We start from the raw sequence: 230,686 nt of genomic DNA, 5'->3' as shown, positions 1-230,686 counted from the left end.
AACTAAGCCATGATATCCACACACAAGGTTGCCATCTTCGACATAACCAAGTGAAAGTGGGGCGCCGCGATGGGGGCAAAAATCTTCAACGGCTGCGACTTGGTTTTCTTTACCGCGATAAAAAACAATTTTTTCACCACAAATAGTGCGACCTAATGGTTTGTCTTGGATTTCTTCTGGACGGCAGGCAACATACCAAGCATTTTTAATAAACATTGTGACGACTCCTTATCACTTATTGGATCCAATTTATAATAAATAAAAATATTGGTCAATTGATAAGCAGTATATTTTTTAAAAAATATTGATCTTTGAATTTGGTTTTTTGTATATTTTTAATTGCTATTAAAGACTTTTGTATTTACTTTGAATTTTAGAGGCTAAATTTTTATTCATCTTGATTTGGATCCATAATGGCCATGGTTAAGCCATTATGGGAGTGTAAAGATTTAGAAATTAACCGTGTAATGAAGCATCATGCGCTGTTCATCCAGACTTTTGCCATGTTTGGTGTCGTAGTTAATATTTAAGAAAAGAAACTTAAGATTTTTAATCCAAGCATTTAGGTCGTACTGAATCAACACATCACTTTCTTGCTCAAAATCATTTTGATTCATAGTTTGAAATGAATCGCCATAAATATATTTATAGGTCACTTTTAGACCCTTGATATAGTCTTTAAAGTCATACGAGGCAACGAAATGATACGACTTTTCGTCTGCTTTGGTAAACGCGCCTAAGGTCCAGTTCACCATATGGGGGATGGGCATATTATCGAGTTTTGGAATACCATCTTTGCCAAAGTTTTCTTGGTAGCCAATTCCAGTTGTAAAGTTGCCATGTTTGATGAAATGCATGGCCCCTACAGATGTATTGTCATATTCACCAAGCTTTGATTTGCCGATATCGTCGTGGCGAAACACACGTAATTTTGTGGTGTGCTGTTTTGTCCATTGATAATCAAAAGCAAAGTAACTTTGATTGATGAGATCTGTTAAGTAACCATTATAAAATTTCCAATTATATTGAGGCATTTTCCCATCCCATTGGAAAAAGTAAAGCCCATCAGATTCATGTTTTGAGATGGCAAGTTTGTAGTAGTCCTCCTCATTTTTGGGTGAATAACGGTTAATCAAACCTAGCTCGAAATTTTGTTGCGGTGTCTTATATTTTAATTCCAAGCCTTTATAGTTCACCCGTAATTGATGTGTATCCACTTGTGGCGTAAGTGGTGAATCGGGAGTGATTTCACCTACATTCATGCGAAAGTTTTGATATTCAACTCCAGCTCCTAAGCCATATTTAACTTGGTCTTGTGCTTGTTTCTTGGTGTTAGGGTCAAAGGGTATGACCATATCATTGGTGTGTTGGTCGTGACTTAGGCGATATGCATATTGGATGCTTGGATTGAGGTGTAGCTGAATATCATTAAGCTTGGTTGACCAGTCACCACGATAAATCAGACCTTGGCTCAAGCTATGAGTATCGGGACTAGTACTATTTTCATATTGTCTGTCGAAGTTGAATGTTTTTAGTGTCAGCATATTTTGAAAATTAACATCTACTTCACTATGAGCTAAACAGCAGGCAAGGGTTGTCCCTGAGAAGAAAATCCCATAAATAAAAATATGCTTCATTTTTAAATCCGTTTAAAAGCGTTTTACTGTTCTAAATCCGACATGGCTAGTTGCAAGGTCGAGTTCCTGTGGATGCCTCGCGGCAGCACGATAACGCGCGCAATAGTTGGTAGCGCATAAATAAGATCCACCTTTAATCGTGTATTGCAAAATCTGTTCGTGACTTTGCCGATATTTCGATGGATCTCCCATATGATGATCTCTTGGTCCTGTGTAGGGTGTTTGCGTCCATTCCCATACATTGCCAATCAAGTCGTATAAGCCAAATGGGTTTTTACTAAAACAACCAACAGGGGCAACATCCTTAAAACCATCTTCCTGAATGTTTTTATAAGGAAATTCGCCTTGCCAGAAATTGGCTACAATATGGCCTTCATGGGTAGGGCCAATATCGGAATTTTGCTGAAAACCTTTGGCTGCATATTCCCACTCAAGCTCAGTCGGTAAGTCATGACCTAGCCAGTTCGCATAAGCATAGGCATCATTCCATGTCACCATGCGAACAGGCTCATGAGGCGCGGGGTGTTCAGGGTTGTTTAAGCCCCATGGATGTTTCCAATTGGCCCCTTTTTCAAACTTCCACCACTGTAATTCTTCAACTGGATGATCTGGTTGTACAAACATAGCTGCGCCGCCTTGCTTCTCTGCATCGCTGACATAACCCGTTTGTTTAACAAACTCTTGAAATTGAGCATTGGTGACTTCAGTCGTATCAATTAAAAAAGCGGGAACTGAGGTTGCCTGTAAGTTTAATGGGCGTTCATCTTCATAACCTTGTGTGGTGCCTAAAACAATTTTTCCTTGCGGAAGCTTGACCATGCCTGCTTCTTTATTTTTAGGCCAACCCGAAGGAAGGCCCGAATAAGAATTACATTTAGCTTTGCTGCCTAAGTCGGGCAAGGTGGTCTGTTGTAGTTGAGACGTGGTTTTTTGGCATGCACAAAGTAAGAGGAAAGATGAAAGCATTATGATTTGTTTCATCTGATTTTCTCTACTTTTTGTTGTATTGCTCAAAATCCACAACACCATTTTCATCAGCATATCTTAAATATTTGTCATTTAAGACTTTAACGATTTCAGGATGTTCTGCGTAAACATTATGTTGTTCATTAAAATCTGTTTTTAAATTGTAGAGTTCCCAACCATGGCTCTTAAATTTAGAAGGTGAGTTTTCAATAAGTTTCCATTCGTCAGTTTTAGCGTAGCGGCTGCCATGTAATTCTTTAAAGTCATAATAATTAACAGGACGAATACGGGCAGTATTATCTTTAAACGCAGGGATCAGACTAAAACCAGATGGTTTGATTTTGGTGCTTGAAGTTGGATAAACCTGATTATTTTGAATACCTGCTAGCTCCATCACAGTGGGGAATATATCTCTGACTGTTGCAAAGTTATTGTTGATTCCATGTTGTTTAGAAATCTGAACAGGTGATTTAACGATAAATGGAACTCGTACTCCGCCTTCTGAAGCAGCTGACTTCCAATGGGTAAATGGTGTGCTGCTCACTTCGGCCCAGCGTGGCCCCATGTAAACATATGAGCTGGCATTGCCTATATTTTCATAGCGATTGTCGGCATCACCCATTGGGAAATTATGATCACCACCTTCAGCGCCGTTATCTGACATAAACACAATCAAAGTGTTGTCATATAAATGATGCTTTTTAAGATATTGAATGACATCACCCACACGGTCGTCTAACTGGGTAACCATGCCCGCATAAACTTCCATTTTGCGCGCTTCGTATTTGCGCTCTTGTGATGTCAGTTCATTCCAGCTTTTAGTGCCTAAAGCTTGGTTACCACGCTCGACTGGGTATTCTGCATTTGCAGGAATTAATCCTAGTTGCTTTTGTCTCTCAAAGCGTTGTTTTCGAATAGCATCGTAGCCTTGATCGTATTTACCTTTATATAAGTCTCTATAATGAGTAGGTGCTTGTAGTGGCCAGTGTGGAGCGGTATAGGCTAGGTAGGCAAAAAATGGTTTTTGCGCTTTATTTTTGTCTAAATACTCAAACGCTTTTTGTGTAAAAAAATCGGTCGAATAGTAGTTATCAGGCAGTGTGACTTTTTGACCATTTTCTGTGTATTGGGTATTACGCGGATAGTTTTTAGGCTGGTCTTTAAAGTGTAAATCGAAGCCATCGAGCAGAGCAAAAGATTGATCAAAACCACGGGCTTTAGGGTTTTGTTCGGGAGCATAGCCTAAGTGCCATTTACCGACCATGAAGGTGTAATAATCTTTTGTCTTTAAAATCTCTGCGAGTGTGTAAGCATTTTGAGTTAAGTGCCCTGAATAGCCATCAATTTTGAGGAGTGCACGCGGGCTATCGGCTCCAACCAATTTTTCTTGTCGTTTTGACGTTTCATACATCGCTCCTAAACCCACCAAGTGGTTATCTGCACCTGTCATAAGCTGTGCACGGGTAGGTGAACACATTGATGAAGCATGAAAATTAAAAAGCATTTTTCCTTGCTTTAATAGGCTATCAATATGAGGGGTTTTAATTTCGCCGCCATAAGCACCAATATCTGAAAACCCAAGATCATCGGCCAAAATAATCATGATATTGGGTGGTTGTTGATTTTTTGGAGGTGCTGCTTGCGCTGTGTAAAACAACTGGCTGGCAAAAAAAAGTCCCAATGTAAGCTGACTTACTCTTTTGAGTTTCATAACGACAATCCTTTGAAGTTTCTAAATGCATCTTGCATTTCCTAGAAATAAACTGAGCTTTTTTGGCTAAAAAATGCTCTGGAATCGATCATAATAGATTTTTTAATATGGATCCATAAAAATATTCAAGCATTCTAATTTTATGTTTTTAATAATTTTATACTTATATAATTTATGTGTTTATATACTTTTTAATAATCGATTTATAATTTTAGTTGATTTTTTGGATCCAAATATTCAGTATAGAAAAAGAGCAGGATGCTCAAAAAATAAATATTCCTCTAGGTCATTATGGATACGGATGTGCATAACCACCCAATCGCTTATATCAGCAATGTCGTGTGTATGTCTTATCCAAGGGAGATACACAAATGGAAAGAGATGTTCTAAGTGAGATCAATCAAAACAACATGAGCCGTTACCAATGGTTCGTCATTTTGATCTGTATTTGTCTCAATATTATTGATGGCTTTGACGTGATGGTAATGGCATTTACTGCTCCATCCGTGTCAGCAGAATGGTCACTTTCAGGCGCACAAATAGGCTTGTTGTTAAGTGCAGGCCTTTTTGGGATGGCTGCTGGTTCCATTTTTCTAGCGCCTTTAGCCGATAAAATCGGTCGCCGTTTACTCATCTTAGTTTGTCTTGTCATTGCAGGTCTGAGCATGTTGGGCTGTGCTTTTGTACAAAGCCACGGCATGTTGGCAGCACTTCGGTTTATTACCGGAACTGGGGTGGGTGGCATCCTTGCGAGTAGTAATGTACTGGCAAGTGAATATGCCAATGCACGTTGGCGCAGTCTTGCTGTGAGCTTAATGTCTACCGGTTATGGAATTGGTGCGACACTTGGTGGAGTACTATCATTGGCATTGATTGAGCATTTGGGTTGGCGTTCAATCTTTTTAGCAGGTGGCATTACTACCATTGCAATGCTGCTAATCAGCGCATGGTTATTACCAGAATCTTTAGATTACTTACTCGCGAAACGACCAAAACAGGCATTAGAACGAATTAATGCAACTGTAAATCGTATGGGGCTAAACGAATTACCAGTTATGCCGCATTATGAAAAACTCAGTACGCAAAATGGTAGTGAACTAGGCAAACTATTTGCTGGACAACTTGGATTTCAAACACTTTGTTTGTGGTTTGCATTCTTTTTAGTGATGTTTGGCTTTTACTTTGTGATGAGCTGGACACCAAAAATTCTTATTTCAATGGGGATGTCGCCACACCAAGGTGTAAGTACTGGCATTTTAATTAGTATTGGCGGGATTTTCGGGGCAGCCATTATTGGTTTATTAGCATCACGCATGAAAATTTTCTATGCCTTAAGTCTATTTTTAGGGCTAACCTCGGCATGTGTTTTTCTATTTGTCGCAGTCTCATCTCAAGTCAGTATTGCACTCATGGTGGGGTTATTACTTGGTACACTTATTAATGGCTGTGTAGCAGGTTTATATTCGATTTCTCCAACAATTTATGATGCTGAAGTCCGTAGTCGTGGCGTGGGATATGCAATTGGTTTTGGACGAATTGGGGCAATTTTATCGCCAACGGTTGCAGGCATTTTTCTGGATAAAGGTATAGCACCCGCAACACTGTATGCCTATTACGGTGTGGTCTTTATTTTGGCTATTTTCCTGATTTTAAGTTTGGGCAGTGCTTTTTACCGAAGTAAGAAAGAGCAAAACTACTCGCTTAAAACAGCACCTTAATCCATTAAAAATTAAATAGTTGAGATAAAAAATGAAAAAGACACCATTATGGGTGGGGGTATGCTTGTGCCCATTATTTAGTCAAGTCGTGCATGCCGAGTTTATTGCAGACAGTAAAGCTGAGCTGACACTACGTAATTTTTACTTTGACCGAGACTATAAAAAAGATCCATATCCCTATACAGCAGCCAGAGATTGGGCGCAGGGCTTAATTTTTAAACGACAGTCTGGTTATACTGAAGGTACGGTTGGGTTTGGTGTAGATGTACTGGCAATGGCAGGTTTTAACCTGATGGGAAATCGGGCTGATGACTATGCGCGTAGTGGCTTATTACCAGTGAATACTGATAACTCACGTGACGATTATTATGGAAAAATCGGCATTACAGGGAAGGCTAAATTTAGAAAAAATGAGCTTTTTGTAGGGGATTTAGTTCCACAATTACCAACCATATTTTCATCGCCAGCGCGTTTGTTCCCTCAGACTTATCGAGGTATTCGATTTGTTTCAAATGAAATTCCAAATCTTCAACTCGAAGGCTTTTATGTCGACGAAGTGCGTCAACGTGACTCAATCCGTTATACCGATGTTGGAACAGACAATATCAACCATCGTTTTGACAAAGCGGCAACTACAGATTCTTTTTATACCTTAGGTGGAAGCTATCAGTTAAAGGATTACCGTTTACGTGCTTATCATACTGAACTCAAAGATATTTACCAGCAACAGTTTTTAGGCTTTAACGGAAAGCAGCCTTTAAATAATCAGCTTAATTTTTTAAGCGATGTACGTTTTTTTAATAGTGAAGAAACGGGAAGCAAAAAAATAGGAGAAGTCGATAACCGACATATTAGCGGCCTATTTGGTTTGAACTATCAAAATCATACCGTCTCTTTGGGCTACATGCAGTCATTTGGCTCGACTGGTTTACCGTTTTTGTCGGGAACTGAAAGTCCGGTTGTGCTTGATTTTATGAGTTCGGACTATTCAAATAAAGACGAAAAAGTCTATTCGATTCGTTATGAATATGACTTTAAAAATGCCCGATTAGGCGATGTTTCATTAAACGGACTGCGTTTTATGACTCGCTACGCAAAAGGTGAAGACATTGATTTATTGCAATATGGCGACCAACGTTTTAAAGAAGAGTCGATGGAGTTTGATTTGGGCTATAAAATCCCTGAAGGTAAATTAAAAGGCCTAGGCATGCGGGCTCGTTTTTCTCACTACCGTAACGATATGCCTACCAATATGACCTTTCATTCGGCAAATGAAACACGTTTAAATGTCGATTACACCTTTAAATTTTAATGCTCAATATTTATTAAATTAAAGAACAGTTAAAACATTGTGAGCAGCAATGTTTTAACTTTAGTTATCAACTGCACAAAATCCCTCTATAATACCGCCAATCTTATTAAAGCCAATTGAGTCGTTCATTAAACACATGGCTTTAATCTCTCATTTTTTTAAGTCAATTTCTTCGCTGTGATTCGGCTTATTTTTCAATATTTAGAATTTTATGTGTCTGTGCTGACACATAAAAATATTTAGGTGCCAGCATGGAAATCAAGGTTAATTATCTCGACAATCTTCGACAGGAAGCTAAGTTCGATGACTTTACGGTAATTGCCGATCAACCAATTCGCTATAAGGGTGACGGTTCGGCACCGGGCCCATTTGACTATTTTTTAGCATCATCAGCATTGTGCGCAGCGTACTTTGTAAAAGTGTATTGTGCCGCTCGAGATATCCCAACCGATAATATTCGTTTATCGCAAAATAATATTGTTGATCCTGAAAACCGCTATAAGCAAACCTTTAAAATTCAAATTGAATTACCAGCCGATATTTCAGAGAAAGATCGCCAAGGGATTTTACGTTCGATTGACCGTTGTACTGTTAAAAAAGTGATTCAAACGGGTCCTGAATTTATTATTGAAGAAGTTGAAAGCATCGATGCAGATGCACAAGCATTGTTATTGCCAAGCTTAACTTCAGAAAGCCATACCTATATTCAAGGTAAAGACCTGCCATTAGAAGAAACTATTGCCAATATGTCTGCCATTTTGGCAAATTTGGGCATGAAGATTGAAATCGCGTCTTGGCGTAATATCGTGCCAAATGTATGGTCGTTACATATTCGTGATGCACAGTCTCCAATGTGTTTCACCAATGGTAAAGGTGCAACTAAAGAAAGTGCTTTAGCGTCTGCATTAGGCGAGTTTATTGAGCGTTTAAACTGTAACTTCTTCTATAACGACCAGTTCTGGGGTGAAGAAATTGCCAATGCTGAATTTGTACATTATCCAGATGAAAAATGGTTTAAACCGGGTCCAAATGGTGAATTACCTAAAGAAATCCTAGATGAATACTGTCTTGAGATTTACAACCCAGATGATGAGTTACTTGGTACACATTTATATGACACCAACTCAGGCAACGTAGAGCGCGGCATTTGCTCGTTACCTTTTGTACGCCAGTCTGACGATGAAGTTGTATATTTCCCATCAAATTTAATTGAAAACTTGTACTTAAGTAATGGTATGAGTGCGGGCAACACTTTGGCAGAAGCCCAAGTTCAATGCTTGTCAGAAATTTTTGAACGTGCTGTTAAACGTGAAATTTTAGAAGGTGAAATTGCACTTCCAGACGTTCCTGAGGACGTATTAGCGAAATACCCAAGTATTGTAGCTGGTATTAAAGGCTTAGAAGAGCAAGGTTTCCCTGTATTAGTTAAAGATGCATCGTTAGGTGGCCAGTTCCCTGTAATGTGTGTGACTTTAATGAACCCACGTACGGGTGGGGTGTTTGCATCTTTCGGTGCACATCCAAGTTTTGAAGTCGCGTTGGAACGTAGTCTGACAGAATTACTTCAAGGTCGTAGTTTTGAAGGCTTAAATGATTTACCACAACCGACTTTCCAAAGTAATGCGGTCACTGAGCCGAACAACTTTGTTGAGCACTTTATTGACTCAAGCGGTTTGGTATCTTGGCGCTTCTTTAGCTCTAAATCTGACTATGACTTTGTTGAATGGGATTTTTCTGGCGAAGGCGAAGAGTCGAATGCAGAAGAAGCTGCAACATTATTCGGCATTCTCGAAGAGATGGGCAAAGAAGTATATATGGCAGTCTATGAGCACTTAGGTGCGACTGCTTGCCGTATTTTAGTACCGGATTACTCAGAAATTTATCTTGTTGAAGATTTGATTTGGGACAATACCAATAAAGCACTTTCATTCCGTGAAGATATTCTAAATCTGCATCGTTTGGATGATGAGCAGCTTGAGGCATTGGTTGAGCGCTTAGAGGAATGCGAGTTAGACGATTACACTGAAATCACCACGCTGATTGGTATTGAGTTTGATGACAATACAGTTTGGGGACAGCTCACCATCTTAGAATTGAAATTGCTAATTTATGTTGTTTTACAACAATTTGAAGAAGCAAAAGAGCTCGTCGAAACTTACTTGCAATATAACACCAACACCGTTGAGCGTGGCTTGTTCTATCAGTGCATGAATGTGGTGCTGGAAGTAATGTTAGATGAAGAACTAGAGCTTGAAGACTATCTGACTAACTTCCGTCGTATGTTTGGTGATACACGAATGGACGCAGTATTAGGTTCTGTCGATGGTAGCGTTCGTTTCTATGGTTTAACACCAACAAGCATGAAACTAGAAGGACTTGATCGCCATTTACGTCTGATCGAGAGCTATAAAAAATTGCATGCAGCCCGTGCTAAAGCCGTAGCGATGTAATTTAAAAAGCGAGAGAAAAAAGCCTATTTTTTTAATAGGCTTTTTTTATAAAACAAATTTCTATTTTAGGCAGAAGCTTTGGTAATCTCTATGGTTTCTGCCTCTACTCTATGATCTTGCTGTTCATCCAAAGTATGTTTAGCGGGAATATAAGACATTGCACGTTCCGCAAGAGCTGTAATGGTAAGACTTGGGTTAACACCCAAATTGGCACCTAACATTGAACCATCCACAACGTATAAGTTTTTATAGTTAAAGACACGGTTTTGTCCATCTACCACGCCACGTTCTTGACTTGAAGCAATTGCACAACCTCCCATACAGTGGGCTGTAAAAGGTACGTTAAACAAAATTTCGGTAATAGTCGTCATTGGGTGACCATTAAACATTTTTGCGACTTTTTCAGTAAAAGCATTGGCCTGTGGAATATATACAGGTAGTTTTTTACCTTCGCTCGATAACACCTTACCAAAAGGCCAGAACCAATTACGTTTCAAGCGCATATTAATAGAGGCATCTGCTGTTTGCATCACCAAGAAAATTAAAGTCTGGCGTGCAAAACTGACAGGGTTACTCATGCGAAGGAAAATAAATGGATGGCAGATTAAGGCCCATAACCAAAAGAAAATACGCGTCCAACCCGGTTTGCCTTTAGCCATGTAAGTACACATGAGGCCCATAGCATCTGAGCCAGTTTGGTAACGAGTCGCTTCAATGTGAGTGTCGTGGTCAAGGTAAATACTTGAACCAATGGCAACCCCTTTACTCATGTCGACATCTTTACCAAAAAAGCGAACGCCTAAAATCGACTCGGCATTAGTACGAACCCGATTGCCCAAATCATCAGAAACATTTGGCAGAGAACCAGACTGTTTTAAACGGAACAGCATTTCTTGCGTACCTAAAGACGATGCCGAAAAAATCACATTACGAACACGCCATGTACGGCGTTGTTTATTAAACCATGAGCTTGAACATTCAGTCGTAACTTCATAGCCATCACTGCCATCGGCTTTACCATTGAGTGGTTTAACATCAACGACTTTGGTTTCTTCGTAAACCTTGGCGCCATTTTTTTCGGCAAAGTACAAATAGTTTTTATCTAATGTATTTTTTGCGTTGTGTTTACAACCCGTCATACAGCCGCCACATGCTGTACAGGTTCCGCGGTCTGGACCTTCACCATTAAAATAAGGGTCAGGGTAGGTCTTGCCACCTTGTTCACCTTCGGGTGGAAAAAATGTTGCAACACGAGTGGGTTTAAATGTGTGTCCAACCCCAACTGCATCGCCCATTTTTTTTAGCATATGATCGGCAGGGCCGAAAATTTTATTATCCGTCACCCCAAGCATACGTTCTGCTTCAGCATAATGCTGTGGCATTTCTTTTTTCCAGTCCGCTGCATCTGCCCACGTGCCTTCATCCCAAATATGTTCAGGTGGAACAAGTAGGGTGTTGGCATAGGTAATTGAGCCACCGCCTACAGCATTACCGCAAATAATGGTGACATGGCGAAAAAAACGCATATTGAAATAACCGAAAAGTTTCATGCCCGGGCGCCAAATCCAACGACGGGTATTCCAGTTATTTTTAGCAAAATCTTTAGCTTCCCAGCGTCGCCCCATTTCCATTACAGCAACTGAGTAGCCCTTTTCGGTTAGACGGCAGGCAGAAACACTACCACCAAAGCCTGAACCAATAATGAGGTAATCATAGTCATAATTGTTTGTTGTCATGCCGAGGGCTCCTCTCTGGCGATATTTTTATATTGACTGTGTATGTTTATCAATGAATTGCCCAATGCGCTCAATCGAGTCATTAGATTCTTTTAGTATACCCGCGTGAAATTGAAAAACATGTCCGACTCGGTCATAAACCTTCAAATTCGTCGGAATACCATACTTTTCGGTTTGTTTAGCGAGCCGTTTTGCATCGTCTAATAAGACTTCTTCGGTACCGACATGAATTAAAACAGGCGGTAATCCAGTTAAGTCGGCATAGAGTGGGGAACAGGTTGGATCGGTTGTCGATTTTTGTCCGCAATAGTTTTTTGCACACCACGCTAACCAGTCTTCTGACAACATCGCATCTTGAGCTGCATGAGTTTTCATCGTGTTTCCTGAAAGACTTAAGTCAACCCAAGGCGAGAGTAAAACTAACGATGCTGGTAATGGCAATCCCGCATCCCGTATCGCAATTGCAGTACTTAAACTCAGTCCGCCGCCAGCAGAATCCCCAGCGATCACGAGTTTTTTCGGGTCTTGTCCTTGAGCAAGTAAAGCTTTATAGACTACAACTATATCTTCAATAGCAGCAGGGTTTGTGTGCTCTGGAGCTAGTCGATATTCAGGTAACCAGACTTGTGCTTGAGCTGCATGACCAATTTGAGCAGCAAGCTTAGTGTGACTTTTTGAGCTACCCACCACATAGCCACCGCCATGTAAATACAAAATGCCGCGTTCTGATTGAGTCGTTTTGGGCTGAATATGAACTGTCGGTACTTGAGCGATGGTTTGCTTTTTTGTTTTATAGCCACGTGGCCCAAGCACAATTGCACTTGCTGCATCACTACAAAAACGTTGTAGCTTTAGTGGTGTTTTAGGGGATAAAGCTGGACGTAGCGTGGTACGAATAGTCCATGCAAGAAACTGCTTCATAATAAGGACTCATACTAAGCATTTAATGTCAGTCAGCATCTCTTAAAATGAAGAGTATGCTGACCACTGTTTTTATTTTGCTGATTTGTTGAGTAGGTGAGTTTGCAAGGCAGTCGCAGTTGCAAAAATCTTTTGGTAACCCTGTGGAAGAATACGTTGAATCACATCAACGGCTTTCGCATCGGCTCCAATCAGTAAGCGGCGGCGGTCCTTACGAACAGCTTCTAAAATTTGTTGAGCGGCATCATCAGCAGGGGTGCGAAGTAATTTATCGAAAGCATCCTGACTTTTTAGAGGGTCCATTCCTAAAGACTGGACGCTATTATTCATGCGGGCAGCTTTGGCAATATTGGTACGAATACCACCCGGATGCACACAAGTCGCACTCACTCCAGCATTTTGCATATCGAGTTCTTGACGTAGAGACTCGGTAAAGCCACGTACGGCAAATTTACTGGCGTTATAAGCACTTTGGGTCGGTTGAGCTGTTAAACCAAACATACTAGAAATATTAATAATATGTCCGTCACCACTTTGCTTTAAATAAGGTAAAAATTCTTTGGTGCCATAAACCACGCCCCAAAAATTAATACCAATCAGCCATTCAAGATCTTCGTAGCTCACCCCTTCAGCCGTACTACCTATTGCGACACCAGCATTGTTAAAAATCAGATTAACTTGACCATGCTTATCTACAACAGCTTTTGCCCAAGTGGCAACCTCATCACGTTTAGCCACATCAACTTTTTGAGTGGTGACGCTGACAGAATAGGGTGCTAACAGCTCGACTGTTTTGGCTAACCCAGCTTCACTAATATCAGAAAGTGCCAGATGGCAACCTTGTTTTGCGAGTGCTATAGCAAGTGCTTGTCCAATACCAGAACCAGCACCTGTCACAGCTGCGACTTTATTTTTAAAAGACTTCATAAAATTCTCCGTTTATTTTTCTCATTTCCTATGGTGAAGCTTGTTTAAGAAATAGCCGACACCTGAGTGTAGTTTTCAACATCGAAGCGGCGAGTCCGCTGTCGATATTCAAGGGTAAAACCTGGCCAGTTATTGGTATTTTTGCCATCAGCAGTTTGATACCAACTGGTACAACCTTGTGCCCAGACAGTTTTTTTCATTTTTTCTTGAATGCTTTGATTAAACTCATGTTGAACTTCTGCACGAACATTGGTGAACAGAAGTTTGTTTTTTAGAGTTGTCTGGAGTGCATCTAAAATATAATTCACTTGGCTTTCAATCATATACACAATTGAGTTGTGCCCAAGATTGGTATTTGGACCATAAAGCATAAAGAAGTTTGGAAAGCCGCTTACAGTTAAACCGAGATAAGCTTCTGCACCATTTTTCCATGTGTCTTTTAAGGTGCGGCCATCAAGACCTGTAATCTGCATTGGCGCCATAAATTCGGTTGCGGCAAAGCCCGTACCATAAATAATGGTGTCGACTTCACGTAGATTTCCTTCCGTATCTAAAATGCCGTTTTCAGTAATTTCTTGAATGCCAGTATTAATGACATCGACATGAGGCTGAGTCAGCGTTTCATACCAATGGTTAGAGATTAAAATACGTTTACAACCAATTGGATAATCCGGCATTAAGCGATGGCGCAACTTTCCATCTTTAACGACTTTACGAATGTGGCGCTGGAATAAATATTCCACCAAAGGCATTTCATTGAGTGAAGTTGTAAAAGCAAGTAGGCGGATTTCATGATGACCATATTGTAAGGCGCGGTCTAGACTTTGCAAAATCGGAAGTTTGCGGAAAGCTTTTTTCTCTAAAGGTTGGTAAACCCGATCTGGTTTAGGAATAACATACGGTGCCGAGCGTTGATAAACGTCTAGATGTGCTACCTGTTTGGCAATTTCAGGTACGAACTGAATTGCGCTTGCACCTGTACCAATCACAGCAACACGTTTGCCAGTTAAGTCATACTCATGATCCCAACGCGCTGAGTGAAATACCTTACCTTTAAAGTTTTCAATCCCTTTAAGTTTTGGATAAGCAGGGCGGTTAAGTTGGCCTACCGCGCCCACTAAGAATTCAGCTTCAAACTGTTCGCCAGTCATGCTTTGAATGTGCCATACACCTTGTAGGGCATCAAATTCGGCACTGGCTATTTCAGTATTAAATTGAACATGTGGACGAATGTCATATTTTTCCGCACAGTGGCGTAAATATTGATAAATCTCTTGAGAGGTTCCGTAGCGATTTTTCCAGCCAAGTTCTTGCTCAAAAGAAAAAGAATACAGATGAGAAGGCACATCACATGCAGCGCCCGGATACGTATTGTCACGCCAGACACCGCCGACATCGGCAGCTTTTTCAAAGAGAGTAAATTGTTCAAAACCTGCTTGTTTGAGACGAATGGCAAGTCCTAGGCCACCAAAGCCAGTGCCAATAATGGCGATGCGTACATTTTTATTTGAATTAGTAGACGAATTAAACATGGCTGCTCTAAATCCTTAAAAACAGTGAGCGAAAAATCGCAATTTCCTGTATGCAGAATAGACGTTTATTAACTTGATTTAGAGGATGGATGAGGACAAAATATTGTGATTCGAGGACATTCTGAGCAATACAGTGAAGTATACATGGGCTTTTGAACGCAGTGTACATAGTGTTCGGTTAATGGCTGATTTTGCGGTGGAATCAGGCATTTCTTATCAGACGATTTTAAAAGGGACTGGGCTTAGTCAACAACAATTACTCGACCCGAATATGGTGGTGACAGGCCATCAGGAATTACAGCTCATTCAAAACTTGGTCGAGCAACTAGGAGACAGACCGACATTAGGCTTAGAAGTGGGAACACGCTATCATTTCACCACATTTGGGCCATTAGGTATGGCTCTGATGAGTAGTGCTAGCATTCGTGAAGCACTAGATTTGGCTTTAACCTATTTTACTTTAACTTTTGCGTTTACCCGCTTTGATGTGTCGGATAAACCACAAGGAATCCGTATCGAAATTGATGAGCAAGATATTCCATCTTCAGTGCGTCAATTCATTATTGAACGAGATGCCGCTGCGCTCATTACGGTACAACGAGATTTGGTGCAGGATAACTTTTGCCAGTATTTGGCTTTTTCTTTTCAACCCAAAGGTGATGTTCAGCCTTATCAAGACTTATTTGGTGTGATGCCAGAATTTGGTGCTGCGAAAAGCTTTGTAATTCTTGATCCACAAAAAGTAGATCAAAAGCTACTTATGGCAAATGATTTGGTGCTATATACAGCTGAAGAACAGTGCCGCCAAATATTGGAGAAACGCCAATCACAAAATAAATTTACAACCTTGGTGCAACAGCAACTTATGAATGTGCGAGGGGAAATGCCTTCTATGGAAATAGTCGCTGACCGATTGCATTTAAACGTGCGCACTCTACGCCGTCACTTGGCATTAGAGGAAATGACTTTTATTCAAATTCGTGAAGAAGTAAGGCAAGTTCTAGCAGAGCAGTATTTGGCATTACCCAAAGCTTCGGTTGAACAGATTGCCGAGTGGCTAGGCTATGCAGAACCTGCCAGTTTTATTCATGCTTATAAAAGATGGCATGGGAAAACACCTCATGCCATGCGGTTAAACAACCAATAAAAATATCTTTATTTCTTCAAACGTAGATGCAGTAAGCGTGTTGCCGATGTATGGCGTATATTGTCTGCGCGATTATAAAAATAACGTTCAGTAATAGCTTCACCAGATAGGTCTTCTACGACTTCAAAACCCATTTTTTCAACGGCCTGATGCAAATCTGAGGGTTTAAATTGGCCTAATAAAGGTTCTTTCAGTAAATGGGTAAACTGTGCAACGCCCATACTTCCAAGTCGCTCAATACCCTTTAATTCCTGAAAATCAGTTGAATAATCGAGTACTAGTTCACTACCGTTTGTAGCAAATTCGGCAATACTTTTTAAAGTTTGCAGGGTTGTTTCGGGGTTTAAATAATGAGTTGTGCCTAACCATGAAAAAAATGCAGGAGCAGATGAATTATAGACACTTCTAGTCAGAGCTTCTGAAATAGATTCTTTTTCAAAATTAATGGCAACAAATTCAATCGTGGAGGAGAGTTTGCCTAGCTTTTTGAGCTTGGCTTGTTTAGTCGCTTGAGTATCTGGATGATCGACTTCAAAAATTTTTAACGTTGGATAATGCTGTGACTCACGTAGTACAAAAGAGTCTAGACCAGCACCCACTAATACATATTGCTCAATATTGTGTTGAACAGCCTGATCCAGTAAGTCTTCGGCATAACGAGAGCGTCCGACCACTTGCCCAGTAAGTAAACCTAAAGTGCGGTTTAAAACCGAAGAATTCATGACTTTAACAATCAGTGGGTTAGAGAGCAGTTTTTTCCAGCCTTTACTGGTCAGCTCAAAAGCATAAGGGTCTGAAAATACAGGGTTCTTTGTATTTTTAAAGTGATTTGCGCGTAATGCAGCAGCAGCCTCGGCGGTACGACTTGATTGACCTTCTTTCATCTTTATCCTGTTTTTTTATTTCTTGAAGATATTCAACGAAGAAGGCAGTGTATTTCATGAAAATCAAAAATACACTGCCTCTTTCTTACAACGGATTTGATCGAAATTACAAATTAGTGAGTTTTTGACGTTTGATATGTGACTTCATAATCTTTCAAATCTACTTTTTTCAAACGTTGTTTAAGTTTTTTCAATGACCAAGGCCATGCGGCAAAGTTACGACCGTTGGCATCAAGGTAATAACTCTTACATCCACCGCTATTAAATACCGTTGTTTGTAAGTGCTTTTGCACCAAGTCGTTGTGCTTTTTAATTACATCGGACTTAACGTTTAACTTGCTAATTCCTTTATTTTTAATTTTCAATAAGCCATCTACGATATAGTCGAGTTGTGCTTCTGCCAAACCAATAAACGAGTCATAAACCAGTACGTTAGGACCTAAAATTAAAAATGCATTCGGCACATTTTCAATGTTGGTTCCTAAGTAAGCTTCTGGTGAAGTGTTTTTCCATAAATCATTTAAACGTTGTCCTTTTTCATTAAACACACGTTTACCGATAGGTGGGTGCGATACTTCAAAACCTGTACCCCAAATAATCACATCAACTTCGTGGCGTTCACCATTTGCAGCAATAACAGTATTGCCTTCAACTTTTACTAAACCATGAGGAATCAGAGTCGTGTTTGGTGCTTGTAGTGCAGGGTAGTAATTGTTAGCAAACAAAATACGTTTACAGCCAATATCAAAATTAGGCGTTACGTTTTTGCGTAACTCAGGGTCTGCAATTTGAAGTTTAAGTAATTGCTTGCCGAGTACATTTACTGGTTTTAGAGCAAGTGGATTACGTAAACCAAAGTTAATTGCATTCAACGTTAGCGCTACACTTTTACGCCAGCTCGCTTGAATAGACGGATATTTAGCAATGACGGATTTACTCAACTCGCCCAAGTCGGTATCTGGTTTTGGCAGCACCCAAGGAGCTGTACGTTGGAACACAAACAGCTCTTTTGCTTTAGGTTGAATTTGTGGCACAAATTGGATGGCAGATGCACCCGTACCAATCACGGCAATGCGTTTACCAGTTAAGTCATAATCATGATTCCATTTCGCTGAATGGAACATTTCACCTGTAAATGTTTCTAAGCCTTCAAGACGTGGAATTTGAGCTTCGGTAATTGGACCTGTGGCAAAAATAACGGTTTTAGATAAATATTGACCAGTAGTGGTATCAAGTACCCATACATGACGTGAGTCATCCCACGCTGCGTTAAGCAACTCGTTGTTAAACTCGATTTTAGATGTAACATTAAATTCGTTACTTACGTCTTCCAAGTAACTTAAGATTTCTGGTTGGCGTGCAAATAAATGGCTCCATTTTGCACTTGGGGCAAACGAGTAAGAATACAGAGCTGAAGGTACATCACAGCCACAACCTGGGTAGGTATTTTCACGCCAAGTACCACCTACACGTCCTGCTTTTTCAATAATTTTGTAGTTGGTATAGCCAACTTGGTCGAGACGAATCGCTGTTGCAATACCTGAAATGCCAGCGCCCACAATAAAAGTATCGAAAATATGCTGAGGGGAATTGACAGCTTTTTTTGCTGATGCATTTGTTTTCATTTGAGCAGTCATATGTGTACTACCTATAAATTTCTTATTTAAATAATTTGTAAGACGTACCAAGGAACTTGGTATACAAGCTTGGAGATGCACGTTTCATGAGCCAGAATAACTTCGCATCGATTTGAGGAATGGTATAAAGCTCATCCTGATCAAGACGGTTAAGAGTGAGTTTGGCGACGTCATCACTTGTGGTGAGTGCATAGTTCATAAGTGCATGGTCTGCCAGCTTTGAATAGCGTCCGGGAATTCGACCATTTTTAATGATATTGGTGGGAACCAAAGTCGGGCAGAGTACATTGACTTTAATATTAAACTTACGCAGTTCGGCCGAAAGTGTTTCAGATAGCGCACGTACCCCCGCTTTAGTTACGTTATACGCAGTCATTTCTGGAGCAGCAGTATAAGAAGCCGCCGAAGCCACATTAATAATCGCGCCGTAACCTAACTTTTTGAACTTTGGTACAAAAGCATGACAACCATGAATAACACCCCAAAGGTTAATATTCATGACCCAGTTCCAGTCTTCTAGACTGAGTTCGTCAAACTTACCACCCAAACCCACTCCTGCATTATTAATGACAAGAGTTACAGGGTGCCCAAGTAAAATTTCAGCAGTTTCAGCTAAATGATTTACTTGTTCTGCATTACCCACATCACAACGCATAGCAAAAGCTTTTGCACCTTCTTGTTCAAGAAGCTTTACGGTTTCTTCTGCGGCTTCTAAATTAGTATCTGCACACACTACGCTGCCACCACGTTTTGCCAGTTCAATTGCAAAACTCCGACCAATTCCGCTACCTGCACCCGTCACGACGGCATAAGCTTTTTGGCTTGGTTTAACTCTCTTTTTGCCAAATAAAATCATGATTCATCCCGAAATAGATTTAAGGAAAACCAGCCATTGAGTAGTGACTGGTTACAAGCCAATTAAGACATGCGTACAGGAGGGGTAAATTCCTTCACAAAGTAAGGAGCAATTGCGCCGCCTTCGCTTAGTAATTTGTTTTTGTAATATTCTAGATATTCAGTCGTATCATGATCATTTGGGTGGAAATCAGGGCGTAAGTAGTCAAGAATTTGACCAATGGTGCTACCGAATACGCCATCTTTTGGACCAAAAATAAGTCCTACACCACGGCGAGCGTCTTTCCAGAATTTTCTAGTTAACATTTCCTGTGGTTTTCTTAAAACCGGAATAAACAAGGTAGTTGCTGGGATTAAACCTAAAATAGTGAACAAAGCTAAGAAGAAGCCAGAAGCTCGTAATGGGTAGCTACCATTGAGTAATTGATAAACATCATAGGCAATATCTTTATGCTCAGATTCTTCAAGCATATGCCACATCCATAACGCACGACTTTTCGTATCGTCCGAATAGTAAAAGTTCTTCTCGTGCTTCATCATGTATTCAGCAAGTACAGCCGTAAAATGCTCAATACCAGCCATCATCGATAATTTCAGTGGTTGCGGAAATTTTAAAAACACATATTTGAAGAAGTTCTCGCCCAAGAAACGATATAAATCGACAGGGTACTCAACATCTTTAAGTGCATCGTTATATTCATTGTGCAATTTTGAATGGATGGCTTCTTGACCAATGAGAGAGGTAACACGCTGTTTTAACACGGGGTCTTGAATAAATTCGCGGTGGTGACGAGCAGTTTCAATCACCAAATCTTCACCATAGGTTAGAAATACTGAAAGCGTAGCAAAAAAAATCGTCGCAAATTGGTTGTCCATATAGAATCTGACATCAATTTCCTTTCCATCAAAACCAATGTTTAAATGACGGATTGGGATAGATTTTTTACTGGCAAAATCTGGTAACTCGATTTCACGGTAAAATTTAATTTTGTTTAGTGATTTTTTAACTGTGGTCGAGATCATGGCGACACCTTCAGATCAATCAGTGATAGTGCGATGTTGTCGAAAACCAAAAAGCTTTGATTTCCAACAGGGCACTGTAAATTCCATTTTCAAAAAGCAGTTTTCTGCTTACTGAGTACGGTGATGTTGCTCCGTTATTTGTTTGATTATTTGACTGAATAACGGAAAAAGAGGCGAACTTGATAAAATGAATCAACCTCTTTTTAGATTTTTTCATGTTAATCTGAGTTTATGTTCGGATTCAATTCGGGTAACTTTTCAATTTATTTAAGCTCAAATCTAATGTATAAATAAAATAAAAAATTAGTTTAAAATTTTATTAATACATTGATTTTTATTTGAATATTTTAATTTCTTTTAAAAGTAATTTCCTAATAATAAAAGAACTCATAACTATGTTTTGCCATACCTCTAAAGAAATTGTGTCATGAAGTTTGACAAGTATTCGGATTTTGTTTTTTTATTAGGGTAGGGCTAAATTACATGCTAACCTGAGCTTATGTTCGGATTATTTATAAGAAAATATGTCTACGCGAAAACCCCGTCAGGCACGAGCCAAAGTCACTGTTGATACTATTATTGAAGCAGGTTTTATTGCCGTAGCATTGCATGGACCAAGTGGTACCACTACACGTCATATTGCAGAAATTGCAGGTGTGAGTGTTGGGTCACTTTATGAGTATTTTAAAAATAAAGAAGAAATTTATGATGCGATGAATCACTACTTTGTGAGTGAAATTCTCGATATGATTAAAGAGTTAACTCCTACAATTCTAGAGTTGGAGTTAGAGCCTGTTATCGAAATGATCTTTTATACATTTAGTGATTTATTAAAGAAGAATAATGACCGTTACTTAACCGTTTTACGTTATGCAGGTGAGTTGCAATACGACAAATATATTCCAAAAATTGAACAGGCTTTAATGGAAGTCATCATGAAATATATGATGCATAATCCAAAATATTTAAAAATTAATAACTTACCTGTCATTACTTACATTTGTATAAATAGCGGTATTTTTAACGTAGCAAGACATCTTATTTTACCTAACCCATTTATTAGTTTTGATGAAATGGTGCAAGGGTTAACCACTATGATCATGAGTTATATCAATACTGAAATGGCACGCTCGGAAGAACATTCATAGTTTTTAATTTTCAATATATAAAAAAACACCCGCATATATCTATGCAGGTGTTTTGATGATTATGGCATGGTTGGAACTTCTTCTGGACGCATATCAAAAATCAGAATTTCAGCATTATCACCATTAGTAAATGATAACTTGCCTCCATCACGAATTCGCGCAGCATCACCCGTGTTAAAGGTTTTACCGTTTACATCAATACGGCCTTTTGCCACATGTAGGTAAACATAACGACCTTCAGGAATTGCAAATTCTGCTTTTTCTTCTCCGTCAAAAAGACCAGAATAAATATTAATGTCTTGTTTGATCGACAAAGTTTTTTCGCCACCTTTTGGTGAAATCATCAAGTGCAATTTACCGCGCTTGTCTTCCTCAGAAATATGCAATTGTTGATAACCCGGTGTGGTGTTCACTTCGTTTGGAACAACCCAAATTTGCAAGAAGTGCACGTTTTCTTGTGCAGAGTGGTTAAATTCACTATGAGCAACACCACGTCCTGCGCTCATTAATTGAATATCACCAGGCACAATCACCGAACCTGTACCCATTGAATCTTTATGTTCTAACGCACCTTCAAGCACATAAGAAATAATTTCCATGTTGCGGTGAGGGTGAGTACCAAAACCTTTCGATGGAGCAACAGTATCGTCATTAATCACAAGCAAATCTGAAAAACCTACTTGTTTCGGGTCCCAATAATTTGCAAATGAAAACGTGTGTTTTGACTGTAACCAGCCATGATGTGCTGCACCACGCTCATGAGATAAACGCATATCAAACATGATTTATTATCCTCATTCAATTTTTTTCTCTGAATGCAGTTTATCGTTTTCATTTATGCAATGAAACTCTAAAAACAGAAAGCTTGGTGTGATTTTTGGAACGCTGAAGTATTAAAATGATTTATTTGGAAAATAGGCATAATATTTCATTTATTATCTTTTTAAGCCATCTTTTTGTCATTTTAGGACAAGTGTCCTTTATTTAAATTATTATGAATAATATTAGCTTATATAAGTTGTTTGAAATAATCAAAAAATATTTAAATTGGCAAAAAGTTTCAAAGTGGGTTGGCTTTTTTTGTCCTTGTTCGAGTAATGCATCAAGCGCACTATTTAACCTGATTTGGTGAATTTAACCTCGCTTAAGTTCATAAAACATGGCAAGGCAGATGTATTCGAGCAAATTTTTGTTCTAGAGCAGTTAAAGATTGCAAGAAATAATTTAAAGACAACTTTATCTGTTTGATTCGACGATGCCTTGTATTTAACAAATTTTATAGGGTGTCAAAAAATGGTCGCTCAAGCTATCCGAAATATTATTTCTCCTAAATCAGTTATGGCTCAGTATCAAAAGATAGACTTTTCAAATAAAGGATCTATCCCAATCCGCCATCTAAATATCGGATTTGATGGCAAAGAAATTGATATCGAGTTTTACGTCAACAATCAGTTTGCAACTTTGTTCTTTGCAACGCTTTCGGTTTTTTTGACCTATGGTGAAGATTTGGTGATTGAAACTGCCCGTCATCACCGCGAATTTATTCAAGATCCAATTTTAAAACAGCGTGTTACCTCTCTTATTGGTCAAGAGGCCATCCATTCAAAATTGCATAATGAATTCAATGATGCAATTAAAGAGCTGGAATATCCGGTCGATTTATATCGATTCTTAGGTGAAAACTTCTTTAAATATGTGTTTTTAAAATTCCCACAGCCATTAAAGCTTTCACTTATGGCAGGCATTGAGCACTTTACGGCAGTTCTCGCTGAATACATGATGAAGCATGAAAAGAACTTTTATTATACCGACGATGCGAAAAGCCGTGCGTTATGGATGTGGCATATGCTTGAAGAGTCTGAGCACAAAGATATTGCTTATGATGTTTATCAGGTTTTGAACGGTAACTATCCATTGCGTGCAACCGGTTTTTTAATGGCTTTCATTACCATTTTAGGGCTTATTCCAACCGCAACATTATTTGTGCCTGTACTGCGTAAGCCACAAGAAATGCTGACCAGAAAATTCTGGAAAGATGCACGCCGTGGCGTCAACTTAATTTTTAGTCCAAAAGATGGCGTATTCGGTAGCACCGTTGGCCAGATTCTGGATTATTTACGTCCAAGCTTTCATCCAAATGATCATGACACAACTCAATACCTTGAGTACTACAAAAAGAAATTACTTAACGAGGGCGGTGCAATTGCACCTTACTTTGTGAAGGAATTTACTCCACCAGTTCGTGCAGTTTCATAAGGCTGTTGGTCACCGCAGTAATACCTAAATTACTGTCGTCTCCCTAAAATTTTTTAGGATTTATTATGATTCTATTTGGTAAGAAAGACCAGCCGAGTCGAAACGCATATGCTGTTGTGACAGGGGCAGGTAGTGGAATTGGCCGTAGCTTTGCACTTGAATTGGCAAACCGCGGTGGCAACGTGGTATGTGCAGATATTAATTTAGAAGCTGCTGAAGAAACCGTAAAGTTAGTTGAACAGCTTGGACAAAAAGCTTTTGCAGTCAAGTGCGATGTTGGACAAGCAGAACAAGTACAGGTTTTGGCTGATCAAGCAGAGCAATTATTAGAGCATCCGGTAACACTGATTATTAATAATGCTGGCGTAGGTCTAGGCGGCAAATTTGATGAAATGAGTTTGGAAGACTGGAAGTGGTGTATGCACGTAAACCTATGGGGTGTTATTCATGGTTGTCATGCATTTGTGCCAAAGCTCAAAAAATTAGGTTACGGCGCAATTATTAATGTAGCTTCAGCTGCGTCTTATACAGCAGCACCAGAAATGAGTGTCTATAACGTAACGAAAGCGGGTGTATTGGCATTATCAGAAACCCTTTCAGCTGAGCTTCGCAAATTCAATATTAAAGTGAATGTGCTGTGCCCGACTTTGGTTCCGACCAATATCATTAAAAATGGTCGTATTCCAGGGCGCTATTCAAAACTTGCAGATCATGCACTCATGAATTATGCCATGACCACCAGTGACGCAGTTGCAACGTTAACATTGAACCGATTAGATCGAGGGCAGCTCTATACCACGCCACAGATCGATGCCAAATTATTCTGGCTTATGAAAAGAACGTCTCCAACCCTATATGCAAAGTTCCTTGGGCTTTCGTATCAGCTATTTAAATAAAATTTTGTATAGGCAGAAAAATTATGGTCACTAAACCTAGAACAAATACGCGTACACGTAAAACCCAAGAAGTTGCACATATTTATGACACTTTTATTGTCGGTGCAGGTATTTCTGGCTTAGCTGCTGCAATTAAGCTAAATGAAGCAGGCTTAACCAATTTTAAAATTATTGAAAAAGCGAGCCGCGTCGGTGGTACTTGGCGTGAAAACACGTATCCGGGTTGTGGTTGTGATGTTCCATCATCGCTTTATTCTTACTCCTTTGCGCCAAGTGCAAAATGGAGTCACTTATTTGCACGCCAACCGGAAATCTTAAGTTACTTAGAAGATGTAAGCCGTGAGTTTGATATTGAATCCTTAATTGAATTTAATACTGAACTATTAAAAGCAGAATGGGACAGTCTAGAAAATGTCTGGAAACTCGAGACAAGCTCTGGTTTATATATCGCTAAAACAGTCCTATTTGCTACTGGTCCAATTACTGAAGCTCAGATACCACGTCTTGAGGGTTTAGATACTTTTACTGGTGAAATGTTCCATTCAGCGAAATGGAACCATGATTATGATTTAACTGGTAAACGCATTGCCGTGATTGGTACTGGTGCATCTGCCATCCAGTTTGTGCCACAAATCCAACCTAAAGCAAAAGAGCTGTTTGTGTTCCAACGTACAGCACCTTGGGTACTGCCAAAACCAGATACCGACTTGGGTGAGTTAAGTAAATCCGTCATTGCTAAGTATCCAGCTATTCAAGCGACTTGGCGACAGACTGTGGCGGGTACTTTAAATGTCATTAATTTTGGCTTACGCAATCCAAAAGCTTTAAAGCCTGTCAATTTTGCTGCGAAACAACTATTAAAGTTGCAAATTAAAGATCCGGTTCTACGTCAAAACGTAACACCTAATTTTGATATTGGCTGTAAACGTATTTTATTTGCCAATAACTACTATCCAGCGTTACAGGCATCTAACACTACACTTATTCCACATGGTCTGGTTAAAGTTGAAGGCAATACTGTTATTGCTGCCAATGGTGAACGTCACGAAGTTGATGTGATTATTTGGGGCACGGGTTTTGAAGTGTCTCATCCACCAATTGGTAAACGTGTACACAATGAGCAAGGACAATGTTTGGCTGATCTTTGGAAAGACTCTTCACCAGAAGCTTACTTAGGTACCAATATTGAAAATGTGCCGAATGCATTTCTTATGCTAGGACCTAATGTGTTGGTTTACGACTCCTTTATTGGTCTTGCTGAAGCACAACTGCAATATATTGTTGATGGTTTGCTACAAATGAAGGCAAAGGGGATTGCTAAACTTTCCGTTAAGTCAGAAGTGATTAAAAAGCATAATGAGCTTGTACAAAAACATCTGCAAACCACTGTATTTAATAGTGGCGGATGTAAAAGTTACTATCTCGATGCTAATGGCCGTAATTTTGCCGCATGGCCATGGTCTTTGAAAAAACTTAGACAGCGTTTAAAACATTTAAAGTTAGAAGAATATGAAGTGGTGTATGAGGCTGATTTGATAAAGGCAAAACCTAAAGTTGAAGAAATTGTCGGTTAATTAATTTATAAAAGCCCATTTTGATTGATTGAAATGGGCTTTTTATTATCTGGGAATTGAATAAATAAATTAAAATTCAATCAATAATATAGTGAAGTTAAATTGAAAAATAAATTTAAATATACTTAAAAATAAAAGAGGGAAAGCAGTGTATATAAGTTTTTAATAAAAAAATATAGTGATTTTTAAAAATGAATTTTTAAGTGAAAAGTTTTCTTTTTAAGCTTTTTTAAAATTGTAAATTAGAAAACATTTTTTATATCAATAGCTTGAGTTATTGGTAATTATTGTAAATAAATGTGAAAGTATTCACAAACTGGTTATTTTTTGTTAAGATCATTAACATTAAAAACATAGAGATAATAATAATGATCAATAAAGTATTAATAGTGTTGTGTGTGAGTATCGTGTTTGTATTAGGGTATTGGGCGTATTTAGATAGCCAAAATAAAAAACACCAAGAACTTATGCGAATTATTCAAGAAGCAGAAAAAAACTTGCAAACGATTGAGCGAAATCCTAACCGTGTTAGTCATAGCAATTTAGCTTCTTATACTTTGCAAAACTATCTCAGTGATAAAAAAGTTTTTTTCTAGTCAAAACTGTTGTTGTAACTTGCTTTAAAAAAGACTGTCATTGGTCATATCTTTTCATAAATTTTGATCATGTTGCGATTGAATCTGTTAAACTTATTTAACGTATAGTAAAAAAGCTGCATAGGGGTTATGCAGCTTTTTTGTGTTTCAAGAGGGGCTGTGTCTATTTTCTATGTATGAAATCAAAATTCAAATGAGTGGCATATTTGTTGCTTCATCTATTTGAGGTTTTTGTTTAGAGATCTGATCAGAAAAACAAGATTGCTCAGATACCTACATAGAAGTACATATTCCACAGCTCAGATTTTGCATAGAGGCTACTTATGGCGGCGCCCAATTCTTCGGCAGGCTGGTTAGAGCGTTTATTTAAGTTAAGCGACAATAAAACCACGTTTCGAACAGAAGTTCTTGCTGGTGTAACTACGTTTTTAACGATGTGTTACATCATCATTGTCAATCCACTCATTTTATCTGAAACCGGCATGGATCATGGCGCCGTATTCGTTGCAACCTGTTTGGCGGCAGCAATCGGTTGTTTAGTGATGGGTATTATTGCCAATTATCCAATTGCATTGGCACCGGGCATGGGGCTTAACGCTTATTTTACCTATTCGGTATGTATGGGCATGGGAGTGCCATGGCAGACGGCTTTAGCAGCTGTTTTTGTTTCAGGAATTGTCTTTCTTGCTATTAGCTTTTTTAAAGTTCGTGAAGCGATTGTCAATGCAATTCCAATGTCGCTTAAATTTGCGATAGGCGGGGGTATTGGTTTATTCCTTGCACTTATTGCGCTAAAAAATGCCGGCATTATTGTTGCCAATCAAGCGACATTGGTAGGTTTGGGTGATATTAAACAACCTACAGTGTTGTTGGCTTTATTTGGATTTTTACTGATTGTAGTTTTACATCAGCTTAAAGTTCGCGGTGCCATCATTATTAGTATTTTAGTCGTTACAGCAATTGCGACCGCTTTAGGCTTGAATCAATTTAAAGGTGTAGTAGGTCAAATCCCTTCAATTGCACCAACATTCATGCAAATGGATTTTAAAGGCCTGTTTACTGCAAGTATGGTCGGTGTCATCTTCGTATTCTTCATTGTTGACTTGTTTGACAGTACGGGTACTTTGGTTGGCGTTTCACACCGCGCAGGGCTTTTAAAAGATGGTAAATTACCACGTTTGAAAAAAGCATTATTTGCTGACTCTACGGCTATTGTTGCTGGTGCTGCATTGGGTACTTCATCAACTACGCCATATATCGAATCAGCTTCAGGTGTAGCAGCAGGTGGACGTACTGGTTTAACTGCAGTCGTTGTCGCTGTTTTATTTATCTGCTGTTTATTTTTAGCTCCTCTTGCTCAATCTGTGCCAGGTTTTGCAACAGCCCCAGCTTTATTATTTATCGGTGTACTTATGATCCAAGGGATCACGCACATTGATTGGGATGATATTACAGAAGCTGTTCCAGCCTTTTTAACGATTGTATTTATGCCATTCGCGTACTCAATTGCAGATGGTATTGCAATGGGCTTTATCAGCTATGCATTAGTTAAACTATTCACAGGTAAGGCAAAAACTGTTCCATACATGGTGTGGATTATTGCTGCTCTTTGGGTATTTAAATTTATCGCTTTTGGCGGTTAATACGATTTTTTATAATTTCCTTCTAGAACTATATTTCGTAATCGTTATATAAGAAGGAAGTTATTGAAGGGTGTGTTACTACACCCTTTTTTCTTTAGATGTGGAGTTAATATGAATCAAGTCGAGCTGATTCAGGCCTTACCAAAAGCCGAGTTGCATGTGCATATTGAAGGGACATTTGAACCTGAATTAATGTTTGCTATTGCACAGCGTAATCAGATTCAGATTCCTTACAAATCTGTTGAAGAAGTAAAGCAAGCTTATAACTTTCATAATCTTCAATCATTTCTAGATATTTACTATGCTGGTGCAAATGTTCTTGTTCATGAGCAAGATTTTTATGATTTAGCATGGGCATATTTTGAGAAATGTGCAGAAGATCGTGTCGTTCATACAGAAATGTTCTTTGACCCGCAAACCCATACTGACCGTGGTGTTGCTTTTGCGACAGTAATCAATGGGCTTAAACGTGCATGTGCTGATGCAAAAGCTAAATTTGGTATTAGCTCTCAGCTCATTATGTGTTTCTTGCGTCATTTAAGCGAAGAAGCTGCATTTGAAACGCTTGAGCAAGCTTTACCGTTTAAAGAAGACATTATTGCCGTAGGGCTTGATTCAAGTGAAGTAGGGCATCCGCCAGCTAAATTTGAACGTGTTTTTGCTAAGGCACGTGAAGAAGGCTTCTTAATCGTGGCTCACGCAGGCGAAGAAGGTCCACCTGAATATGTATGGGAAGCTTTGGACTTGCTTAAAGTAAACCGTATTGACCACGGCGTGCGTTCTGAAGAAGACGAACAATTAATGGCTCGTTTAATTAATGAAAAAATGCCATTAACCGTTTGCCCTTTAAGTAACTTAAAGCTATGTGTTGTTAAGGATATGAAAGATCACAATATCCGTCGTCTGTTGCAAAAAGGCGTACACGTGACTGTTAACTCGGATGATCCTTCATATTTTGGGGGATATATGAATGATAACTTCGTTGCTATTCAGCAAGCCTTAGATTTAAGTAATGATGAGTTGAAGCAACTCGCAATTAACTCTTTTGAAGCTTCTTTCATTTCAGATGAAGAAAAACAAAAGTGGATTTCAGAAATCCAAGAAATCTAAATAAAAAAACCGCCTTTAATAGGCGGTTTTTTTAATATTGAATTTATTTAGGTTGTTTGGTTATGCTGTTTAAAACATTGTCTTTATCCACAAAGTGATGTTTTAAAGCTGCCAGAACATGTCCAACAATAAGCAGGCCTGCAAACCATGAAATATAAATATGTAATGGTTTAACGATAGCTAAAAGTTCATCATTTTTTTGAACTAAACGTGGAATATCAAATAAATATAAAACTGGAGCAGGGTGGTCTGCACTCCAGCTAAATAAACAGCCAGTAATAGGTAGCGCCACTAAAATCACATAGAGTAATAAATGTCCAATGTGAGCCAAAGTTTTCATTGTTGGTGACATGGTGTCAGGCAACTTTGGTGCTGGATGGGTGTAACGCCAGAAAAGGCGAATAACCACTAAAAAGATAATGGTTGTGGCAATGTTTTTATGCAGTGTAATGACATCACCTTTAATGGTACTAGTGTCGTAACTTAAAAAATTTCCACTGTAGAAACCAATCACCCAAGCCGTAATGAAAATGATTGCCATAACCCAATGCAAAATCTGTGCAGTACGGGTGTAGTATTGAGAGGATGAGGCAGGCATAAAAGACCCTAATTTTTGTCATTTTAGCGCTAGATTTTATGGTAAAGCAGTATTTTTGAGAAATGTTGTTCTCGTAACGGAGCGTACTATAAACAGAACGCTTTAGCTGAAGCACATGATTAAATCAAACTGGAGTATAGGAAAATTAGATTGCATAAATGCATCAATTTATTTGTTTCTTCTAAGCACGAGTTTAGGCAAAATACGCGCTGCTTACGTTCGATCAAAGGAAAAATGATGAAAAAATTGATGCTTGCTGTGGCACCAGTTGTTTTGGCTTTAACTGCATGTGCAACCACGCCTGGAGCAGGTTCTGCAGAAACTACAACTCAACAGTTAGGTATGGCTGCATTGAAAGTTGCTGTAAATGCGAAATGTATTACAGAAATTAATAATGTTCCTGCATGGAAAACAGCAACAAAGCTTATGACGGCTGAACAACGTGATAGTATTCAAACTAATGTTTGTGGCTGCGTAAGTGAAAAGGCACCAAACAGTGTTACTGCAGTTGATTTGGCTACTGCTGCACTTGACCCAGCTGCACGTGCAACAATAGTAACCCAAGTCGTTTCTAATACTGTAAATGCTTGCGTGGCTGAAGCTTTACAAAAGTAACTAATAATTTAATTTTCAAAGAAGGCTGATTCATATTGATCAGCCTCTTTTTTTCATTGGAGTATACATGTTCGTTGCAGGCGTAGATGAGGCGGGGCGAGGCCCATTAGTGGGGTCGGTTGTTGCCGCAGCTGTTATTTTAGATCCGGAAAATCCGATTTTAGGACTAAACGATTCTAAAAAATTAACTGAAAAAAAACGTGAAAAGTTGTTTATTGAAATTCAGGAAAAAGCTTTAGCATGGTCAATTGCGGAAGCGACGCATGCAGAAATTGATGAGTTAAATATCCTACAAGCAACATTTCTAGCAATGAAGCGAGCAGTGGACGGCCTTAAAACACTGCCTGAAAAAGTTATTGTAGATGGCAACCAAATTCCCAAAGGAATTATTATTCCTTGTGAAGCAATTGTTGGTGGAGATGCGAGCCACGCCGAAATTAGTGCTGCCAGTATCTTGGCAAAAGTCACACGTGATCGCCAAATGGCAGAATTAGATCAACAGTATCCATTATTTGGATTTGCCAAACATAAAGGCTATCCAACAAAAGCACACTTTGAAGCGATTGCAGCTCACGGGGTGATCGATCAACACCGTCGTAGTTATGCACCGGTTAAACGTGCATTAGGTCTATAAATTTATATACTCCCAAAAAAATTTAAAGCGACTAGAAAGTCGCTTTAATTAGGGAGAGAATAACTTCATACTAACGATTGAAGTTTTTCTGTGCATAATTATCATCTTCATATGAAACTTGATAATCTTGATCAAGATGTTGAAGGTGTTCATGCATTGCACGTTCATGTTGAATACGTTGATAAATTTCTTCGCGATGAACAGAAACCTCTTTTGGCGCATTCACACCAATTCGAACCTGGTTTCCTTTGACGCCAAGCACAGTAACACTGACTTGATCCCCAATCATTAATGTTTCCCCGACACGGCGGGTCAGAATCAGCATGTTTATCTCCTTGCTAAACGCTTAAAACTGCAATATTGGTACCCAAATAAAAGCTCAACCTCAGTTTTCAGTCAGATTCTAACAGAAATATGAGAACAAAGTCATATTTTGATAATCACTGCCAAAAAACTTTCCGTTTAATATAACAGAGCCGCTATAAAAAAAACTATAGCGGCTCTGTGTTTTCTTTGATTATTGTCGGACAAGTAAACATTTTTTAATGAATTCTTGACCGTTTGGTAAAATTAAGCGCGGGCGCTGCTTTCACCATGTTCGCGATCTAAACCAAATGCGGTATGTAGGCAACGAACTGCAAGTTCAAGGTATTTCTCATCAATAATGACAGAAACTTTAATTTCAGAAGTTGAAATCATAAGGATGTTAATGCCTTCATCAGCAAGGGCAGTGAACATTTTGCTCGCTACACCTGCGTGTGAACGCATACCAACACCAACGATAGATACTTTAACGATATCATCACGTGTTGAAACTTCACGCGCGCCAATATTTTTAGCAGTTTCGTTTAAGATTTTTTCAGCTTTCGCTAAATCAACACGGTTTACAGTGAAAGTGAAATCTGTTGTGCCATCTTCTTCAACATTTTGCACTATCATATCGACTTCGATATTGGCATCACTTACTGGTGATAAGATTTTAGAAGCAATACCTGGTTCATCAGGCACACCTAAAATCGTTAATTTTGCTTCGTCACGGTTAAAAGCAATACCTGCAATGATTGGCTGTTCCATATTGTCTTCCGCCTCAGTCGTAATGAGTGTACCTACATTTTCTTTAAATTCGTCGTCAAAAACGCCATCGTTGTCATTATCAAAGCTTGATAATACACGTAAAGGAACTTGATATTTCCCGGCAAACTCTACTGAGCGAATTTGTAAAACTTTAGAACCTAATGATGCCATTTCTAGCATTTCTTCAAAAGAAATACGGTCGATTTTTTTGGCTTTAGGAGCAACACGAGGGTCAGTGGTGTAAACGCCATCTACATCGGTATAGATCTGACATTCGTCAGCTTTTAAAGCAGCAGCAAGAGCAACACCAGAAGTATCTGAACCACCTCGGCCTAGTGTTGTGGTATTTCCATTTGCATCAAAGCCTTGGAAACCAGCAACCACAATAACACGGCCTGCATCTAGGTCATTGGTCATGACATCTGTATCAATAGACTCGATACGCGCCTTGGTAAATGCACTGTCAGTTTTAATACCGACTTGACGTCCGGTATAGGATTTAGCTTCCACACCAATCGAATTAAGTGCCATAGCTAACATGGAAATCGTCACCTGTTCACCGGTTGAAACCATTTGGTCTAACTCACGTGGGTCAGGTGTTTCGGTAATGGCTTTAGCGAGGGCAAGTAAGCGGTTTGTTTCACCACTCATTGCAGATACGACCACAACAACCTTGTGACCGTGATCATGCCAACGCTTCACACGACGAGCAACATTTAAAATGCGCTCGGGGGTACCCATAGAAGTACCGCCATATTTTTGAACGATTAATGCCATAGTTGTTCCATATAAGCCATGACCCTGAGAGGCTTTTCAGGGTCAGTTACACAAAAAGTGAAGTCTTATTTTTGTTCAAGCCAAGCAGGCAATGCTGCAATAACTTGTCCAAACTTCTCGTTAAGTGGCGCGCCACCTTGTGCTAAGTCAGGTTTACCACCACCTTTACCACCTAACTCAGTTGCTAGATGTTTGATGATGTCACCTGCTTTTAGATTCGCAGTGTATTGCGACGCGACTGATGCAAGCAGGCTGACTTTGTCACCCTCTACACCTGCTAACACAATCACTGCATTCTCTAATTTTGATTTCACACTGTCATGCAAGTTGCGAAGCGCTTTTGCATCAACACCTTGAACAGTAGTGATAAGCGTTTGACGATCAGCAATCGTTTGTACCTGATCAATCAAGTCAGCTGCTTGGAAGTTTGCCAATTTTTGGTTGAGTTGTTCAATCTGCTTTTGTAATGCAGAAACCAATTCCACATTAGCTTGAACACGCTCAACTGTTTGGTCTTTCTGTGCTTTTAGTAAGCTATTAATGTGCTGAATATCGTTGTCAGCTTTTTGTACCACTTCTAGCGCTTTAGTACCAGTTACTGCTTCAATACGACGTACACCAGCAGCTACACCACCTTCAGAAGTGATTTTGAATAAACCAATATCACCTGTACGTTTTACGTGAATACCACCACAAAGTTCGATTGAGAAGTTTTTCTCATCAATGACTGAACCCATAGAAAGTACACGTACTTCATCACCATATTTTTCACCGAACAACATCATTGCGCCTTTTGCTTTCGCAGCTTCAATGTCGAGAAGTTCAGTCGTTACTGGAGTGTTGGCAATAACTTCAGCATTTACGAGACGTTCAACTTGTTGTAATTGTTCAAATGAAACAGGTTGGTCATTTGCAAAGTCAAAACGTAAGATGTCGCTTGCAACTAAAGAACCTTTTTGTTGTACATGTGAACCTAAGATTTGACGAAGGGCAGCATGTAACAAGTGAGTAGCTGAGTGGTTGCGCGCAGTAGCTTCACGAATATCTGCTTTAACAATCGCTTCTACATTTTGATTTGCTTTGAGGTTACCAACAGTCACAATACCTTGATGAACAAAAGCACCGCCTGACTTTTTGGTGTCTTGAACTTCAAAAATACCAGTTTCGTTTTTGAAGATACCCGTATCACCAATCTGACCACCACTTTCTGCATAGAAAGGAGTTTGGTTTAAAACGATAAGAGCTTCGTCACCTTCAGAAACTTCATCAACTTGTACGCCATCTTTATAGATCGCTACAATTTCGCCTTGACCAGTTGTGTTGATATAACCGTCGAACTGAGTTTCGCCTTCGACTTTTACAATGTTGTTATAGTCAACTGCAAACTTACCAGCGTCACGCGCACGTTGACGTTGTGCAGCCATTTCAACTTCAAAACCAGCTTCATCAATAATAAAGCCACGTTCACGTGCAATATCAGCAGTTAAGTCTGTTGGGAAGCCGTAAGTATCGTAAAGTTTAAATACAGTCGCACCAGGAATAGTTTTGTCTTTTAACTGAGCAAGTTCACCTTCAAGTAGTTTTAAACCTTGCTCAAGTGTTTTAGCAAACTGTTCTTCTTCACGAATTAAAGTTGCTTCAATAACATCTTTGCGCGCTGCAAGTTCTGGGTACGCATCACCCATAACTTCGATTAAAGGCTGCAACATTTTGTAGAAGAACGTACCAGTTGCACCAAGCTTGTTACCATGACGCACAGCACGACGGATAATACGACGAAGTACATAGCCACGGCCTTCATTGCTTGGGTTTACACCATCAGCAATTAAGAAACAGCAAGAACGTGCATGGTCTGCAACAACACGTAAAGAAGGCTGACCTTCGTCTTCAATACCAATAATGTTTGCAGCAGCTTTTAATAAGTGTTGGAACAGGTCAATGTCATAGTTTGAATTAACATGCTGCAATACAGCAGAAATACGCTCTAAGCCCATACCTGTATCTACAGATGGAGCTGGAAGAGGGTGAAGTACGCCATCAGCAGTACGGTTAAACTGCATGAAAACGTTGTTCCAGATTTCAATGAAACGGTCGCCATCTTCTTCAGGAGAGCCAGGTAAACCACCCCAAATGTGATCACCGTGGTCAAAGAAAATTTCAGAACATGGACCACATGGACCAGTATCACCCATTGCCCAGAAGTTATCTGAAGCGTATTTTTCGCCTTTGTTATCACCAATACGGATAATACGTTCTGGTGCTAAACCAATTTCTTTATTCCAGATGTCGTAAGCTTCGTCATCGGTGTGATAAACCGTTACATATAGGCGGTCTTTCGGTAAAGCAAGCCATTGTTCGCTGGTTAAAAATTCCCAAGCAAAATTAAGCGCATCACGTTTGAAATAGTCACCAAATGAGAAGTTACCTAACATTTCAAAGAATGTATGGTGACGAGCTGTATAGCCGACGTTATCTAAATCGTTATGTTTACCGCCTGCACGTACACATTTTTGTGATGTTGTGGCACGTACATAGTCACGTTTCTCAAGACCTAAAAAACAGTCTTTAAACTGGTTCATCCCAGCATTTGTAAATAATAAAGTTGGGTCGTTGGCAGGAACAAGAGAACTCGACGCGACACGTGTATGCCCTTGCGTTTCAAAGTAGCGCAAAAATGCTTCACGAATTTCAGCAGATGTCATTAAACGAGTACTCACAACCAAGTCACTCCATATTTTCGAATTTGGCTAAAAGCATCACTACAAGTTTGTTTGTTCACAAATCTTGCATGTGATACGGGGCTTATTTTTAAAAAACGCTAAATTGTAACGGAAAAACCCCACCGAACCAACGATTTTAGAGGGAATATCTTACAAAACTGTGATTTGGCTAAAAATCTATATTCAATTAGCCTTCACGTGTTTTACTATATGCCTTCTTTCGTTTCTGGTTTTGTAGATAAGGATAGGTCATGCAACGTATCGCCATTAATGGGTTTGGCCGGATTGGACGTAATGTTTTACGTGCTTGGTTTGAAAGCCCGAAACAATTTCATTTTGAAATCGTGGCGATTAACGATATAGCAGATGTACAAACACTAGTGCATTTATTTAAATATGATACAACCCATGGCCGTTTTAATGGCAAAGTTGACATAGCGATTGAAAATGAAAAGATTTATTTAAATATTCAATCAAACCAGCGAAATCTGAAAGTTGAAGTTCTTCAGCAAAAACAACCAGAACTTTTACCGTGGGCAAGCTTGCAAATTGATGTTGTACTCGAATGTACTGGATTGTTCCGTTCTCATGCTGATGCAACACGCCACCTAGAGGCAGGGGCGAAGCGGGTCATTATTGGGGCAGCACCTTTTGACCATGTCGATGCTGCAATTGTCTATGGTGTTAACCATGCCGATGTAAAAGCAACTGATCAAATCATATCTAGTGTGTCATGTACTACGCAGGCTTTAGTGCCATTAGTAAAAATTATTGATGATGCATTTGGTATTGAAACTGCGCTCATGACCGAAATTCATGCAGTAACAGCAGACCAGTCTGTACTTGATCACGCACATCGTGATTTACGTCGTGCTAGAGCTTCTGGGCAAAATATTATTCCCACTACGTCTAGTGCACTTGGCGCATTAAAACGTGTAATGCCGAAAATGGAAGACCGTATTGATGGCTACTCAATTCGAGTTCCTACTATTAATGTGGCTGCAATTGATTTAACGTTTATCGCACAATCACCAATTACTGTTCATCATATTAATGAATTGCTGATTAAAGCTTCTCAAACAGATTATGCAGAAATTATGGCAGTAACTGATGAACCGCTAGTTTCAAGCGATTTTAATCATTCACCTTATTCACTTATTGTTGATTTAACTCAAACTATGGTTGTGGGGCATCAAGCTAAAGTATTTGCTTGGTACGATAACGAATGGGGTTATGCAAATCGATTATTAGATTTGTGCAATTCTTTTTGAATATATATTTAAATATTTTAAGGATATTAAGTTAACTTAATATCCTTTTTTTATGGTTAATATAAATCTCTAATCGAAAATAAAAATTTAGTTTTGGTGTTGTATGTAACTATTTCTATTTGTATGATTCGCAAACATTAAAATTTTAACTATAGAGTTCATATGAAATTTAACTCAAAAAGAATAAGTGGTTTTTTAATTATCACATCTACTATTATTTTAACTGCATGTACTGGTGAGGGTTCGGATCAAGATACGAATGGTCAAACTGACAGTAATTTAGAAAAAGATACCGCGATTTATCAAGTTTATTATCAATCTTCTGATATTTCTTCAGGTATTTATAGTGATTATTTTGAAATAGCTAAATATCCTATTCAAAATAATGAAATATTTTTTGCAAAGTCACATAACCAACCACTAGAAAAAGAACTTTTAACAGAACAGAAAGTTTTAAATAAGGGGACACTACAAACAAACATTGTAAAAAGGTTAACACCGAGCAGTTGGACTTATGAGCTAACACCAAGTTTAAAACAAAACTTAAATTTTGAAATTGTTAAAATAGATGGTGAAAAAATCTTTGATCGAGTATTGCCTGGCTATAAAGAAAATAAGAATTTAGATACAGGACTTCATAATCAGCTTGATAAAAGTTTAATTGACTTCTATCGAAATTATAAAAATGTTACCTTCCCAAAAGGTAGCTATTGCTATCGTTTAAAAGAAACTCAATGGAATCAATCTTATATTTCTTATATATCTAGTTTTAATTCAAATCCTTCGTTTAGTGAGAAAAAACAGTCAATCGGCGAAAAATATAATAACTTAGGTACAGATAAAAAGTATTTTAGGCTTCTAAACTCGCAGTGGTATGGCTATAACTTAACTGTTTTAGAAAACTTGGAAACAGGGGATATTCAAAGTGCGCTGGGAAATAATAATGACCAGTCTGCTTCTATGGATTTTATATCAAGCAGTTTATGGGATGCTGATATAAGTTTGGCCTATGAGAAGTCTCATCTGTATTCTGTCGATGATAACCCGCTTAATAATACGCATTCATTAACTGCTTTCAGACAAAAGTTAAAAATCGCAAATCTTGAAAAAGGTTGCTTTGCTTTTAATACTCAAGCAGCTCAAGCTATTCAAAGATTAACTTTAGTTAACTGGCAGCCAGGCGATAGTTCAGATATTGGCCCATTCTTTGGTCGAAGAAATTTTGAGTATGCTTTAAGCAAAGCGCAGTAAGATATTGAATGTTATTGTTAATTGTTTAAATCTTATTTTTGACTTTAGAGTTTATTCAGAAAGATTTATGCAAATTGTAAGGTGCATGGCACAAAGTATCATGCTACACTAAGAGAAATCGGGTGTGTTCCCGATTTTTTTATGTGGGGTCGTTCCACGTTGATCAGATTTTAGGCTTGAAATATGACCATTTCAGAGACATGGTTGCTGCCTGACGGGGTAGCAGATGTATTGCCGGAACAGGCGCAAGTCATTGAAAAACTTCGCCGTGAAGCTATCGATTTCCTCGCAGTAAGAGGTTATCAACTGGTATATACACCATTTATCGAATACATCGAATCGTTGTCTTCATTATCAGAATTAAATCAAGACTTGGATTTAGTAACCTTTAAAGTCATTGACCAGCTTTCAGGCCGTTTACTTGGCATCCGTGCTGACATGACACCGCAAGTTGCACGTATTGATGCACATGTAAGACCCGTTGAAGGTGTTGCACGTTACTGTTATGCAGGGACTGTATTACATACAAAACCACAAAATTTCAATGCGACTCGTGCACCTTTGCAATTGGGTGCAGAGCTATATGGCCACGATAGTATCGAAGCTGACGTCGAAATGGTCGATGTTATGCTGGGGCTAATTGAGAACATTTATACTTTACAAGGCGCTCATCTAGATTTGGGCCATGTAGGTTTGTTCCGTAGTCTAGTAAAGTACGCTGGTCTGTCAAAAAATGAAGAACATGAGCTGTCTGATCTATACCAAAGAAAAGCATTGCCAGAGTTAGCAGAATTTACTCAAAACCTAAATATGGGTTCTGATTTTTATGCGCTTGGCCGCTATTCAAGTGATTTAGATGCACTACAGGCAAATTTAAGTGCAAACATATTACAAGATGCTGAATTTAAAGCAGCATTAGACGCACTTAAAACAACACTTGACCAAATTAAAAATCGTTGGCCAGCACTGAACGTCGGAATTGACGTTGTTGAACTTCGTAGCTACCACTATCACACTGGTTTGATGTATGCAGTTTATGCACCAAACCGTGCTGCACCTTTAGCTCAGGGTGGTCGCTATGACGGTATTGGTGAGCACTTTGGTCGTGCGCGTCCTGCTACTGGTTTTAGTTGTGATTTATATGCATTAGGTGCAAATCAATTCGCTGAGATTGAAACAGTAGTTGCACCTAAAGGTACAGATACAGATTTGCTTAAAGCGATTGCAAATGCACGTTCACAAGGCTTACGCGTGGTTCAATTGTTAGGTAATGATGATTTAACTTCTATTCCATATGCCACACATCAATTGGTGTTGCAAAATGGACAATGGAATATTGAAAAGATTTAAACGCCAACAGTATTTTACTGATGGTTTCCAATTTTAACAGCATGATGTAATGAGGCTATTATGGGCAAAAATGTTGTGGTACTTGGTACCCAATGGGGCGACGAAGGTAAAGGTAAAATCGTCGACCTGCTCACAGATCAAGCGGCTGCGGTAGTACGTTATCAAGGCGGACATAACGCAGGTCATACTCTTGTCGTAGGTGGTAAAAAGACTGTATTGCACCTCATTCCATCAGGCATTTTACGTGAAAACGTATTGTGCTTAATTGGTAATGGCGTGGTGCTTTCACCAGCAGCACTAATTGAAGAAATGGGAATTTTGGAAGCTGAAGGTGTTCCAGTTAAGGAACGTCTACGCATTTCTCCAAACTGTCCACTTATTTTGCCTAACCACATTGCTCTTGATCAGGCTCGTGAGAAGAAACGTGGTAACGCTAAAATTGGTACTACAGGTCGTGGTATCGGCCCTGCGTACGAAGACAAAGTAGCTCGCCGTGCAGTGCGTGTTGCTGACCTTGTTCGTGGTGGTGCAGCGCTAGAAGAGAAACTTCAAGAAATGCTTGAGTTACATAACTTCCAGTTAACTCAGTTCTACGGTGTAGAAGCTGTTAAATTTGAAGATGTATTGGCTCTTTGCAACCAATGGCGTGAAGTTCTTGCTCCATTAGTTATTGACGTGACTAAAGTATTGCATGACTACCGTAAAGAAGGTAAAGCTGTGATGTTTGAAGGAGCTCAAGGCTCACTTCTAGACATCGACCACGGTACTTACCCGTATGTGACTAGCTCAAATACAACGGCTGGTGGTGTAAGCTCGGGTTCTGGTATGGGTCCTTTACATCTTGATTATGTATTAGGTATTACTAAAGCTTATACAACACGTGTAGGTGCTGGACCATTCCCAACTGAATTGGTTTACGATGCTGCAACTGACTCTGGTGATGCAATTGGCAAACACCTCGGTACTGTAGGTCATGAATTTGGTGCTTCTACTGGTCGTCAACGTCGTTGTGGTTGGTTTGATGCCGAAATCCTACGTCGTTCTGTAGACGTTAACTCACTTTCAGGTATTTGCTTAACTAAACTTGACGTTTTAGATGGTTTAGAAGAAGTAAAAATCTGTGTAGGTTATGAAAATACTGATTCAGGTTGCGTAGGCTCTTCTGATGCGGTTTCTTTTGAATGCTTGAAACCAATTTATGAAACTATGCCGGGTTGGAGCGAGTCAACTGTTGGTTTAACTAGCATTGACCAATTACCTGCAAATGCTTTGGCTTATGTGAAACGTATTGAACAATTAATCGAATGTCCGATTGATATCGTTTCAACTGGTCCAGACCGCGCAGAAACAATTGTTTTACGTCATCCGTTCTCTGCTTAATTCGCAAAGATGATAAAAGCCTCCTGAAAAGGGGGCTTTTTTTATATCCGACTAAAGTGCAGTTTCTGTTTTGTCTAATTCAGATTACAACATAGACATAGGTTATATCATGGATGATGAACTCAAATGAAACTACAGCCAGCTATTTCAAAAACGATGTTTTATTCTTTTTTGTTTGCTATTGGTGGTTCGCCTACATTAGCAATGTTAGTCATCTATGGGCAAAATTATAATCAAGATTTCTTTATGACAGCCTTTATGAGTTTGTCCGTATTGTTCGCATGTGTGCTCATTCCTGTCGTACTCATACAAAATAGCTATTTGCTGTGGAAAAGGAAAAGTCCTACTCTTGAGGAAAAAGTTAAGACCTTAAGTCATGTATATTTGGGCTTAAACATAATTTGTTTAATTTTCTGGATTTATTTGATGACTTTATCGACTTGATCTTTACATAAATACTATGATCGTGAAGAAATGAGACATTCAAAGCTTGTGTGCTATTTCTTATAATTAGTGCAAAAGAATAAACAGTTTTTTTAACGATTTAGGTGATCCATGTTGATGAATAAAAAACTCTTGTTAAGTTTATGTGCTGCGAGTGTGGTAACAATCTCTGGTTGTGCAACAGTAGCAGACATGGCTGGTGCAGATACAGCAACACTAAATGCGCAATCTGCACAAGGTTTTAATCAAATGGTGCAGGAAGCGCGTGGTAAAGGGACTTTAGATACAAGTTCAAGTACCTATAGCCGTATTAATGCTGTTTTTAACCGTTTGAGACCTTATGCGAACCAAATGAACCAAACAGGTCAGCCATTTAGTTGGCAGTTGGCTGTACTGAAATCAGATACGGTTAACGCTTACGTTGCACCAGGTGGCAAGGTGGTGTTCTATACAGGCATCGTCAATAAATTGAACCTGACCGATGCCGAAATTGCAGCTGTTATGGGCCATGAAATGACGCATGCTTTAGAAGAACATGCGAAAAGTAAAATTGGTGCTCAAGCTCTCACTGATTTAGCTTTAGGCATTGGATTAAGCTATGCGGGTAATAATGTGGGGCAGCTTGGTACTGCTGCTGCTCAGTTAGGCTCGCAAGTGGGTGTAGGCTTACCATATTCACGAAGTTTAGAAAGCCGTGCTGACCAAGGTGGCTTAATGTTAATGGCCCGTGCTGGGTATAATCCAAATGCAGCTATTACATTATGGGAAAAAATGAACAAGCTTGAAGGTGCTGGTGGTTCATCATTCTTATCGACTCACCCATCTAACTCACAGCGTATTAATGATATGCGTAAAAACTTACCTGCTGCATTAGCGATTTATAATGGTCGTAAGTAAGTTTTAAAACTTTCAGTTCATATAAAAACGGATGCTTAAGCATCCGTTTTTTATTTTAAGGAGCGGGGTTAGGCTGTTGTATATGAATAGCTTCAATGCCTTGTAAAATTTCAGGTGAAAGCTCGATTTCAAAAGCCTGAATATTTTCTTTGAGCTGATCTAAGTTGGTCGCACCAATAATTGTACTTGTTATAAAGAACTGCTGCTTAATAAACGCTAGAGCCAATTGAGTCAGGCTTAAACCATGCTTTTCAGCGAGTTGTGCATATTGTTCAGTTGCCCATTCACTTTGTGCATTGCTATAACGACTGAAACGTGGAAATAGAGTAACGCGAGCATTCTCAGGTCGTGCCCCATTTCTAAACTTTCCAGTTAAATAACCAAAAGCCAGAGGAGAGTAAGCAAGTAATCCTACACCTTCATATTTAGCAATCTCAGACATACCTATTTCATAAGTACGATTAAGCAGGCTATATGGATTTTGGACACTTACAAATTTACTTACTCCTAAATTTTCAGCGAGTTGTAAAAACTTCATGGTGCCCCAAGGTGTTTCGTTAGACAAACCGATATAACGGATACGTCCACGATTAATTTCTTTTTGAAGGGCAAGTAAAGTTTCTTCTAAGGGTGTCGTGTCATAATCATTTTGTGCTTGTTGATTGCCATAAGCGAGCGTTCCAAAGAAGTTAGTATGACGCTCAGGCCAGTGCAGTTGGTAGAGATCAATATAATCAGTTTGTAATCGTTTAAGTGAGCCATCAAGTGCTTGTGAGATATGGTCACTATTGAACTTGGTATGGCCTTCTCGAATATGAGTTCCACCAAAGCCAGGACCTGCAATTTTTGAAGCAAGGAATACTTTGTCGCGTTGACCATGCTGTGCAAACCAATGACCTAATATAGTTTCAGTAGCGCCATATGTTTCTGGTTTTGGGGGTACAGAATACATCTCTGCTGTATCCCAAAAATAAAGACCGTGCTCTAAAGCATAATTGAGTTGTTCGAAAGCCTCTTGCTGAGTGTTTTGCTCACCAAATGTCATGGTACCTAAGCAAATTTCTGGAAGGTTAATGCCAGTGTGTCCAAGCGAGTTAAATTGCATATATCGAAATCCTTGAGAAATTTGAGTTAGCCTAATCGCAAATATGTATTCAACTTAAATCATAAAATTAGAATAGTTTGTAAGTTTTGTGTATTAACTCATTGTTGCATATAAAAAAAGCAAACCGAAGTTTGCTTTTTATTAAATCATTGTAATTACTTATTCTTCATCATCATAGTCTTCATCAGTGACTGAATTTTCTTCTAATGAAGCATCAAAAATGAGAATGGCTTTACCATCAGTTTGGATCATGCCTTGATCTTCTAAAGTCTTCAATACACGACCAACCATCTCGCGTGAACATCCAACAATACGTCCAATTTCTTGGCGAGTGATACGAATCTGACGACCATTCGGCAAGATCATTGCTTCTGGCTGTGAAGATAAGTCGATTAAGCAACGAGCAATACGACCAGATACGTCAATGAACGCAAGGTCAGTCATTTTGCGAGTTGTATTTTTTAAGCGACGAACAAGTTGCGCAAAAACGGCATAGCTAAGATCTGGATACTGCTTGCTCAGTTCGTGGAAGTTGTCATATGAAATTTCAGCAATTTCACAAACATCACGAGTACGGACTTCAGCTGTACGTTGAGGGTTCGGTTCGAAAAGCCCCATTTCCCCAAAGAAGTCACCAGGATTCAAATATGCCACAACAATTTCACGTTCGTCGTCTTCACGCAAAATAATTGAAACTGAGCCTTTTAAAATTAAATATAAAGATTTTGACTCTGTTCCGGCATCAACAATTGTGGTTCGTTTTGGATATCTGTTGATGTGAGCACGCTTTAACAATGCTTTAACGGATTCAGGTAGTTGCCCCGGAGATAAAGCATCTGTGCTGAGTTGTGAAAAATTTGAAGTCATGCTTGATATGTTCCGAATAGGGTAAACAATTCACACAGGCTCGAGATGAGCTATTACACAGAAGAGATGAAATTCCTTATCAACTCATTTTATGTTAGTGTACAAAACAAGGGCCTGTTGACATTTCACAGATGGTTGCGACATAAGACGATTTTTCTAGACGTTACGAAGCAAGAACTATGGAATTTAGTCATTCTAAATAAATAGAGCTTAACAACGAAACGCACAAAAAATCTGGTCTTGCGCTGCTTCTAAGATGCTTAAATCACACCTCAGATTTTGGCTGAAATTTAACAAATTTTATTACAAAACTGGACAAAGGATTGCCCTTGTCTGTGTTTTGCGTTTTTATTTGAATTAATTTTTAGCTATTACGCAATCCATAGATGAAATGTCAACAGACCCTGCTTAAATTTATAATTTTTTTTGGGTAGTTGCAATGCAAACAAGTGTACATTGGCTAGAGAATGTTGCTTTTGAAGCGAAATCGGATAGTGGACATAGTGTCATCATGGATGGCTCACCTGAGTATGGTGGTGAAAACCGTGGACCACGTCCTATGGAATTGCTATTAATGGGACTTGGTGGGTGTGCTTCGTTTGATATTGTGACGATTTTGAAGAAATCTCGTCAAGATGTGATGAATGTCGTATGTCAGCTTAAAGCTGAGCGTGCCGATGCAATTCCAGCGGTTTTCACAAAAATTCATTTGCACTTTGTGGTAACAGGTAAAGCTGTCAAAGAAAAACAGGTTGCAAAGGCAGTAGAGCTATCAGCTGAAAAATATTGTTCAGCGAGTAAAATGCTTTCTGATGGTGGTGTAGAAATTACTCACGATTTTGAGATTATTGAAGCTGCATAATTTCATATGAATGCCTGAAAAAGAAAAGCTAACAGTGATGTTGGCTTTTTTTGTGATAAGAATAATTCAAAAAATATTAAGGAGAATATTGGATGAATATCCGTTTAGCACAGTCGCAAGATACCGAGGCCATATGTCACTTGCTGGAGCAAATGGGATACTCGCAGCCTTTAGGATTGGTTCAGGAACAATTTCAAAAGTTAAGTGAAGATCCCAATGCAATTACATTGGTCGCAGCCGTTGATTCGCATGTGTATGGAGTTTTGTCTCTCTATTTTATTCCGCAAATTGCCTTAAAAGGAGATTTTGCCAAAATCTGCTATTTGTGCGTTGATCAGAATATACGTCGTAAAGGAGTGGGGCATTTGCTTATGCAAGAAGCAGAGCGTCTAGCTAAGCAGCGTGGTTGTGATCGAATGGAGTTGCATTCAGGAATACAAAGACCTTTGGCACATCAATTTTATCTAAAAGAAGGTTATGTTGAAGCACCAAAGTATTTTCGTAAGGCTTTAAATTAACGAGGTGTATTTAGAAAAAGCTGCGGATCTACCCGAGCATTATTAAGACTCATGCCCCAATGTAAATGAGGGCCTGTCACGCGTCCTGTTTTGCCTACTAAACCTAATGTTTCTCCTTGGCGGATATGTTGGCCTTTCTCTACTTTGATTGAGCTTAAATGGCAAAACATGCTGACTAGGCCTTGGCCGTGATCAATTAATACAGTTTGGCCATTAAAGAAATAGTTTCCTGTCTGAACGACCACGCCATCTGCTGGTGCAATTACTTTTTGACCTACAGGGGCTGGAATATCAAGACCTGAGTGAGGTGCACGTTCTTCACCATTAAAAAAGCGTTTTCTTCCAAAAGAATTGGTAAATTTCCCTGAAGTGGGACGTATAAATTTGGGTAAGCTTTGCCATGAACTTGATGTGAAAGAGTTATAAACTTCATTTTGTTCTTTCGCTTCTTGAGCATAACGATCTAACTGACTTTGATTAGGGTTCACATAGTCTTGGTTATTGACTTTAATCCGTTGCTCAGCATAAGGATAAGACTTAACTTCTATTGGAATAGGCGCTTTATTGGTATTGAGTTGAACACTGCCAAGTGGTGTAGATAATGGAATACCTACTACAGCATAACGTTGATGACCTTCTTGACTAATTAAAACTGGTTTCTGTTGAAAAGTGACCTGAGTAATATCGGCAGTTAATGGAACGACTGCAATTCCACCGGGTCTTCTTGAGTCTTGGGGAAGCTCGGCAAAGCAGTAAAAAGGTATTGATGTAAAAAGCAAAGTAGAAATAAGTTTTTTTATCAGCATAGCGACAATAATTTTCTAAAACAATGCTAGAAATTATATCAGTAAGCTTTACTTAAAAGTTGTTTTAATTTTTTTAATGATTTTATTTTATTTTAATTTTATTTATTATTTTATATTAATAATTGATGGCTTGTTTTATGTGATTGGCTTTATTTTTTGTGACTTTTTCTGCTTTATATTTTAAATTCTCTAAACTTAAATTTTTATTGAGAATGTTTATTAATTCTTACTGTTTTTGTTTGATTTTAAATATCTTGTTATTTGAAATTTTATTATGAATAATGCTTTTGTAATTAAATTTATAATCATACTTTTAATTATTATATAAAAATTTTAAAGGAACTAATATAATGCTAAATATATCTTATGAAGATCGTTTTACTGAAATATGGAAATATATGCAACGTGGGTTGGTTTATCCTTCACCCCATGCCATTTTTAGTACAGTTTGGCTAAATAAAGAAATTACGCGGGAAAAAATACGACAATTAATGATAGCTGTGCGTCAAGAGGTTAATAAGAATCCAGCACTTTCTAGTAAAAATACAACTTTGGCAATTGGTGTATCTTTTGACAATTGGGATCTGATTTGTGAAAAAGATAAGTTGTCACGACCAAAGGGAATGCAATTACATTATCCAGAAGAAAAGAACCCAAATGTCTCAGAAGTTTTCTCTGATTCGAATGGGAGTTTTAAAAATTCGGATGGCGACATTTGGTTGCATGTAAAAAGCGATGATGCCGATGCGTGTACAGTATTACAGACATATATTGAGCATCTTTTAGCTTCAGATATTAAAGAAATATTTAGTCAAGTTACTGCTTCACAATCTAAAACAGGTCGCAATGGTAAGGTTTTAGGGTGTCGTTTTTCTGAAAATTTAAATAATCCATCTGATCCAATTTCACTGGCAAAACATACGTTAATTGGTGCAGAAGATATTGATCATTTTGGTGGCTCATACGTTTTATCTCAAAGGTTTTTAATTAATTGGGATCAAATCAACATGATGTCAGAAGATCAAATTGAAGATTTGATTGGGCGTAAAACTGACGACACAATTATTCCAGACCGTGATAGTCGTTCGCACATTAAAGCTTCTCGTGTACAAGATGAAAATGGAAATACCACGCCTATTCTGCGTCTAGGTTTACCGTTTGGCCGTGCTGAATCAAATTCAAGTTTTAGAGTGCCAAAATCGGTAACTAAAGCCGATGAAGCAGGAATTTATTTTGCTGGATTTGCAAAAACTGCTGCCATTTTAGAAGAAGTTATGGCAAGTCAGATTGGGGCAATAGAAGGCTTTATGAATGACCGTCTATTCAATAGCCTTCATTCAGACTTGGGAGGAATATTTTATATTCCAAGTTTAATAGATTTAGCATTAGATGATGCACCAGAATACTTATATGATTTTAGTCGATTAGATAAAGATAACTGGAATTTTTTCCCAGGTATGGATTGGAATCGATTTGATCGCCATTATACGAACAGTTCAGATAATGGTTTGATGTACTATAATCATAGTAATTATCTTTTTAATATGGCAACTGGGCTAAATCCCCATAGTGAATTTTTTAAACCACCTTCTAATCGTATTTTAAGTTTACTTGAAAATACATTTTCTTTATGGCAAGACAACTGGTACTTCAACCGTAAACAAGAAGAAATTGAACGAGGGGTAGATTATTATATTGATGAGTTCGATATCAGTGATAAGCCTGAAAATATTATGGGTTTATCTATTATGCTGCGCAAAGGTTGGGCCATTCGATTAAGTTTGCAGTTATTCTCATCAGAAAACTATGGTTTTCGCGGACGGAAAATTTTATTAAAAAATGGTGAAATGATTCCATATTCAACTGGGCGTGAATGTGAAGGTAAGGTCATTTATGGATCAGATACTTATCGCATTATGCCAGATGAAATTATTGTGGGAGCTATGCCAAATCTGACCTTGGGTGAAGGTCGTTATGTTATGAAGTATTTGTCTGAAGAAGAACGTCTTCAGGGCTTTTTGCGTAACTTAAGTGAAGCATCGGGGGTTGGGCATGTTATTCCTAATTATAAAAAGGCACTAGATTTAGGTTTAGCTGGTCTACAACAAGAAATTACGAAACATGCAAGCAATGCGCAGACTCCAGAGAAAAAAGACTTCTATGAAGCTTCGAGATTAGCACTAGTTGGTATTTCTGAATATTTCTTAAACTACTCAAAACTTGCATTTAAAATTGCAGACCAGATGCAAGAAGGACAAGAGTTCGAAATAGATAATTTAATTGCAATTGGTCATCGAATGGAAAAGTTATCGAAAGATAAACCGGACACATTTATTGAAGCAGTTCAATTTATTTTCACATTGCATAGTTGTTTGCATTTAAATGGTGAGCCAACAGCATTTGGACGTATGGATCAGCTGTTGCAACCTTTCCTTGACAAAGACGCGATTCCGCCTGAAGAAGCACAGGAAATTATCGATGCCTTCTATATCAAGCTAGACGAAAAAGTACAACAGAACCGTATGTTTATGGAAGACCATCAACCTTTTGGTAATCTTGCGATGGGTGGTAGCTCAGGTCCTTATCCTCAAGGTGCATCTTTGGGACAATGGATTCAACAGATTACAGTTGGTGGTACAGTCGCTGATGGTGAAGAAAACTTTTCTAAAACCAAACCAGCTTATAATGAGGTCACAAAATTATTCATTCGTGCATCGGGCCGGTTACCATTAAATGCGCCGTGTTTGTCTTTACGCACACGCAAAGATATTCCTGAAGATATTTTAGAAGAAGCTGCACATGCAATTTTATCTGGTGGTGCTCACCCGATTTTATTAAATGATGAAAAGCTTATTCCTAGTCTTCACCAAAGTGGAGATGGTGTAGGGGGAGATGTACTCTCTAATTTGCCAATTTGGAATTCTAAAGTCGATATTCGTTCAGCTCAAAATTATGCTTGTGATGGTTGTTATGAACCTCAGTTCCCTGGCGAAAACTGGTTTTCATTAGGTGGATTCTCGACATTACAGCCTTTGGAATGTGCATTAAATCAGGGTAGAACAATTTCAAGTGCTGGGCAAAGCTATCTGTTTGGGCAAACTGTTTCACTAAATACGAAACCTGCCGATCAGATAGATAGTTTTGAAGAACTATTAGATCTATATAAGCAACATTTTGAATTGCTCAATCGCAAGGCATTTAATGGGCAAATTCTGGGTTATGGTGCCAATACAGATATTTGTCCATCTCCAATTCTAAATGTTTTGATGGATGATTGTTTGGCTAAAGGTCAGGATTTTTATAGTGGTGGTGCTAAATATAATATTTATGGACCGTGTTATATCTCGCTCAGTAATACCATTAATTCACTATATGCCATTAAGGCAATGGTTTTTGATCCATTAACTGCGGTAACTACATTACCTGAACTCTTAGAGTGCTTGTGTTGTGACTGGGGTTATAAAATGACTGAGCCATTTATTAGTAATTTAGCTGGGCATGCTCGTATTGCTGCACAAGCTGATCGCTATAAGCGTTTACGAGAGATTGCTTTGGCACAACCGCGTTATGGACGAGGAAACTCTGAAGTCGATAAATTAGGCGATCAGATTGTTCAAATGATTGCTGAAATTTCAGTCGAAACATTTAGAAAACCATGGCCACAATTTGCGCAAAGTCTTAAAGGCTTAGCTGAACGTTATGGTTCAGAAGAGCATCCTTTTGGTATTCAGATTCAACCCGGTGTGGGAACTTTTGAAAATCATGTGGAGATGGGCGCATGGAATGGGGCGAGCGCTGATGGTCGTCGTTTAGGTACAACAGTAGCATCAGATTTAAGTCCATCGCCAAGTCCAGCTGATTTGGCTGTTGATCATCAAATCGCTGAATTCAGTCGGGCTTTGCAAGGTTTTGATGGTACGGGTACAAATCTAATGGCAGATGGTGCACCTACAGACTTTAATATTCGTGAAGACTTTGGCGTTAAAGATTTGATCAAGATATTGAAACAATTCAGCCAAGGTGGGTCATCTAATATTTTAACGATCACGGTCGCTAACCCAGAAACATTTACTCAAGCGGTAACATCACCTGAGCAATATAATTTATTAAGAGTACGTACTGGTGGTTGGTCAAACTTCTTTACGTCGGTATTTCCTATCATTCAGGAACAGCATCAGCGTCGTCCAATCTCTACGCCAGATATTCCAAAAGAAAAAACAGAGCAAGCTAAGTGTCCGTTCCATCAATGGCATAATTGATTAGCTATCTGATGAGGCAGTCTCTCAAGTGAGGGACTGCTTTTAATCTTTTTAAATTTAAATACGATAATTAATAAAGATATTATGGCTTTAAGATTGCCATTTATGATAAAAATTCAGAGGAAATATCACGTTTTTGTTTTCTCTTAAAAATTATACAAAATATACTTGAAATAGATCATTCATAAACCCATATTATAATGGAGTTTTACTTATTGTTATTTTAATAACATTATGAAAAATATATAAAAATTTATTTGAAATCCGAAAAAGTGTTCCCATCTATTAGACAAGTACAAATTTGTTGTGAGGAATAACAAGAATGCGTTTTGAAAAATTTACAAACCGCTTGCAGCAAGCCCTTTCAGATGCTCAATCTTTAGCGATGGGTAAAGACCATACCGCTATAGCAGGTATTCATATTTTGAGTACCTTATTAGAAGAGCCTTCAAATATTAGCTTGCTGCAACAAGCAGGTGCACGGTTACCTGAACTTAAACAAAAGCTTGAGCAAGCTATCAAAGATGCTCCGACTATTGCGAATCCGACAGGCGATGTCAACTTAAACCCAGAAGCAGTTAAAGCGCTTAACTTGGCCGATCGATATGCGCAAAAAGCGGGTGATGAATTTTTGTCAACTGACTGGGTTTTATTGGGCTTGGCAGAAACTGGTGAAACGAAAAATATTTTAAGTGCCGTAGGTGTAACTCCCGACAGCTTACGCAAAGTAATTGAACTTATTCGAGGTAGTGACAAAGTCATGAGTAATAATCACGAAGACCAACGTGACTCACTTAATAAATATACGATTGATTTAACTGAGCGGGCTTTATCTGGAAAACTTGATCCAGTTATTGGGCGTGATGATGAGATTCGCCGTACCATTCAAGTCTTGTCACGTCGTACAAAAAACAACCCTGTACTCATTGGTGAGCCGGGTGTGGGTAAAACCGCTATTGTTGAAGGTTTAGCACAGCGTATTGTGAATGGCGAAGTGCCAGAGGGCTTAAAAAATAAACGTGTTTTATCCCTCGACTTAGGATCATTACTTGCGGGCGCGAAGTATCGTGGTGAGTTTGAAGAACGCTTAAAAGCAGTTTTAAAAGATTTGGCGAAACACGAAGGCGAAATCATCCTGTTTATTGATGAGCTGCATACGCTTGTAGGCGCTGGTAAAGGCGACGGTGCGATGGATGCAGGGAACATGTTGAAACCTGCATTGGCTCGTGGTGAGTTACGCTGTGTGGGTGCGACTACTTTAGACGAATATCGCCAATACATTGAAAAAGATGCGGCTTTAGAGCGTCGTTTCCAAAAAGTACTGGTTGATGAGCCAAGTGTAGAAGATACCATTGCGATTTTACGTGGTCTAAAAGAGAAATATGCTACTCACCATGGTGTGCAAATTTTAGACTCAGCGATTATTGCTGCGGCGAAAATGTCTCATCGCTATATTACAGACCGTCAATTACCAGACAAGGCAATTGATTTGATCGATGAAGCAGCTTCTCGTATCAAAATGGAGATTGATTCTAAACCTGAAGCACTTGATAAGCTTGACCGCCGTTTAATCCAGTTGAAAATGCAATTGGAAGCGGTGAAAAAAGATGAAGATGCAGGCAGTAAAGCCGAAGTTACTCATCTTGAAAAGCAGATCGCCGAAGTTCAGAAAGAATACAACGATCTTGAAGAAGTGTGGAAGGCTGAGAAAACTCTAGTAGAGGGTACCAAACAAGCTCAGGTTGAACTTGATAAAGCGCGTATTGCTTTTGAAAAAGCTCAGCGTGAAGGTGATTTGGCTGAAGCGGCACGTTTGCAATATGGTGTAATTCCAGAGCTTCAAAAACAACTTGAGCAAGACGAAGTTGCTGAAGAAAACGAAGAACCAAAACTCATTCGTACTAAAGTGACTGAAAACGAAATTGCTGAAGTGGTTAGTGCTGCAACGGGTATTCCGGTTGCTAAAATGATGCAAGGCGAGCGTGAAAAACTTCTTCATATGGAAGAGTTTTTACATGACCGTGTTGTTGGACAAGATGAAGCAGTCGTTGCTGTATCGAATGCAGTACGTCGTTCACGTGCAGGTTTATCTGACCCGAATCGTCCTAGCGGATCATTCTTGTTCTTGGGGCCAACGGGTGTAGGTAAAACTGAGTTGACTAAAGCTTTAGCTAACTTCTTGTTTGATAGTGATGATGCCATGATTCGTATCGACATGAGTGAATTCATGGAAAAACATTCTGTCAGCCGTTTAGTTGGTGCGCCTCCAGGGTATGTTGGCTACGAAGAAGGCGGTGTTTTAACTGAAGCTGTTCGTCGTAAACCATATAGTGTTGTGTTGTTTGATGAGGTTGAAAAAGCGCATCCTGATGTTTTCAATATCTTGCTACAAGTGTTGGATGACGGTCGCTTAACTGACTCACAAGGTCGAGTAGTGGACTTTAAAAACACGGTTATTGTGATGACATCAAACTTAGGTTCACAAGATGTACGTGAGCTAGGTGATGGTGCAACTGATGACGAAGTACGTACAGTCGTGATGAATGCAGTAAGTCAGCATTTCCGTCCGGAATTTATTAACCGGATTGATGAGCTTGTGGTTTTCCACTCACTCAAGAAAGCGCAGATTCGTGGTATTGCGGATATTCAGTTAGATCGTTTACGTTCACGTCTGGTTGATCGTGATATGAGCTTGAATGTTGATGACAGTGCATTTGATTTATTGATTGATGCTGGTTTTGATCCTGTGTACGGAGCGCGTCCATTAAAACGTGCAATTCAACAACAGGTTGAAAACACATTAGCTCAAAAAATCTTATCGGGTGATTTTGTCGCAGGTGACACTATTTTAGTTAAAGGCGAGCATGGTCACTTAGTTTTTGATAAGATGAAACTGAGCTAAGCTCTTTCTGCTAAAACCGAAAAGAGAATATGGAAACATATTCTCTTTTTTATATTTAAATTTTATTTTGATTAGATGATATAAGCGTAATAATTGAGTCTGCTACTTTTTGTGTGAGAGTTTTTAGTTTTTGTTCGGCATGGCCAGATAAAAAATAATGATAATGATAAATACGCTTTTTGTAAGAAATACAGATAAAAAAAGTACCTACAGGCTTTTCTGCGGTTTCACTTCCACCATGTTTGAGTAAACCCGTACAACTTACAATAATATCTGCTTGCTGAAATAAGATTTGGCCCAACTTACACATTTCTTCTGTCACTTGTGGCGATTCAGCTGTGTACATATTAATTAAATTTGGATCGACTTTTAAAATACTAATTTTAATGCTGGGGTCATAACTAACCAAACCGCCCAGTAAAATATCAGCGCCACTATTTTTATGAATCGAAAACTGACTGGTTAAGTAGCCTGAACTGGCACTTTCAATAAATGCAACTTTAAGTTGAAGATCTTCTAATAATTGGCAGCATTGCTGGAGCATTATTTCACCTCGTATGGTGTGTATTTATAAATAAAATCAAATACAAATGAATTATAAAATTACAGTAAGTGATTTAAAGATATCCTTCAAGCCTGAGATAACAATCTATAAAACTATTGAATAGTGACGAAATACTTGTGATATATTTTGATTTTAAAATGATCAATGCTAATTATCGGGAAGTTCCTTTATAACATTGCGACAAGGTTAAAAAGTTGCTAGTTTTATTCGATATAACAAACAATAACAATTTTAGGAAGTAGGTAATGAATAATAAGCAAGGGTGTGCGCTAATAATTTTAAGCGGTATGTCTGTATTATTATCAAATACTTGGGCTGCTCAACCCATGAGTGAAAGTGCGCTTTCGACTCAGACAGGAGCGATAACCGCATCTTTACCCGTTATTATTGCTAAAGCCCAAGATGATGCCAAGAAGCCTGAAAAAGAACAGCATCGAGCTCGAAAAGAATTAGGAGATAACTATTTACAAGAAGTTCGCTGGAATTCATTAAGGTCGAGTGTGTTATCACCTTATCAGGAACAAAAACAAAATCAGGTAATAGATATTAAAGAAAAGAAAGAACTAGAGATGGTTGCATTACCAGATCGGGCAGATCGTTTTACACGTTATGAATTTGAGCCAAAAAATGTACGTGGCGAAGTTATCATTACCGTAAAGTAATAATAACTTCTCGCCAAATTTATATTAGTTCAGACCTAGATGCTGAATTTTCCAAGCACGGTGGATTTTTTGATTTCGTTTAAAATCAAGTCCGATCGTTTCAGACGTAATTTCTTCAACGTCGTATAGTGCTTCAATCTCTTCATCCATCTCGAAGCCACGATAGTTATTCGAGAAGTAAAGTGTACCTTCACTTGTTAAACGGTTCATTGCACGTTTAATAAGAGAAACATGGTCGCGTTGTACGTCGAAAGTACCGTAGAACTTTTTAGAGTTAGAGAAGGTAGGTGGGTCAATAAAGATAAGATCATATTGTTCGTGACCTTCTTTTAACCATTCAAAACAGTCGCTTGCAAAGAACATGTGTTGTTCGTCTGCATGATCTACAGTTAAACCATTTAAAACGAAGTTTTCTTTCGACCAGCCTAAGTAAGTATTCGATAAGTCGACACTTGTGGTACTAGCGGCACCGCCCAAAGCAGCATGTAAACTTGCTGTAGAGGTATAACTATATAAGTTCAAGAAATGTTTACCACGAGCCTCTTGAGCAATACGTAAACGCATTTGACGATGGTCAAGGAATAAACCTGTATCGAGGTAGTCGGTTAGGTTCACTAAAATTTTAGCTTTACCTTCTTGAACGATAAAACGTTTTGAAGCGGTGCTTTGTTTCGTATATTGATTGGTACCGGTTTGACGAGCACGTGTTTTAATAAAAATAGCATCGCGGTTCAAACCAGTCACAGCACGAATTACAGCAAGCGCTAAATTAAAACGTTTTTTTGCTTTTTCAGGATCTATTGTTTTTGGTGGAGCATATTCCTGAACATGTAAGCGATCGCCATATAAATCTACAGCGACGTTAAAGTCAGGTAAGTCGGCATCGTATAAGCGTAAGCAATAAATATTTTCTTTAGTAGCCCATTTTTTCAAGGCAGTCATATTTTTTTGCAAACGGTTAGCAAAGTCTTGAGCTTCTTCTATTTCCACGGGTTGAGCTTGCCAAGTTGCTAAAAATGGCTGTGTTACTTTTTCTGGTTTGATTGCACCGAAGCGAATGTAAATTGGTAACTTACCATTCATTAAACGTAAAGTTTCAGGTGCTTCAAAAGCTAAAACATCGGCTTGTTCAATTTGAGCTGCAATAATAGCGGCATATTGATTTGGGAAATGTTTTTGTAAAAGTGCAGATAGACCTAAATAAAGAGAACGGTTTGATGCTTTATCACCTAAACGTTCACCATATGGCGGATTAGTTACAATAAAAGCTGTTTTCTTTTCAGCGGCGAAATCTGGCCAGTCAGCTAAAGTACGTTCTTCAATTTGAATTTCGCTTAATAGTTTTTCGAAGCCCGCCGCAATAATATTTTCACGTGTTGCTTTTACCGCTTCCCAATCTGCATCGTAGGCATAAAACTTAGGTAAAGGTAATTCAAGCGCTTTCTCATGACGTTCTGCTGCTTCAGCTTTGAGCGAAAGCCAAAGTTCACGGTCATGACCATGCCAGCCATTAAAGCCAAAACGACGAACAAGACCAGGTGCGCGGTCAGTTAAAATCATTAATGCTTCAATGATAAATGTACCTGAACCACACATTGGGTCGAGTACAAGTTCTGGATTACGTTCTTTAAGCTTAGCTTTTTGTAAAATTGCGGCAGCTAGGTTTTCTTTAATCGGTGCATCTGTCATGTAGCGACGGTAGCCGCGTTTATGCAATGAGTCACCAGATAAATCTAGACAGTAAGTATGTTCGGTCTTACCAGCAAGTACATATAAGGTAATTTCTGGTTGTTTAGTATCAATACTTGGGCGACGACCTACAGCTTCCATAAAGGAATCGACAACACCATCTTTTGCTCGAAGCGTTGCAAATTGGGTATTAACTTTAATTTCACGCTCTGCATGTAAGCGAATAGCGAAGGTACTTTGTGGTGCAAAAATAAGTGACCAGTCAAAGCTCATTGCACCTTCGTAAAGCTCTTCTGCTACATCACGTGCATCATGTGTGTGTTCAAGTTCATAAGTATGAATTGGAAGTAAAACACGAGAAGCGAGACGCGACCACATGCAAATACGATAAGCATGCTCAAGCGTTCCTTCAATGATTAAACGTCCGGCTTTACGTTCTGTCACTTTGGTGCCAAGCTGTTCTATTTCTTCTTGTAAGAGGCTTTCTAAACCATCAGCACAAGTAATCCAATAGTGGTTTAAACGTAAAGAGGTATTCATAAACTCAATTGACCAAAACATATAAATATTAACGATGCAAAGTTTAACTTATTTTGATGTGTAAAGGTCTTTAAATTATTGCAACCTATCACTTGGCAATCAATAAACTGATTTTTAAAGCTTAAAATATATAAACTGGTATGTATTTTGCTAAACCTCTATGAGTAACGCTTATTTATTAAATGGTTTTTAACCAATTTTATGATTTGAAAGCATAGGGGAATATAAATGAAAGATATGATGGGGAATGGTTTTGTAACCAATGCGGAAGCTTTTTCAATCTCTACACAAATATATGTACGTATGCGTAGAGTCACGGGGCGAGTCATAGATGCATTGTATGTGGTCCAAAATAAAGATTATGCAAAGTATGTAATAGCACTTGCCTTGGAAACAGATGACGATGAATTAAAACGTTTTGTTGAGCGATTAAACTCATTGACTGACTCAATACCCGAGCTTCCTCAAAAACAAATCGCTAACACCGTTCAGTTGAACGAAGAAACAGAAATCACGGCTGAAGATATTTATCGGGCACAAGTTCCACATCATTATATTGGTGCTTTAAGGTAATCTTTGCGCGACCCTAAATTTTCTGGTCAATTTAGGGTCTTATTCTGTAAAGTTCTTCTGCGAAAAAGCTGGAATTCAGCTACACTATGCACGTTTTCGCGATTCGACCCATAGGAATCCATTATGCATATTGCAGCGTTGCATCAGCCGAGCCAGGTTCAGCTCAATCAAGACGGAAATTTAAAACATTTTTTAACGATTGAGGGACTTTCAAAAGAAAACCTCACTAAGATTTTAGATACCGCGCAAAGCTTTTTAGATGATAATAATAATTTAATCAACCGCCCACTTTTAGAAGGACGGACGGTGATGAATCTTTTCTTTGAAAACTCCACCCGTACTCGTACTACTTTTGAAGCAGCAGCAAAGCGTTTGTCTGCCAATGTGCTGAACATTGATATTGCTCGTTCAAGTACATCTAAAGGTGAAACTTTACGAGATACGCTTTGGAACCTTGAGGCAATGGCTGCCGATATTTTTGTAGTCCGCCATTCATCTTCGGGTGCTGCACATTTCATTGCTAAAGATGTGTGTCCAAAAGTCGCAATTATTAATGCTGGAGATGGACGTCATGCTCATCCAACGCAAGCGATGCTTGATATGCTGACCATTCGCCGTGAAACCAAAAAACCATTTGAAGAGTTGAGTGTTGCGATTATTGGTGACATTAAGCACTCTCGCGTAGCACGTTCAGATGTGGCTGCACTTCAAACTCTTGGATGTAAAGACATTCGTGTGATTGCACCGAATACATTATTGCCGGTTGGTTTTTCAGAATACGGTGACCATGTTCGTTTGTTCAATAACATGGATGAAGGTGTTACTGGTTGTGATGTGATTATTGCGCTACGTATTCAAAATGAACGTATTGATTCACCAGCATTATCTTCGCAATCTGAATTTTACAGAATGTATGGCTTAAACAAAGAACGCCTAAGTTTAGCTAAACCAGACTGTATTGTTATGCATCCGGGACCAATGAACCGCGGTGTAGAAATTGATTCGAGTATTGCCGATGGTGACCAGTCTGTGATTTTAAAACAGGTCACTAACGGTATTGCAGTTCGTATGGCTGTATTGGCGTTGTCTATGCAAGGGCAACTTCAAGAACAAGGTTTAATTGAAGCAATTGCGTTGTAAGGAATGGATCACATGAGTATTGTAAAAATTGAAAATGTACGTGTGTTAGACCCAATCCAAAAAACAGACAGCGTACAAACTGTATATATTCAAGACGGTAAGTTGGTTGCAGCAGTTGACCAAGTTGAACAAACCATTGATGGGCAAGGCAAATGGTTAATGCCGACTATGGTTGATTTGTGCGCACGTTTACGTGAACCAGGTCAACAACAACACGGTACACTTAAGTCTGAAGGGAAGGCTGCACGTGCTAATGGTATTTTGCATGTCATTACCCCTCCAGACTCAAAGCCAATTGTTCAGGACAATGGTGCCCTCATTCATGGCTTAGTTGAAAAAGCTTGGCTTGATGGTGGTATCCATATGCATATTATCGGTGCGCAGACTCAAGGCTTAAATGGTAAACAACCAGCAAATATGGCTGGCCTTAAAAAGGGTGGTTGTACTGCTGTTTCAAATGCGAATGCTGCATTTGAAAATGACGATGTTGTTGTTCGCACGCTTGAGTATGCGGCTGGTCTTGGTTTAACAGTCGTGTTCTATGCTGAAGAACCGCAACTTGCTAAAGACGGATGTGCTCATGAAGGTTTTATCGCATCGCGTCAAGGTTTGCCGATGATTCCTGCAATTGCTGAAACTGTAGCGATTGCAAAATATTTGCTTATGATTGAAGCGACAGGTGTTAAAGCTCACTTTGGCTTGTTGTCTTGCGGTGCATCTGTTGAGTTAATTCGTGCAGCAAAAGCAAAAGGCTTGCCTGTCACTGCCGATGTAGCAATGCATCAGTTACATTTAACTGAGCAATTAACTGATGGCTTCAACTCACTTGCACATGTTCGTCCACCATTGCGTTCTGAGCAAGATAAAGAACTTTTACGCCAAGGTTTAAAACAAGGTGTCATTGATGCAATTTGTACGCATCACGAACCATTAAGTAGTTCAGCGAAAATGGCACCGTTTGCTGAAACTCAACCGGGTATTACAGCATTCGATACTTATGTAGCCTTAGGCATTCAACTTATTAATGAAGGCTTATTTGAGCCGCTTGAATGGGTTACCAAAGTGACAAGTGCTCCTGCACAGGTAGCAAATATGACTACACGTTGGCAAGCCGAAGCAGGGTGGGTTTTGGTCGATCCTGAATTAAGCTGGACCTTAAGCAAAGACACTATTTTATCGCAAGGGAAAAATACGCCACTACTGGGTCAAAACCTTACTGGTAAAGTGCTACAAACTTTTGCTGTGTAGTTTCCGACGGCTAAAAACTTATTCAAAATATAAAAAGGCAGATCTTTGTGATCTGCCTGTTTTGTAAATACTAGATGGAAAATTGTATATAAATTATTTAAAAAACAACAAAAGATTTCGAGCGCATTAGAATAAAAAACTATCAGCAAACAGAAGTATTTGAATAACCAAAAAATTGCTGGTTACGACGTATAAGATTCGGGAGAATAAACAATGTCGATAAACCCTATAGAACTGCTTAAAGAAAAAGTATCTTCAACAATATTAGATAATCAGGATGGATTCCTAGGCGAAAAAACTAACGCGCTTTCTAAGTTTTATCCAATTTTACTTTCATTATTAGCTGCTAAACCTGATCTTATCGGACAATTAAAAAATAGTTTAGCCCCCTCATTATCCGATCTTTTTTCTCATAATGATCAAATTAAAAATACTGTACTGACTCATTTAAGCGGTACTGCGCCATCTGCCGAGATTGAAAGTACACTCAATAGTGCGATCAAACCTAGTCTCAATACGATTTCTGAAGTTGCTGGAAGTGATCAACAAAGTATTGTGAACTATTTACGTCAACATGCAGAAACGATTCGTTCATATCTACCAGGATGGGCAGTTGGACTATTGGCACCATTAGGTCTTGGTGCAGGTTTATCATCAGTAACGACATCAACTGCACCACCGCTTGCAGCGGCAACCGAGACAACAGGGAAATCTCGTGGAATTTTACCCATTATTGCACTGATTATTCTCGGTTTATTAATCGCTTGGTTGTGGCGCTCTTGCCAGCATAAAGAAGCTACACCTGTACCTGAGACTTCACCTGCAAGTGGTGTGGCAACCGCAGCAGCTGCACCTGCTACTTTAACTTTAAGTACAGACGACAAAGGTGCTGTGAGTCAATGTCAGGCAGGTATTGGCGATCAGGGCTTCTTGGCAACTTTGCAAATGCATGTTAAGAAAGTTCTTTCAGCGACTAAAGACTGTGATGTTGATACTAGCCAAACTTATGCTGCTGCATTTACCGATAAGGATGCATTAGCAGATGTACTTGGTGCATTGAAAGGTGTTCCAAATGCATCTTTAGAATGGGTAGGTGACAAAATTACATTGAAAGCAGGCGATGCCGCAGCTTTAGAAGCTTTAACTGCTAAGGTAAAAGCGTTGGTGCCACATACTGAAGTTGTTGGTACAGCACCTGCAACAGCTGAGCAATCTGTGAGTAATAGTTTAACGGCTTCGCAAACAGCGTTAGGCTCAATTGACCCGAACAATGTAGACGTAAATGCTTTAGTTAAAGCTCTTAACTTGCAAATCATTAACTTCGCGAGTGGTTCAAGTGAAATTCCAGCAGACAACAAAGCCATTCTTGATCAAGCTGCAACACTGTTAAATAAAGTGACTAGCGTGAAATTAAACGTAGGTGGTCATACTGACTCAACAGGTAATGCTACTGCCAATAAAGCACTTTCTCAACGCCGTGCTCAAGCTGTAGTAGATTACTTAGTTTCTAAAGGAGTAGATGCTTCTAAGCTTGTTGCCCAAGGTCATGGTTCAGAAAACCCTGTTGCTGACAACAAGACTGAAGAAGGTCGCTTTAAAAACCGTCGTATTGAGTTTTCAGTAGCCCAATAATCAATAGATTTATAAGAAATCTTGATTTTACTGAATTCTGATTTGAAAAAAGCTTCTCATTTTGAGAAGCTTTTTTATAGAGATCAATATTGTTGGGTTGACATGAAAATCAGTTTGTTAGGAAGTGGGCGTGTTTCTTTTCATTTGGCAAAGGCACTTTTGGCTAAGGGGCATCACATTGCCCAAGTCTACGCGCGTGATTTTGAGAAAACCCAGAAGTTTGCAGAAAAAATTCAAGCAAAAGCATGTCAGTCTCTTCAAGAGTTTCAAGCAAGTGATTTAATTATTTTGGCAGTTTCAGACAGCGCTATCGCTGATGTTGTAATGCAAGTACATCAACTATTTCCCGAAACTTTGATGGTTCATACTTCTGGTAGTACCAATATCGAAGTCATTAGTAATATTCATAAAAAAGCAGGGGTGTTTTATCCTTTGCAAACATTCAGTCTGGAAAGAGATGTTGATTGGCAGGCCACACCATTATTTTTAGAGGCGACCAGTAAAGCCGATTTAGCCATGCTCTCTGATTTAGCAAATAGCCTAAGTAATCGAGTATATCAATACACCTCAAAGCAGCGTTTAACTTTACATTTGGCAGCTGTATTTGCTTGTAATTTTACTAATTACTGTTTCGATATGGCTAAACAGATTGTGGATGCAGAACAAGTCGACTTTAGCTTGCTCTACCCTTTAATGGTGGAAACAGCAAAAAAAGCCACTGAAAACGATCCGAAACAAATGCAAACTGGGCCTGCGGTAAGGGGAGATCAAAATATCTTGGCAATGCATGAGAGTCTATTAACTCAAGCAAATAGGGATGACTTAAAACAGGTCTATCAACTTTTAAGTGATGGCATCGTGAAGCGCCATCACTCGGACTAAAACTGATTTTAAAATTAAGGTTCGCCGTTATTGCCCCATTTTAAGAAGCCAGCACGCTGATTTAATAGTTCAAAATATTGGTCGACATGTTTAAGTGTTGGATGGTCAAAAGGGGTGGCCTTCCAGCGCTGTACAGATAGACCAATTGGAATATCCGCTAGAGTGAACTCAGTTCCTGCAACATAGGCTTGAGTTTTTGCAAGCTGTTGGTCAAGAATCTGCATATGGTGATTCCAATTATCAATACCTTTTTTTAATAAATCTTGATCTTGATGATTTGGTGAATTTCTAAGCAAAGACATAATCGTATAAGTCCAACTATTATTTAGCTCGATCGCTTGCCAATCAAGCCACTGGTCAACAAAGAATCTTTCTTTCGCTTGAGTAGGGTAAAGCTTATGGTCTTTATCGTAAGCATTGGCGAGATAACGGATAATACTGTTAGACTGCCACAGTACTAAATCGCCATCTAAAACAACAGGAATTTGACCATTTGGGTTTAATTGGAAATATTCTGGTGATTGTGCAGAGCGAAAGCCTCGACCCCAGTCTTCTCTTTCATATTCAAGATTTAATTCTTCACATAGCCATAAGACTTTGCGAACATTAATGGAGTTATCACGCCCTAAAATTTTTAACATGGGTTGTCCTTAGCAATTTTTAGTGTGGCTAATAGCAGTTTCTATAAATAGCTAGATTTAGTGCGATTGGCAAACATTAATTCGAAAGAAAAAAATAGAATAAGTAAGTGCTAATAAATTTTTTAATATTAAAAGATAAAAGGCTTAGTAATGAACTAAGCCTTTTGTTGTTTACTTAATCTTTTTAAAGATAAAGTCATTAATCTTATGACCTGACTCAATACCACGGCGTTCAAACTTAGTCACCGGACGCCACTCTGGTCGAGGGTAACTGTTGCCTTTACCAGCTAAATTTTCAAGATCTGGACGGTTATCTAAAATATCAAGCATCCATTCTGCATATGGTTCCCAGTCTGTTGCTGCGTGGAATGTACCACCAAACTCAAGTTTCTGTTCAACCAGTTGCATACGCTCATGAATAACAAAACGGCGTTTGAAATGACGTTTCTTTTGCCAAGGGTCTGGGAAGTAAAGTTGTACACAGTTAATACTGTTGTCTGGCATTTCACGTAAAACTTGAATCGCGTCTGCATCGAGTACTCGTAAGTTTTTAAGTTCCGCTATACCTGCTTCATATAGACATTGAGCAATACCAGGTACATGGACTTCAATGCCCACATAGTTGCGTTCTGGGTTTGCTTTAGCCATAAGCACTAGCGAACGTCCCATACCAAAACCGATTTCAACAGTTAAAGGACGTTCTGGATGTTCAAAGTGTTGACGTAAGTCACCAACAGGATATTCCAAAATTAAATCGCGATGTTGTTCTAATGCCGTGCGTTGAGACGTATTAAGTGGTGCTGAACGACGCATAAACGTCACAATTTCACGGTGTTCAGGCAAATTGTCTAATTCTGCAATTTGCGTTTCTAACTGATCGATCGACATAACCTTGGCAATATTGAAATTCAAATGCGGTATTTTAAGTCTTCAGGTGGTCAAGTCAAATATTTCGGTGTTTTTCTTCATGTAGATGTCATGATCAATATTTAATCTAAGAGACTAATTAAAACTCACATGAACATTTTTAATCATGAAAACTTTTCAATTAAGAACTCTTTCAGTTTTTTTAAGTGCATTTGGTGCATTTTCATATAGTTCTGTTGCTCAGGCACAGCTTATGTTTAGCCAGTATGTTGATGGTAGTAGCAATAAAAAAGGGTTAGAGATTTATAACCCAGATGGTACTACAGTGAACTTAGCCGATTATGAGATTCAACAGTTTAATAATGGTGGTACTGCAAAAACGGTGACTTTCCGTTTGCAGGGTACACTTGCGAGTAAGCAGAAGTTTTTAGTGGGTCGCTCAGAGCTACAAACTGAACTTGGTAGTAAAGTAAATCAAGTAGCTGCTTTGTCTTTTAATGGTGATGATGCAGTTGTACTCGTTTATAAAGGCACACCTGTCGATCGTTTTGGGCGTATTGGTGAACGACCAGAGGCAGGTTGGGGAACAGCCGTTTCAAGTTTAGGAAATAGTTTTAAACGTATTGAAACTGAAAATCCAGCTTTAAGTATCGATCCAACCGCAGCATTTGATTTGGACCACTCGTGGACAGCATGGGCAAACCGAAATGATTTTTCAAATCTATCGGGTTCTACGACTCAACCGCCAGTGCAAACGGTCAGTTGTTCAAGCTCAGATACACCAATTGCCGATTTAGCATCTTCAACACAAAATCAAACCTATACAGTACGTGGTGTAATTACTGCTGACTATCGCTATGCGAATGGTTTTTCAGGCTTTTATGTTCAAACACCTGACACCAAAGCACGTGCAAATGTAAGTAATGCCATTTTTGTTTATATTCCAAATAGCAGCACGGTAAAAGGTGGCCAAGTTGGTGATGAAGTTATTTTACGAGGCCGTTTAACAAGTTATCAAAACCAGCTACAAATAGACCAATTACAGCAAGATATTCAAAGCTGTAATAGCAATATGGCAAATCAAGTTCAGCCAATTAGCTTGGAGTTACCATTTACTAGCTTAGCAGGCGGTTCAACAAATTCTCCGCAGCGTTATCAAGGGATGTTGGTCAAATTACCTCAAGCTTTGACGGTAAGTGAAAACTATAACTATGGCCGTTATGGTGAACTATCGCTGAGCTTAGGCCGCTTATATATTCCAACCAATTTATATCCTGCCTTGTCGCCAGAAGCGAAAGCTTTAGCTCAGAAAAATTTATTATCGAAAATTATTTTTGATGATGGATATAACAACCAAAATCGTACTCCGTGGTTACCAACAAATTTTAGTGCTGCCAATACATTACGTTCAGGTTATCAGCTTAAAAACGTTGAAGGGATTTTAGAGTATCGTTTTAATGGCTGGCGCGTACAGCCAGTACTTGGACGGACACAACCAGAAGTTGTTACTCAAACAAACCCACGTCAAAGTGTCCTTACAAAGAATGCTAATCATATTCGCGTAGCTTCATTTAACGTTTTGAACTATGACAATGGCGCAACAGGTTTCCCAACAGAGCGTGGCGCAAACACACAAACAGAGTTTGATAAACAACACCGTAAAATTGTGAGTGCATTAAAAGCGATTGATGCTGACGTATACGGTTTAATGGAAATTGCCAACAATGGTTATGGTCCAAACAGCGCAATTGCTCATTTAACAAGTGCATTAGGTCCAGACTGGAAATATGTGGTTCCTGAAAACTTGGATCGTTTAGGTGGTGATGTTATTGCTGTTGCGATTATTTATAACAGTAAACGTGTTAAACCTTTAAACAAACCTGTTGTGCTGGACTTGGGTGATAAAAGTCGAACGACGTTAGCACAAACTTTCCAAACTGTTCGTGGCAATAAGACATTTACTGTTATTCCAAACCATTTAAAGTCAAAAGGTTGTACTGGAGTAGACGCGAACTCTACTGACGCTGATCAAAATGATGGTCAAGGATGTTGGAACCCAACCCGTGTGAAAGCAGTTGATCAAATCGTGCAGTGGCTTGCGAAAAATCCAACTCAAGTTCCTAAGCAAAATGCTTTACTCGTTGGGGACATGAACAGCTACGCAAAAGAAGCACCAATTTTAGCTTTTGAAAAAGCCAACTATAAGGTTTTACTTAATGACGCTAAGATTGGGCAGGGTGCTCAGGCATATAGCTATGTTTTTGGTGTGGCAAGTGATGCAAATGGCAATGGTGGAGCGGGTAACTTAGACCATGCAATTGCCGATGCAGATTTATATCCAAAAGTAGTTCGTACCTTTGCTTGGCATATCAATGCAGATGAACCAACTGTTCTAGATTACAACGAAGAATATAAAACCGATGAACAAAAGGCGCTATTTTATGGTGAAGATGCCTATCGTTCTTCGGACCATGATCCTGTCATTGTCGATCTAGATTTAAATGGTAAAGACTCAAGTCATCCTGATAATGGCAACAAAAATCCTATATTGGATTTCTTAAACCAATTAGTGGAATGGATTAGCCAACTTTTTAAGCGTAATTAACGGTAAAAAATGCGTGATGTGAATGTGTTTTATCATATTTTAAACAATCGTCACGCAAGACAACTTGCAAGGTCAAACTTTTTCAAGAATATTAGAGAGTGTAACTAATTTATAAATTTACGCTTTTTTACAATTAAGGAATTGTACAAACCTTGCAGGTTTTTTAGAAGCAATTTAAAACGTTAATGTGAGATAAGAAGGATCAGATATGAAATTATATTATTCGCCAGGCGCATGTTCTTTAGCTGCACATATTATTTTAAATGAAATTAATGTTGATTTTGATTTAGAAAAAGTAAATTTAAAAACACATAAAACAGAAAAAGGCGCAGATTATTACGAAATTAATCCGAAGGGCTATGTACCAGCTTTAGAAATTAACCCGGGTTTAATTTTGACTGAAAACGTGGCGATTTTACCATTCCTTGCTCAGCATGATCCTAAACAAGACTTAATTCCTCCTTCAGGCTTAGGCCGTGCGAAAGTATTGGAATGGTTAGGTTATTTGAACTCTGAATTACATGATGCTTATGCAGTATTTTTTGGCGCACCGTTAACAAACGATGAAAAGACGAAAGCTTATGCTGAAATCGACCGCCTTTTAAAATATATCGATAGTTATTTATCTGAATCGGACTATGACTATTTAGTAAATGATAATTTTGGGCCAGCTGATGCCTATTTATTTGTTTTAACGAATTGGTCAAATTCTATTGAGCATGATTTAACACCTTATAAAAATATTATTGCATTACGTAATAAAGTTGCTGAGCGTCAATCTGTACAAATTGCAATGCGTGATGAAGGTTTAATTTCATAAGCGATTTTAAGTGTATTAAAAAGCCCCTAATCAATAGGGGCTTTTTTAATATTACAGACTGTTAGTTTTGAGCTTTCTCTTTAACGTCAGCAGCAGCATGTTCAACAGCTTTGGCTGTATCAGCAGTTGCTTTACGCGCAGTCGCTTCAGTTTGAGCAGCAGCATTTGCAGTTTTATCGGCAGCGTGGTCAGCAGCAGCATCAATTTTAGCTGTAGCATTGTCTGTAGCAGTTGCAATATCGCTCGCAGCTTTATCACCAGCAGATTTAATATCAGCGGTTGCTTGTTTAGCTGCATTTTCTAAATGTTCACCTGTAGTCGCACCAGTTTCTGGAGCTTTATCTTTATTACAACCAACTAGGGCTACGGTCGCAGCAAGACCTAAAGCAACAAGTAATTTATTCATTGTGTTTTTCCTTCTAATTCATGGCATCCAAATATGGATGTCTAAAATATAAACATAAAGTAAATGATTAATAAAGATCGAAAATTGTTAAAAAGTTGTAACTTCAATATTAAAAAAGCCTAGCATTTTGCAATGCTAGGCTTTCGTTTAATAAGAGGGATCTAACCAGTTTTTATTGCCCAGAACGGATGATGTAATCAAACGCAGAGAGCGATGCTTTAGCGCCTTCACCTGTAGCAATAATGATTTGCTTGTAAGGCACAGTGGTACAGTCACCCGCAGCAAACACACCTTGTACATTGGTTTCGTTGCGGTCATTGACAATAATCTCACCACGGTTGGTTAACTCAACCTCACTGTCTTTCAAGAAGTCAGTGTTTGGTAATAAACCAATCTGTACAAAGATCCCTGCAAGCTCGACTACATGCTCTTCATCAGTGGCACGGTCTTTATATTTAAGACCAGTCACTTGTGAGCCGTCACCTAACACTTCTGTACTTAAGGCATTCATAATCACAGTTGTGTTTGGCAAGCTATGCAGTTTGTTTTGTAAAACTTGGTCTGCACGAAGTTTGGTATCGAACTCAACCAGAGTTACATGTTCAACAATACCTGCAAGGTCAATTGCAGCTTCAACACCTGAGTTACCGCCACCAATCACTGCAACACGTTTGCCTTTGAACAATGGACCATCACAGTGTGGACAGTATGCGACACCACGGGTACGGTATTCTTGCTCACCCGGTACATTCATTTCTCTCCAACGCGCTCCTGTTGAAAGGATGACAGTTTTCGATTCAAGTTTGGCACCGTTTTCAAGTTCAACTTCAACCAGACCATTTGCAGTTTGGTTGGCACCTGTGATTTTGCTAACACGTTGCAGGTTCATGATATCGACATCGTATTCACGAACGTGTGCTTCCATCTCGGCAGCAAACTTAGGACCTTGAGTCTTTTGCACAGACGTGAAGTTTTCAATGTCCATGGTATCCATCACCTGACCACCAAAGCGTTCAGCTACGATACCTGTGTTAATACCTTTACGTGCTGCATAAATTGCTGCTGTTGCACCTGCAGGCCCACCACCAATCACCAATACATCAAAAGCATCTTTAGCATTCAGTGCTGCTGCATCTTTTTCAGCTGAGTTGGTGTCAAGTTTCGCCACAATCTCTTCAAGGGTCATCCGACCTTGGCCAATGTGCTCGTTGTCTTGGAACACCATTGGTACAGCCATGATTTTGCGTTGTTCCACTTCATCTTGGAAGAATGAACCGTCAATCATGGTTGCTGTGGTGTTCGGGTTATAAATCGCGATCAGGTTAAGCGCCTGTACCACATCCGGACAGTTATGACAGCTTAAGGATACAAACACATCAAAATTGGCTTTAAGGTTTAGGCCTTTAATCTGATTCAGCACTTCATCAGAAACCTTCGGTGCATAACCAGAGACTTGTAACAGCGCCAAGATCAAAGACGTAAACTCATGGCCCATTGGTAAGCCTGCAAAGAACACTCGAGGCTGTTCACCTGCTTTAGCCACACCAAAGCTTGGACGACGTGTATTGTTACCATCAAAACGGGCAGTCACCTTGTCAGAAAGCTCAGCGATTTCTGTCACAAGTTCTTTAATTTGAGCAGCTTTATCTGATTCATCTAAAGCAGCTACTAATTCGATTGGACTTTCTAAACGTTCTAAGTAAGCTTTTAATTGAGTTTTAATATTTTGATCTAACATCTGTTTTTACTCCAATGCATCCAAATTCTTTCAATAGATGCATAGTACGTTAAAACACAAAATAGGTGAAACAGTATGTTTTTATAGATTTAATCGGTTTTTTGAATTATTGAGTGTATTCATAAATAAGATCAATAATTTATCTATAAATGCTCTTTATTACTCATTTTTATCTTTTAAAGTGAAAGTATTTAAAAATTTATATATGTTATATGGCTGTAAAGATTTTATGTCATAACATTAAAAGGTACTTTCATGTCATTGCAACGCGGCATTTATCAGCATTATAAAGGTAATCTCTATCAAGTTTTTTCTGTGGCAAAACACAGCGAGACTGAAGAAGAGTTAGTTGTTTATCAGTGTCTTTATGGTGACTATTCAACATGGGTACGTCCGCTAGATATGTTTACTGAAACGGTTCAAATGGCTGATGGAAGTATCGTGCCGCGGTTCAAGTTAATTCAAAGCACTTAATTTAAACGGCTGTCATATAAAATAACAATTTTAAAGGGTGAAAATATGCCAAATACTTTTTTCTTACAAAGAGTTGCAGATTTATATGACACCTTTAAACGACATGATGCCCAGCAGTCAGATCGCTTGCTGCGCTATCGAAATATTGAGGCTGAGTCTGCAAAACTTCTATCGCAATTGATTCGAATGCAGCAGGCCAAATCAATTTTAGAAATTGGTACTTCAACGGGTTATTCTACTTTATGGCTTGCTGAGGCTGCACAATCGACACACGGGAAAGTAATCACGCTTGAAATTGATGCCAATCGTAGTAATGAGGCGAAACGCCATGTTACTGAACTGGCATTAAATGAAGTGGTTGATTTTTGGATAGGGGATGCCGCAGATTATTTAAATGAAGCTCAGGAAACTTTCGATTTTATTTTGTTAGACGCTGAACGTGATGCATATGAAAGTTATTGGCCAGATTTAAAGCGTCTGATGAAGCCCAAAGGTGGTGTTCTTATTATTGATAAGGTTATTTCACATGCAGCTGAGGTAAGTCCATTTTTATCTTTGATTAAAAAGAATGCAGATTTCATGAGTAGTATTTTGCCTATAGGCGCTGGTTTATGTTTAGTGGTTCTAAAGTAGATTTACTTTCTTGAGATATTCTTGTCGATAAGCTTGTGGACTACAGCCGTGTACTCTATTAAATGCACGAGTGAAATTGGCAGGATTAGAATAGCCCAGTTCATACGCAATATGGGTAATGGTAAAGCTAGAATTCTCTAATAAATCAATGGCACGCTCAGTGCTGATTTGTTGCTTTAAAGCATGGAATTCAACACCTTGCTGCTGTAAATAACGTTGCAAGGTCTTGGTCGAAATATTTAATACTTTGGCACATTCCATTAGGGTGGGAACTTGATTGGCTTGTCGCAACATCATGCTGACCCATTCAACAATTTCGCCTTGATGGTAGATCTTCTGGATTTGTTCCTGGCAGCGTTGTTCAACTATTTTTAAACTATGTGCGTCAGCTAGAGGCAAGGGTAGTGCTAGTTGTTGCTCATCAATCACCACGCGTATACCTGAAAGCCATGTATAGTTAAAGTGGAAATTGGCCTTCACTAAAGATATGTAACGTTCTTGATAGCTCGGCTCAGGAATACTCAAATACACTTGGTAGCGTTGTAATTGCTGGCCTGCCAACTCTAACAAGCTGTAGTAAAACGCCACGGCAATCGCTTCAATATGAAAAGCCAAACACTGCTTATTCATCTGCAAAATCGGTTCAAATAATAATTCAACCTTTTGCTGATTGGTTGGAAACCCGATGCTGAGCTTAAAACTCGGCATAATCAGTCTAAAATATTGTGCAATCAGCCTAAGTGCATGTTCCAAATTAGGACTAGTCATTAGCGCATAACCCACCAGACTATGTGAGCTGAGTTTAATATTTTTACCCAGTTCAAAGGCTAATTCTTGAGTGTTGGGCAAACTCAAACCCATCTCAATGAATTGTTCAATTTGTTGAATCGATAATAATTCTGTTTTTGCCAGTTCTTGTTGGAATGCCCTCAATAAATCATTATCGTATTGATGCGTGCCGATTAAAATTTCAATCAGCCGTAAATAATAACGTGATGGGATAACAGGAATCTGTTGCTTCTGCACAAGAAAAACTCAGCAAAGTCTTAAAATGATAATAGCAAGTCTTAAAATGATAATATAGAGGGTCTATGAGCGAGCACAATCAATTCAAGCAAAACATTTTGTGTTTGATTGGAGTCTCTAATGAATATGCATACTCAACTGGATGTCGAGCAAGCGACAACAAAATTTAAGGATAAAAAACGTCATTTATGGCTATTGGGTTTAGCTGTACCGACCATTGCAATGGGTGGGCTAGCAGGTTATCAATTTGGTCCTAAAAAAACTAAAAAGTTCTTCGCTTCATTTGGGCCGTTATTTATTCATGGTGTTATTCCAGCATTAGATAAACTGATTGGTGAAGACAAGGAAAATCCACCATTAGATGCAATCGCTGATTTAGAAGCAGATCCGTATTACGCCCGCATTGTTAAACTTTTTATTCCTTTGCAATATGCAACCAATATCTATGGAGCATATTTGGCAACTCGTAAAAATACACCTATAGCTGATCAGGTTTTACTTGGAACTTTAGTAGGAATGGTCAATGGGATTGCGATTAATACTGCACATGAACTTAGTCATAAGAGTGGTCGACTTGAACATTATTTATCTCATTTGGCGTTAGCACCTTCGGGGTATAACCATTTCCGAATTGAACACCCTTATGGACATCACCGCCGTGTTGCGACACCTGAGGACCCAGCATCTTCACAATTTGGTGAAACCTTTTGGAAGTTCTTACCGCGGACTGTAGTTGGGAGTTTTAAATCGGCGATTGAAATTGAGAAGAATCGCTTAGAGCGTAAGAAATTGCCTTTCTTCTGTAAGGAAAATGAACTGATTCATGGCTGGGCAATGTCGGCTGTGTATCATGCAGCCATGTTTGGGAAATTTGGTGCGCGTTCGATTCCGTTTCAAGTTACTCAAGCTGCGTATGCAATAACTTTGTTTGAATCGGTGAATTACATAGAACATTATGGTTTAAAGCGTGCAAAGAAAGAAAATGGCCAATATGAACGTACTTTGCCAGAGCACAGCTGGAATAATAATAATGTGGTGACCAATCTGTTCTTGTATCAATTACAACGGCATTCAGATCATCATGCCAATCCAACTCGCAGCTTTCAGACCTTGCGGCATTTTGAAGATGCGCCGCAATTGCCAGCAGGTTATGGTGCAATGATTTTGCCTGCGTTTATTCCATCTTGGTGGTCAAAAATTATGGATGAACGCGTTGTTGAGCACTATAAGGGCGACCTCAGTAAAATCAATATGCATGTTGATGTGAAAGAAAAAATGCTAGAGAAATATATTAAGCAAAATAACGCGGCTTAATAGTCGAAACATATAAAATAGATCAGCCCAAGCGGGCTGATTTTTATAATTAAGCAGAAATACAGAGCCTGTTAAAATGCAGATCAAACTCAAGATATTTGTGAACAAATGCAGTTTTATCCGTGGTGCGTAACAAATTATTGTAAATAAACTCTGGAACGGGATGATAAAGCTCACCTGAGCCATTGCTATAGAAAATTTTTAAATAGCGTGAAGAAACATCATATTTCCAAGAGGTTACAACAACAGATTTTTCCATATAACTACTCCTACTTTTGTTTGATCTTTTAATACATATACAAAACTCTTTTGTTTCATAATTCGACAGTACTCTAAGTTAAGCAGGCTGACAATTCATAAATGAATGTTGCTATAAATTTATAAGTATAAGAATTGTAAAAAATTAGCTATGAAATTTTGGTAGATAATAAGACTTAGATTTATAAAAATAATCAATAAAAAACCACCCTAAAAAGGGTGGTTTTTAGACGTATTGGTCTAATCTAAAAAATTAGATTTTACCAACTAAGTCGATAGATGGAGCAAGAGTAGCTTCGCCTTCTTTCCATTTAGCTGGGCAAACTTCACCTGGGTGAGCGTGTACGTATTGAGCAGCTTTTACTTTACGAAGAAGTTCAGACGCGTCACGGCCGATACCACCAGCGTTAAGTTCAACGATTTGGATTTTACCTTCTGGATCGATAACGAAAGTACCACGGTCAGCTAAACCTTCAGATTCGATAAGAACGTCGAAGTTTTTAGAAAGAGTCCAAGTTGGGTCGCCAACTAATGGGTATTGGATTTTTTTGATTTCTTCAGAAGTGTCGTGCCAAGCTTTGTGAGTGAAGTGTGTATCAGTAGATACAGCATAAATTTCAACACCAAGTTTTTGGAATTCAGCGTAGTTGTCAGCTAAGTCACCAAGTTCAGTTGGGCAAACGAAAGTGAAGTCAGCTGGATAAAAGAATACAACAGACCATTTACCTTTAAGGTTAGTTTCGTTAACTTCAACAAATTGGCCGTTGTGGTAAGCAGTTGCTTGGAAAGGTTTAACTTCAGTATTAATCAAGCTCATCATTGTCTCCATGATTGAGGTTTATATTTAAACTTGTTTACGAGATGTAGAATAAATAAAAATTCTTTATTGGGGAAATAGTATTTTTACATGACTAAAATCGGAAAATTGAATAAGTGATAAATTTACGATTTTTAAGTCCCCAAACACTGTATTCGATTTGACTGCAAAAACATGTAAATCAAATGACAGTTATCGTAAAAGAAACTTGCATAACAACATGAAGTCTAGCGAGACAAAATTCAAGGGTAAAATTTTAAAAAATTAAAAATATATAAAAAACCAACTGTTTTACCTGAAGAGCATTAAAGCGTAAAATAGCGGATTGTTGAATTTTCAGGAAAATTTATCTGTGCTGAATGGTTTAAATATAGATCAATGGGTGATGGCGAGAGATCGTTACCGTTTAAATCGTTTGCGTAAAGATAAAAAAGCCGATACTTCAGAGATTGAAAAATTATTTGAACAGTCTAATGCAAAAGTTAGACAGCGTTTTGAACGTCTACCTAAAATTAAACTGAATCAGGATTTACCTGTTTCTCAATATGCAGACCGTTTAATTGAAGCGATTCAAAAGCATCAAGTTATTATTGTGGCAGGTGAAACAGGTTCGGGTAAAACTACCCAACTTCCTCAAATTGCTATGTTAGCGGGTCGTGGTTTAACGGGCATGATTGGTCATACCCAGCCACGTCGTTTAGCTGCACGTAGTGTGTCGCAGCGTATTGCAGAAGAAGTCGGCGAAAAGCTTGGTGAATCGATTGGTTTTAAAATTCGTTTTAATGAACAAGGCTCGCAAGATTCGATTGTACGTTTAATGACCGACGGTATTTTGCTTGCCGAGTTAGGCAATGACCGTTTTTTATCTAAATATGACACGATCATTATTGATGAAGCGCATGAACGCTCACTCAATATCGATTTTATTATGGGTTATTTAAAGCAGTTACTGCCAAAGCGCCCAGATCTAAAAGTGATTGTGACTTCGGCAACTTTAGATGTAAATCGCTTTAGTAACTACTTTAATAATGCACCAGTTTTTGAAGTAGAAGGTCGTAGCTACCCAGTTGAAGTACGTTATCGCCCAATTTCAGAGATGAATATTGGTGGTAGTGATGATGACGAGTTCGATGATTTTGAGGAAAACCTTCCTCGCGCAGTGGTACAAGCTGTAGAAGAATGTTTTGCCGATGCCGAAGAAAAAGGCCATCCTGAACATGCCGATATTCTGATTTTCTCAAGCACAGAACAAGAAATTCGTGAGTTGCAGGAAACCTTACAAAAGTACGGGCCAAGACACACCGAAATTTTACCGTTGTATGCACGTTTAGCTGTTTCTGAACAACAAAAGATTTTTAGTCCGGGTGGAAAAGGCCGTCGTATTATTATTGCGACCAACGTGGCCGAAACTGCACTGACGGTTCCAAATATTCGTTATGTAATCGACAGTGGTTTTGCACGTATATCGCGTTATAACTACCGTTCACGCGTACAACGCTTACCAATTGAAGCAATTTCTCAAGCTGCTGCCAATCAGCGTAAAGGGCGTTGTGGTCGTATTGCTCCGGGTGTGTGTATTCGTTTATATAGCGAAGAAGACTTTTTAAGTCGTCCTGAGTTTACCGAGCCTGAAATTAAACGAACCAACTTGGCTTCGGTTATTTTGCAAATGCAAAGTTTAGGGTTAGGTGAGCTAGAAAACTTCGATTTTATTGAGCCGCCAGATTTCCGCCTTGTAAATGACGGTCGAAAACTACTCATCGAGTTAGGAGCACTTAACGAGAAGAAAAATGAGCTGACTAAAGTCGGGCAAATGATGGCACGTATGCCAATTGACCCACGACTCGCGCGCATGATTGTGGGCGGTGCTCATTTCGGTGTGCTTAAAGAAATTTTAGTGGTTGTCAGTGCGCTTGCAGTGCAAGACCCACGTGAACGTCCAGCAGATAAACAGATGCAGGCTGACCAAAAGCATGCACTATTCAAAGAAGCAGATTCAGACTTTCTGTTTTATTTAAAACTTTGGGAGACTTTAAATCCTAAAGGTGAAGCAGGCATGTCTGAAAATAAACGTCGCCAGTTTGCCAAGCAGCACTTCTTAAGCTGGTTACGTTTACGCGAATGGAAACAGACACATAAACAATTGGTTGAGTTAGCTGAAGGTTTAAAACTAAGTTTTAATGAAAAACCTGCGAACTATGAGAACCTGCACCGTGCGTTGCTGACAGGTTTATTGTCTTTTATTGCCAATAAAACTGATGAACGTAATATCTTTATGGCGGTGCGTCAGCAAAAGGCGAAAGTCTTTCCTGCCAGTACTTTGCACAAAACCAATACTGCTTGGGTGATGGCTTTTGAGATGGTCGAAACCTCTCAAGTTTACTTACGTACTTTAGCCAAAATTGATCCTGAATGGATTTTGCTTGCTGCACGTGACTTATTGAAATATCACTATTTTGAGCCGCACTGGTCTAAGAAAGCTGGGATTGTAAATGCGTATGCTCAAATTTCGCTGTTTGGTTTAATTATTGAACCAAAGCGCTTAATTAATTTTGAGAAAGTTGACCAGCCTGCTGCTCATGAAATTTTCTTACGTGATGCATTAACCACAGGTAACTTAGGTACAGTTCCGCCATTTTTAAAACACAATTTACTTAAACTTGAAGAAGTTGAACGAGTTGAAGATAAATTGCGTCGCCGTGATTTGGTAGTGGATGAAGAAACGATTTATCAGTTCTATGCTTCTAAAATTCCTGAAGAAATTGCAAGTCGAAGTAGTTTTGAAGACTGGCGTGCAACGGTTGAAGCAAAAAATCCACGTTATTTATTTGTAGAAGATGATGCACTTTGGCTCAATGACCGTCCAACAACACAGCAATTCCCAGATCATTTGCATAATGGGCAGCTACGTTTAGCAACGACTTATCGTTTTGACCCAAGCCATGATGAAGATGGTGCAACGGTTCAAATTCCGGTACAAGCTCTTCCTCAGGTCGATGAAAACATCTGGTCTTGGGGTATTCCGGGTTGGCGTTTAGATTTAATCGAAGCACTACTAAAAGCTTTACCAAAAGACAAACGTCGTAGTGTAGTGCCTATTCCTGACACAGCTCGTAAACTCATGCAGGGTATCGATGCTGTACATTTGCGTCAGCATATTTTTAGTTATTTAGCTTTTGCTTTACGTGGTGAGCAAATTACTGAAAAAGATTTTTCGTTTGAACGTATTGATCCATATTTGGTGCCTTTCATTAAGGTGATTGATGAAAAAGGTAAGCTGATTGCCAAAGGCCGTGATTTACCCGAGTTAAAAGCACGTTGTCGTGTAGAAACGCATCGTCCAGTGAAACAGCAAAAAGGCGAGTTTAAAGATTTTCCTGAGAACTTTACTTTTGAGGCTTCTCATAAAGTCACGGGTGTTGTTGTTAAACAATTTCAGGCTTTAGTTCCGACCAAGGCTTTTGCTGACCTCGAAGCTAAAGATGAGTCAGGCATTGTTATTCAAACGTTTAACGATCAAGCTGAGGCGATTAAACAGCATCGTGAAGGGATTATTCGTCTAGTACATATGCAACTGGGTGACTTGGTTCGTCAGTTGAAAAAGCAGATTTCAAAACCGCTCGCACTGGCTTATTCACCTTTAGGCGATAAAGCCAAGCTTGAGCAGATGTTGGTCTATGCAACATTGCAGATGGCAATTACAACTTTGCCAATTAATGCTGATGAATTTAATAAACTGCTTGAGCAAGTTAAAAAGCAATTTTTGAGTTATGGTCAGCAAGCACTTGAGCAATTAAGTGATATTTACATTCAATGGCAGCAAATCCGTCGTCAGCTTTTAGTGCTTGATGCAGGGGTGTTTGGGCGTAGTATTGATGATATTGAAGATCAGTTAGATCTCATGTCACTTGGCAATTTTGTTTACTGCCAACCGGTCGATCTTTGGCAGGAATATCCGCGTTATTTAAAAGCGCTGCTATTGCGTTTAGATCGATTGCCAAATAATCTACAGCGAGATCATGCCGCTATTGATGATGTCGATCCATGGATGGACAAGGTATTTAAATTCAAAAACGATCCAAGAATCAAAGAATTGTATTTGATGTTGGAAGAATTTCGCATTTCTTTATTTTCTCAGCCGATGAAAACCAAGATGCCTATTTCGCCAACTCGACTGCAAAAGTTATGGGATCGTTTGGGAATCAGTTAAGATAGATCGGGGTTTGTTTATGCGTTTGTTTAGCCTACAACGCAATTTATAAATGAAAGATTAACAGACCCTATTCATTTTTTTAGGAGTTTTACATGGGCATTCGTATCACAGGTACTGGGTTATTTCACCCAACAGAAATCATTTCTAATGAAGAACTGGCCGACAGTTTAAATGCTTATGTGGAACAATATAACCAAGAGAATGCAGAGAAAATTGCAGCAGGTGAACTCGAAGAATTACGTGGTTCTAGTGCTGAATTTATTGAAAAAGCGTCTGGTATTAAGCGCCGTTACGTGATTGAGAAATCAGGTATTCTCGATCCAACACGTTTACGTCCTCGTTTGTCTGAACGTTCAAATGATGAACTTTCACTTCAAGCAGAGTGGGGTGTGATCGCTGCAAAGCAGGCAATGGAAAATGCAGGCGTAACTGCTGAAGATATTGATGTTGTAATTTTGGCATGTTCAAACATGCAGCGTGCTTATCCAGCAGTTGCAATTGAAATTCAGTCAGCACTTGGCATTCAAGGTTATGCCTACGACATGAACGTTGCATGTTCAGCTGCCACTTTTGGTTTGAAACAAGCGGCTGATGCAATTCGTTCAGGTGCTCGCCGTGTTTTATTGGTAAATGTCGAGATTACTTCTGGTCATCTAGACTACCGTAACCGTGATTGTCACTTTATTTTTGGTGATGTTGCAACGGCTTCTATTATTGAAGAAACCACTACTAAAACTGGTTTTGAAATTTTAGATATTCATTTATTTACTCAATTTTCAAACAACATTCGCAATAACTTCGGTTTCTTAAACCGCAGCGAAGATGCGGTAGTTGATGACAAGTTATTCCGTCAAGATGGCCGCAAAGTATTTAAAGATGTTTGTCCGTTAGTGGCAAAAATCATTAATGCGCAGTTGGAAAAAATGCAGTTAACTGCAAACGATATTAAGCGTTTCTGGTTACATCAAGCCAATGCCAACATGAATGAACTAATCTTGAAATATGTGGCTGGTAAAGATGCAGATCTAAGCCGTGCCCCAATTATTCTGGATGAGTTTGCGAATACTTCTTCAGCAGGTGTGATTATTGCTTTACACCGTACAGGCCACGAAGTGAATGATGGTGAATATGGCGTGATTTCATCTTTCGGTGCTGGTTATTCAGTAGGTTCGATTGTTGTTCAAAAGCACGTTGCTTAATTAAGTTACTAGATTAATTAAAAACGCTCGTAAGAGCGTTTTTTTTTAGGTCGAAAATAATGAAGCGAGCCAAAAGTGGCCCGCTTCATTTGAATCAAAAATAATTAAAACTTTTTAGTGTAGTTTACAAACAAGCGGTCTTCACCAAAGTCATTGCCATGTTTAACATTGTAATCAATCCGAATGTATTGCATAGCAACACCTTTTAAGAACGGCTGCTGAAATGCGTAGTTTAAAATCACATTCGACTCAGTTTCATGGTTTTTCTCGCCATTGGCTGCTCTAAAATCATTTCCGTAAACATATTTCACCATCGCGTTTAAGCCCGGAACGTAATCTTTAAAGTCGTAGCCGTACATAACGTGGTAAGACTTTTCTTCTTTTTTAAAGAATCCCGTGGCATTCCAGTTAATGAAATAAGTCTCTGGTAAAAAGCCATCCGGTAAGGGATAGGCTGACTCGCCGATAATTTGCTGGTAACCCAAACCAAAGGTATGATTTTTTACTTTAAGTGTTTCTAATACTCCAATATTTTGCGCATCGATATCAAAAGTATTGCCGTCATTTTTTGCATTGAAGTACTTAAACTTAGAAGTAAGCGCAAAGTTAGGTTGTTTCCAATTGTGCTCAAGACCAACATAGTGCTTGTTGTAGAGGTCTTCTAAATTACCAAAGTAATATTCACCCTTGAGTGACGGCGTAAATTGATAGCGCAGGTCAATGTAATTTAAACCATCAGATTCTTTGGTAATGCCATTTGAAGTGAACGAAAACTTTTTAAAATCTTCTTCATTTCGGGGAGATACTTTTTCCACTCGGCCAATTTCAGCATAGAGCTGATCTGAAAGTTGCGACTTAAGATTGGTTCCCCAATAAGAGGCAAGTAATTGTCGGCTTGCATCTACAGCCGTTACAGGTAGGTCTAACCAGAGTTCACCGACACTTAAAAGGGTTTTGTCATAACCCAGTTTTAAAGTGGCACCGTATTTTAAAAAGTCAGATGCTTGAGATTGTGTTTCCTTGTTAAAAGGTAAAACCGTGTCCGCAACATGTTTGTCTGAACTTAAGCGCACAGCGTATTGAACAGAAGCATCGGCCCCAATCGTAATGGGTTTATCTGCAATTTGCAGTGGGGTGTCATGCATTTTCGATTTATAAAATAATGATGCTGCCTGAGACCAACTGCCCGTATCTTTGAGGGCATCATTATCAAAATTACGGTTGATATATGCGTTTTTTAAAGTGAACTTCCATTCATCTTCACTTTGTTGAGCTGTATCTGCTGCCCATAAACTTGAGCTAGTCAATAAACCTAATAATGTAGCTATTGCTAAATTACATGGTCTAAAACGGTGTAATAATTCCATAATCCATTTCCAAAAAGATGCGCCAGTCCTCGACGCATGTATTTTTACTGCTGGGGAAGCGTGTTTTGAGAGTTAAAAGTTGATGGCGTTTGTGCAGCAACAGAGGCATTTAGATTGACCATAAATATTGCAAGTGCAGCAATCACACCTGGAATTACAATCGCTAAGAAATTCATTTGGTGAGGAAGCTCAAGTGTGAGTAGGGCTCCTGTTAAAACTGGTCCAATAATCGCACCGATACGACCAATGCCAGATGCCCAGCCCATGCCAGTTGAACGAAGTGCCGTCGGATAGAACTGTGCAACGAAGGTATAGAGTAAGATTTGCGAACCAATTGTGGCGGCACCAGCAATCGCAATCAGGCTATATAAAATAAATTGTGGGCTATTGATGCCAAGCAGAATTAAAGCTGCTGATCCCACAATAAACATGATTGTAATAACAGGTTTTAAATGAAATCTGTCTGCTAAAGCACCGCCGCCAATTGCACCGACCATGCCGCCAATATTGAGTGCAAACAGGAATAACATGCTTGCACCTAACGAATAGCCCGCTTGCAGCATGAGTTTAGGTAACCAGCTTCCTAAGGCATACACCATGAGTAAGCACATAAAGAAAGCAATCCAGAACATAAATGTGCTGAAAGTACGACCTTGCTGGAAAAGCGCACGGACAGGTGCATCTGTTGTGGTGCTTTCGTTTAACAGCAGTTGTGTATTGGCGTTTACCTGCGTTTCTGGCGCAATTTTACTAACAATACCTTTCGCCTGTTCGCTATGGTTCGATTTCACTAAAAAGGCGAGAGACTCTGGCAAAAATTTCCAGATGAGTGGGAGTAGTAAAAGAGGAATACCCGCAATTAAAAACATGATTTGCCAGCCCATGTCTTTTACGAGCCATGCACCGAGTAGTGCTGATGTCATACCACCAATTGCATAACCACTAAACATGATTGCCACTAATGTACTGCGGATTTTTTTTGGTGCGTATTCGGTCATAAGCGCAACGATGTTTGGCATAACGCCACCAATACCAAGACCTGCAATAAAGCGCAAAATAGCAAACTCAGTTGGTCCTTTTGCAAAGGCACCGATAAAGGTAAATCCGCTAAATAAGGTGACACAAATCAGAATGGTTTTTTTACGCCCCAGTTTGTCTGAAAGTGTACCGAAAATCATGGCACCAAACATCATCCCGAATAGAGCAGCACTGGCGAGTAAACCAGCTTCTACCGCAGTTAATGACCATTGTTGCATTAACAGAGGAAGAGCAACCCCATAAATAACTAAATCATATCCATCAAAAATAATAATAAGTAGGCACCAGATTAAAACTTTCCAATGAAAAGATGTAAAACTGGCTTTATCAATTAAATCATTAATATTAACCTTGCTCGTATCCATTTTCTTCACCTCCCATTTGTGAAGCATCGCGTTATTTTTTAATAAACTATTTTGTTATTGGATTAGAGTCAAAAACCTAATTGATATATCTTTATGTCTTTAAGGTATTGTGCCTTTATTGATTTAATTATTTGAAAAATATGTATTTATTTTTATTGTTTTAACTGGTTTTGTTGTGTCTTTAAAATGGGGTTAAATATTGTATGATGAGAATTTTAAGGATTTTATAGATGTTTTTTTATATATTTTATTGATGAGAATCACAGCTAAAAATATCGTTAAATTTATATTATGAGTTGAAGTGAAAATATAAAAACAAAATACTAAAGTCTATTATTTAATTATTTTAGAAATTGATCTTAAAAATGAAATTTAATTTATATTCAATAAAAAATGCCAAATCAGAATTAGCAAATTATTTGCATGCTGATGTGGCGATTGAGGGTTTGATTTTAGTGGTGGGTGCTTAGATAAAAAACTTAATTTGTGGCTGGCGTTGAGCGGGGGGTGAGAATGAAATGGGCGATTACACCAATACAAATACCCCAAAAAACTGAGCTTAATCCAAGGAAATGCATGCCTGATGCTGTCGCTAAAAAGGTAATAAGTGCAGCATCACGTTGACTGTCATTCTTCATGGCAACAGAAATATTGGTGGCAATAGCACCTAGCAAAGCTAAACCTGCCAGTGCTGCAACTAATTCTTTCGGAAGCAAGCTAAATAGCATGACAATACTGCCAGCAAATAAGCCACCTAAAATATAAAAAATTCCGTTGGCGATTCCTGCGATGTAGCGTTTTTCTTTCAGTTCATGTGCATCTTTGCCCATACATAAAGCTGCGGTAATTGAGGCAAGCACAATCGTAATACCGCCGACACAGGCAACAGCTAAAGAGGCAATACTGGTGACGGTAATAATGGGTTTGGCTGGGGTGTCGTAACCGCTGAGTTTCATAATCGCTATACCCGGTAAAAACTGACCAGTCAGACTGACTAAAATCAGGGGAACAGCGAGGTTGAGTGTTGAGTTCCATGTCCATTCTGGGCTAATCCACTGTGGAATCGCTAAACTAAAACTCACATCAACCGGATTCATTTTGCCTAAAAAGAGGCTTAATAAAACTCCGGCAGCTAACACCCAAATCATGGTGTAGCGCGGCATTAAACGTTTGGCAATTAAAAAGACAATGAGCATGCTAAAAACAATAAAAGGCATACTATCAGACGCGGTAAATAGACCAATACCAAATTGAAAAAGAATACCTGCCATCATGCCCGCAGCAACATCTTGGGGAATCCACTTCAGTAACTTGTCGAAGTAACCTGTAATACCAATTAAAAAAATAGCAATGGCAGAAGTAATATAGGCGGCTACTGCTTCATTCAACGAGACATTGGGAAATAGGGTAACTAACAGGGCAGTACCCGGTGCAGACCATGCAGTTATGACAGGCGTTTTATATTTAATTGAAAGATAAATACCTGAAACGGCGGCACCAATTGAGATTCCCCAAATCCATGACACCATCATGTCGGTGGAAACATCGGCACGCTGAGCAGCTTGGAAAAAAATAATCAGTGGGCCTGAGTAAGAAATTAAAACCGCAAGAAAGCCAGCAACTGTTGCTGATATGGACCAGTCATTTTTTAATGTCTTTAACAGGGTTGCCATGTGTGATTGCCTCCATGCAAATCATATTATTTACCCAATCATGTAAAAAGATCAGGGTTAACCCTGATCTCCACCTCCGACCGAAATAACCGAGCCAGTCATATAGGATGCTTCGTCTGATGCAAGAAATAAAATTGCATTGACTTGTTCTTGAATTGTGCCATAACGGCCCATAAATGTTCGATCTATGGTTTGATCAACCACTTGCTGCATCCAGTCTTTTTCATTTTGACTTAACGGATCGGCATTGCGTGGTACTTTCCGAGGCGGTGCTTCGGTTCCACCAGTCGCAACGGCATTGACTCGAATTCCATCTTTGGCATGTTCAAAAGCAAGCGATGCCGTTAGGGCATTTACCCCACCTTTAGATGCAGAGTAGGGAATACGGTTAATTCCCCGGGTGGCAATTGAAGATACATTTACAATCACACCCGATTGTTGCTTAATCATAGCGGGTAACACAGCGCGGCAGCACCATAACGTTGGAAACAACGAGCGATTCACTTCCTTAATGATCTCTTCTTCAGAGAACTCTTCAAAAGGTTTCATCCAGATCGCGCCACCCACATTATTAATCAGGATATCTACCCGACCGTAGCGTTCAATGGCTTTTGCAACAACTGCTTGTGCACCTGCGTAGGTTTCAAGGTCAGCATTAATCGTAACAGCATCACCACCCGCACTCTGAATTTCTTTGAGAACCTCTTCAACATATTCAGAGCGGTCAGCCATGATAACTTGCCCACCTTCAGCCGCGACTTGTAATGCCACGCCACGACCAATACCTTGGGCACTACCCGTAACAATCACGACTTTATTAGTAAATCTTTGACGGTTTGACATAGATAACTTCTCCACCTTGAATTAGTTTGCAGAGAATTTTTCAAACAAGAAATTAGCAGGTTTGATATTTTCAGTTTCTAACCAGCCACGTACCGCTTCTACCATTGGCACTGGGCCACATAGGTAAACATCGACGTCGCCACCGTTTAACCATTCACTTTCAATATGACCAGTCACATAGCCTTTGCGTTCATGGTTACTCTCAGGGCTTGCGACCACAGTTCGATATTCAAACCATGGGAATTTCGCCTGCAACTCGTTGAGCTTTTCTAAAGCAACCAAATCAAAGTCATTGGTGACACCAAAAACCAAGCGAACAGGTTGTTCTGAACCTTTCTCTTCGAGTACTTGTAGCATTGACATAAATGGGGCAATACCAGTACCGCCTGCCAGCATAAGCACTGGACGCACTACATTACGCAAATAGAAGCTACCGAATGGTCCGGTAAAAGTCATTTTGTCGCCAGCTTTGGCATTCTTACTTAAGAATTCGCTCATTTTGCCATTCGGTACATTACGTACCACAAAGCCCGTTAAGCGATTGCCTGGTTTTGAGCTAAATGAATATGAACGGGTTTCGCCAGTTTCTGGAATGGCAACATTCACATACTGACCTGCGAGAAAATGAATATCCGGTTGGCCTTCATCAAGTTGAATATCAAAAGTGATGGTTGAGTCTGATAAATTTTCAACCCGGGCTAAGGTACCTTGGAAGCTATGAATTTCTGTTTTGCAGACATCTGATGAGGCTTGAATCTGAAATACGGCATCTGAAGTTGGGCGACATTGGCAAGCAAGAATATAGCCTTGCTCAGCTTCTTCTGGTGTTAATGCATCTTCAATATAGCTTTCTTCCGGCATGTCATAACTACCGGACTCGCAAAATGCGCGGCAAGTTCCACATGCACCATCACGACAATCCAAAGGAATATTAATTTTTTGGCGATAGGCTGCGTCAGATAGGGTTTCGCCTTGAGCTACGTTAATGAAACGTGTAACACCATCTTCAAATTGAAGTGCAACATTGTGGTTTGACATGGCATGTATCCTACAAAATATTTGAAACTTTTACCCTCAGCCAACAGTCCGGTTAACTGAGGGGGTATGTCTTAAAGGTGGTAAATATCAATCACTTGATTGATATAGTCGTTTTTCAAAACGACATACTTACTCAAGATTTTTGGTTGATCACCTGAAAAATCGATCACATAACGTGACATACCGAAATAGCTGTAATTTGTCTTGTAACGGAAACTCAAGGTATTCCAGTTAAAGCGGACAGTAACTTTGTCGCCGTCGCGTTCTACGACTTCAACGTTGGTAATATTGTGGCTTGTGCGTGTGTCCGGCATGGTTGCAGATGAGCGTTCAGTTTTGATACGGAACACACGATCTTCTAAACCTTGACGGTCTGGATAATAAATAAGTGAAATTTCAGATTGCGGATCTTCAGTTAATCTATCGTCGTCGTCCCAAGCTGGCATCCAGAAAGAAGCTTCATATCTGGCCGATCTCATTGATGAAAAGATGTTTATGTATCCCACTTCGCCAAAGCCTAATTTTTCGACCCAGCTTTTAAATATTTTTGCCGAGCATAGTTTGGTTCCAAAAAATATGCATGAAATACGGGAAATTCAGCTGGCGTTGGGCTTGGTGGCAGCGGGTGAAGGTTTGTGTATTATTCCTGCCAGTGCCGATACCATTCGTTTTCCTCATTTAAATTACATTCCGATTTTAGATAACGGCGCAGTCAGTCCGATTTTCATTACGGCACGCGCAATGGACCGAAGTGAAGATTTACAGCTTTTATTTGATTGTATTTATCAGGTGTATGATCTTGAAGGGATACCTTATCAACGGACGGTTTTCACGCTCGATCAGAACCCGATAGATGATTCAAACGGCATCGACTTTTAAATAAAGCAGGGCATAGCCTCAAAAGCTGAAGCTATGCGTTGATGTGTTTTAGAAAGCCCAAATTAGTTTTAGCCAGCTGGTATGTCCTTCAGGACGATATTCGACTTCGGTTTCTTTTAAAAATTTGGCTTCAATAGACCAGTTTTTATCGGCATATTGAATACCTGGCCCAATTGCAAAAGCCTGTCCTTTAAAACCAATGTCATTTCCGTTTACTTTGTCATCTGTGGTTTGTTTAAAAGCATAGCCTTCAACTGCAACTTTGAGTTTGGGATTAATGCGGTAACCTAAGCTATAGTCACCCGCAATGTATTGTCCAGACTGGTATTCGGTCGCGTCGTTACGTGTATTCCAGCTATAAGACAGTTTAGTTGAAAGGTCTAAACCTGCTGCGTTGGCATAACTATAGGCAAGAATAGGTCGAATGGTGTGATAGTTTTTCCCGAGATTGGCTTCAATTGGATTTGTCGTACTTGGAGTGTCGTATTCACCTGTCCCAAGTACGGTTTCTAGGGCTGCAATCCAGTGATGATTTCCTTGATGCCAGCTGAGCATACCACCCAAAATCAAGTCTCCAAGTCCTTGGTTTGAGTCAGCCATCCCATTTACTTTAAGCCGTAGATCAACCAATGGCTGGGCTGCATAAAACCCGAGTTGTCCATCCATAATTTTTTGATCGGTCATCCAGACCAACCGCGGAACCACGGCGTTGACATCAACATGGAACTGATCGGGACCATTTTGAAACTCTGAAGCGTGATAATTTTGATAATAACTAAGTAAGTAGATACCAGCAGGTGGTAAGGCACCCGCCATCATACCTTCGGCACCTAATGCAAAAGAGTCTGAGCCATTTTCTGTCGCAAATGCAGAGGGAAGGTAAAGGGCGCTGATTACACCACATATGATTGCAGCAATTTTGTTATTCATAGAATGTCCTATTCTGTGTTGTTTGGCTTGTCACTAAAAAACGTTATTCCTTAACGATTTTTAAAAATCTGAGTCTGTTTAACCTAAAAATTTGGGATGCAGAACTCCTGTGAGCTTTGTATTTGCTCTCTAAATTACAAATACAAAGCTCATTTGAAAAAGTGGATTGTTGAATGATTGATCTTTAAATATGTTTGAATAAAGCCGAACGTGACTGTCCGGCAGCACCATCGGCTGCACTTAAGAAACGTTCAGTGTGAATGTCTCTTTCGAATAAGCGACTTTGCATGAGTGTTGAAATTGCAGAGTCGATCATGATGGGTGGGCCGCACAAATACGCTTTGTGCCCGCCACATCGATTTTCAAAGTAATCGGCAACAGCCTCGTGCACAAATCCGGTAAATCCAGTCCATTCGTCTTCTTGTTTTGGTGCATTGAGAGCAGGGATATAGCGGAAGTTCGGATAGTCTTTTACGAGCTGTTCAAACAATTCTCGGTTGTATAGCTCTGCCAAGTCTCGTGCTCCTTGGAAGAGGTAAATCGTGCGACTATCTCCAGACTCAAGCAAATCTAAAATCATCGATTGTGGACTTGAAAGACCTGAACCACCTGCAATGAAAATGGCATTTTGATCATCTGACTTGCGTACAAAAAATTGACCATAAGGGCCTGAAATATCAAGCTGATCACCTGTGGCAAGTTGTTCATGTACATAAGTCGTCGCTGCACCGCCTTCAACTTTACGAATATGCAGCTCAACAATGCCGACTTCACTTGGCGCATTGGCAATTGAAAACGCTCGAGTTCCTTCAATATCTGGGAACTGGACATTGATATATTGGCCAGCTTGGAATTCGATTGGCCGATCTAGTTGTAGTCGGATTCCTTTAATGGTTGGCGACAGGTCTTTTATTTCAATGACGGTCGCTTGATAGTCTTGAACCAAATGACCTAAGAAATCTGGATCTTCATCAACATCGGCTTCAATGACCATATCGGATTGTGGTTTGCAGCAACAGGCAAGCACCTTATTTTCATCACGTTCAATATCCATGAGCGCAAATGGAGAGGCTTCACCAACATCGTAAAAACCGTCGCTGACTTGAACCTTGCATGTCCCGCAAGTGCCATGTCCACAGGCAAAGGGCAACCAAACGCCTTGACGTAGGGCGGCATCTAAAATGGTTTGGTCTTCTTCTACTTCAATCGTTGTTCCGATCGGTTCAATGGTGACTTGATAACTCATGACACACCTCCGAATTAAACGTAGCTGTCGTTATAGCCATTTAACTCTGGCGTAACGAAACGAAGTAATGACTTATGCCCAAAACCAAGCTCTGCCAAAGTTTTTGTACTCTCAGGGCTAATTGTTTGACCATCTAAGGTGTATTGCACTTTTGACCAATCAATTTTGGCAAAATCTGGATGCTGAGCAAAACCACCTGTAATTTGTTGCTCAATCAACTGTCCCAAAGTTTGTTGTGGTGAGGCAAGCATGGCATGTGCCGAGCAAAAAAGTGTGTGATGATCCCAACCTACGTAAAGTAAGAATTGATCGCCATAATTTTTTTGCAGATCAAGCGGTTCAAATTGATAGTTGTTGTGTATCGCGCGAACAGTCATGTTCAATCTCCTTATTTCCGATCAGGCAGCTTGATGACTGCCTGAACAATTCCTTGTGCTTAAGCTGCGTTGCCTTTCCATTTTTTCCAGCGCTGTTGGTCTGGTGAACCTTCAATATCCAGATTGTCGGCACCAACATTCATGCGGTAATAGTCGCGGAGCATGGCTTCGAGATCGCCACCACCACAGTTGCCTTGCAATATTTGATTTACAGGTAACCATGCTTGTATATATTTCTCAGGCTCACGCTCGAAAATGTCATGACAGCCATCTGAACAGGTGTGGTAGCGTTCGCCTTGGTAGATGCTATGGCGATAACTAAACTGAGTCGGATCATCGCCCATTTCGGTAAAAGTCATTGGAATCTGACAAACCTGACAAAGCTGTGGTAAACCTGCGCTATAGAAGCGTTTACCTTCGGCTTCCATTTTGCGAGCCAACTCCCATTTTGGACGGTAGTATTTATCAAAAGTGTCTGGATATTTAGCCGATAACCAATCCATTTCTTCGTCGGTTGGAATCCAAGTATGGAAACCAGCAGCATGACCAAAGTTATAGAAAATCCACCATGCTTGATGTGAGACATGCTCTTTTTCTTTCACAATGACATCGCTATATTTCGGCATGCGAATGCCATAACGGCTCAAATCTTTAAATAGCGCACCACCTGCCTGTTCAAAATAAACTTCCCAAGCTTCTTTCCACGACATCACTTTATTTGGCAGCATGTAATCCATCATCATGCCTACAATTGAAAGCAAACGCGTTCCACGCCAGAACCATTTATCAATCCATTCCTGCACAATCGGTACGTTGTCTTCATGTTGTTCGAGCAAGAATTTTACGATTTCAAGTCCAAGCGTCATGTGACGAGCTTCATCTGACTGAGCACTAAAACCAAAGGTCACGGTTGCCATATCGCCGTTATAAGCTGCACCCGACATAAACGGCACAAATAGTAAGTTGGTAAGTACATACTCAAAAGCAAAACTAATCGCTAATAAAAACTCGAAAGGGCCAGCAGAACGGGCATCTTCAAAAAATGATTTAGGCACAGACAAATACCAAACGCGGTCATGCATGTGCGCCCAATCCTGAAAACCATCAAAGAACTTGTTGTAATGGCTCATGGCATGAATTTGAGTCTGTACATGACGCAGCTCATCAATCGACTGCATCTGAGAAGCAATACGTGCTCCAATACCACTAAACTGGCGACCTACATGGGCATAGCCTTGATAGGCCTGATATTCAAGTGGGGTCACCGCTGTTAAAAAGAGTTTGATCGCATTTAAGTAACGTTCATTGCTGACATTCATCTGACCATTGTTTTGAGCAAAGGCATCAAAAATGGCATACAGTTTTTTCTCTTTTTCTGCCTGATATTTCCAGTAAGCATCCATGGTTAAACGGAATGGATCTTCCCATTTAGACCAGTCCGTAATTTTGATACCTTCAAACTCTTCATAAGGGAAGGCCTCTTTACGGTCAGCATAGGAAAAGTCCCAGTCCAGATCACGGGTTAATGCGCGGTAACGATCTTTCGCATTTAACTTTTTGCTGGTTTCTTTCGTTTGAGTTGTCATGATTGATCATCCTTAAATCTTTGTTAAACAACATCTATGTTGTGATTAATTCCAATGAAGACGGAAAGTATCGTCATCTTCTTCGACGTTGCCGCCCAGCGTAATCATGTTGAGTTGTAACGATTGGATGTCCCAATCTTGGCCTAGTTTTTCAGATACGGTTTCGGCTTTAATCACCAAATCAGTTTCACTTTCAATTCGGATCATGGCGGGTAAATACTGAATTGAAGCTTCAGGGTTATCTTCTTCAATCGCTTCGAGGATATAGCGTGAAGTATCGTTGTCTTGTAATGCGAGATAGACTTTAGACATGTTGCTGCTCCTTAAGCATTTGTAAGTGGTTGTAGGCCGAGTTTTTTTGCACGTTCAATAACGGCTTGTTCTGCTTGATCAACTGCATCTGCTGTTAAGGCTGCTGTTGCCCAAGGTGTAAAAGCTGCTTTTACTTGAGCTAAAGACTGAGTGACCCATTCATTTAATAGCTGTTTGTTATGATCGGACTCTGCAGCAGCAGTTTTAATGACGGTGTCTGACCACTTACGTAAATCACCTAAAGTATCTTTCATAAATTCAGTCAGCATGGCTAAGTCACGAGCATTTTGAGTGACTAACCACTGATCAAACTGTTGATAAACAAGCTCTGTCACAAAGCCGTCAATCACAAGATTTTGTAATAAGAAAAGTTTGAAGTAGTCTTGCTCGGTGAGGCTTTCTTCACACAAACGTCGTAAGCCTTGCCATGCAGGATGTTGCATCCAAGCCTGTTTTGCCTGTTGTAATGAATCGCCGCTATTACCATCTAAAGCTAGACCAATGCGTGAGATGTACTGCGCAATTCCTAAATGATCCATCGCGGCATAAATACAAGCTTGGGTAAGTACGGTGCCATACCCATAGGCACTTCCAGACATCATGTGTAAGTTTGCAGTTTGTTCAACGTGGCGAAATGGCAATAGGCATTCAATGACCTTGGCTTTGACTTCATCAGACAAGTGTTCTGCAAGCTGACGTTTTTCAAAAAAAGCAAAATTACTTTCGGCTGTATCCTGCAAACGTGCACGGTGTTGAACATAAGTTCCATAATAGAATTGACGTGGATCTTTAAATGCATACCAATCTTGCATTTGCAGGGCAGTATGGGTTTTATCATTTAAGGTTTTTTCAGGTTTCCACAAAGGACGATAGTGAAAGTTAGTTTCTGCCTGTACATCAAAACTGACTTCTTGATATCGGGTTGCTGGCTTACTACCAAATCGTCTTTCGATATAGGCGTAGTTCTGGCGGATAGGTTCGACATTTGACGTTTTGATTTCTAAAGTCATGGCTTTATCTCCTTATATTTTTTACATCAGATCATCGTGATCGTTGCTATTACGTTGCGTGCCGACTAAGATTGCTTCAGTGCCATAGCGCCATTTTTCTTCCTGAGCATCATTAAAAGCTTGTTGCTCTTGGGTCATTTCAACCACTTGATTGGTCTTACAAAAATCATTAAATGCATGTTTAGGTAAAACCAGTTCCACAAATAGACTTGGGTCGTGAATGGCAAAATCGAATTCGATGAACTCTGCGTTTAAGTCGCCAGTGACCCGGATATATTTGGTTAATATTTCGACTTGAGGTTGCGTCATGCTGTACTCCATCAAGACATGGTCTTGAAATTGATGAATGCTCCTTGCTCTCGCTATAAGCTTTACAAAAGCTATGCCAACTTTATTTTTATTATTAAAAACAATTAATTAAGATTTTTGTGGAAAGTAAGGCATTTTTAAAATTCACCATTTCATGAATTTTTTTGAATGGTGAAATAGAGATATTCATGATTTGATGAACAGGGTCGTAAAATTTCTTTTTAGAATGTTTGAAGCTTTAAAAGGAGAGATTTAGAAATACTTTTTTAGTATGAAGTTATGTCTTTAAGGTACTAGGATATTTATCTGGTTCTTCTATAAGATGGGATAACACCTAAATGTGTTTAATGGATTAAAACAGATCACTCATGGCTCGAGTAAAATACGATACAACGGGACGACACGCAGATCATCCGCAAGAAATTCACGATTTGCTGTCTAAACTGCACTTTGATACTGCCCACGGTCAAATCTGGTTTGATGAATATCGCATGCTGCTTTTACACACCAGCATTATGGGATATTTGCGTAAAGATTTAGCGCACATGATTGGGCTTGAGCGGACTAAACGTTTCTTTATTCGTTTAGGCTATCAAGCTGGCTTGAAGGATGCAGAAGTTACAACAAAGATGCGCCCTGATTTAAATGAGTACGATGCATTTATGGCCGGTCCACAAATGCATGCGATTCGTGGAATGGTTCAAGTACAGGCCAACCAGCTCAATTTAAGCCACGATAAAAAACAGTTTTATGCCGATTTAAATTGGCTTAACTCTTTTGAAGCCGATGTGCATTTAGAGCATTTTGGCCCGAGTGATGAACCTGCGTGCTGGATGCTTTTGGGTTATGCATGCGGATACAGCAGTTTTGCGACGGGCATGACCATTATTTATCAAGAAATAGAGTGTAAGGCCTGTGGCGATGAGCATTGCCGTATTATCGGTAAGCCTTTAGAAGAGTGGGAAAATGCAGATGAGTTGATTCAGTTCATGTCCCCCGAACCCATGGAAAAAGAACTGATTGCGTTGCAGGCTGAACTTTTTGAGCTTAAAAAATCAATTTATAGCGACAGTGAAGCCGATTACCAATTATTTAGTTCTGTGGGTAAGTCAGCCTCTTATAAACAGGTCTGTGCATTATTAACCAAAGCTGCGGGTTCGAAAGTTTCCATTTTGCTACAAGGCGAAACAGGGGTTGGTAAAGAAGCTTTTGCAAGAGGGGTTCATGAAAATAGCCAAAGAAAAGAGCAACCTTTTATTGCGGTAAACTGTGCAGCGATTCCACCAGAGTTAATAGAGTCTGAATTATTTGGGGTAGAAAAAGGTGCCTATACAGGAGCGCATCAATCTCGTTTGGGCAAGTTTGAACGAGCCAATCGCGGTACTATTTTTTTAGACGAAGTAATTGAGCTTTCACCTCGTGCACAAGCGGCACTATTACGCATTTTGCAAGAAGGTGAATTTGAGCGAGTTGGAGATTCGCAGACACGTATTTTAGATGTCCGTGTAATTACAGCAACCAATGAAGACCTTGCACAAGCGGTGAAAACAGGACGATTTCGGGCAGATTTGTATTATCGCTTAAATATTTTTCCAGTTCAGATTCCGCCTTTGCGGGAGCGCCGTGAAGACATTCCTTTACTGGTTGAACACTTTCTTCATCGTTTTGAAAAAATGTACGGCAAAACCATTCAGGGCGTAAGTGAAAAGACCAAAGTTTTTATGCAGCAATATGAATGGCCGGGAAATATTCGTGAGTTGGAAAACTTATTAGAAAGGGCGGTTTTATTAACGGACGATCAGCAACTGATTAAGTTAAATGCCATTTTCCCACAGATCAAGCATGACCCAGAGCAGGCTGTAGCTGTTGAAACTGACTTTGAGCAATTATTAAAGGCAGAGTTTAATTTAGAAGAACACGAAAAGCAGTTAATTTTAACAGCTTTAAAAAAGGCAAATCATAATGTGTCAGAAGCGGCACGCTTATTGGGACTAACTCGGGCAGCACTGGATTATCGAATTAAAAAATTTCAGCTTTGAGTCAATATCAACAAGCTCAAAAATAAAGGCCTAACTTTAAACGTTAGGCCTTATTGATTATTGCACTTGAGCAGGGAAACCATCTTCTTCAAGTGCTTCAGTAATTTTATCGACGCTTTCACTGCTTTCAACAGTCACGATTTTGGTCGCTAAGTCCACATCTACTTTTGCATTTGGATCGATATCTTGAATCGTCGCAGTCACGCCACGAGCGCAGCCACCACACGTCATATTTTCAATAAGTAGTTTCATGTTCATACTCCATCAAGAATGAGATGTTTGTTTGGATAACACTGAGTCTAAACCTTGTCATGATTGTAAGGTCAAGACCAATTTTTTAAAAAAATATGCTTGACCTTCCCATGATGGGAATCTGTATGCTCAATACAGAATATTAAATTTTGCAGATTTGCAGAGGTGTTTGATGGACTCAAAAAACACAAAATTGCCAGCATATAGTGAAACACTTCCAATCGAAGGCATGACCTGTGCCTCCTGTGTAGGTCGTGTCGAAAAAGCACTTAAGAAAGTTGAAAATGTAGAGATTGCTAATGTTAATTTGGCAACAGAAAAAGCTGTTGTTTATTCAAATCAACCGATCCACCGTGAAGCACTGGTTAAAGCAGTTGAACGAGCAGGTTATGATGTTCCAAAAGCCGCACCAGTAGAGTTGTCTATTGAGGGCATGACCTGTGCATCTTGTGTGGCACGTGTTGAAAAAGCCCTTAAAAAAGTAGACGGCGTTCAAGAAGCCACAGTCAACTTAGCAACAGAGCAGGCTTGGGTGCAGGCAGATAATTCAGTCAATGTCGAAGACTTAATTCGCGCTGTTAAAAAAGCAGGTTACGACGCGAAAGCATCTGAAAAAAATCAAGATGAGCAACTCGACAAAAAAGCGTCAGAGTTAGGTCAGCTTAAAAAAGATTTAATCATTTCGGTTGTATTGGCCTTACCTGTGTTTATTTTGGAAATGGGGTCACATCTCATTCCAGCTTTTCACATGTGGGTCATGCACACCATTGGTCAATACAACAGCTGGCTTTTACAGTTTGTTTTGACCACATTAGTACTCGTTTTTCCTGGTCGCCGTTTTTACCAAAAAGGTATTCCAGCCTTATGGCGTTTAGCACCCGATATGAACTCGCTGGTTGCAGTTGGAACCTTGGCTGCCTATAGCTTTTCAGTCGTGGCAACTTTTATGCCGCAGGTATTACCACAAGGCACGGTCAATGTTTACTTTGAAGCGGCTGCCGTTATTGTCAGTTTAATTTTGCTTGGGCGATATTTTGAAGCCAAAGCTAAAGGACGAACCTCGCAAGCCATTCAACACCTAGTGGGAATGCAGCCCAAAACAGCTCGTATTCAGCGTGACGGTCAAGTGGTGGAAGTTGCTGTTGCTGAAGTGGTCAGTGGAACGATTGTAGAAATTCGTCCGGGTGAACGTGTGCCAGTCGATGGTGAAGTGGTTGAAGGGCATAGCTACATTGATGAATCTATGATTACGGGTGAGCCTGTTCCTGTTGAAAAAATAGTAGGGCATCAAGTGGTTGGAGGCACGGTCAATCAGAACGGTACTCTAAACATTCGGGCAACCTCAGTGGGTAGCTCGTCTGTGCTTTCACAAATTATTCGTATGGTTGAACAAGCCCAAGGTTCTAAACTTCCGATTCAGGGTTTGGTCGATAAAGTCACCATGTGGTTTGTACCGGCTGTCATGCTAATTGCTGCAATTACTTTCTTGATTTGGTTTATTTGGGGGCCAGAGCCTGCGCTGACTTTTGGTTTAGTGAATGCTGTTGCGGTACTCATTATCGCGTGCCCTTGTGCGATGGGGCTTGCAACACCAACCTCAATTATGGTGGGTACTGGGCGTGGTGCTGAGTTAGGAGTCCTATTCCGTAAAGGTGAAGCTTTGCAGCTTTTACAAGAAGCACAGGTTGTTGCCGTTGATAAAACGGGAACACTCACCGAAGGTAAACCGACACTCACTGACTTTAATGTGCAATCTGGCTTTGAACCTAAACAAGTGCTGACTTTAGTTGCTTCAGTCGAAGCTAAGTCTGAACACCCGATTGCTCTTGCGATTGTTCAAGCAGCAGAAAGTGAAGGCTTAAACTTATTACCCGTAACAGCATTTAACTCGATTACAGGTTCAGGTATTGAGGCGGAAGTATCAGGTCAAAAAGTACAAATTGGCGCAGACCGTTATATGCACCAACTTGGTTTAGATACCAACTCATTCCAAGCGATTGCTGCTCAGTTAGGTGAAGAAGGAAAAACACCGCTATATGTTGCTATTGATCAGAAACTAGCTGCAATCATTGCTGTGGCAGACCCCATTAAAGAGACAACCTATGCTGCGATTGAGGCCTTGCATCAATTAGGTCTCAAAGTTGCCATGATTACAGGAGACAACCGTCATACGGCGAAAACAATTGCCAAAAAGCTGAATATTGATGAAGTTGTGGCAGAGGTTTTACCCGAAGGCAAAGTTGATACAGTTCGCCAACTACAAAAACAATATGGTCGTTTGGCTTTCGTAGGCGATGGCATTAACGATGCACCAGCCTTGGCGCAAGCAGATGTTGGCTTAGCGATTGGTACAGGAACAGATGTTGCGATTGAAGCTGCCGATGTTGTGTTGATGTCAGGTAGTTTAAAAGGTGTACCGAACGCAATTGCATTAAGTAAAGCCACCATGCGAAACATACGTCAAAATCTGTTCTGGGCATTTGTATATAACGTTGCACTTATTCCAATTGCAGCAGGTGCACTATATCCAGTATTTGGTGTATTACTTTCACCTATGTTTGCAGCAGGTGCGATGGCACTTTCTTCGGTTTTTGTTTTAGGCAATGCATTACGCTTAAAACGTTTTCATGCGCCCGTACAGTAAGGGTGCTGAAAATTAACTTTTGGTTTAAGATCATGACAACAGGTCTTAAACCAAATTTAATATTTGAGGTGTGAGATGAATATCGGTCAGGCATCCAAACATTCGGGCATTTCGGCGAAAATGATTCGCTACTATGAAGAAATCGGTTTACTTGAAGCAGCTCAGCGTTCTGCTTCTGGCTATCGTATTTATTCAGAAACAGACCTTAAAACTTTAAACTTTTTAAAGCATGCTCGTGAGTTAGGTTTTTCATCTGAACAAATGAAAGAGCTTATTTCGCTTTGGAAAAATACAGATCGGCATAGTGCAGAGGTGAAAGCCTTAACCGTAAAACATATTGCCGAATTAAAACAGAAAATTGCCCATCTCCAAGAAATGGTCAATATTTTGCAGGCTTCAGCCGATGATTGCTGCGGTAACCAGCAAGCTTCTTGTGCGATCTTAGATCACATTGAAAAAGGTGTAGGTGTAAGCTAAGTTTCATTAAAATAAAAAAAGGAAAAATCATGGCTTATACAGCTTCTTGTCTTTGTAATGGGATTCAACTGCGCATTAATGCCGAATTAGAACCCATCATGGTTTGTCATTGCACGCAGTGCCAAAAAGCCCAAGGTGCTGCTTTCGCTGCCATTACTCAAGTACAAAAAAATGACTTAAATATTGTGCAAGGTGAAAACCTCTTACAGGCTTATTTTGCATCGCCTAATAAAAAGAGAGTGTTCTGTAAAACCTGTGGTTCACCGATCTGGAGTGAACGTTTAGATAAACCTGAAGTAGTGCGTTTAAGGGTAGGGCTTATTAATGAAGAAATATCGACATCTGTCATTTCTCATGCTTTTGTGTCTTCAAAAGTGAAATGGTATCCAATTTGCGATAGTGCTCGCCAATATCAAAATGGAGTAGAAAACCCTTAAATATTAAGGTTGGATCGTATTTTATTCATTTGTAAAAAAACGTGAACAAGACTAGTCATGAATAAATAATGTGCTATAACTGTACCTAAGGTAATCGTAATATCTCCTCGATCCACAGGGAAACTTGGGACAGGGCAAAAGATACGATAAGACCTTACATATAGCTAGCAAAGAGCATGTAAGAGATGGATAGACACAAATCTTAGATTGCTCACCGTTGCAGAAAAGCCCGTGAAACGGGCTTTTTTAATGCCTGTAGAAAGCTATTTCTAGTTTGAGAAGTGCATAAATTTTTAGACTATTTATGAAAAATTAATGTAAAAATAACAAAATATTTTAAATAAACAGACTATTCTGTATTGTAATTTGTTTTTATTAAGGGTACATTTAATCAACGGTTTAAAGTTCAAGCTTAATAATGAACTCATGGTCGTTGTGGGAGATCTAAGAGCCTGCATTTTCCCCAAGATGCGGGTTTTTTTTATGCTTAAAGAAAAGTAGTTATTCATCTCATCTAAAATTTTAATTTTCTAGTTCTTTGTTTTTTTAAATTTAAAAACCTACGAGCCTTATAGATCGTAGGTTTCTATGCTCATTAGGAAGTTAAGCACAATATGCCTGACAAGCTTGTGCACAAGCTAAACATGCTTTTGCACAAATCTGGCAATGTTCATGTTCATGCTTACTACATTCAGCAGCGCAGAGTTGGCATGCACTCGCACATAATTGCATAGCTTGTTCAGCAAGCTCGGAATGTCTTAATTCTAAAGACGTACATAACTGACAGGTTTCTACGCAGGTTAAACAATGCTTAATACATTCACGCATCATATGCACATGCTCTTCTTGTAAGCATGCAGAGGCACAATGTTTACAAGCAAACATACATTCGATGCAGGCTTGAATAGAATTAGATGCTTGACTAAATAAAGAAGGATCAGGGGTTTGCGAGCTATTCATTTTAATATTCTCCTTTTCAAATGCTTTTATTAAAAAACCGAATATTGTTATCTTTTTTCATTTTATAAAATCATTTCTCATACAGGGGCTTTTGAAATGAAAGGTCTACAAATGCTCAATAAGTGATTAACTTCGTATAAGAATGTTACATGTATTTGGCTCACTCAATTTTTGAAAGAAGATGAAACACGAAGAAGAAATTTCTCAAACAAGACATAAACTTTATTTCGATATAATACTTTTGGCTAATTTCTTATTGTGTGAATATTAGGCAAATTAGGAATGTGAACTTTGAAGGACACGAAATGGAAAACGTTAATCAATACGCTCACGGAGCTGAGCATGAAGTCCACATCCATTGCAAACGATCATTAAGTACATTAATACTGAGTATGTTCGTATTGATTACAACTGGTCGTTAAAAGAAAAAGCACCCGAGGGTGCTTTTTCTATATATAGCGACGATTAATAGATAATTTTAAGAACCTATAAAGCCGCGCCGTTTTTTGTAGGCTTTACGGTCATAAGAAGGAATATTTGACTGCTGAAGATCAATCGCCAGTTGTTTCTTGCGTTGAAACTGAACTTCATTAAGAAGAGCAGCATAAATTTTGGGTCGGTCAGTTTTAAACTTATCTACATCCAATGGAATCTTATCTTCATTCTTGACTAAATATAGAACAGAACCGTTTGCATTGGTTTCATATATTGTCCATCCAAGCCGAACAATGTAGAGACCGGTTTTCTGATTTTTACCTAAATAAGCTTTAAACCCATCGGGATGAGGGCGAACATAAGCATTCATCATGCATCCTCCATCAACTATTTAATTCGATGAAAGCGACAATCAATGAATTGATGGGGAGCGATACATCTATTCAATAAAATCACGATTTCTAATTGTATATATATTGATCAATTTAACAATTTCAAGTCATGTGATCATTTTGTGCAATAGTTAAAAAAATAATATAATCTGACTGAAACTCATTAAAAAATGTGTGACGTATTTTGCAAATTAAAAATTAAACAAATTATAATGAATCTAAGTTCAATTTTTAATATGATTATGATTTTAAAAATAAAAATGGATTTGTAATATTTCTTGTTACAACGATTTTGTCGACAATAGATGCTCTTTTTTGACATATTTCGCCTAGAGCAATCAGTGAGTTTTGGCCTATGGTGTCATTTTTATTTATTGGACTTGTAGTCACTATCTTGCTGACTCCAGGACCAACAAATACATTATTAGCCTCGGCTGGCTTACAAGCAGGGGTAAAGCATTCTCTTAAGTTAATTCCAGCAGAGGTAATAGGTTACCTGATCGCGATTACCTCATGGGGTGTTTTACTTGAGTCGGTATCTCATTTTATTCCATGGCTTCCAGCTATATTAAAATTGATGAGCGCGAGTTTCATTCTCTATCTTGCTTTTAAACTTTGGATAACATCGACTGAAGATATTAAGCTAGATCGACCACTGATCACGCCAAAGGCTTTATTTGTTGCGACACTTTTAAACCCTAAAGCGTTACTGTTTGCTTCAGCGATTTTTCCACATGCAGCGTGGGAAAATCCGAATTTGTATTTTATTCACATTGTTGTCTTTTTATCTTTAATTACCCCAATTGCTTTTTTATGGATTATGTTTGGAACAGTACTGATTTCAAATAAAGTAACTTGGTTGAATCAACGTAATTTACAACGTACGGCTGCATTTATTTTAACTTTTTTTGCGATGCCAATCGGCTATTCTGCGATTAGCTCATTTTAAACTTAACCGATTATTTATATTAAAAATTTATTTTTCAGGAGATTTTTATGAAAAGATTAAAAGTAATTATCAAGGATCAGTTTGACAAAGAATCAATTGCTTTGGCAAAAGTTAGACCAATGAATGACCATGCACTTGAACTTCATAAAAGCATTGAACATATTGAAATTAATGACGATATCATTTTGCCCAATATGGATTTGTTATATGAAAACCCTAAAGACGGCAAAATTTATCAGTTAATCGGTGCATTCAGTGAGGAATAACTATTAAAATTTAACAATAACCAACTACATAGTTTGTGTTTATTAGAGTCTCAATGGTGTAAATTAAGCCAAACTAACGTATAGACACAATTAAAATATTGAACATTGGTAGTCATTATGGGACTATGTTTTTTGCAAAAATGTGACCTAATCCTCATTTTTGCATTTCAGGACTAAGTGGTATTCACTAAGCCCATTCCTTCAATGAGAAGTAGGAATGGGCTTTTTTTATGAAATCTTATTCTTTGAAAGTTTCATCTAAAGCTTGTTGAACAGCTTCAATTCGAGACTTGCAAGCTTTGTAAGCGCTAATAGACTCTTCAACAACTTTCATTAAATTATCAATATCGGGACTTTCTTGAGATTCTAATAACTCAGCATTTTTCTTCAAAATATCATGACCATCTTTAAACGTTAACTCTTCATTCTTCATTTGGAATTACCTGTGTAATGTTGGCTTCAAGCACACCATCTTGCATTTCAATTGCAATGGCGGGGCTTGAAATTTGCTGTATAGAGCGAATAGCTTTTCCTTCAGATCTGACTATTGCATAGCCTTTGGCTTGAACCTGTTTCGGGTTTTGCAAAAGAATTTCCTTCATTAAAGATTCGATTTGAGCGAATGAAAATTTAACTTGTTGCTGTGAGCTAAACTGAATACGTTCTTTCATCTGGTCAAGTAGACGATGCGCCGAGTTAAGCTGATTTTGTGCCGAAGACTTAATGTGTTGAAGCAGTTGATCATTTTTGCTTTGATACGTCGTGATTTGATGCTGAGAAAGCAGCTTAATCGTTTGTAGACTATCTAGTGCTTCTTGTACGCGTTCAACAATATGGTTGCGAATACCAGCAATCACTTTACTTGGAGTATCAAACGAACGGTGTGCAATCTCATCAAGGATGGTACGGTCCTTTTCATGTCCGATACCAACCCAAACTGGTACGCTGCGTTTACAGAGAAGTGCTGCAAGCTCATAATCATTTAAATAAGCTAAATCATTTACAGCACCACCCCCACGAATAATTACAATCAGATCGGGTGGGAAGTTATAACGATTTGCCCATTGCTTTAAGCCAGTTGCCAACGACTCCATCAGACTAACGGCAGCCGTATTGCCCTGAAAGGTAGCACTTTGATAAACAAAATGACAAACCCCATTTCGCTCAAGAGCGTCTGCATCTTTTTTAAAATCACCGAGGCCCGCAGCATTTTGAGGAGCAATCACTAAAACATTTTGTATATCAAAAGGAGTAGGGATGAGTTTATTTTTATGAATTAAACCTTCTTGAGTTAAACGTTCCACAATTTGTTGATAACGTTTTGCAATTTCACCAAGTGTAAAACTTGAGTCTATCTCTTCAATATTGACTGAAAATCCATATTGCGGATCAAAACGCGCTCTAATTTTAATTAAAACATTTAAGTCACTTGCTAACTCAATTCCTGTTTCACGTTCAAACTTAAGAACAATTTTACTCGCTGAAAATTTCCAGATGGTTGCCTTACAACTGGCGATGACTTTATCTGTATCTGCGTCTTTCTCTGCAAGTTCTAAATAGTAATGTCCACCTTTAATATTTAAATTCCGAATCTCTGCTCTAACCCATACGGGATCGTCAAAGGTCAGGCGTATGACTTCCTGCACAGTGCCGAGATATTCACTTAGCGAGAACTGAGGATCAGACATATAAACTATAAATGTATTAATGATAGAAAGAATCTAGATAGTATAAAAGCTATCCAAGCAAGGCAATTGGTGTCTATAAATATCGGGTTCTATTTAAAATAAATACAACAATTTAACGAGCTAAAAGTTGGAAATTGATACGCCTATTTAGAGCAAGTGGTAAAAAATGAAAAAATTAATAAAAAGATAATTGTTAATAATTACAAACGATTAAAAAATAAAGTTTGCTTTATAAAATATATAGGCGTATAAAGCTTACTTCCAATTGCGGGGTGGAGCAGTCTGGTAGCTCGTCGGGCTCATAACCCGAAGGTCGTTGGTTCAAATCCGACTCCCGCATCCAAAAATATTATGCTCTGTGATGTATCACTTTTCATGATACGAACTCATGAAAAGCAATTAGCTTATAAATAACCCTATATCAAGCTAAATATTAAATTCTAGACGAACTGTCCATACCTTAAATCTAGCGTTCTAATTACATACCGTAAAATCACATGAGCTCAGTGATGAGTAAATGATTGTGAATATAGTAAATGAGTGGCACATTGCCACAGCCGTAAATGGTAATGAAATTAATGTGAGGATTGTTCCTCATGTACGTAAACAAAACTCTCTCGATGGATATCGTTGGGTTGAAGTTGGTAAAAAAATTCAACTTCAGTCAGGCGAAGAAATTGAGCTAAACCAAGATGGAAAAAGCTTCTATGCTGGTTTTAATCAACTTTATCGTTTAAATACATATTGTTGATAACACATGGCACTAAAGCGTAAAAACCTATCTCTTTTTATGGAGATAGGTTTTTTTATATTTATAGAGTATAGAAATAATTAAAACTATAAAAAAGTAAAGTCTACGTAAATTTTGAAATTATTATTTTAACTATATTTAATAACTTAATTAACCTGCTCGCCAGAACTGACGGCCCATAACCTTAAAGTTTTTACCGTTCTCTTCAGTTACACGGCGGTCTCTAAATTTTTCATTTAAGCTATGCAAAATTAAAGAACCATCTGCCTCTTTAAAAATTTGTTTAATCATTCCTTCGCCAGCGAAATAAACAGCATAAATCTCACCATCAATGACTTCAGTCTGAGAAATATCAATGCCAACCAAATCCCCATCTTTAATGTAATCGGTCATGCTATCGCCTTTGGCTTTAATAATCCGCATACACTCTTGAGGAACGCGCTTTTCTTTAAAAAAAGAAGCAGGAAAAGGAATTTTTCCATTAATTGCATCAAAATGAAATTCGATTGATTCACCTGTACCACAAGAAAAACTTGCTTCAACTACATCAATCCACAGATATTGGTCTACTACATCATGACTTACCACAGTAGGACTAAACACATCACTTTCTTTAAAAGAGTCTTCTGAGTTACCAGTGGTAAGCCAATAAGCATCTACACCTAAAAACTGTGCAATAAGTGGAAGAAAAGCAGATTTTAAGTTCTTTCCCGATTCTAAAGCTTGGTAGGCAGGCTGAGACATTTTTACTGCTTCAGCAACTTCTGCCTGAGTTTTCTTAGCTTTAATCCTTGAATCTTTTAAACGGTCTTTAAGAGCCATAGTGATCGCACCAGCTAATTTATAACAAATATATAACTTAAGTTATATTTAGTAAAACAACTATAGTTATTGACTAATAATAACTATAGTTATAATATCGGTTATAAGGAACCATTGATAGAATGACCTAAATATTTTACTTAAATATATTTTTAATTTTTATCAATGGCTTAGTAAGTAGTGATTATTATTCTGCCTCAATGGATGACAGAATATAAATAATGGCGATAGTGAATCAGTGATAGAGATCAGCTATCAAAAACAAAAAATGAAATAAAAAAAGCCCGATTCCGTGGATCAGGCTTAATGTTCGTCGATAAAGGGTATCAAGAACATGAAGAATCTAACAAAGAATTTAATGACTCACAAAAGTTTCCGATATACGGCAGCATGTTATGTCAAATTTTTGGTCAAAAAAGTGAAGCAATTCATCAACTTTACTCTTTTTTCTTGTTCTTATGCCAATGCTTAAGTGTTGGTAAAAGGTCTATGAGATTGAGCGATTTTATTTAAATAGTTTCTCTAAAAAGGTATTAAATAACATTGGTTTATAAGATTTTATCCTTTTAGAGCTTGTGAGGATTGAGTTATGGGAAAGTTTTTAACGACTGATGGATTAGTGACTACTTTTAATCTCTATGGGACAGTAATAATGGTTGGCCTAGCAATAAGTTTGGTTGTTGCTGTTGTTCTAATCATGCGTTTTCCTCGTTCACCTCAAGAATGGGTAGTCGGTTTGATTTGTACTATTGTCTCAAGCTTGACAGGTGGCTCATTCATTATCATGAAATGGAATTTGCATGAATGGGTAACAGATATATGGGGAATGATTACTTTAGGTGGATTCTTCTTTATTTGTGGATTACCTGGCTGGGCGATTGTGAGGTGGATATTTAACTTCATTAATAAACAAGAAGGAAAAACCATTGTTGAAGTGATGAAAGACTTAAAAAAAGCAAAAGATGATATTCAAAATTAATATCTAACAGTAGGTGATATAAATGAGGACAGTCTTATGAATATTGAACAATATTTAGATGCACTTATAAAACGTGAAGGTGGATATGTAAATGACCCATTGGACTCTGGCCAAGCGACAAGATTTGGAATTACTCAAGCAGTTGCTCGTAGTTATGGATATCAAGGTGAAATGAAGGATTTACCTTTAGAAATCGCAAGAGAGATTTATAAGAAACAATATTGGCTTGAGCCTAGATTTGATCAAGTTAATTTAATCAGTCCCACTACTGCTGAAGAACTATTTGATACTGGGGTAAATTGTGGAATCAACTTTACAAAACCGCTTCTGCAACGGGCTTTGAACTTGTTAAATCGCCAAGGAAAAGAGGGCTGGACAGATCTTAAATTAGACGGGGAATATGGACCATCTACATTGCAGGCTTTATCAATGTATGTTGATAAGCGCGGTCATGAAGGTGAGCAGGTACTCGTACGTCTCCTTAATATTATGCAAGGTCAGCGCTATATTGAAATTACAGAAAAGAATCCAAAATATGAGCAATTTTTTTTCGGATGGATTGCCAATCGTGTGAGCTTATAAAAAGACCAACTTGCTAAAGCTGTTTTAAGCAAAAGGGCTGTAAAGAACTTAACAAGTTGGTCGTTTTTTGTTTGGTTTATATAAATAAAACTACTTTACTAAGTAATAAGTAAAATCGCTAAAAGGAAGAAAATACAGCCACTCACTTTATTTAGTTTTGCAAAATTATTCCCAGCGAGCATTTTCTCTTTAAAAATTGAAGAAAAATTGGCATAGACTAAATGAATTAAAAAACCAATAAAGCAAAATGTTAAAGATAAAACTAAAAACTGATTTAATATTTCTTTTTTAATATCAATAAATTGTGGAAAAAGTGCGATAAAAAAGACAATTGTTTTGGGATTCAGTAGTGATGCAAATAATCCCTGATAGAAAAGTTTCGATTTCTTTATACCTTTCTCGTCATGTGCAGTTTCAAGTAAATCTTTAGTAGGGGACTTTTTGATAAAGTTTTTATAGCCTAAGTACATCAAGTAAAAGGCTCCAATAAACTTTAAAACAGTAAAGATGGTAGGATTACTGGTAATAATAAGTCCAACACCACTTGCAGAAATTACAGCGATAATAAACATACCAATGATTAAACCACTAATACCGAATAAAGCTGTTCGTACACCATAATTAATTGAATTTGTTACTGTAAATAAAACGCCTGGTCCGGGGCTGGATAACGTGAGAAAAGCAATGGTTATAAATACTAAAAGACCGTTCACGTGGTTACTTCCTGTTTATCATCAACATATTAAGCTGCACGCGTACTTTAAAGTAGAAGAGATAATATGTATATACAAGTCTGTATATTTTATAAAATAATAAAATATTTTAGTAATTCATCAAAGTGACTATGAAGCTTATAGTAAGCCCTTAAAAATCTATAGAAGAAAAAATTTTCAGAGTGTAAAAAAATGAGATATATCTAATGAATATATCAATATTAAATCAATTAAATTTCTTGTAAATAGTATTAAAATCAATAAATAAGAAGATGGTGTCTGCGATCTAAATGAGTAAAAAATCAATTAATCGAGATAGAGATTGCAATTCGATAAGAAGCGTGTATAGTCGAGCATAACTACAAAAATATTCTTGTTAACCTAAATCTTTCTTTTCGCAGTTTTATTTATAATCCTCCGTATTTTATAAGATATTTAAGTAAACGCATATTTTTGAGTTTAATTGGTTTCTCCAATAACAAATGATAATTTTTTAAAAGTTAGGATTAATTTATGTCTAATACTACTGGTACAGTAAAATGGTTTAATGAAACTAAAGGTTTTGGTTTTATTCAATCTGATGAAGGTAAAGATGTTTTCGCACATTTTTCTGAAATTCAAACACAAGGCTTTAAAGTTCTTTTAGAAGGCCAACGTGTTCAGTTTACTGTGACACAGGGTAAAAAAGGCCCACAAGCATCAAATATCACTATTGTGAATAATGCTTAAATTTATATAATTTGATGATTTTATTGGGTTATCTTTAGAGTAAATTGCTCAAGTAATTTTAAAAATCATTAATTTAGTTAAAAAACCCACTTCTTCCTTTGTGGGTTTTTTTACATGAAAAATCAAATAAGTTGATTATTTTATTTATATAATATAAAAATTAAACTTATGTTTGAAAAATTAAATCAATAATTGGTATAAAAATGGATATTTGTATTGGCGGTATTTTAAATGGCAAAGTTTGCAAAAATAACGAAAATTATTTTAGTGCAGGAAATCCTCACTCAGATGAAGTAACTCAATATGAGAAGCAGTATTTTCATTTAAATGGGAAGCTTTTATCTTTTTGGGTGTGTAGTGACATAGAATTTCAAGAAGCGTTAAAAATTGCCGAGAGTTTCATTAAAAAATAAGAAAGATTTTTAAGTTAATTTTAATTAAAAGCACTTTAAATTTAACGACTCAATTTCTCAAATGAGATAAGCTAAATATTATTTTTAATTACATATTTTTAACAATTTAAGTTATTTTGTTATTCATAAAGTCATGAGTGAAGAGTACTCTTAACTCAGAATATAACTTTGTTGTAAAATTAAACTTAATATTTATAAAAGTTTATTAAATTTATATAGTTTTAACGGTCTATGACTTAAGTCATAAATAATATTTCTTTTTGTAGTATATCTAAAGGAAGGAAATAACTCTAAATGTTGAATATAGTACAGCCTAATATTTGCTTTATTGGCAGCAGTAACTTGTCTTTAGCTTTGATTGGAGGTTTAGTTTTAAAGGGATTTCAAAAAGAAAAAATTAATCTTATAGAGGAAGTAAAGTTTGATAATGAAATCATTCTCAAGCAAAAGCAGCATGAGGTAAAAAAGGCTGATATTGTTGTTCTGTTACTAGATCCCAAAAACTTAAAAGCCATACTAGCGCCATTAAAAAAATGGTTAGTAGATAAAACTATAGTGTCGATGATGGCTGGGGTGAATATTAAACAACTTATGAGTATGACGGGCTCACAAAAAATTATACGAATTATTTCTAACCCCCCAGTATTAACTTATAGCGGTACACATGTGCTGATTGGTTCTGAATACTTGGAACCTTTAGATAAAGAGGTCATTGAGGTAATTTATTCAGCAACGGGTAAGACGTATTGGGCGCATTCTGAATCAGATGCTGATGCGATTATTGCGCTATCAGGTTCAGGGCCAGCTTATTTCTTTTATATTCTCGACAGTATGATCAAAACAGGTACGGCTATGGGTTTAGATAAGCAATTTGCTTTAGATCTAGCACTACAAGCTGCATCGGGTGCTGTGGAAATGGTACGCAAAAGTAACGTTCAGCCAAGTGAGTTATGTGGAAAGGTGACATTACCTAATGGAATCACTGAATCTGCATTACGGATGTTTGAATTAGGTAATCTTTCTGATGATATTCGACTTGCTTTAAAAGCAGCGTATCACCGTAGTAAAGAAATAAGTGCAGAGATTAACGCTGAAATTATCAAACACTAATTTTTATTTCTAACCAAGTACCTTTTAACACTGAAATAACATATCGTTGAAAGGTACTTGATACAGTCACTTTAACCATGTGCTTGCTGAATAAACATTTTAGTGTATTTAATCTTAACGAAAGCTCTACTAAATTCACTTCGTAACTTCAAACTTTTAAATCAATGAATTTTAAGAAAATATTCCCAAATAATAAAGCCGATGCCAAACCCTAACATTGAGTAGAGAGTAATAATAAATAATACAAAACTAGCTTTATTTTTCTTTCTCAAAAAATTCATGTTAGCTACCTCGTGTCTAGATATGTACCATCATGAACAGATTCGATGTGTAATCATAGATACAGAGTTTTTTTAAAAAAATATAACAGATAAGATGACTGTTATAATTTACTCATTAATTAAGTTTTTCTTAAATTTTCAGAGCGGTAAGCAATAGTAATTATATGCTGTAGGGCAATTAAAACGATATTTATTTTTAAATTTTAATGACTTTTAGAGGCAAAATAATCGATAGTCATAAAATATATTTTTTGAATTAATTAGAAATTATACATTCAGTAGGTCGTAATCTTGATAAAGAATCTAGCTGAAAAATCTAGGAATTTATTTATATATTGTGATGGGGAAGTTTGCCTAATTTAAAAGTTGATCTTTTGAGACTTAAATTTTAGAGGATAAATTGCTACCCTTGCGCGTGAAATTAAGGTGAGACTATGAAATTTATATTCCTCTTTATGAGCGCTATCACACTTCCATGTTATGCGGCATCAGAAACAATGGAGATTCACTATTGTCAGCTTGTGAAAAATGCTGCAAAAGGAGTGATGGATGCAAGACAGCATGATGTACCAGTGATTGAACTACAAGAGATTGCGAGTCATCTTGAAGAAGTAGAGGCAAAGCAGTTGTATCAACAGCTTATTGATACAGCATATTCTTCAAAGTTATTTGAAGATCCTTTGACTAAGACAAAAGCTGTCGAAGACTTTCAAACGGCGTGGCATGAAAAATGTTTAATCAAAAGTTCTATAAGCTGAACTTACATGTAAATCGAACCTACTCATTGAGTAGGTTTTTTATTTCAATTAACTAAATAATTTAAAAAAATGCTGCATCGGATACTATAAAAATAGGTGTCGTATTCCACTATCTTTATAGCTCATTTAGCTTTTATGACATGATTATTAAACGGTTGTGCATTGCAAAATGTTTACAACAAATAAAAGGCTAATTATGTCTTCTAGTTATTAAAAGTACTCATTATAGGCAAAATTTGTAGTTTGTTTTTACTCTTAATTTGGGCTTAAGGCTGGAACTCTTAGATATGGGCGAATCAGTAAGTATGTTTGGAGAACATACAATGATAAGTCATGAAAGTTTATCTAAAAATTTAAGTAAAGTTCCAGAAGTCACTTTGCTATTCTGGATCATTAAAATTGCTGCCACAACTTTGGGCGAGACAGCTGGAGATGCGCTATCTATGTCCCTGAACTTGGGGTATGTGATTAGTACAGCTATTTTCGCAGTGATATTTGCAGTTTTTGTTGGCTTGCAAATTAAAGCTAAGAACTATAATTCATTTTTTTATTGGGCGACTATTATTGCGACGACCACGCTCGGAACCACAATTGCCGATTTTGTTGACCGAACTTTAGGCGTGGGCTATGCAGGGGGTAGTTTAATATTACTTATTTTATTAGGCCTCTCTCTGTTTGTTTGGTATTTAAGTTGCGGCACAATTTCGGTAAAAAGCATTCAGTCTGCTAAAAGCGAAGCTTTCTATTGGTTAACCATCATGTTCTCTCAAACATTAGGGACAGCATTAGGTGACTGGACTGCAGATACCCAAGGGTTGGGCTATACGAGCGCGGCTTTAATTTTTGGTACTTTATTATTGGTATTAGCAATTTGCTATTTTTATACCAAAATCTCAAGAACCTTATTATTCTGGTTGGCCTTTGTTCTTACCAGACCTCTAGGTGCAGTATTGGGAGATTTCCTCGATAAATCCATTGCACATGGTGGGTTATAGCTAAGTAGATTTAGCGCATCTTTCGTTTTGTTTGCTTTTATTGTGATTTGTTTAACGGTCTTTAAACCTAAAGCAGCACAGACAGCTCATTAAATTAACTCTTAAAAAAGACCGCATTACTCTGTTGGGTGATGTGGTTTTTTTATTTGAGGCTAAATTTTATCGATATTTAAGAGACTTTACGTGTTATCCACCAAAATAATAGCGCCAAACAACTAACACTTGCACCGAGTGTACATACGCCCAGCCATCCAGCATAAGCATAAGTAACAGTTGTGCTAATCGCACCTAGCCCACTTCCTACCGCGTAAAAGAGCATGTATAGCCCAACGAGCCGACTATGCGCTTCTGGATGAGTACGAAAAATCATACTCTGGTTGGTTACATGCAGAGCTTGTCCACCTAAATCTAACAATACTATGCCAATTATGAGCGCCCAAATTGAGTAGTCCATGAGCGAGAGTGGTACCCATGCGCTTAGCAATATTAAGAGTGCTATGGCGCTTGTGCGTTGACCATAACCGTGGTCAGCCCAGTGCCCAGCTCGTGCGGCAGCTAATGCACCTAGAGCCCCGACAAGTCCAAAAGCCCCAATTATAGTGTGCGAAAAACTATATGGTGGTGCACTTAACGGTAGTACCAACGCGCTCCAAAAAATATTAAACGCCGCGAACATGAGTAAAGCTAAAACACCGCGTACTTGTAAAACTTTCTCTTGGCGAAGCAGTTTGAACATTGATGTTAAAAGCTGTAGGTAGCGCATGTTAACAGGCTGAGTTTTTAAATGCGGAAGGCGCTTCCAAAGTGGCAACGCAAGGATGAGCATAAGTATTGCTGCGCAAAAGTACACACCACGCCAACCAGCAATATCGCTAATTCCTCCTGAAAATATTCGGGCAAGCAGTAAGCCTATAAACACACCACTTTGTGCAGTACCTACTATATGTCCTTGCTCATGTGGGGCAGCAGCACTTGCAGCATAAGCAATTAGTCCTTGAGTCATGGCTGTGCCGAGTAACCCGACAGCAAGCATTCCTGCCAATAGAACACTTACAGAATGAGCAAAGGCAACCACGAGCAATGCAGATACTAAAGCCAGTAATTGTAGGGTCATTAATCGACGTCGATTTACAAGATCACCCAACGGTACTAGAAACAATAGGGCAAGAGCGCAGCCAATTTGTGTGGCTGTCACTACACCACCTATGGAGGCATGGCTAACATTAAAGTCTTTAGCCAATATGTCGAGCAAAGGCTGCGCGTAATAGACATTTGCCACACTCACACCACTGGCTATAGCAAACAGCAAAATTACGCCACGAGGCATGCTTGAAAGCGGTTTATCACTTTTGGCGTGTGAAGTAGAAGATGCAAGAGAAGCTTTCATGGCCTAAATCCATTTAATCTGGTTTTAAAATGCAACTAGTTGAATGTTAAGTCTACTAGTTTTAAAATGCAACTGGATGGCTTGTTACTGATTATTGATAAGGAAACTCAATGACGAACTCTACATTGTTAAAAGATGAGCCTTGTCCTGTTGCGCGCTGCGTCAACATTATAGGAGACCGATGGTCACTGCTTATTGTGCGTGATGCTTTTGATGGAATGCGCCGTTTTAAAGATTTTCAGCAGAGCTTAGGAGTGGCTAGAAATATTCTTTCTGATCGACTGAAAAAGTTAGTTGATGCTGGTGTTCTTGAAATGCAAGATGCTTCTGATGGTACGGCTTATCAGGAGTATGTGTTGACTACTAAAGGAGAAAGTTTGTTTCCAGTAGTGGTAGCTTTACGACAATGGGGAGAGTATAACTTATTTGAAAGTGGTGAGCGTCATTCTCTATTAATCGATAAAAATACAGGTCAGCAAATTCCATTTATGGCACCCGTTGGACAAGATGGAAAAGTGCTCAGAGGTTCAGATACTCAAGTGCAAAAGGTTAAATGAAATATTGTTAATACTTTATTTTAGGCGTAAAAAAGCCCTTGCTCGAAAGCTAAGGGCTTAGTCATTCATTGATCTAGCAATGAACTATATAAGGCTCATCTCATACTAAAGCCAGTATATATGAAATTGAGTCAATAAAGAAGGTAGTAGTGTCTTTACAGTTATAAAAGGTTCTAACATAGATTTTGAATACTAATAGCTAAAAACCACCTAACTCTCTCTCAAATTAAGTGGTTTAAATCTTAGAATATGGGCATTGGCTGGAACTTACTTCCAGTCAAACAATTAGCTGTTATTTAAAGAGCTTAGTAAATTGTAGACTTCATCTGATAATATCAATTTGGAAGCACCAATATTTTCTTCTAAATGAGCTACCGATGATGTGCCGGGAATTAATAAGATATTAGGTGATCGTTTTAATAGCCATGCCAATGCGACTTGTTTCGGAGTTGCACCAAGATCATTTGCTATAGCAGATAATGTATCTGATTGAAAAGGTGTAAAACCACCTAGCGGAAAAAAGGGTACATAACAAATTCCTTTCTTAGCTAGTTGATCAATTAATACATCATCTTGACGATTGAACAAATTATATTGGTTTTGTACACAAGCAATATCTGTGATTTTTTCAGCTTCAATAATTTGAGCTTCTGTAACATTGCTTAATCCAATATGTTGAATTAAACCTTCTTCTTTTAATTTAGCCAGTACAACAACTACTTCCTCAATGGAACCTTCGGAAGGCATCATGGGGTTAAACATTGCTCGAAAGTTTACAACATCTAAAGTTTGTAGACCCAAATTACGCAAATTATCATGTACATCTTTTTCAATTTGTTCTGCAGAAAAAGCTGGTAGCCAAGAAGCATCTTCTCCACGCTTTGCTCCAATTTTTGTGACAATGGTAAAATCATCTGGATAAGGATATAGAGCCTCTCGAATGATTTGATTGGTTATGTGAGGGCCATAAAAATCGCTGGTATCGATATGATTAATACCTAACTCGATGGCGGTTTTTAGGACATTTATTGCAGCATTTTTATCTTTTGGTGGTCCAAATGCATGGTGACCTGCCAGTTGCATTGCACCATAGCCCATTCTATTTACAATTTTATTTCCAAGTTTGTATGTGTCGGAAAGATTTATAAGATCGGACATAAGTTTTCCTCAGACTTTACTTTCAATATTGTTAAAGATAAAGTTTATGAAGAATCCTTCACATTTGGAATTCGCATTTTATGTCCATAAATAAAACTGCTCTGAAGCCACGAAAATCACCAGTTCAGGCGCGTTCAACAGCAACAATAGAAGTTCTTCATGAAGCAACCATTCAGGTTTTACTCAAAGAAGGAATTGTAAAATGTAATACCACACGTATTGCTGAAAGAGCGGGTGTATCAGTCGGTAGTATTTACCAATACTATCCAAACAGAGATTCTTTATTAGCTGCAGTTTTGCAACGTCATCTTGATAGCGTTGCTGAAAAAATTGAAGAGCTTTGCCTGAAATATGAAAAGACTTCAATTAAGACCCTAATCTCAGCTTTAGTCGATGAAATAATCTTGGCAAAGTTGAGTAATCCTGAGGAATCAAAGGCGCTATATGCTATTTCAGGAGAAAGAGGGGGATTGGATCTTTCAAAGCGAATGAATGACCGTATGTTAGCTGCTATTTCAAATTTATTAGAGAGTGCTTCGGATATTGAGTTTGATGATAGTCAGATCGTCGCTGAGTTTGTTTTAGGTGCAATTATGGGATTAATAAGAAGAGTGCTTGAAAATCAGGTAACAGATAAAGTGGAGCAGGTATTAGAGTCTCATTTAAAGTTAATGGTCGTCGCCTATTTACAACAAATTGGACATATAAAGAATTAAAAAATTTTAATCTTACAAATATAGAAGCTTTTTTGTATGCAAAGAAGAGTGGTAAAACTTCTCTAAATTTATACATAGCCAATAAAAAAAACCACCTAATTCTTTCGAATTAAGTGGTTTTTGAATTTTGGAGCGGGAAACGAGACTCGAACTCGCGACCCCAACCTTGGCAAGGTTATGCTCTACCAACTGAGCTATTCCCGCAATGTGAGCACATTATAGAGTGTTTCATTAAAGTGTCAACACTCTTGTGATCTAATTGAACGTTTAATCAGCACGACGCCAAACTGTACCTTGACGCGTATCTTCAAGTACCACACCTTTGTCGAGCAAAGACTGACGAATACCATCTGCTTTCGCAAAGTCTTTCGCTTTTTTCGCATCAACACGTTGTTGAATGAAATCTTCAATTTCCGTATCAGATAAAGCAAGCGCTTCTTGTCCAATATCTGATTTTAAGAAATCATCTACATTGTGTTGTACCAAACCTAAAATGTTGGTGAGGTGACGTAAAGTCGAATAAAGCACAGTTGCTTGCTCAGCTTGCTCTTCTTTTACAGCACGGTTTAACTCTTTGTTGAGTTCAAACAATACTGCCATTGCTTCAGCCGTATTGAAATCGTCACACATTGCGTTGTTAAAGCGTTCAATAAAACTCTGATCAAGCGTTTCAGTTGTCTTTTGACCATACACTTGTTGATAAGCTTTAAATGAATGATAGAAACGAGTTAAAGAAGTTTTTGCTTCTTTAAGCGCTACATCAGAGAAGTTCACAGGACTACGATAGTGTGAAGACACAATAAAGTAGCGAATCACTTCAGGGTGGAACTTCTCCATTACATCACGAATCGTGAAGAAGTTGCCTAAAGACTTAGACATCTTTTCACCATCAACGTTAATAAAGCCAACATGCATCCAATAGTTCACATATTGCTCACCAGTTGAAGCTTCACTTTGAGCAATTTCATTTTCATGGTGCGGGAACATTAAATCTGAACCACCACCATGAATGTCAAAGTGATTGCCTAAGCAGCAAGTCGACATTGCAGAACATTCGATGTGCCAACCCGGACGACCATTACCCCAAGGAGATGCCCAAGATGGTTCGTTTTCTTTTGCATGTTTCCAAAGTACAAAGTCAAAAGGGTGTTTCTTCTCAACTTCTACATCGACACGTTCACTTGCACCAGCTTGCATATCATCAAGCTTACGGCCAGAAAGGCGACCATATTTTTCAAATTTGGTCACTTCAAAATAAACATCGCCGTTTGAAGCAGGGTAGGCAGCGCCTTTATTGACTAAATTGCCAATCATATTTTGCATCTGGTCGATATATTCAGTCGCTTTCGGTGCTTCATCGGGTGCAGCACAACCTAAATTGGCTGCATCTTCATTCATAGCATCGATGAAACGAGTGGTGAGCTGTTGGATGGTTTCACCATTTTCTTGAGCACGTTTGATGATTTTGTCGTCAATATCAGTAATGTTGCGAATGTAGCGAACATTCCACCCTTGACTACGTAAGAAACGAATAATGTAGTCAAATGCAACCATAACTCGAGCGTGTCCGATATGACAGTAGTCGTAAACGGTCATACCGCAGACGTACATATCGATGTGACCTTCTTTGCGAGGTACAAATTCAACTTTTTTTCGTTGCTCAGAGTTATATAAAACAAATGGTTGCATAAGGGTTTTCAAACACTCAACAAAAATAGTGTTACATCATAACTTATGCATCATTTTTAAAAAAGTTTTATGCATTAATTTTATAAGCTTGTGAAATCTTATACATTTAAAAACGTGTAACTGATTGAGTTATGCTAGAATGCCCCCAAATCTTTTGATTAAAATCACCGATCTCAATAGAGAGATCAGATCAATTATTTTGAGTCACACTCGTATGCCTAATCCTACAGATTTCCAAAGCAGTGCATTAGCTACATTGCGCATTGAGCAACAAGCCATAGATGTATTAGCAACACAAATTGATGACCGTTTTAACCGTGCTTGCGAAGTACTGTTGCAGTGTAAAGGTCGTGTTGTGATTACAGGTATGGGTAAATCTGGGCATATTGGTCGAAAAATGGCGGCAACATTTGCCTCTACAGGGACGCCGTCTTTCTTTATGCATCCTGGTGAAGCAGGCCATGGCGATTTAGGTATGTTGGTTCGTGGTGATGTGCTTATTGCAATTTCCAACTCTGGAAAAAGTGATGAAATCATGATGCTCATGCCGCTGATTAAACATCTTGGCGTACCTATGATTACGATTAGCCGTACTGATAAAGGCCCAATGCCACAAAATGCGGATATTGCTTTAACTTTAGGTGAGTCTGATGAAGCTTGTCCTTTAGGTTTGGCACCTACATCAAGTACGACGGCAACATTAGTATTAGGTGATGCTTTGGCCGTTGCATTACTAGAAGCACGTGGTTTTACTGCTGATGATTTTGCTCGTTCGCATCCGGCTGGAGCATTGGGTAAGCGTTTACTTTTACATGTAAAACATTTAATGCATACAGGCGATGAGCTACCAAAAGTTTCGCCAGAAACCCCAATGAATCAAGTGCTTTATGAAATTTCGAATAAGCGTTTGGGTTTAACGACGATTGTTGATGAACAAGATCATTTGCTCGGTATTTTTACAGATGGTGACTTACGTCGCCTCATTGATAAACAGCAAGGTTTTGATGTGAATTTACCTGTTTCTGATGTGATGACAAAAAAACCGTCAACTATTTCTCAAGAAGCACGTGCTGTAGAAGCGTTACAACAGCTTAACCAGAAAAAAATTAGTCAGTTTGTGGTGGTCGATGACCAAAACAAAGTGATTGGTGTAATTAGTATGCATGACCTTATTCAGGCAGGGGTGAATTAATTCATGGCATCGTATGCATTGTTAGAACAAGCACGTCATTTGCAGGCATTGGTTCTGGATGTTGATGGTATTTTGAGCGATGGCTTTGTTACATTAACCAATACGGGTGATGAAATTAAATCATTCGATATTCGTGATGGTTTAGGCATGAAACTTGTTCAAAAAGCAGGTATGAAAGTCATTATCATTACTGGTCGAAAAAGTAATATCGTTGACAAACGAATGTCTGATTTGGGTGTGGACCTTGTTTTTCAGGGTCGTGAAGACAAAGGCTCAGCACTTCGCGAAGCTTGTGCACAGTTTAATATTTTGCCTTCTGATTGCTTATATATGGGCGATGATTGGCCTGATCTTTCGGCTTTTGCGATTGCAGGAATGAACGTTACTGTGCCAAATGGACATGAAGAAGTGCGTCGCCGTGCACACTTGGTTACCCAAGCGATGGGTGGTCGTGGAGCTGTACGTGAAGTCTGTGATATGTTGCTGATCGCAAAAGGCATTTACCAAGAACTTCTTGAAAAATATCTTGCAGTACCGCATTAATAACAAGATTACTTAAAAAGGTAGGCTATTCCTGCTCATGGATACCAGAGTTTTATATATTGTTGCTGTAGTGGTTGCTGCTGTAAGTGGTGGTTACTACTACTATAGTGGCAAGGCAAAAAAACTGGACATTGGTTCGGCGAAGAATATGACTTATTCGGCGCAGGGCGTCCATTTGACTCAAACTGATGACAAAGGCAATTTGTATGTTCGTGCTGAAGTTCGTCAGCTTGAACAGGATATGCAACAAAAAACGTCGAAGTTGGATCAACTTAATGCCTCTATGTATAAATTAGGTAAAGTTGATGCAACATTCTTTGCTAAACAAGCTTATGGCTATGATGATAATCAAAAGGTTGTCTTATCGGGTGATGTGGTTGCAACTAAGATTGCACCTCAAGGAACAATTGAGTTTCAAACCGATCAGTTAACTGCCTATCCAAAAAACAAAGATATTGAAACCAATCATCAAGTGATTGTTCAGTCTCCACAAGGCGAGTTTGTGAGTAAAGGATTAAAAGGCAATTTGAATAACGGTCAGTACGAATTTTTTAATATTCGAGGAAAGTATGCACCAAAGTCTTAATTTAAAACGTTCTTCAGCTTTCCTAAAACAAGCTGCGGTAATTACATTCGTTGCTTTAACATCTGCTTCGACGTTTGCTTTGCCGTCTGACCGTAATCAACAAATTTCATTGGTTGCAGACCGCGCAACATATAATGAAAAAACTGGTTTGACGACTTATACCGGTAATGTTGTGATTGAGCAAGGTACGATGAAGCTACAAGCAGATTCGATTGTTGCTAATCTTAACTCGAAACGTGAAATTCAGGTTATCACTGCAAAGGGGAGACCTGCTAAGTTTCAGCAGCAAGTGAACGCGAATAAAGGCTTAGCGCGTGGTGAGGGTCAGACCATTGTTTATAATGCTGATACTGGCATTATTACTTTGTCTGGTGGTGCATATTTATATCAAGATGGTTCAAGTATTCGTGGTAACTCTCTGAAATATAGTATGAATAAAGGTGATGTCGAAGCTCAAGGCTCTTCTTCAAACCGCGTACAAATTATTATTCCACCGTCAAGTTCAAAAAGTTTCCCAGGAGCGCGTGACTAATGCAGCAAGCTCTTCAACAACCGCAAACTTTGTGTATTAAGCACTTAGCAAAAAACTATAGTAAGCGTTGGGTAGTTAAAGACGTCTCTTTTAGTATGCAAAGTGGACAGATTGTTGGTTTGCTTGGTCCTAATGGCGCTGGTAAAACGACGAGCTTCTATATGGTCGTTGGACTGGTACGCATGGATAAAGGCGAGATCCATCTTGACGACTTAGATATGTCCGATTTGGCGATGCATGAGCGTGCACGTAAAGGTATTGGTTATTTACCTCAAGAAGCCTCTATTTTTAGAAAACTGACAATTGCTGAAAATATTATGTCGATTTTAGAAACGCGTAAAGATTTGAATAAACAGCAACGTCAACAACGTCTTCATGAGTTATTAAATGACTTTAAAATTAGTCATATTAAAGATTCATTAGGAATGAGTGTATCGGGTGGTGAACGTCGCCGTGCAGAGATTGCACGTGCTTTAGCAGCTGACCCTAAATTTATGCTTTTAGATGAACCATTTGCGGGTGTCGATCCAATTTCAGTCGGTGATATCAAAGACATTATTCAGACCTTAAAAGATCGTGGCATTGGCGTACTCATTACAGATCATAACGTTCGTGAAACTTTAGCAATCTGTGAGCGTGCATATATCGTGAGTGAAGGCTCAGTAATTGCAGAAGGTACGCCACAAGAGATTTTAGACGATGAACAAGTTCGTAAAGTCTATTTGGGTGATGATTTTACAGTTTAGTTAAAGCCACTAATCTGTTTGGTTAAAAAGAGGTCAAGGCCTCTTTTTTGTTTTTTGGAGGTTTTGTAAATAAAAACAATAATATATACCACTCATTTAATAAAAAAATAATGTGTGATTTATTCCGCCAATTATGCTGTTTTAACTAAAAAACTCTGTAGAATGGAGATGCTTTTAAACGATAACAAACAACATCAACAAGATAAGCATGATTGGATATAACCAGAAAAGAAAGAAAGGGAAATGTAGAAAGCAAGCTTTCCTGAAAGGGCTAATGCTTTTAAGTTCACTACATGTACCTGTCGTGATATATGCTGCTAAACCAAGTGAGCAATATCACACCCTGAAAGATAACTTGTCACAACTTTTTGTCCCGAAAAGTAGTGATGATTTTAAAGTAGCCAAGATGCAAGATCTTAGTAATTTTAAGCTAGATCGTTCTATTGTGCAGGAATTTCCAACTGTTCAACTTAATGACAATTCGGCTTCATCTTTTAACGCCTTGCCCTCTAAAAAACTGACATTGCAAGATGCAGTAAAAATTGCGATTCAGCGTAGTCCGGATATTTCACAATCTATTGCAACTTTAGCAGGTCAAAATTCAGGAGTTGACGTTGCTAAAGCTGGTTACTATCCCCAACTTGCCGGAGGTGTCTCAACTGGTGACTTGACCACTGGAGAACGAGGAAGGCAGCTACTCACTTTAACTGCCACTCAAATGCTTTTTGATTTTGGTAAAATCAAATCAGGTGTAAGCGTTGAACAAGCTAAAGTTCAGGTGGAACAAGCAAACGTTCTGGTCAGCGTAGATACCCTCGCGCTTGATGTTGCGCAGACTATCGTCAATATTCAGCGTTATCTGCAACTTAATAAAATTGCTGAGCAGCAAATTGCAGGTATTCAAAGAATTCAAGATATTGCTAACCTGCGTGCAAATGCAGGTGTCGCGAGTCAAGCTGACCCAATTCAGGCACAGTCATACTTACAAGCTGCACAATCAACTTTAATTGCCCAACAATCATTGTTACGTCAGTATCAACAGCATTTAAGAACATTATTGGGTGCTGATGTTACTCGTACAGGTTGGATTATTTCTGATGATTTAGTGAAGCAATCTGACCTATATGGTGAGCCTGAGTTTAATACTATTCCTAAAATGATTGCCGCACAGGCAAGTGTTGAGGTTGCTAAAGCGCAAAAAGAACAAACCCGTTTAACTCGCTATCCGACCTTAGCTGTAAAAGGCTCAGTTAGTCAGGCCATTAATGGTAAAAATCCAAATAACGATAAAGATAACGGTTTATATAGCTCAGTCATGCTAGAAGCAACGAGTCAGTTTTATCAAGGTGGGGCAACTGCTTCACAGGTAAAAATGGCAAGTTACGCTGAAGAAGCTGCGAAAGCTAAAGTAAATTCAGTATATATGGATGTGCTGGATCAAATTCGAACCAGTCGCGAACAGATTGAGAATAAACAGCGTCAAATGCAGGTTTTGGTAAGTCGCCAAGCAACCACGGTTCGTACACGTGAACTTTACCAAGAACAATACAAGCTTGGTACTCGTTCACTGGTCGATTTATTAAATGCCGAACAAGCTATTCACAGTGCCAACTCAGAACTCGAATCAGCACGCTATGACATTTATAACAGCATTGTTCAGTACATTGAAGCAACAGGACGTTCCCGCCAAGCCTACGGCTTAAATAATATTTCAATTCAGGGGTTCGAAGTACAACCATGATGACAAAAATAAATTACCAGCCTTGGTTACAGGCGGTCTTAACTATTGCCAAACATTACCGAATAGAACCGTCAGAAGAAAGAATTCGCTTACAACTTGATTGGAACCAAAACCAGAATCTTGATGACATCTTGCAGTTAATGACGCGTCAGGTCGGGTTAAACCTTCGTAAGGCACCATTCTCGTTAGACTTATTAAACCCATGGCGTTTACCGGTTATGGTGGAGTTTAATGATGGACAAGTCGGGGTTATTGATAAGGCGGATACGCAAGGAAATGTCAGTATTCAGTTCAGTGGAGATCAAGGTCTTTCTCAGAACTTATCTTTAGAAGCACTGAAAACGACACTTAAGAATGTCTATATCTTGCGCCCTGAAATGTCTATTCCGGATGCGCGTATTGATGAATATATCAAGCCATACGAAGCAAACTGGTTCTGGTCAATTGTTTTAAGAGACTGGAAGCGTTACATCGATATTATGTTTGCCTCTTTAATTGCCAATATTTTGGCACTGGCAACCATTATTTTCTCCATGCAGGTCTATGACCGTGTTGTACCATCACAGTCAATTCCGACCTTGTGGGTTTTGGCAGGTGGTGTACTGATTGCAGCTCTTTTTGAGTTTACCTTACGCGTTTCAAGGGTCTATTTATCCGATATTATCGGTAAACGTGCTGACTTACGTGTTTCGGATCGTGTGTTTGGCCACGCCCTAAGAATTAAAAATAAGGAACGTTCAAAATCTACAGGTAGTTTTATTTCCCAGATTCGTGAACTTGAAGGTGTTCGTGAACTGGTGACGTCAACCACCATTAGTGCAATTGCAGATTTTCCATTCTTTTTCTTATTCATTACTATTTTTGCCATTATTGGCGGCAAATTATTCTGGGTAATGTTGCTTGTTGTGCCTCTCATGATTTTGCCGGGTATTTTGGTACAGAAGAAGCTGGCACAACTGGCACAAGAGGGTATGAGAGAATCTTCAATCCGTAACGCAATTCTTGTGGAAGCGGTGCAAGGTATTGAAGACATTAAACTATTACGCGCTGAGTCACGTTTCCAAAACCAGTGGAATCACATGAATGAAGTTTCAGCCGATATCGGTATGAAACAGCGTAAAATTGTGGGTACCTTGATGGCTTGGACCCAAATGATTCAGGGTCTAACCTATGCCATTGTGGTTTTAGTTGGCTGTTTTGCCGTGATGGATGGCGAAATGACCACAGGTGCGTTAGTGGCATGTTCAATTTTATCTTCACGTATGCTGGGGCCGATTGCCCAAATTACAGGGGTATTAGGTCGTTTACAGCAAGCAAAAGTTGCCAAACAAAGCCTTGATGAACTCATGCAACGTTCGATCGATCAGGCTGATCGCTCTCATTTAGTACATAAGGCTGTCTTAAACGGAAATTATGAATTAAAAAATCTATTGTTCCAATACACTGACGATGACACAAAACCAAGTATTGCGATTCGCCATTTGCAGATTCGTGCGGGTGAAAAAATTGCAATCTTAGGTCGTAATGGTGCAGGTAAGTCGACCTTGCTTCAACTTTTATCTGGTATGCAGGTTCCAGTTCAAGGCGCTGTGCATTTAGATGGTCTAGATCTTTCTTTAATTGACCCATCTGATGTACGTCGTGATATGGGCTTACTTAACCAGAATGCTCATTTATTTTACGGTACGATTCGTGAAAATCTAACCTTAGGCGCACCGCTTGCAACGGATGAAGACATTCTTCGTGCATTGGTTGTGACAGGGGCACTTCCTTTTGTTCAAGAGAAAAAAGAAGGACTTGATCACCTTATTTTAGAAGGTGGCGTTGGTTTTTCTGGCGGTCAAAGACAAGCCTTATTGCTTGCACGTTTATTAATCCGTCAACCTAATATTCTCTTACTCGATGAACCAACAGCAGCGATTGATGATGTAGCAGAGAAGCAACTGATTGATCACCTTAAAGGGTGGTTGGCACATCGAACATTGGTTGTGGCGACACACCGTCGCGCTGTTTTAGAACTGGTCGATCGTATTATTGTCGTGAATGAGGGCAAGATCGTGATGGATGGACCAAGAGATCAAGTACTTAATCAATCATTAGCCCAACAAAAACAAGTAAGCCAAGGGGGATAATTCATGAGCGAACCACAACAAGAACTCACCCGTTCAATGAATGTATCTTATACTGAACCACCATTACCACGTGCCAGTTTAGTGATTTGGATTGTAGGTATTGGACTCATTAGTTTGTTTGTTTGGGCATGGTTTTTTCAGTTAGAAGAAGTGTCAACAGGTACAGGTAAAGTAATTCCATCATCTAAAGAGCAGGTGATTCAATCATTAGAAGGCGGTATTTTAACTAAACTGAATGTGCAAGAAGGCGATATTGTTCAAAAGGGTGAAATTCTTGCTCAGTTAGACCCAACGCGTTTTGCGTCAAATGTGGGTGAGTCTAGATCTTTATTAATTGCAGCTCAGGCCACATCAGCGCGTTTACGTGCAGAAGTGAATGGCACACCGTTAGTCTTCCCTGAAATCGTTGCAAAAGACCCTAAACTTGTACACGAAGAAACAGCGTTGTATGAGTCTCGTAGAGCTGATCTTGAACAGACATTATCTGGTTTAAGACAAGCCTTAAAATTGGTTCAGCAAGAGCTGGCAATGACAGAGCCGCTAGTTGCGAAAGGCGCAGCGAGTGAAGTTGAGGTTTTACGTTTACGTCGTGAAGCAAATGATTTGCAAAATAAAATGAACGATGCACGTAACCAGTATTATGTGAAGGCTCGTGAAGAGTTATCTAAAGCCAATACAGATAGCCAAACTCAACAACAAATCGTACTAGGCCGTAGTGACAGTTTAGATCGTGCTGTATTTAGAGCGCCTGTGCGAGGTGTTGTAAAAGAAATTACTGTGACAACGCATGGTGGTGTTATCCCGCAAAATGGCAAGTTAATGACCATTGTTCCAATTGATGAACAATTGCTTATTGAAGCGCGTATTTTGCCACGTGACATTGCATTTATTCGTCCGGGTCAAGAAGCTTTGGTGAAGATCACAGCTTATGACTATTCAATTTATGGTGGTTTAAAAGGTAAAGTTACCGTTATTTCTCCAGACACGATTCGTGATGAAGTTAAACAAGATCAGTTCTACTATCGTGTTTATATCCGCACTGATACAGATAAGCTCTACAACAAACAAGGTAAAGCTTTTGGTATTACACCGGGTATGGTGGCAACTGTAGATATTCGTACGGGTGAGAAAACTGTAATGGATTACTTGCTGAAGCCGTTTAATAAAGCGAAAGAAGCATTACGAGAAAGATAATAGTAAAAGCCCCGAAATTCGGGGCTTTTTTATGGGTTTGCTTCTATTAAATTCACGCTATAATTTGATTTTTATTATGCTTTATTTGTTTTATGGCTTTTACGATTGCGTCACCTGTTACCTTTGAAGAAGAAATTAAAAAAAGTAGATTTCAGGCAATTGCTGCGCCAGTAGAAAATGAGCAACAAGTAAAAGAATTTTTAGAACTCAATAAAGATATATCGACCACACATCAATGTTGGGCGTGGAAAATTGGACATAATGTCCGGTTTAATGATGATGGCGAGCCATCTGGTACGGCAGGGCGGCCAATTTTGGCGACTATTGAAGGTAACGACTTAACGAATATCATCGTCATGGTGAACCGCTGGTATGGTGGTATAAAACTGGGAACTGGTGGTTTAGTACGGGCTTATGGTGGTTGTGCAGGGCAATCCTTATTGTTAGCTGAACGAATTGAACTCATTGCAAAGAAAACCATTCACTTTTCTTGTCATTTTAATGAATGGGCTATTTTTCAATATGAACTTTCACAGCATCAAATAGAATACCAAGAAACTTATACCGCAACAGGTGTAGATATTGAAGCTAGACTACAAGTCCACCAAATTGAACCACTTGCTTTGAAACTTCGCGACGTGACGCGTGGTCGTGAAGAATTAAAAGTTGAGGAGGAATTAACTGATGACTGACTCCTTACTCAAGTACCGTGAGCAACATAAACATCGTTTAAATTATATGCCATGGTTATATTGGACGCTAAAACCTAAAAACCGTGCATGGGCTGAAGAGTGGCAAAAAGAATATCAGGCTTATTTAATGGATATGGAAACAGTCGAGATTGGTGAGAACTGTTTTATTTCACCTTTAGCTCATATTTTTGCCGAGCCTGGTCGAAAAATTAAGATTGGTGATAATTGCTTTATTGCAGCCGACAGCAGCTTGCATGGGCCGCTTGAGATTGGTAACGAAGTCGCAATTAACCATCATTGTATTTTAGATGGTGGGCGAGCTGGCATCAAACTACATGATCAAGTTCGTATAGCTGCTTATTGCCATCTCTATGCATTTGATCATGGTATGCAACTAGACCGTCCACTTTACCAACAGCCTGTTCGGTCTCAGGGAATTGAAATTGAGCAAGATGTTTGGTTAGGTGCACATGTAGGAATAAAAGACGGTATTAAAATTGGAAAACATGCCGTTATTGGTATGAATAGTATGGTGACTAAGGATGTCGAACCCTATCATATTGTGGGGGGAAACCCAGCAAAATTTATTCGCTTAAGAGAGTAATACAGTCTTAAGAGTGTAATAAAATGTTTGATCTTTAAACAAAAAAGTGGATTTTAATACATAAACCTTAACATACAGATTTTTATCTATGTTAAGTTAAAGCTAAGTTATAGAAAAATCTCCAAGGCAAATAGACCTGAAGAAGAGAGGCAAACAATGAACCGTGTTATTGCGTGTATTGACTCATCACCTTGTATTAATGCTATTGCAGATGCAGCAGCGTGGGTTGCAAAAGCAACTGGACGAGAGCTTGTATTATTACAAATTCTAGATTACTACCCAGCAAGTTATCACCTTGGTGAGATTAGTGGGGTAATCGGCTTTGAAAGCAATGCGATGTTGCTTAAAGAGTTAGCTGAATTAGAGCAAAAACAAAGTGAACTCGCTTTAGATTACAGCAATAATTTACTCAGACATATTTCTGACCTAATTAAAGAAAAACACGGAATTACATGCTCAAAAATTCAAGAAAAGGGTGATTTTTTAGAGCAAAGCTTTAATCTCCTCGATGAAAATGACATTGTTATTTTAGGTCGAGTTGGCGAAAGAGCAGCTGAAAAGCATAAACCTATTGGTAGTAATGTTGAAAATTTCATTCGTGGCGCAAATTGTACAGTGTTGACCATTGGTGAAAACTTTAAAGTGCCAACACGTTTTATTTTCGCCTATGAATATTCACCAACATGTCAAAAGATGATGCGTCGTATTGCCCAAAGTGATCTATTACGGACTTTACAATGCCATTTAGTGTATGTGGGTGATCATCCTGAAATATTAAATGAACCTGAGCATTATCTTAAACAAGCTGGTCTAGAGGTTGTCACTGTTTATCGCTATGGTGATGTAGCTCAGAATATTCTTGAATATCAACAAGAGCATGGTATTCAAATTATTGTGCTTGGTGCATTTAGTCATAGCAAGATTCATCAGTTCTTCTTGGGCAGTATCGCAACGACGATATTCCGAAATGCAACTGTGCCTTTACTTGTGGCTAAATGATCAGATTTGCATATAGTTATCCGCAAATGTTGTGGATAACTATATGGAAAAGCGAGGGTAATAAAAGTAATCTATTGATTATAAATAATAAAATAAAAAAGATGATTTTTTGATCATTATTTCACAATCGCTATAGCGAAACCATCATGACCTTTTGAGCCAACCGTTTGTAAAGCTGTGCAAGACAGAATTTGCGGATGATTTTCGAGGGCTTTAAATGTTTCGCGAATACCTTCAATACTCGGTTTTTTGTTTTCAGGATTTAAAATATCGCCACCACGGATGACATTGTCTAGCACAATAATCGTGCCTGATTTTGAAAATTTTAAGCTGAGTTCCAAATATTCAGGATAACCCTGTTTATCGGCATCAATGAATATAAAATCGAAAGGTTGAATTGACTGTGGGTCAATTGCTGAAAGAATATCGGCAGCACGGCCTGCTTTTAGCTCAACTTTTACAGGAAGATTCGCATGGTCGATATTTTTTTGAGCCATTTCTGCATGAGTATCACGGCCTTCAATAGTCAGTAAATAACCATCTTCAGGCAGGGCACGTCCTAGCCAAATGGTACTGTAGGCTGCAAAAGTTCCAATTTCTAGAACACGCTTGCAATTATTCATCTGAATAAGCATTTGCAAGAACATCCCTTGGTTGGGGGCAACCGCAAGATGATTTGAAAAGCCGTGTTCGTCGGTATTTTTTAATGCAAAGTCGAGTCGAGGATCTTCGGGAATTAAATGTGAGTCGATATATTCGTCAATGTCTGTCCACAACTGCTGCATAGTCAAATTTACCTGTATGTTGATAGGCGTATTTTAAACGTTTATGACTAGAGTGCAAAAATCTTCGGATTAAGAAATTTTGGTTGATTATGGAATGTACAAATTCGTAATTAATTTCAGCGTTTTTCTTATTGGGTTATATAAATGAGAACAACAAAAATCCCCTAATACAAAAGTGTATTAGGGGATAATAATTTTAAAAATTACACATTGAAGTATTACGGGTTAAGTCAGGCCCCCAAGTACGATAGCCTTGAGTATCAATATGGATTTGTCCTGAACTATATAAACCAATACCTAGGTTTAAACTTTGGCCATGTTGAGCCCAGAATTGACACAATTTAAACTTTGTATTTTCAATAAATGCGTAGTCTTGTGGCTGTGGAATTTCTGGTCCAATACGAAAATCGATGGCTGAGTTAAACAAATGCTTAGACGAACTTGCACCACCAGCACACTGATTTAAAGGTAAATCACGATACACCGAGGTTACTTCAAAGTCAGTTAGAACTTTTGCCGCAATTAAATATTTAAAGACACGTAAGGTCGATAAAGAATTATTCCAAAGTTCGCGGTTTGGTACAGCATATTCCGAGCTGCCGCACTTTTGCCAATCACGCGCTGATCTTAATAATTCAAAGCTTGGTACGATGCCTGCAACATTATTACGCGCTAGAAATTTTTCATATTCTCGTACACGCTCATAATGATCGCCAGTATTTAACCAGGCACGATAAGAAGCAGGCTCAACTTTAGGTGGAATAGGACGTTCGATAATAACGCGCTCTTGAGGAATAAAAATGCGTTTACCGTTTGGAGAGGTTTTGCCTGTTGTTGTGTGTTGGGGAGAGCTGACGCAACCTACCATAATCGCTGGGATTATGCATAAGGGCAACATACTCTGCAAAAACTTCCGCATAAGAAAAATCAAAAGCTTAATAAATATTGCGCTTATTTTAATGCAAAACAGTGCACAAATTACGAGGAATTTGCAATGAAATGTTTGAATAGGGTATAAAAAAGATCAGCGCTTGCTGATCTTTTTTGAAATTATTTTTCTAGATACTGTAACTTATCTGGTTTGCCGTTCCATTCTTCACGGTCAGCAGGTTGGTCACCAATTTGAGTAATGTTAGGCCACTTTTGAGAAAGATCTGCATTTAATTCAATAAATACTTCCTGACCTTCTGGTAACTCATCTTCAGAGAAAATTGCATTTGCAGGGCATTCTGGTTCACACAATGCACAGTCAATACATTCATCCGGATTAATCACTAGGAAATTCGGACCTTCGTAAAAACAGTCTACAGGACAAACTTCTACGCAATCTTGGTATTTACATTTAATACAATTTTCAGTGACAACAAAGGTCATGGCGACAGCTACCTAAAAAATATGGTTTCATTTCGAATAGCTTATTTTAGGCAAAAAAGGGGTAAACAAACAATTGCTTTTATTGATATTGTTTATTTATACATATGAAGATAAGTTAATACATTGATATTTAAAACAATGTTGTGAGCTTGAGAATAGCCAAATTGTAAAATTAAGATAATAATATGTTTTAAAAAACAACAGTTTGAATAAATTTTTGCATATAGTTGCAAATGTCATTTAGGTCAAGGTATCTATTTGATTAGATACCTTAAATACAACTTTCAGTTTTAAATTTTAACTTTATGTCGAACTGATACCCAAAAAAACTTTAAATATCGAGACTTAAAGTAGGTAAAGTAAATGAATATCTTCTGGTTCAAGCTCCCATAAGTGCTGATCTGGATGTCCTAATACTACTGCGCCATGCTTGATATAAAAGTCGACAGTACGTTTACTCGGTGTGGCTGAAATATAAAGTTGCAGCGCGCCCAGTTGCTTAGCTGACTCTTTGGCTGCCTGCATGAGCTTTGCTCCAATACCTTGACCTTGCTGGTCTGCATCGACATAAAAGTATTGCAGTAATTTTGCATCTGGATAATCAGCAATGTGTTGATTCGACACGACACTAATGCCAACTAATTTTTCAGATGTATTAAAAGCACCTACAAATGAAGCACCTTGTTGATAGAGTTCTTTTAACTTCGGTGGGTCATTTTCTAAATGATAGTCATCCCAATTTTCAACATCGTAAAAACAATCTGTTAATTCGAGTTGTTCTTGTTTTTGTATATAGAGTTGGGTAATGAGTTCACGTCGACTAATGTGTTGCCAAATTAAATCGATCTCTGTGTATTGTAGTGGCCTTAAGAAAATAGAAATTTTATTCTCCTTAAAGTAAGAGCAAACATGCCCATAGACATGTTTGCTCAATCAATGATTATGATTTAAGTGCAGCTTTTAGTTCATAAAGTTGTTCAAGTGCTTGGCGAGGTGTCAAGTTATCGACTTCAATTTGCTTAAGCAAATCTAGGGCAGGTGAAGGCACTTCAATTTCAATCACTTTCTCTATGACTTGCGTACTTGATTTAGCATTTGAATCTAAAGTTGCAAACAAATCATCTTGAACACTAGTTTGTAAGTGTTGCTGTTGTTGCTTCTCTAAAATGCGTAAACGTTTTTGAGCTTCTTTAATGACATTGGCAGGAATACCAGCTAATTTCGCAACTTGTAAACCATGACTTTGACTTGCAGGGCCTTGTTGAACTTTATGCAATAAAATCAGGTTGCCGTTAAGCTCTTGCGCCGTCACATGATAGTTATCAATACCTGCTTCACTACCTAACTCAGTCAATTCGAAATAGTGCGTGGCAAATAGACATAAGCATTTTACGCGCTTGGTTAAATCAACCACACAAGCCCATGCTAAAGAAAGTCCATCGTAGGTACTGGTACCACGGCCAACTTCATCCATTAACACCAAAGACTGATTGGTTGCATGGTGCAAGATTTGTGAAGTTTCAGTCATCTCAACCATAAATGTTGATTTACCTGTCGACAAATCATCGGCTGAACCAATACGTGTGAAAATACGGTCAATTGGGCCAAGCTTGGCAGCTCGCGCAGGAACATAACTACCGCAGTAAGCCAGTAAACTAATTAATGCGGTTTGACGCATAAAGGTAGATTTACCACCCATGTTCGGCCCAGTAATAATTGCCATGCGGTGCTGAGCATCAAGGAAAGTATCATTTGGTGTAAATGGTGCTTTGTTTAATGCTTCAACAACAGGATGACGACCACCTTGAATTTTAATACCGGTTTCTGGGGTAAATTCAGGTCGCGCCCAATTATTTAAACGTGCTTGATAAGCAAAGTTTGCAATTACATCAATGTGCGCAATTGCCGAACTCATCATTTGTAGGTGAGCAATATTTTCACGGAGGTTTTCAAGTAAAGCTTCAAATAACGCTTTTTCACGTGCTAATGCACGAGACTCACTTGATAAAACTTTATCTTCAAAGCTTTTTAGCTCAGGTGTGATGTAACGCTCGGCATTCTTTAAAGTTTGACGGCGAATATAGTCGGCAGGGGCTTGTTCAGCTTGAGCACGCGTAAGCTCAATGTAGTAGCCACTCACACGGTTATAGCCGATTTTTAAGGTATTAATGCCCGTACGTTCACGCTCTTTTATTTCTAAATCAATCAGGAATTGACCTGCATGATCACGAATTTGGCGCAGTTCATCGAGTTCCGCATCATATCCTTCTGCAATTACATTGCCATCACGAAGTAATACAGGTGGGTTTTCAACAATGGCTGCCATTAAATGCTGATGTAACGATTTAAAGTCACCAAGTTCTTGATCGAGTTGAATTAATAACTTGGATTTTTTTGATTGAATAACAGGCGTTAAAGCATTTCTTAAAAATGGAATTTGTGCGCAAGCATGACGAAGCTGAACTAAATCGCGTGGTCGAGCACTACCCAGCGCAACACGGCTAAGAACACGTTCAATATCGCCAATTTCTTTAAGCACTAAACGAACAGGAGTTTCGTGATAGCCTTGAATGAGTTGTTCAATTGCATCTAAGCGGGCATCGAGTAACGCCGTATCACGAACAGGTTGCATGAGTGTACGACTGAGTAAACGGCCACCCATTGCAGTTTGGCAGTCATTTACCAGTTGGAATAATGACGTGCCATGTTCAAATAAAGGTTCAATAATTTCTAAATTACGGCGTGTAATCGGGTCAAGCGCAATAAAGTCTGTGCTTTGTTCTAAAAGAATAGAACGAATATGCGGTAACGCCGTTTTCTGAGTTTCTTTAGCGTAGTGAATTAGAGCTGCCGCGGCAGCCTTAGCTAACGGTAATGTGTCGAGTCCAAAACCAGAAAGCGTTGATACTGAGAACTGATCACATAAGGTTTTTTGTGCGTTATTTAAATTGAAGTCTACATTTGGACGCTTGGTTACAGGGCAATCTAAATGCTTTTTAATTTGTTCAATAATATTTGGATCAACCAGATCTTCATCAATCAAGATTTCACTTGGCATGAGGCGAGCAAGTTCAATTGGAAGTTGTTCAGGTTTGTAGTCTTGTTGCTGAACTTTAAAAATACCCGCGCTTAAGTCGAGCAAAGCAAAACCGATTTGATTTTGATGAATACATAACGCAACAAGGTTGGATGACTGATAGCTTGTGAGTAGTGCGTCGTCGGTTAATGTACCAGGGGTCAGAATACGAACAACTTTACGCTCGACAGGGCCTTTACCAGTAACTTCACCCACTTGTTCGCAAATGGCTACTGTGCGACCTGCTTTGACAAGGCGAGCAAGATAACCTTCGGCTGAATGGTAAGGAACACCCGCCATTGGAATCGGGTTGCCGTTTGCTTTACCACGATGGGTTAGGGTAATTCCTAAAAGTTTGGCTGCTAAGTGTGCGTCTTCAAAGAAAAGTTCATAAAAGTCGCCCATACGATAAAACAGCAACGCATGTTGATAATCTTTTTTGACCTTGAGATATTGCTGCATCATTGGAGTGTGGTTAGAGAGATCGGCCATGATTTCAGCGCTATTCATGCGTAATAAACCCTTAAAAAAAGCAATAATATTTTACGGTTGGTCATCTAACCAATTCTAATAACTTCTGTGTGAATTGGACTTAATCTAAGAAAAAAGTATACCTTTTCATGTACCTTTTTTATGTCAAAATTGAGTCAACAGTGTGTAAGAGCTTAACTTAATTTCTCACGGTTGCCATCTTAACAAATTGAGACTGATTCGCAAAAAGGATTCCTAAAATGAGCGAGGAAATAAGCAACAAAAAGAAAGTGCCCTGAGCAGTTTGAGTATAAGACAGACTGACGATTGGCAGTCCTGATAAAACTGACATAGTTAAATATGTCGATTTCAGAATGCATGTGAAATGACAGGTTTTATAAGGATACATGCCCCAATTTCTGCTGTATGAAATCGATAAGCGCTCTTGTTTTAGCAGGCAAATAACGGCGATCTGAATAAAGTGCAAACAATTGCAGTGGCGCTACTGCTTGTTCAAATTCAATCTCGATGAGGCGACCGTCACTAATATAAGGTTGGCAAGCGTGTTTCGATAAAATTGCAAACCCGATCCCTGCTACAGCAGCTTGGCCTGCCATTTCTCCGCTGTTTACCCGATAGTGTCCTTTAACCTTGATGGTCTCGAATTCCCCCTTTTTATTAACAAATTGCCAAGGAGCACCTTTGAGTGCACTGACTGTTGTAATACAAGGTAATTCTTCAAATTGCTGGATATGAGTAGGGGTGCCATAACGCTGAATGAGAGAAGGGGCTGCCACAATGGTGCAAGGGATAGTCACCAGATGACGAGCGATGTAGTCACTATTATCCATTTGACCGCGGCTAATAATAATAGCTAAATCCAGATCATCTCGTAGAGACTCAAAACCTGACAAATTTGTGACACAGCTTATTTCTAGTTCGGGATACTGACAGGCAAATTCTGCAATCACAGAACCTAGCAATGCAGGGCCTATTTCAGTGGGAATACAGATTCGTAAAGGACCCTTGAGCTGCATTTGCCGCAACGTTAACTCTGTCTCCGTTTGCTCAAGCGCTTCGAGTAATGGCTTTGCTCTGGTATAGAGTAGCTGCCCCGCCTGAGTGACTTTCATATGTCGGGTGCTGCGCTCAATGAGCTGAAGATCGAGTTTTTCTTCTAACTGAGAAATACAGCGACTCACGTTTGATGTTGGCATTTCAAGGAGTTTCGATGCACCCACAAAACTTTCTCTTTCAACCACAGCAACGAACACTTTCAGGGTATTAAAATCCAGAGCCGGACGCATCAATTGTCTCATATTTGATAATAATAAATGCAATTTTTACCATATAATCAATACTATTGATAGCAGTTAAACTCGGACATCTTTTATCTATAGGTTACTGCGATGTCCCTAGCCAAACAGACATTTAATCATAAAGCCCTCATGTGGATAGCCACTGTCATTGCTTTCGTCCAGTTCACGAATGCACTGGAATATATGGTGTTTAATCCTATTTTTGTTTTTATGGCGACAGATTTCGCAGTGCCAGTATCATTCTCAGGTTATGTTTCAGGGATGTATACGCTTGGCGCCGTTCTTTCTGGCGTTATAGCCTTTTACTGGATTGATCACTTCAATAAGAAAAATTTCTTAATTGCTAATATGGCGCTGTTAGGCCTACTAACACTTTTGACTACCTGTACATCTAGTTTTAGTCTTCTGCTTACACTCCGATTTTGTGCAGGGTTGGTCGGTGGTACAACAATGGGTGTGGGTATCAGTATATTAATAAACAACGCACCGCCTAATTTACGGGGGAAAATGTTAGCGACGGTGATTGCATCATTTTCAATAGTAAGTATTGTCGGAATGCCCACCATATTATTTCTATGCACTCACTATGGTTGGCATGTGGCTTTGTGGCTCATAAGTGCATTGTGTGTGTTGGCATTGCCACTTATTGTATCGTTTATACCCACAGACCAAGTCTCTTTAGATACGCTTCGTGCGCCGCCTTTAGATGCAGATACTCTACTGTTCGCTTCTGCTAATGCGCTCGTACAGTTTAGTCCTATGTTGGTCATTCCTATTTTGGCACCCTTAATGATTCAGCAGTTGGGCGCTTCGCAAGACCTACTGCCTTGGCTATTTTTTAGCGGGGGCGTGATGGGCTATGTATCTACAAAAATTACAGGGGCGTTAACCTCCCGTTTTTCTGCTTTACTACTGGCTACAGCTTCGACTCTAGTCTTTATCGTGAGTTTGCTTATACCAATGCTTGGCTATCAGCATGCAGCATTATTTATTAGTTTATTTCTCGGTGCATCTTATAGTCGTTTGGTATCATCTTCAGTGGTTACGATGCAGTTTCCTAACGACCGACAACGAGCTGGATTTTCTTCATTACAGACATCCATCATGTATTTGCTGACAACGGTTGCATTTTTCTTATCCGCTTTTCTATTACCAGACCATGGCATGACGCCACAAAGTGTAAATACGTTACTGGCGGTATGTGCAATTTCCGCAGCAGGTTTCCCAATATTGATTATTATTTTGCAAAAGAAGCTGGCTAAACGTGTGCCCATAAGCTAATTCTAAAGTCACTATTTTTCTGTACATTAAAATAGTGACGACTAAATCTATAACGTGTAAATGGTATTGAAAAATTAGCATTTTGGGAAAGAAAAACGTCTGTTTATAAACCCCACTTTAACAATAGCTCAGGCATTATTTATCCTTACTTTTTAATGATCTATTTTAAAACAAATGTCATTTTGTATGCTTGACTGCAATAAACTTGGGCACTATCCTTTGCCTGCTGGCCTACATTGCCAGTCGGTTGTCGCAGACCGTCTCATAGAAGCATTAAAGGTTTTATATCTTTAGTGTGTACACCCTCGCGCCCCCTCTATGGTGGAACGGAGGGGGACACCTTTGGGTGTGCTGGATCTATGACCAGTCTGCGAACCCCCTTCGTTCTGCCACCATAATTTTAATGTCGGCAGAACTCCCAATAAAAAGGAGTTGGCTTTGCACATCCATTATTTCTTGGCAGCCTTTGCCAAAAGCTATAACGACACAGCTTAAAAATTTACAGCAGCTTGAACGCCGTAGGGTTTTCAGGCTTTAGTCATTTTTACTTAAAACTTAGCAACAAAAAACTTGAGATGTGCCAAGCACCGTCTTACGGCTTTGCTGTGCCTTTTTTTCTCCCAGAAAGGGCACAGGCTTTTTATCTCATTTAGAAACAACAAGAATTTTATAACGGTAAAACTATGCGAAATTTAGAAACCTCTTCCAAAAAACTACATGTCGTTCAAACTGCTATACAGCTCATTACGGCGCATGGGTTCCACAATGTAGGCGTAGACCTGATTACTAAAGAAACCAAAATTGCCAAAGGTACGCTTTACAACTATTTCCACTCTAAAGAACACCTGATTGAAATGTGCATTGCCTTTCAAAAAAGCCTGCTCAGAGAAGAAGTGCTTTCTATCATTTACTCAAACCGTTACTACAGTTCAAAAGATAAACTTAAAGAAATTATTGTGTTACATACTAATTTAAACAGCCAGTACCATTTTTTAATCAAAGCTATTTTAGAAATAAAACTGCTTTATCCAAAGGCTTACCGCATGACAGTTGAATACCGAAAGTGGTTGCGCCATGAAATTTTTGACCTGATTTTTAGCGGGGAAATCCGCGAGCCAAAATTCGATGCTCACATGGTGGTAAACCTGATAGATGGTTTGCTGCTACAGGTTTTAAGCTTAAATAGTTTGAAAGAAAGGGATGAGGTGTTGGAGCAATTTTTTTAAGTTTAGTCTATATAATAATTTCTTATATAAGGATGTTTGGTAATTTCTTCAAAGAATACTGAATTACGTTCACTCATGAAAAATTTTTTCTTTTGCACAAGTCAATGCGAACGATGTTCTTTAAAAACATAATTTAAAGTCTGTATAATGTTTGCTTTTATGTACACTGTTAATTCAAAGGAAGTTCTTTTTTAATATTGATTTTGGACTTGTCGAGATTTACCTCAATAGGTTTAATTATCTACTAAAAATAGAGTAGATCAGCTTATAAAATAAACAAATAATTAATAAAGCTAATTTATTTTTTCGCAAAAAAAGCCTACATTTTTAAAAAAAAGCCTACAATCCCTTATACTAAAAAAGTATAATTTTACTAAGTTATAAGAGCAAATTGGGGAAGTCTATTTTATCTAATCTTGGAGTCTATATGGGTAAAGAAACATCGACTTTGGTAAGTTCGGAAGAGATGATGTTGTCTCATGACACTGAAACGACATTAGAGCATGCTATTAGCATTATACCTGAGTTAGTTCATTGGCTCATAAAGGCTGGTGTTGGTTATACAGAGTTTTCAGCAGCACTTAAAATAGTATTTTATAATGAAGCTATTAAAGAACTAGATTCTATTAAGCAAAAAAAGACTGATTCTGCTGTGAGCTTATTATCTGGTTTAGGGCGAAGAGATGTAAGAGGTTTTTGTCAGACCTATGGCGAATATAAGTTAATTAATCAATTTAATGAACAATTGCCTATTAGTGTTCCTGCTCGCGTAATAGGTTTGTGGATAGGACAAAAGCTCCCATCTCAAATTCCATTTAATGGGGAAGACCTAAGTTTTGAAAGCTTAGTTAAGCAAGTCTCTTCTGAGAAGCACCCTAAATCAATATTACTGGAACTTAAACGGCTTGGTTTAGTGATCGAAGAAAATGATCAGATTATTTTGCAGAACTCTAGTTTTACACCAGATCCTCAAATGGATGAAAGTAAACATTTATTTACTCAAAATATATCAGATCATCTAGCAGCTGGAATTAGTAATCTTACGCAAAAAACAAATTTTTTAGAACAAGCTATTTTTGCAGATGAATTAAGCCCAGAATCTATTGAAAAACTTAAGAAATTAAGTGTGGATATGTGGAATTTGATGTCTAAAGCTATTCTTTCTTCAGCAATAGAATATTGTAAAAATGATGAGGGAGCGACTGACGCGAATAAACATTTTCGTTTAGGTATTTATCAATATGATAAATAGAGATTGAGTTATTTTTTATTTTGGTATGTTTTTTTCCATCCGATTTTTTTAAGTCCTCTCCATATAATGGCATATGAAACTTTGTAGCCAAACCGTTGTTCAAATGGTTCAAGTAATTCGCTAACCTTAGAAAAAGGTGTTGTTCTTACAAATTCCTCAAAGTCTTTTAAGTCTATAATAGAACAAGGTCTTCCAACTCTAATTGCTGGTAAAGGTTTCAAGTCTTGAGTTGTTTCTTCAAGCAAAATCCATTCATCTAGTGTTGACCTTGCAATCTGAAATTTTTTACAGACTTCCGTCTTATGTTGAATTTCTTTATAAGTAGACATAACTTTCTGACGAAAGTCTAAAGAATACGCTCGCATAGAATCACTTCATTTTCCTATTACAAATGCTTTAATCAAACTTAGCCTACTGGTTGGGGTATGAGAAAACGTTTATCTCGATTCAAAGATTTTGTTTTTAACTACCTGCCTAAAAATTGTTAGTGTTAAATGTATCATTATTTTATAAATATGTATATATTGCACATTTTTAAACTTGGATCTAAGCTGTTTACCTTGTTTTTTTAACATTTAAAGAAATAAATGATTAAAATGAACATTTTGTTTGTCAGATCTTTTACTTTTTGATAGATTGTCGTGCGTTTTTTAGTCAAAAATAAGTGACTTCAATTGGTTTTAATACAATTTTTTTCTAGATGAAAGGGTTCTTACTCATTGATTCGGCTCTATTTAAATTTTCATGATCTTTCATATGCTGTTTTCTAGGTAATTTTCCTATTTTCTATGGAAAGTTTAGAAATGATAGTAAATGAAGCGTGCTAAGTACTTAATTTTAAATATGAGTAAATGTAGATGGTAAAGAAATCTTCTGTTTTTAGTTCTTACAATGTTTATTGAGATAACTCATATGCCTCATTTACGTCTTACATTACCATTAGTATCTTTAACTTTGTTTATACTCTCTGGTTGTACAGGTGAGGATGGCGGGTTTCATGTTGGAGTGACTTTAGGGGGGACTGGCACGGGTGAAATGACAGTTGGTACCGAAAACCCTGTTACCAATCCGCGACCAAATCCAGGTTCAAATCAAATGGAAGAGGATGGTGAGTATGCTGTTGGATATCCAAACCCTGTAACACAATACTGTGGAGGTGTTGAGCGAACAATTCAGTTTGTTAGACACTATGCTCCATTTGTTCCTATGAAAATGGGAGACAGAATGGATCTTTTGGGGATCAATAGCGGATTGAAGGTAAGATATAAATTACAAATTATTGTAAAAAATACGACTTCAGAACCAATTTATGAATACATCAACAGCTGTAAAGCGGCTATTCAATTAACCGGGTCAAAAACAGAAAAAACATCTGAAACAAATTACTGTTTAAATGAGGAAACTGTAAATACTTATCAACCCAACGAAGAAAAAACCTACTATTATTCTTTCAACTTACCTAATATTTTGCAAAATTGGACCATAAGTTATACGTCACAATATTCTAAACAATTATATCCAACATTGTACGATGACGATAATGACAGTCTAAGAACCCATTGTTCAGCGTTAAGTACAGTATTATTAATGGATGAGTATCCATCAGGTAGAGATGGTGCACCTCCACAAACTTCCGAACAAGAAAATAATTCTAGTTCTTCGCAAGTAGATTCAAGTAATAATACTAAGACAGACGAATCTCCAATCTTTGGTGGATTTGACTTGTAGGCTTAATCTTCAGTTAGAACAAATTTAGTTTTCGTATATCACTTTAGCCACACCATTTGAGTGTGGCTTTTTTAATGCATTATTGAAATTAATTTGTTGATGAACATGACAACACCTTAGAACCGATAATCATGGTTTTTTATGTGCAAATTGAGCATAAAAAATAAAAAATATATAGAAATATTTTTTATAAAAATATGAATTAAAAATAAAACCTTAATTATCAATATATTAATAAAATTTAAATGCCTGAAGAAGGGAGCCATGTTTTAATTTAAATAAAAATGTGTAAAATGCACATTTATGCTAATGTGATTTTTGCACCTTCACGTTGCAAAAAAGAGAAGTACTTCACAGATATAGAGATAACAAAGTTTTTTACTTTCAACATTTAGGGAAGGCTATATGTATAAATTACGATGGTTGGGAATAGCTGTGTCAATTGGGTTGTCTGCTTGTGCAGTAAACAATTATTCACAGCCTTCAGGCTTACGGTTTCAGGAAAGGAGTGTTAGCAATACACAAGTAGTAAATGTAAAACGAGACAATAAGTTATGTGCAGAAGACACTGCGGAAAATCAAAGTTGTCCTATTAATTTTTATATCGATAATATTCAAGCAGGTAGCTTCTATATCAACAATACAGCTCAGTATCGTTTGAAGCCTGAAACTTATAATTTCAAAGTTAAAAATTGTACTTCTAAAGAATGTCAATCATGTGATGTTGATCTTCGAGCCGATCAGTTAGCTGATAAAAACTTCATTCTTTCTGTAAGTGATAAAGGTAGACCTTATATCCTAAATAATGGGAAAGAACTTGTTTGTACAAAAAAAGAAAAGACTCCAGTTATTGAACAAACTTCAGTAATCGAATTATCAGCAGATACTTTATTTAAATTCGATGGCTCTACACTTAATGATTTGTTGCCTAAAGGGCGCCAAGAAGTAATGGATTTAACTTCTAAAATTTCGAAGGGATATGTTTCGGTAAGTCAAATTAAATTGGTCGGTCATACAGATCGATTAGGTAATGATAATTATAACAAACAGTTAGCGCAAAAGCGTGCCGATACTGTGCGTAATCTTCTAATTCAAAATGGGGTGCCTGATCGCATTATTAGCGCGACAAGTGCAGGAAAAACTCAACCTGTAACTGATGGCTGCCCTAACGTTAAATCACATGAATCCCTAAAAGCCTGTCTGCAACCAGATCGTCGTGTAACTGTCGAAATTACTGGGATTTCTAAGTAATTACCAATTTATGGAATAAGAATTTTAGGTGAAATATGACTAATTTTATTGTAATAGAAAAAGATTCTTTAGAGAAATCAATAGTTAATTCGAATCAGATTACTTTAACCGAAGCATCAATTGTACATACAAAAATGCATCGTGATGACGTTGAGGCGTTTATTCGTGATGGTAATAACTTATTGCTTAAGTTGAAAAATGGTGAAGTAATAGTTATTGAGAATTTCTTCACAGCTTATGATGATGTAGTTTCAGATTTGGTATTTGAAGAAGAGGGTTGTGTTCTATATTGGTTTGATGGACTTTCTGATTTTAAAGGTATTCCTGGATTAGAGGTTTTACTACCAGAGGCCGGTAGTAAACTTGTTAGTCTTTTACCTTGGTTAGCTGGTGTAGCTGCTGTTGGGGGGATAATTGCTGCAGCGAATAATGATGACAATAGTTCATCAACCCCACCAAATGGTACGAATGCTATTCAAGTTAAAAATGATGGATTAATTACCGGAAAGACTGAAAATATTCCTAATGGTAGTAAGGTAAATCTGACTATTACGGGTAAAGATAAAGATGGTAATTTAATTAGTCAGAAAATTGAAACCACTGTTAATTCTGATGGTAGCTATAAAGCAGAAGTACCAAAAGATTTTGCTGATGGCGAGTTGAAAGTAGAGTCTGAGGTTAAAGATCAAAATGGTAATGTTGTAAAAGCCGAAGATCAGTTAAAAGCTGGTACTGATGGCCTTGACCGAGTAGATGGTTCAATTACAGTTGATGTCGATACTCAGGGTCATATCACAGGTGGCACCACAGATGTTGCGCCGGGCAGTCAAGTGACTTTGACGATTACAGGTCATGATCAGGCGGGTAACCCACTTGAACAACAAGTGACTGCAACGGTACAGCCAGATGGTAGCTATAAGGCAGGAGTACCGGCAGGCTTTGCTGATGGCGAGTTAACAGTGAAGGCAGACGCGGTTGACCGTAATGGCACACCGGTGAATGCTGAAGACAGTCTTGTGAAGACGGATCATGACAATAATCCGGATACACCAGACCAAGGTGGTTTAGACCGAGTAGATGGTTCAATCACCGTTGATGTGGATACCCAAGGCCATATCACTGGTGGCACCACAGATGTTGCGCCGGGTAGTCAAGTGACATTGACGATTCAGGGCTATGATGGAAATGGAGAAGAAATTCAAATTGAGCGAATCGTTCATACTGATTCAAATGGTAATTATCAATATGCATTGATAGCTAGTGATGGGATTGCTATAGGTTTAGAAGGATCTAAAGTTACAGTAGTTGCTGATACACATGATCGTAACGGTCAAGACATCACTGCTCAAGATTCTGAAACAGTTGAAGCTGTTGTAAAAGGTGATTCTTCTAATGGTGTAACAAATGGAAATGACTCTGTTACTGGGACATCAGAAAATGATTTATTAGCTGGTGACACAGGTGGATTAAAAACGAATTTCGTTGCTGGCCAAGACTATAATGTTTCAATAGTTCTAGATTTATCTGGAAGTATGAACTATCGATTAGCTTCTGATTCGAATCCAACAAATGGTGAACAAAGTCGTCTTCAAATTGCTAAGGTTGGTTTGAAAGCCTTTATTCAGCAAATGGTTATGCACGATGGTGTTATTAATTTACAACTAGCCTCTTTCTCTAGCTCAGGCTATGCAGGCAATAACTACAATAAGTCATGGACAGTAAGTAAAGATAATCTGCAAGATATATTTAACTATATTGACGGATTAACTGCTGCTGGTGGTACTAACCCGAATAGAGGCTGGACAAAAGCAGAAAGCTGGTTTGATGGCAGTACAACAGGTTTAGAAACTGGCTCAATTGCTGCTAATACAAGCTACGAAAATCAGACCTATTTCCTGACGGATGGCAAACCGAATACCTATAATGGAACTGGTGCAAACCCAACAGCTACAGATTATGCTAACTATGATGCAGCTTTTGCACAATTAGCTGACATGAGTAAAGTTTTTGCTGTAGGAGTTGGTACAGCGACAGGGGTGCAAGAAGCAGTTTCTCGTTTTGACAACACTGATATAAATGGCGACAAGATAGCGAACTGGTCTAGTACTAATCATGGTGATGCTCATGCGATAGGCGATGCTAGTAAACTGATAGCTTACTTAATAGGTGGCTCCGAAAACTTTGCACCGGCTAATGTTGGAGATGACATTGTTAAAGGTGGTGCTGGAGATGATGTCTTATTTGGTGATGCGATAAATACAGATCATTTGACGTGGGCTGGATATGATCCTCTTCAGTATCCTAAATATTCGGGTTATTCAAAATTAATAGCATACTTAAAAGCAGAGGTTACAGGTGGTACTGAACCAAGCCAGCAAGATATTTATGATTATGTAAAAGAGAATTTTCATGATTTTGTTGCGGCTGATGCAGCTGATCCCGCAACTAAAGGCGGAAATGACACGATTTACGGAGGTGCTGGAAATGACATTATCATTGCTGGTGCTGGTAACGACATTGTTTATGGTGGTTCAGGCAACGATATTATTTCAACTGGTCGAGGTGACGATACCATTGTATATGATGTATTAAATGCAGCTGATGCTACAGGAGGAAATGGTACTGATACTTGGGTGGATTACGAAGCTAATGACAAAATTGAATTTGGAACGAATTTCTTCGAAGGTCTATTAGCAGATAAAAGTAATTTAGGTGATTACATTACTGTCGTTGATGATGGTAATGGTAATTCCATAGTTCAGGTAGATCGTGACGGTAGTAATGGAACTCATACTATGTCTGATTTATTAGTTATTGAAAATAAAGCTGGTTTAAGTTTGCAAGATTTACTCAATAATAATCAGATTATTATTGGCTAATTAAATTAAGCGGTTATAGATCATGGATTTATAACCGCTTTTTGCTTTTATTTTAGGTCGGTTAAAAGAAATATTATTTTATTTTAATATGTATTTTAATTGAGTGGTCAATAAGTAATAGATTTCATTCAGATATTTTAAGATGCCTTTCATTAAATCAATATTAGGGTGGATTTTATTTTCTCCTTTCTTTCTTTTTATAACACAAGCTCATGCAGATACATTTAAAAACTATTTAAATACTGCAAAGAATCACTTGAGCCAATATTTAGGAAATGAAACAGAAAATGATTTTCAAAAAGTAAGTATTCAAAAGTTAAGTGATTTTAACTTAGATGACAGATTAACTTTCGATACTCTGCCAGTAGTGACTTCTTCAAAAATATTAGAGAAGAATTTCATGATGCAAACTCCAAATGAAAATTTAAGATGGGAGCAACAACATCTAGATTTTACTCAGGCCATATATCAAGCTTTACAGCGTCGTCCAGAAGTTACCCAGAGCATAGCCACCATTGCTGGACAAAATGCGAGTATTGATGCGGCTAAAGCTGCATACTATCCTCAAATATCGGGTGGAATTACTACAGCGGACTTAACTTCAGGGGAGAGGGGAAGACAACTTTTTACGATTTCAGTATCTCAAATGCTATACGACTTTGGAAAAACTAAAAGTTCTGTAGATGTTGAAAAAGCTAGATTATTTCAAGACCAAGCAAAGGCTTTATCAAGTATTGATGATATTGCTTACCAGACAGCAAATGCTATTGTTAATATTAAACGTTATCAAGAAATTATACATATAGCTGATCAGCAGATTAATGGCATAGCACATATTGCTGAAATTGCAAATTTACGTGCAAATGCAGGTATTAGTAGTCAGGCTGATCCAGTACAAGCACAGTCGAATTTAGAAGCTGCTCAATCAAATAAAATTGTTCAGGAAACTCAACTTAAACAGTATCAACAAAAACTACGTAATTTATTGGGATACGATGTTTCAAATGTAGAAATTAATATTCCTGAAGATTTAGTTAAAAATGCAGGTCTTTATGATGAAACAAAATTTACATTAATTCCGGAAATGTTAGCTGCACAAGCTGCCATTCAAATTGCTAAATATCAGAAAGAACAAACAAAATTAAGTAATTATCCAACTATAAGTATTAAAGGAAATTTAAGTCAGGCATTAAATGGTAAAAATCCTAATAATAATGAAGATGATGGCTTTTATAATTCAATAATGCTCGAAACAACGAGTAATTTCTTTCAAGGGGGAGCAGTTCGTTCTAGAGAACGCGCTGCAAGTTATGCTGAAGAAGCAGCAAAAGCAGAGTTAAACACCGTATATTTAGATATCTCAGATCAAGTTCAGCTGATTCGGCAAGAGATAGAAAATAAGCAAAAACAAATTCAAGTTCTTCGAGAACGTCAAAAGTCTACTACACGTACAAAAGAGTTATATCAAGAGCAATATAAATTAGGTACGCGGTCCGTTGTTGATCTTTTAAATTCTGAGCAAGCCATTCATAGCGCAGCTCAAGAAATAGAGACAGCTAAATATGATATTTATTCGAATTTAGTACAGTTTATTAAAATAACTGGCCGTTCACGAGATTTATATCATTTAAATAATACTTCTATCCAAGGGTTTCAGATTCAGCCATGAGCAATGTAATTAATTATCAGCCATGGCTTCAAGCCATTTTAGTCATTGCTAAACATTATCTTATTGATCCTTCTGAAGAGAATCTTAGACTTCAATTTGATTGGAATCAGGATCAAACAATAGATGACGTCTTAACATTGGCAACACGCCAAATTGGAATGAATTATCGTAAAGCAAAATTCAATTTAGATGAAATTAGTCCATGGCATTTACCTGTAATTATTGAAATGAAGGAGGGACAGGTAGGTGTATTAGAGAAAATTGATACAAATCAAAATGTAAGTGTTCAAGTAAGTGGTGATCAAGGTTTAGCACAAGTATTTACGTTCGATGTCCTTAAATCAAATGTAACTAATATTTATATTTTAAGACCTGAAAAGTCTTTGCCAGATGCTCGTATTGATGAATATATAAAACCGTATGAGGCCAGTTGGTTCTGGGCAATTATTTTACGAGATTGGAAAAGATATATAGACATTATGTTTGCTTCATTAGTCGCAAATATCTTGGCTTTAGCAACAATCATTTTTTCTATGAATGTTTATGACCGAGTTATTCCAGCTCAGTCAGTTCCAACCTTATGGGTATTAGCTGGAGGGGTATTAATAGCAGCAATATTTGAATTCTGTTTGCGCGTAGCTCGTATTTATTTATCTGACATTTTAGGAAAGCGTGCTGATTTAAGCATTTCAGATCTAGTATTTGGCCATGCTTTAAGAATTAAAAATAAAGAGCGCTCTAAATCAACCGGGACTTTTATTTCACAAATTAGAGAACTGGAAGGCGTTAGGGACTTAGTAACATCAACCACAATATCTGCGATTGCTGATCTGCCTTTTTTCTTTTTATTTCTTATTATTTTTTGCTTGATTGGTGGCAACTTATTTTGGGTGATGGTGATAGTAGTACCACTAATGATTATTCCTGGCATTTTAATACAAAAACCACTGGCCAAATTAGCTTCTGAGGGAATGCGAGAAAGTGCTATACGTAATGCAATGTTGGTTGAATCCGTCCAAGGAATTGAAGACATAAAGTTGTTAAGAGCTGAATCCCGTTTCCAAAATCAATGGAATCATATGAATGAAGTATCAGCTGATATTTCAATGCGACAACGTAAATTGGTTGGCGTCATGATGGCATGGACTCAAAAAATACAAGGCTTGGCTTTTGCTATTGTTGTATTGATCGGTTGTTTTAGTGTGATGAAGGGAGAAATGACAACAGGTGCTTTGGTGGCTTGTTCAATCCTTTCATCTAGAATGTTAGGACCAATTGCACAAATATCAGCGGTATTAGGGCGTTTACAGCAAGCTAAAGTTGCTAAAACTGGTTTAGATGAACTTATGAAAAAGCCAGTTGACCAACCTCCTCATGCACATTTGATTCATAGACCAGCATTATCTGGAAAATATGAGTTAAACCAAGTCGAATTTAGATATAGCCAAACTGATCCCAAACCAACATTACTAATTCCGAAACTCACTATTAAAGCTGGAGAGAAAATCGCAATTTTAGGACGTAATGGTGCAGGGAAATCCAGCTTACTGCAGTTATTAGCGGGTATGCAAGAACCTGTAAAAGGTCAAATCAAGGTGGATGATATTGCTTTAGGTTTGATTGATCCATTGGATATTCGTCGTGATATAGGTCTTTTAAACCAAAATGCTCACTTATTTTTTGGATCTATTCGAGAGAATTTGAAATTGGGGGCACCTTTAGCCACTGATTTAGATATTTTGAATGCATTAAATCTAACAGGTGCTTTAGATTTTCTACAAGAGAAAAAAGAGGGTTTGGACTATCAGATTTTGGAAGGTGGAGCAGGTCTCTCGGGCGGGCAGAAACAAGCCTTATTACTGGCTAGGTCATTAATTCGAAAACCTAATGTTTTATTACTAGATGAACCTACAGCGGCTCTGGATGATGTTTCTGAAAAGCAATTTATTGAACAGCTTCAGAGTTGGTTGGGTAATAAAACTTTACTTGTTGCGACTCATCGACGAGCAATATTAGAGTTAGTTGATCGAGTCATTGTTGTCAATAATGGAAAAATTGTAATGGATGGCCCTAAAGAGCAGGTTTTGAATTTATCACAACCTAAGCAACAAATAGGAGTCGAATAATGAGTTCCCACCAAATAAATTTGACCAGTTCAAATAAAAATAAACGACTAGGACATCCTTTACCTAAAGTTAGTATCTTTATATGGATTATTTGTTTCGGGCTTCTTGCTTTACTCGTTTGGGCTTGGTTATTTAAATTAGAAGAAGTTTCGACAGGCACTGGAAAAGTTATCCCCTCATCAAAAGAGCAGATTATTCAATCTTTAGAAGGTGGAATTTTAACTAAACTCAATGTTAAAGAGGGCGAAATTGTTGAAAAGGGCCAAAGCCTTGCACAACTTGATCCAACCAGATTTGCATCCAATGTTGGCGAGACTAAATCGTTGCTCCTTTCTGCCAAGGCAACAGCTGCTCGTTTAAGTGCTGAAGTAAATGGGATAAATCTAACATTTCCTAAAGAGGTATTAGAAGAGCAAGCACTTGTAAATGAAGAAACGGCTCTTTATCACTCTCGACGTTCAAATCTGGAACAGTCTCTAGCAGGATTAAAAAAAGCTCTGGTTTTAGTGCAACAAGAATTGGCAATGACGGAACCACTAGTTGCCAAGGGAGCTGCTAGTGAGGTTGAGGTATTACGTTTGAAGCGTCAGGCAAATGATTTGATAAATCAGATGAATGATATTCAAAACCAATATTTGGTCAAGTCTCGTGAAGAATTGGCAAAAGCAAATACAGATATCGAAACCCAATCTCAAGTTGTAAAGGGTAAATCTGATACGCTTAAGCGGGCGATTTTTAAGTCACCAGTTCGAGGTATTGTTAAAGAAATTGATGTTATGACAATTGGTGGTGTTATTTCTCAAAATGGGAAGTTGATGACAATAGTTCCTTTAGATGAAAAACTACTAATTGAAGCACGTATATCGCCAAGAGACATCGCTTTTATTAGACCTGGTCAAGAAGCTTTAGTTAAAATTACTGCCTATGACTACTCTATTTATGGTGGTTTAAAAGGAAAAGTTACTGTTATTTCTCCAGATACATTACGTGATGAAGTTAAACAAGACCAGTTTTACTATAGAGTTTATATCCTTACAGACTCTGATAAATTAACGAATAAGAATGGAAAATATTTTAGTATTACACCGGGTATGGTAGCGACTGTAGATATTAAAACAGGAGAAAAAACTATATTAGATTATCTAGTCAAACCTTTCAATAAAGCAAAAGAAGCTTTAAGAGAAAGATAATAAAAATTAGATTTTAGTTTTGTGAGTAATATTTTAAGCAATCAGATTTTTTGATTTTTTTAGATATTTTAAATTATTTTAAGGAGGTGTAATTTAATTTTTTAGTTGGACTATTATTTTTGTATTAACCTTTTTATTAGCGCAAAAAATAGGTTATAAGAGCCCATGTTAAAGTGGGCTATTATTAAGTTTAAAAATTTTATTTAGTCCATACCAATATAGCATTGGTAACAAATTTTAATTATTGAAAAAGAGTAGTGGACGCCGAAAGATTTTTTCTACAGAAGTGACTATTTTTTGATGGGTTTCAATTCGATTTAAAAGTTTTCTGGTCTTGGTCGTGATGTAACTTATTTTCCTTCAAAAAAATATATACTATGGGGGAGTATTAATAAAAGACCATAAATATGGAAATTAACAGCAATTTAGAACGTTACCATTCTCATCAGTTCGATGAAGGAAACCCGCTTGCTCAAAAGAAAATTTTGATCGCAACGATTTTAACTGCTGTGATGATGGTTTTTGAAATTGTGGGTGGATGGATCTTTAACTCCATGGCTCTTTTAGCTGATGGCTGGCACATGAGTTCACATATGGTTGCTCTAGGGTTGGCCTATGTCGCTTACAAAATGGCTCGCCGTTATGCTCATGACAAACGCTTTAGTTTCGGAACTTGGAAAATCGAAATTTTAGGTGGGTATAGCAGTGCAATCATATTAATGGTCGTTGCACTGTTAATGGGATTTCAATCTATTGAGCGATTACTCCATCCTGTTGATATTCATTATAATGAAGCGATTTCTATTGCTGTTGTGGGGTTGGCAGTCAATTTAATATGTGCGTGGTTATTACACGATAATCATGAACATCACCACCAACACCACGACCATGAGCATAGTCACCACCATCATCATGATCACCATCACGATTTAAACCATAAAGCTGCGTTTCTACATGTGGTTGCCGATGCCGTAACGTCTGTATTAGCCATAGCCGCACTTATAGCGGGTAAATATTTTGGATGGAATTTTTTAGATGCTTTGCTGGGTATTGTAGGGGCGATACTTGTTGCACAGTGGTCATGGGGGCTTTTGCGTGACACAGGAAAAACGTTACTAGATGCTGAAATGTCACATCCAGTAGTCGCTGAAATCCAAGAAGTGATTGAGCAATTATCACAAGTGAAAATTACAGATTTACATGTATGGAAAGTCGGTAAAGGAAAATTTTCATGCATTTTGGCTTTAGAAACAGACCGAACAGATTTAACACCCGATTCAGTTAAAAAGGCTTTGTCTATTCATGAAGAAATTGTACATGCCAGTGTAGAAATACATTTTATTTAGTGGATAAAGAGAGCTTTAAAACCGACTGTGAATTTTTAAAGTTCTTGATCATTTTGTCAGACCATTTTTGTAGAGTTACTTTTCAATCACTGGTAAAATTCACCCATTGTCATTGGGGAGTAGCCATTCCTAGTACCCAACTAGGAAGACCACGTCAACAAACTTGAGATCAGTATCTCATGGCGTGTTCAGCCACTGTATACACAGTGTGAGCTAGGCGAGACCTTTGGCCGCAACGTACTTTGCTAGTCGGGCGAGGAGCGTTGTCGTGCCAATGGTTTCTTATTCGCCCGGCTGGACTATTCGTATGCTCCTCACGTTCATCTTATTCTTTGTGTCCGCCGCGGCAATTTACCTAGCCTGTGAATATTTCGTCAATGGAATTGAATGGTTTGGTAAGCGTCTTAATCTTGGTGCAACAGCAGTAGGCTCGGTACTCGCAGCTTTTGGTACAGCGCTACCTGAAAGTGCGGTGACCTTTATGGCCGTCGTATTTGGTGATACCCCAGAACAAAAAGACCTTGGTGTTGGTGCTGCAATGGGTGGCCCATTGGTTTTAGCGACCTTGGGTTACGCCGTAGTCGGTCTGGTATTGATGCTTCATCGCAAAAAATTAGCTCGAACTTCGCATAAAGTTCAAGTTGATTATGCCCGTTTAAGCCGAGATCAAGTGTCGTTCCTTGCTATCTTTGTTTTAAAAGTAGCGCTTGGTTTAGTCGCATTTACCATTAAACCTTGGTTAGGCATTCTATTTTTAGCGGCTTATGCAGCTTATGTCTGGCGTGAGATTAAGGAAGCTGATACATCTTCCGATGAAGAAGACCTTGAACCGCTCAAGTTCCGTCCTAATACAGCCGAACCGTCACTAGGGTGGGCTGGTCTACAAGTATTGGTCGCTTTAGTTGTAATTAGTGTTGCGTCACATACTTTTGTTGCTCAGCTTGAAGCGATTGGTACAGCGCTAAGTTGGCCGCCACATTTAGTTGCTTTATTACTGAGTCCAGTTGCTACCGAATTACCTGAGATTATGAATGCGCTGATTTGGGTACGCCAAGGTAAAGAGCGTTTGGCTTTAGCAAATATTTCTGGTGCCATGATGATTCAGGCCACCATACCAAGTGCATTAGGTATTTTCTTTACGCCGTGGCGTTTTGATACCTTGTTGTTAGCCTCTGGCATTATTACTGCATTAGCGATTGTGTTTCTGTGGAATTTATTCCGCCGTGGCACAGTCGATGACCGATCATTGGTTGCAGTAAGTGCGCTGTATGGTGTTTTCGCAATTTTAGTTGTGATTTATCTCTGATAAATATTAACGCGCTGGACATGTGCCAGCGCGTTTCATTCGTTGTATTTGCTATTGATTAGATAATCTTAAAAAACAATGAGCTAATAACCTTGTAAAATCGGTAAATAATTAACCAATTGTCCTATTTTTCATAACTTATGCCCTGTACCTTAGTAGCAGAGGCTTGTACCCTGAGTGAATCATAATTTAAACTTATGGGGTCTTTGAAAGGTCCTCTTTTTTGACTAAATTTATTAAACAAATGAACTTTATTTTGTGTAATAAAATACTTTCTAAACGCATAAAAGATAAATAAAAACTTTATAGAAATTAAGTTTGATTGTTAAATTCTGAAATAGAGCATGAAGGGCAATATTGGTGCTTTTGTTATATTTATGGTTGATTTACCTATGATAGCTTCGTCTTACTTAAAAAAATGTAAAAATAATTACCACAACATAAAAGACCAGCAGCTTACCATCGCAGCTAAAGCAAATATCTTTATTTGTATTATTTTTTGTCTGTTCTGGACCATATATTTCGCATTTTCAAAAATGTGGATCATTGTTTATATGGATATCGTTTTTACACTGCTTTCCATTTTTAGTTTTTTTCTCATTTATATAAATCGAATTTCAGCGGGTATTCTTTTATCTCAAGCTGTTCTACTTGTTTTTCCAGTCGTTTTTTGCGTATTTTTTGATATAGCGACTACTCATCATCCTCAAGTTGCTCATTTGTTTTTGCCTGCTGGGGCAATATTAGGATACTTAAACTACCGCAGAAATCCGAGTTTCTTACAACTCGTTTTAATTTTACTATCAATCGCGTGCTTTATATTTTTTAGTGGCAGCTCTTTTACTTTAGAGCATGCTATACCGCTATCGGAAAATACTCGGAGTCATGGTCGATGGATTGCAATTTGTGTCGCCACGCTCATGATTTGTATATCCATTTATACCATGCAATTAGAAATACAAATAGAAGATTCCATGGCGAAAGACTTACGTTTAGCACTCGGCAAAGAGCAATTTGAATTGTTTTATCAACCTCAAGTCAATGCTTCTGAAAAGTTAATTGGTGCCGAGGCTTTACTCAGATGGCATCATCCTGTTTTGGGTTCTGTTCCCACACAAGATTTTATTCCTGCGGCACAAACTTTAGGATTAATGCCTGAAATAGGTACATGGGTTTTAGCTCAAGCCTGCAAAGTTTTACAAGATTGGAGTAAACAAGAGCAGACTAAAGATTTGACACTTTCAATCAATATTAGTGCTGATCATTTCATGCAACCTAACTTTGAGGAAACCGTAATTTGCTTGATTCATAGATATGACATAAATCCATCTCGGCTTATCTTGGAAATTACTGAAAATATTGCTTTGAACAATTGTGTGAGCATGATTGAAAAAATGAATTCCTTATCTGAAAGAGGAATTCAGCTTTCTCTTGATGACTTCGGGACAGGTTATTCATCTTTAAGTTATTTGCAAAAAATGCAAATTAGACAAATCAAAATTGATCGTAGCTTTGTACAAGCAGCGTTGGATGATAAACGCAGTTATAAATTAGTCTCGGGTATTGTTAAAATTGGTCTAGATTTAAACCTTCGAGTGTTAGTAGAGGGAATAGAAACGGCCGAACAATTTTATGCTTTTAAAAATAATGGTTGTATTGAGTTCCAAGGCTATTTATGGGGCGTTCCAATGCCGTTAAATGACTTTATTAAACAGTTGCCAACTTTTAATAAATAAGTAAAACAGATCTAAATTTTGTTCTATAGTGGTGACATCTCATAAAATAATAGAACATTGTTATGCCAAGAGAATATAAATATTACCAAGTAGGTTCAACACATTATAATCTTGAACAAGTTGTTAAATTTACAACCAGTTCTGATTTAAGTTCTGTTCTTGTTCGATTCGCAGATGGCTCAGACGTAGAGTTTACTTTTGAAAATGAAGATGAGTATTCAGAATTTCTGCAAGTCATACGAGGTGTGGATTTCTAATTTTTATCTATGATTTATAAACTAATTTAGATAACTAAAACCATATAAGTAATTGTTAAATATAATGTAATTTTAAATGTAAACATGTCGGGTTGTCATCATGTTATATAAATTTTTCTAATAAATTAATCTACATATTAAGACACACTTTGCAAACGGATGTAGATTCGGGCTGTGTTAGGATGAAGACCTATACCTCTAGATATTTACAGTATGACGAAATCTGAACCGCAGTATCAATCTGGGCAGTTTCAATTTTCCTTTCTATCATTAAAATATTGGGGTATATGGTTCGCAGCTTTTATTCTCATGTTTCTTGCTTACTTGCCTTGGGCAATCCAGTGGCGTTTAGCAAAGGTTTTCTCAAAAATTGCTTGGATATTATTAGCTTCGAGACGGAAAACAACATTAAGAAACTTACAAGCTTGTTTCCCTGAAAAAACACCTGAGCAAATTGAAGCCAAAGCAAAGCTAGTCTTTAAAGACACCATGATAGGGATATTTGAAGCCTTAAACGCTTGGTATTGTCCTGAATGGTTTAAAAAAAGAGTTCGTATAGAAGGCTTGGAACATCTGGAACAGAATCGGGATAAGGGTATCTTGTTGTTAGGCACACATAGTACTTTACTAGATGCTGGTGGCGCTGCATGTACCTTATTTTTTGATATGGATGTGGTGTATAGACCACAAAATAATCCTTTTATGGATTTTCTCATTCATCGAAGTCGTGCTCGGGTTTATAAAAACCAAATTGCGAAAGACAACATGCGTAGCTTAATTTCAAAACTAAAAAATGGTCATGCAATCTGGTATAGCCCTGATCAGGACTTTGGTTTGAAACAAGGTGTGATGGCATCATTCTTTGGAATACAGGCGGCAACAGTAACAGCCCACCGTAGACTTATGGATATTTCAAATGCTGTTGCAATACCGCTATATTTTTATAGAAGTGGGGATATTCGAAACCCTCAATACAATGTGCTCGTCGAACCTAAACTTGAAAACTTTCCAAGTGAATGCGAAGTAAATGATGCTGAACGCGTCAATAAAATTATTGAGAACCAAATTCGAATCGCCCCAACACAATACATGTGGTTCCATAGACGGTTTAAAACTCGTCCGATTGGTGAAGCAAAATTCTACTGATAGATTTTGCTTTCATTATTTAAGATTGAGTTGCTTCTTATCTTTGCTTAGTAGCTTAAAGTATATTTTCGCTGCATTGGTCATCGCGCTTTCAGCTCCGACCTTTGGACAAGACCATGGTTATCGCGAATCACATCATGGTTATGGTCATGCTTATCACGGTATGCATCATGGTAAAGCTTATGCTTATCATGGCAATCATCATGGTAAAGGGTACTATCATAATAAAGCACATGGCGATCATGGGTCTGATATGCATAGCCGTGGACGCGGTCATTGGTAATTCAACGCACTACAAAAAAAACCGCAATATTTTGCGGGTTTTTTATGGTTCAATCTGAACAAGTTATAACATCTAATTTAATTATTTTTAAATTTTCACTTGAGTTATCTGTCTATGTCCAATGCTTCACCTCGACAACTTAGAAATAACTGATTTTGATGCCAAGCCAACTGTCCTGAAACAATAGTTGTATCAACTTCATAGCGAAAGCTTTTGTTTTGAAATGGAGTCCAGTTACATCGCATATAGTTTTTTTGATCTTTAACAGTGACAGCTTCTTTATTTTCTTTAAGCAGAACCAAATCTGCCCAGTAGCCTTCACGTATATACCCTCGATCTTTGAGTTTAAATAAATCAGCAACTTGGTGCGATGTTTTCTTAACCATTGTTTCTATATCTATTTTTTTATCTGCGACAAGTTCCATGAGTGCAGGAATAGCATGTTGAACTAAAGGTAGGCCAGATGGTGCTTTTAAATAGGATTGTTGTTTTTCCTCCCATGTATGCGGTGCGTGATCTGTACCAATAATATCTAAGCGATTAGTTTGAGCGATGGCAGTGATAAGTGCATCTTTGTCTTGTTGGGTTTTGATGGCTGGATTACATTTAATTAAATGGCTAAGCGCAGCATAGTCTGATTCATCAAAAGTAAGGTGATGAATACATACTTCCGCAGAAATATGCTTTAAATTTAAGGGCAAATCTTTAAACAAACATAATTCTTTGGCTGTACTAATATGTAAAATATGCAGTTGAGTTCCATATTTTTCTGCTAAAGAGACAGCTAAACGTGAACTCTCAAAACAGGCTTGTTTATCCCGAATTTTAGGGTGCATATGTGCTGGAATGTTTGCACCATATTTCTCAAAATATAATTTTTCTCTTTCTTTAATGCGCGGTGTATATTCGCAGTGCGTTAAAAGAATGGTTGGGACATTTGCAAATAAACGTTCAAGCACTTGTGGATCATCTACCAACATATTGCCAGTAGAGGCGCCCATAAAAACTTTTACACCGCTGATGAGCTTGGGATTAAGCTGTTCAACAATATCTAAATTTGCAGAACTTACTCCAAAATGGAAGGCATAATTTGCCATGCTATATTGGGCGGCTATTTGCTTTTTTTGTATTAAGGCATCTAAAGATAGGGTTGGTGGATTTGTGTTGGGCATATCCATATAACTGGTAATTCCACCAATGACTGCTGCCATAGATTCCGAAGCAATACTGCCTTTATGGGTTGAGCCTGGATCTCTAAAATGGACTTGATCATCGATCATTCCGGGAATTAGCCAGTTTCCGTTAGCATGAATGGTTTTAGCGTTAACAACATGAGGAATGCTTGGTGCAATTTTTTTGATTCGTCCATCTTGAATAAGTACATCTACACATTGCTGTTTTCCCTCATTCACTACATTGGCATCTCGAATAATAATTTTAGAATAGGGTTTAAAACTCATTGTGTAATGCCTTATAGCCTTTAACCAACTCAATGTTTGTTGAGACAACACTCTCTGAAAATTCACTGATAGAGATATCAACCGGAGGGTATTGGTTTAAGTCAGTTTTAGGGTTGATGTAGCTCATTGCGGGAACATAAAAATGGTTCGGTAAATCACGTCCGTCGACGACTGCGTTATGGCGAATAGCGCTGTAATTACCGACCTTGCAGTTAAATATGACGCTGTTGAAACCCACGAAAACATGGTGACCAATTTCACAAGGCCCATGAATAATTGAACGATGAGCAATTGATGTACTTTCACCAATCACAACTGATGCACCAGCTTTGGAGTGAATCACAACACCATCTTGGATATTGGAATTTGCGCCAATAATAATAGGTTCCATTTCTCCATTTTCGTCGGTTTCATCTGCACGAATTACGGCATAAGGACCAATAAATACATTGGCATGAACAATGACCTTGCCACAAATAATAGCGGTTTGATCGACATACGCTGATTGATCAATAACAGGGAGATGGCCAGATGGGTTTTTACGTAGCATGGAATTACCGTTTAGATCAGTTTATTTAAGTTGAGATGGTGAGAGGGATAAGCTGAAACTATTTAACTCATGGGAAATACAGTTTTTTTAAACCCGATAACGCGTAGTTTCAGTTGGTTATAGAATGTCCTACCACTGCCAAGACCCTTGAGCCACAGCATCATGTGCATGCAGGCTTTCTGCATGAGTCACTCTAAATTTGAAACCATGAATATATTTGTGATGTATAAATGAGCCATAAAGTCGTCTTAATGCATCTTCGCAGAACATTAAATTTTGACCGTTGGCAACAGCAAATGCCTGTTCATCAATCCGTTTTACAGCAGTTTGTACGGGTGTCATTAAGGCTAGTTCAGCTTGGTTTATAAACGCGATGAGTGGAATTTCATGAAAGTCTTGGTTTAATTTAAATTGAAGTAGGGCAAAGCTTCTTTGACTATGTGGCGTTGCTGCAATTGCATCGGTGGTATTTAACCAGCTCATAATATCTTGTGGATCAAGCCGAATTTCTTGGTTTTGTAAGGCTGACTCAAACCGTTGTTGAATAATATTTCTTGAAAGTGCAGCAGAGCATGGACAGGTTGAAGAATAGGGAATCTCGACTTTTAATTCTGCCTCGAATTGATCATTAAAGAGTTGGCATGACAAAACAAAAGGATAACTTTTCCACCCTGAAAGCTTGCTGACTAATGCTGGTCGTTCGATATAAAGGCTACTGTGAATTTCAATTTTTGCATGCTGCGATAAATCTTGATGGCTTTCTAAAAAGTCTTCTAAAACTAATTTTAGATCGAGCATATTAATATTTTCGAGGGATGTTAACTCTAAAAGACGTGTATACAGACGTGACATATGGATGCCCTTTGCTAAGGGATCATCTAAACTGACATAAGCATTGACCTGACTTGAGCATAAAGTATTTTCAATACGGACTGGCAAGGCGATGTTTTCCATACCGACCCAATCAAGGCGGTAACTATAAGCATTTGGTAAAGTTGGCTCGGCAGAGATATCTGGGAGAACAAGATTCATTATTAAGAACTTAAATTATGAAATTAATGTTATGTTATAACATAACATTAATAACTGGCAAGTTTGCTAGATGGCTTAAGTACCTTGATAAATTTTAATTAAGTAAAAAATAAAGAAGAAAAGACCATGCTTGTGCATGGTCTTTTCTTGTTAGGTCAGATTTTTCAAAACAAATTCGGGTGATTTAATAAATAGCCGAATAAGTGCTTGAGACGGTTTAGAAGGGTGCCTAATTCCTCTTTCCCAACTTTCTAAAGTGCGTATTGATATTCCTAGCTTACTTGCAAGTTGGGCTTGTGAAATTTTCATTTGTCGCCGTGCTCTGATAATTTCATAGCCAAACTCTTGCTCGTGCATTTGCATGATGGAGGGCATATCCATTGTGTGATCCTCCTTTAATAAGCAAGCTGCAAAAGTAATCTAAAGAACATTGCAATAGTGAGTAGACTTAAGAAACCAGCAACCCAGAGTAAAATAAACCATTGGAATTTCGATAATTTCATGTCATTTACTCTTAGTGATAACCTTCATCACCTACACGTACTTTGTCCCTAAACACCCAATAAGCCATAATGGTATAGATGATGATAATAGGGATAAGTACGAGCGCGCCTATAAGCGCAAACAATTGACTATTGGCAGGCGCTGCGGCTTCCCAAATCGTAATTGATGGCGGAATAACGTATGGAAAAATGCTAATCAGAAAACCGGTATAGGCCAAAAATACTAAAGCCAAGGTATATAAGAAGGGCATTGATTCTTGCTGTTTTTGACAGGCTTTAATGGTGAGATAAGTAAAAACTACAACCAAAATAGGTACTGGACTAAAGTAAAGAAGCTGATGTGCATTGAACCAACGTGCTGCAATAACCGGATGAGCTAATGGGGTATAAACACTCACAGCAATAAAAACTAACAATAGCGTCATAATTAGTTTTGGCATTAAGCGATACATACTCGTTTGTAATTGCATTTCAGTTTTCATGATGAGCCAGCCGCAACCAAGTGCTGCATAGACAATGATTACGCCGAACCCTGTAAAAACTGAAAAAGGCGTTAACCAATCTAATCCGCCGCCTGCATAGCGACCGTCAATAACATGGATACCTTGAATATATGCACCAAGAATGACGCCTTGTAAGAAACTTGATAAAACAGAACCTCCAATAAAAGCAGCATCCCATAAGTATTTGGTTCGATTCGCCTTAAATCTGAACTCAAAAGCGACACCGCGAAAAATTAGAGCGATCACCATGAGAATAATAGGTAAATATAAAGCAGATAAAACTGCTGAATAAACCATCGGAAATGCCGCAAACAAACCAGCACCGCCAAGTACCATCCATGTTTCATTACCGTCCCAGACAGGTGCAACGGTATTCATCATTACATCGCGTTCCTGCTGGTCTTTGATAAAAGGAAACAAGATTCCAATGCCTAGATCAAAACCATCAAGTACAACGTATATAAATACGCCAATTGCAATAATGACAATCCAGATCAAAGATAAATCAATCATGAAGATGCTCCTTGTTCTTGATCATCAATATCTTCATCAGTTGCACTTAGAGGGCGCATTGGTGTTTTAAAGTGTCCAACACCGCCAACCTCATTAACTTGGCTATAAATGAACTCAGGCCCTTTATTAATCAATTTCAGCATGTAATAAATGCCGATTCCAAATACGATGCAATAAACCAAAACAAAAATAATGAGCGTGAGTCCGACTTGTTCGGCAGATACAGGAGATAATGCATCTTTAGTTCGCATGACCCCATACACAACCCAAGGTTGACGTCCAACTTCTGTAGTAAACCAACCTGCAAGTAAAGCAATAAAACCTGACGGGCCCATAACTAAAGCGAAGCGATGAAACCATTTACTCTCATAAAGCTTGCCAGTTTTTCTTAGCCATAATCCTGTAAGTGCCAAAAGCAGCATAAGCATGCCAAGCCCGACCATAATTCGGAAACTCCAAAATACTACAGTCGAATTCGGACGATCTTCTGGTGCAAAATCTTTCAAACCTTTTACGCTTCCGTCTTTGGAGTGAGTAAGAATTAAGCTTCCAAGATTTGGAATTGAAATCGCATACTTAGTGCGTTCTTCTTGCATATCTGGAATACCAAATAAGTACAGCGGCATTCCCTCGTTATGATTGGTTTCCCAATGACCTTCCATTGCTGCAAGTTTTGCTGGTTGATGTTCTAAGGTATTTAAACCGTGTGCGTCACCGACAAAGATTTGTACTGGCGCTAAAATTAAAATCAGCCAAAGAGCCATAGAAAACGACTTTTTTACTAACTCATCACGGCGACCTTTAATTAAATGCCAAGCTGCAGTACCTGCTACAAGTAAAGCTGCAACCATAAAAGCTGCGATTGCCATATGCGCAAGTCGATAAGGGAAGGAAGGGTTAAATACAATTGCAAACCAGTCTTGAGGAACAATTATGCCATTCTCAATTGAGAACCCTTGAGGAGTTTGCATCCAGCTATTTGAAGATAAAATCCAGAACATTGAAATACAGGTACCTATCGCAACCATAAGCGTTGCGAAGAAGTGAGCTTTTTTACCCACACGACCCCAGCCAAACAGCATAATTCCTAAGAAACCGGCTTCCAAGAAAAAAGCACTAAGAACTTCATAGGTGAGTAAAGGGCCTGTAACTCCACCTGCAAATCTTGAAAATTCGCTCCAGTTGGTTCCAAATTGATAGCTCATGACCACACCAGAGACAACGCCCATTCCAAATGCAACCGCGAAGATTTTGACCCAATACTTAAAAAGATCTTTATAGATAGCGTCATTGGTACGCAGCCAACGCCATTCTAAAACAGCAAGGAAGCTTGCAAGACCAATCGAGATTGCAGGGAAAATAATATGAAATGAAACGGTAAATGCGAATTGGATTCGAGCCAATTCAAGTGCTGTTAAACCTAGAGTCATACGAGCACCTCAAATTTTATTTGATTTGCTAAAACGACAGTTGTAGTTATCTCTACCTGTTTAAGAGCATGATTTTGAAAAGAAAGCATTACTATAATCTCTTGAAAAATATATTTTTTTCAAAACATAAAGTTTTGAGTATCAAGTTAGACTGATAGCAATAAAGGTGGGGCGCGGCCTTGGGGAATAAGAAAAAGCTGTTGAAGCTTAAAGAAAACATGAAAAAAGTTTTCTAGAAAAGCAAGAAACCGAACCTGAATTCTGACCAGAATTTGTTTTAAATCCAGATCTGGCAAAGGCAATACGTGACTGTAAACAACACAGTACTGACATTGATGACCCGCATCATGATGATGTGTCGTATTTTGCTTCGCTTCAGCTTTGGTGACGGAAGAAGAGGTCATATCATGCATTTGATGATGAGATAAATCATCATGATGCATTGAATGGTGAGAATGCTGCTCTGAAGAGTGATTGAATTGCAGTGCTTGGACAATAGTCTCACATACTGGAGAAACTTGATATTTCTCTGGTAGTAATGGCTGTAAGAAAACAGCGATTTGTAACAAGATTGCTGCTAAACCAAGCAATCTGCCTAAAACCATTGACACCCAATTAATCACTTTATGGAAATCACTTGCGCAACACTATAACAAAAAATCTAATTTCTTAAAGGCATAAATCAATTTTTTTATAAAACTTTGATTTTTTGCTATTTTATAAGCTTAATTAGCCACAATTAGTAATCAAATGAATTGAGATAAATATATCTAACAATAATTAAAAAAATCTTTATAATCTGCCTGTTTCATTTTTTGTACATTGCGTATGTTGAATCATCGGACTGCTTGTATTTTTTTAGCCATCTTTGCATGGCTAATGCAGCTTTCTGTTTTTATTACGCCTATTCTTGTAAAACATCCTGAGCTAAATTTCGGTATTTGTGAACAGTTGGCTAGTGTAAGTGTAATGCCATCAATTTCTAGTCATCAAGCACATGAAATGCATCATACACAGGCTTCAGTCAAGCATACAGTACATGTAAAAAGTGAAGAGCATTCAAAGCTTATCAACCATATAAAAGCCTCTGATACTTCTGCTAATGATCAGCATGCTAATAGCTTATCGTGTAAATTCTGTTTACTTCTTGGACATCAATTTAATCCAGTATTACTGAGTTGTTTACTCATTTTACTGAGTATTTTGCTTTATGAACCCGTTCTAGTTGCTCTAACAGCATATTTCTTTAAGTTACATCAAAAACTCTATTTCTATTTGTTCCAGAATAGAGCTCCCCCAAAAATTCAGTTCGCGATTTAATTTTATACAACTTGTATGAAATTGATCTAATTCATTATTTTTCCTTACTTGAGTCTATTGAGTCGTATAACGACATTCAATAAGGCTTGGTATGGAGTCATCGTATTGAAAAATTCTGATCCGAATTGGGTTATTTTATGAATATTACTGAACAACATTATTTGCCTAAAGCTTTAACTATTGCGATGAGCTTGATCACGCTAGGTATACAACAAGCTCATGCTGAAGCGACCACTCCATCAATCACAAATGAAACAGCAAAGTCTGTTGATCAATTACCAACAATTTCCGTTATGGCGAGTCGTGGTACTGCGCTAAAAGATATGGACATCAGTACAACTGTATTGACGCGGACACAAATTTCAAATGCGCCAGAAACAAGCATTGATCAAATTATTAATAAAATTCCAGGAATTGTTGTGCCTGCACGGCCATCAACACAAATTCATCCTACAGGGCAAATGCTAAACATTCGTGGTTTTGGCACTTCAACCAATGGCTTAACGCTTGTGTTACTCGATGGCATTCCAGTCAATGATCCATACTTTCGTACAATCAATTGGGCGCAAATTCCAAAGGATCAAGTTGAAAGAATTGAAGTCATTCGAGGGGGCGGTGCAACGAGCTTGTGGGGAAATATGGCGATGGGTGGGGTAATTAATATTATTACTCGCCATCCTGAAAATAAAACAGAGTTAAGTGTGAGTGCCGGTAGTTTTGATAGTCAAAGTTATGGCATAAGTACGGGCTATAAAATTGATGATCATTGGGAAGTCGGGCTAAGTTACGACGGAAGTCGATCGGATGGCTATCAACAAATACCAGAGCAATATAGACATCCTGCAATGACAACAACCCAGTCGCAGACAGATAATGTTTATTTTAAGACAACTTATACGCCTACAGACTTCTCACAATATTTTTTGACTTTGCAAGCTAGCCAAACCAGTGAAGACCATTCGACATATGCTTTAGCAAATAACCAGTGGAATACCTATCGAGCCTCTTTAGGTGGTAAGACTGATATTACCAAAGACACTTCCTTGAATCTGCTGGGTTGGTATCAATATACCGAAATGGAGACTCAGAACGCTTCAAACAATGGTTACACCTTAGCAACACCAAATAATGGCACGCCGTTCGTGAGTCAAAAAGAAAAAGCTGAATACGATAGCTTTGGAACATCGATGTATTTGCAAACTGCTTGGAGGAACTTAACAGACTTAAAAGTTGGTGTGGACTACCGCCAAATTGGAGTTAAAGATCCGTTAAATATTTATAATGCTTCAGGATATCAGGGGAATATTACTGCAGAAGCAAATCACCAATTTGCGGGAATATTTGCTCAGGGAGTGTATAGACCATTTGTTATTCCTTTAGATATTACCTTAGGTTTACGTCAAGACTATTGGAAAGCAAGCGATGCAAAAACCTATGGAAATTATCGCGGCAGTGATATTAATAATGCATTGCCAGATCAGTCATCAAATCATTTTAATCCACGTATAGGTTTAAAATATCAAGTCAATGATATGTTAGATTTACGTGCTGCTGCGTACAAAAACTTTTCTGCGCCTGGGCTAAATCAAATGTATCGTAGTTTTGTGAGTGGGACGGGGTATACCATTCCAAATACAGATTTAATGGCGCAAACCAACAAGGGTGCTGAAGCTGGTTTCGATTTCAAATACCAAGACTTTAGTTTGTCAGGCACTTATTTTAACAACAAAGTAAATAACTATATTGACTATGCGACTGTAAAAACAGGATGTTCAGTGGTCAATAACTACTGTGGTACGGGCGTTACTTCAGCTCAAACCTTGAAACAGTACATTAATGCTGGTGATGCAAAAATGCAGGGCTTTGAGCTTATTGCAAACTGGCAGATATTTGACAGGCTTAGTTTAAACGCTGGTTATACAAGAACTAAAGCAGAACTGGTTTCGACCACTAATCCGGCTTCTGTGACACCGACTGGACAACAACTTGGTCAAATTCCTTTGTGGAATGTGAGTGCTGGAGCTGCATGGCAAGCAACAGACAAACTCAATATCGCTTTACAACTCAGAGATTTCCCTGACTACTGGAACAATACAGCACATACCCAGAAAAATGATGGCGCACTGACAGCAGATATTAGTGTCAATTATCAAGCCAATGACAAGTTAAAGTTGTACCTGATTGCTCAAAATATTGGTGACACATCTTACTATGATCAAGGGTTAAGTTATCTGGCCGATGGCAGTGTAAATACCTCAGGTTCAGGTACTGTTCCAAGTTATGCATTGCCGTTAGCAGTCACCGTTGGCGCTAAATACACCTTTTAATCTTGCATTTTGTTGAATGAGTAAAAAATACAGAGATTTAGCTTTTAGTCTTAATCGCTGTATTTTTCTATGGAGGTCGCACTATGCAGATGATACAGCGTAGTACAGAGCAGAAAATACATACACAGAAAAACCCAAAACAAGGGTTAAGTTACACAACAGTATGGCGATGGCATTTTTATGCCGGCTTATTTTGTATACCTTTTATTTTATGGCTTTCACTTACAGGTTTAATTTATCTTTTTAAACCACAAATTGATGAGTGGATTGATCGACCATATAACAATTTGGTTATTCATCAAGCCAAGTCGCCATCAGTTCAGGTGAATGCGGCTTTAAAAGCAGTACCAAACTCTATTTTTTCTGCGGTAGAACTTGGGCCAAATGAGCATTCTGCAACTCGTGTTTTAGTTGCGAAAAATGCAGAAGTTTATAAAGTTTATATTCATCCTGAATCTTTAGAAATTTTGAAAATCATTAATCAAGATGATCAATTTACCAGACAGGTTTTTCATTTACATGGAGAGCTAATGCTGGGTGATAATGGTTCTAGAGTTGTAGAAATTGCTGCCTCTTGGACCATTATCATGATTGTGACAGGTATTTATTTATGGTTGGGCAAAGGTGGCAAGCTTTCATTTGGAGGTATGGTCTATCCGCGATTAAACCGTAAAGGCCGTGCCTTTTGGAAAGATATCCATGCGGTGACAGGTTTTTGGGTAGCGTTTTTTACGATATTTCTACTCATTTCAGGATTACCGTGGACAGCTTCATGGGGTGGGATGCTAAAAAATATTCGACAATGGTCTGCTCCAACTATAGTTCAGCAAGATTGGACAACCAGTAGCAAAGAAGAATCACACCATCAAAAACAAAAGTTCGACCAAGCTGTTAAACATATGCAATCTGAGCATCATCATATGATGGTATCCCAAACCACTCGATTGAATGTTGAACAGGCACATATACTGGACGACTTAATTTCAAAAGTTGATACTTTCAAACTACAGCCACCTATACAAATTCAACCTTCAGGTGCAATGGCAGGAACTTGGAGCATTTCATCACAAACTCAAAATAGGCCTTTAAGAGAAACGTTTATTTTTGATGAACATGGAAACATGATTAAACATGAGACATTTGCAAATAAACTGCTGCTTGATCGTTTGATTGGATATGGCGTTGCGATTCATGAAGGTCAAATGTTTGGTTTACTGAATCTTATGATTGGTGTTTTTACTGTCATTGCTCTAATTTTAGTGAGTATCAGTGGACTACTGATGTGGATAAAGCGGAAACCACAACATGAGCTAGGTGCTCCACCTATAAGTTTACCTTACCGCCTAAGCCTATCATTGAAAGTATTAATCATAACTATAGGCATAATACTGCCGTTACTGGGTTTAACCTTAATTGTTGTTTTATTACTCGAAAAGTTTTGCTTTAGTAAAATTCCAAGAGTCGCACAATATTTGGGTCTAACTAAACTTTCTACAGGTTAAATCTTTCTGTCTTTATTTTTGATGGTTTTCACCAGCCTACTGAAACATAAGATCCCTTCAGTAGGCTGATTATATAAATAGATTCAGCTTTTTATATCTATTTTATAAACCCAATTTAACAATAACCTACTCATTGTTTAGCCTTACTTTTTTAATGATCTAATTTAAAACAAATGTCATTTTGTGTGCTTGACGCCAATAAATTTGGGCACTATTCCTTGCCTACAGGCAACATTACCAGTCGGTTCTAGCAGACCGTGATGAAAGTTCGCATCAGACTTATTCTGTTTGAGGAATACTCTTATATGTAAATTCCTAGTCTCTTCACGTGAATTTGTCGAGTATGAGCAATACACAAGCGGGATAGATAAGCTCAAAAAGCTTTATTATTTACATACTGATGTAGAAGAGCCATATTATTTAATATTTAAAGCCATTTTTGAAACTAAAAATAACTGTCCAAATGCTTTTCAGACCGCGATAAGGTACAGAAAATGGCTGACTAATGAAATCTATAGCTTACTTTGAATGTTACAAGGCAATATATTATTTAATGATGACAAATTATTTTCATAGATGACTAAAGGTACAATTATTCGGCTTTTAAGCTTAGAGAAAAGAGATGCTATATTAGCTTGCTTTTCTGAAGCATTCATTAAAAAGAGTGAAAAATAAATTAATTTAGAGTTAAAAAAATAAAACAAATAAGTGGTGGTATTTAATAATACTGCCAATTTACTAGAATTTTTTAAATAAATATATATGTGATTAAAATCAATTTTTTTGGAAAAAAAGTGATATTTTTTTAATCTAAGATGCAAATATTTCTTGATTTTTTTTAAATTTATTTTTTTGTAATTTATATGTTTTAAGAAAATATTCATATGTAATGATAGAAAATTAATTCTGTTTTTTTATTCGAAATAATTATTAGAAATACATTTAGAATTTTAAGTCATAAATATATTAAAAATACTTATTGTTTAGTTTAATTTAATATATTTATACATTTTTCTTGATTTTATTTCATTTTTATAAAGATTAATTAAATTTATATGCCTGACTTAAAGTTAATTAGGTATTTTATTTTATTTAAGGAACTGATTTTATTAACTTAAATAATTAAAAATAAATTGATCCTTATTAAAACTATCTTTACAATTCATATATAAACTTGTTTTAACAAAAATTCACAAATTAGTAACAATTGGGGTGAGGCATGAGCCAACAAGAAACGAATACAAATGCACAAGAGCAAATGTGGACAGTTGAACAACTTGAACCAAAACTTTTGCTTTCTGCAGATTTAATGCCAGGAATACAAGAAATTACTGGAGCTATTGATCAACCAGGTCAACAAAAACAATATGAGTTTGTTATTAAAGAGAAAACAAAATTCTTTTTTGATGGCGTAGAAGGTGAAAATTTTAACTGGTCTTTGCAAGGTAAAGAATATGGTAAAAATTTTTCTGCAATTGAATTAAATCAAGATAGCCATAAATTTTTAGAGCTTACTCCTGACACATATAAACTAACTATTGATGGTAATAATGATCAAGTTGGAAACTATAAATTTAGATTATTTGGCGAAGAAAGTGCTATAAAGTTAGAGCCAAATCAAGAGACACATCTGAATCTTAATCCAGCAAGTCAAGCTGTTTTATATCAAATAGATGCGGCAGCAGGAGATCGTATATTTTTTGAAAGTCATATTAATGATGCAACATGGAGTATTTTTGATAATAACGCTCAATTAGTCAAAAATCGTTTAACTACAAATGATAGTCAAGGATTTGTAGCAGAAAAAAGTGGTTCTTATTGGTTATCTATAGATAGTAGTACTCATTATAGTAATTTAGAAGGTAACTTTACTTTACATGTTTTAAGGCCTGAAATTTCATCAATAAATATTAATGAAGAACAGATAGTAAACTTTAATAAACCATTTGAGTCAAAGCAATTTAATTTTAAAATAGATCAGGATCAATGGGTGGTGTTTGATCAGATTACAGAAGGATTAAAAAATACAGAATGGTCTATTAAAGATGAAAGCTCAAGTATTATTTTCTCACCACTCAGTACATTAGAAAGTAAAAGTAAATCAGTACCAAAATTTTTAAAAACAGGCACTTATACTTTAGAAATAAATAGCTTAAATATTACAGCTGGTGAAATCAAATTTATTGTAAAAACAAACTCTAAAGTCGATGATCTTATTGATGAAAACAATAAAGGATTGATATTAAATAATATTGGTACTGAGTCGAAGTTTGTAAAAATTAACAATGGAAGTAATGAACTCATTTCACTTATTTCTGAAAGATATATTTCAGAAATTGAGTACGCTAAAAATATTGATTTAGAAAATTTCACTGAGAAATTAGTAAACAGTCACTTCGCATTAAGTAGCTATGATTTATTTGAATTAAAGCTAAACAAAGATGACAAATTACTTCTTGAAAAAGAACAACCTAATACACTCATTAGAATTTTTGATAGATATGGTAATGAGATTGTCAAAGCTGAAGCAAATAGCTTAAGTTTTAATGTGACTGAGAAAGGTTTATATTATATAGGTATCAGTACAACTGATAATAATAATTATAATATTAATAGTAAACCAGGAAAAGGTATCGATCAAAACGTACTATTAAAAATAAAGTATAAATCGGCTATTGAAATTGACAATCAGTTAGATGATGTGAGAGATTCGATTTGGACAGGACAACAACTTGATATTTTAAAAACAGAAAAATTACAAGTTACTATTGGTGATAATGAAACGAATTATAATGATGTTGATTTTTATAAATTCCAAGTAAAAAAGGGTAACACAATCAATATTTCAGCACCACGCAGTACTGAAATACAGGGATTTTTAAAAATCTTTGATATAACTGGAAGAGAGTTAGTACAAACTAGTAATTCAGCAATTTCTTATACATTTAATGCAGATGGTGAATATTACTTAGCATTTAGTTCAGAAAGTAATAAATATTATAACCCCTATTTTGAAAATTCTGGTAATTATGGAAAATCAACTAAAGGAACGATAACTGTAGATATAAAATTAACTACTACAGATATTCCTAAAGTATATTTGCTCGATCGTTATGGGAATCTAATTTTAGATACTAATATTCATCAACTTGATTTAATCAAACAGAAAATAAATTTAAATGAAGAGTACTATCTTTGGATTAATTCTTCGACACAAAATGTAAATAGTTTTGAGTATAGTATTGGACTTTCAAATTTAAAAGAAGATAGATTTGATTTAAATGATAGTAAAAAAATAGAATATAAGTTTGATAGCTTTGCTCAGACATATGGCGTAGAGTTGAATGTCACGGAGTCTGGAACATATTTTATTTATCCTGAAAAAACACTGGTAAATACAAAATGGAACTTAAGTGGACCTGGAGTAAAAAATTTAGAGTGGAGTAATAATGTTAAACAAGGAGATAACATAGCACAAGCAGTATACTTAACAAAAGGTTTCTATAAACTTTCTATTTCAAACTATGATTCAGTCGGCAGTTTTGGTCTAGATTTCATTTCCAGTAAATTAGCAGCTCCAATTCAATCAGGTCAGGACTACACAGTAGAACATTTAGTACCTGGTCAATTTATTACTTACCAATTAGATTCAAGAATTCTAGATGAATATAGCTTTCAACTAAATACAGCAAATCCTGATCTGAATATTACAGTTTGGGATCAATATGGAAAAATTCTTTCTAATTATTTAACTGATAATACCAATTTTTATCAAGATTATGAACAAAACAAAATCTTTATAACTATTGCAAACGATAGTCTGGTAGAAGCTATTGATAATATTTCTTTTAAAGTCAATACAATTAAACATGATCAGCCAGTAAATGTTGTTAAGTCAATCTCTTTGGGACAAACTGTAGAAGATTTTTCTAAAGATTTACCACGAAATATTAATTATGACTTTAAACTTGAAAAAGACAGTTTTATTAGTTTTGAGTTTTTAAAAAATATATATGAAGAAGTTTTAATTGTAGGGCCAGAAGGAGAAAATTTATTAAATAAAACTAATATATATACAGGGTGGTTAGTTGCAGGGCAATATTACATTGAATTTAAGAATAAAATAAAAAATAGTAATTTTATTTTTCAAATAAGAGATGTTAGCCAGTTTGAAACTTTAGATAAAAATATTACAAGACAAGTTGAGCTTTCATCACAAGCGGCTGTCTACCATTTTAGCATGGATGAGGAGCATGATTACTCAATTAGTGCGAGTCAATATTCTGAGGATTACAACTTTAAGATCTTAAGTATAGATGGATTTACACTATTTGATGGTAAACTTTCGAATTATAATTTTAACTTAAATAGAAAAGATTTAATTGATGACTATATATTAATTATAGAATCAACCAATAATAAAAATTCCGAATTGAACTTTCGTTTAAGTTCATTCCCTAAAAAAGTAGAAATTAATGATTCTACTGTTATGGATTTCGTTAATTTGTCTTCTACACGAGATCAGGAATTTGAGATTAATGTTGATGCCGATGGACTATACTTTTTTGATTTGACTTATACAGGTTCATTGAACTTTCGGTTTGATGAAAGAAGTTTTTATCAGACAATCGGATCACAGAGTAGTGAAGAGACTAACTATCAAGCCCTATCCTTTGCTCTGACTAAAGGAAAGCATAAAGTTTACTTAACTGCATTGGACAACAACGATGTTAGAGCTAAGCTTAACATTCAGTCAGTTGCTAATATTCCAGTTCTGGAAAAAGTAGGTTCCGAATTAATTGTTCCTACTCTTGAAGCTAATCAAATTTCTTGGTTGAAATTAGCTACAGATTCTTATGCAGACTTTAAGTTAAATTATATTAATAATCCAAATATAACTATTCAAATTTTTAATGAAAATGGAGAGTTATATAAATCATTTGATAATGATTTTACGTTAAATGCTGAGGATAACTTAGATTATCTGTATTTTTCTATACATAACAAATCTAATAATGAAGTTAGTGGGTTAACGTTTGGTTTAGAACCCAAATATCAACATATTGATATCAATCAAGAGTTACACTTTAATTCCTTGAGTTCAGATGTTGAACCATTCTTTTCATTTGATATCGTAAATGATGGTTTTATAACCATTGAATTTTTAAGTAAAAACTATCAAAGTTTTAAAGTAATTGATAGTCATGGAGAGGTTTATTCAGGGGCTGCCGAATATGTTAATAATATCAGTGGAATGGCTTATCAAACGCTATGGCTACAATCTGGTCAGTATAAATTAGAATTTGAATTAACAAATACGGTAGAAAACAGTTCAATAAATGATTTTTACTTGAACATAGCTGATGATAGTCAAACTCAATTAATTAATCTAAATCAGAATACGGAAGTTGATTTAATCGGTAGTAGTGCTTATCAAGTTTATGAATTTAATGTATCTAATTCAAAAAGTTATAGCATAAAGCTATTAAATGATGTAAGTAATATTCAATTCCGTTTGCTAACAATGGATGGAGTTGAATGGTTTTCTGGTCAGCTAGCATCTGAATCAACTGATTTAGGACCTGTTGTTTTTTCTCAGAAATATAAGTTGGTGATATGGAGTGCAGCAGATCAAAATTTAGTTAATCCGATTGTTTTACTTGAAGAAACAGAAAATTTAAACAATAGTATTTCAGTCACTTCAAAAAAGATGGTTGAACCAGACCAAGAACTAATTTTGGATGGGCAGATTGATGTTAATCAAGACTTTCAAATTATTACACTTGAGATCAAGCAAGATGGTTTGTATTTTCTTAATCAATTACAGCAAGGTAACCTATTAAACTGGAGTTTGTTAGGTCCAAGAGTTCAATATAATAGTATTAACTCACTGGATGGTTTATATTTAAGAAGAGGAGTCTATTTTTTAGCAATTGCTAATAGTAATCACGAAGCTGTTAATTATAAATTTAGTATTTTTTCTTCAATGTCTATAGAAAATGAATTATTAAAAGATAATTCTACTAATATAAATTCTCTTGCTAAAAATGAGTCTGTTTTTTATAAACTATCTGTTGGTCTAGACGAAGAATTGTTATTCAAAACTCTTAATAGTTTTTCTGGGCTAAAAGTTGATTTGTGGACTGATAATGGGGGTTATATTGGTTCTTATATTAATATCGAAAGCGTTTTTGATATTGTTTTAAAACAAAAACAATTGTCGAGTGCAATATATTTAAGTGTTACTAATATTTCTTCTGACACTATTAAGGATATTAATTTTACTGTGGTAGATAAAAGGCCACATATTGATATTTATCGTAATAACATAATTGATTACAAAGATCTCTATAATGGTATTGAGTTTGATTTTAATATTGATGAGAAAAATTTGTTCTCTTTTAATATTGAACAAAATATAGGTGTTTCATATCAATTTTTTAAATTAGTAAATGGTGTTGAGTGTACTGTTAGTTCATTGGCAGATTCAAGGAATAAATTGTATTTATTTGAAGAGGGTAATTATATAATTAAATCGTATTTTAATTTTATTCCCGATTTTGAAGGTACTATAAGTATTAATTTTAATAAGTTTGATGAAAATAAAACCATTGATTTGGTTGAACATAATACTGTTTCGGAAAATAGCTTACAAGTTTATAAGTTCATTGCTGATAGTAGCTTTCAATATTTTATTGATTTTCCAGACTATAATAATCCTGAATCTTCAAGCTTTCTGTTGAAGTTGATGGATGAAAATGGTCAAATTATAATGTCTGATTATTATTATAGAACATTGTCCTTACCTTTACTGGAGCATAATAAAAAATATTGGTTGATTATTGAAAATCTTAATGGAGTTGAAGCGAATTTAGATTTTTCTAAAACTGTAAGACAGCAGGAATTTACAGTCAATTCTAGTACGAGCTTAAAAGTTGATCAAAATTTTGATTTTCAATATCAGCAACAGGAAATTATTTTAAAGGTTGAAGAAGCTGGAACTTATTTCTTTAATGTTTCGGCTTTTGATAGCGTTAATTATCAGTTAGTGGGTGTAGGGGGGAATCTTCCAAATAATCAACCTATGTTTGCAAGTTCCTCAATTTCTACTAATCGAAATTTAAATTTGCAAGCTACACACTTACAAAAAGGTATCTATAAAATTGTAGCTAAATCTAATTGGTTAACTGGATTTGCCTCATTTGAAATTTTATCGGCTAGCCAAGCTCACAATTTACTTGTTAATAATGAAACTATTATTGAGCAATTAGAGGTTGATGAGACAGTTTTATACAAAGTCTCTCAAGACTATTTTGCTACTTATACAGACAACTATAACCGTTTTACCTTTAAAGATATATCAGAAAATTATGGTGTGGAGTTCAATTTTTGGACTCAAGATGGAACAAAAATTGGTGATAATCCAATTGAATTATTAAAAACACAGCCATTTTTCTATATTTCAGCAATGAACATTGGTTCTGAGAAGCAAACTGGTATTAAGTTCTCATTGAATAAAGAAGATTTAATTCATAAGCCAGTTGAAAGTGAAGTAATTAGCGTAAATCAGAAAATTGTTAAAAATAGCAATGAATTAGATGATCGTATCTCATATAGTTTTACTTTAAAAGAAGATAGTTTTATCTCATTTAACTTTATTAAAAATGCTTTTGATAATATTAAAATTACTGGTCCATCAGGATTGTTGTTTGATGGTTCTCCAAGAATTTTGAATGACATAAATTGTAAAGGATTAGAAGATTTCTGGTTTAAAACAGGAGTCTATAAAATTGAGTTCAATGGGAAAATTGACGGAAATAATTTTGAGTTTATTTTGCAAGAGCAAAGTAGTTTCTTAAATATTGAACAGAATCTACCATCATCAGTGAGTTTAGCCACAAAAGGTGATTATCAATTCTTTAATTTATCTATTGAGAGTAATACTGAATACTGGTTGCATTATAATACATCTGGCCAGAATATATCTAACCTGAAATTTAGCTTATATAGTCAAGATGGTACTATAATATCTGCAGGCCCTCTTTCATCATTGTACCAAATCTTACCTAAAAATAGCCTAAATTCTAAATATATATTGTTAATTGAAAATTTAAGCAATACTCAGGCTGTTTTTAAAATTGATTTAATTAAAAAGGAAGTTTTACAGCCAAAAGTTATCGATTTAAATACTACTGTAAATGATCAATTTGTAGGGATTGAGCAGCAAAGTAAATATTCATTTACTGTTGATAAAATGACAGCTTTAAAAATTATAGAGCAATTATCTAATGGTTCGAGTAATACATATAAAATTATAGATAGTAATGGTTTGATTGTGAAATTAAGTCATGGTGTTTATATTTTATCTACTGGTAACTATACTCTTTTAGTTGAAAGTAATAATGAGCCGAATGATATTGTTGGTGAAATTAGTTTTAAAACACTTATAACTAATAGTTTTTTAGATGTTAATTTTGGTTCTAATATGTCTATTAATATTAATCAGGGCTTGCCTAGTAATATTATTAAGGCTGTTTTTGATAAAAATAGAATTTATGATTTTGAGACTAACTATAATTCTGGATTTATTATTTATGATGAAAAAGGAAATGTTGTAAAAGAGATTGGTAGTTATTATGGTTATAATGGTTGGTTTGATGTAAAAGAAACAAGCGCTTATTATCTACAAGCATTTAATTATAACGGTGATTATACGGGAAGTGTCTCTTTTTCTTTAAATAGTAAAAATAAGTATTTGAATATAGATATAGGAGAACTTGTTTCAAATGTTTCTATTAAGAGTAATAGTTTGCAGAAATATAATTTTACTCTTACGAAGGAATCTTTATATAAAATAAATGGTTATTCTAGTAATTATTATTTACAGATTTCTATTTATAAAAAAAATTCTGAAGGTCCTTTTACACATTTTAATCTTAATGATGCGCAACCTCTCAATTTGGATGCTGGTGATTATGAAATATCGATTTATAATTATAATAATTATTCAATTAGCTACTCTTTGGAAATTGTTGATTTATTAAACTCAAATATTTCAAACGTTGATCTTGGGAAATCATTTATTATAAGTGCTAATAATAGTCGTAAAGCCAATGTGCAGACTATTACTGGTGTGGCTGGTGATTCTTGGCTAATTGATTTAAGAAATAGTGGAACAATTAATCAATATATTCGTTGGGAGTTATATGATCCTTCAGGGAGACAAGTTACATCATCTTATCAGTATGCTAATGAAGATCGTGCAGTTAAATATACATTAACTCAATCTGGTCAATATATTTTATTAGTTTTTGGAGTAGACCAAAATACACAACGAGAGACTTCAATACTAATTACAAAACCTGTTGAAGTCAGAAAAACAGTTCAAATTGGTGAGCAAGTTTCTGGTCAAATTATGAATGGTGGAGATGTTCACTACTATGATCTGAAACTTGATAAGCCAACAAGTTTTATTGTTGATGCTACTCTAGGGCAAACTATCTTTAATATTTTAAGAGAAGATGGTTCTCTAATTGATTCAAATGCTTATTCAATTCAATATTTACCAGCTGGTACTTATCACTTATTATTTAAAGGAGTAAATACGCAGACACCTAAGTATTCATTTAAATTAATTGATTATATTGAAAAAGCTGAAGAAGTTTCTGATTTAAGTAATATTTCTTTAGCATTACAAGAAAATGAGAGATTTAATTTTTTACAGCTTAATACCGTTGCAGGCCAAAAATATAGCCTTGAGTTTTTGTCACCTACAAATCTTTGGTATCAAATAGTTGATATAAACGGACAGGTTTTACAGTCAGGAAATGACTATAATACTTCTACTTTTACTGCGTTAGCAGATAAATATTATATTGTTATTGGTAGAGACTATAATATTAATTCTGTTAATAATTCTAATATTAAAATTTTACCAGTATTGAATACTACTCAGCAGTTAGAATTTAGCGAATTAATTAAAACTTCATTTGAAACTAAATTTGATCAGATAGATTATACTTTTAGTATAGCTAAAGAGGGTTGGCTGGATCTTAGTGATGTATCTTCTAGTAATTCAAATATTTCTTTAAGACTATTGAATCAAACTAACGATCAACTTTTTTACTATAGTAATTTGCCTGCTATTAATGGAAGTAGTCGTATCTACCTCGTTGAAGGAAACTATACCTTAAGATTAAACTCTAATACTTCGCAATCTAGTTATTTGAAGTTGAAGGCTTCTATACATGAGGCAAATCAATACGAGCAAACTGGTCAAAGTCTAGCTACGGCTTATGAACTATACTTACCAACGCAATCTAAAATAGAATTGTTACAACCAGTTGTTGAGCAACCTTACTTATATCGATTTGTTTTAAATAAAGGTGATGTTTTTGCTCTTAAGCTTTCTGACTTACAAGGAAGTCTATCTTTACTCGATGTAGCAGGTAGTGAAATTGCAGTTGGCTCTACAGGTGAACTGCAATATAGCGCTAACTCTACGAGTATTTATTATCTTAAAATTGTTAATAAAACTAAAATTGATAAGCAAGTCTTGAATTTTACTCGTAGCAAATTAGATAAATTAATCAGTGATGATGTAGGTGATACTACTGAAAATGCTAAAGAGCTGAATTTTAAAGCAGGTACTAAACTTGAAATTAAGACTAATATTGGTAATGGTGTAAATACAAATAAAGATGTTGATCTTTACCAAATTATGCTAGTTGCAAGTGAAAAATTAAATATAGATTCTTATTCGAACTATGGTTTCTTAACTCAAATTTTTAATTCTTCTGGTAATCGAGTTTATAGTACTGGTGGCACAGGTTCATATACTGCTGAGCAAACTGGTGTTTATTATATTGGATTTAGTGGAAATCAGAATAATAACTATGACCCAATTACTGGAAAAAATACTTATAGTTCTAATACTGGGCTAAATACTGTTCTATTAAGCCGTCAAAGTGGCTTCATTCATCCTATTACTCAATTTTCTGAGCAAATTTTAATACCTGAGAATGTGACTTCAACTGAAAGTTGGTCTGGAAGCCTAACAGATGGTACAAGCCAAGACTTCTATCTAGATGTAAAAACTGATGGTTTGTACTATTTAGATCGGACAGCTGCTGGATATTATGCTTCAAATTATGATCAAGTGACTTTAATAGATTTACAGTCTAGAGTACTAGGGACTAGCTTTAATGCAGCATATTTTCTTAAAGCAGGTAAGTATAAATATACGATTTTAAAGAGATATAATAATGATTATATCGATTTTAAATGGGTAAATTTAAGCTCACAAGCAAAAGAAATTCAATTTGGTCAGTCAGTTTCATTAGGTTTTTCAAAAAATGCAGCTGCTGATCGTATTTATAAGTTCTATGCCGATGCGAATCAAGTTCTACAGTTTAATAGTCTAGGTAATATATCTGGAACCGCACCAAAATATAAAATCATAAATGAATATGGTCAAAATGTTTCGGATGTTAATTTATATGCATCTTTAGATAATCAACCAATTAATATTAAATATTCTGGGAATTATTATATTGTTTTTGATGATATATCTACAGGATATGGTTCTGAATATTACCAGTACTCTGGTTCGGTATCATTTCAGATAGATTGTGTTGATTTGAAAAATTTACCAGTACTAAGTTTTAATGAAAACGTAACAGGTATATTAAATCCAGATAAACAAGAAGTGATATATCAATTAAATATAAATGAAAAGTCTAATCTATTATTTGATTTATTAAATCTAACTGATCCAGAGGTGCAGATTTCAATTGCTGATTATAATGGAAGTATTGTTTATTCAAGTTCTTCGAATAATATAAATGCTTCATTATTAACTTTAAATGTAGGTAGCTATACAGTTAAGGTTAAAACGACAAGTTTAGTGCAGCAAAAATATGGTTTTAAACTCCTCAATTTGGCTCAAGTACAGCGGATTGAAAGTGGTCAAGCAGTAGAAGGCCGCCTTAAAGCAGAAGGTGAAATGCTTTCATATCAGATTGATGTGGATGCTGGCGACCGAGTGTTTATTGATTTTGATCAATTGATTACGCAAACATATGGCTTTTTCAATGGAGTATGGAAACAAAACTATCTTACTAGCTTAGTCGTAATTGATCCTTATGGTCGTAAGCAAATAATATCCCGAAATGATTTAAATAATTTGGGCGCTGAATTTGTTGCTAGTGTCTCGGGTAAGTACACCATAGTATTTGATGAATTAGACCGTTATGACATTGAATTACCATTCCATATGGCGGTATATGTTCATGCTCCATCAAACCCAATTGTGATTGATTTAAATAATAATGCATCAAAAGTTGATTTTTCTGTTCAAAATTTAACTGTTCAGAGTAGTGACCACGAAACAATCAAATCTGGAAGCCAGTTAGAAATTAACTGGCTATTGGCAAATATTGGTAATAATAGTTCATTTGGTGACTTTACAGATCGAGTTCTAATCAAGAATAAAACTACTGGAGAGATTATTGTAGAGAGTCTAGTGCCTTATTCTGAACAGAATGATGGTTCTATATCTTCTAATCAATCTATTACGCGTACTACTAAAATTAAGTTGCCTGAAGGTATTTCAGGAGCTGGAGATTTTGAGGTTATAGTTGAGGCAGATGTCTATAATCAACAAAATGAAACTGTAGAATCAAGAAAAAACAATCAAACATCTTATGTATTTAAAAGTGAATTAAGGGCTTATCCTAATTTAACTGTCGAACATATTTCTTTGTCACCAGCATTTAACTGGGAGGCTGGTGATTCAGTTACCTTAAATTGGGAGGTTAAAAACTCTGGACAGGCTCCAGCGACTGGATCATGGGTAGAGAAAATTGAAATTATCAATCTTACAACAGGAACAGTTGTTGTTAGTAAAGATCTTCTTATCTCTAATCAAACCCTAGAGCAAGGCAACTCTACTCAACGTCAATTTCATTTTATTTGGCCTTCGGATAAATACGCTGTTGGGCAGTTCTCTATAAAAGTTAAAGTAGATGCTCTCAATACTATTTCTGAATTTAACCAAAATGGTTCATTAGAAAATGACAATGAAGGAACGATTGAAGTAGTCGCAGGACCAGACCTAGTTGTTAAGAACATCCAACTGTTACAGCCGCAAATCCAAGCAGGGGAACTTGTGACAGTGGTATGGCAGGATGTGAACCAAGGTAGTGTTACAACTCCAACAAACTTTCAAGATCGAATTATTATTCGAGCGCGAAATACAGATGGTAGCATCGGTAAAACCATATTAAATTTTGCCGTTGCATTTAATGGTCAAGATGCTTTGCCAATTAAAGCTGGTGAAGTGCGCAATCGTAGTTTCAGTTTCACTATGCCGGAAGGAGTGGCAGGTGCTGGACAATTTGTTATTGAGGTCGTTGCAGATAGCAATATTACTGGCCAAGGAATTATTTATGAGGTAAATGCATTAAATAATGCAGAAATCAATAATAGCTCGACTGAAACATTCATTTCGTCGCCTAAAATGTATGCTGACTTAGCAGTATCTCAAATAATTGTTCCAGAAACTATTGGTGCGGGTAATTTAACTCAAGTGCAATGGACTGTGACAAACCGTGGCGATAAAGCCGCGGAGGGTCAGTGGGTTGATCGTATTATTTTAAGTCGTGACTCCGTTATTGGTAATGCTGACGATATTATTTTGGCTAGCTACAATAGAGTGAAGGATTTAAATGTTGGAGAAAGTTACCAGCAAAAAGCTTCGATTACTATGCCAGCTCGTCTTGAAGGAAGCTACTATATTGCTGTAATAAGCGATACTAATCAAATTGTTAAAGAACCAGATACTAGAGCGAACAATCAGGCAATTTCTGCTCAGTTTAATGTTGTTAGAACTTATGCTGATCTTAGTCCTGAAATTATTTCTTCTCCAACAGTATTAGGGAAAAATGAATCTGGACGTATTACCTGGAAAGTAACAAATAATGGAACTTTAGCAACAGATGTAAATCGTTGGGTTGATACAGTTTATATTTCAACTAAATCATCTTTTGATTCAAGTGCAAGTGTGCTGGGTTCTGTTACACATACGGGTGGTCTAGCTGTTGGAAGTGCCTATCAAGCATATCTAGATTTTGCTTTGAACGGGAATGCTGATCAATATTATTTATTTGTTAAAACAGATAGTTATGGCGCTGTTTATGAGCCAGATCATACTGAAAATAATATTGTTGTTTCTCAATCAATTGTTTTAGAAGCGGAAAAGCTTCCAGATATTCAAGTATCTGATATTTCAGTCGAGAGCCAGTGGCGGTCTGGAAATCAGGTTCAATTGACTTATACATTGACTAACATGGGGACAGCTGACTTTACAGGTTTTGTATATGATCGTCTCCGTTTAGTAAATATTACAAACCCTAGCCAAACTTATGTGTTAGCAACGCCTTCTTTTAATCGTAGCATTCAAAAAGGAGATAGCATTACACAGCAAATGACGATAAATGTACCTGCGCTTAGTTTAGGAGCTTGGCGTTTAGAAGTTATTTCTGATGTTAATAATTATGTTCGTGAGCTAGATTTAGTAAGCCATCAAGGTACGCAGAACATTGAAATTGTGAGCCCGGATCTTGTTGTTGGTAATGTAAAAACAACAGGAGGTTTACAAGGTGGACAAAATATTGATATTTCATGGACAACGTATAATCAGGGAACTACAAAAGCGGCTCAGGTTAAAGATATCGTTTATTTATCACTTGATGATGTGATTGATTATAAAGATATTAAAATTGGTGAAGTAGTTCACTCCGCAATAGAGAGTCAACAATTTATTTCGTCTATTTTAAATTATAAAATTCCTGAAAGTTTATCTGGGCGTTGGCGTTTACTTATTGTTACTGATGCTGACAATAAAAACTTTGAATACAATGCTGAACAAAATAATCAATATCAGCAAAGTCTAGAGATTGCTAAAGCAGAATATGCAGACTTGATCGTAAGCAATATTAAGGCTCCAACCCAAGTCATTGGTGATCCTGCTTCTTTAAGTGTTGAGTGGACCGTGTCTAACATTGGAACAGGCACTGGATTAAACACGACATGGACAGATACAGTTATTTATTCTACTGACGATATTATTGGCAATTCGGATGATATTGTTTTAGGCAAAGTTGTACATGATGGAGCTTTGGAAAAAAACAATAGTTATACCTCGTCTATTCAGTATCGTTTTGGTCCTAATTTTACTAGACATGGTCACGTTTTTGTTCAAACAGATAGCTTAAAGCAAGTTTGGGAAAATGATCTCGAATCGAATAATACAGTGGAATTCGATCACATTGTTGATGTAATGCCAAAAGCTTATGCTGATTTACAATTAACTTCATTATCAATTGATAATGCAGAAAATTTGATGAGTGGATCATCAACAACTGTTCGATGGGCGGTAAGTAATAACGGTATTGGTATTACAGACAAAGATTCATGGTTAGACCATGTGTGGCTAAGCAGCCAGGCAGATGGGAAAGGACAATTATGGGATCTTGGATCAGTTCAACATTTAGGTTATTTGGCAGCTAATCAGAGTTATGAACACTCACTTACAGTTACACTACCAGATGGTCTGTCTGGAAATTATTATTTAAACGTCGGTACGAATGTTAGTTCTAGTGTATTTGAGTTTATTCATAATGATAATAACCAAAAAACTGGTTTAGTTGTTCCAGTACAACTTGCGGATTATCCTGACCTCAAAGTTGAAGATATTATTATTCCTGATAATGCTCAAGAGGGTACAGAAGTAGATTTTAGATGGACTGTTCGTAATCAGGGTACTAAAAATGCTCAAGATATTTGGGAAGATAGTATTCGTCTAGTTTCTTTAGATAACAAACCTTCTATATATCTTGGGAATTTTAATTACACGCAGGGTCTAGAGTCAGGTAAATCTTATACACGTACAGAGAAAATAAATTTACCTGCATATATGGAAGGAAGATGGCGTTTAGAAGTAGCAACAAACAATAGTGCAATTCCGGAGCTAAATATATATGAAAAAACTATTGATCGTTTAAATAATACTTTAATTTCTAACACTATATTAAATGTGGAGTTAAATTCTAGACCTGATCTATGCATTACAAATGTTGATGTTCCAAACTCTGTAATGGCTGGAAGTAAAATAAGTGTTAAATTCACAGTAAATAATATGGGTGCATCTTCTACAAATAGTCAATGGAAAGATGCAGTTTATTTGTCACTTGATGGTAAGTTAGGATCTGACGATATATTAATTGGCTATTATGATAGTATTTCAGCTTTGGCGCCTAAACAAAGTTATAGTAATATAACGAATGATTTTACTATTCCACTACGTTATCGTGGGGATGCTTATATTATTGTAGTTGCAGACTCAAGAGATCAGGTATTAGAGTATCCTAATGAAAAAAATAATATATATGTGGAAAAAATATATATTGAACCTAAACCTTTTGCTGCTGATTTAATAGTAAGTGATATTGTTGCACCAGAACAAGTTAATTACGGTAGTAAAATAAGTGTTGATTATAAAGTAACAAATAAAGGAACTGAAAAAACACAAGGGGATTATACTGATGTTAATAGCTGGATAGATAGTATATGGCTAAGTGTTGATAAACGTCAGCCTAATCCATTAAAAGGTGATATTAAATTAGGTGAAGTTAAACATACAGGAAATCTTGGTATACAAGAAGATTATTTGGGTAATTTAACTGTCTCTATTCCTGGAGATATTAAGTCAGGTCAATATTATATTACAGTGTGGAGTGATACTTATGATGCTATAATAGAAGATACTTTGGCTACTAATATTAATCTAGATGATGTAACTCAAATTGATAATAATAATTATAAGGCTAGACCAATTACAGTCTTTGGTGCGATTGATCCTACTCCAGACTTAACCGTGATTGATATTCAGGCACCTAAAGAAATTAGCTCAAATGGAGATTATAAGTTTAGTTATACTGTAAGAAATCTATCAGATGAAGTTGATGGCAGCTGGATGGACGAGGTGTGGTTGGCAAATGATACTGATCTCACAAAAGCAAATATAGTATGGAAACTTGGAGAATTCACACAAACAAAAAAACTTGGTTATAATGAAACTTACACAGTAGAACGAATTTTAAAATTAGCTCCCTCTGTTTCTGGTTTGCATTTAATTGTGAAAACAAATACTAATGATATTAGAGGTAAAAATAATAAAAATATTTACGAAAAAAATATTGATAATAATAAGTTATCTGTTTTATCAAAAGTAAATGCAGCTATAAGTGATTTGGCGGTTACTCAAGTAAAAGTCGAAAAGGAGGCTTTTTCTGGTGAAATAATTAATGTTGCTTGGACTGTTGAAAATAAAGGAGGGGATGTCTGGTCTGGGACACAATCTTGGAAAGATTATATTATTATTAGTGCTTATCCTGAATATAATCCAGAATATTCTGTAATTCTTGGTTCGGTTGAGCATTCTAATGCTCAAGGGTTAAAATATGGAGAGAACTACACAGCAACAGCAAGATTTAATATTCCGATCGGTTATAAAGGGGAATGCTATATTTATGTGGTAACTGATGCCATTAAAAAGAATGAGAAGGTATATATACCTGACGAGTATAATAGTGGTGTAAATTCAGAATCTATTGAATTTTATAGAAAATTTGTTTATGAAAATAGTGTTAATCAAAATAATATCTATTCAAGTCCAGTAACTATTATTTATCGTGAGCCTGATTTAATTGTGAAAGATATTAAAATTTCAGATATTAATCCAAATTCAGGTGATAAAGTTACTATAAGCTGGACTGTTACGAATGAGGGCACTCGAGATACTCGAGTAGCGAATTGGCATGATGGAATTTATTTATCTAGAGATAATACAATTGATGTGACTGATTATCCAATTTTGATTCAGCCTATTACTATTAATAATTCCAAAAATGAGATAACTACTCTAAAGGTGGGAGAAAGTTATACTCAAACTGCTACATTTGTATTGCCATTAGGGATTGGGGGAGACTTTAATATTATTGTAAAAACTGATACTAATTATGTAAGTAGTGGTAAAAAATCTCAGGTTAATATTTCCAGTATAAGAAAAGATTTAGAGATCTTAAATAAAATTGATAATTATGATCAGGGAGCTATTCTTGAGTTTAAAGATGAAGGTAATAATGAAAAATCAATAAAACTTTCAATTAACTATGTAAATCCTCCAGATTTACAAGTAATAAATATAAGTAGTCCAAAAAGTGCAATTTCAGGACAGAAAATAGATATTACTTATACAGTAAAAAATATAGGTGGAAAAATATCAGCTGATCAAAAAGAGTGGACAGACCTGATTTATTTATCAAATGATCGGGTACTAGATTTAAACAAAGATAAACTTTTAGGTTTTGTTAATCATAGTGGTGGATTGGCTACAAATGCTGAGTATTCAGCTTCTATTCAGGCGAAAATTCCTACAGAGCTAAATGGAACATACTATGTATTTGTGGTAACAGACCCAGCTTATTATCGAGATGGGGCAACAGGTAAGGTCTTAGAGTTTGAAAATGATCTAAATAATACGCTTACATCTGAACAGCCACTATTAATTACTCGACCAGATCCTGCTGATTTACAAGTAACAGATATTATGTTGCCTGCTTCAACTAGGATAGGTGAAAAAATTCGTGTTGAATATACTGTTAAGAATTTAGCTGATTATCAAGCGAGTGGCCAGTGGGCAGATGCAGTTTATTTATCTAGAAATAATAGCTGGGATAACCAAGATATTCTGTTAGGTCGCTATAATCATCAAGGTGCATTAAACGCAAATCAGCAATATGTGGGATTCATTGAAACGATCTTACCAATAGTTCAGGATGGACAGTGGTATATAGTTGTTCGGCCAGATATTTATAACGAAGTATATGAAGGCGATATTGTTTATACCGAAGCAGGTCTAAACATTGCCCCTGCTGAAGCGAATAATGAAACAACTTCAGCCACTACTTTTAGCGTAACAGTTCCTACCTTACTGTTGAATACCAGCACTGACTTGGAATTAAGTAGTGGTGATCAGTCTCTTTACAAACTTCAGGTTGGACAAAGTGAAACACTTCGTGTCCGTTTAGACTCAAGTGCATTAAAAGGTTCTACGGAGCTGTATATCCGTTATGAGGCCGTACCGAGTGCAGGGCAATATGATTATGCTTATACCATAGCTAATTCTCCTGATCAGGAATTGGTGGTTCCAACCACGCAGGAAGGTACTTATTATATTCTTATAAAAGCGAGTAATTCTCCTAAAGATACTGCTGCAACAATCCTTGCGGAAACTTTGCCACTTTCTATTACTAAAGTGACACCAGATCAGGGAGGAACAGGTACAGATGACTATCGTTGGGTAACCATGGATATTTATGGCGCTCAGTTTGCAGCTGGTGCTTTAGTCAAGCTCAGTCGTCCAGGTATGTACGAGATTGAACCAGAGCGTTGGCAGGTGTTGGATGCAACCCATATTCGAGCTGTATTTGATTTACGTCATGTACCTCATGGCTTATATGATATTGTCGTAATTAATCCTAATGGTGATCGAGTAGTTGAGCCATATCGATATTTAGTTGAAAGAGCGATTGAGCCTGATGTCACCATCGGTTTAGGGGGAAGTAATCAGCTTATTCCTGGTGATTCAGGAATTTACAGTATTTCATTACAAAGTTTAACTAACGTCGATACACCTTATGTACGTTTTGACATTGGTGCAGTAGAGATGGGCTACAATGAACATTTGATTCAAGGATTAAAATTACCATTCTTCATTTTTGGTTCAAATGTTGGAGGACAGCCGTCCGGTATAGTCGTTGGTGATCAGGTAAATACTCAGCAATATGGTGTTACTCCAACAGATAAAAGTAAAATTAGTCAAATTCCGTGGGCAAGTTTGGATGGAGCATTAAATACTTCAGGCATTAACTTGGCTCCAGGTTATGCATTTGATATAAATGCCTCTGGTTTTACAGGTCTTTCCATTAGTATACAAACTTATCCTGGCCTAAAAGAATGGATGAATAGAAATTTCGAAGGCTTGCGTGACCAGCTCTATATGATCCATCCTGAGTGGAAAGCTCAAGGATTATTAGAGAATGGTGTAAAAGATTTAAATAATATTTCTCCAGGACTCGCTGAGTTGTTTGTAGATACAGCACGACCACGCTGGAATGAAGATGCTTTAGACTTCCGTTTTAATATTGCAGCAGCAGCAACTCCAATTACTCGTACTGAATTTATTCAGGATCAAATTCAGCATGCATTAAAAATGCGTGATGCAATTTTGAAAGATATTTCTGCAAACGTCAGTTTAAAAGCATTGGCTGCTGATGAAATGCAATGGATTCAAGGCTGGCTCGCGGCTATAGAAGATGCGGGGTTATTACGTCCGGAAAATCAAGCACCTCCAATAAAAGAAAGTATTGAGGTACTCAGTTTAACAGCGAATTTGGCTACAGGTATCCTTTTATCTAAAACAGGCGAGAGTTATAAAACCAAGGCTAGTGTATTATCATTTTTTGAACAAATGCAGAAGTGGTACGGTGATACCTCTAAATGGGTAGGAGATAATGATGCCCTAAAAACTAAGATTGATTATTACGAATTACGTATACAGCCTGATAAAGTTATAAAAATCCCTGTTCCAAAAAATATTACTGCTAACGATCTTATTTTAAATAATCAAGATAATAAACATTATATTAATTTTGATGTATTTGTGGGAAATAGATCAAAATTAGAGTATTTACGTCATGTAGGCTTATTAGATGAGAAATTTGATCCAATCGGTGTGCAAGCACTTGCTTTGAATCAATATCTTCAGCAAATGGCCGCTGTAAATACCGATGTGGTATATGTACAAGGCCCATCAGTAATGCCACATACTGATGGTAAGAGCTATTCCCGAGTGAGACGGCGTTACCATTTAAACTAAATTTCCAAAATACTACCGAGCAGTCACTTCATGAAATTCGGTTAGTTACAGCAATTGATGAGCAGCTAGATCCATATAGCCTACGTTTAACGGATATGAAAATTGGTGATATTAATATTCATGTTCCAGAAAACCGTAGTAGTTTTAGCAGCGACTTTGATTTTACAGGTAGCTTGGGCTTTATTTTACGAGTCAGTGCCGGTGTTGATACTGAAAGCCATATCGTTACATGGTTGATTCAAGCGATTGATCCAAATACAGGTGAAGTCTCAACGCAAAATTTACATCGTTTATTAAAATTGAGTGAAAATAACAAAGGTTTTGTTGGTTATACCATTCATGCAGCGGAGACAGCACAATCTAATGAAGAAATTATCACGCAAGCTCGTATATATCTAAATAATACACCACCTGTTGATAGTCAAAGTTCAACGTATATTCTAGATAATCAACGTCCTGTTACTACAGTACAGGTTGTATCTGAGCAAAGTAATGTTGAAAATCAAGTGCATTACAAAGTCAAATGGTCTGCACAAGATGATGTAAGCGGCATTAAACATGTCACATTGTATGTTGCAGAAAATGGCAGGGACTTTAAGATTTGGCAGAAGCAACTGACGCAAGCCAATGGTGAGATACTATTTGTAGGACAAACAGATACCCAATACGAATTTTTAGCAGTTGCTACAGATGTGGCAGGTAATCAGGAAATTGCTAAAGTATCTAATGCAGTAATTCCAGATGATGGTTCACGTCAACAACTACTAACTCAAATTGGTAGTAATGAGGCATTGCAACCAACTGCTCAAATCCCTCAAGCAACGCAAGATCGTAGTTATTTAAATAACACTATTTTTGCAGAGGCTCAAAAAGGTCTAGTGGGTCAAACTGATAAAAATCAAAACACCGATTTAAATACAGTTTTATCTCCATTTACTTTAAATGCATTTGCTAGTGGTTTTAATGCTAGCCAAGGTGAAGTAGGCGCACTCGCCATGGTTGAGTTGCCTGACCATCGTATTTTAGTCAGTGCTGGGCAATATCGTAATCAGCTGTTTATTTATGGGGAGCATGGAGGAACCCAACAAAAACCTCTCTATACTTTTGAACAGCCAATTATGGATATGGCCTTAGACTCTAAGGGTCAACTATGGGTATTAACTGGTCAAGAGTTGTGGTTATTGGATTATTCAACTGGTCAGATTATTGAGCGTATTAAAGGTCCTGCAAATGAACCTTTAACACATGCTTTGACAATTGAGCCTGAAACTGATCGTATTTATGTTTCGTCAGGAAATGGTGTTGAGATTTTTGACGCTAATGCACCAAAAGGACAGCAATGGACACACTTCTCTAATGCATTAGTCTCAGATCTAAGTTTCGCACCTGATGGGCGTTTATGGGCTGTACGTTGGACGAGTGCTAATGTTCTTTCTCATTTAGGTAAAACCGATATTATTAGTTTGCCACTAACTGGGAAAACGAAAGGCCGTGCTGAAGTTGAATATACGTTAAATGGCTTAATTGATAGCTTAGTCTTTGGCCAAAAGGGTACTGCATTTGAAGGTTTATTATTTGCTTCTGCAAATAATAGCCAACAATTAAGTAATAGTAGTAAGTCATTGCCAAAACTGGATAACGCCGCCGTTTGGATGATTAGCTTGGCAAAACGTCAAGCGATTCAATTGGCACAAGGCGGTTCTCGTGGCGAATCAATCCTGATTACTCATGACCAGCGTATTTTAGTTGCTCAAACCAATCGCATTGATGAAATTGCCTTACTCAAAGCACCAACCATCATTGCAAGTTCAATACAGGATGGGGCGTATATTCCATTACCACTCGCTAATACAACTATTACTTTTGATCAAGCAATGTGGTTAGGAAATAATGGAAATGATAGTACGGATATTGCGAGTGTTTTAAATCCAACAAATTACCGATTTGTTGGGATGGGCAAAAATGTTAATCAAGTCTTGTCTCCTGAGTCTGTACGATGGGATAACGCAACCAATAGTGTCATTTTAACTTTGCCAAATATTGCAGCTGGACAATGGCGTCTTGAAGTGTCATCCAATGTGCAAAGTGCAAAACAAACTCGCCTACAGGGAGTGTACACCGCAGCTTTCACTACCGTGACCGATTACAGTGCTTTCGTTAGTATTGAGTTTGATAAAACTCGTGCAGACCGCTTAAATGGTACAGTGAGTTATGATGTAAAAATCACCAATATCGGTCAGGATAATATTCAAGGTCCATTGCTGTTATTACTCGATCCAGGACATTATTTTAATGGCGGGGTTGTCTCGGCAACCCAAGGGCAAGGCATCCAAAATGAATTGTGGTTACTCGACGTCAGCAGCTATTTACAGGCTCATGGTGGATCTCTAAAAGTTGGAGAGAAACTCACAGGCATTACTGTATCTGTAGTTAAAGCTGAAGATTTAGCATTATCTAATGATGCAGCTCGCTTATTAAAATTTGATCTTACACACCAAGTTTATGCACTTCCTTATGACAATCAGCCACCTGTAATTAGTTATGATGAAACTAAACTCAAGACCAAAGTAAATGAGAGGTGGAATTTAGATTTAACAGCCACTGATCAGGATGGTAAACAGTTCTACTGGAGTATTGTAGAAGCACCGAAAGGTGTCAGTATCGATGGTGGGACTACAGGACAAGCTTCTGATCAAGGCTATCAGTCACATGCACAGTTGCATTGGACACCAACGACCCAAGATCGTGTAGATAGCGAAATTCTAGTCAAAGTTGTTGATAGTCGTGGCGGTTTTGCACTTAAACGACTTAAAATTCAAGTTGATGGTGCGAATCATGTGCCAGTCATTACTACCATACGAGATATTGACTTAACTGAAGGACAAAGTCTCAGTCAGCAGCTATTGGCCGCAGATGAAGATGGCGATCGTATCAGTATGGTGGTACGTAATTTACCTGCTGGTGCTGAGTTTGATGTGACTACAGGTATGCTCAGTTGGACACCTGCTTATGATCAGGCCGGTAAATATGAAAATATTGAGTTAGTTGTATCTGATGGAAAACACGAAAGCCGTTATCAGTTTAATATTACGGTAAAACAAGGATATGAAAAACCTGTGTTATTGCCAGTGGCGGCACAGCAATTGCGTGAAGGTGAGCGTTTTAGTTTGCAGTTAGCAGGAAGCTTACCACATGGACTAATGCAGTATGCTGGTCAGGATATTAAACTGAACTATAGCGCTGAGTGGTTACCAAATGGTGCGGTCTTAAATAAAGATACCGGTTGGTTGGAATGGACTCCAGGTTATGCGCAAGCGGGTAGTTATGATATCCCAATTCGCTTGGTGGCAACTTATACCCCAACTAATGGCGGTATTCCTGTTCGCACAGTTGCAACGCAAACATTATCTTTGGTAGTCGACAATGTTAATGCTGCACCTCAATTTGAATCTAGTCCAACATGGACTGTGCTCGAAGGTGCAAGTGTTCGTTTAAATATATTTGCTTTTGATCCAGATAATCCAGGATTTGAACCTGCTTTTAAATCGCATCCGCAAAGCAAAGCAGTTCAAATGTCTGATGTTCCAGCTTCTGTAAGTTATGAGGTAACAGGTTTACCAGAAGGGGCGACATTTGACCCTGAAACACTAGAAATTGAGTGGAATCCAAATTACCAGCAATCAGGCATTTACAAGATTAAAGTAGTCGCAACTGATGATGGTAACGGTACTGGTCAACCAATTTCTACAGAACGTACTTTTACGATTAACGTACTTAATGCGAACCGTACACCTGAAATTGGTGATGTTCAAAGTGTGATTGTGGATAAGGGGGCTGTGATTGAAATTCCAATTACAGCAACAGATAAAGATGGCAATCCAATTGAATTGCAAATTGAAGGTTTACCAAACTTTGCTACATATACTCAAAGCCAGTCGGGTAGTAATGTTAAGGGAGTAATCCGTTTTGCACCGCAAGCAGGTCACCGAGGTGATTACACGATTACCGTGACGGCACGAGATAATGGTGACGGCGATATTAATCAAGTACAGGTAGAGCGTAAGAGTTTTGTCGTTACAGTTAGAAGCTATAGTGAAGCCCCTAACCTCAGTGTGCCTACACGAAACGTCGCTGTAGTTGGGCAACAAATACGTGTACCAATTACTGTTTCGGATTTAGATCAGGACACGTTAAATTATATTGTGCAGGGTTTACCTGCGGGTGCACAACTTGTTCAAAGTGCGAAATATGGTTATGCAGAAATTGTCTGGACACCAACGGCAAACCAAGTAGGCCAATATGATTTAAGTGTTCAGGTATCAGATCAGGGCTTACCGCCAAAAGATTTAGGTTATCCAGTTCCAGAAGGTTTTGTCGCTGCACCAAATGTAGTTGCACAAGATATTCGCATAGTAGTACGGGCAACTAATCTTACGCCAGAATTACTTGATGTACAGGTACAACAAGGTGGAAGTGTTGTACAACAAGCGGACCAAATTATTCTTCAGGCACAAGAAGGACAGCCGCTTACATGGACTATGACGGTTAAGGACGCTGACCTAGATCAACTCTATTGGTCATTTAGTGCTTTACCAAAAGGTGTCAATATCACCACTCAAGCATTAGGTAATGGACAAAGCCAGCTTGTATTGAAGTGGTTGCCATCTATGTTTGCTGCACAAAGCAGTTTGGGAAGTAGTCAGTTAGGTAACTACAACTTTACCGTAACTGTAACCGATGGTAGTGCCAAACTTAATCGCAATATCCAAATACAGGTTGCAAATGTTAATCAACAACCTGTATTTACAAGTCTGCCATTACAACTAGTTTATGAAGGTGAAACCCTTTCATTTAATTTATTGGCACAAGATGGTGATAATGATGCGCTACGTTACCAATTAGTACATGATGCTAATACGCCAGCAGATGTCTATGTTGATGCAACGACAGGCTACGTCGAGTGGACACCAGCGAATAATATTGTCGATAACCAATTTGGTGATCAAAAGGCCTTTGACTTGACCTTTATGGTAACTGATGGACAAACATCTGTTCTCAAAACTGTACAGGTCCGTGTTCTTGATGTGAATAAGGCACCAAAAATTCAAAGTAGTAACCGTACTCTAGTAGTAGGTCAGCAGTTCCAACTTGATGTTGTGAAGTCGGCTCAAAATAGTTTGAACAATAATAGAAATATTTATGTATCTGATATTGATGGGCAAATGCAGACTCAAGGTTTGATTGTAAGCTTTGACCAATTGCCACAAGGCGCAAGCTATGATGCTGTTACAGGACGCTTATCATGGACACCAAATACAGGACAAATTGGTAAATTTGTCGCATATATTAAAGTTTCAGATGGCTATGATACGGTTCGTCAAGCAATTACCTTTAATGTAGTTGCAGACTCTAATGCTTATGAACCTACTTTACATATTGAAACTACCCCGGCAATTCCAGTGGTTGCAGGACAAATTGTAACAGCGACGGTACGAGCAGATAGCTTTAGTGCTATTGCTAATACTATGGTTGAAGTTCGAGGCAGTGCGTTAGGAGCTGATCAATGGCAAGTAGTAAGCTTGGATTCTACTGGGCGAATTAAACTGACTGGGCAACAGTCAGGACTTATAGAAATTCGTGCAACTGCTATAGATATTGATGGTTTTAGTCAGCAACAAGTTCAGACCATTCGTGTTAAAGATCCGCAAGATAATTCGGCACCAGTTTTAGCATGGCAAGGACAACTTAAAGGTGCAGCAATTACGACCGCACCTATTGTGGTACAAAACATTACTGACCTGACTGCATCAATTAAAGAACAGCAGCTTATGGGCTATAAATTAGAAATTGCCCGTAATACGACACGACTATTGGAATGGCATACATTGCAAGATGTATCGTTGAAAGCAAGTTATAGCAATCAAACGCTAGATATTTTTACAATTGATCCAGCATTGTTTGTAAATGGGGCATATCAATTACGCTTAACTGCTTGGGATTTAGTTGGTCGAGTTGAAGAACTATATGCCAATATTGAGATCAATAGCGTCACAAAACAACTGAATCAAGCAACACATGTAGATGCTAGCTTACAAATTGGTTCGCAAACAATTGATCTGGTTCGCTCAATTACGACAGATAGCCATGGTGATTTCGCCAACTGGACAACTGGATTATTTGATACCCAACTGACTCATAACCAACGTTTAAATAACAGTGTTGGTACTGTTGCTGCTTGGCAAACTGGAGCAAAAGTCTGGTTGCAAATCCCACAAGGTTTAACAGGTATAACTGCAATACAAACTCAATATTTGAACTTTACGCTGAATTTGCAGACGCAAGATGTGATTAGCGAAAATACGGGTATTCATCAATTCACACCACAGTTTAGTAATGCGCAAGATTGGAGTTTGACTGCACATAGCTCGGCCGATCTTCATATCGATAACTTGATTCAACAAGGTCAGAGTTTATATAACGAAAGTACAGGTCTGGCTTGGGTTCCGAGTTATTTCAATCTGACGGCACCAGATGGTACACGTTATTTACTAGACCAAGCAGGCAAAGTGCTTTCTATCCACTTTAATACAGGCGAGCAATGGCTTGTTAGTCAAAATAATATTGTGTTGGCAGGCGGAAAAACCTCTCAAAGTATTGAGTTTAAACGTGATAGCCAAGGCCGTATTAGCCAGATTCTTGGTCAAGGTAGTCAAGGTGAACCAATCAGCTTGTTGTATAAATACAATAGTGCCAACCAACTTGAGTTACTACGTAATCTAATCACAGGAGAAGTAGTTCAACGCTATAGTTACACTGCAACAGGAGAAGTCCGTCTAGAAAAAGCGATAGCTTATTTAGGTGCAAGTGTTGATTGGTTGAATCAAAATCATTCTGCACCACAATGGCAAGGCGATCTAAATAATCAAACTCAATATTTTGATTTTGCTATTCGTGAATCAGAACTGGCATCAACCATTAAAGCGATGGGTGCAACAGGAGCTGTTTTAGTTGCAATTGAAACTCAAGGTAATGTTCAAAATATTAATGTTGCCGATGCAACTATTGTGTCACAACAACGACATGGTGAGCATACAGTTACTTTGGTACGTATTACGTCAGCAGGCTTTAAGCAATTAGCTATAAGTGGAGTTGGTGCAGTCGCCGTCCGACTGTCTATTGTTGGGGATCTTAACCATGATGGTAATGTCGATGGTTTAGATAGTGCCTTGTTGCAACAAGCACAAGAAGGACAAAATCAGTTTGACCTAAATGGTGATGGTCTTATTAATAATATTGATCTGCAAATCTTGTATGCAAACTATGGTTGGAAATCGAATCAGGCACCTGTCAACGTTGTAGCACAAGGGACACAAGCTTTAAAAACACATCGTGATTTATCTGTAACTGGTCAATTAGACCAGATCGCAGTTGATCGCGAAGGTGATGCAGTTTATTGGAATATCTTAAGCAGTACTCATGGTGTTGCTCAGCTCTCATCTAATGGTAAAAATTTAAGTTTTAAACCTGAAGTAGGTTTCTCAGGCTATGCAACGGTAACTTTGCAAGCCGATGATGGATATAGCAAAGGGCAGCCAATTGAACTGAAAATATATGTCAGCGATGCAAAACTTGTCTTAATTCATATTGAGCGTTTAGCTGCTGTCGCTTTGGGTAATAGCGCAGACTTGCATGTAACAGGTGATTTTGCAGATGAAGATGGCGTTACTTTAACTGCCGATTATTTACAGTTTGTGAGTGATAACCCTGATGTGCTTACGATAGATGCTAAAGGTAATATCACAACGAAAAAGGCGGGTATTGCCACAGTCCATGTGTCTGCTAGAGGTATTGAGGGGGTGGATGTAATCTCAGTAGATATAAATCCGTATATTCCATATGCTGATGAAGATGGTTTTGAGGTAGATGTTTACCCACGAGCAATTAATTTGCCACTTTCCGCAACAAGACAGCTCAAAGTTCATGATGCCGATGGTAATTATATTTCTCAAGCAACTACAGGAATTAAATACTATATCAGTGATAGTAATATTGCAGCTATTACAGCAGATGGTTTAGTGATTCCTAAAGTACTTGGAAAAGCAAAAATCACGATTATTTATCAAAACATGCAGACAGAAATTTTACTTAATGTTCAGCAAGAACTCTTGGATACAATTAAAGTATCGAATAGAGAGGGAGGAATTACATCTGATTCTTCGGGGAATATTCTTATGGTTGCCTCAGACTCCTTACCTGATGGTACAGCCGTATCAATCGAAAAAGTTGCTTTAGATAGCGTTGGTATTCCATTGCCAGCCAAAGAATATTTAGCTGGTTTAGGTGCATTCACAATTGATTTATCTGGAGAAACTGCAACTAAACCATTACAACTCGGAATCAAAGTTGGTGATTCTTATATTGATCCTCAAACAGGAAAGAATGAAAAACTTATCGAAGGAACAGAGGTTTTATTCTGGAGAAAAGGTACTTTTGTAGATGAAAATGGTGTTGAACGTGAGACATGGTGGCTACTGGATAATGGATTTGTTGATGCGAATGGTATAGCCCGAACTGCAAGTCCTCCATATAGTGGAATATCTGTATCTGGTTTGGTTGTTGTTACGACAGCAGTAAAAAGTGTTGATAAAAAGACAGGGGCTATGACCATTAAACAGTCTCGTACTGATTACTCATTTATGTATAGCATGGCGGCAAGTGCAGCTATGAGCTTAGGTGGAGGGGGCCTAGGTTTATTAAGTTTTGCAATTGATTCCTTATTTACGTTATACAACAGTTTTTCTGTAATAACTTATACGCTATCAGGGAGTTATAGTAGAGAAGTAATTGTTAATAAAGATAAGGGAGGAATAACTGAAGTTACAATTGATGTTCCAAAAAATCTGGTTGAAGAGCCACAAATTACAGGATATTCATATGATACTGATACCAATGTATTAATTGTAAACATACAAAATGTTTCGAACGTTTTTGATTTGAATATCTGGTTGGTTCCACAGGGGGATCAATTAGAACAGCCAAAAGACAAAGCCGAGCATGGCCTTATTTGGAAGTCTTATAAAACTTCTTGGCTTGGAGGAGATAAGTATTCAGTCAATATAGATAGTGATATTGCTTTAAGTTTACATAATATTTATGTTGAGAAAAAATTATATAAATATACAGATAATGGCATCCGTACTGTTTCAGAATATTCAGAATATTCTGCATTAGTTAGTTTAAAAGTTGATTCTCCAAAAGTTTCAGTTGCTTTAAGTGCTACAAAAATTATTGTTACAGAACAAGGAACATCTACAACAGATTTTAGTGTTAAAAGAACTATAGACGTTGATGAAAAAGGTAATCCTTTTGATCTATATTTGAATATTTGGAAAGCAGATCCAATTGCATATAATGAAAACGGTACTTTGGCCTTTATTGCAGGTAAAAATACTATTTATGTAGTAGATATGCTTTCTTATAAAGTTATAGATTCTATAGAGGTAAAAGGTTCTGGTGAGTATATTAGTGCACTTTTATATAATGATAATTGGTTATATGTAAGTAGTCATGGAAGTTCTTCATTTATACGCATTAATGTTGATGAGTTATCAACAGAATTCTTGGAAGTACAGCAAACTTTAGATATTTCTAATGAGGCAGGCTTTGGAGATATGGCAATAAGCCATGGCCGTTATTTAGCAGTGGTTGCATCTATTGCTGACTATACTGAGCGCGAAAGAAGACCAGTTGGTAATATTTATATCATTGATTTATATAAATTAAATTATAAGGGTGAGTTTTTAGATAATGCTGTAGATAAGATTGATGCTAGTGATCTTGGGGAAATGGGAAGGGTTCCGTTCCGTATTACTGAAGGTTTATATGCTGGTGAATTTATAATGACCAGTTTGCAGGATGCTTATAAAGGTGTGAGTACGATTAAAGTTGGTGTGGACAATAAGGGGGATTTGACTCAGAAATCAGAGCATCACCAAATTCAGTTAGAACCATATGATACATTAAGCGATAATATTGAGATCTATCGTACAGAAATGCGAAGTGCAATGGATGTCGTATTAGTTAACTATAATAATATGATTTATGCTTTAGTTGCAGATTTTAATTTTGAATATCGTTCACCGTTCTCAACAAATAAAAATGTATGGGGACTTGATATGCGCATAGGAGGTAAGATAGGAATAATTCAAGATCCATTTGGTTATTATGGAGAGCCAATATTCATTGGTTCGACTATGCCTATTATAGGTGGAAAGGTTGAAACATTAACTATTACAGATAGTGGTTTATTACAGGCGAGTGTTTGGGTTGAAGAGCCAGCCACAAAAGATACTTATGGGGATTTAGAAAAAAGTATTTTTGTTTGGAATATAAAAAATTTACTGGATTCAGCCGATAAATTTGTAAAAACTGGTAAGGTCGGTACACAACAACCAATTGATGCAGCTTTACCATCAAGATATGACGATTTATTTAATACAGGAGATAATGGGTTTAGTTATGAAAACTCAGTAAGAGTAATACAGAGTTATTCACATCAGCAAAATAGTATTTTTGATTTAGATGGATATTTAAAAACACAAACAGACCCTGAAGAATCTTTACCATTACCTACAACATCTAGTGAAAAAGTAGACTATACGGGTTTAAATCTTGCTTCCTTGGGAACAGTAGGCGTTACGATTACTCGTGAATATGCGAAAAATCTTTATATTTCATCAATGGTACAAGTCGAGTTATTAAATGTACTTTATGGTGTGTCTGATGCTGAGCAGGAAAAAGCAGATATAGCTAAAAAGCTTTATTTATCTACTTTTGGGGATGATCAAAGAGCTGAATATTCATTATCTAAGATAGAAGATGAAATTTTTGGAGTATTTGATCAATTACAGGAACTAGCAATACAAGATATTGAAATTATTTTAAGAACATATGTTCTAACAGAGCACTTACTCAATAAAGAAATGCAATGGTTACTTGATGAGCATCATATTGTATTACCAACATCAACATTAACTGTTCAAGCACTGAATGATAGTATTACTTTAGATTCATTAACAGCGTTATTGAATGGTGAAGATGTTGACATTCAATTAGTTGATAATGCTTTAACAATTAAATGGGGTAATAATACAGTAATGGCAGTAATTGTTGCTCTAGCTGAGGTTACATCTTCTGTTGGGGGGAAAGCTGCAAATGTAGTTAAGTCTCCAAGTATAGAGCAACCTTTTGTACAGGCAACAAGACAAGCACAGTTAATGGCTAGAGCAGCAACTGCCGCAGCAAAACCAATGAATAAGGTGTTAACTCAAGCTGCAAAGAATAGTATGAAACAAGCTGAAATCTTGGCAAAAACTTCCGGTAAAAACATGACTAAGGTTTTGGAGGAAATCAAAACAGTTAAGCAAGCGAAAAAATCAATTGCTACTAGTATGCGAGAAACTATTGCCAAGAATGCACAAAATTTCAGATATCTTCAAAGTGCAAATACGATAAGTTCAATTGCTGAATCAATGGTTCAGGCTGCTACTAAAAATCAAAATTCGCCAGACTCGCCTACATCTTCTTCAAACAATAATCAAGAGCGGAGACGTTTTGGTGATAGTTATTATGTAGGGGGTACATCTGTTTTAACAACGGATGCTTATGACTTCTTTAAAAACATTTTAAATGATGGATTCTATTCACTTCATGGAGAAAAAATTAGTCCAAATAGTTCTTTGGGAAAAAAAGCTCAAGAAGAACTATTAAAAGTTTATCTGGAAGACTTAGTTAAAAGACGTTTCTTATTTGCAGATTGGGGAGATGATATTGATATAAAAGTTACTCCAATTGTAGATAAAAAATATGGCTTAGCACAAATTGAGATAGAGATTCGTGATGCTAAACAGCCTTTAGCATTTGAAAATAATGGTGCTATTGTGACTATGTCAGGGCTGAAATTGCCGAAGAAAATAGTGATTTCAACTCGTCTTCCAAGCTTTTTAATTGAGAATTACGTTGATAAGACAGCAAATCAAAAAAATCGTTATACAACGCAAGATCCTTTAGCAACTTTAAATCCTGATCATGTTATGGCAGGTTTTAGTTTAAATGTGCGTTCAGATAAAAATGGTGTAGTTAAGATTGGATCGATGTGGAGGGATACAATAAATATTGATTTAAACTATAATGCATTGAAAGATAAGCTATTATTTGCCTCAGTATTACAACATGAATTGGCAGAGATTCGTGAGTATTATGTTTTGGCAAATGAATATATGACTCGAGCAAAAAGTCTAAAGGCAAAATTAACAGATACTAAGTTTGATGAGCATGAGGATGCAAAAGAACTGAGTGATAATTTTATTTCGGAATATAACCAATTAATTTTAGCAGATGACGCTTTTGAAAATGATCGTCTATATGATATTCAGCATAATTCTGATTTAGCGCTTGCTAAGCTCATGGGTAACAAACATGAAGAAGATGTTAAGTCTTATTATCAAAATATTCTTGGTATTACCGAAGAAAATTATTTTGATCAAGTTGAGTATGAACTTTATACAAAGCAGGGCAATCAATTTTTAGCAAAGACATACAATTTCAAAGACCCATCAAATAAAGAAACGAATGCAATATATACTGCAAAAACAGTAGGTAAATTTGATGGACTTTATTTAAAAAATGAAAATGGTAAATATAGTTTGCAAATTATTGAAGCAAAATCCACAGCTTCACAAGTTGATGTCAGACAGATATTGGCCGAACGGAAAACTGGAGAGGGTTATATCAATAGTGAAGGCTTGTATGAACTAGAGCCAGATATCTATAAAAAGCTAGCTGATAAAGATTTGATTGGTTATACAGCAAACCAGAAATATCTCTATCGCGATATTTTACAATCCAATCAGGAAATTTATATTAAGGTTATTGATGCTAAATCAAAAGCAAAGTTGAGGGACATAGAAGTAGCTTTACAGGGGGCTGGTATAACCCTTAAATTATATGAAGAAGATAGTCAAGGTGATATCTATCTCATCATTAACCGAGCTTCTGATTCAACTGGTACCTCAAATATCGGTGTAAATCAAAGTTTAGAGTTATTTTTACGTTACTATAAAATGCCTGATACTAACCCGAAGCTTCCACCTGCACAACGTATTGATTTATCTACATTGTATGATGGATATGTCGAGGTAAGCAGTGATCAATTTAAGAACTATATCGATGGCACGGTAGAACGTAAAAAAGGAAAGAATGATCTACAAGCCATGCAAGTTGATACATCATCAGCAACAGCAGAGCCATCACAGACACAGAGTGAGATTGAGCAACTATTTGATATTGCTAAGCAGTACTGGCTGGATTTAGGGGTAGATGCGAGTTTATTTAATCATGTAAGTCTAAAACTACAAGATATCAATATTGGTGGTACAGTTGCTTATGTAGTTAATAGCCAAGATATTATTTTATCTCCAAATGCTGCTGGTTTTGGCTGGTTTATAGATTTAACTCCATTTGAAAACTCTGAGTTTAATATGAACACTGAGCATGATTATGGTTTAGCAAATGACGCACATATTGCTAGTAAAATAGATTTATTAACTGTGCTCATTCATGAGCTCGGTCATACCATAGGTTTAAAAGATACCTTTGTTGCGCAAGACATGATGGGTGGTTTTATTCAGCAGGGTGTTCGTTTACTCCCAACTTTACAGGATCTACAGGGGTGGCATGCTCCCCAAATCTCTGCACCACCAGAAGAAGCGCCTATTCATTATCTAGCTGTGGGCGTACTCATGGTAGAACCTGTGATTGCCCCAGCATGGAAAGCTGAAAATCTTGATATTCAAGATATGTTCCAAAATGCCAGTACTGGATTGTTAGGCTGGAAAACTTTTGGAGAAATAAAGCAAAATCAAGAAGATATTGTTTTAAGTGAAACTCATCAACAACATACTAATCTTTCACAAGCCTTTAAACTTGGTACACAAGATAAGGTATTAACGTTCACTGTAAAAGATCAACATTTAACAGACTATAACAATAGTCCAGATGATACTTTTGAGGTGGCATTGTTAGATGCTCACACTGGTGAAGCCTTATTTAAGGTAAGTGACCTGAACAATACCGATGCATTATTTAACCTACAGGCAAATGGTCAAAACTATTTGGCACAAGGTATAGAGCGAGTAATCAATAGCAATGGTAGCCAAACTTTCTTTATTAACTTAGACCAAGCGCTGGCAGGTAGAGATGTTTTATTATCTTTCGACTTACTTGGTTTTGGTGCAGCAGATAGTTCTGTCACACTCAACAATATCCGTTTAGTCGCTGAACCATTAGCAGTGAATGATCACTACCAGTTTGATGAAGATACAACTATTACAGGCAATGTATTAAGTAATGACTTATTGATTGGGAAATCAATTGAAAATGTCGTTTTAGTAACAGCACCACAACATGGTGAATTAGTATTACTAGCCAGTGGTGAGTTCAGTTACGTACTGCACGCGAATTATTTTGGTCATGACCAGTTTAGCTACTACTTTACGACTGTTGATGGTCAACAATCTAAAGTTGCTACAGTGCGACTAGAGATTAATGCAGTAAATGATGCTCCGGTATTCACTACCCAACCACAATGGGAAATTGTGGCAGGTGAGTCATTGGTACTAGACTTTGATGCTTATGTTCAAGATGCTGAGAACAACCCGATTACTGTACAAATTGCCCAGCAGCCACAAAATGGTGTGATCAGTTATGATGCAGCAACAGGGCATTATGTTTATTTGGTTGATAAAGCATTTGTTGGAGATGATGCGTTTAGCGTTGTGTTAACGGATGGTACAGAATCTTCACAACCTTATACTTTTATTATTCATGTATTGGCATCAAATACAGCCCCTGTGTTACATGAACAGATTATAAGTACTGATGAAGATCAAACTTTAGCTTTCGACCCATTAGTAAGTGCTTATGATGCAGAGGGCGACCAACTGACTGCCCAATTCAGCGCGTTACCACAGCATGGTCGTTTAGAGCAGTTAGCAAATGGCCATTACCAATATGTGCCAGATGCAAATTACTTTGGTAACGATAGCTTTAGTTACTTTGTGACTGATGGAAAATTAAACTCGCAAGTAGTGAATGTGTCTATTACAGTAAATGCAGTAAATGATGCACCAGTAGCAGTGCCGAAAACTATTTATGGTTTAGAAGATCAAGCTCTGCTACTACACTGGAATGACTTTTTGATCAGTGATATCGATGGTGATTTATTAACTATTAAAATTACTGAGTTACCAGCCAGTGGTCAGTTACAGCACTTAATTTCAGAAGGTCAATGGGTTGCCGTTCGAGTTAATGATGTATTTACTCAGTTGGAAATAGAGTCAGGAAAATTGAGATTTATACCAGAGCTTAATGCTTCGGGTGGTCAAGGTTATCTCGCACAAGGTTTGGGTAACAAAAAACAGCACTATGCTCAGTTTGTGTATGTCGCATTAGATGGCAAAGCACAAAGTCAAAATACTGTAATGACTATTGATATTGAAGCTGTTGCCGATAAACCAGAATTAGTTATTGGTGAATCTCAAACAGACCAAGAGGAATTGTTCCGCACCACTTGGGAAGCTGCACCAAATAAAGATAAGACATCTACACTTTTAGAACGTCGTTATTTGGATGGCTGGCGCTTAATTAAAACGCCTAATCGTTCGCAAACAGGACGTGATGGGTTTGAAATATGGAGTAATGGCGATCAAATGCAAAATGCAGCTGATCAGATGATTACTGTATATGCGAATAAGACAGTAGCTGGACAAAACTGGTTAGAACTCAACGACGCTGATGCATTTGTCGCACAAACTTTAGGGATTGAACGTGAAGTACAAACTGTACTTGGTCAAAAATATACGCTGACTTTTGACTATGCAGGACGTCTAGGTTTTAGCCAAAGCTTTACTCAAATTGGTATTTATGTAGATGGCAAGCGTATTGCAAGTTATGCCAATACGAGTCCAAATGATCAACTGAACTGGCAAAATATTCAGTTTAGCTTTACTGGAACTGGGCAGATACAAAATCTTCAAATTATCATTGAGGCTCCGCTCACTCATGCAAGTGGTCGAGGAGCAATGATTGATAATATTGTTTTATCTAAATCTAAGCTTTTAAACCATGGTCAAGAAGATCAGCCAATTGCGCTATCGAGTATTCATGCCAAGTTGACAGATAACGATGGTTCAGAGCAACTGAAACTTGCGTTAGCAGGCTTACCATTAGGTAGTAAACTTAATGATGGTGTAAATGAGTTCACAGTAAACGAACTGCATACGGTAGTAGATATTACTAATTGGAATCTCGATACCTTGAAATTGACACCACCAAAAGATTTTAGTGGAGAGTTAAAGTTACAAGTCATTGCAAGTAGTATTGAACAATCAAATTCAAGTATTGCTACATCTACTCAGGAGCTTATTGTATTTGTAGAAGCAGTTGCAGATGCGCCAAATTTAGAAACTCATCAATCGCAGCATGCTCTAACGAGTCGAGAAATTTTCCATACAGAATGGCGTGAAGTGTATAACTCAATCCTAAATAAGAATCCGACCGTTGTTTATGGTTGGAACTTGGATGGTTGGACAACCCACAAAGAGCAATTGTTTAAATTAGATGCCTTTGAGGTGTGGCACTCAGGTGATCAACTCAAAAATACTTCTGGCCAAAACATTCCTTTACAAGGTTTAAACTCAAATGTCTGGATTCGTTTAAATGATGGTAAAGATACGCTATATCAGCAAACTGCTATAGAACGTCAACTAAATACAGTTGCTGGTACAACATATAGCCTAAGTTTTGATTTAGCTGGCTTGTTGGGACAAGCAGCAAATATGGGGCGTGTCGGAGTTTATATTGATGGTCAGCAGATTGCAGTATTTGATGCTGCTAGCGGTCAAAATGCATTAAATTGGCAAGAGCAACAAGTTTCTTTTGAGGGGAATGGTTGTAATCGTACAATTCGTTTACAGCTAGAGGGTAATACATCTGGTCGAACTGCTTTTGTAAGCAATATTCGCTTAGTTGAAACTTATACCTCAACTGAAAATTTGGTCTATACAATGATTGGGCAAACCAGTTATTTACCAATAATTGCTGCACGTAGTACTGACCAAGATGGTTCAGAGCAACTTAAGCTAGAGCTTAGCGGTTTTAACCAAGGTACGGTACTCACCGATGGAACACATTACGTTACTGTAAGTTCAACTCAACAACTGGTTGATATAACACTATGGGACTGGAGTCAAATCCACTTTGCAAGTGATCGTAATCAGGATATGACTATTCAGATTAAGGCCACATCAATTGAGCAAAGTAACCAGCAAAGTGCGAGTACTCTAAAAACAATCACAGTGAAAATGTTAGGTGGACAAGCATGTGTAAACCCTTGGCAATTGGTAAATGGTTTTGTTTCTACATGGGTGAACCACGTTGAATCAATTCCATTACAGGTTAAAGCACATTGGTCATGTCAAATTCCTCTGCTTTCAGTCCAGTTAGATTTAAATATTCTGCCAAAAGATGAAGACGAAGATCTGATTATACTTGGTCAGGAAGAGCAATCTGACGCATGGTTAAAAGCTTTGGAGCAAACTGCACAACAAAACTGGAAACAATTGTTTTAATTAAAAAAGTAGGGATGATCCATTCATCCCTACTTTATCTATAATTTAAATTTAGAAAGGGGAATCGCGTGTCATCATTATTTTATATTTGGGATGCAAATGAGCATCATCATGATGTCCAAATTAATAATCTTGAACAAGCTGAGTATTACGCAACTCATCCAAAGAATACAGGATACAGCAAGAATCTACAGCAATGTTTACGCTCTATCATTCATACAGTGACTGACCCAGAACTTGTAGAAAATTTTGATCAAGACATTATAGATTTTTTTGATAATGCTGAAGGTTATATTGTCCCAACACAACAAAATGTATTGGATATAGATCGTTACTTTTTTGAAAAAAGTCCATATTTATATAAAATTGTTGTTGAAGCGATTATAAAATATGATGTAGTCGGCTTTGATGCAGGAGCATATATCTTCTTTAGTAAAGATAATATATTTCCGGAACAGACTGATATTAGACATTGGTTGCGTACCATTCAACCAATTACTAAAGATCAATTAAGCCAGTTTAAAATATTACCGGCTAATCAAGATAAATTGGTGCAATTTTTTCATCAATGGCTAATGATGAACGAAAAAAAATTAGGGTTTTCAGAAAGAGAAAAAAAGCATCAATATAATGATAAATTTGGTTTCTATAGAGATTTTAGTAAAATTGTATATGAGAAGATTCTCATAATAACTGCATCAAATTTATCTAAATCTGAGTTAGGTTTTTCAAAAATTTTATTGAGTAGTTATATTCAGTATTCTGAAAATAAAGCTTTTTGGATACCTAGAGATCATTTTATTAAAGACTTTACTTTACAATCTATACCAGCATTACATGGTATAGAGGGTAAACCTTTAGCAATAACGAACACTCAACAGCTTGAAAGTATTTTTAAGCAAATTTATGATTTTTTAATTTATGATGCGGAGCAACACAAAGATTTAGAAACTTTGAATCAATGGTTTAATCACGGGGATGAGAAAGAATATATTACAAGTGGTGCTGTATTTAATCGGTTAACCTTTGCTAAATATTTAAATGATCCTCTATATGATCAGTTAGTACACGAGTCCTTGCCTTATATTAAGAAAAATAATCGATTTAAGAGTTATGCAGATTGGAAAGTAGAACAGGTATATGATGAAGTCGAGAAAAGATATAATGATGTTGTGTCTTAAAGTTATTTTATAGACTTTTATAGGAATGAGTTATAGCTATAACTCATTCCTATTTTAAAACTGTACTAAAAAATATTTTTAGTCCCAGCAATTGATAATTATTGCATTAGTACTAGATAAAGATTATTTAAATCAAAGCTATTCTGAATATTACATATTAATGGACTTGGTTAAATAGACTGGTACAGCATTACCTTATTATCAAAAAATAAGTAGTTAAAGTTTTAAAATAGTATTGTTGTTGTAAGATGTATTTTATAAATACATCTTACAGCGAATACCACTTGGAAATTTTACGCTATTACTTTTTATGGTTGCGCCTGTACTAAAAGTACCTGAGCTTGCATCAATGACTTGATCAACATGGTCAAGTTGGATAGTAGTAGCAAACTTTTCAAATGGGCTTTCAGGCACAATTTTTACTTTTTGACCTTTTTTAATCTGATTAAAGTACTTTAAAGGCACAATTGCATTTATTTTAAATTGGTCAGTTTGAGCAATTTTTAAAATTGGATTTTTACCTTCGGTTGGACTGACTAAGCTACCTGCATGAATGTACTGTTGTATAACTACACCATTGAAAGGGCTATAAATTTTTCTACGGTTTAAATCAGCTTGGCTTTGTTTGTATTCATATTCGGCTTGCTTGATATTTTCTTGAGCTGATTGTAGCTCTGAACGAGCTTGTTGTAGTTCACTATAAGCATCTTCATAGGCCTGACGGGAAACGAAATTTTCTGCCAATAGTTGTTTCATGCGTTGTACTTTACTTTCAGCATGCTCAATTTTAGATCGTGCTATGTTGGCTGAACCTTTAAGTTGGGTTTTATAGTAAGCAGACTGAGTTGCAGATTTTTCGACACTCGATTCGATTTGAGCGAGAACTTGTCCTTTTTTTATCGGACTTCCTGCTTTTACAGGAACATTTTGTAAGACTCCTGTAATTGGACTTCTTACTTCAACAATTTTTGCAGGTTGTATCATGCATGCGAAATTGATAGCTTCTGCATAGGTAGTACCTGATAAAAGAAGTGTAATAGGAACAATAAAAGAATATTTCATTTAATAAATTTTTCCTGCAAAGCCAATTTGAGAATTTAATTTTTTGTCATGTTTAAACATGGATATACGGTTTCGGTAAGCACGTTTTTGACATTTTTTTTGCATACGTTTTACCGCAAAAATTAAAAAAATATATTGCAAATAAATGAAGGGAATGAAGTTTATAAACTTTATAAGCCATGGGATATTTTGTTGCATTAACTGATCTTCACCAGAAATATAGGCAACACATGATCCTTGATCGCCTTGACGACCAGCCCGACCATAAAGTTGTCTGTCAATTCGAGCTGATTCGTGAAACTCCGTCAAAATGACATGTAGGCCACCAGCTTGTTTAGTTTCAGGACGCAATTTAATATCTGTACCACGCCCAGCCATATTGGTGGCTATTGTAATTTTTCCACTGTGTCCTGCTTCAGCAATAATTGAAGCTTCGTGAGCATCTTGGCGGGCATTTAAGACAATATGTTCAATGCTAAGTCGGGCAAGTGCTTCCGAAATAGCTTCGGAGGCTTCAATACTACGTGTACCAACTAAAACTGAGCGTTTTGTATCGGCAATTGCTTTAGCATGTTTTGCAATTGCCTGATATTTCTGTTCATTATTTTTAAAATATCGGTGTCTAAATTGTTTACGTTTGGACGGAATATTTGGAGGAATCTGACATACTTTTAAACGGTAGATCATCCACAGTTCCCGTGCAACTTCTAGCCCAGTTCCTGTTAAGCCTGATAAAAGTAAATATCTTCTAAAGAAACGTTGAAAGGTCATTCGGGCTAGAGTGTCTCGGCCTTTGGTGAGCTCAATATTTTCTTTAGCTTCGATGAGCTGATGTAATCCTTGTTCCCATGAGCGATCAGCCATAATTCGGCCTGTAGACTCATCCACAATCTGAATTTTATTATCCTGAATAATATAATGCTGGTCTTTATGATAAAGATATAAAGCAGTAAGTGCTTGTTTAACTAGTAGCATTTTCCATGCATGGTTATACCAGATTGGTCTGACATCCTGAGGTAAGGGAACCTGTTTTTCTGGAAAAATATTTTCTATTTCAACATGGTGCTCAGCCTCAAGTATCGTGAAATCGACATCTCGAATAAGCTCTCTTGCTTGGGCAATTGCCCAATGAATAACTGGTGCTTCAATAAGGCCTTCGGTTTCTTGCGAAATCACCATTGGTGTTTGGGCTTCATCAATAAACACGCTGTCAGCTTCATCTACAATACAAAAGTGTAGGGCTGGTACAATCATCGTATCATCAGCTACTTTTCCAGTTGCCAATGAACGTAAGTTTTCAATTTGTCTAGGTTGAGTACCTTTTCCTGAAATGTGATCTTTTAAGTAATCAAAGACGATTTCATTTGCACTGACATAGCAAATTTGTTTTTGATAATTTTCCTTCCTTTCTGGTACTTCCATTTCACTATGAATTGCACCGCTGCTGAGTTGGAAAAACTCAAATAGGGGACGTAATTCTTCTTCATCACGCTGAGCCAAATAAGCATTTGTAGTCAAAACATGAACGAAATTACCAGTTGCAGCCATAATAGTTGCGGCCATACTTGCGACAAGCGTTTTTCCTTCACCTGTAGGCATTTCAGCAAGTCTGCCTGTTAGTAATATATATGCTCCCATAAATTGAACAGGGTGAGGGTAGATATTAAAAACACGAGAAATCGCTTCTCCAACACATGCAAATATTAAAGCGATAGACTGATTATGATTGGTCTCGCGTGATAATAATTGAACAGTATGCTGAAATTTCTGTACAAGCTGTGATTGGTCCAGCTCTTTTAAAGCATCTTTATGAACTGCTATTGCTTGTGCAAATTTATGAATATGCCTTCTAGAAATTTTCTTTGCGGGAATCCAGCCTAATAAGTTTGCAAAAAATATTTCAAGCTTATGTAGTTCTATATCTTTTTGTTCTACTCGCGCCACATTTGATAAATAAAAAGGGTGCAGAGACATATTTTTGATGGCACGTAGATTAGACATAGAATTGCTCCAAAAATAATTGACGCAATTTTCTAGTCCACTGCCATGCAAGAGGCGAGTAGCCTAAATGATAACGAACATATGCAATATCACCGAAAACAGAAGAGTCTAATGGTTGTGACAGTTGAATATCTAAATCAAAATAATTCTGTAAAGCTGTTTTGCCTTCCTGATCATTAGGATCAACTGTAATATTTCCACCCGCTTGACTACCTAATGCTGAAGATAAAAGTTTCTTTTGTGTTTGCGGGGTACTTCTAATGATTTTCCCTGTATAAATCACATCAAAATGATTTTTAAAGCGGATTTCAATATTTTTTAAGCGGTTCTGAATTAAATCATAATCTTGCTGTAAAACCGCACTACGAACAATTTGTGCCGGTTGATTAATAACATAACCAATAATGTCACCACGTTTATAGTATCTTTGCTTGATCTCAGTAGCATCTTTAGCAAACCATTTTCCGGAAACTGTGCTCGTGACTTGAAGCTGTTCAATTTTATATTGGTACTGTTGAAGCTGCTGAACGGCACCTTGCTTTTGATATTCTAATTTGCGACGTTGAGCCAGATCATCCAGAGAAGCTTGTCTTAGCTTGTAATCTAACTCTTCAACTTGAAGTTTTTGTAACTCATATTTTTCAAGTAAATCTGGGTTAGAAAGTTGAAAAAGGATTTGGTTTTGTTGAATCTGGTTGTTCTTAAAATTAATGCTTTGGATATGCCCTGACTCATTCGCACGAATAATAGATTCTTCTGGCATCCATACAATAGCTTGCTGAGTACTATAATATGGAAACGGGATAATAAAAAATATAAGAACAATTGCCGCAATAATAATCCATAAACGTTGAATGGCTTGTTCACGATATTTTGACAAGGTCGCTCCTTGATAAATATGTTTTATTCCTTTGTATAGAGGTAAAACAATAGTCATAAAACCAGAGATAGCAGCCAGTATCACACCAAAGAAAAAGTACTTTTGTGCTATAAACCAGACTAAACTGAACATGATGGTGATGCGGTAAATAGGAGACAGCAAACCATAAATGAATAACCAAAATCTTTCATTTTCAGTTGCATAAGGTGGCTGTACTGTTTTTGCACCAAACAAATAATGGTCTGATAAATAAATCCAATATTTAGTCGCTCGACCTGCCAAATTGGGAATCTCAAGCAAATCTGACAAAATGTAGTAACCGTCATAGCGCATGAGTGGGTTACCATTTACTAATACTGTAGAAATAGTAGCAATAAAAATGACGTTGTAAGCAAATGCGTGAATCAAGCCTTGTTCAGTCGATAGCCAGATATAAATTGCGATTGCGCCCAGTAAAAGCTCAGTGAGGATTCCGGCAGCCGATACCACAATCCTTTGCCATTTAGAAACAAAGTGATAAGAAGAGGTCGCATCGACATAGGGGATGGGAATGAACATAATGAACATAAGTCCCATTTCTCTGACATTTCCATTCCAGGCTTTTATTGCTAAACCATGAGCAAATTCATGTATTAATTTAACAATTGGATATGTCAGCCAAAGAATAAAAAGGTTACCGGTTGATAGCACTCGGTCCGATAAATTACTCGTTAAACTTTGCCAGTGCTCACTCAGCAATAAAAGTGCAGGAGTTACGATTAAAAACCAGAGTAAAAATCCCCATACACTAAAAATGGAACGCGCTAATTTACTTAATTGACCAAAAAAAGCATCGGGATAAAGCAGAGGTATTTTTAAACTAATTGGGTTTAAAAATGATTGCTTTAATTTATTAAATTTTTGTTTTTTATAGCGCTTAAATAGTTCTTCAGAGTCAAAAGATACTTCTGTTTGTAATAAGTCATTGTTATAAAGCTGAGTGAGTAATTGTACTAACTCATTTTGACTAATTGCTCGGTAGTGTTGGTCGAGATTGATATTTTGTTTTTCAATATATTCGGCCGCTTTATCCCATATTTTTTCAACATTAGTTTTGCCATCTAAAAGAGTAATCACATACCATGTTTCGGGGTTAACTCTAACAAAGCGTTGTGACATCGGTTCAAATAATAAAAACCAAGCACGGCCTCGTAAAATACGTGGTAAAACCTCAACATTCTGTCGCAACTGAGGTTTTAAATGACGTACAAGATGCCAATGTTCTGAAAACAAACTTTGCATGACTTTACCAATTTGACCAGATCTTTAATTTCATCCAGTTAATGAAATCTCGTGACCAGCGAAAGAGTAGATTGGTTTTACCCACTGTAATTTTCCCAACACCTTGCATACCAGGGGTTAGGGCAGGCGGAGAACCTATCCATGCAGCCTCAACTTTAAAGCCATTTACATTGTTTTGAACTGAAGCAACCGGAGTAATACGGGTGATACGAATTGGAAAAGTTTGATCTGGTAAGCCTGTTAGCTTTAAAACGCCGTTCTGGTTTTTTTGAATGAAGTGAATGTCTTTATCTGCAACATGTAAAATGACTTTATAGGCATCCTGTGATGCGATTTGGAATAATTCTTTACCATCTTCAACAGGTGTTCCAATTTGTTGAGCCCAGTCACCGTCAATAATGGTTCCAGTAATTGGCGCAGTCACTTTAGTTTGATTAATCTTTCTTTGAATGGTCTGGATTTTTGCCTCTTGTTGCTTAATCTGATTGGCAGCTAAACCACTATCTGTCAGATTCTGATCTGCCATAGCCACACGGAACTGATGTTGTGCCTGATCAAGTAAACTTTGTTGTTCAGCAATTTGTATTTTTAGATCAGTATTATCGAGTTGGATTAAGGCTTGATCTTTTTTAACCTTATCTCCAGGTCGGACAAAGACTGTTTGTATAAAACCTTGAGTTGGTGCAGAAATAATCCAGCGAGTTTTCCCTTCAACATTTAGGTTGGCAGTGACTAACTTATCAACCGGAATTAAAGTAATACACAGTAGAAAGACAACAATAAGGCCTGTAATAATTTTCCAAGCATAGTGACCTTCAGTACTGTATTTTTTTAATATATTTTTTCCAGACTTAAAACTATGTTGAAGAAGGCTTTGTTCGGATTGATACCAATGTTGTAAAAGCGGATGAATTAAATCGATATTGCTTTTTAAGTATAAGCTTAACGCATTATGTACTTCATATTGTTCAAAATCACGGTCTTTCGCCACTAAAATAGCCTGAATTTTTCCATGATGAAAAATAGGATAGGCGAACCACTGATATTCTTTGAGGTCATGTTGTAAAAATAATGCTTGTAATGCGATTTCATTGAGTTTTTGCATTTCTGCTGCTCCTTTTTCTGTCCATGACAGTTCAGAGGAGACAACCCATTTCACTTTATGAGCATCTTTAACTAAGAAATAATTTAATTGAATATCCTGATATTGCGCAAACTGTTTACGAATTTGAGTCGTGGTTTGATTGACCCATTCTTGTGCCGCAATTTGGAACTGTGTTTGATTAATGACATGTGCAAAAATTTCAAGAAGTTGTTCTGCTTGAATCGCATGTTGAAGCTTTTGACTTTGTTGCTCGTAAAATAACCACCCCATACTGGTTCGTATAAGTTCCAGCGTCGTTTCATGAATAGGTGGTGTGATGGATAACCCAAGATACGAGGACGAGCTAGAATTTATCAGTAAATAGCCAATAAGATAACCTTGTTCACTTTTTTGAATAGCAACAGGTTTATCTAGCGTTAAATGTTGTTTGATTACATTCCATAACTCATTAATCTGGGAGTCTTCAAAAGCATGGCTACCAAAATCTGTTAAATTTTCATAACAAACAGCCAATACATTAATATTCAGACGTTTAAGGTTAAGTAACCAGTGCTGAATAGCATCTGGTAAATTTTGTAAATTATTATCTGTCATAACGAGAACTTAATTGGGAAGAGGTTGAATAAAAAATATGGTCTATATCAATGATTTGCTGTTCAGTTAAAATACCTGTCGTAATTTTCAGTTTGATATAGTTTTGCCAAGCCTCATACCAAGCACTTAAACGTTCTTGTTTGTTTTCAAAATATTTTGCTTGTGCTTCCAAGACCTCAGCATTTACTCGCATTCCTACTTCATAGGCACGCTTATTGGCAATCCATGCTTTTTGAGATGAATCTTCGGCATCTTTCATGCCGTTTGCTTTATTAATTGCAGATAAAGTGCTGTAAAAGGCATCGAGCATCTGTGCTTTTTGTTTTTGAGTTGAGAGTTGTAGTTCATATCTACTTTTTTCTAAACTTGCTCTTTTCTCCTTAATTTTATAAGACGTTTCAGTGTTATACATTGGAATATTTAATTCAAAGCCATATAAGTAATCTAGGCCATTTTGTTTACTAGTAAACGCAGAATCTTGTGAGTCCAGATTTCTGGTTAATTTCGCAGAAAAATTTAAAACAGGATATCTTTCTGCTTCCGATTGTTTAATCTCACCTTTAGCTACATCTAGATTGAGTTCTGATAATTTAATTTGATTATTCTTCTCTAGTAGTAACTGATTGTAGTGTGCCTGATCGGTATATGAGAGAGGAGGGAGTTTTTCTAAAGATGTTTTATTTTCAATAAAACTGATGGCATCAGTTCCTATAAACTCGGCTAATATACTTTTTTCTTTCGCTATTTCAAAACGCATACTATTTTCTTGACTTTGCAGGGTAGATAGCTTTGCTTCTGCTTCTCTTAAATCAGTAATAGATACCATTCCCTGATTAAAATTTGCAGTTGCCATTTTCTTTTGTTCAAGAACTAAAATTTGCTGTTGTTGAATAAGGTTAAGCTTAGAGTTGAGATTTAAAATTTTAAAATACTGCTCCACAATATTTTGTAAGAGTTCATTGTAGTTTGCTTGTAGTTGCTCTAAAGCAATTTTCTCTCCAATTTTATTTGTTTTAATTGCTTCATCTTGAGATTTGTTATAAACGGGAATTGAAAACTGAACCGCATAATTTCGTGAGCGATAATCGGTTTCTTCGTGGGCTGGTTGTTTATTAAATCCCTTTTTCTCTTGAGCTGTAAAATTGATTTTTGGATCTTTACTGGCAAATGCTTGGTTTGTTTTTTGTTTAGCAATTTCACTTTGAGTATAGGCCAATGGTAAATGTGGAGAATATAATTTTGCTTTATTGAATAATGTATATAAATCATCTGCTTGAGCAGAATTTATTGCTAAAAGAGAGAGTGCCCCAGCAAATGTGTTTTGTAAAAATAAAGTGGTAAATTTGTTCATCATGTAAAAAATTGTATGTTTTTGTAATTTTCTCATAAAAATAATAAACTTGATAGAGGGATTGAAAATTGTTTTATTAAAATTATTTGGGATTATCTTAGTATTGAAGTAAGTAAATTAAAAAGGAAATTGAGTAATTAAAAATTTATTTAAGTTTTAATAAACTGAGTCATTGTTCTTATATTAAAATTTAATTTTAAATAAATAATTAAGTCCTGTTTTTATCTTGGAAGTGTTGATTAGTTAACATTTATAAACATAAGATTTTTAATTTAAGTTAATAAGTTTTGTTTTATAAATAAGATAAAGAACATAAATTTTAGTCAAAAATATAAAAAATTAGATTTCAAGAAAAAATGAAAAATAAATTCATAGGAAAATGTTGTACCTAATTTTTTTAAAAAATAACCTTGAATCATACAGCTAAAGCTTTTTCAGTTTAATTAGTAGCATGAGAAAAAAGGATTTTATGCTTTATTTCAAAGTACTATTCATATAGCAGCTAAAAAAGTCATTTTTAAACAATAAACTTATTGGTTCCTACTAAGTAGAGATAGGGTGATCTGACTCCATAAGCTTTGACACCTATTAAACGGTATTAAAAATACTAATTTCTAACTTATAACCGTTTATAGCCAATAGAAAATTGAATGAAATTAACAAGATCATCTTCAAGGTCTAATAGTTCGGTAAATTTGTTTTGGCAAATATAACGAAAGATAATTTCATAAGCGCCGCCAATGGCCGCATCGTAAAATAAATCTGGGACAGCCACCCACTGATCGGGCTGAGTCTTTTTAATAACGGTATGTATAGATTTAAGTCTTTTTCCTAATTCAGCGAAGAATAAGTTACGTTGTTCACGACAACGCTTCCCTGCATTTGGAAACTCGATTGCCCAAGCTTTGGTAAAGTCTTGTTCGCTATTACACAGATGTAAGTAGGCGCGGACGGAAGATCTAATCCATTGATCGGCATCATTACTCTCAAGTTTAATATCAGAGAGAACTTGTTCAAATAAAGCTTTTCTACCTAAAGCATCCGCGGCTAAAAAACAATCTTCTTTATTTTCAAATATTTCATAAAAAACCTGTTTAGATACACGTGCTCTTTTAACAATGTCTGTAATGGTTGTAGCGGTAAATCCTTTTTCTGCAAATGCACTAATCGCTGCTTTAACCAAACGACGTTGCTGCTTTTCACGTGTTTCTTCAGTTAACAGGCTGGTTCTACCTCTGGGTAAGCCTGCTGCTTGAGTATCGTAAGCGCCAGAGAGTTTTTCCACACTAAATCTTCTAATATTTTGAAATCTTGCTAAAACTAACATTAACCGCTTTTTGGCTCAAGATTGTTTTTTTAAACATTGAACCTTACAAATAAATATTTGAATTTCAATTGGATGAAAATTAGCTATTGACGGGAAATCTATTCCAATTTACAAAAGAACTAATTGGTACTTTTGCAAATTGGAATAAATATGACCACGCTAGAAGCAACTAAATCTAAACCGTCTTCGATAGCACATCGCTTAAAAGCTTCTTTTCCAGTTAGACGGTTAAGTTTTGATTTCACTAGTTCAAAGCGCTATTGGTTCGATAATGATCCTTATTTCACGCATTTAATGAATGCGATGTCAGCTATTTTTCCTCAAGGAGAATTAATGTTGATTGAAGCTTTAAGAAATGTTCGAGATAAGATTGATGATTCTGTACTTCAAGCAGAGATAAGTGCTTTTATTGGGCAAGAAGCAATGCATGCTAAAGAACATTTGGCATTTAACCGATATGCAGATGAACAGCAGATCAATATAGATAAATTGCAGAATGAAGTTAAAGCCTTATATGCCCTAATGCAAAAAATATTACCAAGTATGCATATCATGTCGATTGGCTGCGCGATTGAACATATCACCGCAACCTTGGGGGCTGAACTATTACGCAATGATAATTGGAATAATCGTTTGGTAGGTCCAGTTGCTGAACTATGGCTATGGCATGCGGTGGAAGAAAATGAACATAAAGCAGTTTTTTTTGATGCTTATGTCGCATCTGGCGGGGGATATTTATCACGTATTTTTTACATGACATTTGCAGGAAGTATTTTAATTTTCTTAATTGCAAATAACACCCGAAGACTACTCAAAGCAGATCAAGTACTTTCTTTAAAAGGTATCACTAAATTTTTTAAAAAAGGTTTGGGAAGTGAAGGACTACTGACAATGCAAACCGTTAAAGATTTTTTAGATTACTACCGACCAGATTTTCACCCTTTTGACCACGATACCAAAAAGTTAGAAAACCTGTGGCAACAGCGTTTAAACCTCAAAATTTAAACTTTTAGAGTAATACCTAAAATGAAAACAGCCTTAAACAGTGATGTAAGTAATATCCAAGCGCAATCTGAAGAAATTGTAGAACGCTTTCTAAATGCACTAATGCAACAAGATCATGTCACGATCAGCGAGTTACTCCATCCTGACATTGTTTATACCAATGTTTCTTTACCAACATTTAAAGGTGGAAAAAGGGTAGCTGGCTTGATAAAGCTCGCCCTGAGCAGCGCAAGAAAATTAAAAGTTAAAAATCATCAGCTTGTTGCTAAAGAAAATATTGTACTTACTGAACGTACAGATATTTTAGAGATTGGACCGCTACATGTCGGATTTTGGGTCTGTGATACATTCGAAGTTGAAGATGGAAAAATAATTTTATGGCGTGATTATTTTGATTGGCTAAATGTGAGTAAGGGACTAATCAGAGGATTTCTCGGAATAGGAATAAAAGCTTTACGTCCAAAAGTTTAGATAAAAAATCAATAAATGATTTCAGAAAGTAAGGCCAGCTTAATGCCATTTTATTACCCTTAATTCAAACAAACAAGCTTCATTCGAAATTTTAAAATTTGGGATGGAATTGTTAAATCTTAATTTTAATTAATGATTGTCCCTAAATGATATTTTTCTAACACTATTCAAGTTCTAAAATGGAACTTGATTTTAAGTGGATAAAAATAAAGGATTTTAAAAATGCTAATCTCAAGCCATAGAGTGCCAAGCAGTATTAAAGACAAAGCCAATCAAACAATTGCAAAGTTTTCTGGCTCATTGATGGGAGCTGTTACACCAGAGCGGCAAGCAACATTACCAAAAGATTTTGAACTCAGTCCACATACGCTTTATAAACGCTTTGGTAGTACGCATTACGGAGTCATGATACCCGATTTACCTGAACCATTCCGTTACTTGTCATGGGCTTCAGTATTGGGTTATGTAGGATTTACCATTACAGACATGCATTATCAAATGTCTAAAGATGGAAAAGGAGATACAGCTTCTTTAGTGCATGGAACGGCTTTATCTACCACATCTGAAGCCTATAGAACATTTTCAATTAAAAATGATATTCAGTTTAATCAAACTCCTTTTGCGATTAACTTTGATAATCAAACTGCCATACACGAAGACGGTGATGGATTTTTATTAATTACCAAGAGAGAAGACTTAGAGTTAGAACTTTATTTAAAACCTACACCAGCAATTTCATGGTTCGCGTACAGTAAGTTTTATAAGCACTTTAGTGTGCTAATGCAGTATGAAGGTCATATCAAACAAAAAGGCCATAGTAAGACAGTTCAAGGCTTATGCACACTTGAGTCTTGGAAAGCTGTAGCGACTTCAATGCTAAAGAACAAATGGTTAGTTAAAAATATAGAACTTCCCGTAAAAGTTTTTAGTTATCAGGTGATTAATATTGATCATGAACAGCAGTTATTGCTGGCTTTTATTTGCTACGAAGACCAGCCGATTTTGACCTCTGTTTACTACCGACATATAGATGGAACTTCAATTCAATACAACGGAGATATTCTTTTTGAAGTAACTACTCTTCAAAAAGAGCCACAGATTACTCCTGATAATTTTTCAGTGAATTTACCAAATACTTTTCGGTGGGTTGCCTATCACAATAAACAAAAGGTTTTAGATATTTCAGCACATGTAGACACTCCATATTGTTTCGGGTTGGCTGCTGGATTTGTTTCTGCCTATCAATGGGAAGGTGAGTTTTCTTCTCAAAAAATGAGTGGGCGAGGTTACTTAGAATATATAGATCGAAGATAAAAAATCATTTTAATGCTTAATTCTGTAGATAATGTTCTAACTCAATTGGAAAAAATATGTATTTTATAAATCCAATTTTACAATAACCTACTCATTGTTTAGCCTTACTTTTTTAATGATCTAATTTAAAACAAATGTCATTTTGTGTGCTTGACGCCAATAAACTTGGGCACTATTCTTTGCCTGCTGGCCACATTGCCAGTCGGTTTTAGCAGACCGTGATGAAAGATCGCATCAGAGTTATTCCGTCTGAGGAATACTCTTATGTGTAAACTCCTAGTCTCCTCCCGTAGCGGTAGGACGGGAGAGGGACACCTTCGGGTGTGCTGGTTATATCTTTCACCAGTCTGCTAACCCTTTCTCGTTCTGCCACCATAATTTCTATTCATGTCGGCAGAACTCCCAATAAAAAAGGAGTTGGCTTTGCACATCCATTATTTCTTGGCAGCCCTTGCCAAAAGCTATAACAACACAACTTAGTTTATTAACGAGTTTGATCGCCACTAGGCTAATCAGGCTTTAAATCGTCACGACCAAAAACTTAGCAACTATAAAACTTGAGATGTGCCAAGCACTGTCTTACGGCTTTGCTGTGCCTTTTTTTCTCCCAAAAGGGCACAGTTTTTTTCATTTAGAAACAACAAGAATTTTATAACGGTAAAACTATGCGAAATTTAGAAACCTCTTCCAAAAAACTACATGTCGTTCAAACCACCATACAACTCATTACGATACATGGGTTTCATCATGTAGGTGTGGACCTGATTGTTAAAGAAACCAAAATTGCCAAAGGTACGCTTTACAACTATTTCCACTCTAAAGAACGCTTAATCGAAATGTGTATTGCCTTTCAAAAGAGCCTGCTCAAAGAAAAACTGCTCTCTATTATTTATTCAAACCATTACCGAACACCAATCGATAAACTCAAAGAAATAGTGGTTTTCCATGCCCATTTAAACAGTCTGTATAACTTTTTACTTAAAGCTATTTTTGAAATAAAACTGCTTTACCCGCAGGCATATCGCATGGCAGTTGAATATCGAAAATGGCTGCTCCATGAAATTTTTGATTTGATTTTTAGCGGTGAAATTCGCGAGCCAAAATTCGATGCTCACATGGTGGTAAACCTGATAGATGGTTTGTTGCTACAAGTTTTAAGCTCAAATAGTTTGGAAGAAAGAGATGCAGTAATGGAGCATTTTTTTTAAATATCTGTCTGAATTTTAAAATAATGTAAGTAATAGCATGTATGGTCTGCTTGATTTTTGCCAGATAAGCAGACCAAAGGCTGCTTGCAATAAGATGACGTGATGAATTGGGGAAATTAAAAATCCAACCTAATGCATTGTTTATATTATAAAAAATATTTTTTTGACTTTATGTGAGTAATATTGCTATTTTTAATTACGCAAGTCGTAAATAAATTACGAATAACGTAATTAAATGGATTAATTTAAAGCATGTCATGGAGAAGGGAATACCATGAAAGAAGTTGCATTAAGTGATTTGATCAATCAGCAAAAAGTTGGACGTTATCAAAAATTTATTCTGATCACCTGTTTATTACTCATGATTATGGATGGCTATGACATTCAGTCTATGGCTTACGCAGCCCCAATGATTATAGAAGACTGGGGTGTTCAAAAAACCATGTTAGGGGTGGTGTTTAGTGCAAGCTTATTTGGTTTGTTTGTCGGATCATTTTTATTAAGTTCACTTTCTGATCGTTTTGGTCGCCGTCCGATACTACTCATTTCGACCTTTATGTTCTCGGTATTGATGCTGTTAACGCCCCATGTCGGCAATATTGAGCAATTGACCGTAATCCGCTTTGTTACAGGAATTTTTTTAGGCGGCATCATGCCAAATGTGATGGCTTATAGCTCCGAAATTGTTCCACACAAATCTCGTATTTTTACCATGATGGTCATTTCTTGTGGCTATACGGTAGGGGCAATGTTGGGGGGCGGTATATCCGCCTTACTCGTTCCTTGGGGCGGTTGGCAGTCGATTTTTTATTTTGGCGGTATTATCCCTTTAATTATTTTCTTTATTACATACTTTAAGATGCCAGAATCTTTATATTTTCTGAGTGAAGATAACAAAAACACGCCTAAAATTTTATTTTGGTTAAAGAAATTTTATCCTGCATTAACATTCAATTCACAAATAAAAATCATTAATAACACTGAAGTCGAGGTTAAAAAGTCGCCGCTTGAATTGTTTAAAAATCAGCGCGCATTTTTTACCTATTCTATCTGGATCATCAGTATTTTAAATATGATCAGTCTCTATTTTCTGGCGAATTGGCTACCCACCTTAGCCAAAGAGTCAGGTCTTTCATTAAATCAGGCATTAATGATTGGTTCCACTTTACAGTTAGGCGGGACGATTGGTAGTGTTGTGATGGGACTTAAAATTGATAAGACAGGATTCTATAAAGTACTCATTCCTGTTTTTATCGTTGCCGTGATGAGTGTTGCTTTAATTGGTTATGCTGTTAGCCATATTGCTTTACTATTTATAATTATTTTTATAGCTGGCTTCGCAATTGTTGGTGGGCAGCCTGCTATTAATGCCTTATCTGCAAGTTATTATCCAGTTTCACTTCGTACTACAGGAGTAGGTTGGAGTATTGGAATTGCTCGTTTAGGGTCGGTTATTGGGCCGCTATTTGGTGGGTATCTCTCTCAATTCTTGGTCATTACCCATTTGTTTGTGATTGCTGCAATACCTTCGCTATTCGTCATTATCATGCTGATTGTTCAGGCTAAATACCGATCATAACAATGTCTACACACATCATTTATATAGTGCACATATAGACCGTAATTATGATCGGTGAGTAGCTAAAGAGAGTGGGTCACAAGCTAGTTCAAGAGTTATTTAACTCGATACCATGTTTGGTTACGGCCAATTGCAGAAATACCAATGTAGCCACGCGCGGTAAGTTTTTCGCCGTCTGGTGATACAGTTACGCTAAAGCGATAAGTTTTATCTGACTGAGGGTCGAGAATAGATCCTTTGTCATATTTATTTTTACCTACGCTTTTTAAATTTTTGACAATGGTTAGACCAACTAAAGATTTGTTTTTATAAGTGCCTTCACACATCGTACATTTGTTGGCTTCATTTGGAACAAGGATTTTTTCAATGTTTGCGGTAAGAAGCCCATTTTTATCTTCACTAAATTTTACCAGTGCTCTAGGCTGATTTGTTTCATCATCAATCGTTTTCCAAACACTGCCATGTAGTTTGTCCGAAGCAAATGAATGTATCGAATAGAAGCTAAGTAAAAGTAATAATAAATATTTTTTCATATCCATGATTTCTCAAGTTAAAGGTAGATGGTTTTAGTCACTAGAATTATTCATTTTAAATTTAACTTCACAGTTTTCTTAGTATTGAATCTATAAACTAAACAATATGTAAAGTTATATTTTATTGGGCTTTATATTATTTTGATCACCCTTTTTATGCAATTGCGAGAATGTACAGAATTACTCAGTCTCAAAATTTCTCAAGCTGTATGGCGTGTAAAACCAACATGGTATTTCATCACAGCTAATGATAATGTCTTTAAGCCTTGAATATAGGAATTAATTTCAAAGCAGACTCACTCAAGTGCAATAGTAGTCAATCCGAATCATTCATCACTAATTTCTCAGATAGATCAAGTTTCTAAGCTTATTGATAAAGCAGCTAAAATCTTTAAACAATAAGGAATAACTGATTGTTTTTTATTGTCTTGTACAGATTGCTTTAGGAATATTTGCAAAAACCTCTAATTGTTAAAAATTTTATATGAGTTTGTGGAGCGACATTTTAATAACTTGAATACAAATATTTTATCTAAAAATATAATCATAAAACTTTAATTTTTCGGAAGATTAATTGAGTAATTCTTAAATAAGTGAAGAAATGTAATTAATACAAATAAAAAACATCAACTACTTTTTAAACTAAATAAATTACGTTTAATTCATCACAAATTATAAGAATAATATGAAAATCATGTGATTATTATCGATTGACAGTATGCAATATTAAGCTTTATAAATAAAACGAACCTGAAAAAACTGTTTCTTTAGTAAAACAGAAAAATGACATTATAAATTTGAAAAGACATTAGAACATAAAGATAAGGAGAAGAAATGAAACTCATTAAACACGCCTTATTTTCTCTTATGGGAATACTCTTAATAAATAGTGCAGAGGCTGCAAGCGCATCTACGTCATTAAAGGTTAGCTTAACTATTGTAGAAAGTTGTGAAGTCTCAACACAAGGAAATTTAGATTTCGGTTCAGTTGTACGTGCGCAGCCAGTTGCTGCCGCTAGAACCGATGTAACTGTCCAATGTAACCATAATACACCGTATCAATTGGCCGTAACTTCCGACAATAATTTTGAGCTTAAATCTGCTACAAGTCCTGCCTCTGTCGCATATATACTGTATCAAGATGCAGGGCATACTCAAATTTGGGGAAATGTAGCAAGTAAAATGCACTCTGGAATCGCAACAGGAATGAAAGAAAATATTCCTATTTATGGAGTAATTCAGTCGAGTACCAATGTGCAGGCTACAAAGTATGAAGACTGGGTTCGAGTGAATGTCGTCTACTAATCGCAGCTCTGCAAGGTGTAATCAATAAGACCTTGAGAGCTGTATAAATGATTTTATTTGTTGGTGAGCCATTGAATTGAGGTATCAAACAGTTTTAAACCATCGTCAGATAGATTGGTAAACGTGTCGTTGTTAAGAAAAGATAAATATATTCATAGGAAAACCACATCCTATAAAAGGTATGGCTTTGTAGTGTTGATTCATTCTAAATGGCAGACGTAATCAATAACTTCATCTGTAATAATTTTAAATTTACTATTTTCGGGAACATTAAAAGATTCACCACTTGAATAGACTTTAGTATCCGGATCATCGCCAATTTGAACACTACATTTGCCTGAAATGATCTCAATGCGTTCTGAAACGTGGGTTTTAAAAGTTAAAGCTTTTTCTGTTGGAAGAATTACTCCTAATGTCTTTTTTGTACCATCTTCAAGTTCAATAACATGACTAATGGAGTGTCCCTCGTAATGAACATTCGCTTTTTTTGTTATAGACACAGCATCAAATTGATTTGGCATTTTTCTTGTCTCTTTTATTGTACCGAATATGTACAAGATAATAATAAAAGCTCATCTAAACTTTCAAGCTTTAAAAATAGATTATTAAGTGAACAATACAAATAAATGCGTCTCGAATGCGCGGAGATCATTTAAAACATAGGTAAATATTTTTTTATTAAAATTAGAATAACAATCTAATATATTGTTCATTGATTTGATTTATTGCAAATACATAGTGCAGAGAAGCTTGAAGGTATGAAGTTAAATTTAGATAAATATGACCGTGTAATATTAGATCTTCTACAGAAGGACTGCACATTGGCAATAGGTGATATTGCGGAAAAGGTGGGATTAAGCAACACGGCTTGTTGGCGCAGAATACATAAAATGGAAGAAGAGGGTATTATTCGTGCAAAAGTCGCTTTGCTAGACCGTAAAAAACTCAACATTAATGTGATTGTGATGGTGTTTATTAAAACAGCACAACACAATATTGAGTGGATTCAAAAATTTCATTCTCATATCTATAGCATCGATGAAGTGATTGAGGTGTATAGAATGGCAGGTGAAACAGATTATTTACTTAAAGTTGCTGTATCGGATGTTGCCGAGTTCGATAAAGTTTATAAAAAATTAATTGAAATTAACGGATTGGCCGATGTGAGTTCTAGTTTTGCCATGGAGCAAATTAAATATACGACAGAACTTCCTTTAAATTTTTTCTAATAAAAACTGCGAATACTATTAAAAATTCAGGACCAGCAAAAATGCTAGAAGCTAAACCTTATTTACGTTCGGTACAAATTAAAGCAAATCATGGATGAAGAATAGTGTAAAAAGTGCATTTTATAACAGCAAGTTCGAACAACAAGCAGATCAACACAAAGTACGCTATAAGATAATATTTTACTCTAGAAATGAATACCGGATTAAAATTCTAATTTTAAGTAAAAATAGGAAATAAAAACCTAATATAAAGATAAAAAATAGAAAAGATTAAAATTTATATCCATTGAAATCTCACTATCATGAATTGGTAATAAAGTTGATACGTTTCTTGGAATATAAAAGTGAATCAATTCAGCACAGATGTCATTAATTTAGGACGAACACCCGAGCGCTTTGATGGTCTAGTCAATACACCTGTTTTTCGTGGTTCGACTATTGTTGTAAATAGCTTTAGTGAGTGGGAAGAATTTAAACGCAATGGTGGTGTGTATCGACATTACGGCCGTTTCGGTGCTGCAACAGCTAAATCTTTTGAAAGTGCAATCAATGCACTTGAGGGTGGTGCGGGTAGTATGGTGTTTCCATCTGGGTTATCGGCATGTACACATGCACTTATGGCTTGTGTAGAAGCAAATAGTCATGTTTTGATTGCCGACAACATCTATGGCCCAACGCGAAATTTTGCTGACAATATATTAGTCAGAATGGGGGTAAGCGTTGACTATTTTGACTCTACTAACCTTGAGGCATTAACTGAAAAAATTAATCATCGTACTAGTGTGGTGTTTATTGAATCACCGGGTTCAATGACATTTGAACTGAGTGATGTTGCGGCAATTTCTGCAATTAGTCATCAATATGGCGCAAAAGTATTAGTCGATAACTCTTGGGCAACGCCGTTACTTTTTCAACCCTTAAAGCATGGTGCTGATATTTCTATTCAGTCCGTAACCAAATACATTGGTGGCCATTCTGACATACTCATGGGCGTGGCTACTGCAAATGCCGAAACATACGAGCAACTCACGAAAACAGGTCATTTGTTTGGAGAGACCACAAGCCCAGACGACATTTATTTGGCTTCACGTGGCCTGCGAAGTTTGGCAGTAAGATTAAAACAGCATCAAAATAGTGCTCTAACTATTGCTCAATTTCTAACAACACATCCGGCTATTAAGGAAGTGCTTCATCCTGCTTTAGAAACAAGCCCATATCATGATTTGTGGCTAAGAGATTTTCATGGTTCATCTGGAGTATTCGCTTTTTATTTAAAAGAATCTAAACCTTCTTATGTGCAAAAATTCTTTGATTCGTTGCAATTATTTCACATTGGTTTGTCTTGGGGTGGATTTGAAAGTCTGATTTTACCTGTTGGACAAGCTTATCGAACCCATACCAATCTACCTAAAGATGGTTATTTAGTACGTTTAAATATCGGACTAGAATCGGTGGTCGATTTACAAAAAGATTTGGAATATGCACTAAAGTGCGCAGAACAAATGCTTGTTGAAAGTGTTATATAGGTATCTTAAAGTCTAAAGGCTAACTTGGCACATCAGCCGCTTTATGTGTGACAGGGGCTATTATTTTATTAGATATTGTATAGCGACCATCTACTAATTGGGATTCTGTTGCTGCGATATTATGTTCGTTTACTGTCGGTGCAAAAGTGAATTTAAACTTTATAGATCATCTAATTTTATGAAAGAAAGCCCTATTAAAAGGGCTTTGCCATCATTTAGCTAAGTTTTAAATACTCATCTTTTAATTTATCTAGGAAAATAAACAAGTTTTGGTTCATTTCTTGGTAGTCATGACTCCTCAATTCTTCTCGGGTATTAACAAATTTATAATCATGAGCTTGATTGAGTTCAGTTGCTGAATGTTGAATGAGTAATTCAATAACTTCAGGCGTTAGTTCCATATGACATTGAAAACCATAAACTAATTTTGAGTATTCAACGATTTGTCGCGGACAACCTGCACTAAAAGCAATAATTTTTGCATCGCTGGTTAACCCGGGCATATCATTGTGCCAGTGGCCAACTTCTGTCATTTTTCCTAAATGTGAAAATAGAGAATTTTTAAAACCGTACTCTGTCAGCATAATAGGAAACTTACCAATTTCTCTTTCAGGGCTATGTTCAAACTTGGCACCTAAAGCTTCACCAATGAGCTGTGAACCTAAACATACCCCTAAAACGACTTTGTTTGCTTGGATAGCTTTCTTAATAACCGCTTGTTCAGCGAGTGAATTAAAATGAGGACATATTTCAACTGTAGTATCTGGACTTTGTGGGCCACCCATCACGATCAGGAAATCTATGTCTTCAACCGTAGAAGGTAAGGGGTCATTTAAATACACTCTTGAATATGTCATTTTGCAGTGATTATTTTGACCCCAAATTTCATATGCATCAGGTGCTTCAAAATCTTCATGAACAATAAAATGTAGGTGCATGATAGTTCCCTAAATTTAAAGAAGGTATAGATAGGTTTATTGCTAGATCTAAGCCAAAGATAGGTTATGAAGCTTAAGGGCTAGTGAACACATCCAGTTTTTCAAAGTTATATGGTCCAGTTTGGTATATTCTTTGCAGTTGTTGCTAATTCGATTATTTGAAAAAAAGAATATAAAATAAAAATAATCATTTAATTTATTTAATAATTTTAAATTATATTTAATTTTTCTTGTTGTAACTGTGATTTAAAGATAAATTTCTTAAATATTTTTATTTATGTGCTTATTCAAAAAATTAATAAGTGATAATGATTTTTAACATTATATAAAAATATACTTAAAAATTGTAAGTTGTTGTATTTGATAAAGACTATGAGTCTGTTTTTTTATTCATTATTTGTAGTTATATTTCCATTTAGTATAGTTTTAAAATTTTAAACTATTAAATAGAAAATTATTTACTATTTATTTATATAATAAATTGTAATTGTTTTTTACAAATGTAAGCGAATGTTTGCTGTAGAATCAGTAAATTAATTTATATAAATTGCTTGAATAAGTGTTCTTTTGATGTATAATGAAGTCAACTAGAAAAAAGACTTATTAGTTTAGTAAATCCTCTTTTAGTATCGAAGCTTTATTCATAATCCTCCGTTTTTAAGATCTTAAGCTCAATTCGTTATTTTTTCCAAGTTAAACCCGTCATGTCTCATGGCACAAGTTCTTAAAAATCAATAGGATGTATATCATGTCTAACAACACAGCTACTGGTACAGTTAAGTGGTTCAACGAAACTAAAGGTTTCGGTTTTATCCAACAAGATTCAGGTCCAGACGTTTTTGCTCACTTCAAAGAAATCGCTTCTTCTGGCTTCAAAACTTTACATGAAGGTCAACGCGTGACTTTTAATGTTGTGCAAGGTCAAAAAGGCCCTAGCGCTACAAACATTATTCCTCAGTAATTAGTACTGTAGAATAGAAAAAGCCCTCATTTGAGGGCTTTTTTATTGACTAAAAAAAGAATAATTTCATCTTAGTCCCATCAAACTCTGATCAAGTGTTGTCTGAATGCTTTGTAATAAGACTTTTTCATGAAGAGAAATGGATAGTTTGACGAAAAATTTTAAATTGAACCTGTTAGCTCAACGATTTCTTATGATGAAACTTAAAAAATCGCTGAATCGTATGAGAATAATATAAGAGGTATATAAAACCTTATATTACATTGAGTAAATATAAGGCTTTAATAAATTTGATGTTAACTGAAATTTTAAAAGAGATCTTTTAATTGATGTAAAAATCTCTTTTATATAATTTAACTAGCGATGCGTGCTTCTGTTTTTTCAAGCTCAATTATTTTAATAATATAAGACCATGTTTTTTCCCGATTAACTAAACCTTTATCAATTGTGCCATCAATAATAATGCCATCAAGAATATTCAGAAAGAGTGTAGTTAATGCTTCAGGATCCTCAACATAAACTTTAATTAATATCGAAAAAACAAGCGTATAGATCCATTCACGATAGTCGTTAATAGGATTTTTTACTGAAGGATAAACTTGTACAACTTCCATGGTAGCCTTTTTAAATAAGCAGCCATTAAAATCATCGGTATAAATCCAGTCAATATACCAATCAAATAAACTCCTGAGCTGAACTAAAGGCAAATCTTTAGTATTGATTCTTTCTAATATAGCTGCCTGAATATCTGAATTTCTCTTGTAAAGGCATGATTCTATTAAATTTTCCTTGGATGGAAAATATTTATAGAATGTCATTTTTGCTACATTAGATTCAGCAATAATTTTGTCAATTCCAATGCCGTTATAGCTTTTCTGATTAAAAAGGGCTATAGCTGTTGTTATAATAGTGTCTCTTTTTGACATCAATTTCCCCATTGTAAACTTTTGAATTCCGTTTCTTTTTAAAGTGGTCTCTTATAAAAGTTAATTTCAATCATATTGAAAAGATTGTCGTAATACAACAGATAAAATAATAAAAATGACAATATTTTTTGCTATCAATTGTTAATTAATTTATTAAAAAAATTTATTAAAACATGGATTGATTTGTGTAAATAATAAACCTAATATCGAATTGTTTAGGGATGAGTATACAATTTTATTGAGTAGCAAATGAATGCGCAATTAAAATAATGGAGAACTCAAAACCTAACTATAAGAATTAATTTGTTATTGAGAATGATTATGTCAAAAAGATTTGAAGATTTTAATAATCCAAGACAAAAAGCTTTACTGGGGATGAAGAATAGTATTCCTTCACAACAGTGGGAAGAAAATCTAGCATTTCTCAAACAATTAAGAGAAAAAATCGCTAAATTACCAGTATGTACACATCCAGCAATTGAAATTTTAAATAACGGACAGCTTGATAAATTTACCTTAACAAAAATTCATTTGGAATATCGTCACGCTATTGTACAAGTATTTACGGATGCTTTATTAATGGCTCAATTTCAGACTAAGCAATTAGAACCGAAACTACACTCTGGAGCTAAAATGTTCCCACGTGTTTTATTAAGTTTAAATATACTAGATGAATTTGGTTTTAGACCTGGAACAGACCAAGATAATTATTATTTAGGTAATCCTGAATATGCACATTATCCACTTTATGAAGATTTACTTAATGATTATGGTCTAAATGAACAGGATCGAAGATCATACCATCCTTCAAAAATCGCAGATCAGGTAAGAACGTTTTTAGAATCTTCATACGATAGTTATATTAAAGTTGTTGCATTGCTTGCTGTTGCAGAAGAAGAAGTCATTCTTTTTAGTCCTCCGCTACGGGAGGCGACTAAGGCTGTTGGAATTGAGGTTGAGGGTGGTGGCTATTACCATGTACATGGTGTATCAACTGACGAGACATCAGAAGCAGCAGATGATGATCATGAAGATGACTTGTGGTTTGCATTGGCTCAAGGCATAACCAAAGATGACTATGAAAGTCTTACCGAGCTATGTATGGAGTACTGTGCTTTATGGAATGAATTTTGGGATGCCCAAATTGCTTATGTCGATTTTATGGAGACAAAAAAACTGGCATAAACTTAATATTCCATTCCGAATGCTTCACGAAAGCTTATCCAATAGTGGGTAGGCTTTTTTATTGGTGATTTTTATCTTAATTAATGAACTCTTATGTAATACCGTATTAACGTAAGCGTCCGCTGAATCCC

General features: G+C 37.2%; 169 protein-coding genes, 2 tRNA genes, 4 pseudogenes and 1 riboswitch (1 of these 176 cut by a window edge). Of the genes and pseudogenes, 97 read left to right on the top strand and 78 right to left on the bottom strand.

The window, feature by feature from the left end:
- The 4 genes from AC056_RS02265 to AC056_RS02250 all read right to left on the bottom strand — a co-directional run.
- Positions 1 to 216, bottom strand: the 5' end (the start) of a protein-coding gene (locus AC056_RS02265; protein ID WP_077162609.1) for an aromatic ring-hydroxylating oxygenase subunit alpha. It extends 861 nt beyond the left edge of the window; the window shows 216 of its 1,077 coding nt (coding positions 1–216); it begins with the start codon at positions 214 to 216; its stop codon lies beyond the left edge, outside the window.
- A gap of 233 nt (positions 217 to 449) precedes the next feature.
- Positions 450 to 1,637: an OprD family outer membrane porin gene (locus AC056_RS02260; protein ID WP_077162608.1), complete on the bottom strand. Its 1,188-nt coding sequence runs from the start codon at positions 1,635 to 1,637 to the stop codon at positions 450 to 452.
- Between the two features lie 12 nt (positions 1,638 to 1,649).
- Entirely contained in the window at positions 1,650 to 2,603 is a 954-nt protein-coding gene (locus AC056_RS02255) for a formylglycine-generating enzyme family protein (RefSeq protein WP_077162684.1), read from the bottom strand.
- 25 nt (positions 2,604 to 2,628) lie between these two features.
- The gene (locus AC056_RS02250; protein ID WP_077162607.1) at positions 2,629 to 4,314 is read right to left on the bottom strand and encodes an arylsulfatase; all 1,686 of its coding nucleotides are present in this window, start codon (positions 4,312 to 4,314) and stop codon (positions 2,629 to 2,631) included.
- 371 nt (positions 4,315 to 4,685) lie between these two features.
- Here AC056_RS02250 and AC056_RS02245 point away from each other — a divergent pair, with 371 nt between their 5' ends.
- From AC056_RS02245 to AC056_RS02235, 3 genes are all read left to right on the top strand, one after another.
- Complete coding sequence (locus AC056_RS02245; protein WP_077162606.1) at positions 4,686 to 6,032, top strand: MFS transporter; 1,347 nt, start codon at positions 4,686 to 4,688, stop codon at positions 6,030 to 6,032.
- 31 nt (positions 6,033 to 6,063) lie between these two features.
- Positions 6,064 to 7,344: an OprD family outer membrane porin gene (locus AC056_RS02240; RefSeq protein ID WP_077162605.1), complete on the top strand. Its 1,281-nt coding sequence runs from the start codon at positions 6,064 to 6,066 to the stop codon at positions 7,342 to 7,344.
- Between the two features lie 251 nt (positions 7,345 to 7,595).
- Positions 7,596 to 9,794 (top strand): OsmC domain/YcaO domain-containing protein, encoded by a 2,199-nt coding sequence (locus AC056_RS02235; RefSeq protein ID WP_005299328.1) that lies wholly within the window; start codon positions 7,596 to 7,598, stop codon positions 9,792 to 9,794.
- Between the two features lie 65 nt (positions 9,795 to 9,859).
- Here AC056_RS02235 and AC056_RS02230 read toward each other — a convergent pair whose 3' ends face one another.
- From AC056_RS02230 to AC056_RS02215, 4 genes are all read right to left on the bottom strand, one after another.
- Complete coding sequence (locus tag AC056_RS02230; protein WP_077162604.1) at positions 9,860 to 11,530, bottom strand: GMC family oxidoreductase; 1,671 nt, start codon at positions 11,528 to 11,530, stop codon at positions 9,860 to 9,862.
- 27 nt (positions 11,531 to 11,557) lie between these two features.
- Positions 11,558 to 12,451, bottom strand: coding sequence for an alpha/beta hydrolase (locus AC056_RS02225; RefSeq protein WP_077162603.1), 894 nt, complete (start codon positions 12,449 to 12,451; stop codon positions 11,558 to 11,560).
- Positions 12,452 to 12,523: 72 nt separating this feature from the next.
- On the bottom strand, positions 12,524 to 13,378 hold the full coding sequence (locus tag AC056_RS02220; RefSeq protein WP_077162602.1) for an SDR family NAD(P)-dependent oxidoreductase: 855 nt from the start codon (positions 13,376 to 13,378) through the stop codon (positions 12,524 to 12,526).
- A 44-nt stretch (positions 13,379 to 13,422) separates the two neighbouring features.
- The gene (locus AC056_RS02215; protein WP_077162601.1) at positions 13,423 to 14,910 is read right to left on the bottom strand and encodes a flavin-containing monooxygenase; all 1,488 of its coding nucleotides are present in this window, start codon (positions 14,908 to 14,910) and stop codon (positions 13,423 to 13,425) included.
- A 133-nt stretch (positions 14,911 to 15,043) separates the two neighbouring features.
- On the opposite strand from AC056_RS02215, the gene AC056_RS02210 reads away from it, so the two are divergent.
- Positions 15,044 to 16,057, top strand: coding sequence for an AraC family transcriptional regulator (locus tag AC056_RS02210; RefSeq protein ID WP_077162600.1), 1,014 nt, complete (start codon positions 15,044 to 15,046; stop codon positions 16,055 to 16,057).
- An 8-nt stretch (positions 16,058 to 16,065) separates the two neighbouring features.
- Here the strand turns inward: AC056_RS02210 and AC056_RS02205 are convergent, their stop codons facing one another.
- The 4 genes from AC056_RS02205 to AC056_RS02190 all read right to left on the bottom strand — a co-directional run bounded on the left by AC056_RS02205 (position 16,066) and on the right by AC056_RS02190 (position 20,456).
- Positions 16,066 to 16,941, bottom strand: a complete 876-nt coding sequence (locus AC056_RS02205) for a class I SAM-dependent methyltransferase (protein WP_077162599.1) — start codon at positions 16,939 to 16,941, stop codon at positions 16,066 to 16,068.
- 113 nt (positions 16,942 to 17,054) lie between these two features.
- A complete protein-coding gene (locus tag AC056_RS02200; protein ID WP_077162598.1) occupies positions 17,055 to 18,578 on the bottom strand; it encodes a flavin-containing monooxygenase in 1,524 nt (507 codons plus the stop codon).
- 22 nt (positions 18,579 to 18,600) lie between these two features.
- The gene (locus tag AC056_RS02195; protein ID WP_077162597.1) at positions 18,601 to 19,434 is read right to left on the bottom strand and encodes an SDR family NAD(P)-dependent oxidoreductase; all 834 of its coding nucleotides are present in this window, start codon (positions 19,432 to 19,434) and stop codon (positions 18,601 to 18,603) included.
- Between the two features lie 62 nt (positions 19,435 to 19,496).
- Positions 19,497 to 20,456, bottom strand: a complete 960-nt coding sequence (locus AC056_RS02190) for a metal-dependent hydrolase (protein ID WP_077162596.1) — start codon at positions 20,454 to 20,456, stop codon at positions 19,497 to 19,499.
- Between the two features lie 524 nt (positions 20,457 to 20,980).
- Here AC056_RS02190 and AC056_RS02185 point away from each other — a divergent pair.
- Positions 20,981 to 21,604 (top strand): TetR/AcrR family transcriptional regulator, encoded by a 624-nt coding sequence (locus tag AC056_RS02185; protein WP_004702811.1) that lies wholly within the window; start codon positions 20,981 to 20,983, stop codon positions 21,602 to 21,604.
- A gap of 59 nt (positions 21,605 to 21,663) precedes the next feature.
- On the opposite strand, the gene AC056_RS02180 is transcribed toward AC056_RS02185, so the two are convergent.
- Entirely contained in the window at positions 21,664 to 22,386 is a 723-nt protein-coding gene (locus tag AC056_RS02180; protein ID WP_077162595.1) for a pirin family protein, read from the bottom strand.
- Between the two features lie 556 nt (positions 22,387 to 22,942).
- Here AC056_RS02180 and AC056_RS02175 point away from each other — a divergent pair.
- The 6 genes from AC056_RS02175 (at position 22,943) to AC056_RS02150 (ending at position 29,679) form a co-directional block, all read left to right on the top strand.
- A complete protein-coding gene (locus tag AC056_RS02175; protein ID WP_223861106.1) occupies positions 22,943 to 23,860 on the top strand; it encodes a metal-dependent hydrolase in 918 nt (305 codons plus the stop codon).
- A gap of 65 nt (positions 23,861 to 23,925) precedes the next feature.
- The gene (locus AC056_RS02170) at positions 23,926 to 24,756 is read left to right on the top strand and encodes an SDR family NAD(P)-dependent oxidoreductase (protein ID WP_077162594.1); all 831 of its coding nucleotides are present in this window, start codon (positions 23,926 to 23,928) and stop codon (positions 24,754 to 24,756) included.
- A gap of 23 nt (positions 24,757 to 24,779) precedes the next feature.
- Positions 24,780 to 26,330, top strand: a complete 1,551-nt coding sequence (locus tag AC056_RS02165; protein ID WP_077162593.1) for a flavin-containing monooxygenase — start codon at positions 24,780 to 24,782, stop codon at positions 26,328 to 26,330.
- 368 nt (positions 26,331 to 26,698) lie between these two features.
- Positions 26,699 to 26,926, top strand: coding sequence for a hypothetical protein (locus tag AC056_RS02160; RefSeq protein WP_004702801.1), 228 nt, complete (start codon positions 26,699 to 26,701; stop codon positions 26,924 to 26,926).
- 323 nt (positions 26,927 to 27,249) lie between these two features.
- Entirely contained in the window at positions 27,250 to 28,569 is a 1,320-nt protein-coding gene (locus AC056_RS02155) for an NCS2 family permease (RefSeq protein ID WP_004702799.1), read from the top strand.
- Positions 28,570 to 28,680: 111 nt separating this feature from the next.
- Positions 28,681 to 29,679: an adenosine deaminase gene (locus AC056_RS02150; RefSeq protein WP_077162592.1), complete on the top strand. Its 999-nt coding sequence runs from the start codon at positions 28,681 to 28,683 to the stop codon at positions 29,677 to 29,679.
- Between the two features lie 43 nt (positions 29,680 to 29,722).
- Here the strand turns inward: AC056_RS02150 and AC056_RS02145 are convergent, their stop codons facing one another.
- Positions 29,723 to 30,277: a cytochrome b gene (locus AC056_RS02145; protein WP_077162591.1), complete on the bottom strand. Its 555-nt coding sequence runs from the start codon at positions 30,275 to 30,277 to the stop codon at positions 29,723 to 29,725.
- 237 nt (positions 30,278 to 30,514) lie between these two features.
- On the opposite strand from AC056_RS02145, the gene AC056_RS02140 reads away from it, so the two are divergent.
- Together AC056_RS02140 and rnhB are read left to right on the top strand one after the other, a co-directional pair.
- Entirely contained in the window at positions 30,515 to 30,892 is a 378-nt protein-coding gene (locus AC056_RS02140) for a hypothetical protein (protein WP_004702793.1), read from the top strand.
- Between the two features lie 67 nt (positions 30,893 to 30,959).
- On the top strand, positions 30,960 to 31,526 hold the full coding sequence (gene rnhB, locus AC056_RS02135) for a ribonuclease HII (RefSeq protein ID WP_004702791.1): 567 nt from the start codon (positions 30,960 to 30,962) through the stop codon (positions 31,524 to 31,526).
- 70 nt (positions 31,527 to 31,596) lie between these two features.
- Here the strand turns inward: rnhB and csrA are convergent, their stop codons facing one another.
- From csrA to alaS, 3 genes are all read right to left on the bottom strand, one after another.
- A complete protein-coding gene (gene csrA, locus AC056_RS02130) occupies positions 31,597 to 31,851 on the bottom strand; it encodes a carbon storage regulator CsrA (protein WP_000906487.1) in 255 nt (84 codons plus the stop codon).
- A 245-nt stretch (positions 31,852 to 32,096) separates the two neighbouring features.
- Entirely contained in the window at positions 32,097 to 33,377 is a 1,281-nt protein-coding gene (locus tag AC056_RS02125; RefSeq protein WP_004702788.1) for an aspartate kinase, read from the bottom strand.
- A gap of 65 nt (positions 33,378 to 33,442) precedes the next feature.
- Positions 33,443 to 36,079: an alanine--tRNA ligase gene (gene alaS, locus AC056_RS02120; protein ID WP_025465194.1), complete on the bottom strand. Its 2,637-nt coding sequence runs from the start codon at positions 36,077 to 36,079 to the stop codon at positions 33,443 to 33,445.
- Positions 36,080 to 36,348: 269 nt separating this feature from the next.
- Here alaS and AC056_RS02115 point away from each other — a divergent pair, with 269 nt between their 5' ends.
- From AC056_RS02115 to AC056_RS02090, 6 genes are all read left to right on the top strand, one after another.
- Complete coding sequence (locus AC056_RS02115) at positions 36,349 to 37,368, top strand: type I glyceraldehyde-3-phosphate dehydrogenase (RefSeq protein WP_004702784.1); 1,020 nt, start codon at positions 36,349 to 36,351, stop codon at positions 37,366 to 37,368.
- A 162-nt stretch (positions 37,369 to 37,530) separates the two neighbouring features.
- A complete protein-coding gene (locus AC056_RS02110; RefSeq protein WP_039253867.1) occupies positions 37,531 to 38,619 on the top strand; it encodes a hypothetical protein in 1,089 nt (362 codons plus the stop codon).
- A 183-nt stretch (positions 38,620 to 38,802) separates the two neighbouring features.
- On the top strand, positions 38,803 to 39,969 hold the full coding sequence (locus AC056_RS02105) for an ATP phosphoribosyltransferase regulatory subunit (protein ID WP_019458153.1): 1,167 nt from the start codon (positions 38,803 to 38,805) through the stop codon (positions 39,967 to 39,969).
- Positions 39,970 to 40,029: 60 nt separating this feature from the next.
- A complete protein-coding gene (locus tag AC056_RS02100; RefSeq protein WP_004702779.1) occupies positions 40,030 to 41,349 on the top strand; it encodes an adenylosuccinate synthase in 1,320 nt (439 codons plus the stop codon).
- A gap of 126 nt (positions 41,350 to 41,475) precedes the next feature.
- Complete coding sequence (locus AC056_RS02095; protein ID WP_004702777.1) at positions 41,476 to 41,793, top strand: hypothetical protein; 318 nt, start codon at positions 41,476 to 41,478, stop codon at positions 41,791 to 41,793.
- 117 nt (positions 41,794 to 41,910) lie between these two features.
- Positions 41,911 to 42,690, top strand: a complete 780-nt coding sequence (locus tag AC056_RS02090) for a M48 family metallopeptidase (RefSeq protein WP_031944517.1) — start codon at positions 41,911 to 41,913, stop codon at positions 42,688 to 42,690.
- A 55-nt stretch (positions 42,691 to 42,745) separates the two neighbouring features.
- On the opposite strand, the gene AC056_RS02085 is transcribed toward AC056_RS02090, so the two are convergent.
- Together AC056_RS02085 and crp are read right to left on the bottom strand one after the other, a co-directional pair.
- A complete protein-coding gene (locus AC056_RS02085; RefSeq protein WP_039253871.1) occupies positions 42,746 to 43,795 on the bottom strand; it encodes an NADP(H)-dependent aldo-keto reductase in 1,050 nt (349 codons plus the stop codon).
- Between the two features lie 159 nt (positions 43,796 to 43,954).
- Positions 43,955 to 44,662 (bottom strand): cAMP-activated global transcriptional regulator CRP, encoded by a 708-nt coding sequence (gene crp / locus AC056_RS02080; RefSeq protein WP_004702771.1) that lies wholly within the window; start codon positions 44,660 to 44,662, stop codon positions 43,955 to 43,957.
- A gap of 439 nt (positions 44,663 to 45,101) precedes the next feature.
- Here crp and AC056_RS02075 point away from each other — a divergent pair, with 439 nt between their 5' ends.
- Both AC056_RS02075 and AC056_RS02070 read left to right on the top strand, forming a co-directional pair.
- The gene (locus AC056_RS02075; RefSeq protein WP_077162590.1) at positions 45,102 to 45,524 is read left to right on the top strand and encodes an OsmC family protein; all 423 of its coding nucleotides are present in this window, start codon (positions 45,102 to 45,104) and stop codon (positions 45,522 to 45,524) included.
- A gap of 92 nt (positions 45,525 to 45,616) precedes the next feature.
- On the top strand, positions 45,617 to 46,042 hold the full coding sequence (locus AC056_RS02070; protein ID WP_077162589.1) for a GNAT family N-acetyltransferase: 426 nt from the start codon (positions 45,617 to 45,619) through the stop codon (positions 46,040 to 46,042).
- Here AC056_RS02070 and AC056_RS02065 read toward each other — a convergent pair.
- On the bottom strand, positions 46,039 to 46,848 hold the full coding sequence (locus AC056_RS02065; RefSeq protein WP_077162588.1) for a peptidoglycan DD-metalloendopeptidase family protein: 810 nt from the start codon (positions 46,846 to 46,848) through the stop codon (positions 46,039 to 46,041). The genes AC056_RS02070 and AC056_RS02065 overlap by 4 nt on opposite strands.
- Positions 46,849 to 47,198: 350 nt before the next feature.
- Here AC056_RS02065 and AC056_RS02060 point away from each other — a divergent pair, with 350 nt between their 5' ends.
- Together AC056_RS02060 and clpB are read left to right on the top strand one after the other, a co-directional pair.
- A complete protein-coding gene (locus tag AC056_RS02060) occupies positions 47,199 to 51,107 on the top strand; it encodes a Dyp-type peroxidase (protein WP_077162587.1) in 3,909 nt (1,302 codons plus the stop codon).
- A 322-nt stretch (positions 51,108 to 51,429) separates the two neighbouring features.
- Positions 51,430 to 54,009 (top strand): ATP-dependent chaperone ClpB, encoded by a 2,580-nt coding sequence (clpB, locus tag AC056_RS02055; protein ID WP_077162586.1) that lies wholly within the window; start codon positions 51,430 to 51,432, stop codon positions 54,007 to 54,009.
- Positions 54,010 to 54,064: 55 nt separating this feature from the next.
- Here clpB and AC056_RS02050 read toward each other — a convergent pair whose 3' ends face one another.
- The gene (locus tag AC056_RS02050) at positions 54,065 to 54,553 is read right to left on the bottom strand and encodes a CinA family protein (RefSeq protein WP_019458145.1); all 489 of its coding nucleotides are present in this window, start codon (positions 54,551 to 54,553) and stop codon (positions 54,065 to 54,067) included.
- A 266-nt stretch (positions 54,554 to 54,819) separates the two neighbouring features.
- On the opposite strand from AC056_RS02050, the gene AC056_RS02045 reads away from it, so the two are divergent.
- Positions 54,820 to 55,236, top strand: a complete 417-nt coding sequence (locus tag AC056_RS02045) for a hypothetical protein (protein ID WP_004702759.1) — start codon at positions 54,820 to 54,822, stop codon at positions 55,234 to 55,236.
- Positions 55,237 to 55,260: 24 nt separating this feature from the next.
- Here AC056_RS02045 and rlmKL read toward each other — a convergent pair whose 3' ends face one another.
- Positions 55,261 to 57,465 (bottom strand): bifunctional 23S rRNA (guanine(2069)-N(7))-methyltransferase RlmK/23S rRNA (guanine(2445)-N(2))-methyltransferase RlmL, encoded by a 2,205-nt coding sequence (rlmKL, locus tag AC056_RS02040; RefSeq protein WP_019458144.1) that lies wholly within the window; start codon positions 57,463 to 57,465, stop codon positions 55,261 to 55,263.
- A gap of 228 nt (positions 57,466 to 57,693) precedes the next feature.
- On the opposite strand from rlmKL, the gene AC056_RS02035 reads away from it, so the two are divergent.
- From AC056_RS02035 to AC056_RS02015, 5 genes are all read left to right on the top strand, one after another.
- Complete coding sequence (locus AC056_RS02035; protein WP_077162585.1) at positions 57,694 to 58,038, top strand: hypothetical protein; 345 nt, start codon at positions 57,694 to 57,696, stop codon at positions 58,036 to 58,038.
- 123 nt (positions 58,039 to 58,161) lie between these two features.
- On the top strand, positions 58,162 to 59,178 hold the full coding sequence (locus AC056_RS02030; protein ID WP_004702756.1) for an aspartate carbamoyltransferase catalytic subunit: 1,017 nt from the start codon (positions 58,162 to 58,164) through the stop codon (positions 59,176 to 59,178).
- A 12-nt stretch (positions 59,179 to 59,190) separates the two neighbouring features.
- Complete coding sequence (locus AC056_RS02025) at positions 59,191 to 60,426, top strand: dihydroorotase (RefSeq protein ID WP_039250713.1); 1,236 nt, start codon at positions 59,191 to 59,193, stop codon at positions 60,424 to 60,426.
- 213 nt (positions 60,427 to 60,639) lie between these two features.
- A complete protein-coding gene (locus tag AC056_RS02020) occupies positions 60,640 to 62,058 on the top strand; it encodes an OmpA family protein (RefSeq protein WP_077162583.1) in 1,419 nt (472 codons plus the stop codon).
- 102 nt (positions 62,059 to 62,160) lie between these two features.
- Entirely contained in the window at positions 62,161 to 62,940 is a 780-nt protein-coding gene (locus AC056_RS02015; RefSeq protein WP_077162582.1) for a Rossmann-like and DUF2520 domain-containing protein, read from the top strand.
- A 14-nt stretch (positions 62,941 to 62,954) separates the two neighbouring features.
- Here AC056_RS02015 and AC056_RS02010 read toward each other — a convergent pair whose 3' ends face one another.
- Positions 62,955 to 63,581, bottom strand: coding sequence for a glutathione S-transferase family protein (locus AC056_RS02010; protein WP_077162581.1), 627 nt, complete (start codon positions 63,579 to 63,581; stop codon positions 62,955 to 62,957).
- A gap of 171 nt (positions 63,582 to 63,752) precedes the next feature.
- Positions 63,753 to 64,469 carry a tRNA (guanosine(46)-N7)-methyltransferase TrmB gene (gene trmB, locus AC056_RS02005; RefSeq protein WP_077162580.1) on the bottom strand — a complete coding sequence of 239 codons (717 nt, stop codon included), beginning with the start codon at positions 64,467 to 64,469 and terminating at the stop codon, positions 63,753 to 63,755.
- Between the two features lie 145 nt (positions 64,470 to 64,614).
- Between trmB and AC056_RS02000 the strand changes: the two genes are divergently transcribed.
- Both AC056_RS02000 and AC056_RS01995 read left to right on the top strand, forming a co-directional pair.
- Positions 64,615 to 67,053: an ExeM/NucH family extracellular endonuclease gene (locus AC056_RS02000; protein WP_077162579.1), complete on the top strand. Its 2,439-nt coding sequence runs from the start codon at positions 64,615 to 64,617 to the stop codon at positions 67,051 to 67,053.
- Between the two features lie 208 nt (positions 67,054 to 67,261).
- Positions 67,262 to 67,873 carry a glutathione binding-like protein gene (locus tag AC056_RS01995; protein ID WP_004702749.1) on the top strand — a complete coding sequence of 204 codons (612 nt, stop codon included), beginning with the start codon at positions 67,262 to 67,264 and terminating at the stop codon, positions 67,871 to 67,873.
- A gap of 61 nt (positions 67,874 to 67,934) precedes the next feature.
- On the opposite strand, the gene AC056_RS01990 is transcribed toward AC056_RS01995, so the two are convergent.
- Positions 67,935 to 68,279: a hypothetical protein gene (locus AC056_RS01990; RefSeq protein ID WP_004702748.1), complete on the bottom strand. Its 345-nt coding sequence runs from the start codon at positions 68,277 to 68,279 to the stop codon at positions 67,935 to 67,937.
- A gap of 172 nt (positions 68,280 to 68,451) precedes the next feature.
- Positions 68,452 to 70,017 carry an alkyl hydroperoxide reductase subunit F gene (gene ahpF / locus AC056_RS01985; RefSeq protein ID WP_005069727.1) on the bottom strand — a complete coding sequence of 522 codons (1,566 nt, stop codon included), beginning with the start codon at positions 70,015 to 70,017 and terminating at the stop codon, positions 68,452 to 68,454.
- Positions 70,018 to 70,272: 255 nt separating this feature from the next.
- On the opposite strand from ahpF, the gene AC056_RS01980 reads away from it, so the two are divergent.
- Both AC056_RS01980 and AC056_RS01975 read left to right on the top strand, forming a co-directional pair.
- Positions 70,273 to 70,491 carry a DUF1653 domain-containing protein gene (locus tag AC056_RS01980; protein ID WP_004702746.1) on the top strand — a complete coding sequence of 73 codons (219 nt, stop codon included), beginning with the start codon at positions 70,273 to 70,275 and terminating at the stop codon, positions 70,489 to 70,491.
- A 45-nt stretch (positions 70,492 to 70,536) separates the two neighbouring features.
- The gene (locus tag AC056_RS01975; protein ID WP_019457442.1) at positions 70,537 to 71,124 is read left to right on the top strand and encodes an O-methyltransferase; all 588 of its coding nucleotides are present in this window, start codon (positions 70,537 to 70,539) and stop codon (positions 71,122 to 71,124) included.
- Here the strand turns inward: AC056_RS01975 and AC056_RS01970 are convergent.
- Positions 71,116 to 72,150 carry a helix-turn-helix domain-containing protein gene (locus tag AC056_RS01970; protein ID WP_077162578.1) on the bottom strand — a complete coding sequence of 345 codons (1,035 nt, stop codon included), beginning with the start codon at positions 72,148 to 72,150 and terminating at the stop codon, positions 71,116 to 71,118. The genes AC056_RS01975 and AC056_RS01970 overlap by 9 nt on opposite strands.
- A 120-nt stretch (positions 72,151 to 72,270) precedes the next feature.
- Here AC056_RS01970 and AC056_RS01965 point away from each other — a divergent pair, with 120 nt between their 5' ends.
- Positions 72,271 to 73,464, top strand: coding sequence for an alkane 1-monooxygenase (locus AC056_RS01965; protein ID WP_077162577.1), 1,194 nt, complete (start codon positions 72,271 to 72,273; stop codon positions 73,462 to 73,464).
- Between the two features lie 49 nt (positions 73,465 to 73,513).
- Here the strand turns inward: AC056_RS01965 and AC056_RS01960 are convergent, their stop codons facing one another.
- Complete coding sequence (locus AC056_RS01960) at positions 73,514 to 73,723, bottom strand: KTSC domain-containing protein (RefSeq protein WP_004702739.1); 210 nt, start codon at positions 73,721 to 73,723, stop codon at positions 73,514 to 73,516.
- Positions 73,724 to 73,975: 252 nt separating this feature from the next.
- Complete coding sequence (gene ahpC / locus AC056_RS01955; protein ID WP_003652649.1) at positions 73,976 to 74,539, bottom strand: alkyl hydroperoxide reductase subunit C; 564 nt, start codon at positions 74,537 to 74,539, stop codon at positions 73,976 to 73,978.
- A gap of 352 nt (positions 74,540 to 74,891) precedes the next feature.
- On the opposite strand from ahpC, the gene hrpA reads away from it, so the two are divergent.
- Positions 74,892 to 78,749, top strand: coding sequence for an ATP-dependent RNA helicase HrpA (gene hrpA / locus AC056_RS01950; RefSeq protein WP_077162576.1), 3,858 nt, complete (start codon positions 74,892 to 74,894; stop codon positions 78,747 to 78,749).
- 95 nt (positions 78,750 to 78,844) lie between these two features.
- Positions 78,845 to 79,951 carry a beta-ketoacyl-ACP synthase III gene (locus AC056_RS01945; RefSeq protein WP_039250692.1) on the top strand — a complete coding sequence of 369 codons (1,107 nt, stop codon included), beginning with the start codon at positions 78,845 to 78,847 and terminating at the stop codon, positions 79,949 to 79,951.
- 104 nt (positions 79,952 to 80,055) lie between these two features.
- Here AC056_RS01945 and AC056_RS01940 read toward each other — a convergent pair whose 3' ends face one another.
- From AC056_RS01940 to benB, 6 genes and pseudogenes are all read right to left on the bottom strand, one after another.
- Positions 80,056 to 81,318, bottom strand: coding sequence for an OprD family outer membrane porin (locus tag AC056_RS01940; RefSeq protein WP_077162575.1), 1,263 nt, complete (start codon positions 81,316 to 81,318; stop codon positions 80,056 to 80,058).
- A gap of 44 nt (positions 81,319 to 81,362) precedes the next feature.
- Positions 81,363 to 82,721, bottom strand: a complete 1,359-nt coding sequence (locus tag AC056_RS01935) for an aromatic acid/H+ symport family MFS transporter (protein ID WP_077162574.1) — start codon at positions 82,719 to 82,721, stop codon at positions 81,363 to 81,365.
- A gap of 479 nt (positions 82,722 to 83,200) precedes the next feature.
- The gene (gene benE, locus AC056_RS01930) at positions 83,201 to 84,394 is read right to left on the bottom strand and encodes a benzoate/H(+) symporter BenE (RefSeq protein WP_077162573.1); all 1,194 of its coding nucleotides are present in this window, start codon (positions 84,392 to 84,394) and stop codon (positions 83,201 to 83,203) included.
- A 57-nt stretch (positions 84,395 to 84,451) separates the two neighbouring features.
- Positions 84,452 to 85,237: a 1,6-dihydroxycyclohexa-2,4-diene-1-carboxylate dehydrogenase gene (locus tag AC056_RS01925; RefSeq protein WP_077162572.1), complete on the bottom strand. Its 786-nt coding sequence runs from the start codon at positions 85,235 to 85,237 to the stop codon at positions 84,452 to 84,454.
- Positions 85,238 to 85,258: 21 nt separating this feature from the next.
- Positions 85,259 to 86,275: a benzoate 1,2-dioxygenase electron transfer component BenC gene (gene benC / locus AC056_RS01920; protein ID WP_077162571.1), complete on the bottom strand. Its 1,017-nt coding sequence runs from the start codon at positions 86,273 to 86,275 to the stop codon at positions 85,259 to 85,261.
- 52 nt (positions 86,276 to 86,327) lie between these two features.
- Positions 86,328 to 86,736, bottom strand: a pseudogene (benB, locus tag AC056_RS01915) (benzoate 1,2-dioxygenase small subunit); the annotation flags it as partial.
- On the opposite strand from benB, the pseudogene AC056_RS01910 reads away from it, so the two are divergent.
- A pseudogene (locus AC056_RS01910) lies at positions 86,729 to 87,154 on the top strand (LysR substrate-binding domain-containing protein); the annotation flags it as partial. The pseudogenes benB and AC056_RS01910 overlap by 8 nt on opposite strands.
- Positions 87,155 to 87,202: 48 nt before the next feature.
- Here AC056_RS01910 and AC056_RS01905 read toward each other — a convergent pair.
- The 7 genes from AC056_RS01905 to AC056_RS01875 all read right to left on the bottom strand — a co-directional run bounded on the left by AC056_RS01905 (position 87,203) and on the right by AC056_RS01875 (position 92,924).
- Complete coding sequence (locus AC056_RS01905; RefSeq protein WP_077162570.1) at positions 87,203 to 88,084, bottom strand: SphA family protein; 882 nt, start codon at positions 88,082 to 88,084, stop codon at positions 87,203 to 87,205.
- Between the two features lie 184 nt (positions 88,085 to 88,268).
- Positions 88,269 to 89,330, bottom strand: coding sequence for an NADH:ubiquinone reductase (Na(+)-transporting) subunit F (locus tag AC056_RS01900; RefSeq protein WP_077162569.1), 1,062 nt, complete (start codon positions 89,328 to 89,330; stop codon positions 88,269 to 88,271).
- A gap of 14 nt (positions 89,331 to 89,344) precedes the next feature.
- Positions 89,345 to 89,707: a phenol hydroxylase subunit P4 gene (locus tag AC056_RS01895; RefSeq protein ID WP_005132745.1), complete on the bottom strand. Its 363-nt coding sequence runs from the start codon at positions 89,705 to 89,707 to the stop codon at positions 89,345 to 89,347.
- A 59-nt stretch (positions 89,708 to 89,766) separates the two neighbouring features.
- Positions 89,767 to 91,293 carry an aromatic/alkene/methane monooxygenase hydroxylase/oxygenase subunit alpha gene (locus AC056_RS01890; protein WP_077162568.1) on the bottom strand — a complete coding sequence of 509 codons (1,527 nt, stop codon included), beginning with the start codon at positions 91,291 to 91,293 and terminating at the stop codon, positions 89,767 to 89,769.
- Positions 91,294 to 91,338: 45 nt separating this feature from the next.
- Positions 91,339 to 91,605 (bottom strand): MmoB/DmpM family protein, encoded by a 267-nt coding sequence (locus AC056_RS01885; protein WP_000049450.1) that lies wholly within the window; start codon positions 91,603 to 91,605, stop codon positions 91,339 to 91,341.
- An 11-nt stretch (positions 91,606 to 91,616) separates the two neighbouring features.
- A complete protein-coding gene (locus AC056_RS01880; protein WP_077162567.1) occupies positions 91,617 to 92,615 on the bottom strand; it encodes an aromatic/alkene monooxygenase hydroxylase subunit beta in 999 nt (332 codons plus the stop codon).
- Between the two features lie 21 nt (positions 92,616 to 92,636).
- On the bottom strand, positions 92,637 to 92,924 hold the full coding sequence (locus tag AC056_RS01875; protein ID WP_077162566.1) for a phenol hydroxylase subunit: 288 nt from the start codon (positions 92,922 to 92,924) through the stop codon (positions 92,637 to 92,639).
- Between the two features lie 368 nt (positions 92,925 to 93,292).
- Here AC056_RS01875 and mobR point away from each other — a divergent pair, with 368 nt between their 5' ends.
- Entirely contained in the window at positions 93,293 to 94,963 is a 1,671-nt protein-coding gene (mobR, locus tag AC056_RS01865) for a phenol degradation transcriptional regulator MobR (protein WP_077162565.1), read from the top strand.
- A 57-nt stretch (positions 94,964 to 95,020) separates the two neighbouring features.
- On the opposite strand, the gene AC056_RS01860 is transcribed toward mobR, so the two are convergent.
- Positions 95,021 to 95,221 (bottom strand): heavy-metal-associated domain-containing protein, encoded by a 201-nt coding sequence (locus AC056_RS01860; protein ID WP_077162564.1) that lies wholly within the window; start codon positions 95,219 to 95,221, stop codon positions 95,021 to 95,023.
- Between the two features lie 166 nt (positions 95,222 to 95,387).
- Between AC056_RS01860 and AC056_RS01855 the strand changes: the two genes are divergently transcribed.
- From AC056_RS01855 to AC056_RS01845, 3 genes are all read left to right on the top strand, one after another.
- On the top strand, positions 95,388 to 97,859 hold the full coding sequence (locus AC056_RS01855; RefSeq protein ID WP_077162563.1) for a heavy metal translocating P-type ATPase: 2,472 nt from the start codon (positions 95,388 to 95,390) through the stop codon (positions 97,857 to 97,859).
- A gap of 75 nt (positions 97,860 to 97,934) precedes the next feature.
- Positions 97,935 to 98,336: a Cu(I)-responsive transcriptional regulator gene (gene cueR / locus AC056_RS01850; RefSeq protein ID WP_005070253.1), complete on the top strand. Its 402-nt coding sequence runs from the start codon at positions 97,935 to 97,937 to the stop codon at positions 98,334 to 98,336.
- Positions 98,337 to 98,365: 29 nt separating this feature from the next.
- Positions 98,366 to 98,773: a GFA family protein gene (locus AC056_RS01845; protein ID WP_077162562.1), complete on the top strand. Its 408-nt coding sequence runs from the start codon at positions 98,366 to 98,368 to the stop codon at positions 98,771 to 98,773.
- Positions 98,774 to 99,376: 603 nt separating this feature from the next.
- On the opposite strand, the gene AC056_RS01840 is transcribed toward AC056_RS01845, so the two are convergent.
- Both AC056_RS01840 and AC056_RS01835 read right to left on the bottom strand, forming a co-directional pair.
- Positions 99,377 to 99,733 (bottom strand): four-helix bundle copper-binding protein, encoded by a 357-nt coding sequence (locus AC056_RS01840; RefSeq protein ID WP_077162561.1) that lies wholly within the window; start codon positions 99,731 to 99,733, stop codon positions 99,377 to 99,379.
- A gap of 478 nt (positions 99,734 to 100,211) precedes the next feature.
- Positions 100,212 to 100,541: a hypothetical protein gene (locus AC056_RS01835; protein ID WP_039250660.1), complete on the bottom strand. Its 330-nt coding sequence runs from the start codon at positions 100,539 to 100,541 to the stop codon at positions 100,212 to 100,214.
- Between the two features lie 374 nt (positions 100,542 to 100,915).
- Here AC056_RS01835 and AC056_RS01830 point away from each other — a divergent pair, with 374 nt between their 5' ends.
- Positions 100,916 to 101,509 carry a LysE family translocator gene (locus AC056_RS01830; RefSeq protein WP_004702695.1) on the top strand — a complete coding sequence of 198 codons (594 nt, stop codon included), beginning with the start codon at positions 100,916 to 100,918 and terminating at the stop codon, positions 101,507 to 101,509.
- Between the two features lie 47 nt (positions 101,510 to 101,556).
- On the top strand, positions 101,557 to 101,775 hold the full coding sequence (locus tag AC056_RS01825; protein WP_004702694.1) for a hypothetical protein: 219 nt from the start codon (positions 101,557 to 101,559) through the stop codon (positions 101,773 to 101,775).
- Between the two features lie 238 nt (positions 101,776 to 102,013).
- On the opposite strand, the gene xseB is transcribed toward AC056_RS01825, so the two are convergent.
- Together xseB and xseA are read right to left on the bottom strand one after the other, a co-directional pair.
- Entirely contained in the window at positions 102,014 to 102,208 is a 195-nt protein-coding gene (gene xseB, locus AC056_RS01820; RefSeq protein ID WP_004702693.1) for an exodeoxyribonuclease VII small subunit, read from the bottom strand.
- On the bottom strand, positions 102,198 to 103,463 hold the full coding sequence (gene xseA / locus AC056_RS01815; RefSeq protein WP_077162560.1) for an exodeoxyribonuclease VII large subunit: 1,266 nt from the start codon (positions 103,461 to 103,463) through the stop codon (positions 102,198 to 102,200). Before xseA ends, xseB begins: the two co-directional genes overlap by 11 nt.
- A gap of 266 nt (positions 103,464 to 103,729) precedes the next feature.
- On the opposite strand from xseA, the gene AC056_RS01810 reads away from it, so the two are divergent.
- Both AC056_RS01810 and AC056_RS01805 read left to right on the top strand, forming a co-directional pair.
- A tRNA-Met gene (locus tag AC056_RS01810) sits at positions 103,730 to 103,806 on the top strand.
- A gap of 174 nt (positions 103,807 to 103,980) precedes the next feature.
- Positions 103,981 to 104,214 (top strand): hypothetical protein, encoded by a 234-nt coding sequence (locus AC056_RS01805; protein WP_002119938.1) that lies wholly within the window; start codon positions 103,981 to 103,983, stop codon positions 104,212 to 104,214.
- 150 nt (positions 104,215 to 104,364) lie between these two features.
- Here AC056_RS01805 and AC056_RS01800 read toward each other — a convergent pair whose 3' ends face one another.
- Entirely contained in the window at positions 104,365 to 105,036 is a 672-nt protein-coding gene (locus tag AC056_RS01800; RefSeq protein WP_004702689.1) for an XRE family transcriptional regulator, read from the bottom strand.
- A 589-nt stretch (positions 105,037 to 105,625) separates the two neighbouring features.
- Between AC056_RS01800 and AC056_RS01790 the strand changes: the two genes are divergently transcribed.
- Both AC056_RS01790 and AC056_RS01785 read left to right on the top strand, forming a co-directional pair.
- Positions 105,626 to 106,015 (top strand): hypothetical protein, encoded by a 390-nt coding sequence (locus AC056_RS01790; RefSeq protein WP_077162558.1) that lies wholly within the window; start codon positions 105,626 to 105,628, stop codon positions 106,013 to 106,015.
- 36 nt (positions 106,016 to 106,051) lie between these two features.
- The gene (locus tag AC056_RS01785) at positions 106,052 to 106,597 is read left to right on the top strand and encodes a glycoside hydrolase family 108 protein (protein ID WP_077162557.1); all 546 of its coding nucleotides are present in this window, start codon (positions 106,052 to 106,054) and stop codon (positions 106,595 to 106,597) included.
- Positions 106,598 to 106,695: 98 nt separating this feature from the next.
- Here AC056_RS01785 and AC056_RS01780 read toward each other — a convergent pair whose 3' ends face one another.
- Positions 106,696 to 107,310 (bottom strand): LysE family translocator, encoded by a 615-nt coding sequence (locus AC056_RS01780; protein WP_077162556.1) that lies wholly within the window; start codon positions 107,308 to 107,310, stop codon positions 106,696 to 106,698.
- 513 nt (positions 107,311 to 107,823) lie between these two features.
- On the opposite strand from AC056_RS01780, the gene AC056_RS01775 reads away from it, so the two are divergent.
- From AC056_RS01775 to AC056_RS01765, 3 genes are all read left to right on the top strand, one after another.
- Positions 107,824 to 108,039 (top strand): cold-shock protein, encoded by a 216-nt coding sequence (locus AC056_RS01775; RefSeq protein WP_004702680.1) that lies wholly within the window; start codon positions 107,824 to 107,826, stop codon positions 108,037 to 108,039.
- Positions 108,040 to 108,242: 203 nt separating this feature from the next.
- Positions 108,243 to 108,452: a hypothetical protein gene (locus AC056_RS01770; protein WP_077162555.1), complete on the top strand. Its 210-nt coding sequence runs from the start codon at positions 108,243 to 108,245 to the stop codon at positions 108,450 to 108,452.
- A 294-nt stretch (positions 108,453 to 108,746) separates the two neighbouring features.
- On the top strand, positions 108,747 to 109,562 hold the full coding sequence (locus AC056_RS01765) for a pyrroline-5-carboxylate reductase family protein (RefSeq protein ID WP_077162554.1): 816 nt from the start codon (positions 108,747 to 108,749) through the stop codon (positions 109,560 to 109,562).
- A gap of 161 nt (positions 109,563 to 109,723) precedes the next feature.
- On the opposite strand, the gene AC056_RS01760 is transcribed toward AC056_RS01765, so the two are convergent.
- Positions 109,724 to 109,843, bottom strand: coding sequence for a hypothetical protein (locus AC056_RS01760; protein WP_077162553.1), 120 nt, complete (start codon positions 109,841 to 109,843; stop codon positions 109,724 to 109,726).
- A 434-nt stretch (positions 109,844 to 110,277) separates the two neighbouring features.
- Between AC056_RS01760 and AC056_RS01755 the strand changes: the two genes are divergently transcribed.
- Together AC056_RS01755 and AC056_RS01750 are read left to right on the top strand one after the other, a co-directional pair.
- Positions 110,278 to 110,601 carry a hypothetical protein gene (locus AC056_RS01755; RefSeq protein WP_004702672.1) on the top strand — a complete coding sequence of 108 codons (324 nt, stop codon included), beginning with the start codon at positions 110,278 to 110,280 and terminating at the stop codon, positions 110,599 to 110,601.
- A gap of 323 nt (positions 110,602 to 110,924) precedes the next feature.
- Positions 110,925 to 111,689: pseudogene (locus AC056_RS01750) on the top strand (hypothetical protein).
- Between the two features lie 76 nt (positions 111,690 to 111,765).
- Here AC056_RS01750 and AC056_RS01745 read toward each other — a convergent pair.
- Positions 111,766 to 112,983, bottom strand: coding sequence for an MFS transporter (locus tag AC056_RS01745; protein ID WP_077162552.1), 1,218 nt, complete (start codon positions 112,981 to 112,983; stop codon positions 111,766 to 111,768).
- A gap of 110 nt (positions 112,984 to 113,093) precedes the next feature.
- Between AC056_RS01745 and AC056_RS01740 the strand changes: the two genes are divergently transcribed.
- Positions 113,094 to 113,540, top strand: a complete 447-nt coding sequence (locus AC056_RS01740; protein WP_077162551.1) for a winged helix-turn-helix transcriptional regulator — start codon at positions 113,094 to 113,096, stop codon at positions 113,538 to 113,540.
- Between the two features lie 285 nt (positions 113,541 to 113,825).
- Here AC056_RS01740 and AC056_RS01735 read toward each other — a convergent pair whose 3' ends face one another.
- Positions 113,826 to 114,698 carry an aldo/keto reductase family oxidoreductase gene (locus AC056_RS01735; RefSeq protein WP_077162550.1) on the bottom strand — a complete coding sequence of 291 codons (873 nt, stop codon included), beginning with the start codon at positions 114,696 to 114,698 and terminating at the stop codon, positions 113,826 to 113,828.
- 80 nt (positions 114,699 to 114,778) lie between these two features.
- On the opposite strand from AC056_RS01735, the gene AC056_RS01730 reads away from it, so the two are divergent.
- On the top strand, positions 114,779 to 115,414 hold the full coding sequence (locus tag AC056_RS01730; protein ID WP_077162549.1) for a TetR/AcrR family transcriptional regulator: 636 nt from the start codon (positions 114,779 to 114,781) through the stop codon (positions 115,412 to 115,414).
- Between the two features lie 128 nt (positions 115,415 to 115,542).
- On the opposite strand, the gene AC056_RS01725 is transcribed toward AC056_RS01730, so the two are convergent.
- Positions 115,543 to 115,618, bottom strand: a tRNA-Gly gene (locus AC056_RS01725).
- A gap of 63 nt (positions 115,619 to 115,681) precedes the next feature.
- Entirely contained in the window at positions 115,682 to 117,103 is a 1,422-nt protein-coding gene (cysS, locus tag AC056_RS01720; protein ID WP_077162548.1) for a cysteine--tRNA ligase, read from the bottom strand.
- A gap of 214 nt (positions 117,104 to 117,317) precedes the next feature.
- Between cysS and AC056_RS01715 the strand changes: the two genes are divergently transcribed.
- From AC056_RS01715 to AC056_RS01665, 11 genes are all read left to right on the top strand, one after another.
- The gene (locus tag AC056_RS01715) at positions 117,318 to 118,295 is read left to right on the top strand and encodes a KpsF/GutQ family sugar-phosphate isomerase (protein WP_019457396.1); all 978 of its coding nucleotides are present in this window, start codon (positions 117,318 to 117,320) and stop codon (positions 118,293 to 118,295) included.
- Positions 118,296 to 118,298: 3 nt separating this feature from the next.
- Positions 118,299 to 118,838 (top strand): KdsC family phosphatase, encoded by a 540-nt coding sequence (locus AC056_RS01710; RefSeq protein WP_004702656.1) that lies wholly within the window; start codon positions 118,299 to 118,301, stop codon positions 118,836 to 118,838.
- Positions 118,839 to 118,875: 37 nt separating this feature from the next.
- Entirely contained in the window at positions 118,876 to 119,424 is a 549-nt protein-coding gene (lptC, locus tag AC056_RS01705) for an LPS export ABC transporter periplasmic protein LptC (protein ID WP_077162547.1), read from the top strand.
- On the top strand, positions 119,408 to 119,956 hold the full coding sequence (lptA, locus tag AC056_RS01700; RefSeq protein WP_004702651.1) for a lipopolysaccharide transport periplasmic protein LptA: 549 nt from the start codon (positions 119,408 to 119,410) through the stop codon (positions 119,954 to 119,956). The genes lptC and lptA overlap by 17 nt, the downstream gene beginning before the upstream one ends.
- Positions 119,956 to 120,702, top strand: a complete 747-nt coding sequence (lptB, locus tag AC056_RS01695; protein ID WP_077162546.1) for an LPS export ABC transporter ATP-binding protein — start codon at positions 119,956 to 119,958, stop codon at positions 120,700 to 120,702. Before lptA ends, lptB begins: the two co-directional genes overlap by 1 nt.
- Before the next feature lie 274 nt (positions 120,703 to 120,976).
- Positions 120,977 to 122,443 (top strand): TolC family protein, encoded by a 1,467-nt coding sequence (locus tag AC056_RS01690; protein WP_081410792.1) that lies wholly within the window; start codon positions 120,977 to 120,979, stop codon positions 122,441 to 122,443.
- Positions 122,440 to 124,575 (top strand): type I secretion system permease/ATPase, encoded by a 2,136-nt coding sequence (locus tag AC056_RS01685; RefSeq protein ID WP_019457394.1) that lies wholly within the window; start codon positions 122,440 to 122,442, stop codon positions 124,573 to 124,575. The genes AC056_RS01690 and AC056_RS01685 overlap by 4 nt, the downstream gene beginning before the upstream one ends.
- 3 nt (positions 124,576 to 124,578) lie before the next feature.
- Complete coding sequence (locus AC056_RS01680; protein WP_019457393.1) at positions 124,579 to 125,769, top strand: HlyD family efflux transporter periplasmic adaptor subunit; 1,191 nt, start codon at positions 124,579 to 124,581, stop codon at positions 125,767 to 125,769.
- 92 nt (positions 125,770 to 125,861) lie between these two features.
- Positions 125,862 to 126,461: an IMPACT family protein gene (locus AC056_RS01675; protein ID WP_004702645.1), complete on the top strand. Its 600-nt coding sequence runs from the start codon at positions 125,862 to 125,864 to the stop codon at positions 126,459 to 126,461.
- Positions 126,454 to 127,065 (top strand): acyltransferase, encoded by a 612-nt coding sequence (locus AC056_RS01670; protein WP_077162545.1) that lies wholly within the window; start codon positions 126,454 to 126,456, stop codon positions 127,063 to 127,065. Before AC056_RS01675 ends, AC056_RS01670 begins: the two co-directional genes overlap by 8 nt.
- Before the next feature lie 156 nt (positions 127,066 to 127,221).
- Complete coding sequence (locus AC056_RS01665) at positions 127,222 to 128,064, top strand: universal stress protein (protein WP_004702641.1); 843 nt, start codon at positions 127,222 to 127,224, stop codon at positions 128,062 to 128,064.
- Between the two features lie 116 nt (positions 128,065 to 128,180).
- On the opposite strand, the gene AC056_RS01660 is transcribed toward AC056_RS01665, so the two are convergent.
- The 6 genes from AC056_RS01660 to AC056_RS01635 form a co-directional block, all read right to left on the bottom strand.
- On the bottom strand, positions 128,181 to 128,849 hold the full coding sequence (locus AC056_RS01660) for an O-methyltransferase (RefSeq protein WP_004702639.1): 669 nt from the start codon (positions 128,847 to 128,849) through the stop codon (positions 128,181 to 128,183).
- Between the two features lie 196 nt (positions 128,850 to 129,045).
- Complete coding sequence (locus tag AC056_RS01655; protein ID WP_174742285.1) at positions 129,046 to 129,768, bottom strand: D-Ala-D-Ala carboxypeptidase family metallohydrolase; 723 nt, start codon at positions 129,766 to 129,768, stop codon at positions 129,046 to 129,048.
- 131 nt (positions 129,769 to 129,899) lie between these two features.
- Positions 129,900 to 130,223 carry a ferredoxin FdxA gene (gene fdxA / locus AC056_RS01650; protein ID WP_003650851.1) on the bottom strand — a complete coding sequence of 108 codons (324 nt, stop codon included), beginning with the start codon at positions 130,221 to 130,223 and terminating at the stop codon, positions 129,900 to 129,902.
- 345 nt (positions 130,224 to 130,568) lie between these two features.
- On the bottom strand, positions 130,569 to 131,099 hold the full coding sequence (locus tag AC056_RS01645; protein ID WP_077162682.1) for a GNAT family N-acetyltransferase: 531 nt from the start codon (positions 131,097 to 131,099) through the stop codon (positions 130,569 to 130,571).
- A gap of 64 nt (positions 131,100 to 131,163) precedes the next feature.
- A complete protein-coding gene (mutS, locus tag AC056_RS01640; protein ID WP_077162544.1) occupies positions 131,164 to 133,809 on the bottom strand; it encodes a DNA mismatch repair protein MutS in 2,646 nt (881 codons plus the stop codon).
- 356 nt (positions 133,810 to 134,165) lie between these two features.
- The gene (locus tag AC056_RS01635; RefSeq protein ID WP_077162543.1) at positions 134,166 to 135,077 is read right to left on the bottom strand and encodes a LysR family transcriptional regulator; all 912 of its coding nucleotides are present in this window, start codon (positions 135,075 to 135,077) and stop codon (positions 134,166 to 134,168) included.
- Between the two features lie 102 nt (positions 135,078 to 135,179).
- Between AC056_RS01635 and AC056_RS01630 the strand changes: the two genes are divergently transcribed.
- The 3 genes from AC056_RS01630 to AC056_RS01615 all read left to right on the top strand — a co-directional run bounded on the left by AC056_RS01630 (position 135,180) and on the right by AC056_RS01615 (position 138,848).
- A complete protein-coding gene (locus AC056_RS01630) occupies positions 135,180 to 136,370 on the top strand; it encodes an MFS transporter (protein WP_077162542.1) in 1,191 nt (396 codons plus the stop codon).
- A 683-nt stretch (positions 136,371 to 137,053) separates the two neighbouring features.
- Positions 137,054 to 137,596, top strand: a complete 543-nt coding sequence (locus AC056_RS01620) for a TetR/AcrR family transcriptional regulator (protein WP_077162681.1) — start codon at positions 137,054 to 137,056, stop codon at positions 137,594 to 137,596.
- A gap of 427 nt (positions 137,597 to 138,023) precedes the next feature.
- Entirely contained in the window at positions 138,024 to 138,848 is an 825-nt protein-coding gene (locus tag AC056_RS01615) for a hypothetical protein (RefSeq protein ID WP_077162541.1), read from the top strand.
- A gap of 8 nt (positions 138,849 to 138,856) precedes the next feature.
- Here AC056_RS01615 and AC056_RS01610 read toward each other — a convergent pair whose 3' ends face one another.
- Positions 138,857 to 139,213 (bottom strand): IS630 transposase-related protein, encoded by a 357-nt coding sequence (locus AC056_RS01610; RefSeq protein ID WP_077162540.1) that lies wholly within the window; start codon positions 139,211 to 139,213, stop codon positions 138,857 to 138,859.
- Between the two features lie 547 nt (positions 139,214 to 139,760).
- On the opposite strand from AC056_RS01610, the gene AC056_RS01605 reads away from it, so the two are divergent.
- The 12 genes from AC056_RS01605 (at position 139,761) to AC056_RS01550 (ending at position 155,765) form a co-directional block, all read left to right on the top strand.
- Positions 139,761 to 140,576: a hypothetical protein gene (locus AC056_RS01605; protein ID WP_077162539.1), complete on the top strand. Its 816-nt coding sequence runs from the start codon at positions 139,761 to 139,763 to the stop codon at positions 140,574 to 140,576.
- A gap of 405 nt (positions 140,577 to 140,981) precedes the next feature.
- Positions 140,982 to 141,827, top strand: coding sequence for an OmpA family protein (locus AC056_RS01600; protein ID WP_077162538.1), 846 nt, complete (start codon positions 140,982 to 140,984; stop codon positions 141,825 to 141,827).
- 35 nt (positions 141,828 to 141,862) lie between these two features.
- A complete protein-coding gene (locus AC056_RS01595) occupies positions 141,863 to 144,706 on the top strand; it encodes a BapA/Bap/LapF family prefix-like domain-containing protein (RefSeq protein WP_077162537.1) in 2,844 nt (947 codons plus the stop codon).
- A 142-nt stretch (positions 144,707 to 144,848) separates the two neighbouring features.
- Positions 144,849 to 146,375, top strand: coding sequence for a TolC family outer membrane protein (locus tag AC056_RS01590; protein WP_077162536.1), 1,527 nt, complete (start codon positions 144,849 to 144,851; stop codon positions 146,373 to 146,375).
- Positions 146,372 to 148,501 (top strand): type I secretion system permease/ATPase, encoded by a 2,130-nt coding sequence (locus tag AC056_RS01585; protein WP_077162535.1) that lies wholly within the window; start codon positions 146,372 to 146,374, stop codon positions 148,499 to 148,501. The genes AC056_RS01590 and AC056_RS01585 overlap by 4 nt, the downstream gene beginning before the upstream one ends.
- A complete protein-coding gene (locus tag AC056_RS01580; RefSeq protein ID WP_077162534.1) occupies positions 148,501 to 149,691 on the top strand; it encodes an HlyD family type I secretion periplasmic adaptor subunit in 1,191 nt (396 codons plus the stop codon). Before AC056_RS01585 ends, AC056_RS01580 begins: the two co-directional genes overlap by 1 nt.
- A gap of 407 nt (positions 149,692 to 150,098) precedes the next feature.
- Positions 150,099 to 151,037 carry a CDF family Co(II)/Ni(II) efflux transporter DmeF gene (dmeF, locus tag AC056_RS01575; RefSeq protein ID WP_077162533.1) on the top strand — a complete coding sequence of 313 codons (939 nt, stop codon included), beginning with the start codon at positions 150,099 to 150,101 and terminating at the stop codon, positions 151,035 to 151,037.
- A gap of 102 nt (positions 151,038 to 151,139) precedes the next feature.
- Positions 151,140 to 151,252, top strand: a riboswitch (yybP-ykoY riboswitch).
- A gap of 59 nt (positions 151,253 to 151,311) precedes the next feature.
- Positions 151,312 to 152,343, top strand: coding sequence for a sodium:calcium antiporter (locus tag AC056_RS01570; RefSeq protein WP_228144349.1), 1,032 nt, complete (start codon positions 151,312 to 151,314; stop codon positions 152,341 to 152,343).
- A 344-nt stretch (positions 152,344 to 152,687) separates the two neighbouring features.
- Positions 152,688 to 154,079 carry a putative bifunctional diguanylate cyclase/phosphodiesterase gene (locus AC056_RS01565; protein WP_077162532.1) on the top strand — a complete coding sequence of 464 codons (1,392 nt, stop codon included), beginning with the start codon at positions 152,688 to 152,690 and terminating at the stop codon, positions 154,077 to 154,079.
- Between the two features lie 62 nt (positions 154,080 to 154,141).
- A complete protein-coding gene (locus AC056_RS01560) occupies positions 154,142 to 154,336 on the top strand; it encodes a hypothetical protein (protein ID WP_004702621.1) in 195 nt (64 codons plus the stop codon).
- Positions 154,337 to 154,549: 213 nt separating this feature from the next.
- A complete protein-coding gene (locus tag AC056_RS01555) occupies positions 154,550 to 155,482 on the top strand; it encodes a lauroyl acyltransferase (RefSeq protein ID WP_039250617.1) in 933 nt (310 codons plus the stop codon).
- A 43-nt stretch (positions 155,483 to 155,525) separates the two neighbouring features.
- Entirely contained in the window at positions 155,526 to 155,765 is a 240-nt protein-coding gene (locus tag AC056_RS01550; protein ID WP_077162531.1) for a hypothetical protein, read from the top strand.
- 104 nt (positions 155,766 to 155,869) lie between these two features.
- Here AC056_RS01550 and AC056_RS01545 read toward each other — a convergent pair whose 3' ends face one another.
- From AC056_RS01545 to AC056_RS01515, 7 genes are all read right to left on the bottom strand, one after another.
- Positions 155,870 to 157,225 (bottom strand): dihydroorotase, encoded by a 1,356-nt coding sequence (locus tag AC056_RS01545; RefSeq protein ID WP_077162530.1) that lies wholly within the window; start codon positions 157,223 to 157,225, stop codon positions 155,870 to 155,872.
- Positions 157,215 to 157,775, bottom strand: a complete 561-nt coding sequence (locus AC056_RS01540; RefSeq protein ID WP_077162529.1) for a carbonate dehydratase — start codon at positions 157,773 to 157,775, stop codon at positions 157,215 to 157,217. Before AC056_RS01540 ends, AC056_RS01545 begins: the two co-directional genes overlap by 11 nt.
- A 129-nt stretch (positions 157,776 to 157,904) precedes the next feature.
- On the bottom strand, positions 157,905 to 158,807 hold the full coding sequence (folE2, locus tag AC056_RS01535; RefSeq protein ID WP_077162528.1) for a GTP cyclohydrolase FolE2: 903 nt from the start codon (positions 158,805 to 158,807) through the stop codon (positions 157,905 to 157,907).
- 150 nt (positions 158,808 to 158,957) lie between these two features.
- Positions 158,958 to 159,188, bottom strand: coding sequence for a helix-turn-helix domain-containing protein (locus AC056_RS01530; protein ID WP_077162527.1), 231 nt, complete (start codon positions 159,186 to 159,188; stop codon positions 158,958 to 158,960).
- 133 nt (positions 159,189 to 159,321) lie between these two features.
- Positions 159,322 to 160,326, bottom strand: a complete 1,005-nt coding sequence (cydB, locus tag AC056_RS01525; RefSeq protein WP_077162526.1) for a cytochrome d ubiquinol oxidase subunit II — start codon at positions 160,324 to 160,326, stop codon at positions 159,322 to 159,324.
- Positions 160,323 to 161,756 carry a cytochrome ubiquinol oxidase subunit I gene (locus AC056_RS01520; protein WP_077162525.1) on the bottom strand — a complete coding sequence of 478 codons (1,434 nt, stop codon included), beginning with the start codon at positions 161,754 to 161,756 and terminating at the stop codon, positions 160,323 to 160,325. Before AC056_RS01520 ends, cydB begins: the two co-directional genes overlap by 4 nt.
- A 146-nt stretch (positions 161,757 to 161,902) precedes the next feature.
- Positions 161,903 to 162,361, bottom strand: coding sequence for a DUF2946 domain-containing protein (locus AC056_RS01515; RefSeq protein ID WP_039250605.1), 459 nt, complete (start codon positions 162,359 to 162,361; stop codon positions 161,903 to 161,905).
- Between the two features lie 223 nt (positions 162,362 to 162,584).
- Between AC056_RS01515 and AC056_RS01510 the strand changes: the two genes are divergently transcribed.
- From AC056_RS01510 to AC056_RS01485, 7 genes and pseudogenes are all read left to right on the top strand, one after another.
- Positions 162,585 to 163,076, top strand: a complete 492-nt coding sequence (locus tag AC056_RS01510) for a DUF2946 family protein (RefSeq protein ID WP_077162524.1) — start codon at positions 162,585 to 162,587, stop codon at positions 163,074 to 163,076.
- Between the two features lie 137 nt (positions 163,077 to 163,213).
- Positions 163,214 to 165,403, top strand: coding sequence for a TonB-dependent receptor plug domain-containing protein (locus AC056_RS01505; protein ID WP_077162523.1), 2,190 nt, complete (start codon positions 163,214 to 163,216; stop codon positions 165,401 to 165,403).
- Positions 165,404 to 165,486: 83 nt separating this feature from the next.
- Entirely contained in the window at positions 165,487 to 166,905 is a 1,419-nt protein-coding gene (locus AC056_RS01500) for a PepSY-associated TM helix domain-containing protein (RefSeq protein ID WP_081410791.1), read from the top strand.
- A 336-nt stretch (positions 166,906 to 167,241) separates the two neighbouring features.
- Positions 167,242 to 167,580 (top strand): annotated as a pseudogene (locus tag AC056_RS19770) (TetR family transcriptional regulator); the annotation flags it as partial.
- 583 nt (positions 167,581 to 168,163) lie between these two features.
- The gene (locus tag AC056_RS01495; protein WP_167370367.1) at positions 168,164 to 187,906 is read left to right on the top strand and encodes a CARDB domain-containing protein; all 19,743 of its coding nucleotides are present in this window, start codon (positions 168,164 to 168,166) and stop codon (positions 187,904 to 187,906) included.
- A 95-nt stretch (positions 187,907 to 188,001) separates the two neighbouring features.
- Complete coding sequence (locus AC056_RS01490) at positions 188,002 to 205,593, top strand: Ig-like domain-containing protein (protein WP_077162521.1); 17,592 nt, start codon at positions 188,002 to 188,004, stop codon at positions 205,591 to 205,593.
- A gap of 68 nt (positions 205,594 to 205,661) precedes the next feature.
- Positions 205,662 to 206,774 carry a hypothetical protein gene (locus tag AC056_RS01485; protein WP_077162520.1) on the top strand — a complete coding sequence of 371 codons (1,113 nt, stop codon included), beginning with the start codon at positions 205,662 to 205,664 and terminating at the stop codon, positions 206,772 to 206,774.
- A 255-nt stretch (positions 206,775 to 207,029) separates the two neighbouring features.
- Here the strand turns inward: AC056_RS01485 and AC056_RS01480 are convergent, their stop codons facing one another.
- The 6 genes from AC056_RS01480 to AC056_RS01455 all read right to left on the bottom strand — a co-directional run bounded on the left by AC056_RS01480 (position 207,030) and on the right by AC056_RS01455 (position 216,333).
- Positions 207,030 to 207,836, bottom strand: a complete 807-nt coding sequence (locus AC056_RS01480; protein WP_077162519.1) for an efflux RND transporter periplasmic adaptor subunit — start codon at positions 207,834 to 207,836, stop codon at positions 207,030 to 207,032.
- Positions 207,837 to 209,837 (bottom strand): hypothetical protein, encoded by a 2,001-nt coding sequence (locus AC056_RS01475; RefSeq protein ID WP_077162518.1) that lies wholly within the window; start codon positions 209,835 to 209,837, stop codon positions 207,837 to 207,839.
- Positions 209,830 to 211,998, bottom strand: a complete 2,169-nt coding sequence (locus tag AC056_RS01470; RefSeq protein WP_077162517.1) for a site-2 protease family protein — start codon at positions 211,996 to 211,998, stop codon at positions 209,830 to 209,832. Before AC056_RS01470 ends, AC056_RS01475 begins: the two co-directional genes overlap by 8 nt.
- 4 nt (positions 211,999 to 212,002) lie before the next feature.
- On the bottom strand, positions 212,003 to 213,697 hold the full coding sequence (locus AC056_RS01465) for an efflux RND transporter periplasmic adaptor subunit (protein WP_077162516.1): 1,695 nt from the start codon (positions 213,695 to 213,697) through the stop codon (positions 212,003 to 212,005).
- Positions 213,687 to 215,084: a TolC family protein gene (locus AC056_RS01460; RefSeq protein WP_081410790.1), complete on the bottom strand. Its 1,398-nt coding sequence runs from the start codon at positions 215,082 to 215,084 to the stop codon at positions 213,687 to 213,689. The genes AC056_RS01465 and AC056_RS01460 overlap by 11 nt, the downstream gene beginning before the upstream one ends.
- A 583-nt stretch (positions 215,085 to 215,667) precedes the next feature.
- Positions 215,668 to 216,333 carry a TetR/AcrR family transcriptional regulator gene (locus AC056_RS01455; RefSeq protein WP_077162678.1) on the bottom strand — a complete coding sequence of 222 codons (666 nt, stop codon included), beginning with the start codon at positions 216,331 to 216,333 and terminating at the stop codon, positions 215,668 to 215,670.
- A 192-nt stretch (positions 216,334 to 216,525) separates the two neighbouring features.
- On the opposite strand from AC056_RS01455, the gene AC056_RS01450 reads away from it, so the two are divergent.
- The 5 genes from AC056_RS01450 (at position 216,526) to AC056_RS01425 (ending at position 221,952) form a co-directional block, all read left to right on the top strand.
- Positions 216,526 to 217,380, top strand: a complete 855-nt coding sequence (locus AC056_RS01450) for a metal-dependent hydrolase (RefSeq protein WP_019457366.1) — start codon at positions 216,526 to 216,528, stop codon at positions 217,378 to 217,380.
- Between the two features lie 21 nt (positions 217,381 to 217,401).
- Entirely contained in the window at positions 217,402 to 217,851 is a 450-nt protein-coding gene (locus AC056_RS01445; protein ID WP_077162514.1) for a limonene-1,2-epoxide hydrolase family protein, read from the top strand.
- 222 nt (positions 217,852 to 218,073) lie between these two features.
- The gene (locus AC056_RS01440; protein ID WP_077162513.1) at positions 218,074 to 219,165 is read left to right on the top strand and encodes a DUF6670 family protein; all 1,092 of its coding nucleotides are present in this window, start codon (positions 218,074 to 218,076) and stop codon (positions 219,163 to 219,165) included.
- A gap of 665 nt (positions 219,166 to 219,830) precedes the next feature.
- Positions 219,831 to 220,373, top strand: coding sequence for a TetR/AcrR family transcriptional regulator (locus AC056_RS01430; protein ID WP_077162677.1), 543 nt, complete (start codon positions 219,831 to 219,833; stop codon positions 220,371 to 220,373).
- 274 nt (positions 220,374 to 220,647) lie between these two features.
- The gene (locus AC056_RS01425; RefSeq protein WP_077162512.1) at positions 220,648 to 221,952 is read left to right on the top strand and encodes an MFS transporter; all 1,305 of its coding nucleotides are present in this window, start codon (positions 220,648 to 220,650) and stop codon (positions 221,950 to 221,952) included.
- 95 nt (positions 221,953 to 222,047) lie between these two features.
- On the opposite strand, the gene AC056_RS01420 is transcribed toward AC056_RS01425, so the two are convergent.
- The gene (locus AC056_RS01420; protein WP_077162676.1) at positions 222,048 to 222,485 is read right to left on the bottom strand and encodes a DUF2147 domain-containing protein; all 438 of its coding nucleotides are present in this window, start codon (positions 222,483 to 222,485) and stop codon (positions 222,048 to 222,050) included.
- Between the two features lie 834 nt (positions 222,486 to 223,319).
- Here AC056_RS01420 and AC056_RS01415 point away from each other — a divergent pair.
- Positions 223,320 to 223,790 carry a spore coat U domain-containing protein gene (locus tag AC056_RS01415; RefSeq protein ID WP_004702585.1) on the top strand — a complete coding sequence of 157 codons (471 nt, stop codon included), beginning with the start codon at positions 223,320 to 223,322 and terminating at the stop codon, positions 223,788 to 223,790.
- 200 nt (positions 223,791 to 223,990) lie between these two features.
- Here the strand turns inward: AC056_RS01415 and AC056_RS01410 are convergent, their stop codons facing one another.
- The gene (locus tag AC056_RS01410; protein ID WP_004702576.1) at positions 223,991 to 224,311 is read right to left on the bottom strand and encodes a pyrimidine/purine nucleoside phosphorylase; all 321 of its coding nucleotides are present in this window, start codon (positions 224,309 to 224,311) and stop codon (positions 223,991 to 223,993) included.
- Between the two features lie 237 nt (positions 224,312 to 224,548).
- Here AC056_RS01410 and AC056_RS01405 point away from each other — a divergent pair, with 237 nt between their 5' ends.
- Together AC056_RS01405 and metC are read left to right on the top strand one after the other, a co-directional pair.
- The gene (locus tag AC056_RS01405; RefSeq protein WP_004702573.1) at positions 224,549 to 225,019 is read left to right on the top strand and encodes an Lrp/AsnC family transcriptional regulator; all 471 of its coding nucleotides are present in this window, start codon (positions 224,549 to 224,551) and stop codon (positions 225,017 to 225,019) included.
- A 344-nt stretch (positions 225,020 to 225,363) separates the two neighbouring features.
- Positions 225,364 to 226,545: a cystathionine beta-lyase gene (metC, locus tag AC056_RS01400; protein WP_077162511.1), complete on the top strand. Its 1,182-nt coding sequence runs from the start codon at positions 225,364 to 225,366 to the stop codon at positions 226,543 to 226,545.
- Between the two features lie 215 nt (positions 226,546 to 226,760).
- Here metC and AC056_RS01395 read toward each other — a convergent pair whose 3' ends face one another.
- A complete protein-coding gene (locus AC056_RS01395) occupies positions 226,761 to 227,483 on the bottom strand; it encodes a type 1 glutamine amidotransferase (RefSeq protein WP_077162510.1) in 723 nt (240 codons plus the stop codon).
- Positions 227,484 to 228,231: 748 nt separating this feature from the next.
- Between AC056_RS01395 and AC056_RS01390 the strand changes: the two genes are divergently transcribed.
- Complete coding sequence (locus tag AC056_RS01390) at positions 228,232 to 228,444, top strand: cold-shock protein (RefSeq protein ID WP_002054492.1); 213 nt, start codon at positions 228,232 to 228,234, stop codon at positions 228,442 to 228,444.
- A gap of 353 nt (positions 228,445 to 228,797) precedes the next feature.
- Here the strand turns inward: AC056_RS01390 and AC056_RS01385 are convergent, their stop codons facing one another.
- A complete protein-coding gene (locus tag AC056_RS01385; RefSeq protein WP_039252003.1) occupies positions 228,798 to 229,370 on the bottom strand; it encodes a TetR/AcrR family transcriptional regulator in 573 nt (190 codons plus the stop codon).
- A 321-nt stretch (positions 229,371 to 229,691) separates the two neighbouring features.
- Here AC056_RS01385 and AC056_RS01380 point away from each other — a divergent pair, with 321 nt between their 5' ends.
- The gene (locus AC056_RS01380) at positions 229,692 to 230,555 is read left to right on the top strand and encodes an iron-containing redox enzyme family protein (RefSeq protein ID WP_077162509.1); all 864 of its coding nucleotides are present in this window, start codon (positions 229,692 to 229,694) and stop codon (positions 230,553 to 230,555) included.
- The last annotated feature ends 131 nt before the right edge of the window (positions 230,556 to 230,686 follow it).

Source organism: Acinetobacter genomosp. 33YU, from assembly GCF_001990725.1.
Taxonomy (GTDB): domain Bacteria; phylum Pseudomonadota; class Gammaproteobacteria; order Pseudomonadales; family Moraxellaceae; genus Acinetobacter; species Acinetobacter seifertii.
This window is presented reverse-complemented; position numbering and strand designations above follow the sequence as displayed.

What these genes read in the sequence shown, in the direction of transcription:
- AC056_RS02260 (WP_077162608.1), bottom strand. Translation starts at nt 1,637, where the DNA reads ATGAAGCATATTTTTATTTATGGGATTTTCTTCTCAGGGACAACCCTT.
- AC056_RS02255 (WP_077162684.1), bottom strand. Translation starts at nt 2,603, where the DNA reads ATGCTTTCATCTTTCCTCTTACTTTGTGCATGCCAAAAAACCACGTCT.
- AC056_RS02250 (WP_077162607.1), bottom strand. Translation starts at nt 4,314, where the DNA reads ATGAAACTCAAAAGAGTAAGTCAGCTTACATTGGGACTTTTTTTTGCC.
- AC056_RS02245 (WP_077162606.1), top strand. Translation starts at nt 4,686, where the DNA reads ATGGAAAGAGATGTTCTAAGTGAGATCAATCAAAACAACATGAGCCGT.
- AC056_RS02240 (WP_077162605.1), top strand. Translation starts at nt 6,064, where the DNA reads ATGAAAAAGACACCATTATGGGTGGGGGTATGCTTGTGCCCATTATTT.
- AC056_RS02235 (WP_005299328.1), top strand. Translation starts at nt 7,596, where the DNA reads ATGGAAATCAAGGTTAATTATCTCGACAATCTTCGACAGGAAGCTAAG.
- AC056_RS02230 (WP_077162604.1), bottom strand. Translation starts at nt 11,530, where the DNA reads ATGACAACAAACAATTATGACTATGATTACCTCATTATTGGTTCAGGC.
- AC056_RS02225 (WP_077162603.1), bottom strand. Translation starts at nt 12,451, where the DNA reads ATGAAGCAGTTTCTTGCATGGACTATTCGTACCACGCTACGTCCAGCT.
- AC056_RS02220 (WP_077162602.1), bottom strand. Translation starts at nt 13,378, where the DNA reads ATGAAGTCTTTTAAAAATAAAGTCGCAGCTGTGACAGGTGCTGGTTCT.
- AC056_RS02215 (WP_077162601.1), bottom strand. Translation starts at nt 14,910, where the DNA reads ATGTTTAATTCGTCTACTAATTCAAATAAAAATGTACGCATCGCCATT.
- AC056_RS02205 (WP_077162599.1), bottom strand. Translation starts at nt 16,941, where the DNA reads ATGAAAGAAGGTCAATCAAGTCGTACCGCCGAGGCTGCTGCTGCATTA.
- AC056_RS02200 (WP_077162598.1), bottom strand. Translation starts at nt 18,578, where the DNA reads ATGACTGCTCAAATGAAAACAAATGCATCAGCAAAAAAAGCTGTCAAT.
- AC056_RS02195 (WP_077162597.1), bottom strand. Translation starts at nt 19,434, where the DNA reads ATGATTTTATTTGGCAAAAAGAGAGTTAAACCAAGCCAAAAAGCTTAT.
- AC056_RS02190 (WP_077162596.1), bottom strand. Translation starts at nt 20,456, where the DNA reads ATGATCTCGACCACAGTTAAAAAATCACTAAACAAAATTAAATTTTAC.
- AC056_RS02185 (WP_004702811.1), top strand. Translation starts at nt 20,981, where the DNA reads ATGTCTACGCGAAAACCCCGTCAGGCACGAGCCAAAGTCACTGTTGAT.
- AC056_RS02180 (WP_077162595.1), bottom strand. Translation starts at nt 22,386, where the DNA reads ATGTTTGATATGCGTTTATCTCATGAGCGTGGTGCAGCACATCATGGC.
- AC056_RS02175 (WP_223861106.1), top strand. Translation starts at nt 22,943, where the DNA reads ATGGCTCAGTATCAAAAGATAGACTTTTCAAATAAAGGATCTATCCCA.
- AC056_RS02170 (WP_077162594.1), top strand. Translation starts at nt 23,926, where the DNA reads ATGATTCTATTTGGTAAGAAAGACCAGCCGAGTCGAAACGCATATGCT.
- AC056_RS02165 (WP_077162593.1), top strand. Translation starts at nt 24,780, where the DNA reads ATGGTCACTAAACCTAGAACAAATACGCGTACACGTAAAACCCAAGAA.
- AC056_RS02160 (WP_004702801.1), top strand. Translation starts at nt 26,699, where the DNA reads ATGATCAATAAAGTATTAATAGTGTTGTGTGTGAGTATCGTGTTTGTA.
- AC056_RS02155 (WP_004702799.1), top strand. Translation starts at nt 27,250, where the DNA reads ATGGCGGCGCCCAATTCTTCGGCAGGCTGGTTAGAGCGTTTATTTAAG.
- AC056_RS02150 (WP_077162592.1), top strand. Translation starts at nt 28,681, where the DNA reads ATGAATCAAGTCGAGCTGATTCAGGCCTTACCAAAAGCCGAGTTGCAT.
- AC056_RS02145 (WP_077162591.1), bottom strand. Translation starts at nt 30,277, where the DNA reads ATGCCTGCCTCATCCTCTCAATACTACACCCGTACTGCACAGATTTTG.
- AC056_RS02140 (WP_004702793.1), top strand. Translation starts at nt 30,515, where the DNA reads ATGAAAAAATTGATGCTTGCTGTGGCACCAGTTGTTTTGGCTTTAACT.
- rnhB (WP_004702791.1), top strand. Translation starts at nt 30,960, where the DNA reads ATGTTCGTTGCAGGCGTAGATGAGGCGGGGCGAGGCCCATTAGTGGGG.
- csrA (WP_000906487.1), bottom strand. Translation starts at nt 31,851, where the DNA reads ATGCTGATTCTGACCCGCCGTGTCGGGGAAACATTAATGATTGGGGAT.
- AC056_RS02125 (WP_004702788.1), bottom strand. Translation starts at nt 33,377, where the DNA reads ATGGCATTAATCGTTCAAAAATATGGCGGTACTTCTATGGGTACCCCC.
- alaS (WP_025465194.1), bottom strand. Translation starts at nt 36,079, where the DNA reads ATGACATCTGCTGAAATTCGTGAAGCATTTTTGCGCTACTTTGAAACG.
- AC056_RS02115 (WP_004702784.1), top strand. Translation starts at nt 36,349, where the DNA reads ATGCAACGTATCGCCATTAATGGGTTTGGCCGGATTGGACGTAATGTT.
- AC056_RS02110 (WP_039253867.1), top strand. Translation starts at nt 37,531, where the DNA reads ATGAAATTTAACTCAAAAAGAATAAGTGGTTTTTTAATTATCACATCT.
- AC056_RS02105 (WP_019458153.1), top strand. Translation starts at nt 38,803, where the DNA reads ATGACCATTTCAGAGACATGGTTGCTGCCTGACGGGGTAGCAGATGTA.
- AC056_RS02100 (WP_004702779.1), top strand. Translation starts at nt 40,030, where the DNA reads ATGGGCAAAAATGTTGTGGTACTTGGTACCCAATGGGGCGACGAAGGT.
- AC056_RS02095 (WP_004702777.1), top strand. Translation starts at nt 41,476, where the DNA reads ATGAAACTACAGCCAGCTATTTCAAAAACGATGTTTTATTCTTTTTTG.
- AC056_RS02090 (WP_031944517.1), top strand. Translation starts at nt 41,911, where the DNA reads ATGAATAAAAAACTCTTGTTAAGTTTATGTGCTGCGAGTGTGGTAACA.
- AC056_RS02085 (WP_039253871.1), bottom strand. Translation starts at nt 43,795, where the DNA reads ATGCAATTTAACTCGCTTGGACACACTGGCATTAACCTTCCAGAAATT.
- crp (WP_004702771.1), bottom strand. Translation starts at nt 44,662, where the DNA reads ATGACTTCAAATTTTTCACAACTCAGCACAGATGCTTTATCTCCGGGG.
- AC056_RS02075 (WP_077162590.1), top strand. Translation starts at nt 45,102, where the DNA reads ATGCAAACAAGTGTACATTGGCTAGAGAATGTTGCTTTTGAAGCGAAA.
- AC056_RS02070 (WP_077162589.1), top strand. Translation starts at nt 45,617, where the DNA reads ATGAATATCCGTTTAGCACAGTCGCAAGATACCGAGGCCATATGTCAC.
- AC056_RS02065 (WP_077162588.1), bottom strand. Translation starts at nt 46,848, where the DNA reads ATGCTGATAAAAAAACTTATTTCTACTTTGCTTTTTACATCAATACCT.
- AC056_RS02060 (WP_077162587.1), top strand. Translation starts at nt 47,199, where the DNA reads ATGCTAAATATATCTTATGAAGATCGTTTTACTGAAATATGGAAATAT.
- clpB (WP_077162586.1), top strand. Translation starts at nt 51,430, where the DNA reads ATGCGTTTTGAAAAATTTACAAACCGCTTGCAGCAAGCCCTTTCAGAT.
- AC056_RS02050 (WP_019458145.1), bottom strand. Translation starts at nt 54,553, where the DNA reads ATGCTCCAGCAATGCTGCCAATTATTAGAAGATCTTCAACTTAAAGTT.
- AC056_RS02045 (WP_004702759.1), top strand. Translation starts at nt 54,820, where the DNA reads ATGAATAATAAGCAAGGGTGTGCGCTAATAATTTTAAGCGGTATGTCT.
- rlmKL (WP_019458144.1), bottom strand. Translation starts at nt 57,465, where the DNA reads ATGAATACCTCTTTACGTTTAAACCACTATTGGATTACTTGTGCTGAT.
- AC056_RS02035 (WP_077162585.1), top strand. Translation starts at nt 57,694, where the DNA reads ATGAAAGATATGATGGGGAATGGTTTTGTAACCAATGCGGAAGCTTTT.
- AC056_RS02030 (WP_004702756.1), top strand. Translation starts at nt 58,162, where the DNA reads ATGCATATTGCAGCGTTGCATCAGCCGAGCCAGGTTCAGCTCAATCAA.
- AC056_RS02025 (WP_039250713.1), top strand. Translation starts at nt 59,191, where the DNA reads ATGAGTATTGTAAAAATTGAAAATGTACGTGTGTTAGACCCAATCCAA.
- AC056_RS02020 (WP_077162583.1), top strand. Translation starts at nt 60,640, where the DNA reads ATGTCGATAAACCCTATAGAACTGCTTAAAGAAAAAGTATCTTCAACA.
- AC056_RS02015 (WP_077162582.1), top strand. Translation starts at nt 62,161, where the DNA reads ATGAAAATCAGTTTGTTAGGAAGTGGGCGTGTTTCTTTTCATTTGGCA.
- AC056_RS02010 (WP_077162581.1), bottom strand. Translation starts at nt 63,581, where the DNA reads ATGTTAAAAATTTTAGGGCGTGATAACTCCATTAATGTTCGCAAAGTC.
- trmB (WP_077162580.1), bottom strand. Translation starts at nt 64,469, where the DNA reads ATGTCGATCGATCAGTTAGAAACGCAAATTGCAGAATTAGACAATTTG.
- AC056_RS02000 (WP_077162579.1), top strand. Translation starts at nt 64,615, where the DNA reads ATGAAAACTTTTCAATTAAGAACTCTTTCAGTTTTTTTAAGTGCATTT.
- AC056_RS01995 (WP_004702749.1), top strand. Translation starts at nt 67,262, where the DNA reads ATGAAATTATATTATTCGCCAGGCGCATGTTCTTTAGCTGCACATATT.
- AC056_RS01990 (WP_004702748.1), bottom strand. Translation starts at nt 68,279, where the DNA reads ATGAATAAATTACTTGTTGCTTTAGGTCTTGCTGCGACCGTAGCCCTA.
- ahpF (WP_005069727.1), bottom strand. Translation starts at nt 70,017, where the DNA reads ATGTTAGATCAAAATATTAAAACTCAATTAAAAGCTTACTTAGAACGT.
- AC056_RS01980 (WP_004702746.1), top strand. Translation starts at nt 70,273, where the DNA reads ATGTCATTGCAACGCGGCATTTATCAGCATTATAAAGGTAATCTCTAT.
- AC056_RS01975 (WP_019457442.1), top strand. Translation starts at nt 70,537, where the DNA reads ATGCCAAATACTTTTTTCTTACAAAGAGTTGCAGATTTATATGACACC.
- AC056_RS01965 (WP_077162577.1), top strand. Translation starts at nt 72,271, where the DNA reads ATGAATATGCATACTCAACTGGATGTCGAGCAAGCGACAACAAAATTT.
- AC056_RS01960 (WP_004702739.1), bottom strand. Translation starts at nt 73,723, where the DNA reads ATGGAAAAATCTGTTGTTGTAACCTCTTGGAAATATGATGTTTCTTCA.
- ahpC (WP_003652649.1), bottom strand. Translation starts at nt 74,539, where the DNA reads ATGAGCTTGATTAATACTGAAGTTAAACCTTTCCAAGCAACTGCTTAC.
- AC056_RS01945 (WP_039250692.1), top strand. Translation starts at nt 78,845, where the DNA reads ATGGGCATTCGTATCACAGGTACTGGGTTATTTCACCCAACAGAAATC.
- AC056_RS01940 (WP_077162575.1), bottom strand. Translation starts at nt 81,318, where the DNA reads ATGGAATTATTACACCGTTTTAGACCATGTAATTTAGCAATAGCTACA.
- AC056_RS01935 (WP_077162574.1), bottom strand. Translation starts at nt 82,721, where the DNA reads ATGGATACGAGCAAGGTTAATATTAATGATTTAATTGATAAAGCCAGT.
- benE (WP_077162573.1), bottom strand. Translation starts at nt 84,394, where the DNA reads ATGGCAACCCTGTTAAAGACATTAAAAAATGACTGGTCCATATCAGCA.
- AC056_RS01925 (WP_077162572.1), bottom strand. Translation starts at nt 85,237, where the DNA reads ATGTCAAACCGTCAAAGATTTACTAATAAAGTCGTGATTGTTACGGGT.
- benC (WP_077162571.1), bottom strand. Translation starts at nt 86,275, where the DNA reads ATGTCAAACCACAATGTTGCACTTCAATTTGAAGATGGTGTTACACGT.
- AC056_RS01905 (WP_077162570.1), bottom strand. Translation starts at nt 88,084, where the DNA reads ATGAATAACAAAATTGCTGCAATCATATGTGGTGTAATCAGCGCCCTT.
- AC056_RS01900 (WP_077162569.1), bottom strand. Translation starts at nt 89,330, where the DNA reads ATGAGTTATCAAGTCACCATTGAACCGATCGGAACAACGATTGAAGTA.
- AC056_RS01895 (WP_005132745.1), bottom strand. Translation starts at nt 89,707, where the DNA reads ATGACTGTTCGCGCGATACACAACAACTATCAATTTGAACCGCTTGAT.
- AC056_RS01890 (WP_077162568.1), bottom strand. Translation starts at nt 91,293, where the DNA reads ATGACAACTCAAACGAAAGAAACCAGCAAAAAGTTAAATGCGAAAGAT.
- AC056_RS01885 (WP_000049450.1), bottom strand. Translation starts at nt 91,605, where the DNA reads ATGTCTAAAGTCTATCTCGCATTACAAGACAACGATACTTCACGCTAT.
- AC056_RS01880 (WP_077162567.1), bottom strand. Translation starts at nt 92,615, where the DNA reads ATGACTTTAGAAATCAAAACGTCAAATGTCGAACCTATCCGCCAGAAC.
- AC056_RS01875 (WP_077162566.1), bottom strand. Translation starts at nt 92,924, where the DNA reads ATGACGCAACCTCAAGTCGAAATATTAACCAAATATATCCGGGTCACT.
- mobR (WP_077162565.1), top strand. Translation starts at nt 93,293, where the DNA reads ATGGCTCGAGTAAAATACGATACAACGGGACGACACGCAGATCATCCG.
- AC056_RS01860 (WP_077162564.1), bottom strand. Translation starts at nt 95,221, where the DNA reads ATGAACATGAAACTACTTATTGAAAATATGACGTGTGGTGGCTGCGCT.
- AC056_RS01855 (WP_077162563.1), top strand. Translation starts at nt 95,388, where the DNA reads ATGGACTCAAAAAACACAAAATTGCCAGCATATAGTGAAACACTTCCA.
- cueR (WP_005070253.1), top strand. Translation starts at nt 97,935, where the DNA reads ATGAATATCGGTCAGGCATCCAAACATTCGGGCATTTCGGCGAAAATG.
- AC056_RS01845 (WP_077162562.1), top strand. Translation starts at nt 98,366, where the DNA reads ATGGCTTATACAGCTTCTTGTCTTTGTAATGGGATTCAACTGCGCATT.
- AC056_RS01840 (WP_077162561.1), bottom strand. Translation starts at nt 99,733, where the DNA reads ATGAATAGCTCGCAAACCCCTGATCCTTCTTTATTTAGTCAAGCATCT.
- AC056_RS01835 (WP_039250660.1), bottom strand. Translation starts at nt 100,541, where the DNA reads ATGATGAATGCTTATGTTCGCCCTCATCCCGATGGGTTTAAAGCTTAT.
- AC056_RS01830 (WP_004702695.1), top strand. Translation starts at nt 100,916, where the DNA reads ATGGTGTCATTTTTATTTATTGGACTTGTAGTCACTATCTTGCTGACT.
- AC056_RS01825 (WP_004702694.1), top strand. Translation starts at nt 101,557, where the DNA reads ATGAAAAGATTAAAAGTAATTATCAAGGATCAGTTTGACAAAGAATCA.
- xseB (WP_004702693.1), bottom strand. Translation starts at nt 102,208, where the DNA reads ATGAAGAATGAAGAGTTAACGTTTAAAGATGGTCATGATATTTTGAAG.
- xseA (WP_077162560.1), bottom strand. Translation starts at nt 103,463, where the DNA reads ATGTCTGATCCTCAGTTCTCGCTAAGTGAATATCTCGGCACTGTGCAG.
- AC056_RS01805 (WP_002119938.1), top strand. Translation starts at nt 103,981, where the DNA reads ATGATTGTGAATATAGTAAATGAGTGGCACATTGCCACAGCCGTAAAT.
- AC056_RS01800 (WP_004702689.1), bottom strand. Translation starts at nt 105,036, where the DNA reads ATGGCTCTTAAAGACCGTTTAAAAGATTCAAGGATTAAAGCTAAGAAA.
- AC056_RS01790 (WP_077162558.1), top strand. Translation starts at nt 105,626, where the DNA reads ATGGGAAAGTTTTTAACGACTGATGGATTAGTGACTACTTTTAATCTC.
- AC056_RS01785 (WP_077162557.1), top strand. Translation starts at nt 106,052, where the DNA reads ATGAATATTGAACAATATTTAGATGCACTTATAAAACGTGAAGGTGGA.
- AC056_RS01775 (WP_004702680.1), top strand. Translation starts at nt 107,824, where the DNA reads ATGTCTAATACTACTGGTACAGTAAAATGGTTTAATGAAACTAAAGGT.
- AC056_RS01770 (WP_077162555.1), top strand. Translation starts at nt 108,243, where the DNA reads ATGGATATTTGTATTGGCGGTATTTTAAATGGCAAAGTTTGCAAAAAT.
- AC056_RS01765 (WP_077162554.1), top strand. Translation starts at nt 108,747, where the DNA reads ATGTTGAATATAGTACAGCCTAATATTTGCTTTATTGGCAGCAGTAAC.
- AC056_RS01760 (WP_077162553.1), bottom strand. Translation starts at nt 109,843, where the DNA reads ATGAATTTTTTGAGAAAGAAAAATAAAGCTAGTTTTGTATTATTTATT.
- AC056_RS01755 (WP_004702672.1), top strand. Translation starts at nt 110,278, where the DNA reads ATGAAATTTATATTCCTCTTTATGAGCGCTATCACACTTCCATGTTAT.
- AC056_RS01745 (WP_077162552.1), bottom strand. Translation starts at nt 112,983, where the DNA reads ATGAAAGCTTCTCTTGCATCTTCTACTTCACACGCCAAAAGTGATAAA.
- AC056_RS01740 (WP_077162551.1), top strand. Translation starts at nt 113,094, where the DNA reads ATGACGAACTCTACATTGTTAAAAGATGAGCCTTGTCCTGTTGCGCGC.
- AC056_RS01735 (WP_077162550.1), bottom strand. Translation starts at nt 114,698, where the DNA reads ATGTCCGATCTTATAAATCTTTCCGACACATACAAACTTGGAAATAAA.
- AC056_RS01730 (WP_077162549.1), top strand. Translation starts at nt 114,779, where the DNA reads ATGTCCATAAATAAAACTGCTCTGAAGCCACGAAAATCACCAGTTCAG.
- cysS (WP_077162548.1), bottom strand. Translation starts at nt 117,103, where the DNA reads ATGCAACCATTTGTTTTATATAACTCTGAGCAACGAAAAAAAGTTGAA.
- AC056_RS01715 (WP_019457396.1), top strand. Translation starts at nt 117,318, where the DNA reads ATGCCTAATCCTACAGATTTCCAAAGCAGTGCATTAGCTACATTGCGC.
- AC056_RS01710 (WP_004702656.1), top strand. Translation starts at nt 118,299, where the DNA reads ATGGCATCGTATGCATTGTTAGAACAAGCACGTCATTTGCAGGCATTG.
- lptC (WP_077162547.1), top strand. Translation starts at nt 118,876, where the DNA reads ATGGATACCAGAGTTTTATATATTGTTGCTGTAGTGGTTGCTGCTGTA.
- lptA (WP_004702651.1), top strand. Translation starts at nt 119,408, where the DNA reads ATGCACCAAAGTCTTAATTTAAAACGTTCTTCAGCTTTCCTAAAACAA.
- lptB (WP_077162546.1), top strand. Translation starts at nt 119,956, where the DNA reads ATGCAGCAAGCTCTTCAACAACCGCAAACTTTGTGTATTAAGCACTTA.
- AC056_RS01690 (WP_081410792.1), top strand. Translation starts at nt 120,977, where the DNA reads ATGCTTTTAAGTTCACTACATGTACCTGTCGTGATATATGCTGCTAAA.
- AC056_RS01685 (WP_019457394.1), top strand. Translation starts at nt 122,440, where the DNA reads ATGATGACAAAAATAAATTACCAGCCTTGGTTACAGGCGGTCTTAACT.
- AC056_RS01680 (WP_019457393.1), top strand. Translation starts at nt 124,579, where the DNA reads ATGAGCGAACCACAACAAGAACTCACCCGTTCAATGAATGTATCTTAT.
- AC056_RS01675 (WP_004702645.1), top strand. Translation starts at nt 125,862, where the DNA reads ATGGCTTTTACGATTGCGTCACCTGTTACCTTTGAAGAAGAAATTAAA.
- AC056_RS01670 (WP_077162545.1), top strand. Translation starts at nt 126,454, where the DNA reads ATGACTGACTCCTTACTCAAGTACCGTGAGCAACATAAACATCGTTTA.
- AC056_RS01665 (WP_004702641.1), top strand. Translation starts at nt 127,222, where the DNA reads ATGAACCGTGTTATTGCGTGTATTGACTCATCACCTTGTATTAATGCT.
- AC056_RS01660 (WP_004702639.1), bottom strand. Translation starts at nt 128,849, where the DNA reads ATGCAGCAGTTGTGGACAGACATTGACGAATATATCGACTCACATTTA.
- AC056_RS01655 (WP_174742285.1), bottom strand. Translation starts at nt 129,768, where the DNA reads ATGCGGAAGTTTTTGCAGAGTATGTTGCCCTTATGCATAATCCCAGCG.
- fdxA (WP_003650851.1), bottom strand. Translation starts at nt 130,223, where the DNA reads ATGACCTTTGTTGTCACTGAAAATTGTATTAAATGTAAATACCAAGAT.
- mutS (WP_077162544.1), bottom strand. Translation starts at nt 133,809, where the DNA reads ATGAATAGCGCTGAAATCATGGCCGATCTCTCTAACCACACTCCAATG.
- AC056_RS01635 (WP_077162543.1), bottom strand. Translation starts at nt 135,077, where the DNA reads ATGCGTCCGGCTCTGGATTTTAATACCCTGAAAGTGTTCGTTGCTGTG.
- AC056_RS01630 (WP_077162542.1), top strand. Translation starts at nt 135,180, where the DNA reads ATGTCCCTAGCCAAACAGACATTTAATCATAAAGCCCTCATGTGGATA.
- AC056_RS01620 (WP_077162681.1), top strand. Translation starts at nt 137,054, where the DNA reads ATGCGAAATTTAGAAACCTCTTCCAAAAAACTACATGTCGTTCAAACT.
- AC056_RS01615 (WP_077162541.1), top strand. Translation starts at nt 138,024, where the DNA reads ATGGGTAAAGAAACATCGACTTTGGTAAGTTCGGAAGAGATGATGTTG.
- AC056_RS01610 (WP_077162540.1), bottom strand. Translation starts at nt 139,213, where the DNA reads ATGCGAGCGTATTCTTTAGACTTTCGTCAGAAAGTTATGTCTACTTAT.
- AC056_RS01605 (WP_077162539.1), top strand. Translation starts at nt 139,761, where the DNA reads ATGCCTCATTTACGTCTTACATTACCATTAGTATCTTTAACTTTGTTT.
- AC056_RS01600 (WP_077162538.1), top strand. Translation starts at nt 140,982, where the DNA reads ATGTATAAATTACGATGGTTGGGAATAGCTGTGTCAATTGGGTTGTCT.
- AC056_RS01595 (WP_077162537.1), top strand. Translation starts at nt 141,863, where the DNA reads ATGACTAATTTTATTGTAATAGAAAAAGATTCTTTAGAGAAATCAATA.
- AC056_RS01590 (WP_077162536.1), top strand. Translation starts at nt 144,849, where the DNA reads ATGCCTTTCATTAAATCAATATTAGGGTGGATTTTATTTTCTCCTTTC.
- AC056_RS01585 (WP_077162535.1), top strand. Translation starts at nt 146,372, where the DNA reads ATGAGCAATGTAATTAATTATCAGCCATGGCTTCAAGCCATTTTAGTC.
- AC056_RS01580 (WP_077162534.1), top strand. Translation starts at nt 148,501, where the DNA reads ATGAGTTCCCACCAAATAAATTTGACCAGTTCAAATAAAAATAAACGA.
- dmeF (WP_077162533.1), top strand. Translation starts at nt 150,099, where the DNA reads ATGGAAATTAACAGCAATTTAGAACGTTACCATTCTCATCAGTTCGAT.
- AC056_RS01570 (WP_228144349.1), top strand. Translation starts at nt 151,312, where the DNA reads ATGGTTTCTTATTCGCCCGGCTGGACTATTCGTATGCTCCTCACGTTC.
- AC056_RS01565 (WP_077162532.1), top strand. Translation starts at nt 152,688, where the DNA reads ATGAAGGGCAATATTGGTGCTTTTGTTATATTTATGGTTGATTTACCT.
- AC056_RS01560 (WP_004702621.1), top strand. Translation starts at nt 154,142, where the DNA reads ATGCCAAGAGAATATAAATATTACCAAGTAGGTTCAACACATTATAAT.
- AC056_RS01555 (WP_039250617.1), top strand. Translation starts at nt 154,550, where the DNA reads ATGACGAAATCTGAACCGCAGTATCAATCTGGGCAGTTTCAATTTTCC.
- AC056_RS01545 (WP_077162530.1), bottom strand. Translation starts at nt 157,225, where the DNA reads ATGAGTTTTAAACCCTATTCTAAAATTATTATTCGAGATGCCAATGTA.
- AC056_RS01540 (WP_077162529.1), bottom strand. Translation starts at nt 157,775, where the DNA reads ATGCTACGTAAAAACCCATCTGGCCATCTCCCTGTTATTGATCAATCA.
- folE2 (WP_077162528.1), bottom strand. Translation starts at nt 158,807, where the DNA reads ATGAATCTTGTTCTCCCAGATATCTCTGCCGAGCCAACTTTACCAAAT.
- AC056_RS01530 (WP_077162527.1), bottom strand. Translation starts at nt 159,188, where the DNA reads ATGGATATGCCCTCCATCATGCAAATGCACGAGCAAGAGTTTGGCTAT.
- cydB (WP_077162526.1), bottom strand. Translation starts at nt 160,326, where the DNA reads ATGATTGATTTATCTTTGATCTGGATTGTCATTATTGCAATTGGCGTA.
- AC056_RS01520 (WP_077162525.1), bottom strand. Translation starts at nt 161,756, where the DNA reads ATGACTCTAGGTTTAACAGCACTTGAATTGGCTCGAATCCAATTCGCA.
- AC056_RS01515 (WP_039250605.1), bottom strand. Translation starts at nt 162,361, where the DNA reads ATGGTTTTAGGCAGATTGCTTGGTTTAGCAGCAATCTTGTTACAAATC.
- AC056_RS01510 (WP_077162524.1), top strand. Translation starts at nt 162,585, where the DNA reads ATGTTGAATCATCGGACTGCTTGTATTTTTTTAGCCATCTTTGCATGG.
- AC056_RS01505 (WP_077162523.1), top strand. Translation starts at nt 163,214, where the DNA reads ATGAATATTACTGAACAACATTATTTGCCTAAAGCTTTAACTATTGCG.
- AC056_RS01500 (WP_081410791.1), top strand. Translation starts at nt 165,487, where the DNA reads ATGCAGATGATACAGCGTAGTACAGAGCAGAAAATACATACACAGAAA.
- AC056_RS01495 (WP_167370367.1), top strand. Translation starts at nt 168,164, where the DNA reads ATGTGGACAGTTGAACAACTTGAACCAAAACTTTTGCTTTCTGCAGAT.
- AC056_RS01490 (WP_077162521.1), top strand. Translation starts at nt 188,002, where the DNA reads ATGAAAATTGGTGATATTAATATTCATGTTCCAGAAAACCGTAGTAGT.
- AC056_RS01480 (WP_077162519.1), bottom strand. Translation starts at nt 207,836, where the DNA reads ATGAAATATTCTTTTATTGTTCCTATTACACTTCTTTTATCAGGTACT.
- AC056_RS01475 (WP_077162518.1), bottom strand. Translation starts at nt 209,837, where the DNA reads ATGTCTAATCTACGTGCCATCAAAAATATGTCTCTGCACCCTTTTTAT.
- AC056_RS01470 (WP_077162517.1), bottom strand. Translation starts at nt 211,998, where the DNA reads ATGCAAAGTTTGTTTTCAGAACATTGGCATCTTGTACGTCATTTAAAA.
- AC056_RS01465 (WP_077162516.1), bottom strand. Translation starts at nt 213,697, where the DNA reads ATGACAGATAATAATTTACAAAATTTACCAGATGCTATTCAGCACTGG.
- AC056_RS01460 (WP_081410790.1), bottom strand. Translation starts at nt 215,084, where the DNA reads ATGAGAAAATTACAAAAACATACAATTTTTTACATGATGAACAAATTT.
- AC056_RS01450 (WP_019457366.1), top strand. Translation starts at nt 216,526, where the DNA reads ATGACCACGCTAGAAGCAACTAAATCTAAACCGTCTTCGATAGCACAT.
- AC056_RS01445 (WP_077162514.1), top strand. Translation starts at nt 217,402, where the DNA reads ATGAAAACAGCCTTAAACAGTGATGTAAGTAATATCCAAGCGCAATCT.
- AC056_RS01440 (WP_077162513.1), top strand. Translation starts at nt 218,074, where the DNA reads ATGCTAATCTCAAGCCATAGAGTGCCAAGCAGTATTAAAGACAAAGCC.
- AC056_RS01430 (WP_077162677.1), top strand. Translation starts at nt 219,831, where the DNA reads ATGCGAAATTTAGAAACCTCTTCCAAAAAACTACATGTCGTTCAAACC.
- AC056_RS01425 (WP_077162512.1), top strand. Translation starts at nt 220,648, where the DNA reads ATGAAAGAAGTTGCATTAAGTGATTTGATCAATCAGCAAAAAGTTGGA.
- AC056_RS01420 (WP_077162676.1), bottom strand. Translation starts at nt 222,485, where the DNA reads ATGAAAAAATATTTATTATTACTTTTACTTAGCTTCTATTCGATACAT.
- AC056_RS01415 (WP_004702585.1), top strand. Translation starts at nt 223,320, where the DNA reads ATGAAACTCATTAAACACGCCTTATTTTCTCTTATGGGAATACTCTTA.
- AC056_RS01410 (WP_004702576.1), bottom strand. Translation starts at nt 224,311, where the DNA reads ATGCCAAATCAATTTGATGCTGTGTCTATAACAAAAAAAGCGAATGTT.
- AC056_RS01405 (WP_004702573.1), top strand. Translation starts at nt 224,549, where the DNA reads ATGAAGTTAAATTTAGATAAATATGACCGTGTAATATTAGATCTTCTA.
- AC056_RS01395 (WP_077162510.1), bottom strand. Translation starts at nt 227,483, where the DNA reads ATGCACCTACATTTTATTGTTCATGAAGATTTTGAAGCACCTGATGCA.
- AC056_RS01390 (WP_002054492.1), top strand. Translation starts at nt 228,232, where the DNA reads ATGTCTAACAACACAGCTACTGGTACAGTTAAGTGGTTCAACGAAACT.
- AC056_RS01385 (WP_039252003.1), bottom strand. Translation starts at nt 229,370, where the DNA reads ATGTCAAAAAGAGACACTATTATAACAACAGCTATAGCCCTTTTTAAT.
- AC056_RS01380 (WP_077162509.1), top strand. Translation starts at nt 229,692, where the DNA reads ATGTCAAAAAGATTTGAAGATTTTAATAATCCAAGACAAAAAGCTTTA.